Origin of the sequence: Spartinivicinus ruber (assembly GCF_011009015.1) — a bacterium.
Classification (GTDB): Bacteria; Pseudomonadota; Gammaproteobacteria; order Pseudomonadales; family Zooshikellaceae; genus Spartinivicinus; species Spartinivicinus ruber.
This window is the reverse complement of record NZ_CP048878.1, coordinates 1181888-1404586: the sequence shown is the minus strand read 5'-3', so window position 1 is coordinate 1404586 and position 222699 is coordinate 1181888. Positions and strand designations below refer to the sequence as shown.

277 protein-coding genes, 1 tRNA gene and 9 pseudogenes (2 of these 287 only partly in view) are annotated in these 222699 nt (G+C 39.1%); 131 read left to right on the top strand and 156 right to left on the bottom strand.

All coding sequences use genetic code 11. The annotated features are described in order from the left end of the window. Both G4Y78_RS06835 and G4Y78_RS06830 read left to right on the top strand, forming a co-directional pair. Positions 1–340: the final stretch of a LysR family transcriptional regulator gene (locus tag G4Y78_RS06835; RefSeq protein ID WP_163832322.1), read on the top strand. It extends 539 nt beyond the left edge of the window; only the last 340 of its 879 coding nucleotides appear in the window; the start codon falls outside the window, past its left edge; it ends in the stop codon at positions 338–340. Between the two features lie 107 nt (positions 341–447). After that, entirely contained in the window at positions 448–1845 is a 1398-nt protein-coding gene (locus G4Y78_RS06830; protein ID WP_163832321.1) for a PAAR domain-containing protein, read from the top strand. A gap of 548 nt (positions 1846–2393) precedes the next feature. Here G4Y78_RS06830 and G4Y78_RS06825 read toward each other — a convergent pair. The 20 genes from G4Y78_RS06825 to G4Y78_RS06730 all read right to left on the bottom strand — a co-directional run bounded on the left by G4Y78_RS06825 (position 2394) and on the right by G4Y78_RS06730 (position 16883). Continuing rightward, on the bottom strand, positions 2394–3239 hold the full coding sequence (locus tag G4Y78_RS06825; RefSeq protein ID WP_163832320.1) for a hypothetical protein: 846 nt from the start codon (positions 3237–3239) through the stop codon (positions 2394–2396). 107 nt (positions 3240–3346) lie between these two features. After that, a complete protein-coding gene (locus G4Y78_RS06820) occupies positions 3347–3943 on the bottom strand; it encodes a potassium channel family protein (protein ID WP_163832319.1) in 597 nt (198 codons plus the stop codon). Between the two features lie 395 nt (positions 3944–4338). After that, complete coding sequence (locus tag G4Y78_RS06815; RefSeq protein ID WP_163832318.1) at positions 4339–5271, bottom strand: contractile injection system protein, VgrG/Pvc8 family; 933 nt, start codon at positions 5269–5271, stop codon at positions 4339–4341. Between the two features lie 122 nt (positions 5272–5393). Continuing rightward, positions 5394–5470: transfer RNA gene (locus tag G4Y78_RS06810), tRNA-Met, on the bottom strand. Between the two features lie 47 nt (positions 5471–5517). Then, on the bottom strand, positions 5518–5721 hold the full coding sequence (locus G4Y78_RS06805; RefSeq protein WP_163832317.1) for a tail protein X: 204 nt from the start codon (positions 5719–5721) through the stop codon (positions 5518–5520). Then, complete coding sequence (locus tag G4Y78_RS06800) at positions 5690–6097, bottom strand: phage tail protein (protein ID WP_163832316.1); 408 nt, start codon at positions 6095–6097, stop codon at positions 5690–5692. The genes G4Y78_RS06805 and G4Y78_RS06800 overlap by 32 nt, the downstream gene beginning before the upstream one ends. Beyond that, complete coding sequence (locus G4Y78_RS06795; RefSeq protein WP_163832315.1) at positions 6094–8094, bottom strand: phage tail tape measure protein; 2001 nt, start codon at positions 8092–8094, stop codon at positions 6094–6096. Before G4Y78_RS06795 ends, G4Y78_RS06800 begins: the two co-directional genes overlap by 4 nt. 226 nt (positions 8095–8320) lie before the next feature. Continuing rightward, on the bottom strand, positions 8321–8593 hold the full coding sequence (locus G4Y78_RS06790; RefSeq protein WP_163832314.1) for a phage tail assembly protein: 273 nt from the start codon (positions 8591–8593) through the stop codon (positions 8321–8323). Between the two features lie 59 nt (positions 8594–8652). After that, positions 8653–9156, bottom strand: a complete 504-nt coding sequence (locus G4Y78_RS06785; RefSeq protein WP_163832313.1) for a phage major tail tube protein — start codon at positions 9154–9156, stop codon at positions 8653–8655. Further along, positions 9146–10342: a phage tail sheath C-terminal domain-containing protein gene (locus tag G4Y78_RS06780; protein ID WP_163832312.1), complete on the bottom strand. Its 1197-nt coding sequence runs from the start codon at positions 10340–10342 to the stop codon at positions 9146–9148. The genes G4Y78_RS06785 and G4Y78_RS06780 overlap by 11 nt, the downstream gene beginning before the upstream one ends. Positions 10343–10401: 59 nt before the next feature. Next, positions 10402–11718: a phage tail protein gene (locus tag G4Y78_RS06775; RefSeq protein ID WP_163832311.1), complete on the bottom strand. Its 1317-nt coding sequence runs from the start codon at positions 11716–11718 to the stop codon at positions 10402–10404. Positions 11719–11720: 2 nt separating this feature from the next. Continuing rightward, positions 11721–12416, bottom strand: coding sequence for a phage tail protein I (locus G4Y78_RS06770; RefSeq protein WP_163832310.1), 696 nt, complete (start codon positions 12414–12416; stop codon positions 11721–11723). 4 nt (positions 12417–12420) lie between these two features. Then, positions 12421–13317, bottom strand: a complete 897-nt coding sequence (locus G4Y78_RS06765; protein ID WP_163832309.1) for a baseplate assembly protein — start codon at positions 13315–13317, stop codon at positions 12421–12423. Next, positions 13314–13649: a GPW/gp25 family protein gene (locus G4Y78_RS06760; RefSeq protein ID WP_163832308.1), complete on the bottom strand. Its 336-nt coding sequence runs from the start codon at positions 13647–13649 to the stop codon at positions 13314–13316. Before G4Y78_RS06760 ends, G4Y78_RS06765 begins: the two co-directional genes overlap by 4 nt. A 36-nt stretch (positions 13650–13685) precedes the next feature. After that, complete coding sequence (locus tag G4Y78_RS06755; RefSeq protein ID WP_222937656.1) at positions 13686–14390, bottom strand: ion transporter; 705 nt, start codon at positions 14388–14390, stop codon at positions 13686–13688. Positions 14391–14457: 67 nt separating this feature from the next. Next, complete coding sequence (locus G4Y78_RS06750; protein WP_163832307.1) at positions 14458–15030, bottom strand: phage baseplate assembly protein V; 573 nt, start codon at positions 15028–15030, stop codon at positions 14458–14460. Further along, complete coding sequence (gene gp17, locus G4Y78_RS06745; RefSeq protein ID WP_163832306.1) at positions 15005–15865, bottom strand: tail completion protein gp17; 861 nt, start codon at positions 15863–15865, stop codon at positions 15005–15007. The genes G4Y78_RS06750 and gp17 overlap by 26 nt, the downstream gene beginning before the upstream one ends. Further along, a complete protein-coding gene (locus G4Y78_RS06740; RefSeq protein WP_163832305.1) occupies positions 15858–16268 on the bottom strand; it encodes an HK97 gp10 family phage protein in 411 nt (136 codons plus the stop codon). Before G4Y78_RS06740 ends, gp17 begins: the two co-directional genes overlap by 8 nt. Continuing rightward, positions 16258–16578 carry a phage head closure protein gene (locus G4Y78_RS06735; protein WP_163832304.1) on the bottom strand — a complete coding sequence of 107 codons (321 nt, stop codon included), beginning with the start codon at positions 16576–16578 and terminating at the stop codon, positions 16258–16260. The genes G4Y78_RS06740 and G4Y78_RS06735 overlap by 11 nt, the downstream gene beginning before the upstream one ends. Continuing rightward, positions 16575–16883, bottom strand: a complete 309-nt coding sequence (locus tag G4Y78_RS06730) for a head-tail connector protein (protein ID WP_163832303.1) — start codon at positions 16881–16883, stop codon at positions 16575–16577. Before G4Y78_RS06730 ends, G4Y78_RS06735 begins: the two co-directional genes overlap by 4 nt. 172 nt (positions 16884–17055) lie before the next feature. On the opposite strand from G4Y78_RS06730, the gene G4Y78_RS06725 reads away from it, so the two are divergent. Continuing rightward, complete coding sequence (locus tag G4Y78_RS06725) at positions 17056–17355, top strand: hypothetical protein (RefSeq protein WP_163832302.1); 300 nt, start codon at positions 17056–17058, stop codon at positions 17353–17355. Positions 17356–17394: 39 nt separating this feature from the next. On the opposite strand, the gene G4Y78_RS06720 is transcribed toward G4Y78_RS06725, so the two are convergent. From G4Y78_RS06720 to G4Y78_RS06640, 18 genes and pseudogenes are all read right to left on the bottom strand, one after another. Next, positions 17395–18606 carry a phage major capsid protein gene (locus G4Y78_RS06720; protein ID WP_163832301.1) on the bottom strand — a complete coding sequence of 404 codons (1212 nt, stop codon included), beginning with the start codon at positions 18604–18606 and terminating at the stop codon, positions 17395–17397. A gap of 4 nt (positions 18607–18610) precedes the next feature. Next, on the bottom strand, positions 18611–19261 hold the full coding sequence (locus tag G4Y78_RS06715) for an HK97 family phage prohead protease (protein WP_163832300.1): 651 nt from the start codon (positions 19259–19261) through the stop codon (positions 18611–18613). Next, complete coding sequence (locus tag G4Y78_RS06710) at positions 19248–20456, bottom strand: phage portal protein (protein ID WP_163832299.1); 1209 nt, start codon at positions 20454–20456, stop codon at positions 19248–19250. Before G4Y78_RS06710 ends, G4Y78_RS06715 begins: the two co-directional genes overlap by 14 nt. After that, a complete protein-coding gene (locus G4Y78_RS06705; RefSeq protein WP_163832298.1) occupies positions 20453–22150 on the bottom strand; it encodes a terminase large subunit in 1698 nt (565 codons plus the stop codon). Before G4Y78_RS06705 ends, G4Y78_RS06710 begins: the two co-directional genes overlap by 4 nt. Beyond that, the gene (locus G4Y78_RS06700; protein ID WP_163832297.1) at positions 22147–22599 is read right to left on the bottom strand and encodes a phage terminase small subunit P27 family; all 453 of its coding nucleotides are present in this window, start codon (positions 22597–22599) and stop codon (positions 22147–22149) included. The genes G4Y78_RS06705 and G4Y78_RS06700 overlap by 4 nt, the downstream gene beginning before the upstream one ends. Before the next feature lie 161 nt (positions 22600–22760). Next, positions 22761–23126 carry an HNH endonuclease gene (locus G4Y78_RS06695; RefSeq protein WP_163832296.1) on the bottom strand — a complete coding sequence of 122 codons (366 nt, stop codon included), beginning with the start codon at positions 23124–23126 and terminating at the stop codon, positions 22761–22763. A gap of 154 nt (positions 23127–23280) precedes the next feature. After that, positions 23281–23601 (bottom strand): annotated as a pseudogene (locus tag G4Y78_RS31645) (phage antirepressor KilAC domain-containing protein); the annotation flags it as partial. 135 nt (positions 23602–23736) lie between these two features. Continuing rightward, positions 23737–24012: pseudogene (locus G4Y78_RS31640) on the bottom strand (BRO-N domain-containing protein); the annotation flags it as partial. Between the two features lie 72 nt (positions 24013–24084). Continuing rightward, positions 24085–24306, bottom strand: coding sequence for an HP1 family phage holin (locus tag G4Y78_RS06685; protein WP_163832294.1), 222 nt, complete (start codon positions 24304–24306; stop codon positions 24085–24087). A gap of 20 nt (positions 24307–24326) precedes the next feature. Continuing rightward, positions 24327–24719: a hypothetical protein gene (locus G4Y78_RS06680; RefSeq protein WP_163832293.1), complete on the bottom strand. Its 393-nt coding sequence runs from the start codon at positions 24717–24719 to the stop codon at positions 24327–24329. After that, complete coding sequence (locus G4Y78_RS06675) at positions 24691–24861, bottom strand: hypothetical protein (protein WP_163832292.1); 171 nt, start codon at positions 24859–24861, stop codon at positions 24691–24693. The genes G4Y78_RS06680 and G4Y78_RS06675 overlap by 29 nt, the downstream gene beginning before the upstream one ends. After that, the gene (locus G4Y78_RS06670; protein ID WP_163832291.1) at positions 24845–25267 is read right to left on the bottom strand and encodes an N-acetylmuramoyl-L-alanine amidase; all 423 of its coding nucleotides are present in this window, start codon (positions 25265–25267) and stop codon (positions 24845–24847) included. Before G4Y78_RS06670 ends, G4Y78_RS06675 begins: the two co-directional genes overlap by 17 nt. 2 nt (positions 25268–25269) lie before the next feature. Continuing rightward, positions 25270–25443, bottom strand: coding sequence for a YodC family protein (locus G4Y78_RS06665; protein WP_163832290.1), 174 nt, complete (start codon positions 25441–25443; stop codon positions 25270–25272). A 160-nt stretch (positions 25444–25603) separates the two neighbouring features. Beyond that, positions 25604–26176 carry a hypothetical protein gene (locus G4Y78_RS06660; protein ID WP_163832289.1) on the bottom strand — a complete coding sequence of 191 codons (573 nt, stop codon included), beginning with the start codon at positions 26174–26176 and terminating at the stop codon, positions 25604–25606. A 239-nt stretch (positions 26177–26415) separates the two neighbouring features. Then, positions 26416–26733, bottom strand: a complete 318-nt coding sequence (locus G4Y78_RS06655; protein WP_163832288.1) for a PDDEXK family nuclease — start codon at positions 26731–26733, stop codon at positions 26416–26418. Further along, complete coding sequence (locus G4Y78_RS06650; protein ID WP_163832287.1) at positions 26720–26965, bottom strand: hypothetical protein; 246 nt, start codon at positions 26963–26965, stop codon at positions 26720–26722. Before G4Y78_RS06650 ends, G4Y78_RS06655 begins: the two co-directional genes overlap by 14 nt. A 32-nt stretch (positions 26966–26997) precedes the next feature. Further along, positions 26998–27261: a hypothetical protein gene (locus G4Y78_RS06645; RefSeq protein ID WP_163832286.1), complete on the bottom strand. Its 264-nt coding sequence runs from the start codon at positions 27259–27261 to the stop codon at positions 26998–27000. Continuing rightward, positions 27258–27620 (bottom strand): Ref family recombination enhancement nuclease, encoded by a 363-nt coding sequence (locus G4Y78_RS06640; RefSeq protein WP_163832285.1) that lies wholly within the window; start codon positions 27618–27620, stop codon positions 27258–27260. The genes G4Y78_RS06645 and G4Y78_RS06640 overlap by 4 nt, the downstream gene beginning before the upstream one ends. A 355-nt stretch (positions 27621–27975) precedes the next feature. Between G4Y78_RS06640 and G4Y78_RS06635 the strand changes: the two genes are divergently transcribed. Together G4Y78_RS06635 and G4Y78_RS06630 are read left to right on the top strand one after the other, a co-directional pair. Beyond that, positions 27976–28701 (top strand): hypothetical protein, encoded by a 726-nt coding sequence (locus G4Y78_RS06635; RefSeq protein WP_163832284.1) that lies wholly within the window; start codon positions 27976–27978, stop codon positions 28699–28701. Between the two features lie 25 nt (positions 28702–28726). Further along, positions 28727–29539 carry a pentapeptide repeat-containing protein gene (locus G4Y78_RS06630; protein WP_163832283.1) on the top strand — a complete coding sequence of 271 codons (813 nt, stop codon included), beginning with the start codon at positions 28727–28729 and terminating at the stop codon, positions 29537–29539. 54 nt (positions 29540–29593) lie between these two features. Here the strand turns inward: G4Y78_RS06630 and G4Y78_RS06625 are convergent, their stop codons facing one another. The 3 genes from G4Y78_RS06625 to G4Y78_RS06615 form a co-directional block, all read right to left on the bottom strand. Continuing rightward, complete coding sequence (locus tag G4Y78_RS06625; RefSeq protein ID WP_163832282.1) at positions 29594–29938, bottom strand: hypothetical protein; 345 nt, start codon at positions 29936–29938, stop codon at positions 29594–29596. A gap of 149 nt (positions 29939–30087) precedes the next feature. After that, entirely contained in the window at positions 30088–30819 is a 732-nt protein-coding gene (locus G4Y78_RS06620; protein WP_163832281.1) for a replication protein P, read from the bottom strand. Between the two features lie 2 nt (positions 30820–30821). Further along, complete coding sequence (locus tag G4Y78_RS06615) at positions 30822–31691, bottom strand: DnaT-like ssDNA-binding domain-containing protein (protein ID WP_163832280.1); 870 nt, start codon at positions 31689–31691, stop codon at positions 30822–30824. A gap of 569 nt (positions 31692–32260) precedes the next feature. Here G4Y78_RS06615 and G4Y78_RS06610 point away from each other — a divergent pair. The 10 genes from G4Y78_RS06610 to G4Y78_RS06565 all read left to right on the top strand — a co-directional run bounded on the left by G4Y78_RS06610 (position 32261) and on the right by G4Y78_RS06565 (position 37536). Next, entirely contained in the window at positions 32261–33019 is a 759-nt protein-coding gene (locus tag G4Y78_RS06610; protein ID WP_163832279.1) for a helix-turn-helix transcriptional regulator, read from the top strand. A 167-nt stretch (positions 33020–33186) separates the two neighbouring features. Next, positions 33187–33627, top strand: a complete 441-nt coding sequence (locus G4Y78_RS06605) for a helix-turn-helix transcriptional regulator (protein ID WP_163832278.1) — start codon at positions 33187–33189, stop codon at positions 33625–33627. Beyond that, complete coding sequence (rdgC, locus tag G4Y78_RS06600) at positions 33597–34103, top strand: recombination-associated protein RdgC (protein WP_163832277.1); 507 nt, start codon at positions 33597–33599, stop codon at positions 34101–34103. The genes G4Y78_RS06605 and rdgC overlap by 31 nt, the downstream gene beginning before the upstream one ends. Positions 34104–34105: 2 nt before the next feature. After that, entirely contained in the window at positions 34106–34306 is a 201-nt protein-coding gene (locus G4Y78_RS06595; RefSeq protein WP_163832276.1) for a hypothetical protein, read from the top strand. Between the two features lie 76 nt (positions 34307–34382). Continuing rightward, positions 34383–34877, top strand: a complete 495-nt coding sequence (locus G4Y78_RS06590) for a hypothetical protein (RefSeq protein WP_163832275.1) — start codon at positions 34383–34385, stop codon at positions 34875–34877. A gap of 29 nt (positions 34878–34906) precedes the next feature. Continuing rightward, positions 34907–35122: a hypothetical protein gene (locus tag G4Y78_RS06585; RefSeq protein ID WP_163832274.1), complete on the top strand. Its 216-nt coding sequence runs from the start codon at positions 34907–34909 to the stop codon at positions 35120–35122. A 17-nt stretch (positions 35123–35139) separates the two neighbouring features. Further along, a complete protein-coding gene (locus G4Y78_RS06580) occupies positions 35140–35541 on the top strand; it encodes a hypothetical protein (protein WP_163832273.1) in 402 nt (133 codons plus the stop codon). Positions 35542–35543: 2 nt separating this feature from the next. After that, a complete protein-coding gene (locus G4Y78_RS06575; RefSeq protein WP_163832272.1) occupies positions 35544–35879 on the top strand; it encodes a hypothetical protein in 336 nt (111 codons plus the stop codon). Between the two features lie 10 nt (positions 35880–35889). Beyond that, positions 35890–36276, top strand: a complete 387-nt coding sequence (locus G4Y78_RS30765; RefSeq protein WP_222937655.1) for a hypothetical protein — start codon at positions 35890–35892, stop codon at positions 36274–36276. A 6-nt stretch (positions 36277–36282) separates the two neighbouring features. Further along, on the top strand, positions 36283–37536 hold the full coding sequence (locus G4Y78_RS06565) for a tyrosine-type recombinase/integrase (RefSeq protein ID WP_163832271.1): 1254 nt from the start codon (positions 36283–36285) through the stop codon (positions 37534–37536). Positions 37537–37600: 64 nt separating this feature from the next. Here G4Y78_RS06565 and G4Y78_RS06560 read toward each other — a convergent pair whose 3' ends face one another. From G4Y78_RS06560 to G4Y78_RS06550, 3 genes are all read right to left on the bottom strand, one after another. After that, positions 37601–37975, bottom strand: a complete 375-nt coding sequence (locus G4Y78_RS06560; protein ID WP_163832270.1) for an ASCH domain-containing protein — start codon at positions 37973–37975, stop codon at positions 37601–37603. Continuing rightward, entirely contained in the window at positions 37947–39005 is a 1059-nt protein-coding gene (locus G4Y78_RS06555) for an N-acetyltransferase (protein ID WP_163832269.1), read from the bottom strand. The genes G4Y78_RS06560 and G4Y78_RS06555 overlap by 29 nt, the downstream gene beginning before the upstream one ends. Positions 39006–39431: 426 nt before the next feature. Then, a complete protein-coding gene (locus G4Y78_RS06550) occupies positions 39432–39926 on the bottom strand; it encodes a DUF4234 domain-containing protein (RefSeq protein WP_163832268.1) in 495 nt (164 codons plus the stop codon). Between the two features lie 406 nt (positions 39927–40332). Between G4Y78_RS06550 and G4Y78_RS06545 the strand changes: the two genes are divergently transcribed. Further along, positions 40333–40608 carry an RNA recognition motif domain-containing protein gene (locus G4Y78_RS06545; protein ID WP_163832267.1) on the top strand — a complete coding sequence of 92 codons (276 nt, stop codon included), beginning with the start codon at positions 40333–40335 and terminating at the stop codon, positions 40606–40608. A 519-nt stretch (positions 40609–41127) separates the two neighbouring features. Here the strand turns inward: G4Y78_RS06545 and G4Y78_RS06540 are convergent. From G4Y78_RS06540 to G4Y78_RS06505, 9 genes are all read right to left on the bottom strand, one after another. After that, entirely contained in the window at positions 41128–41403 is a 276-nt protein-coding gene (locus G4Y78_RS06540) for an RNA recognition motif domain-containing protein (protein ID WP_163832266.1), read from the bottom strand. A 176-nt stretch (positions 41404–41579) separates the two neighbouring features. Beyond that, complete coding sequence (locus tag G4Y78_RS06535) at positions 41580–43340, bottom strand: DUF2326 domain-containing protein (protein WP_163832265.1); 1761 nt, start codon at positions 43338–43340, stop codon at positions 41580–41582. After that, complete coding sequence (locus G4Y78_RS06530) at positions 43333–43566, bottom strand: hypothetical protein (RefSeq protein WP_163832264.1); 234 nt, start codon at positions 43564–43566, stop codon at positions 43333–43335. The genes G4Y78_RS06535 and G4Y78_RS06530 overlap by 8 nt, the downstream gene beginning before the upstream one ends. Continuing rightward, entirely contained in the window at positions 43563–44435 is an 873-nt protein-coding gene (locus G4Y78_RS06525; protein ID WP_163832263.1) for a hypothetical protein, read from the bottom strand. Before G4Y78_RS06525 ends, G4Y78_RS06530 begins: the two co-directional genes overlap by 4 nt. Before the next feature lie 122 nt (positions 44436–44557). Beyond that, complete coding sequence (locus G4Y78_RS06520; protein ID WP_163832262.1) at positions 44558–44779, bottom strand: hypothetical protein; 222 nt, start codon at positions 44777–44779, stop codon at positions 44558–44560. Positions 44780–45837: 1058 nt separating this feature from the next. Further along, complete coding sequence (locus G4Y78_RS30760; protein WP_222937654.1) at positions 45838–46176, bottom strand: Hsp20/alpha crystallin family protein; 339 nt, start codon at positions 46174–46176, stop codon at positions 45838–45840. Positions 46177–46194: 18 nt separating this feature from the next. Then, entirely contained in the window at positions 46195–46383 is a 189-nt protein-coding gene (locus tag G4Y78_RS30755) for a hypothetical protein (RefSeq protein WP_222937653.1), read from the bottom strand. Positions 46384–46523: 140 nt separating this feature from the next. Then, positions 46524–47111, bottom strand: a complete 588-nt coding sequence (locus G4Y78_RS06510) for an Hsp20/alpha crystallin family protein (protein ID WP_163832261.1) — start codon at positions 47109–47111, stop codon at positions 46524–46526. 212 nt (positions 47112–47323) lie between these two features. Beyond that, positions 47324–47788, bottom strand: coding sequence for an Hsp20 family protein (locus tag G4Y78_RS06505; RefSeq protein WP_163832260.1), 465 nt, complete (start codon positions 47786–47788; stop codon positions 47324–47326). 424 nt (positions 47789–48212) lie between these two features. On the opposite strand from G4Y78_RS06505, the gene G4Y78_RS06500 reads away from it, so the two are divergent. Continuing rightward, positions 48213–48704 carry a hypothetical protein gene (locus tag G4Y78_RS06500; RefSeq protein ID WP_163832259.1) on the top strand — a complete coding sequence of 164 codons (492 nt, stop codon included), beginning with the start codon at positions 48213–48215 and terminating at the stop codon, positions 48702–48704. 282 nt (positions 48705–48986) lie between these two features. On the opposite strand, the gene G4Y78_RS06495 is transcribed toward G4Y78_RS06500, so the two are convergent. The 22 genes from G4Y78_RS06495 to G4Y78_RS06390 form a co-directional block, all read right to left on the bottom strand. Then, positions 48987–49937 (bottom strand): hypothetical protein, encoded by a 951-nt coding sequence (locus G4Y78_RS06495; protein ID WP_163832258.1) that lies wholly within the window; start codon positions 49935–49937, stop codon positions 48987–48989. Continuing rightward, positions 49931–50614 carry a hypothetical protein gene (locus G4Y78_RS06490; protein WP_163832257.1) on the bottom strand — a complete coding sequence of 228 codons (684 nt, stop codon included), beginning with the start codon at positions 50612–50614 and terminating at the stop codon, positions 49931–49933. Before G4Y78_RS06490 ends, G4Y78_RS06495 begins: the two co-directional genes overlap by 7 nt. Beyond that, a complete protein-coding gene (locus G4Y78_RS06485; protein ID WP_163832256.1) occupies positions 50556–51134 on the bottom strand; it encodes a baseplate complex protein in 579 nt (192 codons plus the stop codon). Before G4Y78_RS06485 ends, G4Y78_RS06490 begins: the two co-directional genes overlap by 59 nt. Further along, positions 51131–52009: a hypothetical protein gene (locus G4Y78_RS06480; protein ID WP_163832255.1), complete on the bottom strand. Its 879-nt coding sequence runs from the start codon at positions 52007–52009 to the stop codon at positions 51131–51133. The genes G4Y78_RS06485 and G4Y78_RS06480 overlap by 4 nt, the downstream gene beginning before the upstream one ends. A 2-nt stretch (positions 52010–52011) precedes the next feature. Beyond that, positions 52012–53727 (bottom strand): phage tail protein, encoded by a 1716-nt coding sequence (locus tag G4Y78_RS06475; protein WP_163832254.1) that lies wholly within the window; start codon positions 53725–53727, stop codon positions 52012–52014. Between the two features lie 30 nt (positions 53728–53757). After that, positions 53758–54354: a phage tail protein gene (locus G4Y78_RS06470; RefSeq protein ID WP_163832253.1), complete on the bottom strand. Its 597-nt coding sequence runs from the start codon at positions 54352–54354 to the stop codon at positions 53758–53760. Continuing rightward, positions 54347–55519 (bottom strand): baseplate J/gp47 family protein, encoded by a 1173-nt coding sequence (locus tag G4Y78_RS06465; protein WP_163832252.1) that lies wholly within the window; start codon positions 55517–55519, stop codon positions 54347–54349. Before G4Y78_RS06465 ends, G4Y78_RS06470 begins: the two co-directional genes overlap by 8 nt. Next, on the bottom strand, positions 55503–55829 hold the full coding sequence (locus G4Y78_RS06460) for a DUF2590 family protein (protein WP_163832251.1): 327 nt from the start codon (positions 55827–55829) through the stop codon (positions 55503–55505). Before G4Y78_RS06460 ends, G4Y78_RS06465 begins: the two co-directional genes overlap by 17 nt. After that, positions 55829–57841 (bottom strand): phage tail tape measure protein, encoded by a 2013-nt coding sequence (locus G4Y78_RS06455; protein ID WP_163832250.1) that lies wholly within the window; start codon positions 57839–57841, stop codon positions 55829–55831. Before G4Y78_RS06455 ends, G4Y78_RS06460 begins: the two co-directional genes overlap by 1 nt. Before the next feature lie 11 nt (positions 57842–57852). Beyond that, positions 57853–57993 carry a DUF6890 family protein gene (locus tag G4Y78_RS06450; protein ID WP_408022092.1) on the bottom strand — a complete coding sequence of 47 codons (141 nt, stop codon included), beginning with the start codon at positions 57991–57993 and terminating at the stop codon, positions 57853–57855. 23 nt (positions 57994–58016) lie between these two features. Further along, a complete protein-coding gene (locus tag G4Y78_RS06445) occupies positions 58017–58301 on the bottom strand; it encodes a putative phage tail assembly chaperone (protein WP_163832249.1) in 285 nt (94 codons plus the stop codon). Then, entirely contained in the window at positions 58298–58594 is a 297-nt protein-coding gene (locus tag G4Y78_RS06440; protein ID WP_163832248.1) for a hypothetical protein, read from the bottom strand. Before G4Y78_RS06440 ends, G4Y78_RS06445 begins: the two co-directional genes overlap by 4 nt. Next, positions 58581–59063 carry a hypothetical protein gene (locus G4Y78_RS06435; RefSeq protein WP_163832247.1) on the bottom strand — a complete coding sequence of 161 codons (483 nt, stop codon included), beginning with the start codon at positions 59061–59063 and terminating at the stop codon, positions 58581–58583. Before G4Y78_RS06435 ends, G4Y78_RS06440 begins: the two co-directional genes overlap by 14 nt. Positions 59064–59066: 3 nt before the next feature. After that, positions 59067–59441 (bottom strand): D-Ala-D-Ala carboxypeptidase family metallohydrolase, encoded by a 375-nt coding sequence (locus tag G4Y78_RS06430; RefSeq protein ID WP_163832246.1) that lies wholly within the window; start codon positions 59439–59441, stop codon positions 59067–59069. A gap of 2 nt (positions 59442–59443) precedes the next feature. Next, positions 59444–59890 carry a phage protein gene (locus tag G4Y78_RS06425; protein ID WP_163832245.1) on the bottom strand — a complete coding sequence of 149 codons (447 nt, stop codon included), beginning with the start codon at positions 59888–59890 and terminating at the stop codon, positions 59444–59446. A 3-nt stretch (positions 59891–59893) separates the two neighbouring features. Then, a complete protein-coding gene (locus G4Y78_RS06420; protein ID WP_163832244.1) occupies positions 59894–61009 on the bottom strand; it encodes a DUF2586 domain-containing protein in 1116 nt (371 codons plus the stop codon). 5 nt (positions 61010–61014) lie between these two features. Continuing rightward, the gene (locus G4Y78_RS06415) at positions 61015–61677 is read right to left on the bottom strand and encodes a virion morphogenesis protein (RefSeq protein WP_163832243.1); all 663 of its coding nucleotides are present in this window, start codon (positions 61675–61677) and stop codon (positions 61015–61017) included. Further along, positions 61661–62113, bottom strand: a complete 453-nt coding sequence (locus tag G4Y78_RS06410) for a phage tail protein (protein ID WP_163832242.1) — start codon at positions 62111–62113, stop codon at positions 61661–61663. The genes G4Y78_RS06415 and G4Y78_RS06410 overlap by 17 nt, the downstream gene beginning before the upstream one ends. After that, positions 62110–62568 carry a head completion/stabilization protein gene (locus G4Y78_RS06405; RefSeq protein ID WP_163832241.1) on the bottom strand — a complete coding sequence of 153 codons (459 nt, stop codon included), beginning with the start codon at positions 62566–62568 and terminating at the stop codon, positions 62110–62112. Before G4Y78_RS06405 ends, G4Y78_RS06410 begins: the two co-directional genes overlap by 4 nt. 112 nt (positions 62569–62680) lie before the next feature. After that, positions 62681–63355, bottom strand: a complete 675-nt coding sequence (gene gpM, locus G4Y78_RS06400; RefSeq protein ID WP_163832240.1) for a phage terminase small subunit — start codon at positions 63353–63355, stop codon at positions 62681–62683. Beyond that, positions 63355–64368 carry a phage major capsid protein, P2 family gene (locus tag G4Y78_RS06395; RefSeq protein ID WP_163832239.1) on the bottom strand — a complete coding sequence of 338 codons (1014 nt, stop codon included), beginning with the start codon at positions 64366–64368 and terminating at the stop codon, positions 63355–63357. Before G4Y78_RS06395 ends, gpM begins: the two co-directional genes overlap by 1 nt. Then, a complete protein-coding gene (locus G4Y78_RS06390; RefSeq protein ID WP_163832238.1) occupies positions 64368–65204 on the bottom strand; it encodes a GPO family capsid scaffolding protein in 837 nt (278 codons plus the stop codon). The genes G4Y78_RS06395 and G4Y78_RS06390 overlap by 1 nt, the downstream gene beginning before the upstream one ends. On the opposite strand from G4Y78_RS06390, the gene G4Y78_RS06385 reads away from it, so the two are divergent. The 4 genes from G4Y78_RS06385 to G4Y78_RS06370 all read left to right on the top strand — a co-directional run bounded on the left by G4Y78_RS06385 (position 65203) and on the right by G4Y78_RS06370 (position 68543). Beyond that, the gene (locus G4Y78_RS06385) at positions 65203–65349 is read left to right on the top strand and encodes a hypothetical protein (protein WP_163832237.1); all 147 of its coding nucleotides are present in this window, start codon (positions 65203–65205) and stop codon (positions 65347–65349) included. The genes G4Y78_RS06390 and G4Y78_RS06385 overlap by 2 nt on opposite strands. A 101-nt stretch (positions 65350–65450) precedes the next feature. After that, entirely contained in the window at positions 65451–67199 is a 1749-nt protein-coding gene (locus G4Y78_RS06380; protein ID WP_163832236.1) for a terminase large subunit domain-containing protein, read from the top strand. Between the two features lie 2 nt (positions 67200–67201). Beyond that, a complete protein-coding gene (locus G4Y78_RS06375; protein WP_178124452.1) occupies positions 67202–68227 on the top strand; it encodes a phage portal protein in 1026 nt (341 codons plus the stop codon). A gap of 61 nt (positions 68228–68288) precedes the next feature. Continuing rightward, complete coding sequence (locus G4Y78_RS06370; RefSeq protein WP_163832235.1) at positions 68289–68543, top strand: ogr/Delta-like zinc finger family protein; 255 nt, start codon at positions 68289–68291, stop codon at positions 68541–68543. 23 nt (positions 68544–68566) lie between these two features. On the opposite strand, the gene G4Y78_RS06365 is transcribed toward G4Y78_RS06370, so the two are convergent. Further along, the gene (locus G4Y78_RS06365) at positions 68567–68767 is read right to left on the bottom strand and encodes a hypothetical protein (protein ID WP_163832234.1); all 201 of its coding nucleotides are present in this window, start codon (positions 68765–68767) and stop codon (positions 68567–68569) included. A gap of 239 nt (positions 68768–69006) precedes the next feature. Here G4Y78_RS06365 and G4Y78_RS06360 point away from each other — a divergent pair, with 239 nt between their 5' ends. Beyond that, the gene (locus tag G4Y78_RS06360) at positions 69007–69342 is read left to right on the top strand and encodes a helix-turn-helix domain-containing protein (protein WP_163832233.1); all 336 of its coding nucleotides are present in this window, start codon (positions 69007–69009) and stop codon (positions 69340–69342) included. A gap of 73 nt (positions 69343–69415) precedes the next feature. On the opposite strand, the gene G4Y78_RS31325 is transcribed toward G4Y78_RS06360, so the two are convergent. The 4 genes from G4Y78_RS31325 to G4Y78_RS06345 are packed head-to-tail and all read right to left on the bottom strand — an operon-like array spanning position 69416 to position 71473. Then, a complete protein-coding gene (locus G4Y78_RS31325) occupies positions 69416–69544 on the bottom strand; it encodes a hypothetical protein (RefSeq protein ID WP_268935055.1) in 129 nt (42 codons plus the stop codon). 36 nt (positions 69545–69580) lie between these two features. Then, positions 69581–69808: a hypothetical protein gene (locus G4Y78_RS06355; RefSeq protein ID WP_163832232.1), complete on the bottom strand. Its 228-nt coding sequence runs from the start codon at positions 69806–69808 to the stop codon at positions 69581–69583. Then, positions 69805–70548: a replication protein P gene (locus tag G4Y78_RS06350; RefSeq protein WP_163832231.1), complete on the bottom strand. Its 744-nt coding sequence runs from the start codon at positions 70546–70548 to the stop codon at positions 69805–69807. Before G4Y78_RS06350 ends, G4Y78_RS06355 begins: the two co-directional genes overlap by 4 nt. Before the next feature lie 10 nt (positions 70549–70558). Next, complete coding sequence (locus G4Y78_RS06345; RefSeq protein ID WP_163832230.1) at positions 70559–71473, bottom strand: replication protein; 915 nt, start codon at positions 71471–71473, stop codon at positions 70559–70561. Between the two features lie 527 nt (positions 71474–72000). On the opposite strand from G4Y78_RS06345, the gene G4Y78_RS06340 reads away from it, so the two are divergent. From G4Y78_RS06340 to G4Y78_RS06300, 9 genes are all read left to right on the top strand, one after another. Continuing rightward, positions 72001–72690: a helix-turn-helix domain-containing protein gene (locus G4Y78_RS06340; protein WP_163832229.1), complete on the top strand. Its 690-nt coding sequence runs from the start codon at positions 72001–72003 to the stop codon at positions 72688–72690. 146 nt (positions 72691–72836) lie between these two features. Beyond that, on the top strand, positions 72837–73235 hold the full coding sequence (locus tag G4Y78_RS06335) for a helix-turn-helix transcriptional regulator (protein WP_163832228.1): 399 nt from the start codon (positions 72837–72839) through the stop codon (positions 73233–73235). Between the two features lie 18 nt (positions 73236–73253). Further along, entirely contained in the window at positions 73254–73550 is a 297-nt protein-coding gene (locus G4Y78_RS06330) for a hypothetical protein (protein ID WP_163832227.1), read from the top strand. 88 nt (positions 73551–73638) lie between these two features. After that, a complete protein-coding gene (locus tag G4Y78_RS06325; protein WP_163832226.1) occupies positions 73639–74415 on the top strand; it encodes a hypothetical protein in 777 nt (258 codons plus the stop codon). Positions 74416–74455: 40 nt separating this feature from the next. After that, the gene (locus tag G4Y78_RS06320; protein ID WP_163832225.1) at positions 74456–74722 is read left to right on the top strand and encodes a hypothetical protein; all 267 of its coding nucleotides are present in this window, start codon (positions 74456–74458) and stop codon (positions 74720–74722) included. Between the two features lie 29 nt (positions 74723–74751). After that, positions 74752–74970, top strand: a complete 219-nt coding sequence (locus G4Y78_RS06315) for a hypothetical protein (RefSeq protein WP_163832224.1) — start codon at positions 74752–74754, stop codon at positions 74968–74970. 10 nt (positions 74971–74980) lie between these two features. Next, on the top strand, positions 74981–75310 hold the full coding sequence (locus tag G4Y78_RS06310) for a hypothetical protein (protein ID WP_163832223.1): 330 nt from the start codon (positions 74981–74983) through the stop codon (positions 75308–75310). Positions 75311–75322: 12 nt separating this feature from the next. Further along, positions 75323–75517 carry an excisionase gene (locus G4Y78_RS06305; protein WP_163832222.1) on the top strand — a complete coding sequence of 65 codons (195 nt, stop codon included), beginning with the start codon at positions 75323–75325 and terminating at the stop codon, positions 75515–75517. Then, entirely contained in the window at positions 75517–76671 is a 1155-nt protein-coding gene (locus G4Y78_RS06300) for a site-specific integrase (RefSeq protein ID WP_163832221.1), read from the top strand. Before G4Y78_RS06305 ends, G4Y78_RS06300 begins: the two co-directional genes overlap by 1 nt. Positions 76672–76710: 39 nt before the next feature. Here the strand turns inward: G4Y78_RS06300 and G4Y78_RS06295 are convergent, their stop codons facing one another. The 4 genes from G4Y78_RS06295 to G4Y78_RS06280 form a co-directional block, all read right to left on the bottom strand. Then, positions 76711–77262 (bottom strand): hypothetical protein, encoded by a 552-nt coding sequence (locus G4Y78_RS06295; RefSeq protein WP_163832220.1) that lies wholly within the window; start codon positions 77260–77262, stop codon positions 76711–76713. An 838-nt stretch (positions 77263–78100) separates the two neighbouring features. Next, complete coding sequence (locus tag G4Y78_RS06290; RefSeq protein WP_163832219.1) at positions 78101–78430, bottom strand: hypothetical protein; 330 nt, start codon at positions 78428–78430, stop codon at positions 78101–78103. Positions 78431–78483: 53 nt separating this feature from the next. Beyond that, positions 78484–78876 carry a hypothetical protein gene (locus tag G4Y78_RS06285; RefSeq protein ID WP_163832218.1) on the bottom strand — a complete coding sequence of 131 codons (393 nt, stop codon included), beginning with the start codon at positions 78874–78876 and terminating at the stop codon, positions 78484–78486. A gap of 688 nt (positions 78877–79564) precedes the next feature. After that, positions 79565–80068 (bottom strand): YcxB family protein, encoded by a 504-nt coding sequence (locus tag G4Y78_RS06280; RefSeq protein ID WP_163832217.1) that lies wholly within the window; start codon positions 80066–80068, stop codon positions 79565–79567. Positions 80069–80900: 832 nt separating this feature from the next. On the opposite strand from G4Y78_RS06280, the gene G4Y78_RS06275 reads away from it, so the two are divergent. Continuing rightward, positions 80901–81476 carry an SLOG cluster 4 domain-containing protein gene (locus tag G4Y78_RS06275; protein WP_163832216.1) on the top strand — a complete coding sequence of 192 codons (576 nt, stop codon included), beginning with the start codon at positions 80901–80903 and terminating at the stop codon, positions 81474–81476. Here G4Y78_RS06275 and G4Y78_RS06270 read toward each other — a convergent pair. From G4Y78_RS06270 to G4Y78_RS06195, 16 genes are all read right to left on the bottom strand, one after another. After that, positions 81473–82195, bottom strand: coding sequence for an SDR family NAD(P)-dependent oxidoreductase (locus G4Y78_RS06270; RefSeq protein ID WP_222937652.1), 723 nt, complete (start codon positions 82193–82195; stop codon positions 81473–81475). The two genes, G4Y78_RS06275 and G4Y78_RS06270, sit on opposite strands and share 4 nt — an antisense overlap. A 97-nt stretch (positions 82196–82292) precedes the next feature. Further along, positions 82293–82934, bottom strand: coding sequence for a GTP cyclohydrolase II (locus G4Y78_RS06265; RefSeq protein WP_163832215.1), 642 nt, complete (start codon positions 82932–82934; stop codon positions 82293–82295). Positions 82935–83310: 376 nt separating this feature from the next. Continuing rightward, positions 83311–83505 carry a hypothetical protein gene (locus G4Y78_RS06260; protein ID WP_163832214.1) on the bottom strand — a complete coding sequence of 65 codons (195 nt, stop codon included), beginning with the start codon at positions 83503–83505 and terminating at the stop codon, positions 83311–83313. Continuing rightward, positions 83498–84679, bottom strand: a complete 1182-nt coding sequence (locus G4Y78_RS06255) for an Arm DNA-binding domain-containing protein (RefSeq protein WP_163832213.1) — start codon at positions 84677–84679, stop codon at positions 83498–83500. The genes G4Y78_RS06260 and G4Y78_RS06255 overlap by 8 nt, the downstream gene beginning before the upstream one ends. Beyond that, positions 84679–84873, bottom strand: a complete 195-nt coding sequence (locus tag G4Y78_RS06250) for an excisionase (protein WP_163832212.1) — start codon at positions 84871–84873, stop codon at positions 84679–84681. The genes G4Y78_RS06255 and G4Y78_RS06250 overlap by 1 nt, the downstream gene beginning before the upstream one ends. A 10-nt stretch (positions 84874–84883) precedes the next feature. Further along, positions 84884–85189, bottom strand: coding sequence for a carbon storage regulator (locus tag G4Y78_RS06245; RefSeq protein ID WP_163832211.1), 306 nt, complete (start codon positions 85187–85189; stop codon positions 84884–84886). A gap of 9 nt (positions 85190–85198) precedes the next feature. After that, entirely contained in the window at positions 85199–85432 is a 234-nt protein-coding gene (locus tag G4Y78_RS06240; RefSeq protein ID WP_163832210.1) for a hypothetical protein, read from the bottom strand. Then, complete coding sequence (locus G4Y78_RS06235) at positions 85422–87047, bottom strand: DEAD/DEAH box helicase (RefSeq protein ID WP_163832209.1); 1626 nt, start codon at positions 87045–87047, stop codon at positions 85422–85424. The genes G4Y78_RS06240 and G4Y78_RS06235 overlap by 11 nt, the downstream gene beginning before the upstream one ends. Next, entirely contained in the window at positions 87044–88084 is a 1041-nt protein-coding gene (locus tag G4Y78_RS06230) for an oxidoreductase (protein WP_163832208.1), read from the bottom strand. The genes G4Y78_RS06235 and G4Y78_RS06230 overlap by 4 nt, the downstream gene beginning before the upstream one ends. 197 nt (positions 88085–88281) lie before the next feature. Next, positions 88282–88860 carry a DUF669 domain-containing protein gene (locus G4Y78_RS06225; RefSeq protein ID WP_163832207.1) on the bottom strand — a complete coding sequence of 193 codons (579 nt, stop codon included), beginning with the start codon at positions 88858–88860 and terminating at the stop codon, positions 88282–88284. 11 nt (positions 88861–88871) lie between these two features. Next, positions 88872–89624 carry an ATP-binding protein gene (locus tag G4Y78_RS06220; protein ID WP_163832206.1) on the bottom strand — a complete coding sequence of 251 codons (753 nt, stop codon included), beginning with the start codon at positions 89622–89624 and terminating at the stop codon, positions 88872–88874. Positions 89625–89626: 2 nt separating this feature from the next. Next, entirely contained in the window at positions 89627–90043 is a 417-nt protein-coding gene (locus tag G4Y78_RS06215) for a DUF7173 family protein (protein ID WP_163832205.1), read from the bottom strand. 83 nt (positions 90044–90126) lie between these two features. Next, positions 90127–90336, bottom strand: a complete 210-nt coding sequence (locus G4Y78_RS06210; RefSeq protein WP_163832204.1) for a hypothetical protein — start codon at positions 90334–90336, stop codon at positions 90127–90129. Then, positions 90333–91247 (bottom strand): recombination-associated protein RdgC, encoded by a 915-nt coding sequence (locus tag G4Y78_RS06205; protein WP_163832203.1) that lies wholly within the window; start codon positions 91245–91247, stop codon positions 90333–90335. The genes G4Y78_RS06210 and G4Y78_RS06205 overlap by 4 nt, the downstream gene beginning before the upstream one ends. An 11-nt stretch (positions 91248–91258) precedes the next feature. Continuing rightward, the gene (locus tag G4Y78_RS06200; protein ID WP_163832202.1) at positions 91259–91648 is read right to left on the bottom strand and encodes a helix-turn-helix transcriptional regulator; all 390 of its coding nucleotides are present in this window, start codon (positions 91646–91648) and stop codon (positions 91259–91261) included. Positions 91649–91792: 144 nt separating this feature from the next. Further along, on the bottom strand, positions 91793–92230 hold the full coding sequence (locus tag G4Y78_RS06195; RefSeq protein WP_163832201.1) for a helix-turn-helix domain-containing protein: 438 nt from the start codon (positions 92228–92230) through the stop codon (positions 91793–91795). Positions 92231–92574: 344 nt separating this feature from the next. Here G4Y78_RS06195 and G4Y78_RS06190 point away from each other — a divergent pair, with 344 nt between their 5' ends. The 6 genes from G4Y78_RS06190 (at position 92575) to G4Y78_RS06165 (ending at position 97600) form a co-directional block, all read left to right on the top strand. Next, complete coding sequence (locus G4Y78_RS06190; RefSeq protein ID WP_163832200.1) at positions 92575–94797, top strand: bifunctional DNA primase/polymerase; 2223 nt, start codon at positions 92575–92577, stop codon at positions 94795–94797. 358 nt (positions 94798–95155) lie between these two features. Further along, a complete protein-coding gene (locus G4Y78_RS06185; protein ID WP_163832199.1) occupies positions 95156–95326 on the top strand; it encodes a hypothetical protein in 171 nt (56 codons plus the stop codon). Between the two features lie 6 nt (positions 95327–95332). Next, on the top strand, positions 95333–95713 hold the full coding sequence (locus G4Y78_RS06180; RefSeq protein ID WP_163832198.1) for a VRR-NUC domain-containing protein: 381 nt from the start codon (positions 95333–95335) through the stop codon (positions 95711–95713). 7 nt (positions 95714–95720) lie between these two features. After that, entirely contained in the window at positions 95721–96314 is a 594-nt protein-coding gene (locus G4Y78_RS06175; protein ID WP_163832197.1) for a hypothetical protein, read from the top strand. A 247-nt stretch (positions 96315–96561) separates the two neighbouring features. Next, positions 96562–96897, top strand: coding sequence for a hypothetical protein (locus G4Y78_RS06170; protein WP_163832196.1), 336 nt, complete (start codon positions 96562–96564; stop codon positions 96895–96897). 67 nt (positions 96898–96964) lie between these two features. Then, positions 96965–97600 (top strand): hypothetical protein, encoded by a 636-nt coding sequence (locus tag G4Y78_RS06165; RefSeq protein ID WP_163832195.1) that lies wholly within the window; start codon positions 96965–96967, stop codon positions 97598–97600. 71 nt (positions 97601–97671) lie between these two features. Here the strand turns inward: G4Y78_RS06165 and G4Y78_RS06160 are convergent, their stop codons facing one another. Further along, positions 97672–98154, bottom strand: coding sequence for a VOC family protein (locus G4Y78_RS06160; protein ID WP_163832194.1), 483 nt, complete (start codon positions 98152–98154; stop codon positions 97672–97674). A gap of 202 nt (positions 98155–98356) precedes the next feature. Between G4Y78_RS06160 and G4Y78_RS06155 the strand changes: the two genes are divergently transcribed. The 5 genes from G4Y78_RS06155 to G4Y78_RS06135 all read left to right on the top strand — a co-directional run bounded on the left by G4Y78_RS06155 (position 98357) and on the right by G4Y78_RS06135 (position 100578). Beyond that, positions 98357–98749: an N-acetylmuramoyl-L-alanine amidase gene (locus G4Y78_RS06155; protein ID WP_163832193.1), complete on the top strand. Its 393-nt coding sequence runs from the start codon at positions 98357–98359 to the stop codon at positions 98747–98749. A 181-nt stretch (positions 98750–98930) separates the two neighbouring features. Continuing rightward, the gene (locus tag G4Y78_RS06150) at positions 98931–99323 is read left to right on the top strand and encodes a tail fiber domain-containing protein (RefSeq protein WP_163832192.1); all 393 of its coding nucleotides are present in this window, start codon (positions 98931–98933) and stop codon (positions 99321–99323) included. Between the two features lie 64 nt (positions 99324–99387). Continuing rightward, positions 99388–99849 (top strand): tail fiber domain-containing protein, encoded by a 462-nt coding sequence (locus tag G4Y78_RS06145; protein WP_163832191.1) that lies wholly within the window; start codon positions 99388–99390, stop codon positions 99847–99849. Positions 99850–99916: 67 nt separating this feature from the next. Next, positions 99917–100324, top strand: a complete 408-nt coding sequence (locus G4Y78_RS06140) for a 3TM-type holin (RefSeq protein ID WP_163832190.1) — start codon at positions 99917–99919, stop codon at positions 100322–100324. Between the two features lie 11 nt (positions 100325–100335). Then, positions 100336–100578, top strand: coding sequence for an HP1 family phage holin (locus G4Y78_RS06135; RefSeq protein ID WP_163832189.1), 243 nt, complete (start codon positions 100336–100338; stop codon positions 100576–100578). Here the strand turns inward: G4Y78_RS06135 and G4Y78_RS06130 are convergent. Further along, a complete protein-coding gene (locus tag G4Y78_RS06130) occupies positions 100567–100857 on the bottom strand; it encodes a hypothetical protein (protein WP_163832188.1) in 291 nt (96 codons plus the stop codon). The two genes, G4Y78_RS06135 and G4Y78_RS06130, sit on opposite strands and share 12 nt — an antisense overlap. Positions 100858–101124: 267 nt before the next feature. Between G4Y78_RS06130 and G4Y78_RS06125 the strand changes: the two genes are divergently transcribed. The 8 genes from G4Y78_RS06125 to G4Y78_RS06090 all read left to right on the top strand — a co-directional run bounded on the left by G4Y78_RS06125 (position 101125) and on the right by G4Y78_RS06090 (position 107409). Then, on the top strand, positions 101125–101844 hold the full coding sequence (locus tag G4Y78_RS06125; protein ID WP_163832187.1) for a BRO family protein: 720 nt from the start codon (positions 101125–101127) through the stop codon (positions 101842–101844). Positions 101845–102194: 350 nt separating this feature from the next. Continuing rightward, the gene (locus G4Y78_RS31635) at positions 102195–102494 is read left to right on the top strand and encodes a DUF1441 family protein (protein WP_222937651.1); all 300 of its coding nucleotides are present in this window, start codon (positions 102195–102197) and stop codon (positions 102492–102494) included. Continuing rightward, positions 102427–102618, top strand: coding sequence for a DUF1441 family protein (locus G4Y78_RS06115; protein ID WP_230425706.1), 192 nt, complete (start codon positions 102427–102429; stop codon positions 102616–102618). Before G4Y78_RS31635 ends, G4Y78_RS06115 begins: the two co-directional genes overlap by 68 nt. Further along, positions 102581–103210 carry a phage terminase large subunit family protein gene (locus G4Y78_RS06110; protein ID WP_163832184.1) on the top strand — a complete coding sequence of 210 codons (630 nt, stop codon included), beginning with the start codon at positions 102581–102583 and terminating at the stop codon, positions 103208–103210. The genes G4Y78_RS06115 and G4Y78_RS06110 overlap by 38 nt, the downstream gene beginning before the upstream one ends. A gap of 73 nt (positions 103211–103283) precedes the next feature. Next, positions 103284–104219 (top strand): IS1595 family transposase, encoded by a 936-nt coding sequence (locus G4Y78_RS06105; RefSeq protein ID WP_163830705.1) that lies wholly within the window; start codon positions 103284–103286, stop codon positions 104217–104219. A gap of 24 nt (positions 104220–104243) precedes the next feature. Continuing rightward, positions 104244–105710 carry a terminase gpA endonuclease subunit gene (locus G4Y78_RS06100; RefSeq protein ID WP_163832183.1) on the top strand — a complete coding sequence of 489 codons (1467 nt, stop codon included), beginning with the start codon at positions 104244–104246 and terminating at the stop codon, positions 105708–105710. After that, the gene (gene gpW, locus G4Y78_RS06095) at positions 105707–105907 is read left to right on the top strand and encodes a gpW family head-tail joining protein (protein WP_163832182.1); all 201 of its coding nucleotides are present in this window, start codon (positions 105707–105709) and stop codon (positions 105905–105907) included. The genes G4Y78_RS06100 and gpW overlap by 4 nt, the downstream gene beginning before the upstream one ends. Next, positions 105907–107409, top strand: a complete 1503-nt coding sequence (locus G4Y78_RS06090) for a phage portal protein (protein ID WP_163832181.1) — start codon at positions 105907–105909, stop codon at positions 107407–107409. Before gpW ends, G4Y78_RS06090 begins: the two co-directional genes overlap by 1 nt. A 224-nt stretch (positions 107410–107633) precedes the next feature. Here G4Y78_RS06090 and G4Y78_RS06085 read toward each other — a convergent pair whose 3' ends face one another. Next, a complete protein-coding gene (locus tag G4Y78_RS06085; protein WP_163832180.1) occupies positions 107634–107810 on the bottom strand; it encodes a hypothetical protein in 177 nt (58 codons plus the stop codon). Positions 107811–108142: 332 nt separating this feature from the next. Between G4Y78_RS06085 and G4Y78_RS06080 the strand changes: the two genes are divergently transcribed. The 18 genes from G4Y78_RS06080 (at position 108143) to G4Y78_RS05995 (ending at position 121324) form a co-directional block, all read left to right on the top strand. Next, the gene (locus tag G4Y78_RS06080; protein ID WP_163832179.1) at positions 108143–109405 is read left to right on the top strand and encodes a S49 family peptidase; all 1263 of its coding nucleotides are present in this window, start codon (positions 108143–108145) and stop codon (positions 109403–109405) included. Further along, complete coding sequence (locus G4Y78_RS06075) at positions 109405–109773, top strand: head decoration protein (protein WP_163832178.1); 369 nt, start codon at positions 109405–109407, stop codon at positions 109771–109773. The genes G4Y78_RS06080 and G4Y78_RS06075 overlap by 1 nt, the downstream gene beginning before the upstream one ends. 88 nt (positions 109774–109861) lie before the next feature. Next, positions 109862–110884, top strand: coding sequence for a major capsid protein (locus G4Y78_RS06070; RefSeq protein ID WP_163832177.1), 1023 nt, complete (start codon positions 109862–109864; stop codon positions 110882–110884). Continuing rightward, positions 110881–111207 (top strand): hypothetical protein, encoded by a 327-nt coding sequence (locus tag G4Y78_RS06065; RefSeq protein ID WP_163832176.1) that lies wholly within the window; start codon positions 110881–110883, stop codon positions 111205–111207. The genes G4Y78_RS06070 and G4Y78_RS06065 overlap by 4 nt, the downstream gene beginning before the upstream one ends. Further along, positions 111204–111731: a phage tail protein gene (locus G4Y78_RS06060; RefSeq protein WP_163832175.1), complete on the top strand. Its 528-nt coding sequence runs from the start codon at positions 111204–111206 to the stop codon at positions 111729–111731. The genes G4Y78_RS06065 and G4Y78_RS06060 overlap by 4 nt, the downstream gene beginning before the upstream one ends. Next, entirely contained in the window at positions 111724–112251 is a 528-nt protein-coding gene (locus G4Y78_RS06055; protein WP_163832174.1) for a hypothetical protein, read from the top strand. The genes G4Y78_RS06060 and G4Y78_RS06055 overlap by 8 nt, the downstream gene beginning before the upstream one ends. Then, on the top strand, positions 112226–112798 hold the full coding sequence (locus G4Y78_RS06050; RefSeq protein ID WP_163832173.1) for a phage baseplate assembly protein V: 573 nt from the start codon (positions 112226–112228) through the stop codon (positions 112796–112798). The genes G4Y78_RS06055 and G4Y78_RS06050 overlap by 26 nt, the downstream gene beginning before the upstream one ends. Positions 112799–112885: 87 nt before the next feature. Further along, positions 112886–113257, top strand: coding sequence for a hypothetical protein (locus G4Y78_RS06045; protein WP_163832172.1), 372 nt, complete (start codon positions 112886–112888; stop codon positions 113255–113257). Between the two features lie 58 nt (positions 113258–113315). After that, positions 113316–113651, top strand: coding sequence for a GPW/gp25 family protein (locus tag G4Y78_RS06040; RefSeq protein ID WP_163832171.1), 336 nt, complete (start codon positions 113316–113318; stop codon positions 113649–113651). Next, positions 113648–114544 (top strand): baseplate assembly protein, encoded by an 897-nt coding sequence (locus G4Y78_RS06035; protein WP_163832170.1) that lies wholly within the window; start codon positions 113648–113650, stop codon positions 114542–114544. Before G4Y78_RS06040 ends, G4Y78_RS06035 begins: the two co-directional genes overlap by 4 nt. 4 nt (positions 114545–114548) lie before the next feature. Next, on the top strand, positions 114549–115244 hold the full coding sequence (locus G4Y78_RS06030) for a phage tail protein I (RefSeq protein WP_163832169.1): 696 nt from the start codon (positions 114549–114551) through the stop codon (positions 115242–115244). 2 nt (positions 115245–115246) lie between these two features. Further along, positions 115247–116563, top strand: a complete 1317-nt coding sequence (locus G4Y78_RS06025; protein ID WP_163832168.1) for a phage tail protein — start codon at positions 115247–115249, stop codon at positions 116561–116563. Positions 116564–116623: 60 nt separating this feature from the next. Then, entirely contained in the window at positions 116624–117820 is a 1197-nt protein-coding gene (locus G4Y78_RS06020; RefSeq protein WP_163832167.1) for a phage tail sheath C-terminal domain-containing protein, read from the top strand. Next, on the top strand, positions 117810–118313 hold the full coding sequence (locus G4Y78_RS06015) for a phage major tail tube protein (protein WP_163830719.1): 504 nt from the start codon (positions 117810–117812) through the stop codon (positions 118311–118313). The genes G4Y78_RS06020 and G4Y78_RS06015 overlap by 11 nt, the downstream gene beginning before the upstream one ends. Before the next feature lie 58 nt (positions 118314–118371). Further along, a complete protein-coding gene (locus tag G4Y78_RS06010; protein WP_163832166.1) occupies positions 118372–118644 on the top strand; it encodes a phage tail assembly protein in 273 nt (90 codons plus the stop codon). 103 nt (positions 118645–118747) lie between these two features. Continuing rightward, a complete protein-coding gene (locus G4Y78_RS06005; RefSeq protein WP_163832165.1) occupies positions 118748–120748 on the top strand; it encodes a phage tail tape measure protein in 2001 nt (666 codons plus the stop codon). Beyond that, positions 120745–121152 (top strand): phage tail protein, encoded by a 408-nt coding sequence (locus G4Y78_RS06000; protein ID WP_163832164.1) that lies wholly within the window; start codon positions 120745–120747, stop codon positions 121150–121152. Before G4Y78_RS06005 ends, G4Y78_RS06000 begins: the two co-directional genes overlap by 4 nt. Continuing rightward, complete coding sequence (locus G4Y78_RS05995) at positions 121121–121324, top strand: tail protein X (protein WP_163832163.1); 204 nt, start codon at positions 121121–121123, stop codon at positions 121322–121324. Before G4Y78_RS06000 ends, G4Y78_RS05995 begins: the two co-directional genes overlap by 32 nt. Here G4Y78_RS05995 and G4Y78_RS05990 read toward each other — a convergent pair. After that, positions 121313–122092: a hypothetical protein gene (locus G4Y78_RS05990; RefSeq protein ID WP_163832162.1), complete on the bottom strand. Its 780-nt coding sequence runs from the start codon at positions 122090–122092 to the stop codon at positions 121313–121315. The two genes, G4Y78_RS05995 and G4Y78_RS05990, sit on opposite strands and share 12 nt — an antisense overlap. Before the next feature lie 82 nt (positions 122093–122174). Between G4Y78_RS05990 and G4Y78_RS05985 the strand changes: the two genes are divergently transcribed. The 3 genes from G4Y78_RS05985 to G4Y78_RS05975 all read left to right on the top strand — a co-directional run bounded on the left by G4Y78_RS05985 (position 122175) and on the right by G4Y78_RS05975 (position 124014). Continuing rightward, positions 122175–123110, top strand: coding sequence for a contractile injection system protein, VgrG/Pvc8 family (locus G4Y78_RS05985; protein ID WP_163832161.1), 936 nt, complete (start codon positions 122175–122177; stop codon positions 123108–123110). Between the two features lie 66 nt (positions 123111–123176). Then, a complete protein-coding gene (locus G4Y78_RS05980; RefSeq protein ID WP_163832160.1) occupies positions 123177–123566 on the top strand; it encodes a DUF3574 domain-containing protein in 390 nt (129 codons plus the stop codon). Positions 123567–123630: 64 nt separating this feature from the next. Continuing rightward, positions 123631–124014 carry a hypothetical protein gene (locus tag G4Y78_RS05975; RefSeq protein WP_163832159.1) on the top strand — a complete coding sequence of 128 codons (384 nt, stop codon included), beginning with the start codon at positions 123631–123633 and terminating at the stop codon, positions 124012–124014. Between the two features lie 318 nt (positions 124015–124332). On the opposite strand, the gene G4Y78_RS05970 is transcribed toward G4Y78_RS05975, so the two are convergent. The 5 genes from G4Y78_RS05970 to G4Y78_RS05945 all read right to left on the bottom strand — a co-directional run bounded on the left by G4Y78_RS05970 (position 124333) and on the right by G4Y78_RS05945 (position 127510). Further along, complete coding sequence (locus G4Y78_RS05970) at positions 124333–124983, bottom strand: hypothetical protein (protein ID WP_163832158.1); 651 nt, start codon at positions 124981–124983, stop codon at positions 124333–124335. Continuing rightward, positions 124983–125507 carry an RHS repeat domain-containing protein gene (locus tag G4Y78_RS05965; RefSeq protein WP_230425705.1) on the bottom strand — a complete coding sequence of 175 codons (525 nt, stop codon included), beginning with the start codon at positions 125505–125507 and terminating at the stop codon, positions 124983–124985. The genes G4Y78_RS05970 and G4Y78_RS05965 overlap by 1 nt, the downstream gene beginning before the upstream one ends. Positions 125508–125635: 128 nt before the next feature. After that, a complete protein-coding gene (locus G4Y78_RS05960; protein WP_163832156.1) occupies positions 125636–125998 on the bottom strand; it encodes a hypothetical protein in 363 nt (120 codons plus the stop codon). A 113-nt stretch (positions 125999–126111) separates the two neighbouring features. Next, positions 126112–126351 carry a hypothetical protein gene (locus tag G4Y78_RS05955; protein ID WP_163832155.1) on the bottom strand — a complete coding sequence of 80 codons (240 nt, stop codon included), beginning with the start codon at positions 126349–126351 and terminating at the stop codon, positions 126112–126114. Between the two features lie 922 nt (positions 126352–127273). Beyond that, entirely contained in the window at positions 127274–127510 is a 237-nt protein-coding gene (locus G4Y78_RS05945) for a hypothetical protein (protein ID WP_163832153.1), read from the bottom strand. A 282-nt stretch (positions 127511–127792) separates the two neighbouring features. Between G4Y78_RS05945 and G4Y78_RS05940 the strand changes: the two genes are divergently transcribed. Beyond that, positions 127793–128560 (top strand): substrate-binding periplasmic protein, encoded by a 768-nt coding sequence (locus G4Y78_RS05940; RefSeq protein ID WP_163832152.1) that lies wholly within the window; start codon positions 127793–127795, stop codon positions 128558–128560. Positions 128561–129022: 462 nt separating this feature from the next. Here the strand turns inward: G4Y78_RS05940 and G4Y78_RS05935 are convergent, their stop codons facing one another. Then, positions 129023–131713, bottom strand: a complete 2691-nt coding sequence (locus G4Y78_RS05935) for an NB-ARC domain-containing protein (RefSeq protein WP_163832151.1) — start codon at positions 131711–131713, stop codon at positions 129023–129025. 410 nt (positions 131714–132123) lie between these two features. Between G4Y78_RS05935 and G4Y78_RS05930 the strand changes: the two genes are divergently transcribed. After that, positions 132124–132261 carry a hypothetical protein gene (locus G4Y78_RS05930; RefSeq protein ID WP_163832150.1) on the top strand — a complete coding sequence of 46 codons (138 nt, stop codon included), beginning with the start codon at positions 132124–132126 and terminating at the stop codon, positions 132259–132261. Between the two features lie 33 nt (positions 132262–132294). Here G4Y78_RS05930 and G4Y78_RS05925 read toward each other — a convergent pair whose 3' ends face one another. Beyond that, positions 132295–133023 (bottom strand): DsbC family protein, encoded by a 729-nt coding sequence (locus G4Y78_RS05925; RefSeq protein WP_163832149.1) that lies wholly within the window; start codon positions 133021–133023, stop codon positions 132295–132297. A 331-nt stretch (positions 133024–133354) separates the two neighbouring features. Here G4Y78_RS05925 and G4Y78_RS05920 point away from each other — a divergent pair, with 331 nt between their 5' ends. Then, positions 133355–134227, top strand: coding sequence for a PDZ domain-containing protein (locus G4Y78_RS05920; RefSeq protein ID WP_163832148.1), 873 nt, complete (start codon positions 133355–133357; stop codon positions 134225–134227). Between the two features lie 200 nt (positions 134228–134427). On the opposite strand, the gene G4Y78_RS31320 is transcribed toward G4Y78_RS05920, so the two are convergent. The 4 genes from G4Y78_RS31320 to G4Y78_RS05900 form a co-directional block, all read right to left on the bottom strand. Continuing rightward, positions 134428–134940, bottom strand: coding sequence for an IS630 family transposase (locus tag G4Y78_RS31320; RefSeq protein ID WP_163836397.1), 513 nt, complete (start codon positions 134938–134940; stop codon positions 134428–134430). A gap of 38 nt (positions 134941–134978) precedes the next feature. After that, entirely contained in the window at positions 134979–135485 is a 507-nt protein-coding gene (locus tag G4Y78_RS31315) for an IS630 family transposase (protein WP_163832145.1), read from the bottom strand. Positions 135486–135538: 53 nt separating this feature from the next. Further along, positions 135539–135784, bottom strand: coding sequence for a hypothetical protein (locus G4Y78_RS05905; RefSeq protein WP_163832147.1), 246 nt, complete (start codon positions 135782–135784; stop codon positions 135539–135541). Positions 135785–136191: 407 nt separating this feature from the next. Then, on the bottom strand, positions 136192–136416 hold the full coding sequence (locus tag G4Y78_RS05900; RefSeq protein ID WP_163832146.1) for a hypothetical protein: 225 nt from the start codon (positions 136414–136416) through the stop codon (positions 136192–136194). Between the two features lie 289 nt (positions 136417–136705). Between G4Y78_RS05900 and G4Y78_RS05895 the strand changes: the two genes are divergently transcribed. From G4Y78_RS05895 to G4Y78_RS31305, 3 genes and pseudogenes are all read left to right on the top strand, one after another. After that, positions 136706–137641: an IS1595 family transposase gene (locus G4Y78_RS05895; protein WP_163830705.1), complete on the top strand. Its 936-nt coding sequence runs from the start codon at positions 136706–136708 to the stop codon at positions 137639–137641. A 782-nt stretch (positions 137642–138423) separates the two neighbouring features. After that, positions 138424–138930 carry an IS630 family transposase gene (locus tag G4Y78_RS31310; RefSeq protein WP_163832145.1) on the top strand — a complete coding sequence of 169 codons (507 nt, stop codon included), beginning with the start codon at positions 138424–138426 and terminating at the stop codon, positions 138928–138930. A 23-nt stretch (positions 138931–138953) separates the two neighbouring features. Continuing rightward, positions 138954–139481 (top strand): annotated as a pseudogene (locus G4Y78_RS31305) (IS630 family transposase); the annotation flags it as partial. Between the two features lie 171 nt (positions 139482–139652). On the opposite strand, the gene G4Y78_RS05880 reads toward G4Y78_RS31305, so the two are convergent. Next, positions 139653–140588, bottom strand: a complete 936-nt coding sequence (locus G4Y78_RS05880) for an IS1595 family transposase (RefSeq protein ID WP_163830705.1) — start codon at positions 140586–140588, stop codon at positions 139653–139655. A 246-nt stretch (positions 140589–140834) separates the two neighbouring features. On the opposite strand from G4Y78_RS05880, the gene G4Y78_RS05875 reads away from it, so the two are divergent. Then, entirely contained in the window at positions 140835–141890 is a 1056-nt protein-coding gene (locus tag G4Y78_RS05875) for a hypothetical protein (RefSeq protein WP_163832144.1), read from the top strand. A 245-nt stretch (positions 141891–142135) separates the two neighbouring features. Here G4Y78_RS05875 and G4Y78_RS31630 read toward each other — a convergent pair whose 3' ends face one another. Next, positions 142136–142378 carry a DUF6316 family protein gene (locus G4Y78_RS31630; protein WP_408022091.1) on the bottom strand — a complete coding sequence of 81 codons (243 nt, stop codon included), beginning with the start codon at positions 142376–142378 and terminating at the stop codon, positions 142136–142138. Positions 142379–142574: 196 nt separating this feature from the next. On the opposite strand from G4Y78_RS31630, the gene G4Y78_RS05870 reads away from it, so the two are divergent. Continuing rightward, complete coding sequence (locus tag G4Y78_RS05870) at positions 142575–143099, top strand: hypothetical protein (protein ID WP_163832143.1); 525 nt, start codon at positions 142575–142577, stop codon at positions 143097–143099. Positions 143100–143368: 269 nt separating this feature from the next. Beyond that, entirely contained in the window at positions 143369–143866 is a 498-nt protein-coding gene (locus G4Y78_RS05865) for a hypothetical protein (protein ID WP_163832142.1), read from the top strand. Between the two features lie 78 nt (positions 143867–143944). Here G4Y78_RS05865 and G4Y78_RS05860 read toward each other — a convergent pair whose 3' ends face one another. The 3 genes from G4Y78_RS05860 to G4Y78_RS05850 all read right to left on the bottom strand — a co-directional run bounded on the left by G4Y78_RS05860 (position 143945) and on the right by G4Y78_RS05850 (position 145412). Beyond that, positions 143945–144169: a DUF6316 family protein gene (locus tag G4Y78_RS05860; RefSeq protein WP_163832141.1), complete on the bottom strand. Its 225-nt coding sequence runs from the start codon at positions 144167–144169 to the stop codon at positions 143945–143947. A gap of 268 nt (positions 144170–144437) precedes the next feature. After that, entirely contained in the window at positions 144438–144914 is a 477-nt protein-coding gene (locus tag G4Y78_RS05855) for a hypothetical protein (protein WP_222937649.1), read from the bottom strand. A 27-nt stretch (positions 144915–144941) separates the two neighbouring features. Then, complete coding sequence (locus G4Y78_RS05850; RefSeq protein WP_163832139.1) at positions 144942–145412, bottom strand: replication protein P; 471 nt, start codon at positions 145410–145412, stop codon at positions 144942–144944. Between the two features lie 98 nt (positions 145413–145510). Here G4Y78_RS05850 and G4Y78_RS05845 point away from each other — a divergent pair, with 98 nt between their 5' ends. From G4Y78_RS05845 to G4Y78_RS05835, 3 genes are read left to right on the top strand one after another with little or no spacing between them, the layout of a single operon-like run. Further along, positions 145511–145846, top strand: coding sequence for a hypothetical protein (locus G4Y78_RS05845; protein ID WP_163832138.1), 336 nt, complete (start codon positions 145511–145513; stop codon positions 145844–145846). Between the two features lie 10 nt (positions 145847–145856). Continuing rightward, positions 145857–146243, top strand: a complete 387-nt coding sequence (locus G4Y78_RS30745) for a hypothetical protein (RefSeq protein ID WP_222937648.1) — start codon at positions 145857–145859, stop codon at positions 146241–146243. Between the two features lie 6 nt (positions 146244–146249). Then, a complete protein-coding gene (locus G4Y78_RS05835; RefSeq protein WP_163832137.1) occupies positions 146250–147401 on the top strand; it encodes a tyrosine-type recombinase/integrase in 1152 nt (383 codons plus the stop codon). Positions 147402–147560: 159 nt separating this feature from the next. Here the strand turns inward: G4Y78_RS05835 and G4Y78_RS05830 are convergent, their stop codons facing one another. Continuing rightward, positions 147561–148247, bottom strand: a complete 687-nt coding sequence (locus G4Y78_RS05830) for a substrate-binding periplasmic protein (RefSeq protein WP_163832136.1) — start codon at positions 148245–148247, stop codon at positions 147561–147563. A 284-nt stretch (positions 148248–148531) separates the two neighbouring features. Between G4Y78_RS05830 and G4Y78_RS31300 the strand changes: the two genes are divergently transcribed. Continuing rightward, positions 148532–148666 (top strand): hypothetical protein, encoded by a 135-nt coding sequence (locus G4Y78_RS31300; RefSeq protein WP_268935054.1) that lies wholly within the window; start codon positions 148532–148534, stop codon positions 148664–148666. 72 nt (positions 148667–148738) lie between these two features. On the opposite strand, the gene G4Y78_RS05825 is transcribed toward G4Y78_RS31300, so the two are convergent. Next, on the bottom strand, positions 148739–149242 hold the full coding sequence (locus tag G4Y78_RS05825) for a DUF4234 domain-containing protein (protein ID WP_163832135.1): 504 nt from the start codon (positions 149240–149242) through the stop codon (positions 148739–148741). Between the two features lie 431 nt (positions 149243–149673). On the opposite strand from G4Y78_RS05825, the gene G4Y78_RS05820 reads away from it, so the two are divergent. The 4 genes and pseudogenes from G4Y78_RS05820 to G4Y78_RS05805 all read left to right on the top strand — a co-directional run bounded on the left by G4Y78_RS05820 (position 149674) and on the right by G4Y78_RS05805 (position 152414). Beyond that, a complete protein-coding gene (locus tag G4Y78_RS05820; protein ID WP_163832134.1) occupies positions 149674–149949 on the top strand; it encodes an RNA recognition motif domain-containing protein in 276 nt (91 codons plus the stop codon). 482 nt (positions 149950–150431) lie between these two features. Then, positions 150432–150938, top strand: a complete 507-nt coding sequence (locus G4Y78_RS31295; protein WP_163831121.1) for an IS630 family transposase — start codon at positions 150432–150434, stop codon at positions 150936–150938. 23 nt (positions 150939–150961) lie between these two features. After that, a pseudogene (locus G4Y78_RS31290) lies at positions 150962–151489 on the top strand (IS630 family transposase); the annotation flags it as partial. Between the two features lie 25 nt (positions 151490–151514). Continuing rightward, positions 151515–152414 (top strand): DUF2167 domain-containing protein, encoded by a 900-nt coding sequence (locus G4Y78_RS05805; protein WP_163832133.1) that lies wholly within the window; start codon positions 151515–151517, stop codon positions 152412–152414. Between the two features lie 170 nt (positions 152415–152584). On the opposite strand, the pseudogene G4Y78_RS05800 reads toward G4Y78_RS05805, so the two are convergent. From G4Y78_RS05800 to G4Y78_RS31860, 7 genes and pseudogenes are all read right to left on the bottom strand, one after another. Further along, a pseudogene (locus G4Y78_RS05800) lies at positions 152585–153519 on the bottom strand (IS1595 family transposase). 83 nt (positions 153520–153602) lie between these two features. Beyond that, complete coding sequence (locus G4Y78_RS05795; protein ID WP_163832132.1) at positions 153603–155438, bottom strand: DUF1631 family protein; 1836 nt, start codon at positions 155436–155438, stop codon at positions 153603–153605. Between the two features lie 82 nt (positions 155439–155520). Beyond that, positions 155521–155886, bottom strand: coding sequence for a PilZ domain-containing protein (locus tag G4Y78_RS05790; RefSeq protein ID WP_163832131.1), 366 nt, complete (start codon positions 155884–155886; stop codon positions 155521–155523). A gap of 451 nt (positions 155887–156337) precedes the next feature. Next, positions 156338–157000 (bottom strand): hypothetical protein, encoded by a 663-nt coding sequence (locus G4Y78_RS05785; RefSeq protein ID WP_163832130.1) that lies wholly within the window; start codon positions 156998–157000, stop codon positions 156338–156340. 14 nt (positions 157001–157014) lie between these two features. Further along, positions 157015–158823: a zinc-dependent metalloprotease family protein gene (locus tag G4Y78_RS05780; RefSeq protein WP_163832129.1), complete on the bottom strand. Its 1809-nt coding sequence runs from the start codon at positions 158821–158823 to the stop codon at positions 157015–157017. A 288-nt stretch (positions 158824–159111) separates the two neighbouring features. Continuing rightward, positions 159112–159423 carry a putative signal transducing protein gene (locus tag G4Y78_RS05775; RefSeq protein ID WP_222937647.1) on the bottom strand — a complete coding sequence of 104 codons (312 nt, stop codon included), beginning with the start codon at positions 159421–159423 and terminating at the stop codon, positions 159112–159114. A 189-nt stretch (positions 159424–159612) separates the two neighbouring features. Beyond that, positions 159613–160671 (bottom strand): annotated as a pseudogene (locus G4Y78_RS31860) (IS4 family transposase). 545 nt (positions 160672–161216) lie between these two features. Here G4Y78_RS31860 and G4Y78_RS05760 point away from each other — a divergent pair. From G4Y78_RS05760 to G4Y78_RS05715, 11 genes and pseudogenes are all read left to right on the top strand, one after another. Then, the gene (locus tag G4Y78_RS05760) at positions 161217–162185 is read left to right on the top strand and encodes a glycosyltransferase family 2 protein (RefSeq protein ID WP_163832126.1); all 969 of its coding nucleotides are present in this window, start codon (positions 161217–161219) and stop codon (positions 162183–162185) included. A 31-nt stretch (positions 162186–162216) separates the two neighbouring features. Continuing rightward, a complete protein-coding gene (locus tag G4Y78_RS05755) occupies positions 162217–163494 on the top strand; it encodes an ArnT family glycosyltransferase (protein WP_163832125.1) in 1278 nt (425 codons plus the stop codon). Continuing rightward, positions 163472–163864, top strand: coding sequence for a hypothetical protein (locus tag G4Y78_RS05750; RefSeq protein ID WP_163832124.1), 393 nt, complete (start codon positions 163472–163474; stop codon positions 163862–163864). Before G4Y78_RS05755 ends, G4Y78_RS05750 begins: the two co-directional genes overlap by 23 nt. 317 nt (positions 163865–164181) lie before the next feature. After that, positions 164182–164739, top strand: a complete 558-nt coding sequence (locus G4Y78_RS30740) for a hypothetical protein (protein WP_222937646.1) — start codon at positions 164182–164184, stop codon at positions 164737–164739. 149 nt (positions 164740–164888) lie between these two features. Next, positions 164889–165068, top strand: coding sequence for a transposase (locus G4Y78_RS05740; RefSeq protein WP_163832122.1), 180 nt, complete (start codon positions 164889–164891; stop codon positions 165066–165068). After that, the gene (locus tag G4Y78_RS31285) at positions 165065–165193 is read left to right on the top strand and encodes a hypothetical protein (protein WP_268935053.1); all 129 of its coding nucleotides are present in this window, start codon (positions 165065–165067) and stop codon (positions 165191–165193) included. The genes G4Y78_RS05740 and G4Y78_RS31285 overlap by 4 nt, the downstream gene beginning before the upstream one ends. A 25-nt stretch (positions 165194–165218) precedes the next feature. Then, positions 165219–165587: pseudogene (locus G4Y78_RS31855) on the top strand (IS3 family transposase); the annotation flags it as partial. Next, positions 165563–166033, top strand: a complete 471-nt coding sequence (locus G4Y78_RS05730; protein ID WP_230425704.1) for an IS3 family transposase — start codon at positions 165563–165565, stop codon at positions 166031–166033. The pseudogene G4Y78_RS31855 and the gene G4Y78_RS05730, both read left to right, overlap by 25 nt. A gap of 219 nt (positions 166034–166252) precedes the next feature. Continuing rightward, on the top strand, positions 166253–166564 hold the full coding sequence (locus tag G4Y78_RS05725; protein WP_163832120.1) for a hypothetical protein: 312 nt from the start codon (positions 166253–166255) through the stop codon (positions 166562–166564). A gap of 357 nt (positions 166565–166921) precedes the next feature. Beyond that, positions 166922–167119: a hypothetical protein gene (locus tag G4Y78_RS05720; protein ID WP_163832119.1), complete on the top strand. Its 198-nt coding sequence runs from the start codon at positions 166922–166924 to the stop codon at positions 167117–167119. 474 nt (positions 167120–167593) lie between these two features. Further along, positions 167594–168358 (top strand): substrate-binding periplasmic protein, encoded by a 765-nt coding sequence (locus G4Y78_RS05715; protein WP_163832118.1) that lies wholly within the window; start codon positions 167594–167596, stop codon positions 168356–168358. Positions 168359–168532: 174 nt separating this feature from the next. On the opposite strand, the gene G4Y78_RS05710 is transcribed toward G4Y78_RS05715, so the two are convergent. Continuing rightward, positions 168533–169093: a hypothetical protein gene (locus G4Y78_RS05710; RefSeq protein ID WP_163832117.1), complete on the bottom strand. Its 561-nt coding sequence runs from the start codon at positions 169091–169093 to the stop codon at positions 168533–168535. Between the two features lie 743 nt (positions 169094–169836). Beyond that, positions 169837–170961: an ISAs1 family transposase gene (locus tag G4Y78_RS05705; RefSeq protein ID WP_222937590.1), complete on the bottom strand. Its 1125-nt coding sequence runs from the start codon at positions 170959–170961 to the stop codon at positions 169837–169839. Positions 170962–171356: 395 nt separating this feature from the next. Here G4Y78_RS05705 and G4Y78_RS05700 point away from each other — a divergent pair, with 395 nt between their 5' ends. From G4Y78_RS05700 to G4Y78_RS05690, 3 genes are all read left to right on the top strand, one after another. Then, positions 171357–171839 (top strand): hypothetical protein, encoded by a 483-nt coding sequence (locus tag G4Y78_RS05700; protein ID WP_163832116.1) that lies wholly within the window; start codon positions 171357–171359, stop codon positions 171837–171839. Positions 171840–172845: 1006 nt separating this feature from the next. Continuing rightward, positions 172846–173325 (top strand): tail fiber domain-containing protein, encoded by a 480-nt coding sequence (locus G4Y78_RS05695; RefSeq protein ID WP_163832115.1) that lies wholly within the window; start codon positions 172846–172848, stop codon positions 173323–173325. Between the two features lie 142 nt (positions 173326–173467). Continuing rightward, positions 173468–173776: a hypothetical protein gene (locus G4Y78_RS05690; protein ID WP_163832114.1), complete on the top strand. Its 309-nt coding sequence runs from the start codon at positions 173468–173470 to the stop codon at positions 173774–173776. 295 nt (positions 173777–174071) lie between these two features. Here G4Y78_RS05690 and G4Y78_RS05685 read toward each other — a convergent pair whose 3' ends face one another. The 3 genes from G4Y78_RS05685 to G4Y78_RS05675 form a co-directional block, all read right to left on the bottom strand. After that, a complete protein-coding gene (locus tag G4Y78_RS05685) occupies positions 174072–174860 on the bottom strand; it encodes a substrate-binding periplasmic protein (protein WP_163832113.1) in 789 nt (262 codons plus the stop codon). Continuing rightward, positions 174847–175614, bottom strand: coding sequence for a substrate-binding periplasmic protein (locus G4Y78_RS05680; RefSeq protein ID WP_163832112.1), 768 nt, complete (start codon positions 175612–175614; stop codon positions 174847–174849). Before G4Y78_RS05680 ends, G4Y78_RS05685 begins: the two co-directional genes overlap by 14 nt. Positions 175615–176153: 539 nt before the next feature. Beyond that, the gene (locus G4Y78_RS05675) at positions 176154–176321 is read right to left on the bottom strand and encodes a hypothetical protein (RefSeq protein WP_163832111.1); all 168 of its coding nucleotides are present in this window, start codon (positions 176319–176321) and stop codon (positions 176154–176156) included. 323 nt (positions 176322–176644) lie between these two features. On the opposite strand from G4Y78_RS05675, the gene G4Y78_RS05670 reads away from it, so the two are divergent. The 5 genes from G4Y78_RS05670 to G4Y78_RS05650 all read left to right on the top strand — a co-directional run bounded on the left by G4Y78_RS05670 (position 176645) and on the right by G4Y78_RS05650 (position 179074). Further along, entirely contained in the window at positions 176645–176797 is a 153-nt protein-coding gene (locus tag G4Y78_RS05670) for a hypothetical protein (protein WP_163832110.1), read from the top strand. 111 nt (positions 176798–176908) lie between these two features. Further along, positions 176909–177511, top strand: coding sequence for a DUF2238 domain-containing protein (locus G4Y78_RS05665; protein WP_163832109.1), 603 nt, complete (start codon positions 176909–176911; stop codon positions 177509–177511). A gap of 650 nt (positions 177512–178161) precedes the next feature. Next, the gene (locus G4Y78_RS05660; protein WP_163832108.1) at positions 178162–178356 is read left to right on the top strand and encodes a hypothetical protein; all 195 of its coding nucleotides are present in this window, start codon (positions 178162–178164) and stop codon (positions 178354–178356) included. Positions 178357–178400: 44 nt separating this feature from the next. Next, on the top strand, positions 178401–178658 hold the full coding sequence (locus G4Y78_RS05655; RefSeq protein ID WP_163832107.1) for a hypothetical protein: 258 nt from the start codon (positions 178401–178403) through the stop codon (positions 178656–178658). Between the two features lie 263 nt (positions 178659–178921). Beyond that, positions 178922–179074 (top strand): hypothetical protein, encoded by a 153-nt coding sequence (locus tag G4Y78_RS05650; protein ID WP_163832106.1) that lies wholly within the window; start codon positions 178922–178924, stop codon positions 179072–179074. A 74-nt stretch (positions 179075–179148) separates the two neighbouring features. Here the strand turns inward: G4Y78_RS05650 and G4Y78_RS05645 are convergent, their stop codons facing one another. Further along, entirely contained in the window at positions 179149–179649 is a 501-nt protein-coding gene (locus G4Y78_RS05645; RefSeq protein ID WP_163832105.1) for a DUF4234 domain-containing protein, read from the bottom strand. Positions 179650–180234: 585 nt separating this feature from the next. Then, on the bottom strand, positions 180235–180963 hold the full coding sequence (locus G4Y78_RS05640) for a DsbC family protein (protein ID WP_163832104.1): 729 nt from the start codon (positions 180961–180963) through the stop codon (positions 180235–180237). Positions 180964–181359: 396 nt separating this feature from the next. Here G4Y78_RS05640 and G4Y78_RS05635 point away from each other — a divergent pair, with 396 nt between their 5' ends. Further along, the gene (locus G4Y78_RS05635) at positions 181360–182166 is read left to right on the top strand and encodes a PDZ domain-containing protein (protein WP_163832103.1); all 807 of its coding nucleotides are present in this window, start codon (positions 181360–181362) and stop codon (positions 182164–182166) included. Between the two features lie 63 nt (positions 182167–182229). On the opposite strand, the gene G4Y78_RS05630 is transcribed toward G4Y78_RS05635, so the two are convergent. From G4Y78_RS05630 to G4Y78_RS05615, 4 genes are all read right to left on the bottom strand, one after another. Continuing rightward, positions 182230–182568: a hypothetical protein gene (locus G4Y78_RS05630; RefSeq protein ID WP_163832102.1), complete on the bottom strand. Its 339-nt coding sequence runs from the start codon at positions 182566–182568 to the stop codon at positions 182230–182232. A gap of 560 nt (positions 182569–183128) precedes the next feature. After that, entirely contained in the window at positions 183129–184334 is a 1206-nt protein-coding gene (locus tag G4Y78_RS05625) for a ricin-type beta-trefoil lectin domain protein (protein WP_163832101.1), read from the bottom strand. 759 nt (positions 184335–185093) lie between these two features. After that, on the bottom strand, positions 185094–185960 hold the full coding sequence (locus tag G4Y78_RS05620) for a substrate-binding periplasmic protein (protein ID WP_163832100.1): 867 nt from the start codon (positions 185958–185960) through the stop codon (positions 185094–185096). A gap of 193 nt (positions 185961–186153) precedes the next feature. Further along, a complete protein-coding gene (locus G4Y78_RS05615) occupies positions 186154–186936 on the bottom strand; it encodes a substrate-binding periplasmic protein (RefSeq protein WP_163832099.1) in 783 nt (260 codons plus the stop codon). A 605-nt stretch (positions 186937–187541) separates the two neighbouring features. On the opposite strand from G4Y78_RS05615, the gene G4Y78_RS05610 reads away from it, so the two are divergent. The 3 genes and pseudogenes from G4Y78_RS05610 to G4Y78_RS31620 all read left to right on the top strand — a co-directional run. Then, complete coding sequence (locus G4Y78_RS05610; protein WP_163832098.1) at positions 187542–189185, top strand: zinc-dependent metalloprotease family protein; 1644 nt, start codon at positions 187542–187544, stop codon at positions 189183–189185. Positions 189186–189896: 711 nt separating this feature from the next. Then, positions 189897–190832: pseudogene (locus tag G4Y78_RS05605) on the top strand (IS1595 family transposase). Positions 190833–190865: 33 nt separating this feature from the next. Then, positions 190866–191120, top strand: a pseudogene (locus G4Y78_RS31620) (tail fiber domain-containing protein); the annotation flags it as partial. Positions 191121–191795: 675 nt separating this feature from the next. Here the strand turns inward: G4Y78_RS31620 and G4Y78_RS05595 are convergent. Beyond that, positions 191796–192266, bottom strand: a complete 471-nt coding sequence (locus tag G4Y78_RS05595; RefSeq protein ID WP_163832097.1) for a DUF6174 domain-containing protein — start codon at positions 192264–192266, stop codon at positions 191796–191798. Between the two features lie 657 nt (positions 192267–192923). On the opposite strand from G4Y78_RS05595, the gene G4Y78_RS05590 reads away from it, so the two are divergent. The 3 genes from G4Y78_RS05590 to G4Y78_RS05580 all read left to right on the top strand — a co-directional run bounded on the left by G4Y78_RS05590 (position 192924) and on the right by G4Y78_RS05580 (position 195674). Next, a complete protein-coding gene (locus G4Y78_RS05590) occupies positions 192924–193646 on the top strand; it encodes a substrate-binding periplasmic protein (protein ID WP_163832096.1) in 723 nt (240 codons plus the stop codon). A 95-nt stretch (positions 193647–193741) separates the two neighbouring features. Beyond that, positions 193742–194518 (top strand): substrate-binding periplasmic protein, encoded by a 777-nt coding sequence (locus G4Y78_RS05585; RefSeq protein ID WP_163832095.1) that lies wholly within the window; start codon positions 193742–193744, stop codon positions 194516–194518. A gap of 418 nt (positions 194519–194936) precedes the next feature. Beyond that, complete coding sequence (locus tag G4Y78_RS05580; protein WP_163832094.1) at positions 194937–195674, top strand: substrate-binding periplasmic protein; 738 nt, start codon at positions 194937–194939, stop codon at positions 195672–195674. Positions 195675–196400: 726 nt separating this feature from the next. On the opposite strand, the gene G4Y78_RS05575 is transcribed toward G4Y78_RS05580, so the two are convergent. Then, a complete protein-coding gene (locus tag G4Y78_RS05575) occupies positions 196401–196658 on the bottom strand; it encodes a hypothetical protein (protein ID WP_163832093.1) in 258 nt (85 codons plus the stop codon). Positions 196659–197405: 747 nt separating this feature from the next. Between G4Y78_RS05575 and G4Y78_RS05570 the strand changes: the two genes are divergently transcribed. Continuing rightward, on the top strand, positions 197406–197552 hold the full coding sequence (locus G4Y78_RS05570; RefSeq protein WP_163832092.1) for a hypothetical protein: 147 nt from the start codon (positions 197406–197408) through the stop codon (positions 197550–197552). 96 nt (positions 197553–197648) lie between these two features. On the opposite strand, the gene G4Y78_RS05565 is transcribed toward G4Y78_RS05570, so the two are convergent. Then, positions 197649–198086: a nucleoside deaminase gene (locus G4Y78_RS05565; protein ID WP_163832091.1), complete on the bottom strand. Its 438-nt coding sequence runs from the start codon at positions 198084–198086 to the stop codon at positions 197649–197651. A 381-nt stretch (positions 198087–198467) separates the two neighbouring features. Between G4Y78_RS05565 and G4Y78_RS05560 the strand changes: the two genes are divergently transcribed. Beyond that, on the top strand, positions 198468–198779 hold the full coding sequence (locus tag G4Y78_RS05560) for an STAS domain-containing protein (RefSeq protein ID WP_163832090.1): 312 nt from the start codon (positions 198468–198470) through the stop codon (positions 198777–198779). Positions 198780–199379: 600 nt separating this feature from the next. Here the strand turns inward: G4Y78_RS05560 and G4Y78_RS05555 are convergent. Together G4Y78_RS05555 and G4Y78_RS05550 are read right to left on the bottom strand one after the other, a co-directional pair. Then, positions 199380–199835, bottom strand: a complete 456-nt coding sequence (locus tag G4Y78_RS05555; protein WP_163832089.1) for a YaiI/YqxD family protein — start codon at positions 199833–199835, stop codon at positions 199380–199382. Between the two features lie 93 nt (positions 199836–199928). Beyond that, positions 199929–200204 (bottom strand): RNA recognition motif domain-containing protein, encoded by a 276-nt coding sequence (locus G4Y78_RS05550; RefSeq protein WP_163832088.1) that lies wholly within the window; start codon positions 200202–200204, stop codon positions 199929–199931. Positions 200205–200864: 660 nt separating this feature from the next. Here G4Y78_RS05550 and G4Y78_RS05545 point away from each other — a divergent pair. Continuing rightward, the gene (locus G4Y78_RS05545) at positions 200865–201200 is read left to right on the top strand and encodes a glutaredoxin family protein (protein WP_163832087.1); all 336 of its coding nucleotides are present in this window, start codon (positions 200865–200867) and stop codon (positions 201198–201200) included. Positions 201201–201242: 42 nt separating this feature from the next. Here the strand turns inward: G4Y78_RS05545 and G4Y78_RS05540 are convergent, their stop codons facing one another. Then, entirely contained in the window at positions 201243–201659 is a 417-nt protein-coding gene (locus G4Y78_RS05540; protein ID WP_163832086.1) for a hypothetical protein, read from the bottom strand. A gap of 436 nt (positions 201660–202095) precedes the next feature. Next, positions 202096–202239 carry a hypothetical protein gene (locus G4Y78_RS30735; RefSeq protein ID WP_222937645.1) on the bottom strand — a complete coding sequence of 48 codons (144 nt, stop codon included), beginning with the start codon at positions 202237–202239 and terminating at the stop codon, positions 202096–202098. A 935-nt stretch (positions 202240–203174) separates the two neighbouring features. Between G4Y78_RS30735 and G4Y78_RS05535 the strand changes: the two genes are divergently transcribed. The 5 genes from G4Y78_RS05535 (at position 203175) to yaaA (ending at position 209647) form a co-directional block, all read left to right on the top strand. Then, complete coding sequence (locus G4Y78_RS05535) at positions 203175–204020, top strand: VWA domain-containing protein (RefSeq protein ID WP_163832085.1); 846 nt, start codon at positions 203175–203177, stop codon at positions 204018–204020. 340 nt (positions 204021–204360) lie between these two features. After that, on the top strand, positions 204361–204807 hold the full coding sequence (locus tag G4Y78_RS05530) for a hypothetical protein (RefSeq protein WP_163832084.1): 447 nt from the start codon (positions 204361–204363) through the stop codon (positions 204805–204807). A gap of 482 nt (positions 204808–205289) precedes the next feature. Then, positions 205290–206627 (top strand): ATP-dependent RNA helicase RhlB, encoded by a 1338-nt coding sequence (gene rhlB, locus G4Y78_RS05525; RefSeq protein ID WP_268935090.1) that lies wholly within the window; start codon positions 205290–205292, stop codon positions 206625–206627. A 679-nt stretch (positions 206628–207306) separates the two neighbouring features. Continuing rightward, the gene (locus G4Y78_RS05520; RefSeq protein WP_163832083.1) at positions 207307–208704 is read left to right on the top strand and encodes a PhoH family protein; all 1398 of its coding nucleotides are present in this window, start codon (positions 207307–207309) and stop codon (positions 208702–208704) included. Positions 208705–208879: 175 nt separating this feature from the next. Further along, complete coding sequence (gene yaaA, locus G4Y78_RS05515) at positions 208880–209647, top strand: peroxide stress protein YaaA (protein ID WP_163832082.1); 768 nt, start codon at positions 208880–208882, stop codon at positions 209645–209647. A 104-nt stretch (positions 209648–209751) separates the two neighbouring features. Here the strand turns inward: yaaA and G4Y78_RS05510 are convergent, their stop codons facing one another. The 7 genes from G4Y78_RS05510 to G4Y78_RS05480 all read right to left on the bottom strand — a co-directional run bounded on the left by G4Y78_RS05510 (position 209752) and on the right by G4Y78_RS05480 (position 214935). Beyond that, entirely contained in the window at positions 209752–210009 is a 258-nt protein-coding gene (locus G4Y78_RS05510) for a hypothetical protein (RefSeq protein ID WP_163832081.1), read from the bottom strand. A gap of 226 nt (positions 210010–210235) precedes the next feature. Further along, entirely contained in the window at positions 210236–210760 is a 525-nt protein-coding gene (locus G4Y78_RS05505) for a hypothetical protein (protein WP_163832080.1), read from the bottom strand. Next, complete coding sequence (locus tag G4Y78_RS05500) at positions 210760–211476, bottom strand: glycine-rich domain-containing protein (RefSeq protein WP_163832079.1); 717 nt, start codon at positions 211474–211476, stop codon at positions 210760–210762. The genes G4Y78_RS05505 and G4Y78_RS05500 overlap by 1 nt, the downstream gene beginning before the upstream one ends. Positions 211477–211537: 61 nt before the next feature. Beyond that, entirely contained in the window at positions 211538–212317 is a 780-nt protein-coding gene (locus G4Y78_RS05495) for an MlaA family lipoprotein (protein WP_163832078.1), read from the bottom strand. A 36-nt stretch (positions 212318–212353) separates the two neighbouring features. After that, positions 212354–213631 (bottom strand): serine/threonine protein kinase, encoded by a 1278-nt coding sequence (locus G4Y78_RS05490; RefSeq protein ID WP_163832077.1) that lies wholly within the window; start codon positions 213629–213631, stop codon positions 212354–212356. 128 nt (positions 213632–213759) lie between these two features. After that, on the bottom strand, positions 213760–214071 hold the full coding sequence (locus G4Y78_RS05485; RefSeq protein WP_163832076.1) for a DUF1244 domain-containing protein: 312 nt from the start codon (positions 214069–214071) through the stop codon (positions 213760–213762). A 33-nt stretch (positions 214072–214104) separates the two neighbouring features. Beyond that, positions 214105–214935 carry an alpha/beta fold hydrolase gene (locus G4Y78_RS05480; RefSeq protein ID WP_163832075.1) on the bottom strand — a complete coding sequence of 277 codons (831 nt, stop codon included), beginning with the start codon at positions 214933–214935 and terminating at the stop codon, positions 214105–214107. Between the two features lie 166 nt (positions 214936–215101). Here G4Y78_RS05480 and G4Y78_RS05475 point away from each other — a divergent pair, with 166 nt between their 5' ends. The 5 genes from G4Y78_RS05475 to G4Y78_RS05455 all read left to right on the top strand — a co-directional run bounded on the left by G4Y78_RS05475 (position 215102) and on the right by G4Y78_RS05455 (position 218793). Beyond that, complete coding sequence (locus G4Y78_RS05475) at positions 215102–215869, top strand: type 2 periplasmic-binding domain-containing protein (protein WP_163832074.1); 768 nt, start codon at positions 215102–215104, stop codon at positions 215867–215869. Between the two features lie 140 nt (positions 215870–216009). Further along, a complete protein-coding gene (locus tag G4Y78_RS05470; RefSeq protein ID WP_163832073.1) occupies positions 216010–216495 on the top strand; it encodes an MBL fold metallo-hydrolase in 486 nt (161 codons plus the stop codon). Next, entirely contained in the window at positions 216465–216866 is a 402-nt protein-coding gene (locus G4Y78_RS05465; RefSeq protein ID WP_163832072.1) for an MBL fold metallo-hydrolase, read from the top strand. The genes G4Y78_RS05470 and G4Y78_RS05465 overlap by 31 nt, the downstream gene beginning before the upstream one ends. A gap of 131 nt (positions 216867–216997) precedes the next feature. Continuing rightward, complete coding sequence (locus G4Y78_RS05460) at positions 216998–217588, top strand: TetR/AcrR family transcriptional regulator (protein ID WP_163832071.1); 591 nt, start codon at positions 216998–217000, stop codon at positions 217586–217588. 92 nt (positions 217589–217680) lie between these two features. Continuing rightward, positions 217681–218793 carry an alkene reductase gene (locus G4Y78_RS05455; protein WP_163832070.1) on the top strand — a complete coding sequence of 371 codons (1113 nt, stop codon included), beginning with the start codon at positions 217681–217683 and terminating at the stop codon, positions 218791–218793. A 130-nt stretch (positions 218794–218923) separates the two neighbouring features. On the opposite strand, the gene G4Y78_RS05450 is transcribed toward G4Y78_RS05455, so the two are convergent. Then, positions 218924–219346: a hemerythrin domain-containing protein gene (locus G4Y78_RS05450; protein ID WP_163832069.1), complete on the bottom strand. Its 423-nt coding sequence runs from the start codon at positions 219344–219346 to the stop codon at positions 218924–218926. Positions 219347–219538: 192 nt separating this feature from the next. Between G4Y78_RS05450 and G4Y78_RS05445 the strand changes: the two genes are divergently transcribed. The 3 genes from G4Y78_RS05445 to G4Y78_RS05435 are packed head-to-tail and all read left to right on the top strand — an operon-like array spanning position 219539 to position 222320. After that, a complete protein-coding gene (locus G4Y78_RS05445) occupies positions 219539–220879 on the top strand; it encodes an ATP-binding protein (protein ID WP_222937644.1) in 1341 nt (446 codons plus the stop codon). A 38-nt stretch (positions 220880–220917) separates the two neighbouring features. Further along, complete coding sequence (locus tag G4Y78_RS05440; RefSeq protein WP_163832067.1) at positions 220918–221385, top strand: hypothetical protein; 468 nt, start codon at positions 220918–220920, stop codon at positions 221383–221385. Positions 221386–221387: 2 nt separating this feature from the next. Further along, positions 221388–222320, top strand: coding sequence for a tetratricopeptide repeat protein (locus G4Y78_RS05435; protein WP_163832066.1), 933 nt, complete (start codon positions 221388–221390; stop codon positions 222318–222320). A 56-nt stretch (positions 222321–222376) separates the two neighbouring features. Here G4Y78_RS05435 and G4Y78_RS05430 read toward each other — a convergent pair whose 3' ends face one another. Beyond that, on the bottom strand, positions 222377–222699 hold the 3' portion of the coding sequence (locus tag G4Y78_RS05430; protein ID WP_163832065.1) for a lysozyme inhibitor LprI family protein. Its footprint extends 193 nt past the window's final position; only the last 323 of its 516 coding nucleotides appear in the window; the start codon falls outside the window, past its right edge; the stop codon is at positions 222377–222379.

The window sequence follows — 222699 nt, the reverse complement described above, 5'->3', positions numbered from 1 at the left end:
AGAAGATCATTGGCTGGTTGACTTTGAAGACAGTGGCGAACACCTTGCTCCTTCTGGTTGGCTTAAAAAGTCTGCAAAAATGAAACGATCCTATCGTAGCAATAGCCCTCATGCACGGTTGACAGCAGCTACTGATAACGCTGGTTTAGCGATGTTACCCTGTTGTTTTGTTAAAAGTGAATCTAGATTAGTCAAAATAATTGGCGAAGAGGAAATTGGCTCATTAGATGTATACCTTTACTTAAATAAACAACGAGAACATTTGCCTCACGTTATCGAATTAAGCCAACAGTTAAAAAGCAAACTACGACACTTGGTAGGGAATAATAAAACTACATAATTTCTGCTTGTTACGAAAAATCCAAATCTGAATCAATACCAGCACATCCTACTAGTGCCATATAAACTGCTCGCTACAAAGACAGTAAGCAGTTGTGGTGCAGTATAATGATTCAGTGGGTACGCATTGGCGATAAAGATTCAGGTGGAAATACGGTAGTTGAAGGCAGTCCCAATCATATAGAAAGTGGTAAACCTGTTGCTCGTGTTGGGGATAAGCTGAGTGATGGCAGTGTTATACTTACTGGGCATCCATGTATTAAAGTTGATAATAAGCCAATTGCCATGGTTGGCAGTAAAGTGAGCAATGGTAATGTTCTTGTTACTAATGACTCAAGTACTCAGCTTGGCTTTGATCAAGTTAATTTTAGCTCTACAAGCTCTGCTAAAGAAGACCTTGAAGCAGCAGGATTACTTAAAGATGTGAACCTGAATAACGTAACACCTGAAAGCTTAGCCTCTCAGTTTGTGGCACCTTTACAAAATCAAAACATGGTTGATGTAACTATTAAAGTTGTTGATTTTAAAGGTTGCCCTATTCCAGGTGCATCTGTTAATGGAAGTAAAACTAATGAACAAGGAATAGCAATCTTAAAAATTCCAGCAGGACAAGCTGAGCTTGAAATAAGCAAGCAGTTAAGCCCACTTAATGATTCACTAATGTATGACAAAACGCAGATACATGCCTCCCAACATCAAATACATGAAGTCAAGTTACGTACTGAAATTTTTTCAGCAATTGGCAAGTTAAAAGTCACATTTTGTAAAAATGTAAATAAAGATAGTCTATTTGGCACTAATATTTGTACTCATGACGAGTATAAGGAGTTAATTAAAGAATCAAAACAGCCTGATCATGATTGGGATAACTTGGACTACCTAGGCCATGCTTTTGTTAAAGCTATGCGGGCTGTTGGTCTTGGTGGCGATCCAGCGCAATCTAACTTAGCTCAGTTTAAAAATTCCTGGGTAAAAGATAATAAAACAGGTATTACTTTATCAGCTAGAAGGCATAACATCATGCCTGAAGTTATTGCTGGAATAGCTTGGTCAGAAGTAGGAGGAGACGCTGGCTTATTGAATATAGTTGGTCATGAAGTAAGGTCAATGACTGAATGGCTAGAAATTACTCGGGCTCCAGAAAAAACCTCTTTTGGCGACGTTGAAATACAAATTAGAAGAGTTGCTGAAACTGCAAGAGTAGATAAAAAGTTAACTTACTGCAATAGAGTTGATGTTATTAAACTGTTAAATAATGAACAAGTGAATATTGCTGTTGTTACTAAGTACCTTGCTGATATGCTTTCACAAATTTACCCTAGCTACACTAAAAATGACTTTGATCGCTACAAAATAGAGCTTTCAGGATACCTATACAATATGGGTTATCCACATAAACTATTAGGCCCTAATGTAAACTTAGATATAATACGACAGCGAGGCATCTCAAACTATGGCCATGATTTGTACAGAAAAATCGATAAAATGAGAGAACTCTTACAATAAAATGATCTACACGATAGAGATTTTAAAACGTATAGTGTTGTACCTACTACTCATATTCAACTGGGTTTTCCTTTTCCCTCTTGGTAGTGCAGACCCAAATGAGTATAAGTTTTTTGATCCGGATACTGTAACCCCTGCTGATCCGGACGATATATTGGGTGCTAATATAATGGCATTTTTAATGGTATTGTTGTCATTGCTGCTTTATTACTTTAGCAAGTCAATACAGGTAAAGCTGGAAAGAAAAATTATCAGGACTCTTTTAATTCTACCTATTGTCTTTTGTATTTTATTGCGACTGACATGGTAGATCATTTAAACTGTTTATTTGTGGCTCCGTTATAGTTAATTCATTCTCTATTTCATTTAATGCTTCATCTTAATCAATGACTATCTCATCCCCTTTAGCAACGAAATTTGGATATGAGCGTCTTGTATCTCCACTGAAGATGCTAGTGCCATGGTGGTGTTTTTGAATTTTTGAATCATTTACACATAACGCCTAAAGCATGGGCGGAGTTGAAAACTACGTCCCATACCTTTACTTGTTAGCTTTGTTTTGTTCGTTTTTTAATCCATCCCAAAAGACCAAGAATTAGTCCAATGATTGCACCTATCAAAGCTTTTTCCGCTACTTGTCCCCAATCAATTCTAGAAACACTGGGTGGGACCGTTTCTTTAACACTTGTCTGTATATCTGAAGGGTTAGATATAACAACGTTGTTAGCCCAGATATTTGAAGCTTGCTTACTCCAATCCAAACCTGACTCTTCAGCATATGAATATAGAAAGAGTACTTTTCCCTTCACATGCACAAATGTTGAGGTAACAACTGAAATAAAAGGCGCTGGATTACCCATTTTATCTTTCATGTTGTACTTTACTAATGCCGAATAAGAAAGCGTACGATCAGTCTCCTTGTGCACAGGCATCGGGATCATTTGATATACAGAAAAAGCTAGATCAACATCATATTTCTCTTTTATACCATCATTTATTTTTCCCACCAGCTCAGGTAGCCGAGCTTCAACTTTCTTGATTAACTCTGTATTTTGAGTTTTTATGGTTTTTTTAAGAGTTGCAAAATCTGAGCTAGTTACTGTTATGTTTATCAGGTTTTTGGCGGTTTGAACTGCGAAACGTCTAGGCAAGTTTGGAATTTCATCCTTCAAAACTATCTCTACCACATCGTCAGGTATAAACGAGACAAACTCCTCATTCATTGGTGCCACAAACTTCTTCAGCACTTCGGAGAGAAAGGCCATTTTAGGCGTAACAGCACTAAACCCCTCTGGGTTAGGGATTTCTAAAGAGACATCACCAACTAATATTTCATTCGACCAACTTAACGAAGATGAAAGAAAAAGTAGTAGTGCAATTATGATCAATCTCATTTATATCTCCGATTGAAAGCTAACGCCCAGCACAGCGGCTGGCAAAGCTGGCACGTAATTGCGAAGCAATTTGAGTGACAGATTTGGCAGTCCGTTGCTGCTGCTTGTTAGCTTTTTTCTTCACATTGCAGCTCATCTTTATTAGTTAAAGAAACTGAAATTATGAGACCTATCATAATGGCTAAAAATATAACTCCAGTTAAAGTTTCAAACATCACCAAAACCTTTGCCATATCAGATTTAGGGGTGATATCTCCATATCCAAGGGTTGTTAGTGTAACAATGCTGAAGTAAATAGAATCAATTGTTGACTCAAATGGTCTTGAAAAGGCTTGTTTATTAGCCATTGAAGTCCATCTGTATAAACCAGAAAATAGTAAACCAATTCCGACATATGAAAAGAATACAGAAGACAATCTCTTTGTCATCTCCTTCCACTTAGACGCAATTATTTCCTTTCTAATTGCAGACATATTCTCAATCACAAAGATACAAAAACCCCCCCCAATTATGCTAGCGAGAAAGAATGATCCATAGCCAGTAAGGGTTTCCCAATGACTTATATTATCTGATCCGTTATCCAAGAACGGGCTGGAAGGCAAAAGGTAATGGATTAAGAAAATTATTGAGTACCAGAAAGGGGCCTCTATTAATGCTAACTTTTTAGGGGCTTTGGGTAACTCGATACTCTTATTCCTAGACATCACTCTATCCATGCTTGATGGCATATATCTAGTTACTCTCATTAGACAAAGCCAAACAATCGGCAAAACTACAAATATAGGTATCTCGAGAGAGTCTTTATATGAGTTTAAGCTAAAAATAAATGAGTGAAATGAGAGAAATGGCATTAACCCAAAGACTAGGAAAAAAATTAGAGAATCTTTATGTTCATTCTTCATATGAGCTATCTAAATTATGGTGTCAAGCTAACTACTAATGAACGTCACTATGACGTGATACATTACGTCATAGTGACGTATAACACCCCAAACTAATTGATAAAATTCACAGTTTTATACCCAGATTAATATTTAACTATTCTCCATAAATAGCTGATTTTTAATAGTTTGAATTGTTTTTAGCTTTCTTTTATACTTTACTTAATTAAACTAACACTCGTCGTATACCCAGAAGCACTCACCGAATGCTTTGCCTGCTTCACCACCCACCGACCATCAACACATGTCCTTATGCCTTGAATAACCACTGGCCGCTCAGCTATCAATTCAGGATTACCTACCACAGTTATACTTAAACTGGCTTCTGTATCATTTAACCCACTTAACTTGGCTTTAGCGCTGGCTTTGGCTGCTTCCCTGGTTGGATATACCATTTTAATAGTATAGATCGGTTCACCATTACCCACCTTTACATGCTCTGTCTTACCACCTTCAGCACTGTGATATTTAGCCGCAACACTTTTATAATATTGCCTGTCAGGGGCTTTTAAATTCCATTTGTTAATTTTAGAAATTGTTATTGCTGACAATTGTTTACCGGTTGCTGTTTTGGTTTTCCCTCGCTCGACAAACACTAAATGTTCCATCATTGGCTTAACAATTGCCCCATGATCTAACGCAATTCGACTTAAAAAATTAATATCAGATTCTTCTGTCTGGTCTATATGATCAATGACAATAGAAGTAAATACTTCTGCAATTTTAGGCTTCAAACCATTGTCATTAGCCACTGTGGTAACAATATCTACCAACTTTTTTTGATGCCATGAGCGTGATTTAGGGCTACGGAGCTGATCGCGAAGGTTGGCACCTTTAGCCTGAATGGTCATTTGATTAGGTGGGCCAGAGAGTGACACCTCATCAATAATAAAATCACCCATATGAATATTCTGAATAGCGACTGATAGCTTGGTGCCTTTGGCGGGTATGGGTAAGTTACCTTCAGGGTCAGAAAGCTTGAGGGTTACGCTATCGGACTTGATACCCGCTTCGTCGGTGAGTTCGAGACTGATTAGATGACGACTGAAGTCTATTAACTGGGAATTAATTTTGATTTGACAATTAATCACTGTTGGTAGCAGTATTATTTTATTGATAAAGGAATGTTTTAAAAAATGGAATGAATAAAATAGAAGATATTTAAAAAAGGGTTTTGTTTAGAAGGATAAAATCGAAGTGAGTTTAAATCGGTTGGTAGCGGGGGCTGGATTCGAACCAACGACCTTCGGGTTATGAGCCCGACGAGCTACCAGACTGCTCCACCCCGCATCAGCGTGGAGCGCATACTATGAGTATTAACTGATTAAGTCAATGTATTACTGAAATAATGCCTCATTTATCTTAGGTATTCTGCTAACTTCAGGTAAAAAGACCTCAATACCAGCTGTGAATACAGGCCCTTGCTCCACTAACCTCGGATTGGCATCTAACACCTGCAGCACATAAACTTCATCGTCATAATATTGTTTACAAATCCAATCCAGGGTATCACCGTCCTTTGTTCGGTAGACTGTCGCCATAGTAGGTTATGCTCACACTGAATTCTATTTTACGGCACTTGCCTTCTTTATCTGGGTAAGAGCCGTTTTCATTGACTTGGGTAATACACCAGTAGCCGAGTATTTCGCCAGTGCCGGCTACCAGGATAAAAGGCGCACCTGTACCGGCTAGCTCAACCATATGAAGCAGGCTGTCACGACTGCCATACTGACCAGGGTACATGGTGCCGGTTAAGGTCATGGTTCGCACGGTTTCTCCGGTATACTGCTGCTGAGGATAACCACCAATAATAGGCTGACTAGCCCATTTAAATTGCCATTGTTGGCGCAGCTGTTGATAGCTGGCTGTTTTGATCGAGAAGATAAAATCACCCAGCTTAAGCAGTGTATAGCTCATAGGGTAGCCATATCCATATCGTATAAAGCACTTCGCTGCCTGGCTTCGGCTTCCTGTTCACGCTCTTCTAGCTTGGCATTAACCTGCTGGGCAATTTCTTCGGCTGACATGCCTGTTGCACCTTGTATTGTGATCGGTGCATTGAGATGAGTGGTAACATTCATGTTTTTCTGTTGGTTGATTTGCTGTAGCCGCTTTTCGATTTGCTTGGCATTGACGCCTTGTGTCGCTTGTATCTGGGCTCGGCGTTGTTGCATCCGTTGATTGACTTTGCCTGCAGCGGTTTGTTTGTCTTCCTCATCATCGCCCGTAAACCAGCGCTTAATACCTTTTAGTTTTTCAATGGCGGTATTAATCCATTTAAATTTACTACGTAGCCAGTCAATGGCGGGCTGCCAGATTTTCATCATTAACCCTAAAGGGGAATAACTTAAAAAACTCTTAGCAATACCCGCCACACCACCATCAAACGCCTTACCAATCCCATCCCATAGTTTGCTAAAAAAATTACTGATGCCATCCCAGTTGGAAACGATGTAACCGAGTGGCGTAAAGTTGAGAAAGTATTTTTTAATTATTTCAAATGCATAGCTGCAAGCATTAGCAATGGCATCAAAGGTATCCCCTAAAAAGGTAGAAACCGTACTCCAGTTAGTAATAATTAATGTGGCACCAACAGCAATGATTTTAATGATAAGGCCAATCGGATTGGCCATCATCGCTAAGCCCACTGCTTTAATGGCTGGAATTAATGCCATTATGGCGGTACCAGCGGCTAATACCGCACCCACTAATTTCACCCCAACTAAAGCAGCGACGACAGCCGCGATATTTTTCCAGCCAATGGTAGCCTCAATAAAATGATTAATTTGACTGGCAACGGTAAATACCGTTTTACCCAGGCTCCACATAAAGCGACCCACATTCACTAAGGAATCCGCCACCTGGATTAGCAATCGATTAAAGCGAGCGCCGTATTTTTCATGAAAGGCTTTAAACTTAATCATCATGCGGGTAACCAAGGGCATAAACTTGGCCCCAATGGATGTACTGACACTGCCTATGATTTGTTTAAAGTCTAAAAAGGCATCCTGAAAATCCTCGGCATTTTTAGCATCTTCTTTTGAAATTATATTGCCAGTGGCTCTGGCATCTTTTCTTAATGCTTCAAGGCCCGCTTTTCCTCCATTGAGCATATTCACCAGGCCGACACCTTCGGTATCGAATAGCTTCATGGCCAGTCGTACACGATCCGCTTTATTGGGGATATGCTTCATCGCTTCTGAGATTTGCTCAAACTGCTCTTCAGGTTTCAGTGAGTTTAACCACTTAGCATCCAACCCTAATTCTTTGAGTGCTTTACCGGTTTTACCAATCCCGGCAGCGGCTTCCGACACCCGTCGTACCATCCGTTGTGAGGCGGTATTAAACTGTGCCGTCGATACCCCAGAGCGTTCAGCGGCATATTGATACTCTTGGAGTCCTTCAATAGTAAATCCCAGTTTGGCGGCATGTTTGGCAATTGGGTCACCTCGATCAGCCGTGGATTTTACCATGGCTAACAGTCCGCCAGCCGCCCCGGCTAATCCACCGGCGGCCCATTTACCGGCGGTTTTTAACTGGCCAAGCCGTCGCATCCCCGATTGCTGAAGTCCTTGAAAACGGGCAGTACGCTGCAACTGTCGCTGGGTGCGGGCCAGGTTATTTAAATTGACTCCATAGCGTTGTGCAGAGCGAGAGGCCCGTGATAAGGATTGCTCGGTACGCCGAATCGCATTGGCTAACTGTTGATTACTTCCCCCGGCTTGTTGCTGTTGCCGACGTAATTGAGCTAAGCGTTGGCGATACCGATCTACCTGTCGTACAGCGGCCAGTTTTTTATTGGTTTCCCGGTAGGCTTTACCTAATTTACTGGCAGCGGATTCGGTTTTTTTAAAGGACTTTGCCAGCGACTTATCAATATAAGCGCCGATAGCAATGTTGAGTTTATTCGCCATATACTCTTCGTGAATAATTTTTAGGGTTTGTTATCTGCATTCTTCAGCTCAGTCACTTATTTTTTATAAGCTCCTTCGCTTCATCATTTGATGCCGCCCCTAAAAACGATTCCCTTTGATTATCATGGTTATTGTTTAGGAAGGGATTTGTACCAATCAAGCAGGTCGTCGAGGTCCATGTCTAACAGTTCGGACAATGGGGTACCTCGCAGATAATACGACAGGTTTAAACAGATTTGCTGGACCGATCGCCAGTCGAGTCTAAAAAACCAGCCACCACCTCATTCAAGCGTTGAAAGTCTGCAGCGTCCAGCTCTTCTATGGTGTTAATATCCAAGCCGGATAAATCCGCAATCATATGAATGCTTTGACTAATTTCACCGCCACCCCGCTTTTCAATGTTTTTCATGTCTTTGGTTTTAGGGCGGCGTAAAGTAACTTCGTTAATCACTTCGCCATTGATTTCGATGGGGTAATGTAAAGTAATAATTTCGCTCATGGTATTCCTATTGTGTTGTGTGTTTGTTTGCTTGTCAGCTGATTGAGATAGTTGTTTTTTTATAAGCCTAATAATTCTCGAATATTCTGCATGTGGTCAGTGCCTTCCACATTACGCACATGGTTAACCACATCAATCTCGTAAATCAGTTGGTTGTTAATGGTGAGTTTGTAGTAATCCAGTTTGAGGGTGGCGGTTAAGCTGGATAATTCCGCTTGCTTCCACTCCCCAAAATCCAGCTCACTCACCAATCCTCGGCAAACCGCATCAATCCCTTGTTCACCCTGACCAGGATTGCGCAGGACGCCTTTAATATTAAACGGCACTTGTTTGCCTTTTTGGAAACCAAAATGCTTAAGGACGTCGGTATTACAGTCATCAATGGTGAAGCTCAGCTCCATGGCTTCCATTCCCATATCTAAATGAGTGACCCCATCCATGCCACCGCCTCGAAACTCTTCAGTTTTAACGGTAAGCTTGGGCAAGGTAATGGATTGAACCCGTCCCGCTTGGCTGGCCCCATCAATAAATAACGTGGCATAAGCGACGTGATTAGCGTGCATTAAACACCTCCTTAAAATAATCGTCGGTTAAGGTGGCATTGAAGGTAATATGTTCCGCTGGCGCGGGTGGCGTAAAATCAAAATTAAAATACACCTTGCCATCGGCTAACGCATCCGGGGTATTTAATTCAGGGTCCGCCCAGCACGTGCCACCTAATATTGCACCGATATTTTTTAACCGGCGCAAATAATTATTTACACCTTCCGTGACATCGGCGATGTAGTTTTTAGTGATATTTCTATCAACCGCCCATAGATGTGCCCGTTGCAATGAGTCATAAATAATCTCCGCGGTGCGCACCACACTGACAAACGCCCATTTCGGATCAGCGCTACAGGTCCGGTTACCCCAAAGACGGTAGCCGTCTTCCTGAATAATGGTAGTGACATCATGGCTATTTAAATAATTGGCTCGGCAGTTTTTATCCCCCAATTTAAAATCAATCGGTCGGGCTGTGCCTAAAATACCGTTAATTAATTTATTCGACGGGGAATGCCAAAAGCCATGATCGTTATCGATTTTAGCCATTAATCCCGCCACACGAGCCGAAGGGGGTTCAATGACAATGCCGCCTTTACCTTCGTTGATGTCACTATTCCAGACTTTAACCCAGGGGTCGATTAGGTAAGCATAACGCTTACCAAATACATCACGATATTTAACCGCCTCTTCACCGGTCGTATTAGGGCCATCAATGATCGCGATACCACCTAATCGTTCTGCTACGAGAACCAATTTTTGGGCAGCAGCCTTGATATGCGAAAATTCTGGGGCAATTAAAATCCGGGGCTCGACATGGACGGTACTTTTGGCATCCAGGAAGGCATACATCCCGGTATTAGGTTCACCTTGCTTACCAATAATGGCATTCAGTGCCGTATTTTCATTATCTGTGGTTTCTGGGGATACAGGCGGTTTATCGTTAACCCGAATAACCACCACCATCGCCCCAATCTGATCAAAAATACCTTGCAAGGCGGCAGGTAAAGTGCCTTGTTTACCTAATTGTTTAGCCTTTTTTAAGCTACCCGCTAATAAAATCGGTGTGTCATAGGGAAAAACGTCGTCTTTCGCGTCGGGGGCTGTGCCGACTAAACCAATCACGCTGCTTTTTACTGTACGTATTGGGCGTGGGCCGCTGTCAATTTCAACGACCTCGACGCCATGGAGAAATTCACCTGGCATGAGGATTCCTTTTTATGGTTAAAGAATGAAGTCAAAAATACAAGGTAGGGTAAATTTATTTAAAATACTTCGAAGGTAATAGTGGCACTTTCAATATCTTCATATTCCAGTGGTAGCCCTTTTTTAACTTGTTCAGTCGTTAAACGCTTTATTCCCATCGAAAAAAGCTCTTCATCACCATCAATCGTATTGCCTGGTTGAATTTTTTTCACATATTCGCTTTGATGGTTTTGCATATACAGCAAGTCATCAATGATATCGCCGGTTAATGTACTAATACTGACTTCACCGTTACTATTATTGCTTGTCAACCAAAATTCATCATCACTATCTAATTCAACATTCATGTTGTCACCATGATTGTTTCCTCTCATGGTAAATAATGCAGTATGCGCCTTATCAACTGACTTGATTAAAATATTTCCTTTCTGCTGTTGATTTCTAATCGTGACTAATAAACGAAAAGAACGATCTCGATAGCCTAGCGGTAACCATAGCGTACCATTGCCGGAAACTTGTGGTCGATATATCCGTTTAGATGCAATGATCGTTGGGTAAAATTCACTGCTTTCAATTTTCCCTAACAACACATCGTCATAGCTTGAATCAAAAGATACATGTTGTTCATCCAAACCATGAGTATTATACGTGCTATCCTCTAAGTCTCTTAAATTGAAGCCTATAGAAGGTGACCATCGTAAGTGATAGGTTTTGTCTTGCTCATAGGAGAATGTACGTTCACCTTCTGAATAACTTGCCGTATTGAAGTTTTTCCACCCGCGCCAGCGTATAATTTGATTGGGCTTTATCGTTAATAATTGGCTACTCAGATTGACTTTAAGCCGGTTATCGTCATTCAGTATTTCTGCAGCAACCGGTATTTGTGAAAAACTATTGGCTAACAAGTTTTCAACATATGAGCGAGAAGCCAATACAATTGCAGGATCAATTTTAAGTTCTACATTCGCTGTATTACTTAGCTCAAAAATAACCTTTATATATAGGCTACTACCACTACCTTGAGCCAAAGTGGGTTTATACGTTTTCGGGTATTTACCGATGGCAATTAAATTATCATCTGTATCATACAGTCCAAATTCAGTAATATAAAAGTTACCATCTTCTTCAGGGATGACCGTTTCAATCACCAGCCAATGATCGTTATCCGGGTCTTGGAAAATACTATTAATAGGCCCCTGCCATTTTTCTCTAACCAGTGATGTATCCGTTTCTTTGGGGTTGGTTTCTTTACCGCCATCTTCACCACCGTCACCCACTTTCAGTTTGGTGATTTTAACCGTTTTACCCAATGCTTGGGCATTAATAATCCTGGCCTGCCCAAGCTTAGTGAGCAGACTAAAGTATTCTTGATTCAAATTTAGGCTCCTTTGGGATAGATCGTGATGGTATTAACTGCTTGATAGCCCGTCACCAGTACCCGGCAAATGTTGCTTGTCAGTTGCGTTGTAATAAATGGATAAATCTGGTGTGTCACAGCACTTTGGTAACCGGACGTCAAACAAGTACACAGCTGGCTATTCATTTCTTTGGTTAAATAGGGAATAACCGTGGTTTGTTGACCTTGTTGACATGTCACTGCCACACGCGGCATTTTTGTTTTATTGGTTAAATAAACGGTTAAGTCAAAATGACTCCGAACATTTTTAGTACGCTTAATTAGCCGATTAATATTGTCGTATTCTTTTTCAGTAAGGCCACGGGTTTCTAAATTCACATCGGCTTTAAACGTATAAGGCTGGCCGTTATATTCAAACCATTCGGTTACCGTGATATCTACACCTGTTGCAGCCAACGCTTTTTTTACCGCGCCAAGGGTGCCTTTATGTCGATGCACTTCAATGGATGCCTTAATGACATTACGCTTGGTTTGCTCTTCCCAAGCTTCGTCCCATTCATCCACCGATAAGGCCCAAGCCAACCAGGGTAAACAATTAGCCGGGCAAGACTCAGGATGCCAGACGTGATTAGGGTAAGCGGGTATTTCACTGATACGACGGGTACTGTCGGCTAACCCTTCCTCTAAAGGAGTGGTGTTATTCGGTAGTAAACTCATGAAGTTATGCGAGGGTAATGAAAATAGATTTAGCTTTAGGCGCTTGAAAAACTTTGGCTTGAATATCAGAAGTTGGAGCAATTAATTCGACGCGAGTAACGCCCCCCATATGCAACGCATCATAAATACCCGATAAGGCGACGGTTTTACCCAGCTTATAACACTGATCAACATACGTATTTAAGGCAGCCGTCGCCGTATCCATAATGGTTTTGGAAGACGGCCCTTGTTGTACATGCAGTTTCGCATCAATGGCATAGTCGATAATTTCCGCCGCTTGCACAGTAATATGATCAGTTAATGGCCTGACATCTTCATCATTTAACGCGGTTAACAACGCCTGTTTTATTTCCTCATCCGGTGCCATATCCGCTTCATCAGCCAATGGTCGCCGTAAAAAAGTAATAACCACCTCGCCCGGCTGATCAGAATACACCGAGACATCGGCAATTTGATCATGGGCATTATGCGAGTGAGCTAAATAGGCACCTACCGGGCCAGCGGTTGAATAGCCTTCGGGGCCTAATTGAATACGACGACGAAAGTCTTCATCAGATTCCATCACAGCGGGTGTCGGTGGCACTTGATTATCATCAGCCGGTTTAATGACTTTACGCTTAACGCCGTAATTCGCACCCAAATGATCTAAATCCGAACCTTGCGCATAAGCTAACATGACGGCTTTAGTCCGCTCATTAAATTGCTGGCACTTCAACATTTCACGATAAGCGCAAACTTCTAGAATCTTCATGGCCGGGTCAGATTCGACCAGTGCCGTAAAGCTGCTATCGCGCTTTTGTAAATCGGCCAGCATGGAAGCGAGGATTTCCTCGTAATCAATCGGCTCGATCACATCCGGTGCAGGTAACTGTGATAAATCAATGGCGGTAAATTCGCTCATACAATGATGCCATCCAAGGTAATGGGTTTGCCTTCGGGTAAATAAATCCCTTCTAACGCAATCAATAACTCGCCAGGTTCACCACGAAACGCTTGCACCTTGGTAACCTTTAAACGGGGTTCCCAACGGATTAAGGCTTCAGCAGTCGCTGCATAGATTTCCACTAACCACTGACCATTCATGGGGCGATCCACTAATTCAGGTAAACGACTGCCATAATCACGCCGCATCAGTCTTGTACCAATGCGGGTGGTCAGAATGTCGGTGATGGATTGGCGGAGGTGATCGAGGATAGAAAGGGGTTTACCAGTTTGTCGGTTGGTGCCTTGCATAAAAATACCGTTACGAGAACTCCCGTAACACTTAAATTATTGATCTTCTTCATTCCTTGCTTGGGATAATGCAGATGCCAGCAAACCTGTTGGCACCGCCACAAAGCCAAGCCCTATGGTTAAAATCACAAAGGTAAATAGCCTACCACCCAATGTAATTGGGTATACATCTCCATAACCGACAGTTGTTAAGGTAGCTACTGCCCACCACAAGCTGTGAAAAATCGATTGAAACTGTTCTGGCTGAGCAACACTTTCAAAATAATAAATACCCACTGCAGCTAGATATAACAAAATAATTGCTGTAAAACCAAATAATACTAACTCGGCTTTTGCAATTATCAATGCCCGGTGATAACGCCGAATAGCTTGTGAATATCTAATAATCTTTAATACTCTTAGCAACCTAAATAGCCTAACAATTCTTAGTGCTCTTAGGTCAAGACTGGTTGCTATGTAAAACGGCAAAATTGCTAGCAAATCAATTAGACCATAGAAACTAAAAATATATTTTAGTTTGCGATCTGCAAAGAAAATCCTCAATACATATTCAATAGTGAAAACAATCACTGTTACAATTTCTAGATACCTTAACAGTTTTCGACTAGAGGCTGATAAATCTGGTAGGGTTTCAATTGAGAAAGTAAAGACTGATAAAATTATAAATGCATATATTAAATAATCAGCAAGTTTTATCAGCTCATCTTTATTACTCAGCTTTAGTGCTTGCATACTATCCATAGCTATCTCCTAAATCAATCATCCATGATTAGGCAAGGATAGTATGTAGCTAGCCTAACTGTGCAATTTACTGTCTGTTCCCTGTTGGCACCGCTGTACTGTGGCCAACAACATCATGCTTGTGTCCGTTATAAATATCCCGATCCGCCTGCATACTGCGGGTGTGATCGGTTATTTCTTGAGTGGCTTTAATATTTCCCTCAACCAATAAATCACCGACAAAATGAATACCTTCAGGGCTAATTAGCTTGGTATTACCTGCCCCCGTTAACTCAATGATTAATTCATCATTGCCTCGGTGATAGCTAAACCGGGCATGATTTTTAAACTGCCATACCGACTCATCTGGATCATGGCTAGGGGTTGGGTACTTGTTTTGATAGACAGCCGGTAACACAAAACCATTGGCTAATTCGCCACTGGGGGATAACACAATGACTTGCTCACCCACTTCCGGTGCCCACCAGCTTTGGTCATTACCAGCTCTGGTAGTTAACCAAGGTAACCAACCAGAGGTTAATTCATCAATTTGAACCCTGACGCGAGTGCGTTGATGGTCAACTTGGTGAATGGTGCCAGGGCGAATTAAGTTAACTAAAAGCCGGTAAAGCTCATTAACGCGAAACAACTCGGTAGTCATCTTTATGGGGGATTCCAATCTCAGGGGCATCACTGCATAAGACAGTGGTTGGTGGTGTACCGCTGTCTTGCCAGATTGATGCTTCGGTTCTAATCACTTGCTGCCAATTCACTTGCCAGCGCTCGTAGGGTGTCTCACCCAGTGACATAACTTCTTGATCAGCGGTAATGTTTTTCGGGAAGTCCAGCGCGTCGCCTAAGTCCCATTGATTTGCATTAATCAGTAATGATACTTGAGTCGCCAAATCCCCAGCGTAGCCGACTTGATGGCAACAATAGGCAGTTAAGTTACATTCTACTGCGCCAGGCCCGCTCCAATCGTTAGCAGGCTTAATTTGTCGTAGCTTAAGGACAATGGCGGGTAATACCGGCTGAACTAGTTGGTAATCAGTCAGCGCGGTATTGGAAACCGTAGACAGCTGCTGCTGTACATTATTTAAAAACTGTTTAATTGGGCTTTTGTCTGGGGTGCTTTGCCGATCTGCCACTAAGGCTAAATCACCCCAGCACTCAAACTCCATAATCACCGAGTGCAGCATTTTTTCGGGTTCAAAGCCATCCGCACTGGATATCAGTTGCAGCCCCAAGCTTGCAAACTCAGTTATACACTGCTTTTGTAGCAAATGTGCTTGGCCATAATTTTGGCTCCAAACAACCACCTGAAATACGCTGTTTTGTCCACTGATTTCAGTGGTATTAATACGGCCACTGCCTTGAGCTGCATTCACCCGATGGTAAGTGATGGCTGGGTATTTGGCTTTTTCAGGTAGTATGGTTGGGTAAGCTCGATCATCCACTAATGCGGACAAGGCTTGTTGGATTTTAATTTCAATCATTTAGCAATTCATCAAGCCTTTTTTCAATCAGCTCGATAACCTCCTGCTTAGCGTTGGAAAAATTGGATTGATCAACAGCGGGTTGAATAAAGGGCTTCTTGGCTTTTTGCCGGTTGTTGCCATATTCCATGGCTAACGCTTTTTGTACGACCGATGGCTGGTGTTTTTTTTGCGAAATGCCGGAATAAACCACCGCAAATTGGTCTTTAGCAAATGATTTATGATTAAGCGCTTTTTTTAGTTCACCGGTATCAATCGGTGCATTCTGCTTCATCTGCTTTTTAACCGGCTTGATAATTTCTAACAATCCTTGCCGTACTGCCCGGTTAATGAGCTTTTCTTCAATATCACGAAACTGCTCGGTTAACTCTTCCACATCGGTTAAATTCAGATTAAGTTTCATGCGCTTCACACATCAGCTGTAGCTCGCGATTAGCTTCTCTGGGGTTAAGTGGCGCATGAATTTCAAATACTCGATCTTTGTACTTCACCCGATACTGTGACTTAATCCCTGGCCGATAGCGAATCGTTATTTTGTAATTAATGGCGTTATTAATTTGCTGGGCAGCAAAAAACTCTTTACCTGATATGGGATCAATGGCGGCTCTTGTTGTACATACCACGACCCAATTTTTAGTGGGCTGGCCAAATTCATCCTTAATCAACTCAGGTTTTTCAATGGCAATACGATGTTTTAAGCGGCCGGCTCTCATAGGGATTTAAAACGGTATTTATTCCAAATAGCTTGGGTCGATAACGGTAATTCGCTGACAACCCCTCCAATCACTACAGACTCCCGGTTGTTATACCAGTGGCCAATTAGCATGAGTAAACCAATTTCAATTTCACGGGTGATCATCACGGCTGTATCAGTAGGGTTTTCCTTCACTAACGGACGTTGTGTGGTGCTTTCAAAGTTAGCGATAGCCGCCTCGGTTAATACTTGCAAATAGGCGTCATCTTCGGTTAACGCCTCATCAATATTGAGATGCTTTTTTACTAACTCAAGGTTAATCATCTTGATTTAAAGTATGAAATGTAGATAGCAATTTGGTAAAGAGTACCAATCTAAAGTTTGCACTGAATTTGCACATTTTATACGTTGAAATTGCACATATTTTAAGTAACATGGTTAATGTATTTTTTTAAAACATTTAATATTCATGCACCTTTCCAGGAACATATTTTATATGAAGAAATACCTACTATTCTTTGGCCTCATCTGTATAAATACTACCAATGCATATGAAAATATTTATTCCTGCCCAAAATACAAACAGCAAGAAATAACGGTTACTAAATGGGTTGTTAGATCGAATAAAACCTGTAGAGGCTGGGTTTCAGGATGCTATGCGACTACAAGCGGTGGCTATACATCATTAGGTTCTGCACCTAGGTTTGATTCTCCTGAAGAGGCCAAAAAACGTATGGGGGCAAGTGATGAATTTTTAGAAACTGTCACTGAAAAAATTAGAGTGTGTAAAATGTAACATTTATTAATAGCCAGGAGTTCTGGCTATTAAAAGTGGTTAACCCCCTTTAATTTGTAATACCTTAACAGCATTGCTATCCAACAACATATTCCCCACCCGCTTGGTGGTATAAAACGACACAAAGGGTTTATTGGTGTAGGGATCGCGCAACACTCGGGTACCAATCCGATCTAAGATCAAATACGCCCGCTTAAAGTTACCAAAGGATATCGGCGCTTTTTTCGCGGCAATGTCATCGACTTGCTCATTTTCTGTCAGCGAATAGCCTAGTAGCCGTGAAGGCTCACCGGCTTGTAAGCCAGGGCTCCATAAATAATTACCGTCATTATCCTTCATCAGCCGTACTTGCCCAACACTGGTGCTGTTCATCATCCAGCGAGCACCGGTGCGGTATTTACGTTTTAAAGCGTACAACAGCTTTAACAGGTCATCTGCTTCGAGCTTAGCGGTGGCGGTATCCAAATACTGCAATTTGCCAAACGCTCTTTTATCATCGGTCTCCAAAGTGCGAGGATAAGCAAACAATCCCTTTGGCTTGTCGTTACCATCACCACGGGTAAAGGCAATTTCTTCTTGTTCGCTAAATTCTTCGCCAACTTCCCCCACTAAAAACTGTTGTACATTAAAAAATGCATCATCCAGCATGGTTTGCGTGGCTTCAGGATTGGCGTAAATCTCTCCCCAGATGGGTGTAATCGTTTTGAGTTTAGGGGTATCCGTTTGTGGTCTTGGGTCTGTTTCCCCTACCCAGCCGGATGTGGCTCGGCCTTCTTTACGTAATTTTTTAAACTCAGGCGTTGATAAGGTTTGGCTGGCGCAAACCGAACGCATCACCACTTGATCACGGCCAAAACCGATAATTTGCCGGTCTAATTGTTCCGGTACCGCATAACCGCCATCCTCATCATTGCCGGTTTGCATGGTTTTGGTTTTTAAATCATCGATCTGGTCGGTTTTACCTTTTCTGACAAATTGATCAAAGGCTTTTTCATATTCGGCGTTTTGTTGTTTACCGCCAAACGTGCTGCCGGGGCGATTCGCTTTGGTTTCCAGTTCTTCAAACTGACCTTTGAGCTTTTCCAGTTCTGAGAGTTTGTCATTGATTGACTTCAGTTTGCCTTCCACCAATCCATCCAGCGCGTCACCTTTTTCTAAGGTCGTTAAGCGTTCATCATTGGTTTTTTTAAACTCATTAAAGGCACCACCTAATGCCTCAATTGTTTTATTAATCTCTTCAGCGTAAGCCATTGATTTATCCTTTTAAGGTTTGAATAAGGGATTGCAATTGATTCACGGTACTTGATAACTCAGCGTCTCGCTGATTCAAGGCGTGATAACCATCGGCCATTAAGCCTTTGGCTTGGGCTCGCGATAAACCGGCTTCGCGCAGGAATCGCTCAAAGGTTTTGGGGCCACCGTCAATGGCGGATTTAACGCCATCCACCGTGGCCGATTCATTAGCAGGAAACGTCACTAAGGACACTTCCCATAATTTCACTTGTTTTAGACGATAGGTGTCGGTGTCTTCATCCCATTCGCCACCACCTTGGGGAGTAGTAAAGCCAATCGATAACCCGGTGACTGAACCGGCTTTTAAATGGGCATACGCCCGCTTCGCTAAGGGATCATCGTCTATTAATAATTTCCCCTCTACATACAGGCCGTGATTATCTTCCACCATTTTGGTATAGACGCCGATAGGCTCGTCATAACGGTGCTGCCACAATAAAGCCGGTAATTTATTTTTCTGTTGCCACTGATTCAGTGATTGTAAAAAAGCGCCTTTTTCAACCACATCACCGTAACTGTCTTCCACATCAAACACCGAGCCATAACCCGCAAATACCCCTGACTCGTCTATCGATTTAATTTCAAAGGGTTTAGCAATCTTAGTGAGTTTCATTTTTCTCTGGCTCTTTACCATTAATCAGCATATTCATGGGGGTTAAATAAATATCGCCGCCATCCCTTGGGTCTAAATCTTCCAGTGCCCGAATTTCATTGGGCGATAGTGAGCCGGTTTGTTGCAGCTTGGTGTAAAACTCGGCACGGGATTTCATATCCCCTCGCAACAGGCTATTCACATTAAACTTGGCAAAGTGGCTGGCACGTTTGACTTCAGGAATTAAACTCACCTGAATCCGCTGCTCAATCCGGGTTAAATACGGCACCAGTGCATTGACCACAAATTCTTGGGCTTGATGTTCAATATTGGAAAACGTGGCTTTTTCTAAATCACCCACCATATGGGGTGGCACGCGAAATAACCCACAAATTTCCGAGCGTTGGTATTTGCGGGTTTCTAAAAACTGAGCATCATCTGACGTCATGCCCACACTCACCCATTGTAAACCCGCCTCTAAAATCGCGACTTTATGGGCGTTATCTAATCCTTGATATTGATCATCCCAGCTTTGTTTAACCCGCTTAACCACATCATCCGTTAACTGCTGATCCGTGCTTAAAATGCCCCCAGGACGCGCCCCATTACTGAATAATTTAGAACCGTGTTTTTCCGTGGCTAAACCCAAGCCAATGGCATTGCGGGCATAGCTAATGGGTGACACGCCTTTGATGCCATCAACGGAAAACCCCTTTACATGGAAGACTTCATCAGCGGTAAGAATGTCGCGGCTACCATTAGCGAAGGTGACATCGTAAACCAGGGTGTAATTGTCCAGTAATTTGGGTTCTACGTTATCTGGGTTTAAGGGTAGTAGTTCCCGTAGCTCACCCTTTACCGTATTTTTATAGGCGTAAAAATTACCTCGCAAACATAAATGGGTAATGCACAACTCCCATAACTCTTGGGAGGTCATATAACTGTTCGGCGACAGTTTAAGTAGGTGATAAAGACGACTCCCAGTGGCTTTTACCCGTTTTTCACCTTGCTGCACAAAATAATTCAGCGGTAACTGGCCAACTGATTCAGCCAATACCCGAATACAGGAAAACACCGTGCAACAACGCATGGCACTCTCAGGCGTAACCGTGATATTGGTATCAGTTTCATAACCCATGCCTAACGCTTGCAGCAAAGCATGGGAATCAAATGGGACCGCCTGACTTTTGGTAAACAGTTTTTTAAAAAAACTCATAGAAAACGAATGCCGTGGTTTTCGTACACTTTATTTAATGAAGGGTTGTCATCGTCGAGCATCGAGCGGCCAATACCCATAATTAATGCAACGGCACCATCAATTTTGTTATGGGGTTTTTCTTTGCGCGGAAAGATATTTTCGTTAGCGTCTTCTTTCACCGTTACGTTCGACATCATCCAGGTTAAAATGGGGTTGCCATCGTGGTGAAGTCGTTGGGCTTTTATCGCGGCTTCTAACTCTTTCATCGCCGGTGAAAAGTTAGAGGTGGTTTGAGGAAATTTAACCGGATTTAAATGGTATTGATCCAGTTCTTGTGCCAGTTGTACCGCGCCCCAAGGGTCATGGGGAATTTCCCTGACTTGATGTTGCTCGGATAGTTCTAGAATATCTTGCCTGACTTGACTGTAATCAATTTCAGCCCCATCAGTTTTCGTTAAATAACCCTCGTTTAACCACTGCTGATACGCAGAGTGGTTTTTATTATTCTCGTCATAGATCGTGTCTTCCGGTAAATAGTGACGAGAAAAGGCATAATAATGCTGTTTATCTGCGACTTGACGGGTAAATACCTGCACAAAAGAACAAATATCAATGTGTGAGGATAAGTCAATGGCAAAAACAGCCTCATCGCCTTTAAAATCGTCAAGGGATAACCTTTTATCACAGCAACGATGCCAATCGACTAAATTAATCCAGGCTTCACGGGCATTGACCCAAACATTCAGGTGCTTCGTTTTAAATGGATTTTGGCGGCTGGCATTGGCGACAGCACTGGCTTGCTGGGATAATAAAAAATCCTCCAATACCGATACATTGTAATTCGGATTGGCTTTGATTAATGCTTCCGGTTGGGTCCAGTCGTCGTCTTCATCAATGGTATAAATCAGCCCCCACAGTTCATCATTCGGCACGGAACCGTTAAGGATATTAATCACTTCTTGTCGTTTATCATAACAAGGCCCAGCAATGTTAAAGCCTGCCGTGGTAATCACAAATAATAATGGCTGCTCTCTAGCGCCCATACCTGAACGCATGGTGTCGTATAAATCACTGGTTTGGTGTTCGTGGTACTCATCAATTAATGCACAACTGGGTGAAGCACCATCACCCGGATTACCAATCAACGGTTCAAAGCGGGCATGATCTAATACAATATGCATGTTTTTCGCATTGATTTGAATGCCCGCATGTTCCTGCAGCTTCGGCCTTTTCTCGACCATGATTTTGGCTGGTCGAAACACCTCCCAGGCTTGTTTTTCAGTGGTAGCGCCTGAGTAAACCTCTGCACCAAACTCACCATCCATGGCAAAGCAATATAAGCCAACGCCTGCCGCCAAAATGGACTTGCCGTTTTTACGGGGGACTTCGTAATACACCTCACGATAACGGCGGGTGTGGTCTTTTTTTCTGCACCAGCCAAATGGCACACCAAACGCAAAACACTGCCAGGGCTCTAAATGAATATTTTGCTTTTTAGAGGCCCACTTGCCTTTGGTATGCGGCAGTAGCTGAACAAATTTACAAATGCGCTCGGCTTTTTCCTCATCAAAATAATAAGGGAAATCAGGATCATCAACTTGGGTTAAGTCAGTTAAATGGCGCTGACACGCTTGAATAACGTATTGGCAAGCCGGTATGTCACCAGAGACCACCGCTTTCGCATAATGTTCAGCTCGCTCGTAATTCGTCATAGATTAAATTCGTTGGTTTCTTCCGCTGGCTGGCCAACCGCTAATCGAGCACGACTGGCAGGATCAAGACCCAACTTGGCACCGTAGCTATCCACCTGTTTAATGGATTCGTTCGCCACGGTACAAGCCGGGCTTTTCTTTAAGTTACCGTTGTTATCTGTGACCATAATGCCGTGTTGTTCTATCGCTGCTTCAGCGGCCCGCCAGCGCGCGTATGCCGTACAAAAGATTTCCAGGTTATGAAAGTCAACTTCAGTTAATACACCACTCTTGATTAACTTCGGGGCTAGATAGCCCCACAACTCTGTAGCAGTAGCATCCAACCAGGCAGGTGGGTCAACATTAGTCAGTGCACCATAACTCGGTTCATCATGATTTAAAGCCCGTTTGCCGGGATTCCCCGCGAGTAACTTCTGCTGGGTGGGCTTTGGTTTTCGACCTCTAGCCATCGCATGTTGTAATTTTTAATTTCGCGGAAATAAAAAAATTCTTGAAACGCTCGATACCTAGCTACAAGCCACAGAGATTAACCCCGCCCCCCTATGGCATTATTATTAATACCTTGCCATTAATTGTGGGCAGCATTGCTTAGAAAGGCTCTCAGGCAGTCTTAGCGACGATAATTTTTTTCTTGATCGGTTTTTTTCTGGTGACAAGGACGACAAATGGCTTGTAGATTTTCAAGTGCATCATCACCGCCTTGGCTCTTGGGTTTAATGTGGTCAACACTATTCGCAGGTGTGTATTTATTCATTAATAAACACGCTTGGCATAAGTAAGTATCACGTTCTAGTACTAGCTTGCGCAGTCTTTCCCATGGCTTACCATAGCCACGCTGGTGACGATTACCTTTGTTCTTTTGCCACTGAGTCCAGCCTGATGCTTGTTGTTTATGTTGCTCACAATAACCGTGTTTTTCTCGGGTTAAACCATTGCAACCTAATGATCGACAAGGACGAGGTGTGCGCTTAGGCATGATGTTCTTTAGTGTTGCTATCTACGTCAGTAGTAGTTAGTGAGTAATTAAATAGTGAAGAGACTAAAACGACTAATAAGATAAATCGCATAATAAATACCTAAAAAAAAGCCCACCGAAGTGGGCAAGCTTCCTTTTGAGTTTACTGGTTAAATTAATGCACTAATAATGCTTGATTCAACTGTTTTGCTAGAAATGTTAGTCCTTTTGGGGTAACCCTAACTTGCTCAACTATCTTTTCTGTTCCATCGGAACGGTATACTTCAGTCACTTTATGTTCTAACAGGCCACGTTGAATTTTATCCTGATACGCTATCCAGTTGGCATTACCGGTCCGGCGATATATCCATTTATTTTCAGATAACCAATTAAATAAATCTTTTGGCCTCACTTGTAAGTCTTTAGCTGCATTAGTAATGCACAATGCACCATCGGATTCAGCAATGCGATGATAGGCCTCTGCTTGCGGTTTCATTACTTCTATTTGCAGGCTTTGTTCTTGTATTTTTTCCATTGATTGAGCCAAGATACCTGCAATTTGTTGTGGATTAGACCAATCAATTTGAGTTAGTCCATAGCTGCCAGTTTTGCGAATACTTGGCAATACTTCTCCCATTACCCACTCTTCAAACTTTTGAGCCTCTGGAAGTTTAGATTTAACAATTAACCTAAATATATCACTTTCCGGAATGATCGCTAACTCTTGAACTCCACTAGTGGTGGGGAGGTAACGTTTCGTTACCCCCTTACAATGACGACCTATTGTAGCGTTTGGATTGCTATAACCTAATAGTTTTGCAACATCTTTAGCCACAAACCAAGGTTCACCATTTTTGTCGATAACACGAATTGATGAGTGATTAAATTCGAAAGGAATAATATTCATAAATTACCTATCTTCTTTATTGTTTTAAAAAAAGCCCACAAGAGTGAGCAAGGTTGGGGGTTGTAGGAAGCCTTACTCTTTATCTATATCAGCACCACCTCGATTTACCTGCTGATAAAACAAAACCGTCTCTCGTTTATCCTGCCGGTGCTTATACACCCAATTAACAACAACAGTAGTCGTGGTCAGAATAATACCGATTATCACACCCCAGTCTTTAAGTGTTAGACCTGCAATCACAGTGGCAGCACTGGCGACATAAGGGGCATTGGATATGATTTTGTCAGTTACCATCTGGTTAACCGTGTTGTCAGTTATTTACCAAATTTATTCGTTAAATACTGAACTAACACACTACGCAGTATTCTTCTAAATCCAAAGGTATCGATAAAAACAAGGGCTAAGGCATATAAGTACCACTCAGGCACGCTAGCTTTTAAGGCATCAAAGCCATCCTGAATATAAATACTCATGTCAGGCAAAAAACAAATGACTAGGGGTAAAACCGTAATAATCAACAAAAAGTCATCTTTCCAGCCTCGCGACTGAATACTCAACGAATCTAGCTCTGAAGCACTGATATTACCTTGCTGAATTTCGTCTAATTGCTTTTGGTGGATGGCTTGCTTAAGTTCGGCTTTGTGTTGTTTGTTGGTTAAATAGGATTGAAATAAACTACTAACGGCTGTGATGATAGTGGCTATCATTTAGTTTGCACTTTCTATTTAAGTAGTCTTGGGAATACTTATTGCGTTGGTGATTACAGTAAATTAATAAACCAATGGCAGGTAATGCAGTGCCAATAAAGGTGGCTGCAAGAATAATGAAAAAGCTAATCGTTAACTCCATTCTGGCTATATTTCCTAATATCCTTAACCGAAATCCACCACTCAGGCACATCAAAGTTAGGGCAGGTTTTCCCAGGGTCTAAACCACAATGGCCAACTACTTCAGCATCAGGATATTTCAATAGCCAATCGTCAATTACTTTTCCTAAGCTAATTAACTGACCGGAAGTAATGCAGTTACGGCCAATTAAGCAAACACCCAGGCTACATTGATTATGGCCTTTAACATGTGCACCAGGCCAGAACTCAGGGCGTCCATTCTCAACGGTGCCATCACGTTTAATCACTTTATGGTATCCGATGCCATCCCACCCCCGTTCTTTATGCCAGCGATGGATATCCTCAGCTGATATATCTCTATCGTCTGGTGTATCAGAACAATGCACAACGAGTTTAGTGATTTTCATAGTTAAAAAGAATTAACTTGCTCTAAAGTAGATTTAGGGAATACGTCTTTATGTGGGGTAGCACCATCAAACCAACGGCATTCGACAGTTGAAGTATTTACATTAATAACAGTCATTACTGGCCCGCCTGATTTTAATCTAACAAGCGAGCCAGCGTATAAATTAGTAGTGTCCATAGTGATATCTAGTAGGGAAATGGTTTTCTGCAGGCATAAAAAAAGCCCCATCGAATGATGAGGCTTTTCCCGAAACTTTCTATACTTGAATGCACTTTAATTTAGACATAAAAATACATTCTGGAGTTAGAGTACACAATTCAGCGCACCCTGTCAAAACTTATTCTGATTTTTTTTCAACAAATTCATTTAAATGCCAAAGCACCTGACCATGCCAATAATGAATTTGCTTTAATGTTTCTGTATAACGTGTGTGCCAGCGCTCACGCCAACATTTATCACTCATACCACAAAATTTAGCTAAGTCTTTTTTTAACGGCTCCCGTTTTCCATTATTACAATTACATTTTCTATACTTATTTGAACGACGATCAACACCTGTTCCTTTACAGGAATTACAAATGTTTTCTGTTATCACTTCATTAATCATCTGTCTTGCAAATTGTTTAAAGAAAATTAGGGAACGCTTTTTGTCATTTGGCCATGGTTCGCGCCATTTCTCCTTCACCCCCACACCTATCACATACTTTTGAACCAGGGTATCCAACTCATACAACACAGTCTTATCACCTGCATACTTTAACAATCCTAATAAGTACGCCTCTCGTGGTAGGTTACCCATACCTAATGCACCAGCAACATCTTCAGCGGTTAATTGGGGAGTACCACCAGGCACACCTTCGTAATTGATACTGCCATGGGCTAATAATGCCATTACGTTTGCATTTACCATACTTCACTCCTTCAAGGGTTTATTCGTTCTTACTAATATGGTCTTAGCCTCTCTAGCACGATAAGTAGCGGCAAATTGGAGGCTTTATTCTTGTTGTTGGTTTTCTTGATTTATGCTTGTTGATTTGGTGTTAGCCGCTCTAATTCAGGTATTAGCGACTGATTTAGACTTAATGCGTTGTACTTAGTTTGTTGTGTGTCTCACCCCCTAATTCGGTCTCAGACTGTCTAGCACGCCTACTAGGAACTAGCAGACAACAGCTTTTGTATAAGCTCTACCGCTCGGCCACTGTGGATTAGCTCGCTGTTGCAGCGGTAGATGTTCCAGCCGAGGCTCATTGCTTCGTGGTATTTCTCCATGTCGTTGGCAAAGCCCTTGCCTCGGTTGTGTCTTCCGTTTACCCATCCACCGCCTTCTACCTCAACGGCTAACTTTTTATCTGGCCAGGCGAAGTCAAAGCGCCATTTTCTAGTTGGGTGGAATCTATATTCAGTGAGTGGCTTAGGTAGCTTGTGTGCTTTTAAGTAAAATTCTAAAGTGGTTTCAAGCTTGCTCACTGATTAGCTCTTTTTTTGTTATAGGGAAAAGATCATCAATCTTTTTCATAAGGTTTTCAGGAATCCTGTATGCTCTAGTGGTTTGCCCATCAGGAGTAAAACCGATCCATTTCTTAGTCAGTGTTTTACCGTCATTTCCATGACAGTAAGTAACACCGGCCCAATCTTCTCGATCATAGCGATAATGCTGTTCACCCAATCCACACTGACAAATTGATTTTTTCCAGTTCATACCTCACCCCCGTTATTTATGTCCTTAGTTGATTAACACCTTTCTACTGCGTGGCCATGTAATTGGCTTAGTTTTAAATAAACTTCGTACATGGCTTGAGCTTCATTGTCTGGTCCACTGCGGGTGTGCCATTCAACTATTCCATCTAGGCTGTATGTGTTGCCTTTTCCGTCTTCCCATACCCACTGACCGGGCTTTACGTTTATTGCGGTTTTACTGACAGCGGGCTTGACTAACTGCTTAAACATTGATTTTGGAAACTGCTGTTTTATGAGTGGCAAGTTGATGCTTGTCATTTTGTTTCCCTTATCCAAGTTTTTAATCCTTCTGGTAGAGGACAGTGGTTTTTAGCAAGTAGGTGTAAGCATTCGATATACGACTGATGTTGGGTGCCGTAGCGCTTTTCAAAACGTGCCTTGTATGGGTGGATTGCCCAGCCTTTTAATATGTTATGGCCGGTTCCGTCTTGGTGGTGTCCAGCACATAGGGGTAATACATACCAATGAGCGTGGTCTTTAGTTCTGCCATCGATATGGTGGATTGATACCCAGTTGTTGTAGCTGCCTGCTTTTCTGCATGCAATACAGCCGACGTGTTCTGCCAGGGTATCATGAAATTGTTTCTGCTCTTTGGTTACTGTACGTCCAGATAGCAATTTATTGCTCCTGAATCTAAATTGAAAAAAGAAACCAGTTTAAAACTGAGGCTTAGGTAAATTATGAAGGGAAAAAAAAGGCATGTTTAGGTGCAATATTGCACTTTAGCTACATTATAGTAAATTTATAATTGACAGTAGACTAGTGCTTCAACCAAAAAGTTCTTTCACTACTCAAGGCAACAGGTGATGCCTGTCTGCTTTGATATACTGGCTCATTCTTAGAGATACAGCATAAGTCAAGGTGAAAAAACTTTATTGTTAGACTACTAGTATCAATCAATTATAAATTGAACCTTGGATGTTATTCGACTATACCACTTATAAGAATAATTCTTAAAAGGCAATATAAATAATGGCCCCTAACACGACAACTAGCGACATAGGTGTGAATCATAGTATTATTTCTGAAAAGGTACCTCATAAAAAAATACATCATTTAAAAATCAGCTTGGAATTTTGCGAGGCTAAATGGTCAAACAAAGAAAATAACAAGCTCACTGATAGAGCTATCCGTTTTCAATTAACTGCTGCTACCTTAGTTTTATCATTAAAAAATGCAAAATTTGATATTCATTCTGAAGACGAATTAAGTTATATGCTAGATTTAGAAATGACATACAAACTTAATGAAAATAATGCAACTGAAAGATCTTCGACTCACGAAGCAAATACAGGGCTAGGAATAAAAGGGGTAAAACCTTATTTTGATAATAAAGGCATGGATAAAAAGTCTATTAGTGAATGTAACTTTAGAGGATATGAATACGATAATCATTTTTGTATAATTGAGAGAAACTCATCAAATCCTAAAAAGCCTGAGTGGCGCTTTAAGTCTACAAAGATTAATCATCCTTTGTCAGGCAAATTGACTAAAAAAAAATTAGGTATAGTTAGGAGTGAAGAACATTCACTAGAATATCATTCGAGCTTTATAGTTTATTGTAATGACATTATTATAACTCATTACCCTAAGTACAAAATACCTTTTAGTGGTTTAGTGAAGGTATATTTAAGAAACAAAATCTCAAAGCTAATCAGCAATAAATCTCATGAGTATTATCTTGAAAATTCTCAATAAATTGCTATAGATAGAAGGATAGCTAATGCTGACAAATCCTAAAGAATTATTCGACGAACTTGAGAAAATAGTAAATAAACTAGAACATAATTCAGAAGTTTCTTTCAATGAAGCGCTTGAAGCGTGGGGTTTAAGTTTAGATAACTTAAGCCAGATTGATCTTTGTAAAGAAAATATGAGAAAGGCTTATCTAAAAGAAGCCAACCTAAAAATGACTAACTTAATAGAAGCTAATCTAGTAAAAGCTGACTTAGAAAATGCTGATCTAGAAGAAGCGAACCTAAAAATGGCTAACCTAAACAATGCTAACCTAAACAATGCTAATCTAATCAATGCTAACCTAAACAATGCTAATCTAGAAAGAGCTTTCTTAATAAGAGCTAACCTAAATATGGCGAACCTAAAGATGGCGAACCTAAAGATGGCTAGACTAAACAAAGCCAACCTAAATAAAGCTAACCTAAACAATGCTAATCTAGAAAGAGCTTTCTTAATAAGAGTTAACCTAAATATGGCGAACCTAAAGATGGCGAACCTAAAGATGGCTAAACTAAGATTGGCTAACTTAATAGAAGCTGACCTAGAAGAAGCTAACCTAAACAAAGCTAAACTAAATGCAGCTAACCTAGCAGGAGCTAACCTAGCAGGGGCTAATCTGGAAGGAGCTAATCTAGAAGGAGCCAATCTAGAAGGAGCTAATCTACATCATTGTAAAATGGATTTAATATGGGTTAAAGAATTCAATTTACAATATTTAAAAACAAATAATGATACAAAGAGTGTGCTAGTAATTATGGAAGGCCCTACACCTCCATCTGATACACAAAAGTTAGCGTAACTCAATTTTATGTTATTAACTGCTTTAGAATAGGAGAAGTTATCTATAAAAATTTTATTTATTTTTCGTAATATTAAATACTTGTCTTCGTGAAAGCCCATACTTAATCGCAATAAGGTCTCCTCTAGAAGCACCTGACCTTGGTTTTACCTTTTCATACTCTTGCCTTACCATTCGGTTTCTAAGCGTCTTAAACTCATTCTTAGCTGGCAAGTTAATGGTTTGGCCTTTAAAACGGACTGCGATCTTACTGGCTAACTCCTGCCCCACTGCCAAAGTGATAAGGTGGTCCTTGCCTATAACACGGGGGATGTATACCCTAGCCCCCCCAAGACACTGACCTAGCTTTATAGCTGCTTGTTCTCCAATGGTTTCAGTTAGTTCATTCATTATCGACATGGTGCATGTCCTCATTTTGTAATCATAAAGCACAAGATGTGAACTTCTATAATTGGCTTGGGTCATATTGATTGCACGGTAGCCCCCGTGTGCATTGCTTCGTTTTACTCACTACTCCCTCAACCTGCGTTGACGAAGCAGTGCTTTTTTTAATTCCTGCCCAACATCCGATATATTTCGTTCATTGCGTCCTTTGGGTTATTTAATTGATCCAGCCCTTTTTCTTGTAACTGCTTTTTTTGCTGATCATCGTGGTAAGCCTTGTTTCGTTCAGCAATGGTTTGTTGTACTTGGCCAGGTAACGCTTTGGGTATATCACTGATGGGCTCGCCCTTGAGTATTTTCTTGGTGATAAAGTCGTAGTTTCTGGTGAAGACAGGCAGTATGTGTTTTTCTGCCATTGACTTTAATTCAAAGAAACCCGTTTGTTTTGCGGCTTCGTATACGGCTTGGTGAGTCCATTTAGCTTTGCCAGGGTTAAGCTCATGAGCATGCTTGCATGCTTCAAGGTAAGCCGTTTCTGGCTCAGGTAATCCCAAATCTTCAGGTTGAGGTGTACACCATTTGATGAACGTGCCAGGAGCAGGAAAATATTTATCATCAATTGACCGAGCTTTATCAAACCCATGGCGTAACTGCTCAAAACTCAAAATGCCATTTTTGATAAATGCTTTGGTCCATTCTTTTTTAGCAACGGCCTCTGCTCGATCATCAGGCAATGACAACCGCCAAGCGGGTCTGATGGATTTCATTCGCTCAAAAACCTGATTAATGATTTTTTCAGTTTGCTCTCGGTTGATTGTTTGTTGCTGGTTGTGGTGTATATCCTGTTGCACAGGTTTAAAATTGATTTTTGAAACGATTTGGTTTACTTGTTCCATGACTAAAAGTCTCCTAAGTCGTTGATCCAGCCTTCTCCTGACTGCATGTTTTCGCACTGCTTCTGGATTTGTTTTACTTGCTGCTCGGTTTTTTGATCCAAAGCTTGATCAAGCTGTTGTTGCCTTTGATGGCGTGGCCACTGATCTATCAAATGTTGAATAAAACGGGCTGTCCAAGCTGGATGCAAATCACCCCGACCAATCCAGTAGAGCTTAAACTCATCAAGTTTTAAGTTGGCAAAGTCAGGATTAATCCCTGCTCGGATTAAACTGGCTTTTACTCGTTTCCAGTCAGGACTCCAATCCTCCGTCATGGGATCACCCTGGGGTTTTATTCGGGTTTCGTATTTTTTTTGAAAAATATCAGGCTCTGAATTTTTGACCTCGCGCGAAGTTGTTGTCGTTGTAGATGATGATTCTAATGATGGTTTGGGGGTCACAGGTGAACCCCTCCCCAGGTCACTAGTGCACCCCTCCCGGTTCACTGGTGAACCCCCTATATTTTCAGGTAGTTCATTTTGAACTCCCTCAATATTCAAGGGCGGGTCATTTTGATCCCCCTCATTTTCTTCAGTTTCAGAGAGGGTATTTAAATTAATTTGGCAGCCTACATGTAAATAAAAATAATTGGATGTGCTTGCACCACTAGCAGCGGCTCGTTCAAACTTTGTTAATACACCTAATTTTGCTAAAGACTTGATATGTCGTTTGACTGTTGAACGTGATAATGATGTTTTTTCCGCAATTGTATCCATAGCCGGCCAGCAGTAACCCTGATCATTCGCATTATCTGCCAACGCTAATAAAACTATTTTTTTATTGGGTTCAAGGTTTGAGAGGGTAAACGCCCAAGCAATCGCTTGTACACTCATAAACACCCCTCCTGAATTACTGCATTGGTGTTGATTTTTTCGGCAGTTTTCTGCATAATATCTACATCCTTTTGTTGTTAAAAAAACTGCTTCGCTTTGACGGGTAAAGCAGTTTTTTTATGCCTGAAATTTATCCCCGCCAATCTACAGCTAAGAAAATCAGCGCGTAAAAAGACCCTGCCAGCAAAAACAATTGATTTGCTAGCCACTAAATTAGGTTTTAATTAAGTTTATTGAGCGTTAAACCCAATAATTGATAACGGTTAAGTTACCCAGACTGGGACTTTGGATTAATGCATCGTGGTTTTACTACTTCCATATCAGCTCTCCTTTATATTGGATACTGTATAAGTAGACATACTTGTTAGTTTCAATGACAGCTAAACAGAAACTCGGTATAGTTTTTACACAACATGAGCGCTAGAACGACGAGAGCCGGGTGTTCCCGTCTCCTTTAACACTCACCCCCAAACTTTGGCGTAAGGGTGCCTCTCAAGCACTAGTGTTAGTGTTGATAAGGGTTTATTATGAGGCCGGGCTTCCTGTGAAGGAGGTCCGGCTTTTTTTATATGTCTAGAATATTATTAACTGAATACTTTGTTGTCAATACAGGCAACGATTTTGGTTACTATTTTTCATTAAAATTTTTATATGCAAGAATGAATACTAAAAATAGCGAGCTAAAAGATAGACTCAGAGTATCAAGACAGGCTACACACCTGTCACAACAGGAGCTTGCTGACAAGCTAGGTGTGACTAAGTCTGCTGTAGGTGCTTGGGAGACAGGAAGAACAAGCCCATCACAGATAGTGCTTAGAGAGATGTCAAATATATTTGACATACCCATAGAATGGCTTGCTTCTGATGAAACATACATAACTGATGATTGGCTTGAGACAGGGTTTGATAAGAATAGTGACTTCAAAGACCGACTGAAGGCTGTCCGCAAGTATCGCAACCTAACTCAGAAAGAGATTGCAGAAAAATTAGGCGTTTCAACCCCGACATTTGCAGCTTGGGAGTCAGGGCGTAACAAACCAAAAAAACTTGTAGTTAAACGATTAAGTGAAGTTTTAGATTGCCCTTATGGGTGGCTTAAATCAGATGAAGGTATCGTTACAAAAGAATGGCTAGATGATGCCGATGATGACCAACCAACTACTAAACCCGATAGTGAAAGCAGCTCACGAAATAAAGTGGTTGAAGGAGCAAGTAAAACCTCTATAAGAGTCACACAATTAGCGCTAGAACATAAGCTAAGCCAGTACGACCTTCAAATGATCAACTCATTGCTTGATGTTATTGAGCGAAGAGAAAAAGCCAAATAGCCCACCTGTATCCGCCCCAGTCTCCCACCCAGAAAATAGCTAATACCTATTAGTAGTCAACCCTCTAATAGATATATACAACTATACTTCCTTGCAACCATATACAAATATAAATATGAATTCAAAATTTACTTAAGGACTCATATTTTATTTCTGATTACAACGCTATGGACAGCACAATAACTACAGATGGACACTGGCAAGCTCACTTGGACAACCCATATTTAGCCCCACGTGAGACTGAATACTGCTTAGGTTTACTATCCGGCAAGACTGATAAAGTCATTGCTCGTGAGCAGGGTGTAGAACCCAACTCAGTGAGCAGCAGAATAAAAAACGTACATTACAAGCTTAAAACTGCTAATCGAGCGCATTTAGTGGCCGAGTTAATACGGCTGAAGATCGTCACCCTTAATGTTTCGCCAGTGGTGATGATGTTATTAGCTGCATTTCTCGTTAATAGTGTGCCGATGGTGATGAATGATAACCCTGATAAACCCAGGCAAGTCCGCATAGTACAACGGACGGGAAGACGGCTGGAGTATTTGCCATTAGATAACTCAAAAGGAGACGAGCTATGTATGAAAACGCAAATGTATATCAGCTAAATGCTAATGCTGATTATGTTGTTGAGCGGTTATTAGGTGGGGTTAGAGATGCGGAGTTTACCCCTTGTAGTAAATATCAAGAATTAAGTTATGGTTTTGTACCGGTTAAAAAAGGTAGTTATCTGGAGACACGAAAAAAATTAGCCGTATTCAAAGTTAAATTAGAGAAAAAGGTATTATCACCTACGGTTTTAAGACAGCGTGTCATTGAAGCTGTTGAAGACCATAAAGACCTTACGGGAGAACGTTTGACTAAACAGCAAATTGAATGTGTATGGAAAGAAATTAGAACCGGGCTGATTCCTCGGGCACCCAAAATAACTACAGTCGTTGAGGTTTATATTGATACGGAGCGAGGCTGCTTAGTTGTTAACAACCAAGATATCGATGTAAATAAGTTATTTCTACAATTATTTATTCAAATGGTTGGTAGAGGGAAAACATCCATGACGCTAGCAAATACGGTAGCCGCATGACTATGGCTACTCGATTACCTCAAAACGAAATAATTAATAATCAACAGCTAAGGAGGAGAAAAACAGAAGCCGACTTACTATGGGATAAAATAACCGAAAAATATCAAGCTGATTTGGCCACTCATAACCGTCTGCGTTGTCGTATGCGATATGTGCTTGATAAAACCCGGCATAAGTTATTTGTAGAACCAGCAAGTTTTTAAATTAATTAAGCAATAGTTTTTTAAACGCTCAATTTTGAGCCACGGCACCTTATTGCCTGAAGAAAGGAGATAATTAATGAATACCCAAACCATCATCAATGAACTTAAAGAGAAGGCTAGAGGTAGTTGGGAAGGAAAAGTCGGTGAAGACAGAGCAGTTAAACTTGAGTCCTTTTTGAATAAAATGCTTACCGAATACTCAGAAAAACTTGGCTACTCCGAGTACGAAATTATCTCTGCTATCGAAAAAACCAGAAATTATTCAGCCATTAACTATTATCAAGAGTCAAACTTTCCCAGTCTAGAAGGTGTTGATGTATATGAAACACTAGAAGACTTGAAAGCTGCAATAAAAACAGTCGCTTTCAAGTGCCCTGCATGCAATGGTATTTCAACTAATCCTTATGAGTGTAATTCTGGTGTGAAGTCAAAAGAAGGTAAAGCGTGTGACTGGAAGTCTTATGGCTTATTTAGAACATTAGGGGAAGGCTATCGATTTACTATCAAAGAAAGCTTTTTAGAAAAACCAAGAATTGACGAAATATTTATGCCAGTTGACCTCATTAAGTAGCTAATACTATCTATTATGGAGAAATTGACATGGAAATCAATCGAATGGAGTTAACTAAAAAGAATTTAAAGATATACGAGAAAGCCAAACAATATATTGAGTATTACACCCTCGCTAAAAATAGAAAACCAAGACAATTACATATTACTAAAGAGCAGTTGGAAGCCTTTAAAACGAACTTAATTAAATACAATTGCAAGCCGCCGTATACCATTAATGGCGTGCGGCTTATACCCTTAAACTAAGGAAGACGCCGATAACCATGATCAATAACGAACTGGACTTACAACCATGGAAACCACGCACCAGGGTGTTTAATTATCGTCGTATTGATGCTAATAGTAATGAAATAGGCGTCACTGAGTTTATTCTTGATCAGTCTGCAGGTATCGCTAACCAGGCAATAGCTAAAATGGTTGCCTCAAATAAATTAAAAAATAATGACTTTGATGCTGAAAAATTGAGTAAAGATAACCAAAAGCTAGTTAATAAAATTTACCAATACATTCAAGTTTTTGAGGCGAATAAAGGTCGTAAGCCACACTTTATTTGGCTTACTCACGACCAGATAAGAAGTATAAAAAGTGATTGCAGAAAAGCTGGAATCTCACCCCCTAAAAATTTCCGAGGGGTAATGTACACGCACTATTTAGGAGCTGTTTAATTATGTTGACTGTAACACGTCGTATCGGTGAATCCCTGAAGGTTGGGGATTACCGGCTGGTAATGCGAGCGAGAAGAGTGGGCGGAGTAACGCTCACTACCTTGCATCGAGGTCATATAAGTATTAAAGACATTGAGTTTGGCCACCCCCTTAAGTTGAATCACGAGATAACTGTTTACCCCTACCCTAGCAATAGGGAGAGTTTATCTAAGTCAATAGGGCAGGCAAAGCTAAGTGTTAGTGCACCTAAACACATAAAAGTCGAACGTGATGAAATTGAAACAGGCTTTTGTCGAAACACTAAAACCAATCAGCCATTTATTGGAGTAATGAGTTAAGGAGAATATCGTGCTTAAGTGGATAAGGGCTACTAAATATCGGCAATTATTCAATGTAAGCGTTATTGAGTTTAACCAACGAAGAAACAAAGGAGAATGGTTGGAAGGGCGAGAATATCGAAAAGCAGCAGATGGTAATTTTTGGGTAAATTTCGCTTACCTTTACGAACATACTGACCACGAAATACAGGGGCTAGATCAAGACATGTTACAGTGGGTTAAACTAAAAAAATATTATGAATTATCAGGTGATACTGCAAATGCCTTCTACCATAAAAAAAGTAGGGGCATATGGAAAGAAGGTTGTGAATATCGGAAAGCAGCAGATGGTGTTATCTGGGTTAACCTCAAAGAAGTGAATAACTTTGCTGCAAAAAGTACTTATACATATAGATAAACCACCATGAGTGAAATTGACGAAATCATTAAAAATATCGAAGTTCCTGCTGGCCTGGAGCTTCGAGTACTTAAGTCTACCGTGAGCTGCAGAATTTACTTTTCTTACAAAGGAGTCAAATGCCGCGAAACGATTACATGCAGAAAAATACCTAAGTTAGAAACACCTACCCACAAGAAGCACTTTACCAATGATATCAAGAAAGACATTGTTTATGCCGACAGTAAACGTGGGTCAATCATATACGAAATTCAGCGTCGAACATTTAAGTACTCCAACCACTTTCCTGAATCAAAGCGATGCACCCTGTTCGGTGAAACATACCATGACAGTGTTACTGTAGGAGACTTGCTGGAAGAGTACTTGCAAAAAGTTGACAAGCTTAAGGAAAGAAGTACAGCCAGAAATTACAAAAAAGCTATTACGGGTCAACTGATGCCCTACTTCCGTGATACTCCCGTTCAGGAGCTAAAGCCAAAACACATACGGGAGTGGATGTATAACAAAAGCTTGTCGTGTAAGCGCAAAACTATTGTTAACAACCTAATCCCCCTTAAGCAGATACTAAAGCAAGCTGTAGCAGATAAAGTCATACTGCGCAGCCCTCTTGATGACATTGATATTGACCAGGAGATTGTCAAGGAAGCCAAAGAAAGTGAGTATGAATGCGACCCTTTCAATATACAGGAAATTGAACAAATCTTATCTCATATGGATGGCCAGGTTCGAAACATTTTTACAACAGCCTTTTTTACTGGCATGCGCACGAGCGAATTGATTGGGCTTACTTGGGAAAAGATAAACTTCAGAGAAGGCTATATCTTGGTAGACCAGGCTAAAGTTGATGGTGTTATGAAAGGCACCAAAACTGGCAAGAAAGGTATCCGCAAGGTGATCATGTTAGAGCCTGTGGTCAAAGCCTTGGAAGATCAAGCTAACTATACGCTTAACCAAGATGCCTATGTATTCCACCACCCTACCCAAAATAAGCCATGGACAAACGATAAACAGCTAAGAATGACTGGCTGGATGCCAGCAATCAAGAGGTCAGGGATACGATATAGAAACCCATACCAAACAAGGCATAGCTTCGCTTGTCTTATGATTGCTCAAAATGAAAACCTGTTCTGGCTTGCAGGTCAATTAGGCCATAAAGGAATCGAGATGCTTAACAGACATTATGGTGCATTTATTGAGCAAAGCGGGGAAAGATATCAACCAAAACAAAACTATTCTAATGTTGCAAAAAAAATTTTCTAAGTGGACTTTTTAGAGCATGTATCATGCAGATACTATTAGTAATAGCATGATACAAATAAAATTTTTAGCGAAGATAGCAAAATGATTGCGGTGGAACACCGTGCGGAATCAGCTTCGTTAGTTCATAAGGTACATTATAAGCTGATGGATTTTTAACTTTTATAGCAAAAGCCTTATTTCTTCCATTAAAATACTTCTCAAAAAACTCCTTACTTATACCTGAATACCTCTTAGTTTTCCTCCATATTAAAGTCGGTTTATCTTGTAATATATCATCTATTTCAAACTCGCCAATAATTTTCCCAACTGGTTTTGTTGCATATATAACTACTGTTGTAACCCTTTGGTCTTTAAATATAGACTTTCTAAATTCATACTTTTTAATTCCAGAAAGTATTTTTTCTGCATATTCAGGCTTTATTGATAATAAGACTTTCATTTACTTTGCCTTTTTTAATAATACCTTCAAACTGACTTTCTGTTAACTCGAAGAAACCCCAGTATTGGTTAGCACTCATACCCAAATCATCTATCATCTCACCTCGAGTAACTCTTTTACTTAATGCAACATTATAGCAAAACTTGATAATAGTAGGGTATTTCTTTTCTGAATAGAACGCTTCTAACTCTCTCTTTTTAAATATACTATATGACGCTGTATAACCAATAAACTCATCTAAAGTTGAAAAGCAACTAATATCCTTAGTTTCTTCAACTACACAGATAGATGTTGCAACCGATCTATAGTGTGCAGGACCTTTTTTATCAGAAGTTCTATAAATTACTAATATATCGCCTTTACACAAACTTTCAACACCCGACATAGCAGTCAAGTAAACTTTATGAATACTGTTTGTATGTGATATATCTTTTACAACTGCATCTTTACTTTCAGTGTTTAATATTGAATCAGGTAATAACCTACTATGCCATTCAGGGTACAAAGATAAAATAAACTTCCTGCCAGTGTTATCTATATAAGGATAATCAGACTTTACTTCACCTATATACACTCCCATTTGTTTCAATAAAACCAGTTCGACGCCATTAGTAGTCGTTTTATCAGCAACCTCTCGAAAACCATATCTCTTAAAAGAATCAATTAAAGCTTCGTGTTTAGGGAAAATAGTTACATAAACTTCACTAACCCCTTCGAGCAGAGCAAAGTCTAACGATTTTTTTATAAAGCGTTCGCCTAGTCTCGTACCATGAGCATTAACTTTAAAGGTGCCGATTTTAAGTCTTTTTTTAGGGGGCAAAGGAGGGCTTATATCTGTAACAGCCTCCTCCTCTATTTTATGATAAAGAAACCCATCAATTTCATTATTATCGTTTTTAAAAACATAAGCGTTATTTTCACATTTTCGCTCAAACCAGTCAGAAAACTCGCTGTAATCTTCTTTCAAAGAATCAAAAAAACTATCCTCTAAATTAATATCTTTGAATTTTAGATATTGCCAATTTAACATATAAAATTCCCTTTTATCTAATCAATCCATGATAAGATTACAATACTGACATATGTATAATGTCTTATAAAGATATTAAAATATAACTCTTTTTTATATAAAAGCGTACTGTTATAGTATATAGTTGACTGGGTATTCTAGATATAAAATCTAAACGAATTTTTTTCCAAGCTAGACACAGCTTTGCCTGTCTGATGATTGCTCAAAATGAAAACCTATTCTGGCTTGCAGGTCAATTAGGCCATAAAGGAATCGAGATGCTTAACAGACATTATGGTGCGTTTATTGAGCAAAGCGGGGAAAGGTTAAAACAAGGGTTCGCAGATGTTTCGGCAAAATTATTTTAGTTGCTCGTTTATTAACTTGTCTAATACCAAAAGATAAAACCCAGCTAAAATTAGCTGGGTTAAGAAGCTATTTTTAAGACTATTTTTCATCAATCATTTGGTTAATCTTGTACTGTAGATAAATAGTGGAGAAGAAAAAGGTTAATATACCGCCTATCCAAAACTTGCTGTCTTTAGATACATTCTCAATAACATGCAATCTATTTCTAATTGTATACAGCCAAATAATTGAAAGAATTACTGCGACTATACTAATTATGTTTTCTACCATGATTACCGAGCTGTCAACTCCTTCTCCGACAGCACCTATATAAATATTCATCAGAAAATTTATTATATATAGCGAAATAGCTGTATTTGTTAACCCAGTTGGAATTTTTTTATTACAAACAGTATTGATTACCTTTGTCCTTTTATACATCCAGATATAGTAATAAATTCCAAGTGTAATTAGTGTTAAAAAAAATACTCCCCATGCACTAAAACGGGGTAACTGAGAAATACCATTATCTTTCGAGGAATCAGCTACTAGATTAGCATTAGGAACTGCATACGGGCTTTGGTCAACACTCATAAAGAACTCCAGGTTATAACTAGCCAGATTAAAGAACTATCGTGCTTAGTAAGCTGGAGCAAGATACTAACAACTGTTTAAATTTTAATCAACACGTAACGCAAAAGTTGGTCGTCGTTTATTTCTATACAGCTTTATCAGGCATATTTTATCTACCAACACAGATTTCAAGAGATATTGCTATAAAACCATGATAGCATCGGGCTTTGACTAAGTTCATTAGTAAGTCCTGGCTTGATAGAAGCTTAGCGAACCTATCCGCTACTTTCTCTTTCCTGAAATTTCAGAACTGTAAATCTTTGCTGTTTCCATGAACCTGTCAATCCTTGTTCTCTATCAAGCAGTTTGTGTGGTTGGCTGCTGGTAGAGTGATTCCTATCAACACACATTATATAGAGAAGCATTCATGAAAATGTACGTTGGCAACCTGTCATACAATGTCACAGCCGAAGATTTAAAAGAAACCTTTTCAGTTTATGGTACCGTAGCAGATGTAACGCTGATTACTGACCGGGATTCTGGCCAGTCTAAAGGCTTTGGCTTTGTGGAAATGGAGAATAACTCGGAAGCGGACGCCGCAATCAAAGGCCTGAATGGTAGTAACTTGCAAGGCCGGGATATGAAAGTGAATCAGGCTCAACCAAAATCTAACAGCCGCCCACAGCGTAGACCTAGGTATTAGTACTTAGAGCTTTAAATTTAATTTGGTGAGGAAGCACTTTTTATCTCACCAAATTGGTCAGATGTTGATTCATCTTTTACACTGATTAGAATAGTTTGAACCTGCTAAAAATTTAAATGAAATCAATACTCTAGGCAGGTCTAAATGTGTAAAGTAGGAGGAATCACCGTCCCCATTATTCACCCCAACGTTACAGCTTAGTCATAAATAACCTTTAAGAATAAATGTTTAAGCTTTTATTGCTACAGGGTTCAATTCCCGCCGCCTCCACCAATTCCACTCACCTTAAATTTCCTAAAATCCCTTTAAAATCAATTACTTATAACATTACCTGAAAACCTTACAGGGTGAGGTTTTGTGTGTAATTGGGGACAATTTTCGCACTCGTTTCGCACTCAAAACCCAAATCAAAGGAAAAGATTTGCTCGTCAGTATGAAAACTTCGTGACAATTTGGTTAATCACTAAAGGCAAAAGTTACACCACTTAATACCTTCAGTGCTTGAAGCTAAATTCGTTATTAATACCTTGGTCTACGTTGTGGACGACTGTTAGATTTTGGCTGAGCTTGATTCACTTTCATATCTCGACCTTGTAGGTTACTACCATTTAGTCCTTTGATCGCCGCATCCGCTTCAGAGTTATTCTCCATTTCAACAAAGCCAAAGCCTTTAGACTGACCAGAATCCCGGTCAGTAATCAGCGTTACATCTGCTACGGCACCATAAGTGGAAAAGGTTTCTTTTAAATCTTCAGCTGTGACATTATATGACAGGTTGCCAACGTACATTTTCATGAATGCTTCTCTATATAATGTGTGTTGATAGGAATCACTCTACCAGCAACCAATCACACAAATTGCTTGATAGAGAAAGTCTTGAACAGGTTTACCTAACAACTAAAGAATGCGATTGAATTGCTTTGAGGTAAGAAATGCCAGCCCCTTATGTCAGAATAGTTGTCGCCTCAATTTCATCCAAACTCTTTGCCTAAAAACATATGATCAGGATTGTCTTCAAGAGTTATTAATGTTTTATCTTCCAATTTAAAGTCCAAATCTATTGAAACGCCTTCACTTTCAGGAAATATGATTTCATCCTCGTTTACAGTAATAATATATTGAGCGCCACCCAATTCACCGAGTTTACTGTTGATGTAATTAAGAAATTTAATTCGTGTTTTGTGTGCTATCGCATGGAAAACACCATCATGAATTAAAAAGCTTGGGAATTCGGTCTTTCTTAAAACAGAAGTGATAAATACAGTGAGATCAAAAGCTAATATTTTGAATCGCCCCTTACCTAAAGAACTACCTCTAGGTACTTCTAGCGATAGCTTGATTGGACTGTTTTGAATTGATTTGAATTCAATATTGAAATACGGACTTACATCTGAACTATCAATATCTACCGAACCTTCTACCAAATCTAGAAATATACTTTTTATTTCATCTACCGTTTGTATGTTTTCATTCTTCTTCGCCACAAGTTTTGCAACTGTAGAGCTAACCAATGATTTCTTGCTGGCAATTGATTCTTCTATATGATCCAATTGCTCAATATAAGAAAACTGACTAGAAAGGTGAGCTTTCTCCTCGATTAGATTAGTATAAGCAGACTTTAGTGCATCAAATGCGGATTTTTCATCTAGCATTTTAAAAATCCTAGATCGCTCTGCTTCAAGTGAAATTAGTTTATTCTTTATCTCGCTCAATTGCCCTTGGTATTGAGCCTCGCGTTCCTTAAGAAATTTTCGTCTATTTGTAGCTATTTCCTTCCTAAACTCAATAACTTCATTGAGACTCTTTCTTATAAAGCTAGAAAACTCAGAATGAATTTCCGAGTAAAATCCAGAAACCTCATCAGGGTCTACATCGACATCAATCTGGAGGCTCTCTTGAATATCTCTGTGCTTGCTTACTAGATATATATACTTTTTATTTAAACCTGATATTTGTTCACTGAGTGCTTGCAGCTTATCTTCGAGGGCGGCGCTATTATCATCGAATTGATAGTTATCCAATCCCTCTTCTAGCTTATCAATTTTCCTTGCAACAGAGTCACACTCGCCTCTAAAGTCCTCTATTGATTTTCCTGTTTGCTCTACTATTTGTTTATTAATGCGCGTTTGATCTGCTCGCAATCTCTTCAATTCAACACTGCTATTGTCAAAATCCCATATAAGACTATTATCAATGCCTAAAATTAAAAAAATATAGGTGAAAAGCTCAGGTTGGCGCTTACCAATAGTAAATTTCAGAACATTCGTTGCATCTCTTTGCAAAAAATTATGGTCATTCTGTACAAAAAACGACATCAGCGTCCTAAACCAAATTGGTTCATATATACCAGCCTGCCCCTTCCCCATTTCTGAGCCTAGTATCAATCTAAGATCACTATCAATGAACTCCTTAGCATCCTCTCCATTTGTTGTGAAAAATACCTTTTTCTTATCCTCAAAGCCTCGTTCAATTGAATATTTCTTACCACCAAGCATGAAGTCGAGCCGAATACGTTCATGCCTCAGAAAATCATACTTTTCTTTAAATAGCTCAGACTTGACACCATCCGCTAAAAGACAGTAATCGATAAGGTTAATTATTGTAGTTTTTCCAATTCCATTGATATCTTTTCCCGATCTTGAATACCTTCCGAGAATTATGTTCAGACCATCCCTAAATACAATATCTTTAAAAAGACCTGATGGCGAAGACAATGCAATGAGCTTAAACATTTTTTAATATCACCCTGTAGTCCTGAACATTCAAACAATCTATAGAGAACAAGAAGGTCAGCCCTTCCATAAACTGATCAGGGGTATAGAACTCATATTTTTTTAGAAACTTCCTCATTAAAGTTTCTAAAATCACTTCGTTTCCAGCTTCAACCAAATCAATAATTTTTGCGGAAACAACTGAAACATGCTGATTTAAATCCATTTCGACATGCGCATTAATCATCTATTAACCTCTGATTTTGGCTTTTTACCAAACAGACACTGTTCAAAAAAATATACCATTACGATGCGCATATTATGACTATAGTAATCATCTATTGACTTACTTTGACACATAATCTTTACAAGCTCATCAAGCCGCTTTTCAAATTTCCCAGACAAGGATGTATAAGTGGACCTTACTTTGTTTCTTATAGCAGCAACATCAGCGTTCGATTTTGACTTGACGACCGTCGATACTATAGGAAAAATGGCCAGCGAGTCTTCATACTCATCCATAAACGTAGCCACGTGTTCCTCACTAACATTTAGTTCGATTTTATCTTGTATATAGGCTGGTTTTTCATAGGGCTCAAAAGGATCATCTTGGGTGCTTATTTGAATTAAGTCTTCAATTACTGTTGAGATCACATCGTTAGATAAGTAATGGTCAGGGATATCTAGCGCTCTAAAAATCGCCGTTTTCACCGTCCACGTCTGCTTACCAATTTTCTGCAACAAACCATCAATACATATAAGAGATGCACCATTCTTAAGCATGTTCACAAACTGTATCATTTGTGCGGTCGATTCCAAATTGGTTACAACCTCCCACTTGCTGTGTGTAGCTTCCCAGTTTTTCGTGTAAGACTCAAAATCTGCTCTAACCTTCCTCTTAAAATCATTCAAGATATATTTTTCTGGAGCATACACTGCCAAAACCGTTTCACCATTTATGATTCCATCCGAACCACCATCGTGCTTCTGCTTTACTCTCTGGAAGTTTCCCTCACCGTAAATGCTAAGATAAATTCTATCCAATGCATCTTGGAAGGCTGTCGCTTTGAGCCCCATAATTTTTGTTTTCAGGACCTCTCGCACAATATTGTCCATAATTTATACTCTGATTTTTTGTAGGAAGTGGACTTAGAACAATGAAGCTCAACTAAACATAACGCCCGCGTAATAGACGCAACCCTTCGAGCGCTCTAATTAACGCGCTTGTTAGCTTTAATTTACGACATGAGTTCACTATAAGGCACCATTTTTTCATGTGTATCCCGAACAGCCACAGGCCACATCTTTGCCATCTTCTTGGCTACAGCCAGATATAGCTCATTCGGGTCGTCTGCTTTTGTACGGTTTACTTCAAAGAACGTTTTAGGCGGAGCACCCAAAGCATTCTGTAGTTTTTTTAAGTCATCGTCATCAAACATCTCGATGTAGCTTGAGTCCATAAGGCACACACCAACTTGTGTGTACTCATCGAGAACAATGGCTTCATCCTTGTGTCAAGAATATCAATGGCAACCCAAAGTCTCAAAGAACTCGATATAGGAATCCTTTGAAATCTCCTCACTAGATATTATTAATGCGTTTTCTGCGCTCATAGTGGTACTAACTATTAATGAGCGTCACTCTGACGCAAAGTACTACGTCGCATTGACGTATAACAATCGAGTATATTTTAACCAAGGCACAAACTTATTACTAGAATAATGTTGATAGGACTCACCCAACTAACTGATTCACATATAATTGTTTGTAAATCAAATAATACTTTGACGTTCATCCATTAACGCTGTATTTATATACAGCATCATTTCACCTTAATAGCTATGTGATGTATGTAGAGGTGATTATGGCATGTCCATTACTTGAGAAAGTAAGAAAAGAAATTAGGGTTAGACACTACAGCCTAAAACTAAAAATGCTACCTATATTGAATACGACAATACTTTTGTTTTCTTAACATAAATAATTTGCACTGAAAATGTATTTTTTTGCTTAAACTAAGATAATTTTTCATTTTGAGAAAACAACAATTAACTCTTAAAGACCTTATACAATAAAGCTTAGCTACTAAGCATTGCCATAACTTCAATTACACAAAACTTTTATGACGCAAAACCCGCAGGTGGGGAGGATGAGTGCTTTTTTCCAGCCTTTTGGATTCTGGTGGCTCTGCCGGCACACTCCCAGGCGCCTGCAGAATGGAAGTGATGATAACCAGTCTCTGACACAAATAAGAAAATAATCTGACATAAGTAAAGGTAGGTGTTAATGAAGTAGTGGGGTAATATTAAAGAAAGAAAAGCAATGAGTTACTAAATACAGATAACAAACTGTAAGACAATACTGAGAACAAGCCCCATCTTGATAACATACATTATCTGCTGTGCTTGGACTGACGACAAGCATAGAGGGCCTTGGAAGCCTGTTAATAATACACATCGGGTCGTGTCTTGTTGCAAGTGAATGCAATTGAACTGCAACAAGCATGACCCAAATACTTTTAACTAGCTTTCTTAATTTCTATTTGTTTAGCCTTTCTATTTGGTAATTCTCTTCTAGGTAATGTAATGGATAAAACACCATTCTTAAATGATGCATTAATTTCTTCAGTGCTTGCATCTTCTGGAATCGCTAAAACCCTTTGAAAACAGCCATAGCTGCGCTCAACTCGGTAATGATGCTCCTCTTTGTCTTCCTTTTCTTGTTTCTTTTCACCACTAATAACGAGTGTATGATCCTTTATTTCAAGTTTAATATCTTTTTCTTCAACACCAGGTACCTCCACGCTAATTAGATATTCTATATCCTTTGCGCTAATATCTACGCTAGGTTTAAACAAACTATTTGGTAGCTTTGACTATCCTTCTGAGAAGCCAGGAAAGCCAACTCCTTTGAACATGTTGTCAAATAGTCGGTCAACTTCTCTATGAAATTGTACCAATGGATTTGCCGTTGGATCATAGATATTACTTGCTTTTAACTGTTTATTTTCCCTCTCTTCTTCATTTTTTAGCCAGTTCCAAGGGATTAAGTCTTTTACATTCATGACATGGTCTCCTTTGACAATTGTTAAATCTATTAAAGCCAAGGCATACTATTAAATATCAGATTTTTTATCCTCCTTATAGGTAAATACTTATACTTTAAAACTGTCATATTTTTACAGTTTATTTTGCTGAAATAGTTTTATGTTTTTTGAATCGTAATAACCACTTTATGATTTTTATTGTCAACCCTCATATTTGTGCTATCTACTGGTTCAAGTAAAGTAACAGACTGAGAAAACTGACTTGTATAAAAAAGCTTACTTTGCTGACTGCTTTCCTGTTGTTTTACTTTACCATTGATAGTTAATATATTGTTCTTTAGCTCTGTGTTAACTTCAATATTCTGGGCTTCTGGAACTGATACAGTGACCCTATATTCAGTATCTGTTTCATCCATTCTGATCTTAGGATTAGAGCTAGAGTAACCAAAGCCCTGCATATTAAAGAAGGACATATCTGGTAACATCACTTGCATCATTTCATCCATACGCTTTTGCAGTGCTGAAAAATTACCAGATGGGTCCCAGCTATCTAACCATGGATCTATATCTTTAGGCCAAGGTGCTGGAAGCGGTTTAATTATGTCACTTGACGCTATAGGGGTATTACCTTCCACAGTTTTAAGCTCTGAGGACAATCTCCATGTAGTAAAGGCTAATACGCCAATGATAGTGATGCACAAACTAATAATTAAGTATAAGAATTTATAGTTTTTTAAGTCGAACACTAGTATCACCTCCTTAAAATCACGATTATTCAAAAACTAATGATGAGTTTTAAGTAGTGCTTACAATGCAAGATTTGAAATACTATTAAAGAGAAATCATTACACTTATCCATCATAGCTAGGTGGGCGAGTAATCACCCACCTTTTATGTGTTAATATTTTACCTCCTTAAAAGAAGACGCTAGACGCTTAAGATTATTATGGCTTTTTACTTAGGCTACTTTTCCCTCCTTTTTTTTATGCTCTAGAACGTTATGGTTCCCCTGACTAATAGGGATAGTTTTTGGTTTCATTGCCTCAGGCACTTCTCTAACCAAACTAATGCTAAGTAACCCATTACTTAGACTGGCATCAGTCACTTCAACATGGTCAGCTAAATTAAATTTTCGTTCAAATGAACGAGTAGCAATTCCTTGATAAAGGAACTTTTTAGATTCATTATTTTTATTTTTTTTGCCACTAACAGTGAGCACTCCTTGCTCTACCTGAATGCTTAACTCACGCTCTTCGAAGCCAGCTACAGCTAGTGTTATACCATAGTGGTTTTCATCAATTGTTTCGATATTATAAGGGGGGTAACCAGTTTGCTCACTGCGAAAAGCTGTGTCAAATACTGATGCTAATTGATCAAACCCTATGCTGCTACGATATAAGGGAGATAAATCTAGTGTAGTCATTTCATATCCTCCATTAGAAGCAATACGAGATCATACAGTCAATTTACAGTTGTAGATTTAAAAGTAACTCCTTTTTTCAATACATATGATGGGTTCTATTTTAAAGAGTTCAACACCCAGATAAATAATTTATTTTAATAAGCAGTTTTTTACATATAAATTATATTTATAAAATTGCAGCTTACTTAGGACTTGACAAAGCCTAAGTCAAAATTAATATTATTTACATCAGCAGGGTGTTTTTGATTACTACCAATACCCTGTACACATTATATACAGAACCATATCTAATCAGCGCTAGTTTTTGTTGATTGTAAGTGGCTTATTAATCATATGAAAATTTACAATCCCTAAATCAAAAAAACTGCTTTTTTATTAAACTTTTATTTACCTTTTAATTATTCATTAATAAAGGAGCATTATTATGTACTTTAAAATTATTGGTTCACGAGTCCAATGCATTCGCGAGCAAGTGAGTAAAGATAATATATTGAGTGAAAAAGTAGTGGCATCATTTGATAGTCATTTAACTCAGGTCGCTCCTCACGTGGCCGCGAAGCTCACTATAAAAGAAATCGAAGAATTGGAACTTTGGCTTAAAGAAAGACAGACTCTTAAGCACAGATCATCTGAATACCATTTGCTAGAGATGTTGCCAGAGATTATATCTGAGGCTAACTTCACTTTATCCAATCTCAGTTATCTTGATAAAAAAACTATTTATAAGCTTAACCATGCAATTGAATCGTTTACCCAAAACCTTAATAGAGTAAACAGTAAGACAGGCATTAGGTTTAATCATCGAGAAACTATGAATAAAAAGCAGGCATTAGTAGATAAAATGAATGAGGTTAAGCGCTATTTTATAGAACCAAATAATGAAAGCTCTTCAAAAGAAGTAAGAACAGGTATTTAACCAGCTCATTACTCTAAAAACTGGTTAACTTTTTGTATAAAAGCTAACCAGTACACCCTTTACAAATCAGTCTCCTAGGGCTTTGCTACAGATAAAGTTTGCTCCTGTAGCAAGTTCTAGGTCACATGCCTATCGTTTGTATTTTTCATTACTAGTGCTTCTTTCACTACTCAAGGCAACAGGTGATGCCTGTCTGCTTTGATATACAGGCTCTTTCTTAGAGATACAGCATAAGTCAAGGTGAAAAGACTCTATTGTTAGACTACTAGATTATTATTTCTCTTAAAGCATTGTTTTAAGATGAGTATTCTGCTGATTAACTGTACCCGCCTGCTGTATCAGGCTATGTTTATTAGTTGGTCCAGCAGGCGTATGGCCATGGGTGGATAAGTCTAAAAACGCTTGCTCAACCACCGCCATAAATTCCGACAGCAGTTGCAACACATTGTCACTTTCATTCCCCAACCAGACTTTGCCTCCGTCTTTGACTTGGGCGATTTGCTTCAGTTTGGCCAGGCTGTGTTTAATCCCGTTGATATGCTCTTGCATATCGTTACCTACGACAGTATGACTATCATTGCCTGTAGCTACCTTTAAATTATCAATAGCGGCTAATTCAGCTGTACCACCGGAATGGAGTTTAAGAGCTCCCATTGCCTCAATGGCTTTGGTGCCGCCAATCGTTTCAGTGCTGTGCTCGGTAACTGTCGTTTGGCTGGTTTGGGCTGTGGTTTCCTGGTGTAGGGTTTCCAGCTGATAACTTAAGCTCTCATCCCTGATACTACTGTCTGAGGTTCGTTCCCAGGCGCCCTTGTGATCGCAACGTTGGTAGCTTGACGGATTAGGCTGCCAACGCTGCTCTTTTTGCTCAAGGTTGGGGAGTGATAAGCCATTCGGTAATAACTGTTGTATGAATGGCTTATTAGGCAGACCATATGCAAACCCGACCACCACCCAAGTACCCACTTCCGGTAAGCCATAAAAGCCTTTTTCCTGGCCTGCTAGTGCCATGGGTACGGTTACACTCGATAATATCGGTAATTTTTTATCCGGCTTGCCTTGTGCGTTTAATACCTCAATATCCACCGCATAGTGAGGCCTAAACTCATCACAGAGACTCCCTTGTTTGGGTAAATCACTGATGGCCACCACCCGACCAAAGCGGGGTAAATGATAATTACCCGCCAGTTCTGGAAATAAACTTAATACAATGCGTTTAATGGCTTCTACCATGATATGACCATTTGATTGTTATTAATTTGGGTTTGTTTTATCCGGCTGCCATCGTCTAATAACACCCCAGGGCGTATTTGGGGTATTGCTGCAATTTGCGCACTGTTATGGGATTGATGGTTAATAAAAAATTGTTCAGGGATTTTTATCGGTTTATCCTGCCAATAACTGTGCTGCCAACTCCCCACATACACCTGTCCATTCCCTTGTTGCTGCCAACAATAATCATCAATAGCAAATGCCTGCGCGATTGAACTCATGGCAAACAGCCCATTATTCAGGCTGTAAAAATAAGGGATTTTAGTAGTGCAGTAGGCTTGTTCAGGAGTAATAAACGTCAGTCGGGTTTGCTGGGCGATTTGGTTTAATACCTCATTTAAATGCACATGCCGTAAACTCATGGGTAACGGGTAATGCAAAATCCCGGTTAATTCCCTGCAGAATAATTGCTGTTGGTGTTTATCCACTGGGGTGATTTTTTCGATATAGCCTACAAATACCTGCTGTAAATTATCACCATAACCCATGGCTATTTTTACTACGGTTTTTGCTGTTAATGGGACTTTAGGCCGTACCACAAAGGTGGCACGACCAGGGGTATTTAAGGCTAAGCGGATATCATGCCGCACTAGCGGTATTATCTGCTGATTGATCATCAGCTGGCTGTTCAGTTTCACGGGGGCCTATTTGCTCGTCTATTTGTTTTAACAGCTGCTCAAACTCGGTTAATGCCGGTTCGTTGCTTGCTTGATTATCTGACCCAATAGGCTGGCCATCGGCTTGCTGTTTTTTTGGGTCTTTTTTCGGTTGGCGTTGCTCAACCTTTTCCGGTACAGAGCGGTATTCCGCTAAGGTAAATTGCACCTGCCATAAGCGTTTATCGGCGGATTCTCGCGCACTCAAATTGTCGTTAAACTGCACCTGGCGGATATTCATCGCTTTCGCGGTATTATCCACCAGCGTGTAAACCGTTTGTTTACCGGCTTTATCCACACCCTCGGCTAACTCAATCAACCGGGTTAATTGCTCGGGCTGGCTTTGTTTGATCTGCAGCGACACGGTTAGGGTTTTGGGTTTAAACCCTTTATGGGCACGATCGGTGGCGCTACTGGCACCACTTAATTCTTCATTGCTGATCCGTAACCCCCCCACCACCTGCAGGTTGCTACCTTGGACCTGATAGTCACCAATCATCATAAGTTAAAGGTTTCCTTGAGCGTGTGTAAGGCGTCTGCCGTACCCGAGAGTAAGACACCCGCCGTTAATACCTGGTCATGACCCGGCGCGTTCAGTTGGGTTAACTGCTGGCTGATATTTCCCGCCAAATACTGCCCTACTACATTTTGTAGTGCTTGGGTGGTTTGTTGCCAATCGACATACAACTGATTGAGGTATTGGCGTTTTTTATTAATCAGCTCGGTTAAGATGGCTTTCGGTGATTGATCATCGGCCATCGCTTCTATCGCTGCCTGAGTTGCTCCCAGTTGCTTTAAATAATTTTGTGGGCTTTGCCACTGGGTCAATTGCAATTGTCGCCAATACGGCATCTGGGGTGCTTTGGGCTGCTCCCATTTAGTCGTTTCCAACTCAATTAACGCTTTTACCCGCCGGGTCAGTTGTTGCAACTCCGGTACTGGCATCACCTGATTAAATGCCGTTAGGGTTTGATAGAACGGCGTTAAATGCGAGGCGGTGATTAATACCACAATTGCTGCCTGGTTGTTGTGTGGCTGCTGCTGGTCCCGTTGATCCTGGTATTTTTGCTGCAACGCTTTAATCGCATTGGGTGCCGATAAATACCGGTGGTGTCCCTCCCCTTCACCTACCGTATGTTGGTAAGGGTGCACAACACAACAATGGATATTGTTCTGTAAATGTTTATTAAAATCGACTCTTAAGTCCAAAATAGTCTGAGCGGAAGCTTTATTTTTATTTTCAATATAATTATCGTGTAAGAGCATTACTTTAGAGGCCGACGCCTGTAATGGGGCGTTGGCCTTTACTATTACTGATGCTTGTTTTTCTTTTACATTTCCCAGCGTGGGTGGGGTTTTAATATGGATAGCCTTCATGATTAAAACACTTCAAATACGATTGAAGCACTTTCAATATTTGCATAATCCAGTGGTAACCCTTTTTGAACGTCTTCAGTCGTTAAACGCTTTATTCCCATCGAAAAAAGCTCTTCATCACCATCAATCGTATTGCCTGGTTGAATTTTTTTCACATATTCGCTTTGATGGTTTTGCATATACAGCAAGTCATCAATGATATCGCCGGTTAATGTACTAATACTGACTTCACCGTTACTATTATTGCTTGTCAACCAAAATTCATCATCACTATCTAATTCAACATTCATGTTGTCACCATGATTGTTTCCTCTCATGGTAAATAATGCAGTATGTGCTTTATCAACTGATTTAAACAAAACATTTCCCTGCTGCAGTTGATTTCTAATTGTGACTAATAAACGAAAAGAACGATCACGATAACCTAGCGGCAACCATAGCGTACCATTGCCGGAAATTTTTGGACGATATAAACGTTTAGTAGCGATAATGGAAGGGTAATAATCACCGGCCTCAATTTTTCCTAACAACACATCGTCATAGGTGGTATCAAAGGATAAGTCATATTCAACCAAACTATTGGGATTATAGGGAGTATCATTTAAATCCTTTAAATCAAACCCACCTAGTGGCGACCATCGCAAATGATAGGTTTTATCTGAATCAATAAAAAACTGTCTCTGATTTTCAGAATAACCTGACGTATTAAAATCCTGCCAACCCCGCCAACGAATCACCTGATTTTTCACAATAGTGAGTTGTTGATGCTCAATAATGACCGCTAACCGATTCGTGGGGGTTAACACTTCCGGCATTATAGGTAATTGTAATGCCAAGGCTTTGGTTAAATACTGGTTATGGGGATTATCACTAATAAAATGCTCGGCAAAACCGTCCGTGACTCGTCGTGTGTCAATCACTTCCCCTTGGCTATTAATCTCCGCGAGTTTGGCTACCCAGTGTGGGCGTTCAAATCGGTCAACATAATCCGATAATTCAGCCACGACATTAAACGCCACTACCGTTTCAATATTACTGGTGACACTGCCTTGTTGGCATACATCCACCCAAATGGCAGAGGGCTGTTCGGTGACTTTAATTAAATGTTTTTCGGTGGTAACCCGAACACCACCCACATAGCCGACACCCGCCGTAATTAAATAGTGGGCATCCTGTCGAATGACTTTAAAGCCGTCACTAAAAAATACGTCATGACCGTATAAATCCAGATTGGCCAACCGTTGTCGTTCATCAATGCCATTGAGTCGAGCACTGAAATCAATTTGCCAGGTGTCGGCGTTAACATCGATTTGGGTAATATCCTGAGCACCACTAAACGCCAACATAAAATTACGGGTTAAACTGTTTCCCGCTTGGCTACCCTGGGTTTTGCGTTTCCACTGTTTCGGTACATAACTGACGGCGACTAAAGTATTATCCTCTGCCACCAAACCCAACCAGTTAAATTCAAAGTCACCAATACGGGTGTCCATCACTAACGAATACACCACCGCATTCGGATTAATAAACCCGGCTTGCGTCACTGGGGCTTGGTATTGAATTAAATCATCACTCGGCAACAGCTCGTGCCGGTTCTCTGGGTCGGTATCAGTTAAATCCGGCACATTGGCCAACACAAAGTGTTTAATAATTAAAGGGCTTTGCATCCCTTGTTTTTCAGCGATAAGCCGTTCACCGGCATGGGTAATGACAGGCATATTATTTTCCTTTTATTTCTGAATTTTTCTTTATAACTGAGCACATAACACTTGTTGTGAGTGGTCTAGTAATTGACTTTGGCCGTATAAATGGGCGGTATTATGTAATTGTGCAACTTGGGTCACCTGGTCATGACTAAATTCATTAACGCCAATAAATAACTTCACTGGGGTAATGGTGCTAAACACATAACGCCGACAGGTGCGGCCATACATCTGTAAAATAATGCTGAGTAATTCGGGGTGTTGGGCGAGCTGACTATCAGATAATTTTAAGGTGATAATGTCCCAATCTAATCCCGGGGTACGTTCATCTACCTCACAATAGCCCACGCCTAACCGTTCGAGTATCCGTTTAACCCCAGCCGTTGAACCGGCATCGACATTATTAATAAAGGCATACTGCACCCGCTTTCGAAATAGGCTTAAGGGCTCGCCTTTAAACCGGCTAATATCCCGTTGCCAGGCGAGTAAATTTAAAACCCCTTCGCTGCAGGTGGATGGGTCTAATTGCGATAAAGGCCAACGTAACCAGCTTTCCACCTCACCATAAAACTGTTCACATATGCGGGTTAATTTATTTAACTCTGATCCACCTAACCAAAAGGGTAACTTTAATTTAATCATGCAGCATCACCGTCAATGTCTTGATTTGCGGTAACCATAACTCGCTGACAATATCGGTATTCTCAAACTGTAACGAATCAATCTCACTAAATTGTCGGTGTAACTCCTGGGTGAGTTTGGAAAAACTAAACCGGCTGCGTGGGCTGACTTGGGTAGGTTGATAATTATCGGTGGTGCTTTCCCGAAAAGCCGTTTTAATAAAGTGTTCAATATTGGTTTTTAATTGCTGTTTATTGTCTTCTGTTAAAAATGGGTTAGGCCACACATTCAATGTAATGTCGAATGATTTTTCCGGTAGGGCAAATACCTGCAGGTCATCCCCATGACCGTGATTACCTTCCGCCTGAATATACTGATTTATTTTTTCTAGGTACTCATCTGCAGGGGCATCGGCCGCAAATAAAATAAAGGCATTCGCGGTGCCCGGCCCCCGGGGTGCGTTATGCTCAAAATAAATATGGCGGCTATCAATCCCCGCAAACTGCGCAATTAAGCTGCGGTAGACACTATCCGTATGCCACTGATTGACCGCCCCAAATTGATTACGGGCCCGCCAGCGTAACGCCTCGTCGGCTTCTTCATCAGCACCGGGTGTCGTCAACCACCCGTCAGGGTTCGTCACCTGGATTATGCCATTAATTGGCTCGGGTAAAATCGCATAATAACCCGGTGCCAGGTTAAAGGCTTTACCGGCTTGTGTCGCTTTTACTGGCGCTGTAGCGATTAACTCACCCGCTGCAAAGGTAGTTTCTGTCGTGGTTCTGACTTCATACACGGTGCCATTAATGGCCACCGATTGAATGGCCATATTCGCGGGAATTGTCACCGCTAAATCGCTACTGGCTCGGTGAAATTCGATTATGCCTTCAGCTTGTGTCGCGGGTTTACGTTCAACGTGTACCGCCCAGGCTAATAAATCCAAATAGCGGCCTCGGGCCGTTTGTAAAAACGCATTCGGTAACACCTGGTCAATCAGTAAATCCATTAACCACAACACTGGTCGAATGACTAACGCGGTAATAATCCGCCAGAATGGCGAATAGCGACTGTCATTACTGAGTTGACTACCCTGTTCTTTCGCCAGTTGTTTAAACCGGCTTTTTAATTGGGTTTCCTCAGTGGGTATATTGGCATCCGCCACCAGGCGTTTAAACAGCGAGCGCATTCTGAATTTCCACAGGACCGTAGTCGTAAGTATCCGCCGTCAATAAATAACGGCCTTGGCGGGATTCATGAAAAATAATGGTGCCGGGTATTAATCGCTCGTCGTCTTCTACCAGTAAGGTGAGTTCCTGAATCAGCCGTTGGCGTTGTTCCGGGTGGCGCTCGCCGATCATGTCCACTAATAAACCGCTTTCCCGGATCGCATGTTGAATATCTTGGGCAATACTGGCTCGGTCACTGGTTAATTGTGGTTCACCGGCTATAGTTAACACCAGATCATTTTCATTAATTAATAAATCGATATAGTCCATTAGGGCGCTTCCATTTCAATTTGGTTGTGTAAAAACTGACTGTCGACGGTTTGGGTGTAAATATGGTTGGTTTGATAATTATTTTGGTTATGCTGCTGATTGTTATTAATAGTTTTTAATAACCCGCCTGTCGGTACCTGGGATTGTATCGGGCGTTTTAAGCTGGCAATGTTTGGCTTTAAGGCTTCTTTATCAATTTCAATATTAATCCCGGGGATCCTATTAATTTTATCGATCACCCAATCCACAATGCTGGCTAAAAACTCAAACACACCCACGTCAGCAAAGGTTTTTTTCAGGTGTTCCCACCAGTCGCCGAGTCCTTGAATCGCTTTAATCACTAATCCGAGTAATGGATTAAATAACGAAAAGATTTTTAGTATTGCTTCAAAAGGGCCAACCTCTGCCAGGTAATGGGTAAATTGTTGCCATAAGGTGGATAGCCAATGAAAACCCTGGGCCACCAATCCCAGTACCGGATTAAAAAACGAAAACACCTGCATTAGCATTTGAAAAACGCTGGTATCCGATAAATAACTGACAACATTTTGCCAGCTCGCTTTTAACCAGTCCCAAGCATCCCCCACTAAATACAGGTGATCCACCAACCAGATAAAGGCTTCCACAATTAACCCCACTGGCAATGGTAAAAAACTCAAAGCATCGGCGACACTGCGCAAGGTGTCTTTAAATCCATCCCAATTAAAGAGCAGTTGGTAAATGATATAGGCAAGCCCGGCTAAAGCAGCCAGCACCCAAGTAATCGGATTGGTTAAGACGACAAAAGACCCAAAGGCTAAACCAGCCGTAAGCGTTAATAGCGACATCACCGCAATCAGCCCCATTAACCCTAAAAAGAAATACCCCACCCAGCGGGTAAGGTTGGGAAATAATTGGGTCCAGCGTTGCAGGGTAAATCCCATATCTGCCAGGGTATCCACTAAGGGATTAATCACCGGTAATAACGCCGAACCAAAGCCAATCCTGACCACATCCACCGCCGCGCCTAACCGTTCCCAGGCATCCACTTGGGCGCGGGCCATGGCTAAGGCGGTGTCCATCCCTTTAATATCTCCCAGCTTATTAATACTGCTACGCAAGCCGTCTACGTCATTACTGAGAGACACAATAAATTTAGTGGCTAAATCGGTACCAAAGGCTTTGGTTAAATCCGCCTGATCCACCAGACTTAATTCACCGTATTTGGCTTTGATCTTGTCCAGCACCTCCACAACAGGTAATGCCATGCCCGCCGCATCGGTAAACTGTAAGCCTAATGCAGATTCCGCTTTGGATAATCCCGCTAAAAAGGCGTTGTATTGGGTACCCGCTTCTGAGCCGGAAAGACTGGATTGCAGGGTGCCGAGGATCGCCATTTGCTCATTCATGGACACACCGACCGCTGTTGCCCCCGCACCCAAGGAACTAAACGCGGATGACATTTCACTGCCGGTGGTTTTAAACATTTGTACCGCACTGGCCGTTTGTCCGGCGACCCTTTCCACCCAGTCAGCATTGCCCATCACGGCCGCTTGCTGTTTAAAAATACCGTACATTGTGCCCATGTAGCTGGTAATGGTGGCCGTATCCGCTTTGGTGGCCGCCGCTAAAATACCACTGGCTTTGGTAAAATCCCCTAATTCCTGACCAGTTAAGCCACTGATCGCCGATTGAATGTCATAACTCGCCCGCACAAAATCCGCCGCTGACTTGCCGTATTCCACCGCAAAATCCATGGCCGTATTTTTTAATTGCAGCAAGTCTGCTTCGACGACACCGAGCGAACGCACTTCACCCATCGCCCGATCCATATCAATGGCCGGTTCCAATGCGGCTTTAATCGCATAACCGGCACCGATTAAACCGGCTACCCCCATGCCAATCATGCCAAACGCACGGCTAGCGCCATCCGTCAGTTGATTGATTTGGTTTTGTATGCCGGCAATCGGTGACGTTAAATGATTCGTCAGCGAGATAATAAAATGTAAATGCCCAGTGGCCGTGCTGGTCATAATTAAATTGATTAACCCTTAAATGCTTGACTGATGCCATTGGCAACCGCGATTTGCATATGCTCCCAATATTGCTGTTCAAAAAATAAAGCGGCACCCATGGTGTCGGCGGTGACGGGCTGGTGTGGAAAATGTTTTTTCGCCAGCCACATCAGTTGCAATAAAGAATTCTCCTTTAATTGCTCGCCGACGGCCTCACTGGCTTTACCACAATATTTAACTGCGGTACGTATTGCTCCATTAGCGCGCTCGCAATTTGCGGGGCTACACTGGGATGGGCCAATAATTCTTTTAGCGCGGGTTTATCGTCCTTCGAAACCGTTTGCATACAAAAGTTATAAGCCGGTGCAATTTTATTTTTTTCGCTGAATTTATTAATAAAACTACTGTAATCATCGACCGTAATCGTAAAGGTAAACGCTTGGTCGCCGACTTCGACAGTAAAAGTGTTATTGCTCATGGTTCTTTTTTTCCTTTGTTTAATAAGATAATAAAATCCAGGCGCTTGTTGATATCATCAAACCGTTGGGTCATTGCCTCAAATTTATTATCGATTTTGGTTTCTAGTCGCTTGATGGTGGATTTTTTAGCAAACTCTTCGGTAATCCAGGTTTTTTGATTAAACAACGCCCGCTCATTACTGAGGATTTTGTTGTAAATATAAATATTCCAACCAATCAAATTGGTAAAAAACAAACTGACTAACGTCAGAGAGAGCTTATGCCGTAACTCAGGATGGTTATCGAATAGCATTCCGTGTTACCTGCTTTAGTAAGGGCATGACATTTTTCATGGCCCGTTCACCAAACAAGAAACCCAGCACTAACACATTAATAACGGTTAAGGCGGTTTCTTGTTGTTCGCTCAGCTGCCAAGAGGCAAACCAACACCAATCCAGGTACAACGTGGCAAAACCCCATATGGGTCGCTGAGCACCGCGCAGAAATAACAACACCCGACCAACAACAGGCAACGCCAATAAATCACTGGCCGTGCCTTCTAACTGGCTAATCCGTTGGGTTAATTGTTTTTCTGCTTGATTAATCAGTTTTTGAGTTTGGTTTTCATGTTCGATTTGTAGTTTTCGGCACGCTATTTTAAATTGCATTTGCTGCTCCGGCGATAAGTCCGGCGGAAAATACGTTTTCGCTACATCAATAATTTTATCGACTAAGCCGCTACCGGTTACCGATATAAATTTTTCCCATAATTTATTGAGCATTGTTTAATAACTCCATATCCAAGGCCGGGGCCGTGTATGAGTAGCAGGCGCCCTATCCAAATGAATAAAACGAGTCCTGCCTTTTTGATTAATCCCAACACCAGTAAACCCCAGCTGCAGCGCCAGACGTAAAATAATTAATGCGTGTTCTCCCCGACAAGCAATATCCACCGCACACCCTAATTGATGAGCACCTGGGGTGGCCTTATTTTTTTCGACGGGATGATGAGCACAACGGTAGCCACTGGTTACCGGTAGCGGAAAATTGCACGCCTCACGTAGCTGTATTAATGACTGCATAAATGCCGGTTGCATGTGCTGTTGTCCGCAACCACAACGACAAGTTAATTCCTGGTCGGTAAAATAACGGTAAGCCATGGTTACACCAGATTCTCCGTTTCATCCGGGCGTAAATAGGAGAGGCCATTAATTTTTATAAAATCCGGGCTGGTGACATCGTAGGGTAATTTAATTAAGGATTTTTCACCGCCTTTGCTATCAATATCCAATAAATTAGTGATTTTAATTAAACACCCAAAGGCTTCGACCCGTAATTCTTCCTCACCCGCCTTGGCAAAATACACCATGTCGAATGGTTCTAATCCCCTAAAACTCCCTGCTTGGCTAGCCGCATCCAACACTAACTTAAAATTTGCTGCATCCAGTTCGATTTCCCCAGTCGCCGACACATCCCCATCGACATAGCCATTCGGTACCCCACGGTTATAGACGGGTGAACGGTTATCGGTAATATCCAGTGAGGCCTTTTCCACATGCACCATGAAGTCGCCTAAGCTGACATCAAAACTTTTTCCAGAAATACGCATAGGTTATTTTTCCTTTTCGGTTGATAAATCCAAGGCAATATTGACGGTGATGGATTTCGGCGAGTTATACGGCTGTAGACTTAAATAAATCTCCACATCGGTTTTATTTTTCCAGAGGATTTCAATATCACTGTCTTTCGGGGGATGAATGGCCGCCGGAAATACCCGGTCCATAAAATTTACTGAGCGACTCATTTCCCGCAGCGGTTTCATAAAATAATTTTTATTAAAAGCAATCGACGCGGCAGTGCTGTTTAATAATCGGTTGGCAATGCGACTAATCGCCAGGAGTCGTATGGCTCGGGCCGCCTTATCCACAATCCGCACATGCTCGATAACCTGATAATCACCGCCGGGCTGTTCCAACATATTGGCATCACCCCAATAGGTGCCGGGGTAATCGGGATACGTTTGAGGAACTGAGAGGCGTACTTTATCCAGCTCTGCAATAATCGCACTGGGGAGTCGTTGACTTTCTTTATCGCCTGGGGTAGGCCCTAACGTAATTAACGGCCCAGTTGCCACCCGCATAGGACTATCAGCAATACTGACCTTGCTGTCGCATAATCGACCCGCTAACACACCCACGTTATTGCCGTGTAATTGCGGCACCACACACACCCGAGGGGCGGCCACTTCATTCACTAATTGTTTTTGCGCTAATAAATAATCGGACCAGCTTTGTTCGGGAGCAATACCCGGTGTGGTGGCAATAAAAATCACCCGTCGTCCATGTTTATTAATGGCACTTAATGAAGCCGCGTGCATCGCCTGCAGGTCCGTGTTGCTAGTAATGGGGCTGGTGATCACCACCGCTTCCGGTGATACATCTTCAGCCATCGCTTGTTTAAAAGCATCCTGCCAACTAGTCGCTTCATCCAGTGCAATGGCATAAGCCGACCAGTGTTGCCCGCCATTGGCTTGGGCCGCTGTTAATTGGGTTTTTAAATCGGAAATGCCCTCACCCAATAATTGATCAAGATCAGTTTGGGTATTAAGGCTTAATACCTCGCCGTGTTTTTTGGGGGCAGGACCCATAAATAAAAACGTCCGCTCAATCGCGGTAATGGGTCCCTGATAGAGATTTAAATTGTTAACCGTGACCCGTCCCAGTGCCATGGTGATTACCTCATTGCTTGCATTAATTGGTGTAATTGCTGGTCAAGAATTTGATTAATTTCGTTGTCGGTGGCACCTAAAAAAGGCCGTGCTTCCAAAGGAATCCGCCACCGGGATTGCTGCGGTTTATTTAATAATTCCCGCAATATGGCCCCTGCCATACCAAAGGTTAAATGCTGCTTAATCCAATTTTGCGTGGGCCGTTTTCGACCATTGCCACTGGCACGCTTAATGGTAAAGCCATGTTGAATTAATGCCCTGGCCATCCCTTTGGTACAAGGGCCGTCATAGGTCGCCCGGGAAATGCGCGGCAGATCGTTTTTACTGACGGGCTGGCTCAAGCCTTCTTGTTGCCGTTTGGCAATGTTGGCTGTGAGTGCATTTTGCCAACCAATCACCGCTTGTCGGCTATCCGCCGTTACCCCCATTTTACGCCCTAATCCCCGCAACATTTTTTTGCGATTCCGGCGATCTTTCCGGGCAGCCATCCCCTGGCCGGATAATGTTTTTTGTAACCGAATCCGCTGGCGACTGTTTTTTTGTACGGCTTTTCCGGCTTTCCACAACAATTGGCGTTGTTTGTTGGGCGGCAGCTGTAACACCGCTAATTGCTGGCGAATACTCAGCCCGTTGTGCTGCACTTGAATAGGATTAACGGGTGCTGCCATCGGTTACCTCTCCGGTTTCAGCAACCCATAAATCATAATCGCCGGTGTCATAACGTTGATGATCATAATTAATCGGGCCGTGTTCGGTTTCCACTAAATACACCGGCTCACAAAATTCGATACTGAGCTGAATATCAGCGGTGTGATTATCCGTCGGATCATAATCAAACTGGGGCTGCCCTACGGCTTGATTATTTCGCGCTGTATCCTGCTCGGCTAACCAGGCACTGATAATCGCGACCAGCGCCGTATAACTGACTTTGACCTGATCCATTTCAAAGATGGCATCATAAGTCACTTGGCTAATTTCCAGCCCTTTTTCACCGGGTTTACTAATAATATCAATCCGGTTATTTTCCGGGTAAGCCACAAGTTTTTCTGGTGTGACCACCTGTAGCTGAATTAAATAGTTTTTTAAGGCCGTGAGTTTTTTCATAATAACTCTGCCGTTATAAATGACTGGCCTTGTAACTGACACAAGGAGCGTTGCGAAATGGCTAACCAAAAGTCGTAAGTGTCTTCATTGGTTTTGGCCACATGCTCGGCTTTTTCACTGGTAAAAATCACCTGGTATTGTTTTAACACATGGGCTTTCGCTAAACTCATGACGGCCCGTTGGTATAAAAACACGTCCCGGTGTTGACCATTTAAATCGGGGCTAGGTCGTTCAGCGAGGGTTTTATATCCCTTTTTTATTAATTGATTTTTAAACGCTTCCAGCTGACCATTAATTGTAATGACGGCTTGAATTAATTCGCTCTCAATTAAATCCTCAGTGTATTCATGCAACCGGTAATGTTGTTGAAATTCCCCTACCGATACCGTCGGGTAAAATGCCTCGCTGGTGATCACGGCGGTGGCGGGTTGATATAAACTGTCTCGAATACTCATAATCTGTTTTGTATCTTCGAATTAGGCGGCCAAGGCACAACCCAATCCAAAAAGGTAAACTAGCGTTGCTTTTTGGTTGGGTGGCCCGGCCGGTTGGGGGAGAGCCGGTTAATTAATGGTTCGTTAATTTTTTCCGTAATTTTTCCAATTTGGTTTTCACTTGAATTTTTTCCCAACAGCCATGGGCTTTTTCGAAATAGGCTAACGCCGTTTCCAGCTGGTTTTTTTCTTCTGCTTGAATCGCCGCTAATTTAAAAAACCGGGCTTTGACTTCTCGCACGACGTCCCACTGGCCGGTTTCGATATACGCCAGGGTTTGTATATAAAGGGCGTCAGCACCATCTATTTGCCTCTCTACTTTCTGTAACACCTCATCACACACAAAGGTGGCCATGTCCCGGCGTCTAAAATGTTCAGGCATGGGTTGCTGTTGTTGTATAGCAATTTCAGCCAGGGCTAAGCCTTTGGCTAATTGATTGGTATCAAAATGCCATATCACCAAATACACCAATACTTCATTAGGGTGTTGCCAGTTAGACGCTAAATAGCGGTCAATATAATCCAGGTATTTAGGGATCAACTGGCGTTTATAATCGGCTTTCGTGTGATACCCCTGCAGTTTTTTTAACGCCTCTAAATCCACCCGTAGCCCACGCAATTGTAACTGGCATAACTGCTTGGCATTGGCCAGGGTGGCAAAGGCGGTTTCGGGACTATACGGCACCCGTTCCGCCGTCTGGATCGCCTGGGCTTGCTGCTGTTTTTGGCGCATGGCGAGGCTTAACATTATTCAGACTCACCCTTAAACTGGATTTGGTCTGGCTCAATAAAGGCGACTTTTTCGTATTGCTCGACTACATAGCCTTCATTACGCGAGTTGTAATCCTCCACCTGATCCCGTCGTGGATTATCCACCACTTGCTTACGCCAGGAGCTGCTTTGAAAATACAACGATAGATTGTTGAAACTGGTCACCATCGCTAACCGTGAGGGCATCCCCGGGAAGCTATACGATGGTAGGCCGCCAATGGTTTGGATCACCTGTTGATTTTCGATGCGCTCTTTTTCCGATGGGGTTTCCCCTTGCAAGTGGTATAGCCGCATGTGGTAATGGCCAATTAATTCACTGCCCACTAAAAACACTAAATCAGAATCCGCCTGAAACGGTTCACCAATCATGTACTTTAAATCAATGGCTAACGCATCTAAGTTCGGGTAATCGGTCCCTAAAATAATCGGTTTATCATCCCCTTTTGATAAGATTTGGCCTGGGGCTTTTTCCCGCATGATTTGCAGCCAGCCTTTATTCACATCCTGTAAGAGTGGGTGTTTTTTTGGATCAGTCTGCGGGGCTGCTTCTTTGCCATACCAGCCGACTTTAATCCGATCCACGCCCATTTGATGCTGTACCGCATTGCTATAACGGCTAGCAAAGTCTTTAAACTTCGCCCACACATCCATCTGCTCATAGCTAATACAGACGTCAGATTCAGTCTTATACAATTGATAACCATCGTTATCTAACTGCACTAAGTTTTTTGGCTGGCGGTCGTTTTCTTTGGTGTTAGTACGACCCGTAACTGAACTTGATACCCCTAAAAAAACCTTTTCCCCTTGTAATTCATCCACTGGAATCACATTGATTTTTTGCAGCAAGGGATTGCTGGCAACAATTTTATCATTCAGTTTTTGGCTAACGGTTGGGGTGACATTAAATTTATGCGCAACATTGCTAACGTTGTAGGTATGCGCCAGGTCGCGCTTGAGTTTATTAAATTTTTGTTGGGTTTCCGTGCGCATTACAGCACCTCTTCATAATCATCTGCAGGGCCAGCACCCAGAGGGACAACAGTACCCTCAACCGACAATTGTTTAATGACGCCTTGTAGTTTTTCAAAGGACTGCTTAAGGCAGTTAAACTCTTCTGCAGAGACACCACTTGTATTCTTGTCAGTCTCTTCCTCTGTGTTATTCGCCGGGTTATCAGCAGGCTTTTCAGTGGTTGAGGATGTTTCTGCAGTAGATGCCTCTTGTTGTGCTGGTGATGCTGCATTGAATGTCGCTAACGTTTCCGTTAGTTGTTTGATGGCATCCGCGTTTTTTTGCTGGCTGTCCATCAGTTGGGTAAATTGCTTTTCATCCATTGGTTTGCCTTGTTCCTGAACGGATTTATCGCGATTAAAGACACGGCTAAACCAGGACTCTGGCTCAGCGATGTCCTCATAACTGAATTGCAGGGGTTGACTGAAATAACTCTCTGACGCTTGACGGCGATGGCTAAAATGTAACTGCGAGGTGCCCACACTGGCAGGTTGATCCGTAATGGCTAAGCCAAATAAATAAGCCTTACCTGTCTTACGAAAATCCGGCAAAATTTCACCCGAGAAAAATAATTGTTGCTGCTGTTCATTCAGTGTATACAGCTTCTGGTTGGGTTTGATTTTCGCAAACAAGCATTGCCGGTCTTGATCATCCGTCTCCGTTTTCAATTCTACCACCTGACCGAAATTGCCATAAAAGCGGAAATGCTCATACCAAATCATGGCGGTATATTCCGCTGGATTATACGACGCTGCCATATCCATAATGGCTTGCGGCTCAATCTCCCGACCATCAATTGTCGGGCCGCTTTTCATGATACAAAGCCAATCAGTGGTTGCCATCTTAATACGTTTTCCGGTTGGTTATTTCAGTCATTCCCCTAAGGTTGGATTTAAAATTAATGGCTTTTTGACAGGCGAGCAACGGGATGATTTTCGCTATTTTGCTGTTTTTGCATAGCGAGGTAATTTTAGGAAAAACCAGCAAATCCACTGAATTATTTTTTGCTCAAGGTCTTTTATTATTAACGCACACCTTAACCTTGCCACTGATATTTGCCTATGAAATATTCTGATGACACCAAACAACAAGCCAAACAATTATATTTACAACGCCACCGCGTCCCTGAAATTGCCAAACAATTAGGCATTGAATCGAAACGGATTATTTATTATTGGGCCGCCCAGGAAGGCTGGACCGATTTAATTCAAAGTGAAACCGCCGAGTCTGCCCTATCCCGTCGCTTAATTATCTTATCCAGCCGGGAAAATAAGACCGATCGGGAACTTAACGAAATGGATCGGCTAGTCAGCCAGTTAGCTAAATTGCAGAAGCCTAAAGCCAGTGTCGTATCTCATATAGAACCAATGGGTAACGAGAGTGACAACAGCCGTTCAGATAAGCCCCGTAAGAAACGTAAGCAAATTAAAAATGATATCAGTAAACTCACGGCTGAGGATTTTCAGCAAAAATTTATCAGTCAGCTATTTGATTATCAACGGGCGTTACGGGCCGTAAAAAATGATCCCAGCTTAAACCGGATTCGTAATATTTTAAAAAGCCGTCAGATCGGGCTCACCTATTACTTTGCAGGGGAAGCCTTTGAGGATGCGGTACTGACGGGCGATAACCAAATCTTTTTATCCGCCAGCCGTGCCCAGGCTGAAATGTTCCGCAGCTATATTACTCAGTTTGCCAAGGATTGGTTTGACCTGGAATTAAAAGGTGATCCGATTACCTTAAGCAATGGCGCCGAATTACGTTTTGTGTCGACCAATGCCAGTACTGCCCAAAGTTATCACGGCCATGTGTATACCGATGAGTATTTTTGGATACCCAAATTTAAAAAGATTAATACCGTCGCCTCCGGCATGGCCATGCACAAAAAATGGCGTAAGACGTATTTTTCCACACCCAGTGCCGTGGGTCATGATGCTTACCCGTTCTGGACGGCCACAGCCTTTAAAAAGAAACATAAAGACATGGCCTTTCCGACCAATGATGAATTAGCCAAGGGGGCGTTATGCCCGGATGGTCAATACCGGCAAATCATTACCATTGAGGATGCCTTAGCCGGTGGCTGTGATTTATTTGATATTGAGCAATTACGCTTGGAATATTCCGAGGATGAATTCAACAACTTGCTGATGTGCCAGTTTATTGATGATAAGCAAAGTGTCTTCAAGCTTAGCGATTTAGAAAAGTGCTGCTCAGACCGATTATTCTGGTTGGATTATGAACCCCACGAAACCCGCCCCTTTGGTGATAATGCCGTATGGTTGGGCTTTGATCCTAGCTGCACCCAGGACGCCGCCACCTGTGTGGTCGTTGCCCCACCGAACCCCGCCTATGGCGACAAGTTCCGGGTATTGGAAAAACACCAGTGGTATAACGCTGACTTTTCTTATCAAGCCCAGCAAATCCGACAACTGACGCAACGCTTTAATGTCCAGCATATTGGCATTGATATCACCGGCATTGGTCGGGGTGTCTATGATTTAGTGCGGGGCTTTTTCCCCTATGCCCGGGCCATCAATTACAGTGTCGATACGAAAAACCAATTGGTATTAAAAGGCTTAGATGTCATCCGGAAAGGCCGCCTGGCCTTTGATGCGGAAATGCAGGATATTCCCCATGCCTTTTTAACCATCAAACAAACCACAACACCCAGTGGACAAATTACCTATAGCGCCAATCGCACCCAGGAAACCGGTCATGCGGATGTCGCCTTTGCCATTTTACATGCGTTATTCAACGAACCCATTAACACCGAATACCAGCAAGCTTCCACTTGGGCCTTTGAGGATTAATCATGTCGAGCCAAACAACACAAAAAAATAAGCCGAACCTACCTATTCCCCAAGAAGCCACGGTGTTCAGTTTTGGTGATCCTGAATCGGTGCTGGCTACCCACCTACAGGATTTTTTAGGGGTGTTTGCCAACCATAACGGCGAGTATTACGAGCCCCCGGTAAGCTTAACAGGCTTGGCTAAGTTATTACGGGCTAACCCCCATCACAGTGCCTGTGCTGGATTTAAACGCAATATGCTAGTCAAACATTATAAGCCCTGCGACTTATTACCCCGACAAGCGATGTATAGGGCTTGCTATGATTTTAATGTGTTTGGTAACTGTTACTTTAAGCGCCTGCTTAATCCTTTTAAACAAACTATCCGTTTACAACATGTGCCTGCGATTAATATCCGCAAAGGGGTAAAACCGGATCAATATTACTGGCTCAACCCTGATAGAAAACTCACGTCATTTAAAAAGGGGGAAATTATTGGATTAATGGAATACGACGTCAATCAACAGTTGTATGGCATCCCTGAATATCTCAGTGCCATGCATTCGGTATTATTAAATGAATCCGCCACCTTATTTCGGCGTCGTTATTATGATAATGGTGCCCATGCGGGTTTTATTTTTTATACCAATGACCCGGGTTTAAGCCCTGAAGGCGTGGCCATGATGCAAAATAAACTCAAGCACTCCAAAGGTGTCGGCAACTTTCGGAGTTTATTTTTACATATTCCTAACGGTAACGAGCATTCGGTAAAAATAATTCCCGTTGGCGATATTGCCACTAAGGATGAATTTGAGCGGATTAAAAATATCAGCCGCAATGACATTATCAGTGCCTGGCGAATGCCCCCTGCCCTCGCGGGTATTATGCCCGAAAATACGGGTGGCTTTGGGGATATCCAAAAAATCAGCCAGGTGTATACCGATAATGAAATTCGTCCCTTATCGGAAACTTTTTTGCAATTGAACGAATATTTATCAGGAAACCAAATTCAATTTGACTTGCCTAATAGCCTGTATAATGAATCGTGAACCGGGATGGTGAAGTTAAATAACGATACTGTTGTATAACTAACAAAAGGGAACAACCCCCATGCAAATTAATTGTCCTCACTGCGAACATAAGGCCGTCATTAAATCCCGTTACAATTTAAGTAAAGATGTGAGCGATTTATACTGTCGCTGCAAAAATACAGAATGTAACCATAAATTTGTTATGAAACTCTCCTTTAGTCATACCTTATCCACACCAGAGCAAGTAACCACAAACCCAGCAGTAGCTGAATTTCTTCAAGGGTTATCAGAAAAAGATCGACAATTAATTGCTCAACAACTGATGGCAAGCTAGTTCAGCCATCAGCCAGGGAGGGTTTATTCATCGTTTTTACACTGTTGGCTCATAGTCTCGATTAAGACAAAGATCATCTCCATCTCCATTGGGGCTGTTTTCATTAGTTGATTTTTTTCAGTTATATTTTCCAAGGTTACTTTTAATTCTTTTAGGCGTGTTTGAATACGTCTTATTTTTGCTTGATAAAAAAACAAGTCTGTTTCACCCTTTGAGCTAATCACTGCTCAGACTCCTATTCCTCAAAATGATAGTCATTGACGGATATACGACTGCTAAAACCATCCGTGATTGAAAGGGCCTATCTCTTTAAAATAATGGGTTATGTTTTTAATTATTTGTTATGCACGACACATATTACAGTAAAGTGTCTATGAAGTGAATAAAAAAACAAGGTTTTCAGCTTACCAATTTGGGGTAAAATCTTAAGTATTACTAACATTAGAAGTCACTGAAGTAAATAATGATGAATGAAATAAACGAAAATCAACAACGTGGAAAGCGCCTAACCAAAGCAATGGGCACCCGAAATATAACTGTACGTCAACTGGCGGATTCTTTGGGCATCAGTCATACCGCCGTGACCCACTGGCGAAAAGGTGGATCAATTAGCCTGGAACATATTATTGAAACCTGTAAAGAGTTGAATATTTCCATTGACTGGCTGTTGACGGGAGATAAGTATTTTTTTCTACGAGGTTTAACCAACGATCAGCAACAAGCCGTCGTTAAACTGGTAGCCGCATTGCGGAAAGGTAATAAGAAGTTTTTAAACAAGCCTATAAATATTATTGAATAATTCTTATTTGGCATATTAAAGCTGATAGTGGGTACAGCAAAATCCCATCCTATCAGTGTTTACTGCCCTTTCATTAAAAAACAAAAAGGGTTTCATTATAGGCACATTGTGTCGTGGGCTTGGTTAGTGCGTCACTCAGTTGGTTACCGACCCATAACCCGGCAACGACAGATAAAGATAAATAGATAAGGGCTTTTTTCATAGCAGGGTTACCTGTTTATAGTTTTTATATAATGGCTTAACTTAATTGCACCAACTCGCCCACCTCTGGATTGCCCGAGTAAAAGGTTAAATCCTCACGGCGATAACACTCGCTGATATAGGGGCTTGAGCACCAGAAATGGTAACCGTCTAATGCCTGGTTAATCTGGTCCACCTTCAGCAAACACGGTTGACCATTCGGGCCTAAACCTTGCTCATAGTATTTAGAGCTGGGGCGGATTTGGGCATACAGTGAATAGCTCATGCGGGTGTCTCCTCAATGACACGTTGACCTAACATGCCTCTCATGGCGGCCATGGCATCTTTGGCATTGGTTAAATGATTGAGTCCCATTGATTCAATCTGCTGTTGTTGTTGTGTATCGTGATAAACCTTATTGCGTTCAGCCAAGCTTTGTTGGCTTTGATCAGTGATCGCCTTGGGAATATCTGTCAGTGATTCACCAGCCAATACACGACGAGTGACGATGGCATAATTGCGTTTAAACAACGGAAACACTTCGGCTTCGGTACGGGCTTTTAATTCAAAATACCCGGTTTCCTGGGCAGCAACTTTTACCCCTTCATGGGACCAACCGGCCGTTGTCGGGTTATGGCTATGATCACAAGCCTCACGATACGCTAACGCAACCTCGGGTAAGCCCACATCTTCCGGTTGCGGTTGACACCATTGAATAAACGTTCCCACGCTCGGCACAAAATCTTTATCAATCCCCCGGGCTTTATTTAATCCAATGCGGACTTGCTCGACTTGGTGAATACCATGGGTAATAAACCCTTTGGTCCAATTGCGTTTGGCACTGGCTAATACCTCGGGATCAGCAAAGGCTTGTCGCCAAGCAGAAAAAATACCTACCAACTCGCGAAAAATTAAATTCACCAATTGCGCGGCATGCTCAGAGACATCCTGCTGATTAGACGCCGGTTGTGGTGTATTGGGTTGATTAAAATTAATTCGAGAAATTATGTCACTGGTTTTTTTCATGGTGTCATCCTCACAGACCTAAGTCATGGCGCCAGCTGGTATCATCCCAATCCATCCCCCCAGGTTTGATTCCATTGGGTTTAACAGGGCCGGTCGTTGGAACGGGTGGCATGGCTTTTTCAGCCGCAAAGCGTTGGGCATTACGCATCCAGTTTCGCCAGGCTGACGCCCAGCAAGTGAACGTGGAACCTTTGGCCCGGTGGTGATCCAGAAATTTTTCAGTTTCGATAATCAAATCGACCCGAATAAAATTCTCACTGGCCCACCGAATTAATTCCGGTGTCATCGGAAAATGTTCAGGGGCAGTGGTGGTTCGTTTGGCTGGTGTACGACGTTTGGATTTTTTACTCGGTTGTGGGTTGGTTTCCTCCAAGGGGGGATTAAAGGGGGTAATAGTGTTTTTTGGTTTAGTGTCTTTTTGTCTTTTGTGGTGACCGTTTTCAGTCACTTTTTCTGACCGATTTCGGTCACTACACTGACCGTTTTCGGTTTGTTTGGGAGTGACGGAATTCGGTTTGTTTACTGACGGATTTCGGTCACTAACCTGACCGTTTTTGGTTTCTTTATGAGTGACCGATTTCGGTTTGTTTAGTGACGGTTTTTGGTTAGTTTCGATTTTGCTAAAACACCAGTTAGCCAAACTTTTATTGATGCCAATTTTACGACCTCTGGTGATTACGATTTTGCGCTCTTTGAGTATTCGTAAATCGGCATGTAGGTGGGTGGTGGCACCATCATAAGCCATTAAATCAGCTAATTGGCTGGCAGAAATCCAGTCAACCTCGATGTTATAGCCAATTGTTTTTCTAATCACCGCCATCAAAATACGAAACTGGCGGCCAGAAATATCCAGCTGACAAATAGCTTCCAATAACTGGTTATTGAGTCGTACATAGCCATTGCAGTTATCATAAACATCATCCATAATAAATACTCCAAATGTGGTTAGGAAAGCTGCTTTTCTCTTTGCGGGGGTTAGCAGCTTTTTTATTGCCTGCAAGAAACCCTGCCTTATTTTTTTCAGACATAAAAAATCCTTAGCTCACTGAATTCAGTCAGTAATTAATAAGTCATTGGTTGATAAAACACCCTCGAAATACAACGAGAGTATTAGAGGGTTAGCTAAGTCTTACATTGAGGTACCATCATGGATGCTCCTTGCTAGGTTGGTGACTGTATAAACTAACAGTAGAATTAAGTTAAGTGACGCTTACTAAAACTTGAGATAAAGTTTTACCTATTCAGCACAAACACAATCGACCTATCAGGGTATGTGCTTTTGTCTCCTTTTCACATATACCGCTGAATTTAGGCGTAAAGGTGCCACAGGCACTGGTGTTTGTGCTGATAAGGGTTTAACATGTTAACCGGTACTCTATTGTAGGGTGCCGGTTTTTTTATTGTATTGTCATAGTAATAGCGAATTTTGTAAACTTCAAGTAGAATTTTTGCATGAGTGAAATCTGGAAAAAACTTAGAGCGCGACGCAGAGAGCTAGATTTAACTCAAAAAGAAGTCGCAGACTATTGCGAGGTTTCTGTGACTTCAGTTTCTCAATGGGAGTCACAAGCCCCTGAAAGACAAGCCTTTCCCAGACAAGACAAAATACAAAAACTAAGTGAAATATTACAAGTTGATACTAATTGGTTTTACTCAGATGATGAGGATTCAATATTCTCAGCTGTATCTATTCTTGAGGAGGATGAATACCAAAAAGCTAAAGCCAAAGTAAATGAGCGTCAGATGAGTAGCCTTTGGTCGAAACTTCGTAAGCGCCGAAAAGAGTTGAACCTAACACAGGGTGAAATAGCTAAATACTGCGAAGTATCTTTAGCTGCAGTTGGTAAATGGGAGTCCAAAGATCCTGAGACAAGGGCTTATCCTAAACGGAATAAGCTACAGAAGCTAAGTGAAGTTTTAAAAGTAAACCACCTTTGGTTACTTGATGGAAATGAAAGCTTGTCTGCAACTCAAGAACATACCGATAAAATTTCCTCGAACTCTATATCTCCTGATCCTGCTTTTTGGCAAGAACAAATGAGGATCATAAACACTTACACAGACCTCGTAGCTAAAAACAAGCTTACACCTGCAGACTTAAAAATCCTTGATGCTTTAGCAGAATATATAATCAATAGATAACTCCTTCCCTCTTCTGCTCTTTTTTTCACCTTAGAGTTGTCCTACAATCAAGCCAACCCAATTAAAAATTAATTTATAAGTTTTTAGTTGTATTTTAAGTTTTTAGTGTTATTCTATTATTCAAGAAATTAACTTGAGTTTTAGCTATGGACAGCTCAATACCTGCAACTAACTGTATTACCGATGGCCACTGGCAAGCCAATCTAAATAACCCATACCTAGCCCCGCGTGAGATTAAATATTGCATAGGGCTACTGTCGGGTAAGACAGATAAAGTCATTGCCAGAGAGCAAGGGGTTGAGCCCAGCTCAGTCAGTAATCGAATTAAAAATGTACACTACAAGTTAAACACCCATAACCGTGCACATTTAGTGGCTGAGCTGATCCGGCTAAAAATTGTGAGTCCATTACTGATTGTATTAAGTTTTTTCGCATTACCTGAATTACCCCGAGTTGTTAAAGATGACCCTAATAAACCCAGGCCCGTGCGGATAGCACAACGGTCTGTTAGACGACAAGAAACGTTCAGCACGTTAAGCGTGTAACTAACCAAGGAGAAAATAATGACACCCATGGAAAATCCTTTATTCGTTCAAATAGCCTCAAACGATATGGTTAATTTTGAAGAGTTAGCCAAAGAACTTGGCTTTGAATCGATCTTTGTTAATAACTATGACTATGACATAGAAGAGGACGGAGACAAATTAATTAATGATTGGAACCCAGGAGAAATTGCAGGGTTTAATTTTGCACTGAAATTTTGGGACCATGATGATGGTATGACAGCCATGTTTGTTAAACCCTTAACCAATAGTGCCAAACTACTTTGGGAGACTGGTAAAAACTTAGAAGTTAAATAATCAAGCAGTCATATTCCACTCATTATTTAATTAATATTTTCTTGCTCAATATTGAGCCACGGTATTTTTTTGCCTACAGAAAGGAGCAATGATGAACTTCGAAACACCCAATCAACGTATGGAAAAGCTTGAAGAACAAGTACAACGAGCGCTAGCCAATCACAAGGTTAAAGAGCTGGTTAATACTGAGCATGTACAGCTCTACCGTTGCCAAAAACCGGGAACATGGGTCTATGGGTTTGACATTATTCTAAGCCCTACCTGTATTACGGTAAGTGGTGATATAGGGGAAGTGCTGTATACCGTTGGCCGAGATATGGGCTTTTTAGCAAAAGACGGCTGCTCAGGTTATGGCCTAGGTAAGCTTGAGCAAGTGTATAGAGATAAAAAAGAAGTTAACGACTTTTTGGTAGCAGATTATTTATATAGTTTAATTTATGAATATTTTGAATTAGGCACTATTGAAAGTAGCGACCTTCCCGATGAGATAAAAGAACCGTCAGCGCTGAATCAAGATAATCCAAAAGAACTGGCAATCGCTATCAATAGCCTCTTTTGTCAAGTAATAGAGGTGCTTTATGAAAACGAGCCAGAAGAGTTACCAGAATGGTTAAGGCAAATAAAAGCCAATGAAGATGAAGTAGAAAATATTTACTATTTATTCGATCAACTTAGACACCATGATTACAAGCCTAGCGAGCAAGAGCTGTATAACATTATTCACAATAATAATTTATGTGAGATAGACCCGGATTGGTGGGAACGCGGCCTGACCGTTATAGATTGGCATGTACTGTGGGTTTGTGCGTGCGCTGAGTTTGCAGCAAAGCAATGGCTTGAGCAGGATATAAACAAAGCTGCATAGTCATATATCCCTATAAAAATAATGATTGGATAGTAAAAATATGATTTCAAAAAACAATTGCCGAACATTAGCAAATCAATCTATCGAAAAATATGTTAATCACTGTGCTTGCGAAGATATTGATGAGGTTATTCAAGCGTTAGGCGAAAGCTTGATTATTACGTTCGCTATATTCAAGGAATCCGCTAAACGCAATCCTGAATTAGCGAATGAAATACTTAACCAGTTTATAGACTCAACCAAACAACCGCATCACGCTGTCACAATTATTCGAGACACAACGGCGAGTAGTATGCAGGCGCACTAACAATCACTGGCTGTAATGGAGAAACGGATATGGAAATCAATCGAATGGAGCTAACCAAAAAGAATCTCAGGTTATATGAGAAAGCTAAGCAATACATAGAGTATTACACTCTAGCAAAAAATAAAAAACCAATGCAGTTGCATATTACCAAAGAACAGTTGGAAGCCTTTAAAATGAATTTAATTAAGTTCAACTGTAAGCCGCCTTATACCATTAATGGCGTGCGACTTATCCCCTTAATAAATTAAGGACAAAAGCATGTTAACCATCACTAGGCGTGTTGGTGAATCGGTCAGAGTTGGTGAACACCGTATCGTATTGCGTGGTAGGCGATACGGTTTTGCTGAGCTGAGTATTTTTCACCAAGGGAAGTTACAAATCAAACAAATCGACTTTGGCAAAAAGCTTAATATTAATGACGCTATATCCCTCACGGCAATGCCTCATATAGCTGGTATTAGAGATTCACTGTCACAAGTTGATTTATTTATTCAAGCCCCACTCTCAATCAAGATAGAACGTGATGAACTAGAAGCCGGAATAAAAACCAAACGGAGAAAACCTCAGTATATTGGGGTAATGAGTTAAGGAGAAAATATCATGCAACTCAAATGGGTCAAATTAAAAAAATACCTTGAACTATCTGGTGATACTCGTGATGCATTTGTTAACAAACAAAAAACCGGTATGTTCCTCCGAGACAGAGAGTATCGTACTTGTAGTGACGGGCGTGTATGGGTCAACCTTGAAGCGGTAGAAAAATGGGCTCAAAAAAGTGAACCTAGGAGGCATTAATGACCTCATCGCTTCCTAGAGGAATAAGGATAAGAAAACATAAGCAATCAGAGTCTATTCTGATTGCTTTCATGTATAGAGGGGTTGAATGTAGAGAAACCCTAAAGCTAAAGCCAACTAGAGCAAATTTACGTTATGCTGAAGCGCTTAGAGCAGAAATTATTGGGAAAATAGAACGTCACATATTTAAATACAGTGATTACTTTCCAGAATCCCCACGGTGTAAAGTATTTGGTGAATGTACTCGAGTAAATACTACAGTTGCAGAGTTACTAAAAGAATATATCAATGACCTTCACAGGACTGTAGAGCCTTCAACAGCTCTGCGCTATAAACGGTCTATTGAAGGTCAGCTACTTCCAGAGTTTGGAGAAATTCTCGTTACAGAGCTTACACCGAAACATATTCGTGAATGGGTTAAATCGAAAAATTGTAAGCGTAAAACCATTGCCAACCACCTTATCCCCTTAGTTAAGGCACTTCGGCTGGCTGTTGTAGACGCTATTATTCCCAGGTCACCAATGGATGCAATATCTCTTGATGATTTCATTCATAAAGATGCTAGAGTCAGTAATTTTAAAGTCGACCCTTTTAAACCTGCAGAAATACAACAGCTACTGGAAAGCATGGAGGGACAGGTAAAAAATGCTTTTCAGTTTGCTTTTTATACAGGGGTTAGAACTAGTGAACTCATAGGACTTACTTGGGATAAAGTTAACTTAAAAGGCAAGTCTGTTTTGATTGACCAGGCTAAAGTAGAAGGTCTACTCAAAGGCACCAAAACAGGTACCAAGGGTGAAAGATTAATACATCTCTTCCCTTCTGCTATATCAGCCCTAGAATCTCAGTTTAACTATACGAACAACAACGATTTTGTGTTTCATAATCCACGAACAAACCAAGCCTGGAAAAATGATCAGCAAATTAGAAAATGTGCTTGGATTCCTGCGATAAAAAAAAGTGGCCTACGCTATCGGAACCCGTACCAAACTAGGCATACCTACGCATGCCTTCTTATAGCAAGAAATGAAAACCTATTCTGGATAGCAAGCCAAATGGGCCACCAAGGCATTGAGATGATTAACAGGCATTATGGAATGTTTATTGAAGAGGCTGGAGACGATAATAAATACAAGCCTAATTATGAGTGGTAGCTCAGTACTGCTACCACTAGCTCTTAGCAATGAAAAACACTAACCAGGATGATCAAAAGTTTTTATAATATTCTTACCTGTATACTGCTCAATATTTTTCATCATTTCCTCAAAGGTATCTTTTCTAACCTTGTAAAGAGGTAAATACACGGAGAATAATGATGTGTATATAAAAAAATGTTGAGGTGTCCACACCATAGACCAAACTTGCGAGGGGGCAAACTCAAATAAACCGCCAGGGGTCATAAAAGAAGCCTTGTCTTCTTTTAACTCAAATGTATGAATACCAAAATTGCCTTTATCGAAGCTTAAATAACTCTTTTTAGCATCATGACGTAAAACATACTTTGATAACGCAGACAATACAAAAGCAACGACCAAAAGCCCAATAGTCACACCAAGCATTAGCTCAACCTGCCCTTTGTCAAATACAAACGTTAGTAGTACAAGTTGTGCAATCCAAAAACAGCCTAATCTTGAATAGTAAACAAAAAACATCAACCAAGAGTGAGTGCCTATACAAGCACTTGTATGAAGTTCAGTTATTGCATTCCAAACTTCTTCCTTAGTTAATTCAAATTCGACTCTCATACTTATCCTTCATTTAACTCCAAGTAGCAAGCGGTCCAGAATAGAACTGTACGGAAATATCTAGACCCCTAAAAAATACTTAAGACTCTTCTTTGCCATGCAGACTATCCTTAAACTCAACGCGCATAATTAAAAGTGGTCAGATATTAATCACTTAAAGATCTTTAAGCGTGATCAAATTCACATACAGAGCAAAACTTGATCTGATCAAGCTTTAATCTGAGACAGATTTCACAAAGGTGGTTGAAGATTGATCACGGATGCCATACAAACACATATAGGGAAAGAAGAGATTAAGTCATGCAATAAAAAGTTTTTATTCTTGTAATATTTTTCGCACTCAATTCGCACGCAGTCCATTTTTGGAAATTTTATCTTTAAAATCAATTAGTTAAATGCCTTATACGAACATTCAATTCCCGCCGCCTCCACCACTTCCACTCACCTTGAATTTCCTTAAAACCCTTTAAAATCAACCACTTAGAACATTACCTGAAAACCTTACAGGGTGAGGTTTTGTCTAAAAGTGGGTACCAAATTCACACGAAATTCACACGAGAAATGCTATTGCTTAATAACTAGTCTGATTAAAAGATGAGTTATATATGGTGATGAGATATAAAAAACTGGACTTGCCAGAAGCAAAAAGATTATAGCCTTCTACTTCCAGCGATTTGCATGACTAGGTATTAATACCTTGGTCTACGTTGTGGACGGCTGTTAGATTTTGGTTGAGCCTGATTAACTTTCATATCACGACCTTGTAGGTTAGCCTTTGATTGCAGCATCTGACTTAATAGCATTAAGCATTGGGCCAGTGTCAGCGTAGCCCAATACCTTACCCTGTTAAGAGCTTACCAATACGACTTGAAAGCTCATGTTTTTCATTTGTTTTTAAGTAGATTAACAATTCTTGCAGGTACAATTCTTCTGGGACTTGAATAACATCATCGTCTCCATTCCAATATGCTACCTCGATCATTCCATCTGGGATGTGGTAACCATCAACTTCCTTATCGTAGTCGTCTAGATCACCTGGATACAAAACTCCATAGTAACCATCGTCGCCTCCGTAACCAGTTTTCTTTTCTGCAAACTCTACAAGCTCATCGTCTGAAGGCCAGTTGAAATCGAAGAGTCGCCGAATTACCTCTATTTCATTCATCATTTACTCATAACGCCGCCATAAAAGGATAGCAACTTGTTAAGTACATGAGCCAACTAGTAGAGTTTAATTTCTAATATAATATCTGTAATTCGGTGTTGCACTTCAAGACGCTGCAACGCTTGTGAAAGCCCAGCGATATTTTGCTCTCTATGTCCACACTCCCATCCTTTGCCTGGAGGGCGCTCCCAGTAAAATCGTGAAGGTACAATAATATGGGCTATTTCGCTATACAAGAACGGCTGCCCCCATGTGCCCCCATCCTTTACATACGTATCAGTTAACTCATCATTATTTGGTAGCCCAGACCGCCAGTAAAGGCAGTCTTCTTGGAGCTTTCCAAAAGTGGTCCATGCACACCAATTCTCACTATGCAACGACGAACAACTTCCTTGGCCCAATACTTCATTACAGGCTGTGAAAAATTTAACCCAATCAGAATTATTCATAGATTGACTTAACTATTAATGAACGTCACTCTGACGCAAAGTACTATGTCGCATTGACGTATAACAATCGAATACATTTTAGCCAAGCAACAAACTTATTACTAGAATAATGCTGATAGGAATCACTCTACCAGCAACCAACCACACAAATTACTTGATAGAGAACAAGGGTTGACAAGTTCATGGAACAATTAAAGAATGCGATTGAATTGCTCTGAGGTAAGAATTGCCAGCGAACACACTCCATTCGCTAACTCATATCAAGACAAGCATTGCTAATGAACATAGCCAGGCATCAGGTTACCACATCTCAATAAAGATAGCCCTATTTTGAATACACCTACGTCTCCAGCATGACAGCATACTTATCAAAACCTGCAATAATTCATTTATAAACACCAAATAAATAAAAAACTAAAAGTTATCATAATTTTTAAACTATCAGCGTTTTTAATCAGGGGCACAAAAAAAATATTTTCTACGTTGCTCCCTGACATTGAAGATGCAAAAAAATGCGGCTCAATTTTTAAAAGATGCATCCAGACTCTCTACTGACAATCCCACAACATATATTCATGAACTTGTGGACTACCTGCAAAACTTGAAAATTATTAAATATGGTCAAAACCGCAAATAACCGGAGCAATGCAAGCACCAGCGAGTATTGCGTCCATGTAGATTTGCCTTGTTATGCTTCATTGCCTACCTTTTCGTGTAATGTTGTAATCAGCCCACTTAAATCAAAACCACTTTCAGCAATTGATTTAGGAATAATGTGGTATAGCCCTGGCATTGGATATATTAGTAAGTAATCGTCATTTTGACGCCACTTGTGCACCTGTTCCCATCTGACAATACCTTCCCCATCTGATGCGGAAAATTGAACCCCTTCATTTAATAAATGAATCTTTATCGGCTCTTGAATTGCTTTATATTTTCTATAATCCCTTCTAGAAAGAATTGGATTTATAAGAAATCTCATCACTATCGCAACACTACCACCACCTACTAATCCACCTATTGCACTACCTTTAATAACTGGCGAACCAAAAATTGCAGCTATAACTGCTACACCTATTATTATTAGGTATATTACAGCAGCCTTTGTTGTAATTTTTGAGAACAGCTTCATTGCTCTCACATAATCATCTTCTGTAATTGAGTACTCTGTATTCATATTATTCTGAAACATAACTTTTAATGAACGCCTCTCTGACGCAAAATGCTACGTCGCATTGACGTATAACAACCAAATATATTTTAACCAAGTCACAAACTTATTACTAGAATAATGTTGATATGATGCACTGAACTAACTGATTTACATAGAATTGGCCATTATTTAAACGGCACTTACATACAACATCATATCATCTCAATAGATATTTGTGTGGAGGTGATCATGACAAGCCTGCTGCTTGGAAAAGTAAGACAAGAAATTAGGGTTAAACACTACAGCCTAAAAACAGAAGAATGCTACTTGTATTGAATACGACACAATTATTGTTTTCTTAAAATAAATAATTTTCACTGAAAATGTATTTTTTACTTAAACTGAGATAATTTTTCACTTTGTGAAAATAATAAATAATTCCTAAAACGATTAAACAACAAGGCTTAGCTGTTAATTATTACCACAAATAAATTTTCATAAAACTCGCAGGTGTGGAGGATGAGTGCTTTTTCCAACCTCCTAGATTCCAGTACCCTCCTATATAACGGTCACAGCCTTCGGGTGAATGGAAGTGATGTGACATTAATAAGAAAATAATCTGATATACGTAAAGGTAGGTGTTAGTGAAATAGCTCGATTATACTAAGGTTAGAAAAGCTGCAAGTTGTTAAATATATATAGTTGAGAGTTCTTGCTCTTCAGCCCTTTATACATTAAAGATACGATGCTTTTCAGCAGAAACAAAAATCTGCATCCAGTAGTTTAATTATAAGCGATACATGTGACACAATAATTAAATGTATACGCTAATTAGTACATAGTGAAAACAAGAACTGTGAGGGAACACTAAATGATTATTGGAGTTTTCGGTTCAGCTGCAGGAATCTCTACAGGATTAGAGCAACAAGCAATACTTCTTGGTCAGTTCATCGCAGAAGCCGGTGCAACACTTATTACTGGAGCCTGCCAAGGACTACCTTATGCAGCAATAAAAGGTGCTAAAAAGTATAATGGCGGAACGATTGGATGTACTGCTGTCACGCATGAAAAGCTTCACGAGTCAATAATGGGCACTTCTGTAAGTTATTATGATCAGCTCATTTATATTCCAAATGATTTTACACATAAACAGATACATCAAGTTTGCTTAAAGTATCGTAATGTAGTTGCAGTAAGCCACTGCGATGCAGCTGTTTTTATAAGTGGTCGATGGGGAACTCTCAATGAATTTACAATTGCTTATGATATTGGTAAACCAATTGGTGTACTTACTGGCAGTGGTGGTATGACTGAATTTCTCCCAAGTTTACTTGAAGCATTTCAAAAGCCAAGTGAAAGTCGTCTATATTTTAACGAACAGCCAAAATTGCTTATTCAGCAACTTATTGAAGATCACCAAATGAATAAGCAAAAAATCAATCATTAAGTATATTGCCCTCCATTAACAGGTAAAATAGCACCTGTCATATAATCAGGTGCCTCAAATGCCGCATAGCTAACTACCTTTGCAATTTCCTCAACCTGACCTGCCCGTTTTATATGTGTTGACTGAATAGCACACTGTTGACGCTCAACTGAGACATTTCTTGACATTAAAGAATCAAAAATTCCTGGATTCACTCCTAACACTGTGATTCCCTGAACAGCAAATGACTTTGACAAACTAATCACCAATCCATTTAGACCTGCCTTAGCAATACCATAACCAATATCTCTACTACCTACCCAGGAAGCTGATGACCCAACAATTACAATACGACATTTGCAGTTATAATTAATACATCGATTAATAAGCTCACAGCAAAACGATGTTACAAACACCAAGTTGATATTAATTTGCTCCAGCACCTCTTTTGTTAACAGCGGTGATTGACCTTGCACCTGACTCCCTTGATGACCAAACCGCCCTATACAGCTGATAAATATTAATTCATGGGTAAAGTCCAATGGAAGATTTTGCCATACATCCTGCATTGATGTACAAGAAAAATTAAATTGCATATAATTTGATAGCTGTGAAAAATTTTCCTTTTCATGTTGATCTATACCTAATATGTATATAGGAGAAATTTTTTTCTTTTGTTTTAAAAATGCACCTGCTAATGAGCTATTAGCGCCAAGTAGTAATAGAGTATGATTTTGCATAATCTGGTCTCTGCTAACTGTTTCCTACACTAATTCAATAGTTATTAAATTACTTGATAAAACCTATTGCATAGTCAACCTCGACAAATAAATATTATTAATTAAGAGATAGATCAGATATTTTGGGTGATAAGTTTTTATAATGTAGGTGATTTTGGTGAATAACTTTTGACGAAAGACATGCTTCATGCTCTTTACATTGACTGACTATAGGTATTACCTCTAAGACATCAATCCCATGAGTCTTTAAGTATGTACATTTTTGTGGATTATTCGTAATAAGATTAACTCGATTTATGTTTAAATTATTTAGAATTAAAACAGCATAATAGTAATTCCGGCTATCTTCAGGCAACCCTAGTAATTTATGAGCATCGAAAGTATCAATATTTTTTTTCTTCATAAGTTTATATGCTTCTATTTTATTGACAAAGCCTACCCCTCGACCTTCGTGATTAAAATGATATATCATAAGACCAGGATTTTCTAAAAAAAATCTCATAGTTTGTTGCAACTGATAATTACAATCACAACGATTATCACCGAATATATCAGCGCTAAAACAAGCTGAATTTATTCTAAAAAAAGGCACTAGATTTGTATCAAAAATAAGAGGGTTATATACAACAGCATGAAAAGACAATTGACCATCTTGATTTGTAACTTCATATGCTCCTAGCGATAATCCTTGATAAGTTCCCACCAAATCTAATCCCAATGACTTACGTACTACTTTCATATGCACTCCTTGCAAATTCAGAAACACCTCAACTTAAGTATAGTCGAATAAACTTTCAAACATCAATAGCTGTAATTAATAAAGCTTAAAATAAGTTATAATTGCAAGACAGATCAATTTCGTCTGCGACTATTGCTTAGCATTAATGACTAGTTTTAGCTATTTTCTTATAAACAATTTCTTCCCTTTCCTTAGTAATTACTGAAGGTTTACTCTTATCACAACAGCAAGAAGAGCCATGTATTGACTTCCACAATAACTATAGAAACATAAGATAGGGTTTAAATTTTTGGCAGAAGCAACTTCAAGGCCAAGTAAAATATAAAAAGTTAATTAATCTATTCCAAAAACTGCTATCATTTTTATTTTATATTTATTAAAGCATTATTTTAAAACCAGAATTCTGCTCATTAATACTATCCGCCTGCTGTATTAGGCTGAGTTTATTAGTAGGCCCAGCAGGCGTATGGCCATGAGTAGACAAATCTAAAAAAGCCTGTTCAACCACCGCCATAAATTCCGACAGCAGTTGTAGCACAACAGTGAAGCGATATAAGATGGTTTCACACATCTGAACTCACCACAAACTCCCCCCAATCATGATTAGGCTCATAAGAACTTTGCGCCCCAGCTTCCTCAATAAACTTGCCATAATGTCTATTGATCATCTCAATACCCTGATGCCCCATTTGGCTGGCAATCCAGAATAGGTTTTCATTCCTGGCAATCATCAAGCAAACAAAGGTGTGTCTGGTCTGATAAGGATTACGGTAACGCAACCTAGTACTTTTAATTGCAGGCATCCACGCCCGCTTTCTTATTTGCTGATCATCATCCCAAGGTTGATTAGTCCTTGGGTTATGGAAGACGTATTCGCCCTCCCCTGTATACTTCAGTTGATCCTGAATAGCCTGCAATGCTGGCGGAAATAAAGCTATCTCCCTCTCCCCTTTCTCACCGGTTTTAGTACCCTTCATCTGCCTTTCTACCTTAGCTTGATCAATCAGCACTTTACCTCTGGGTAAATCCACCTTATTCCACATCAAGCCAATTAGCTCACTGGTACGAACACCCGTAAAAAAGGCAAATTTATATGCATTGTGTACCTGCCCTTCCATGGCCTTTAACAGTATTTCAATTTCAGTCGGTGTAAATGGATCAATTTTATAGTCACTTCTCCTAGCCTCCTTATGAACTACATCATCAAGCGAGATAGAATCCATAGGTGACTTAGCAATAATTCCATCTACAACAGCCAGCCGAAGTACTTTAACCAAGGGTATAAGATGGTTGGCAATTGTCTTACGCTTACACTCCTTTGACTTAATCCACTGACGAATACGCTTAGGCGTTAGCTCAGTAGCTAATATATCACCAAACTCCGGCAGTAGTTGCCCTTCTATCGAGCGACGGTAACGAAGCTCAGTTGAGGGCTCAACCGTACGAGATAAATCAGCGGTATACTCATTAAGCAATTCAGCTACAGTGATATTTTCACGAGTCTCCTCACCAAATAATTTACATCTAGGTGATTCAGGAAAATATTCACTGTATTTAAATAAGCCTCTGTTAATTTTGCTAACGATTTCTGATCTCAACGATTCAGCATATTTAATATTGGCCTTATTTGGCTTAAGCCTAAGCGTCTCACGACACTGAACACCACGATAAGAAAAGGCAACTTGAATAGACTCTGTTCGGTTATTTTGCCGAATACTGACACCTACAGGCAACTTACTGCTCACTAGTGCCTCCTCGGTTCACTTTTTTGAGCCCACTTTTCTACTGCCTCAAGGTTTACCCAAACTCGCCCATCACTACAGGTTCGATACTCACGATCACGTAAAAAAACACCTTTCTTTTGTTTATTAGCGAATGCATCCCGAGTATCACCAGATAGTTCTAAATACCTATTTAGCTTAACCCACTTAAGTTGCATTTCATTCTCCTTAAGCAACATTTAATGATTTTTCGGGTTTAACTTTCTTATTTCTTGCTTCCAGCTCACTGCGTAATATGATGACATCTCTCGGCGCATCAAAATAAAAACACACTTGACCACCTTTATGTCGAATAAAGAAGGTAATATCGTCACCTAGCTTTTGATAACGTTCGTAAGGCACCTCCTTAATTTCTAGTTTTTCATTGATTGCTAGTCCTACTCGGGCCGATTCCCGATTAAACCCACCTAATGAAATTCTGATATGATTACCAATATAAATGGCCTGCCCGTATTTTCGTGAGAGTGCTAACATGGTGATTCCTTAATGTTGAACCGGGACAACTGGGATATTGTTAAGGGTGTAAGGTGGTTTACATTTACCGTTAGTCTTTGTTAGTAAATTTTTCCTAAGCCTTTCATATTGTTTAATTTCTAACTGTATTCTTTCAGGCTTTCGTCCATCTGCTTTGGCTAGCTTATAATAGTTAATATACTCCCTCATTCTCTCAACAACCTTTCTGTTTTCTCTTGATAAATACATCTGGTTAATTTCCATAAGCCATTTCCTTTATTGTCTCGGGTAGAAACTCGTAATTAATTATTTTTTTGTATTTGCCTTCCGGTTTAACCTGAATAGCGGATGGGGTTTTGATCTTGTTATTATTTAAATAGGCCAATGCCGTATCACAATCATTCGGGCATGGCGGTTGATAACCGACCCGTTGCACCCACCAGGTTAATGCCCGGTGTTTTGGAAAGCCGGTGTGCTCAAAACAAACCCACTCATCAAAAAATTCAGTGCCACATTGATAAGTGACTTTGACTGAGTTATTCGAAAACGCCTTACTATGCAGCTGATAAAACACCGCTTCCACGGGATACCATTCAGCCTGTTGCATAGCAGACAAAACCGCTTTATTACTGGCCGTGGCTTTATGGGGGGCTTGTGCGGGAAAAATATACCCGCAATCTGGGCATTCTTTTTCAAAGCAAGGAATCAATAACTGGCATTTGGGGCATTCCTTAATAGGCATTTCACCCGGTTCTTTTTTCTTGCCGGCATTTCTCACTTTGATTTGATCAATCGGCCCATGGCGTTCAACATTGCCGCCATAATCCAGCACTAAACAATTAGCCTTGCCGGTTTCGGGTGATATCCGTAATCCACGCCCTAATATCTGCACATACAGCCCAGCGGATTTAGTCGAACGTAATAACGCAATTAAATCCGTTCTAGGCGCATCGAATCCCGTCGTTAAAACACCTTGCGAAATTAGACAACGTATACTACCTTGTTTGAACAAAGTAATAATTCTATCCCTTAACTTATTAGGTGTCTTACCATGGACGATCCCCACGGAGACACCTTGCTTTTTTAATTTCTCTTCAATTTCCAAACAGTGTTTTACCGATACCCCAAAGATTAACCAGCTTTTTCGGTCTGCACCTAACTCCATAATTTCAGCCAAGGCTTTATCAGTTAAATCATCTTTATTAACCGCCTTTTCCATATCCTTGGTGGCATAATCGCCATTTTGAGTCCGTACGCCAGTCAGGTCTATTTTCTGCCTGCCACCTTTGGTGACTAAGGGCGATAAATAGCCATCATCAATTAATTGCTGAATATCGGTTTCGTAAACAATCTCATGGAATAAAGCATTATCCCCATGAGTTAATAAGCCTGATTTCATCCGATACGGTGTGGCTGAAAACCCAATCACTTTAATATTGGGATTCATCTTTTTCGCATCGGTAAAAAACTGACTGTACATAGTGGTATCTTTATCGGCGTTAATTAAGTGGCACTCATCTACAATAATTAAATTGAATGGACCTAAGTCAAACGCTTTGGAATACACGGATTGGATACCGGCAAATAAGACACTGGCATCTTTGTCTTTGCGTTTTAAGCTAGCCGAATAAATCCCCATATCCACATCAGGGGCCAGGGTTTTTAATTTGCTGTAATTCTGCTCCAGGATTTCTTTTACATGGCTGAGTATTAAGATTCGTTGGTTAGGAAATTGGTTTAATACCAACTGACACCAGGCGGCTATCACCACCGACTTACCGCCACCAGTGGAAATACAGATTAACGGATTCCCAGTGGCACGATGAAAGTATTCAATCAGTGCCTGAATCGCTTCCTGCTGATAAGGTCGGAGTTTCATGCCACCACCTTGGCATCAAAGTGGTCACGGATCGCTTCAACGTTTTTATCGTTTAATAGTGATAAATCAGAAACGGCCCTTAATTCACTGCTCTTGTAGTGTTCAGGTGCTTCACCAGTGGTAATGATTTCCCCTGTGGCTTTGATAGCAAACTGATACCAGTAATCCCCACTATCCAGTACTTCCGCCCAGGGATACAACAGATGTGGGTTATACATATGGCTCTGACAGCCCCAGCGTTGTTGCTCATCGGTCGGATTGAGTTGGTAACGCTCACATAACCACTGACCATTGGCCACTGGGGTAGAATGCATACAGGTACGACAGTTAACCGGTGGTAATTTGTTTTGATGGCACACGGCTTGGTGGTCGCAAAACTTGCACTTAAACCAGCTCGGGTCTTCGTTAATTTTTGCCGGTGGTGCACTCGAAAAAATCACATTACATGCTTTATCAATTGCCTCCCTGGCATGCTGTTGATCATATTCAACCCGTTCACCATAAAGTTCGTCAGTGTTTTTATTCACGGCAATATAAAAAGCTCGCTCGAATCCGCCGAGGTGCATATAGACTTGCATTTGGGTGTAATGCTGGGGTTTGGATTCCTTAACCTTTTTCTTTTCTAATTCCTTAAAAGACTTCTCGCTGTGAGTCTTCATCTCTACGACATGGGGTGTCTTTGGGGCTTCAGGGAAACCTTGACCAATGCCATCCATACTGCCACCAAAGTGACCATCACAAGCCACGACCCGATATTGCAAACCGGTCTTTGGGTCTACGGTATGGATTTGTACGCCAATGGCTCTTAGGTTTTCAGCAAAGCGCGCTTCGGCTAACTGGCCAGTCTCAAATAAGCGCAATAGCTGACCCGAATGATTGCTAGGGGTACACCAATGAAAGTCATACCACAGCGCCCGTTGGCATTCTTTACCAATAATGGACGCGCCCAAGTGTGCCCGAAAACCACTATCAGCATTTTTTTCGTAATGTTGGTAAATGGCATTAACGGTTGTGTTACTGGCGTCAGGAATTTGCATATGGTCACTCCCTGGTTACCGGCTATTAAAAGTGTCGTTTTCAGTAAAATTTTTTATTGCAGTTGAGGTATACTTTTCTTGTAATCCTCAATCAGATAGTTTTTTAATCTTGCGTATATTGCATTGCTTCGTTGTTTTATCGATTAGCCCTGAACCCGCGTTAACGAAGCAATGCTTTTTTATATTTTCTTAAATAATTAAACGGCTATTTTTGCTACTTGCTCAGATGAGGGCGTATTAAACACAGGCTGACCATTAGGACCACCTACATTCATGGGTTGTTGTGGTACCTGAGTAACCGGCTGTTGTGTTGTATTTTGAGGTGGCATGGTTGGCACAGCTGTTTGCTGATAACTGCCTGGTGATGCCGGTTGTTGCATGCCAAACTGATAAGCCGTGAATTTTTTAATGGTATTCTGCTCACCATATTTATCGTCACGCTTCATTCCAAGCGTTAACACACAGGGTTTTTGTAATAACTGGTCAGTATCCTGCGCATCAGGAATCCCAATGGCATGAGCAATCGCCGACAGTCGTTGCCGACCTAATTTCTCCGCCATGGTATTTTGGTGAGTAATATTGACTGCATCAAAAATATTACGATTAGCAAACTCGCCTTCAGTAATTAACCATTTACAGTTAATAAATTGGCCGGTGCCTTTTGAATTCGCTTTAATATCGGCTTCTACCAACATAGCGATATAATCACCGGCAGGTAATACCTCAAATCCGGCATTAGGATCATATTCACCTGTATTAAATCCAAAACTTGCCATGATGACTCTCCTTATACAGAGGGTTGTGGGTTAAGTGCATTGGTAAATGCCTCCCATGCAAGGGGCATTTTTTCGGGTAAGTTAAAACGGTTTTTGGCTATGTAAGCGGGTTTTTCCACGGTATGAATCAACCGTTGTCCAGTGGAAATACCTCGGGCTTTTTCTTTACCAAAGCCGACATCGGCTTTATTAATGTTGACCTGATAATTACAGAACAACACACAGTCTACTGACTCCTGAACTAAGCCACTGGCTTTGTCATTTAACTTAATTTGGTAGCGGTCATAAGAATCCGTTTCAGGACTATCAAAACGTTTAATATGGGTATGAGCGGTTAAAATATAGGTCATGCCTTTTTGGTTACGTAACGCATCCAGCCAACCTAATATTTCACGCCAATAACGTAAGGCTTCCATATAGCCTTTGCCATAGCCAAAGTCTTCGATACTGTCTTTATTACATTGCTGGGCCGTATGGGTCCAAATTAAGGGTTCTAAATGATCCAGTGAATCAAGCACCACGGTCTGAAATTCGTGTTGTTCATTATATAGAGCCGCTAAAGCTTGAATAACTTCTACATAATTCGTCAGGAGTGGAAATGAATTTAATGCTAATTGACCGGAACCATCTTCGGTAAATAAAAATATGGGATTCGGAGCCCCGGCGGCAAAGGTGGTTTTACCAATGCCATGAGTCCCATAAATCAATATCCGTGGAGCCTTAATCCCGTTGGTTTTTGAGATACTGGCTAATGAAATGGCCATGGTTATTGCTCCACACGCTCAACGCTAACGCTGGTTCTGGCAGGAGTGGAAATAACCGCATGGGCTGCTACATTGTAGGTTTTACTGTCGGTCTTCATTAACTCCTTAAAGGCTGTGGTATTGACCTCATACTTCACCCGAAACAAGTTATTAAATAAGGTTGGATTTATGGACTGCGCGACATCAGCTAATTTATTGACATCTACTTTGCGACTAATCTTAGAGTTAGTTTTTAACTTGAATACTTCCGTTGCTTTACTGCAAGTGCCTTCTGGCTTACGGCCAATTAATTCAATCAGTTTATCTTCAATAGCACGGCGGCTTTTTATCGCTTCGGTTTCTTGTTGTTTGGCAAACTCCCATTGATTAGCTAATTCATCGATCATATTAACGGGTTGTGGTTGTTGGGTTGCTAACATTTTGTTTTCTCCTTCACTTTCTTCAGGCAATAAAGTGCCATGGCTCTAATTTGAGCGTTTTTAAATTCAGCTTTTTATTCGGTTTAGAACCCGGCAGGTTCTCTTAATAATCGATGTTTGGCTTTATCTAATTGATAACGTAATCGTACTCTCAGACTGTTGTTAATCTTTAATAATTCGTGGTACTCCTTGGAAATTTTCTCCCACATAATTTCGGCTTCAGTTTTTCTCCTTCTTAATGCTTGGTTGGCTTTTAGTTCAGTTTTGGGTAATCGGGTGGCCATGGGTTTCATGCCGCTTGCTCTTCTGGCAATCTTTCCTCAACCAATCCACCAAACGCTTTAATTAAGGTGTTAATAATTTCACTGATGGTTTGCTGAGTGACAAACGCATTAACCCGAAGATAATGAAGCTTGTCTTCTTCCTCATTATTTATAAAAGAATCGGTGTAAGCGTCATCAATTTTAAGTCTTTTGATTTGCATGTTTTCGGTAACATCAAACGTGTAATGCACACTTTCAAGGGTTAATTGCTTAACCTGGCGAGTACCACATAAATCAACAATTTCCTGATCGCGTAAATCTTCTTTCCGACAGGTAATAGAACCTTCACCATTGGAGATTTTAAAGCAGTCGCCTAGCTCAAATTCAGAAAAGTCTAAGGCTTCCTGGTATATCCAGGCGGTCATGATCAAACTGGGTTCTTGTTTTGTCACCATTAGTTCACTGGAAAAACCACTGACTACTTGTCTGATAGCCCCTAAGACATAATCCAGCGCTGTAGTATTGCAGCTACCCACCACTAACCAACCGTTTTGGGTATCAATATAGGCATCAATGGTTTTATAAAGGCTAAATGCTTGCGGGAGTAATTCAACACGGACAGCATCTTTTATTTGGTCTTTTTCTTGTCTTGATAAGGGTTTACCGTTTTTTTCTTCGGCTTCTACCATGCGTCTTTGGGCATGGTGTTCAATCACCGCTTTAGGCAATATTTTTTCTTCGATTTTATAACGGAATAAAACTAAGTGATCGCCCATTAAAACAAAGCTATCGTCTACGACCGGTGTAAACCCATGGCTTAATTCTTGGGTTTTACCGCAAGGCTGAAATGCATATTGTTGTAATCCACCCATTATTTTTTCGACCACCATATCTGAGTGGACCTTAAGCCTATAAACAGTTGCTTCCTTTATTGATGCCATTGTGTGGCTCCTTATACTAATAATGTCGTTAAGTCATCAGCTCGCCGCACAGGTCGTTGAGTAATGCGAACCTGGCGGGGTTGATTCGGGTCATCGTCTTGGGCAGTTAATAGTGGTAAATCAGGTAGTGTTAATGCGGCTAATACCATCAATAGTGGGGTGACCACTTTTAGCCGAATTAACTCAGCCACTAAATGTGCCCGGTTATGGGTCCGTAGCTTGTAATGTACGGTTTTAATTCGTTGCGTCACTGTGCCCGGTGAGACTTCACAATCGCGGGCAATCTGTTTATCTGACTTACCCGCTAGGAGACCGAAGCAGTACAACGTCTCCCGAGGGGCAAGGTGCGGATTGTTCAGGTGCGCTTGCCAGTGTCCTTCTGCTATTACGTTACCGTCCATTTAGTAACTCTCACTAATACTGTGTACTTAGTATTCTTAGGTAATCTTTGATTACTTTCAAGTATAAAAAAATTACTAGAAGAGGTGGGTTAATTAAAAATATCTATAAGAATGGAGAGACAGGAGTGAATTAAGAAGGGCTAATTACTTAGATGTATTATTAATTTCTTCTCGTTCTTCAATAATATCAATTATTGATTTGAGTAACTTCATATCCGACTGAGTGAGTTTATCCTCAAGTCCAAGACGAGTAATATTAGTTGCAACATAGCTTACATCTTCCATGATTCTGTTACGATCATAGTTCTCATTATCTACTTTATCTGGGTGCTCTACTTTTATTCGCTCAGCCCATTGACCAGTAATTTCACTTTCATCTGACGATAGCCAGTCAAAAGAACAGTTTAGGAGCTTACTAATCTCTTTCAGCATTAATGGGGCTGGGGAGTTTCTACCAGTTTCCCAGGCGGCAACAGCTGACTTTGTAACACCAAGTTTCTGCCCTAGCTCTTCTTGCGTGAAAAGCCGGAACTTTCTAACCGATTTAATTCTATCTTTCAGCTCGCTTTTTTTCTCGCTCATATAGTAAGCGTACCATCTCTTTCAAAAGAAGTAGAAAGTAATCAAAAGAAAACTTTATCGTAACTATTGACGTACTTAGTAATCTTTGTGTATCTTGTAACTCATAGTAATAAAAAGCCGGAACCTCCCAAGGGAAGTCCGGCTAAACCCGAAACAACAAAGGAGATGGGAGAGGTATAAGGAGTAGCCTCGCGACTATTGGGCTCTGCACATCCCTTGGTTGAGCAATAACTATATCTGAGTAGGTCTTTGATGTCACTACTGCTAGAGATGACTGTTTTACTAATTAGTACTGGATTGGATTATCCAGCAGTACCAGTATGCCTAAATCAGGGATGTCGAACATGATGCCAGATTTAAAACCCGAACCCACTGAGGATATTGCTTGGCAGTTGAATGAACAAGGTTTTACCTTAATTCCATTAGGTTCACCTTTTGATACACCACCACCGTATTTTGTTAATGACCGTTGTGATGGCGATTTAGAAAAAGCCAAAGAACGTTGGCCTAAAACACCACGCACCAGTTGGCATAAATACCAGAAGCAACCGCCGTCTGATCAAGAAATAGAGAATTGGACACATCAATTTCCCTATGCCAATTATGCCATTGTGACGGGGCGTAATGTGATTGTTGTGGACGCCGACTCTGAAGAAGCCGTTCAATTTATGGAGTCAGGTGCCGTCGGTCGTACTCCATGGAAAGTAAAAACCGCTAAAGGGAAACACTATTACTTTCAGCCCAATAAAAGCGTGGATATTCGAAATTCAGTTAATAGCAAAACAAAAATTGATTTTCGTGGCCATGGAGGTTATGTCGTTGCGCCTGGCTCCACTCATGCCAGTGGTACTAAATATGAATGGGAAATTGACCCCACGTGGCCGGTTGATTCTATCCACGACTTGCCATACCTAACTGAGCAAGACTTAATTACCATTAACCAGTTTAATGACGCGACTAAGCCTGCGACCGGTAACATTGGATTTAACCTGGCTGATTATTACCATCATAAAGCCGATGGCAATTCAGTTAATGAAGGTGAACGAAATAAATCGGCTGTTTCCTTAGTGGGGCAATATCTCGCAGGTGGCATGGATTTATACACCATTAAGCAGATATTAAACGAATGGGATAAAGGGAATAACCCACCATTAGGCCAGGCTGAATTAAATACGTGTATTGCCAGCTTAGTGGCAACCCATCTTAGAAATCATCCCCATGATGTGGTGCCAGTTTATCCTATTGTAGCGAGTCAACCTAAAGACGAGCCTGTGCCTGAATCTTTGCCTGACCATTTATATAAGGTGCCGGGTGTATTAGGGGAAGTCGTTAAGTATATGAATGATACGGCCACTAAAAAACAACCGGCGCTAGCTATACAATCAGCCTTAGCATTGGGGAGTGTGATCTGTGGGCGTTTTTATCGTACCAATAAAAATAATTTTTCATCGCTCTACTTTTTGAATATTGCTAAAAGTTCCAGTGGTAAAGAACATGGTAAAAAAATTGTCGAGCGGATTTTAGAAGCGGCTGACTTGGGCGAACTAATTTCAGGAAGTGGTTATACCTCAGCTGGCGCCGTATTCAGTGAATTGTTAACCCGACCTGTGCATATCTCAATTATTGATGAGTTTGGCAAACTGATTGAAAGCAGCCAAAAAGCCAATAATACCCAAAAAGATGAAGCCATTACTCAACTGGTGGAATGCTGGGGGCGTTGTGATGGTACCATGCGTCCTCCGTCGTATTCGACCATGACACTCAGTAAATCCCAAGCGGAAGATGTGCGTAATCGTGTTATTCGTAGCCCAGCTTTAACCTTATTGGCTATGACAACACCGGGCACATTTTACAACAACTTAAATTCACAGTTAGTGCGTGATGGCTTTTTAGGACGGCTGTTGATAATGGAAAGCCATTTATCCAGACAACCAAGTATTGATCCTGATGTGCGTCCTGTGCCTGAAAGTATTTTAAATTGGATAAAAGCAGTACGTAGTAATCTGGCTGGAAACATTACTGAGATAAAAGCCGCTAATGAAACTGTCGAACAAAAGGTATTAGTATTTCAAGCCGATGCATTAATGTTGTTAAAAGAATTTGAACAGGAGTTACTAGCTAAACAAGAAGAAGTGGAACAACAAGGACTTGATGTCTTATTAGGTCGAACGCGTGAAAAGGCCATGCGGATTAGTTTAATCCTCGCTTTATCTAAAAATCCCTATGCAAAGACAATCGAGAAAGAATTAGTAAAATACGCTATTGACTATGTTCGCTATTTGGATTTTAAATTACTAGAGACAGTATCCAAAAAAGTAGGTGGTTCAAAATTTGAAACAGAATTGAAGTCATGTGAAGATATCATTCGTAAAGCAGGTGCTAAAGGATTAACAAAATACGAAATAAGTCGTAGTCCTGCATTTTCAAAACTTGACCCTAAACAAGAAGACCTCATTTTTAAGGCGCTGATGAGTAGAGGCTTAGCCCAATTTAGTAACAACATTAAAACACGTGGACGATCACGAGCCGCTTGGGTCCATGCTGCATACTTCGCAGAAAACAAATAATGTGAAAGGATATAGTTGATTTTAAAAGAAAAAATCGACTTTTCACAAGTTATCCCATTTTCCTATGTGTTAGGATATCGTTGATTTTATTAGGTTTTTTTGCTTCTCACAGAAATAACACGAGAGACACCCCTTTCCTAATTTATATGAGAAGTAAAGGACAAGAAATGAACAAAATAAAAAAAGGGGGTATCTATGTGATAAGTGTGAAAAGTAGGTATATATATTAATAATTATTATTTTTTTATTTATTTTTCATATATTTATACACATTCTCACTTATCACAGACTTTTCTCAACTTTTCACATGGCATTGTGAAAAGTCAAAACCCGAAATAACGAATGGAGAATAACAACAATGAAAAGCAAAGAACGAACGACCAACTTGATTGCCATGGCAAAACGCTTTGAGAGGCTCGCAGAGCAGCTAGAAGACAGTTTAGAACATGGCAGCAGAGAACTAGCCCTGGCAGTGAGAAAAACGGCTGAGGGGCTTAAAAGTGGCAAGTGTGGTATGTGTGGAGAGTAAATAACAATGCGTGACCTTGAAGGAAAAGAACAAGCCGATTTATTTCGTTGGTTACATGGCAATTACCCTGATGTTTATCGGCATGCCTTTCATGTGCCTAATGGTGGTCATCGGCATGTGGCGGTAGCAAACAAATTAAAACAGCAAGGCGTTAAAGCTGGGGTACCTGACATTTTTATTATGATGCCCCGTGGTGGTTACCATGGGTTGGTCATTGAGTTTAAAGCCAGTCCTCCTGCTAAAACACAAGTGTCAGCCAATCAAAAAGAATGGCTAAACCGGTTAGCCAGTCAAGACTATCTGGCCGTCTTGTGTCGTGGAATCGATGCGGCTAAGCAACAGATTCAAGATTACTTAACGCTACCCGAAAATAAAAAAATAGCGTAAGTGTTTAATGACCCGAAACGACGAAGAGTATATAAAGATGAGTGCAATGACCTTATTAACACCTAAGTCGGTTAAATATGAAGGTGTACCTGGTGGAATGCCAACGTTAACCCCTGAAGATGTCGCGGCGGCACTTGGAATGGGAGACTTACCACGTGAGGCGTATTTATTAGGACTAGTAAAGTACAACAATGATAAGACAGTTATACACGAACTCGATAAATTGACTCAGCAGTTCATTATCACAAAGGGGATTAATGAAAAGTGGCGTGAACCGTGGCCAACTGATAAGAAAAAGTCACTGTTCTTTTTTCTTCAGTTTGCTAGACAAATGATTAACGAAGTCATTTTTGAGAACACTTGTCAGACATGCAATGGCACTGGTGTATATCAACATAAAAGCTTTACACGTAAGTGTCGATGTTCAAATGGAAAAAGAGCACTTACTAAAGCAGAACTCGCCGAAAAATGTTGTATTACTTATAAAAGTTGGTGTCAAACATGGCATGCCCGTTATTTAGAATGCTTGGATGAACTTCATAGTTGGGATAAAAAAGTGAATCATCAACTTTTTTGCTATTTATTTGAAAAAAGTTGTTGACCAGGGTGCTATGTTGGATATATACTTTTCCCAGGCTTAAAGATATTGCCTAAAGAAAAGTAAAAATGCTCAGTTAAGAAAGCCCTGTCAAATGACGGGGCTTTTTTCGTTTCAGGCTAACAACTTTTATGCTCCCTTAAGCACAAGCAATACGCCTAATCTGCAGTACCACAATTGAAGTCTCACCAAGCCTTACATCGTTAAGGCTTTTTTTATGTCTTTTGAAAAGTAAAAAGGTATTACTTACATGCAACACGACTTAGTGTCTGATGAAAACACTTTTGTTCTTATTCAATCTAATGACCTTAACTTACAAGTAAAAGGTAAAATGATGGGCTTTGCGTCAGGACATCTTGTACAAGGCGGTGAATGTAGTGAAGAAACATATAGGCTATTTAAAAGCCTTGAAGGTAAATATGTAGCGCATATAAAGGCCATATTATATAAACCATTTCATCATGTATCTGAGTGGGCACATGTAGAAGATAGCTTAGAAAAAATCACTGAGTTTTTTGGGTATAATGCAGTAGCTAAAGAGCTTTACGACCAAGCTGGTATACACTACACCACCATTATTAACTAGTCTACTTGAAGAGGCCCTGCATTGTCGGGGCTTTTTCGTTCTGGATACTAAAAGGAAAATCTATATCATGCTAAAGCATTTACTTATTTCTCTACTGATTCTTAGTACGTCTGCAATAGCACAATTTAAAGTTCCCAAAGATGCACCAACTGAAAAGTGGGAGCTGACTGGAAGTAATATGTTACCTAACTTAAATAACATACAACCTGGAGACAACCTCTACTCTCTTAAAACACCTAAGATGTGTTTAGGTGATGATGGTGAACTCTTGTTGATAAAGCAAACCTCTATCTATAAGAGCAGCTCAGATAATTATACGTCATTTAAGTTATCTGTATTAAAAGATAATAAGGTGTCTATTGATGGCTTGACTGAAGGCGATGTAGAAGCAGGATTTGGCCTTCCATTCATTCGCCTGCTTAGAGCTTTAGAGTACTGCTCAGCAAAAGAATTTAGTGGTGAGATCAAAATCCCAGACTATTTCAAAGTAGAAAGCATTTACGGATATACAAGCTATGAAGAGCTGGCTGCAGCATCTAAAGAAGCTGGTAATTTTTTGTACTTTTTACCTTATCTCCCTCCGTACGAGTTTGATCCTGGAATTGAAGCAGAGCCAATAGATTTAATTAATTTTTCTGTAGATGGAGTAAATCATGCGATTTTTGGAAACTCATACGAACTACCTTTTGAAACGGTAGAGTAAGCCAGATGTAGAGTCATATTAACTATAAATTTAGTTGAAAAGCCCTATCAGAAGACAGGGCTTTTTTCGTTCTAAGACTTACTTTTTTCCACTGGAGAAAAAGGCACCTTATCCCAAGTTGTGGTAGGAAATTCTTTGTTAGGTACTTTTTTAGAATCTAATTCTAGGTACATATGACCAGGCACTTCAATATAAAGTTGGTAAACACCATCGGCTCTTCTTACTGGTCCTAAAAATGGTATATTGTTTTTTGTTAGCTTAGTTAGATATGGGTTTAAGTCCTCAACTAATATAGCGCCATGATTATCCATAAATGTAGTAAAAACAGTCATATCTTGATCTAACGCATCTATATATTGATAAAACTCCTTAGTTTTATTATGTCCATACCGGGTTTTAGCATCGACAAAATGAAGCTCTAATCCTGAATCAGGAAAACGAACCCATGACCGACCTTTAGCAAGAGTAGGGTCAGGTATGGATATTTTATCCATACCTAATATATTGATGCAGAAATCTGCTGCCTGTTTTGAATCGAGTACACTATAAGTCATTTTCCACACTTTTGGAGTCTGAATTCTTTCCTGACTTGTTGAATGTAGACTTGCCAGTATTAACAACGATGTCAAGCAAGCCTTTGATAGTATGTTCACGTTAGCTCCCTAATATTAGTTAACTCATTGTGATGTATTATGTAATAACATGATGATCTACATCTTTCACAAATACACCATAATATATACTTAAATAAACTAAATGATAATTACTAAACTCATTGTCCATTGTTCTGATACGCCAAATGATAGAGATATATCAGCAGATGATATTCACCACTGGCACATTGAACGAGGCTGGTCAGGTATTGGTTACCATAAAGTGATTAAACGTGATGGCACTATCGAAAATGGTCGGCCTGAATACTGGGTCGGGGCACATGTTAAAGGTCATAATAGCCATAGCTTAGGTGTTTGTTTAATTGGTAGAGACCAGTTTACCGATGCTCAGTTTGATAGCTTAGAGAAAGTGATTATCGACTGGCACATTAAATACCCTAATGCTGAGGTGGTTGGGCATTGTGATTTAGACGCGGGTAAGACTTGTCCTAATTTTGACGTGGGAGAGTGGTGGAAAATAAATAAAGCACATTAATTACTTATATTGATCTGACTTTGGATGCAAGTCCAAATAAAAATAATGAAATGGACTTTTATAGGTGTTAAGAAGAAATGTTTTGATACAAATTATTACAATAGTTTACGATACATTTATTTTTCTTTGCTATGATACATCGCCGTAACACTTGGTATAAATAATGTACGGATGAACTATTATGAAAAAAATAATTGCTACTATTGTGCTAACTTCTGTTTCAACTTTTTCTCATGCATATTGTCAAGGTTGGGAATGTGGTCGGGGAGTATGGAGTGATCGCAACCTTAAACAAAATATTACTCCTGTCGAAAACTCACTAGATAAAGTATCACAACTAAATGGTGTAAATTTTGAGTGGAAAAAAAATAGCCAAAAGGACATTGGTGTAATTGCCCAGGATGTAGAAAAAGTATTTCCTGAGCTGGTTCATAATTCCAAAGTTACAGATGAAAGTGGTACAGAAAAAACTTTCAAACAGGTTAACTATGCTGGGCTTGTTGGAGTTTTAATTGAGGCTGTCAAGGAGCTTAAGAAGGAGAATCAAGTCTTGAGAGATCAATTTGGATTATAAGTGATCTAATTAGCTATTTTATAAGTTAGAATAATTGATACAAATAAAGTACGGGCGAACTACTTTGAAAAAACTATTTACTACCATTTTTTTTGCTTCACTTGCTACTGCATCTCAAGCAGGCTCACATGAGATGTGTAAACATTTATCAGGAAATGCTTATAGTGAGTGCTTATCAAAGCCTAATTTCATGCGTTTTAGTGATTCAACGTTGAAAAAGAATCAAGCTAAAATTGATCAAGCCCTAGATAAGGTTAGCCAACTCAAAGGTGTAAAATTTGAGTGGAAAAGTCCTGAAGAGACTGATATCGAACACCTTCCCCAAGGAAAAGATATTGGTGTAATTGCTCAGGATGTAGAAAAAGCATTTCCTGAGCTAGTTCATAATGTCAAAGTCACAGATAAGAATGGCGCTGAAGTGACACTTAAACAAGTTAACTATGCTGGATTAGTTGGTGTTTTAATCGAAGCAGTGAAAGAGTTGAAACAAGAGAACAAAAAGCTACGCGAAGATTTAGGCCTTTAAAACCGATTACAATCTGATTCCACTCCAAAATAAGCCAAGGCTAACCTGTCTTGGCTTTTTTATTCCCATGAAATTGATATCAATTGAAAATATTGCCAACACTATAGTTTCTGGCCTTGATAGCTTATTCACTTCAGACGAAGAACGCTTAGCCGCTAAGCAAAAACTCCAAGAAACTCTCAACCAACCGCATTTACTCCAAGCATTAACCAATTTAGAAGAAGCCAAGCATCCATCATTATGGGTTTCAGGTTGGCGGCCTGGGTTAGGTTGGTTGTGTGTCGGGTTGTTGGCTTATGCGTGGATATTGCGAGATTTTATAGTGATTGGTTTGTCGCTAGCCAATCGCCCTGATGTGGTAGCCATGCTACCGACAATCGAAACCAGTGAATTAATGACACTTGTCTTTACCTTACTAGGTCTTGGTGCTCAACGAACTGCCGAAAAATTAAAAGGTGTTGCTCGACAACGATAATGGTTAGCCCCATGGTAACTGAAAAAATTATATCCAATGCCCCTTATGTCGCCAGTGCTGCCACTGTGATTGCAGGCCTAACACTCAAAGACTGGGGTGTGATAATTGGTATTATTCTGACTACGATTACCGTTGTTGTTAATTGGGTATATAAGCACCGGCAGGATAAGCGGGAGACGGTTTTGTTTTATCAGAAGATGAATGGTTTACCTGACTCTCATGATAAGCAGGAACATGATTACCTAGTTAAATAGGATGGTGAATGTCACATTAAGGTTTGACTCTTCTTCTCGATCAAATTGATTTTCAAGTCGATTATTGATGTTGTGCTCACGATATAAATTAGACTTTGTTTTGGATTTAATGCTGGAACCATTGAACTCAAAAAATATATTACTATTTTTTTCATTGGTCTCTATAGAGTCACCGGCAAATAGATCAACTGACTTAGTTTTACTCAGAGTGTCTGCAGATATTGTTAAAGGATTGATAAATATAGCCATAAACAAAGCGCATAAAATGCTTGTTTTCATAACGATTTCCTTACTGGTAGGATACTTAAGGAAGGGGTTGAAATGACCATATTTGCTCATTTGAGAATGTTATAGTAGTCACAAATTTGAAGTATTTCAATTAAATTTAAAAAAACAAATTTCATTAAAAATCATTAACTTACTATCAAAATTCCTGTGAAATAGATATTTAAAATAACTTAATTTCTATTTAGTCTAATCATAATTACTTTTTCCATCGTCCAACCTGCTGGACATTTCCTAAAGCAATAAAAAGAGAGTTCATAAATGAATGATTTAATTCCATTTCAATTTGGTTCATCCGCCGTTCGCGTTATTAATAAAGATGGTGAGCCTTGGTTTGTGGCGACTGATATAGCTAAAGTTCTTGGCTACTCTGAAGCGTATAAAATGACACGCAACTTAGATGACGATGAAAAGGGTCGCCAGATTGTGGGGACCCTTGGTGGAGACCAGGCATTACAGGTTATTAATGAATCCGGTCTCTACTCAGCCATCCTTAAAAGACGTCGCCCTGAGGCAAAAACGTTCAAAAAATGGGTAACGAATGAAGTCCTGCCCAGTATTCGCAAAACAGGCAGTTATGGTGTCGCTCAAATTGATTGGTCTAATACGGGGCAAATAGCAGGGTTATTAGTTCAGTCACTTGAAAAAGTGCAAGAGCAAACTAAACAAATTGAAGTGCTAACCCCTAAAGCCGAGTTTCATGATCAAGTCACTCAATCGGATGATGCTATTACCATAGCCGAAGCAGCTAAGATTATGGGCACGGGACGTAATCGATTATTTAAGTTCTTACGTGATATTAAATGGGTCACCTATTTTAATGAGCCTTATCAACGATTAATTGAAAAAGGCTATCTTGACGTTAAATTAAGTGAGTTTGACCATCCTACCCAAGGGTTAAAACAAGCCGTCACGGCATTAATTACGGGTAAAGGACTGAGGGAATTAAAAGCATTATGGAATCAACGGTTAGTCGCCTAAATTGGAATGGAATGTTGCCCACTTCGGTGGGCTTTTTTTATTAAGGATTTAATTATGCGATGGGTATTATTGGTTGTATTTATTTATTCTTTATTTAATTATTCTAAATGACTCAATTGAACACTAAAATTAATTCACTATTACACGACACTTGTCGCTATGTTAGTGACGGGTCCTTCTATAGCCCTTTAAATTCGGGCCACGCCGCTAGGTCGCGGTTCTTGCGTAAAAATCCAGCTCCCTACGCCGCAGCACCAGTAGGGGTTCAGCCCCTCTAACTCGGGCCTTTCAAGCAATCTTATCTAGGGCGTACTCTCAGTGTGGGACCTCAGAACTGGTCAATTAGCGAAATGGCCGCGTATTTTGGCATGTGCCGTAAAACGGTATCGAGACGTTTGGATATGGCCAACGTGCAACCCGTGGGTAAACGTCGGGGTTATGATGTGTATCCCTCTGATGTCGTGGGTCCTGTGTTATTCAATGCGGCCAATGGTAATAGCCTAAAACCGATCGAACAAATGACACCCCGTGAGCGTAATGAGTGGTTTCGCTCCGAAAATGAAAAACTGACCTTACTCGAACGTGAAAAAAAAACTCGTCCCGGTGGAAGATGTTCGCCGCGAATTACATCAAGTGGTGTCTACTGTTAATCAACAACTGGAAACCTTACCCGATCAACTAGAACGTAATTGCCAATTATCTGCTGAGGCATTGAGTCAGGTACAGGTGATCACTGATGGTATACGCCAATCCCTGTATGACCGAATTAAATAACTTTGCTTCTGCCGAGCAAATTCGCAAAGAAGTGGCGTGTTTATTTAAGCCTCCACGACGGCTAACCGTAACCCAAGCCATCCAAGAAAACTTATGGATACCGGGGGCTGCTGGTAGTAGCCAACCTTGGACAACGGATGCTATCCCCTATTTAGTGGAAGTATTAAATTGCCTCAATCAACGGGATTATGAATCGGTGGTCTTTGTTGGCCCGGCCCGTTGTGGAAAAACCAATGCGCTGATTGAAGGCTGGATGGCCTATGTGATTATGATTGAGCCCGCTGACATGTTGATTGTGCAGCTCGCCAAAGAAAAAGCGCAAGAGTATTCTAAAAAGCGCATTCGCCGGACTATTTATGCTAGTCCGAATTTACGCAATCAATGCTCCAGCCGGCGGCATGACAATAATGTCCACGATATTATTTTTAAACCGGGTAATTATTTAAAAATTGGCTGGCCAACGATTAATGTATTATCCAGTTCGGATTATCGTTATGTGGCCTTAACGGACTATGATCGCTTGCCTGCGAATGTGGATAAAGAAGGTGACCCTTATACCTTAGCGAAAAAGCGGACTCAAACTTTTACCTAATTATCACTATACCTAAGCCATTAACTGCTGTATATTTGAACAGCATGGAAACTTAATTGAGAAGGTATAAATAATGGCTATCAACAAAGTTCAATTTCAAAAAGGCCTGAGTTTAAACGAGTTTCTCAAACAATATGGTACAGAAGAACAATGCTTTAATACCTTATACAAATTGCGATGGCCAGAAGGTTTTCAGTGCCCCAATTGTGGATACGACAAATGCTGTCAACTCACTACTAGAAAGCTTCAGCAGTGCTATAAATGTCACCAGCAAACATCTGTAACTGCAGGTACTATCTTTGAATCAACCAAATTACCATTAAAGACTTGGTTCCAAGGGATGTATTTGATCTCCCAAGACAAAAAAGGTATATCAGCCATAGAATTACATCGCCATTTAGGTATTTCCTATCAAGCTGCCTGGAGAATGAAACATAAGCTCATGAAAGTGATGCAAGAAAGAGAAGGCACCAAGCAATTGTCGGGTTTTATTGAAATTGATGATGCCTATCTTGGTGGTGAGCGTACAGGTTGCAAAAGAGGTAGGGGAGCAGATGGGAAAATACCTTTTGTAGCAGCCGTAGAAACAACAAAACAAGGTCAACCGACACGAATTAAACTGAGCATTTTAAAAGGGTTTAATAAAGAAGAGATAACGGCTTGGAGTAGGCAGAATTTGGCCAAGGGCAGTACCGTAATCTCCGATGGACTGGCCTGTTTTAATGGTGTCATAGAAGCAGGTTGTCTTCATGATAAAATTGTATGCGGTGGTGGTCGTGCATCAGTAGAGGAACCTGAATTTTATTGGGTTAACACCATCCTTGGAAACTTAAAAAGTGCTTTACGTAGTACTTATCATGCTATTCGCGCTAAATATGCACAACGTTATCTTGCTGAATTTCAGTATCGATTTAATCGAAGATTTAGCTTAGTAGAATTTATTCCTAGGCTAGCATTTGTAGCACTGAGAACACCTCCACTACCAGGTAAGCTACTAAATATAGCTTAGGTATGATGATAATTAGGAACTTTTATGAGTGCAGGTAAAACCCTGGTGGAATCCTCACCCGGTTGGGAAGTGCTGGACCCAAAATGGCAACCCACCACCACTCATGAATCCCCACCGACCCAAGGTATTTTAAGCCTGTATAACATGGGCGACCGGCGTCGTTATTATTGGCAATGTCCTAATGACGTGTGCTTAGAATGGTTTCAACCGATCTTTGATCACCTGCATTGGGTGGAGCAAGCTGACTTAGTGAAAGCCTCAGAGTCGGTAGTCATGCGCTGCCCTCATTGCCAAGGGGTAATACGCCCTGAGCAAAAATTTACACTGAATCAAACCGGTCGTTGGCTAAAAGAAGGCGAATGGCTGGATAAAACAGGCCATAAACACGGCGAAAGCCGTTCTTCTAAAATGGCCACTTTTTGGTTAGAAGGTCCCGCCGCCGGTTTTCAAACTTGGCAGAACTTGGTGTACCAGTATTTATTGGCTGAACAAGAATATGAGCATACTGGTAGCCAAGAAAAATTAAAAAGTTGGACCAACTTAGATTTAGGTAAACCCTATCGTTATCGACACAACACCGAATTTCGAACCGCTGAAGCCTTAATGGATCGCCAGGAAAACTTAGGTGAACACGTCGTGCCTGAAGGCGTCCGCTTTTTAACCGCCGCCATTGATGTGCAGGGCGGTAAACAAAAGCGTTTTGTCGTGCAGGTTATTGGCTGGGGAAAAGAATTTGAAGGTTGGGTGATTGATCGATTTAGTATTGACCAGTCCCAGCGGCTAGACCATAAAGGTAAACCTTACCCATTAAACCCCGCCGCTTTTAAAGAAGACTGGCATTGCCTGGTTGATCAAGTCATCAATAAAACCTATCCCTTAGCGGATAATTCCGGTCGTTTAATGCAAATTAAATTAGTCGCCTGTGACAGTGGGGGCGAAGATGGGGTGACCGATAAAGCCTATGAGTTTTACCGGTATTTAAAAAGCCAGCAATTAACCCATCGCTTGATTTTAATTAAAGGCACTGGCCGTGAGGGTGCACCACGCATTCAAGCAACCTTCCCGGATAATCGCAACCGGCAACAACGTAAAGCATTTATTCAAGGGGACATTCCCCTGTATTTACTCAATACCAATTTAATTAAAGATTCGGTGAGTAATGCATTAGAACGGGATGAACCCGGTGCCGACTATATTCACTTTCCAGACTGGCTTCCTAAAGCCTTTTTTGAAGAACTCACCAATGAAGCCCGGGATGCGAAAGGCCGTTGGTGCAAAGTGATGGATAAAGCCCCTAACGAAGCCTGGGATTTATTGGTGTACAACATGGGCTGTTTATTAAAGCTCAACGCCCACAAGCTTAATTGGCAACAGCCACCGGGCTGGGCGGCTCACTGGGATGATAACAGCTTAATCATTTCTCCTAACCAATCACCAACCACAACGACACCTGCCTTACAACTTGCAGACTTAGCGGATTTATTAGGATGAACCACCAGCAACGTTTAGAAGAAGCCAAAGCCGCTTTACACAAACTCCAAACGGGTTCACTCCGGGCCACTGTGCGTGACAGCGAAGGGAATAGCGTGACCTTTCATGCCCCCCAACAGTTGGAGCATTATATTAAGTCTTTGGAAGCGGAATTAAATGGCTGTTCACCCCGCCACGCTTTTCGGGTGATTTTTTAATGCCACAACTCATTGATCAATGGGGAAAGCCCATTCAAGCGCACACCCATAGCCGACAGTTGCAGGAGACCTTGCAAGACTGGCAACCGCCTACCCTGTCAGTGGACATGGAGCACTTGCCTGAACGGCAACTACGTAATAGCCGTGCGCGGGATATTAAGCGCAGTCATGGTTATGCGGCTGGGGCTGAACAAACCTATGTGGATAATATTGTCGGTCACCAATTTAGACTGTCAGCCAAGCCTAACTATAAAGTCTTGGGCATTGATCATAAGGTGGCTAACGAATGGGCTAAAGATGTAGAGGCGCGCTTTACGGATTGGGCAGAAGACCCGGATGCTTGGATTGATGCCGAAGAAAAGCGCACCTTAACCATGCTCGCCAGAGAAAGTGTTCGTCACCATGCCCATCAAGGCGAAGTGTTAGCCAGTGTGGAATGGCGGAAATTGGCCAGAAATAACGCCCAAACCGCAATCAAACTTATTGATAGTGAACGGCTGTGTAATCCCTATGAATTACCCGACAGTTATCGGCTACGGGCTGGGGTGGAATTAGGGCCACGGGGCCAAGCCTTGGCTTACCATATTCGTTCTGCCCATCAATCAGAAGCGGGTTTAACCCATCACGCTTACCAGTGGAAAAAAATCGCCAAGCGTAAACGTTGGGGGCGCTTGCAAATCTTACATATTTTTGAGCCGGAACAAGCCGACCAAACCCGTGGGGTGAATGTGTTTGTGTCCAGTTTAAAAGGCTTAAAAATGCTGGAACAATTTCAGGATGCCACTTTACAAAATGCTATTGTGAATGCCATGTATGCCGCGGTCATTGAATCCGAAATGGACAGCCAAACCGTCTTAGCGGCATTAGGTGGTGTGGATGATGGCCACAATAATGCATTTACCCAGTATTTAGCCCAAGTGGCGGGTTATCATCAAAAGGCTAAAAATATTCGGTTTAATGGGGTGAAAATCCCGCATTTATTACCCAATGAAAAATTAGAACTGAAAACCGCCAGTACCAATGCCGCCTTTAGTCAGTTTGAGGATACTTTGCTACGGCATTTAGCGGCCAGCATGAATTTAAGCTTTGAGCAACTGAGTAAGGATTACAGTAAAACCAATTATTCTAGTGCCCGGGCGAGTATGTTGGAGAGTTGGAAATACTTTTTAGGGATCAGGGAAATTATTCCTGCCCGATTTTGCAGTCAGCTTTATGCGCTTTGGCTGGAAGAAATGGTGAATAAAGGAATAATCAAATTACCGAATGGCTCCCCCAATTTTTATCAAGCTAAATCCGCTTGGTGTCGTTGCCTCTGGATCGCCCAAGGCCAAACCCATATTGATGGTTTAAAAGAAGTCAAACGCATTGAGCTACTGATGAAGTTAGGCTTACTCACTTATGAAAAAGCCGCGATGATGCTGGGGGAAGATTATCAGGAGTTATTTGAGCAGCGGTTGCGAGAACAACAAGAAATGGGAGAATTTACACCTCAAGCATCTTGATAAAAAAGCCCAATATTTTACTGGGCTTTTATTTATTATCGTTTTCATTCGTTTGTTTCTCACTATCTCCTTTTAGTATATTGGAATACCCGCAGGTATAGCAGCCAAAGCAATCAAAATAAAAGCGCTTTACGGATGTGAGGCACATAGGACAGCTGGCGGCAATACTGTCATTTTCTTGATTACAATCTGAATTTACATAATTTGTCATAAGCTTGATTGCCTTAATTGTTAGTGTCCATGGGTACAAGCTCCCAATTAGGCACCTCTTTGCTAAATTCATTTTTGTTTTTACATAAAGGACAACCAATGATATCAAAATCAATTTTCAATACACGGGTTGAGCACTGAGGGCAAATTATTTCCGTTTCAAATGCTTTAGAAAGTTTATTATGAGTCATTTTTTTCTCCTTAGCCTTATCAGGTTATTAAATGCTTAAAGTCCTAAGAAAGTTGAGTTTTCAACCAGCTTGACGACCAGAAACACTGCCAAACAAAATAAACCCACTTTTGCATAACCATTATCTAGAAAATTAAACATTCGATTACCTCGCTGTAGCTAATACATTCAGTCCTTTGTGTTGAAGAGACATTTTATGTCTCAAGTTGTAGATATGTTACCTGTAAGGTCATATTATGTCAACACCATTACATGTAATAGCGATAAACAATAAGCTCCAGGCTGAGTGATCATTCCATAAACCGCTCTAAATCAAACCCTTTCGGCGACTCTATGATGCATAAGCAATTTCCACGACTGCTCTCAATGGTCGTGAATCAACCACTATTGATCGAACCCAGCTACGCACAAGTCATGCTTGGCTCATTGTCCGACCGCCTCGTGATTGAGTCATTGATTAATGGTGAGAAGCAGCTTTCAGCCACCGAACTAAAGCAAGCCGCCGAGGAATTTGAGCCACGGGATCACAAGCTTTATCAAGTGAATCAAGGGATAGCCATTATTCCCGTGGTCGGCACCTTGACCCATAAATATGGTCACCTGGACCCTTACAGTGGAATGACGGGCTATGATGGGATTCAAACCAAGCTGGCCAAAGCGATTAATGATCCGGATATTCAAGGAATATTATTGGATATTAATAGTCCCGGTGGCAGTGTCTCGGGTTGCTTTGATTTAGCCGATTCGATTTATCAAGCGAGGCAACATAAACCCATTTGGGCATTAGTGGATGAACAAGCCTGCAGTGCCGCTTATGCCTTAGCCTCTGCGGCCAATGAAATTATTTTACCCCGTACCGGGATGGTCGGCAGTATTGGTGTATTGCTGGCCCATACCGATCAAAGTGAATTGCTGGCTAAAGAAGGGATTAATGTCACCTTAATTCATGCCGGTGCCCATAAAGTTGATGGTAATCCGTTTGAACCTTTACCCGATAATGTGAAGGCCGGTTTACAAGCCGAGATAAACGACATTTATGGGCTATTTGTTGAAACGGTTTCCCGTCATCGCCAATTAAATACCGAAGCGATTAAAAATACCGAGGCTAAAGTATTTACCGGTCAAGCGGCTATCGATGTTGGCTTAGCTGATCGGATTTTACCTGCCCATCAAGTGTTATCCAGCTTTATTCAAACCTTAAATTCATCCACCACCCTAAGGACTGTTATGACAGCAACAAATGAACCGGCTCCCAAAGCGGAAGCCCCTATTAATTTAGAAGCAGAAAAACAAACCGCTGTGGCGGAAGAACGCCAGCGGATTCAAGCTATTTTAACCAGTGACGAAGCCAAAGGCCGTGAATCGACTGCACAACAACTGGCGTTAAACACAACGATGTCAGCTGATGAAGCCATTACGCTATTAAAAACGATTCCTCAAACGGCAACAGCAAATACAACTGATTTTACCCAGGTCATGAATAGCGACACGCATCCGAATATTGATAGTGAACCAGCCCCTGAAGCCGAAGCCCCTCAAACAGCCATTGGCCAAATGCTCGCGGATTTTAATCAGGTTTATGGAGATAACGCCTAATGATTACCGATAGCCAACATCATGCCATTGCTGCCCAACCGGTGATTATTACGGGTAATCAACCGATTACCACGGTCACGGTCACTGTTGCTAAAGGCCAAAAATTAAAACCCTATTCGGTATTAGGTTGTGATAATAAGGGGCAATATCGTTTATCGGATAAAAATGCTAACGATGGCAGCGAAGTACCAGATTGCGTATTACCGTATGCGATCGATACCACCGGTAAAGAATCCACCGCTGGTGTTTATACCTCGATTTGTTTAAATCCCGCCATTTTAAATTTAGGGCCCGGTCATACGACAGATACTATTTTTCAGCCGTTAAGAGAACGCGGTATTTTATTACAAGCCCCCAGTAGTTATTAAATGATGATTTTACTCAGTCTCCTTACCACACTCCTCCTTTTTATCTTATTCATTCTTTTAATTGATCTTTTTAAATAACAGGTACCCCATGGAACGTTATACCGATACGATGCAATTGGTCCAAACCATTGAGACCAAGAAAAAGCCGTTACCCTTTTATTTAAGCCGCTATTATTCCACCACCCACGAGTTTGAAACTGAAACCATCGAGTTTGAATTATTATTTCGTGATCGCCATTTAGCCCCCTTTGTTTCGCCCATGGTGGAAGGACAAGTGATGGAAGAACAAGGCAGCGAAATGAAGTCGTTTAAACCGGCGTATATTAAACCCAAGCAACCGATCATTCCTCAAGCGATGTTAAAACGTCGTCCTGGCGAGCCTTACCATGGAAAACTATCACCCCAGCAACGGCGTAATTTACGGAAAATGGAAATCTTACTGGAACATGCCGAGTCCATTGATAACCGTCTTGAATGGATGGCGGTGGAAGCCAGTTTACATGGTCGGGTGATGGTCGAAGGGGAAAAATACCCTAAGCGTGTCGTGGATTATCAACGCGATCCCAGTTTAACTAAAACGGTTTCTGTTAAATGGAGTGATCCGAAAGCCACGCCAATCGATGATCTCGAAGACATGAGCGTGGCTATGTCGATGACCAAAGGCGGTGCCCCGGCTGAAGATGTGGTGATGAGTCCTTCGGTATGGAAAGCGCTACGAAAAAATAAACAACTCTTGGAGCAATTAGATACCCAAGTAGCTGGTACTAATGCCATTATCGATAGAGGGCCATTAACTAACAGTGATGAAGTGATTAAAGTGGGTAGCTTAGGCGGTGGTCGTTTTATTTTATACGTCGATAGCCGTCAATATATGGAAAAAGGTACCAGCAAGCCGTTTATTCCAGAAGGCGGAGTGAATTTAATGAGCCGTTCTGTACAAGGCACCCAATGCTTTGGGGCCATTATGGATTTAGATGCCCTGGTTGCCATGAAGTTATTCCCCAAAATCTGGAAACAGGATGACCCCAGTGTCGAAATGGTCATGACCCAATCCGCACCATTAATTGTGCCGGTTAGACCCAACGCCACTGCACTGTTAACGGTGTTATGAGATTTAGTGACTATCAACAGGCATTAAACCAGGAGAAATTGGCGTTATGGGGTGAGCCAGTGACCTTGCCAGATGGCAGTACCCTTATTGGTATTTTTCGCTGGCAAGTGGCGAATACAGAAGTTGGTCATATTGAGTCTGACCAGCAACAGCCCACTTTAGAAGTGCTCAATACCGAAGCTGAAAGCTGGCCTGATCAACTTATCCTGATTATCCGTAACCAATCGTATACCTTGGTGAAATGCTTTCCAAAAAATAATGGCATGACACTCTGTGTATTAACCGACACCCCGGATATTCAACCGAATCGAGTTTGGCAATGAATGTGTATTTAGAGGTGGATGAGGCATTTGATGAATTGCTAAAAGGCTTGGATGAAGACAGTAAAGCCGTGCAAAAAGCCATTCGTCGTGCCGTGCGTAAACTCACTCAGTTTCTTAGACGGCAGTTGCTACAAGCCCTCAGTCAAACTACCGGCTTAAAGCAAAAAGCCTTTAAAAATAATCAGCGGTTATTTATCGAGGTCGCTAAGGATGGCAAATCGGGTCGGGTGTGGTTAGGGCTAAATCCCATTGGGTTACACCACTTTGGTAATCCCAAGCAAGTCAATGCTGGGGTTAAGGTCAGAGGGAAACCGCTTCGCCAAGGGGCCTTTACTATCCAAAGTAGTCATGGCAATACGGTTGTATTTAAACGTAAAGGCAAAGCCCGCTTTCCGATTGAATATCAAACTGAGGCGATTGATCAGCTAGCCACGCCTGTCGTTGAACGAATCATTAAGCAAGCTGAAGAACGGTTTTTTACTTTGTTAGAACAAGAATTAAATTACGCATTAAACCATGAATGAATTAAAAACTCTCCATCATCAAATGCTGGCCACCTTTAGTCAGCACTTTGATAAAAAAATTGATCGTATCCAAGCCTATTCACCCAGCCAAAGTATAGAAAGTCCCGCAATTTATTTAGGTAGCCATGAATTAACTTTAGATAAACAGCAATGGGATGGACGTTATTTATTACAAGGCGAATGGTTTGCCTTGTGTGTGCTATCGATGACAACACCCAATGTGGAAATTGAAATACGTCAATTCGCCACAGAAATTATGCTGGTTCTAAATAATCCAGCAAAAAACCGGTGGCCTTTAATCGATCAGGTATCAGAACCTGAAGCGATTCAAAGTCGGCCAGCCATATTTAATCCAGATGCTGATGGTTATGAAGCGTGGGAAGTGTCTTGGCAACAGAGTTTGTATATTGGCGACTCTATTTGGCTCGATGAAGGTACCCCACCTACAACCGTTTTATACAGTGATGCCCCAGAAATAGGAATACCACACAAAGATGACTACCGAGTTGTTTCGCGTTAATGAGCTTTACCGGCTTTTAGTTAATTTAATTCGCCCTGGCACCATTTACCAAGTGGATCACCAACGCACCCGCGTCAGAGTTCAAATTGATGAATTAACCTCTGGCTGGTTACCTTGGTTAACGACAAGGGCTGGCCATGACCAAAGCTGGTGGGCACCGGAAGTGGGTGAACAAGTCATTGTATTATCCCCCAGTGGCGAATTAGCTAATGGCTTTGTGTTACCGGCTGTCTATCAAAACAAGCACCCATCTCCTAGCCATGACCCTGATGAATCGGTGTGGCAGTTTAAAAATCATGCCCGGTTTAGTTACCACCGAGGCAATGATGAATTAATCATTGAGTTAACTGGGGAAGGCAATACCAAACTAGTGAGTCCCCAAGGCGTGCATATTGTGGGTGATTTATTGGTTGAGGGGAATATTAAAGCGACCCAAGAGATAACCGACCACACGCGAAGTATGCAAGGTGATCGGGATATTTATAACGGCCATGGGCATGATGTGCCGGGGCATGGTACAGCAGTACCTACAGGCAATAAACAATAAGACAGTTGCATTAGTATTTTTACGTAAGTGAATATTTGAGCACTTTAAGTTACAGTGATGTGAAAATTATTATACTTAGGTAGTTTCATGAAGTTAGTTAACCTCTTTATAACCACAGTATTTTCAATAAGCAGTGTTAATTTGCTTGCATCAGAGTTGTGGAAAATTAATGAGATAGAACCATTATTCGAAAATAATAAAATGTACCTCCAACATAGTGAGACAGAAAATAAATTCTCTTACTTTGAGGCATCATCAAATGACTCAATAAAGTCTGAGGAAAATCCCTTTGTTTATCCTATAACAGATACAATTAATATTGATTTGGCACCCGCTTATATTCGAAGAGAAAAGAAATTAGGTCGTATTATTCCGTGTGAAAAAAATTTCTATCATCCTAAGAGAAACCAATTTGGGTCATATTGTTCAGATGAAAAAAATTTCTATTACCCTAAATAGAAAAAAATGGTGGATTGACTATGACCCAAATTAAGTCAAATATATTATCTTTTAATTTATGCAAGGCACCAACCGACAAACCGGTAAATCCCTTTCTAACCTCGATCACCTCCGCCAATCCATCACTGATATTCTAACCACCCGTATTGGTACCCGACTAATGCGGCGTGATTATGGCAGCCGTTTACCTGAGCTAGTGGATCGCCCCATGAATGGTCAGTGGCTAGTGGAAATCTATGCAGCCACTGCTGAAGCCTTAATCCGTTGGGAACCTCGTTTAAAGGTCACCAAGGTGCAAGCGTTTCGTGGTGAGCCCGGCGAGTTATTGATTGCGTTAGAAGGGATTTATTTACCAGAAGGTAAACCCATTACATTGGATGGCATCATTGTATGAGCGAATTTACTGCCATTGATTTATCGCAGCTACCCGCGCCGGATGTAGTCGAGCCAATTGATTATGAAGTGGTCCTAGCATCCATGCTAGATGATTTACAAAAACGCGATAGCAGCTTTACGGCATTGGTCGAATCTGATCCGGCCATGAAGATTTTAGAAGTCTGTGCTTATCGTGAAATGCTGATTCGCCAGCAATTTAATGAACGGGCTAAAGCGGTGATGTTGGCTTATGCGCAAGGCTCGGATTTAGATCATTTAGGCGCGAATTACGGTGTTAAACGTAAAGTGATTAAACCCGCTGATGATAATCAAGTGCCACCCACACCACCTATCATGGAATCTGATGAAGACTTTCGTCGTCGTATTCAATTAGGCCCTGAAGGTTATTCAACAGCGGGTCCTGTCGGTGCTTATTTAGCCCACTCGCATAATGCCCATGATCAAATCGCGGATGTGTCTGTGTATTCCGATGAACCGGGCGAAGTCATGATTACTTTTTTACGGCGACCATTAGCCGATGAAGCAGACATGGCACCGGATGAGGAAATAAAACAGGCGTTGTTAACCGCGTTAAATGATGAAGATGTCAGGCCATTAACCGATCATATTACCGTACAAGCGGCGGAAACTATCGACTATGCCATTAATGCCAAGCTACATGTACAACAAGGGCCGTCTTCTAAAGCGATTATGGATACGGCAACGGCTGCCTTAAATACGTATGTTGAGCAGTGTTATAAACTCGGTAAAACCGTCGCCTTATCGGGTATTTATGATGCACTCCATATGGGCGGCGTTACCCGCGTAGAATTGCTGTCACCGGCAGCGGATATTCAGGCCAAAGTTTTTCAAGCGCCTAAAGCTAAATCTATTTTCATTACCCTCGCATAACTTCATGAGTTTACTACCGAATAACACCACTCCTTTAGAAGAAGGGTTGGCTGATAGCACTCGTCGTATGAGTGAAATACCCGCTTACCCTAATCACGTTTGGCATCCTGATACCTGCCCTGCCAATTGTTTACCGTGGTTGGCTTGGGCCTTATCGGTGGATGAATGGGACGAAGCTTGGGAAGAGCCAACCAAGCGTAATGTCATTAAGGCATCCATTGAAGTGCATCGACATAAAGGCACCCTTGGCGCGGTAAAAAAAGCGTTGGCTGCAACAGGTGTGGATATCACGGTAACCGAATGGTTTGAATATAACGGCCAGCCTTATACGTTTAAAGCCGATGTGAATTTAGAAACCCGTGGCCTTACTGAAAAAGAATACGACAATATTAATCGGCTAATTAAGCGTACTAAAAATGTTCGGAGTCATTTTGACTTAACCGTTTATTTAACCAATAAAACAAAAATGCCGCGTGTGGCAGTGACATGTCAACAAGGTCAACAAACCACGGTTATTCCCTATTTAACCAAAGAAATGAATAGCCAGCTGTGTACTTGTTTGACGTCCGGTTACCAAAGTGCTGTGACACACCAGATTTATCCATTTATTACAACGCAACTGACAAGCAACATTTGCCGGGCACTGGTGACGGGCTATCAAGCAGTTAATACCATCACGATCTATCCCAAAGGAGCCTAAATTTGAATCAAAAATACTTTAGCTTGCTCACTAAGCTTGGGCAGGCCAGGATTATTAACGCCCAGGCATTGGGTAAAACAGTTAAACTAACCACCTTAAAAGTGGGTGATGGTGGTGAAGATGGGGGTAAAGAAACCAACCCCAAAGAAACAGATACTGCACTGGTTAGGGAAAAATGGCAGGGGCCTATTAATAGTATTTTCCAAGACCCGGATAACGATCATTGGCTGGTGATTGAAACGGTCATCCCTGAAGAAGATGGTAACTTTTATATTACTGAATTTGGACTGTATGATACAGATGATAATTTAATTGCCATCGGTAAATACCCGAAAACGTATAAACCCACTTTGGCTCAAGGTAGTGGTAGTAGCCTATATATAAAGGTTATTTTTGAGCTAAGTAATACAGCGAATGTAGAACTTAAAATTGATCCTGCAATTGTATTGGCTTCTCGCTCATATGTTGAAAACTTGTTAGCCAATAGCTTTTCACAAATGCCAATTGCTGCAGAAATACTGAATGACGATAACCGGCTTAAAGTCAATCTGAGTAGCCAATTATTAACGATAAAGCCCAATCAAATTATACGCTGGCGCGGGTGGAAAAACTTCAATACGGCAAGTTATTCAGAAGGTGAACGTACATTCTCCTATGAGCAAGACAAAACCTATCACTTACGATGGTCACCTTCTACAGGCTTCAATTTAAGAGACTTAGAGGATAGCACGTATAATACTCATGGTTTGGATGAACAACATGTATCTTTTGATTCAAGCTATGACGATGTGTTGTTAGGGAAAATTGAAAGCAGCCAATTTTACCCAGCCATCATTGCATCTAAACGGATATATCGTCCACAAATTTCCGGCAAAGGTACGTTATGGTTGCCGTTAGGCTATCGTGACCGTTCTTTTCGTTTATTAGTCACGATTAGAAATCAACAGCAGAAAGGAAATATTTTAATCCAGTCAGTTGATAAAGCGCATACTGCATTATTTACCATGAGAGGAAACAATCATGGTGACCAAAAGAGTGTTGAACTAAATAGTGATGATGAATTTTGGTTGACCAGCAATAACAGTAACGGTGAAGTCAGTATTAGTACATTAACCGGTGATATCATTGATGACTTGCTGTATATGCAAAACCATCAAAGTGAATATGTGAAAAAAGTTAGCCCGGACGATACGATTGATGGTGATGAAGAACTATTTTCAATGGGAATAAAGCGTTTAACGACTGAACAAGTTAAAAAAGGGCTACCACTGGAATATGAAGATATTGAAAGTGCCACTATTACCTTCGAAGTATTTTAAATAAATCTACCCTACCTTGTATTTTTGACTTCATTTTTTTAACCATAAAAAGGAATCCCCATGACAGACGAATTTCTCCATGGCGTCGAGGTCGTTGAAATTGACAGCGGCCCACGCCCCATACGTACCGTTAAAAGCAGTGTGATCGGTTTAGTCGGTACTGCACCCGACGCGAAAGACGACGTTTTTCCTTATGACACCCCGATTTTATTAGCCGGCAGCTTAAAAAAAGCGAAAGCACTCGGTAAGCAAGGGACGTTACCAGCCGCCTTGCAAGGTATTTTTGATCAGATTGGGGCGATGGTGGTGGTTATTCGGGTTAACGATAAACCGCCTGTATCCCCAGAAACCACGGATAATGAAAATACCGCACTGAATGCCATTATTGGTAAGCAAGGCGAACCTAATACCGGCATGTATGCCTTCCTGGATGCGAAAAGTACGGTCCATGTCGAGCCCCGGATTTTAATTGCCCCAGAATTTTCACATATCAAGGCCGCCGCCCAAAAATTGGTGCTCGTAGCAGAGCGATTAGGTGGTATCGCGATCATTGATGGCCCTAACACGACCGGTGAAGAGGCGGTTAAATATCGTGATGTATTTGGTAAACGTTACGCTTACCTAGTTGATCCCTGGGTTAAAGTCTGGAATAGCGACATAAACGAAGGTAAAGGTGGCATTGTCATTGAACCCCCTTCGGCTCGTGTGGCGGGATTAATGGCTAAAATTGATAACGATCATGGCTTTTGGCATTCCCCGTCGAATAAATTAATTAACGGCATTTTAGGTACGGCTCGACCGATTGATTTTAAATTGGGGGATAAAAACTGCCGAGCCAATTATTTAAATAGCCATGATGTCACTACCATTATTCAGGAAGACGGCTACCGTCTCTGGGGTAACCGGACTTGTAGTGGTGATCCGAAATGGGCGTTTGTCAGTGTAGTGCGTACCGCAGAAATTATTTATGACTCACTGCAACGGGCACATCTATGGGCGGTTGATCGTAATATCACGAAAAACTACATCGCTGATGTCACTGAAGGGGTGAATAATTATCTACGTCGGTTAAAAAATATCGGTGCGATTTTAGGCGGCACCTGTTGGGCGGACCCGGAATTAAATACCCCTGACGCCTTAGCCGATGGTAAGGTGTATTTTAATTTTGATTTTACCCCACCCGCGCCAGCGGAACACATCACCTTTAATGCCACCTTAACCGACGATTATTTTAAGGAGGTGTTTAATGCACGCTAATCACGTCGCTTATGCCACGTTATTTATTGATGGGGCCAGCCAAGCGGGACGGGTTCAATCTATCACCTTGCCCAAGCTTACCCTTAAAACTGAAGAGTTTAGAGGCGGTGGCATGGATGGGGTCACCCATTTGGATTTGGGGATGGAAGCGATGGAGCTGAGCTTTACCATTGACGACTGTAATACCGACGTCCTTAAGCATTTTGGTTTCCAAAAAGGCAAACAGGTGCCGTTTAATATAAAAGGTGTCCTGCGCAATCCTGGTCAGGGTGAACAAGGGATTGATGCGGTTTGTCGTGGTTTAGTCAGTGAACTGGATTTTGGGGAGTGGAAACAAGCCGAATTATCCAGCTTAACCGCCACCCTCAAACTGGATTACTACAAACTCACCATTAACAACCAGCTGATTTATGAGATTGATGTGGTTAACCATGTGCGTAACGTGGAAGGCACTGACCACATGCAGAATATTCGAGAATTATTAGGCTTATAAAAAAACAATCATTCCAACCAATTAACAAACAAAAAACACACAACACAATAGGTACACCATGAGCGAAATTATTAAATTGAATTACCCCGTCGAGCGCAACGGCGAAGTCATTAATGAAGTCACCTTACGCCGCCCCAAAACCAAAGATATGAAAAACATTGAAAAACGCGGTGGCGGTGAAATTAGCCAAAGCATTCATATGATTGCAGATTTATCCGGCTTGGATATTAAAACCATAGAAGAGTTAGATGCCGCTGATTTTCAACACTTGAATGATGTGGTGGCGGTTTTTTTAGACTCGACTGGCGATCGGTCCAGCAAATCTGTTTAAACCTGTCGTATTATCTGCGAGGTACCCCATTGTCCGAGCTGTTAGACATGGACCTCGATGACCTGCTTGATTGGTACAAATCCCTTCCTAAGCAACCATAATCATGGCCAATAAACTCAATATTGCCATTGGCGCTTATATCGATAAGTCGCTGGTAAAAAGCTTTAAAAAAACCGAATCCGCTGCCAGTAAACTAGGTAAAGCCTACCGGGAAACCAATAAAAAGCTGGCCGCTGTACGACAGGTAGATCGGTATCGCCAACGCTTGGCTCAATTACGTCGGCAACAGCAACAAGCCGGGGGAAGTAATCAACAGTTAGCCAATGCGATTCGGCGTACTGAGCAATCCTTATCGCGTGCTTCTCGCTCTGCACAACGCTATGGGGTGAATTTAAATAACCTGGCCCGCACCCAGCGACAGTTGCAGCGTACTGCTCGTTTTCAAGGACTTCAGCAATCAGGGATGCGACGGCTTGGCCAGTTAAAAACTGCCGGTAAATGGGCTGCTGGAGGCTTAGCCGGGGCAGCGGGTGGACTGTTAGCCATGGTAAAATCCACGGCGGATCGAGGTGACCCAATTGCCAAACATGCCGCCAAATTGGGATTTACTGTTGAAGGACTTCAAGAGTATCAATATGCCGCTGAGCGTTCTGGGGTATCAACAGCACAGTTTAATACCGCTTCCCAACGGATGGTACGACGGGTGTCGGAAGCCGCTGCTGGGATTGGTAAAACCGGTAAAGCACTCAAAGAATTAGGGCTGGATGCCAAATGGTTAAACTCGCTGAAACCGGAAGAGCAGTTTGAGCAAATCTCCGAAGCGATGAAGCATATCCCCAATAAAGCGGATCGTGTCCGGCTGGCCATGAAGTTATTCGACACCGAGGGTGTTGGGTTGGTTAATATGTTGAATGGCGGAAAAGCAGGCTTAGAAGCATTAAGAAAAGATGCCAGAGCGACTGGTAATATAATTTCTAAAGAAGATGCTAAAAATGCCGAGGATTTTCAGGATGCGTTTTTAGACTTTAAACAAATCATTGGCAGTGTCAGTAAATCCATTGGGGCCAAGTTTATGCCCTTGGTTACCCGTATGATGATTAAGTTTAAAGCCTTTCATGAAAAATACGGCGCTCGATTTAATCAATTATTAATCCACATGGCGGATTCCTTAGTGAATGTGGGTCGCTTTATGTGGAACCTGGGTTCGACGGTTATGACTGTCGCTGGCAAAATAAATAAATTTATCGAGGCCACTATTGGCTGGAAAAATATCGCCGCTGTCGTCGCCGCTTTGGTTGGGGTGAAATTAGTCGGTGCGGTATTAGCTGCAGGTGCTGCGCTAATGACGATTATTCCAGCAATAAAAGCCGTGGGCTTAGCCATGATGGCCAATCCGATTGGTCTAATCATTAAACTCATTGCTGTTGGCGCGACGTTGATTTATACCAACTGGAGCACCGTTTCTACCTTTTTAGGGGATACCTTTGATGCCATTGCTAGTGCATGCAGCTATGCATTTGAAATAATTAAAAAATACTTTCTCAACTTTACGCCACTTGGTTACATCGTTTCCAGCTGGGATAGCATCAGTGGCTTTTTTAGCAAACTATGGGATGGTATTGGTCAGGCGTTTGATGGTGGTGTGGCGGGTATTGCCAAAAGCTTTTTAAGCTACTCACCATTAGGGTTAATGATGAAAATCTGGCAGCCCGCCATTGATTGGCTACGCAGTAAATTTAAATGGATTAATAACGCCATTGAAAAGCTTAAAGGCATTAAGCGCTGGTTTACGGGTGATGATGAGGAAGAAAAGCAAACCGTTGCAGGCAAAGTCAATCAGCGGATGCAACAACGCCGAGCCCAGATACAAGAAACACAAGGCGTCAATGCCAAGCAAATCGAAAGGCGGCTGCAGCAAATTAACCAACAGAAAAACATAAATGCTACCACCCACATTAATGCACCAATCACGATTCAGGGCGCAACTGGTATGTCTGCAGAAGAAATTGCCCAGCAGGTTAATGCCAAGCTAGAAGAGCGTGAGCAGGAAGCCGAAGCCCGACAACGCAGTGCTTTATACGACATGGATATGGCGACCCTATGAGCTATACACTGCTTAAGCTGGGTGATTTTATCTTTTCGATTAAAACAGCCAGCTATCAACAGCTGCGCCAACAATGGCAATTTAAATGGGCTAGTCAGCCTATTATTGGGGGCTATCCCCAGCAGCAGTATACTGGGGAAACCGTGCGAACCATGACTTTAAGTGGCGTTATGTACCCTGGCCAATATGGCAGCCGTGATAGCCTACTGCATATGGTAGAGCTAGCCGGAACAGGTGCGCCCTTTATCCTAGTAGCGGGTACTGGCGAAATACTCGGCTATTGGTGTATTACCCAAGTAAACGAAAACGGCTCTTACCCAGATAAAGAAGGCAAGTGCCGTAAAATAGAATTCAGCGTGAGCATAACCTACTATGGCGACAATCTACCGAACAAAGGACGGTGATACACTGGATTGGATTTGTAAGCAGTATTATGGTGATGAAAGCGTTGTACTGCAGGTATTAGAGGCTAATCCGGGGTTAGTGGAGCAAGGGCCTGTTTTAGTGGCAGGCATAAAAATTAGATTGCCTGAGCTGGCCCCTATAGCCCAGGCTGCAGAAAATTTATGGTCTTAACTCACCTTCCTTTATATAGAGTCTAAGCAATTTAAACTTTTTGATATTTTCAGCTGGTGCCCAAGGTGGGTCTATAACAGTTATATTTGTTACTCCCAAACTTTTTAGGTCAGATAAGGAGTAGTACCAACCTTCATATTGGTCCTTTTCTTCAAGGTTATCTTTACCTAGATAATTCTTAAGTGATAGCTGGTACTTTTCTTGTTGTCCTAACAGAGGTAGCTGGGGAGAAACTCCAAGCTTTTTATATAGATTTATTTCTCGCTTACGATCTCTTATAAGGTCTGCCTGAAATTGTTTTAATACTTTCTCTTTAGTTAGAATACGATCTTTTTCTGGTAAAGTATTTATATATTCATCTAAACCAGAAAAATCTTTATCAAAATCATTATCTTTACTATTCACACTACCATGAAAACCAAAGATAGCTGCTTTTTCTAACACCAACTGTCTTCCGGCAGGAAGGATGTAGTTTGCACAAGATGAAAAGCAATAGTCTACTATTTTAACATTTAATTTATTTTTATAAATCCACTCAGCCAAGTCCATTCCTAAACCAATTTCTCCACCTTTACTCTTAATAGAAAACCAAGTAGGTTTGGTTTTAGATTGATTGTAAAGATTGTAAACTTTTTCATTGGCTTTTGCTGATAAATATCCTTGATAAGTAATATTATTAGCGTCAATAGTTACTTTTGTTTCGTCTTTAGGTTGAGCAATAGTGTATGTTGAGAGCAAAGAAATAAGAATAATAAAGCAACTTTTCATTAGTACAGCCTAATAATTTCTAAATGAGCTGAGTATTTTACCTCAAACCCTCTAAGTAAAAAATTTAGTACTTTCCACTACTATGTTAATTAACTACCAAATCACTATCTCATCTTACCCAGTCATCATCCAAAACCACCTTATCAGCCTCGAACTCACCGATGAAGCAGGGATCAAGTCAGATAGTGTAACCCTTAAGCTTTCTGACCCTGAAGGTAATTTACCCATACCCGCCAAAGGCACCAAGCTATCAGTCGCTATCCAGAATATTCATATGGGTGATTTTATTATTGATGAGGTATCACTCTCTGGTCCACCAAATCAAATGACCATACAGGCAAAAGGCGCTAACCTTCGAGATCAGCTCCGTAGCCCTAAATCCCGTTCATGGCATCAAAAAAAGTTGGTAGATATTGTAACCACAGTTGCCAATGACAATGGCTTGAAACCTAAAATTGCAGAAATATTTACGCCTATTGTCATTGATCATATAGACCAGACAGAAGAATCAGATATTAATTTTTTAAGTCGTATTGCATTGGATCATGGGGCGATTGTTAAGCCAATGATGGAACATTTGGTGTTTGTTGAGCGAGGGAAAACCAAAACAGCAACCGGTAGGCAACTATCGCCTATCACTATTACCAAAGTTAGTAAGTGGAACCTTAAGGCACCTGATCGTCAATATTACAAAAGTGTGACAGCTAAGCACCATTCGACAGAAGAAGGTAAAACCAGCCATGTCAAAGTAGGTAATGGTGAGCCGGTTTATACTATTAAAATGATATACCCAACCAAGGAAGCAGCCCAAGTTAGTGCTAAAGCCAAGCTAAGTGGTTTAAATGATACAGAAGCCAGTTTAAGTATAACCGTGGTGGGTAACCCTGAATTAATAGCTGAAAGACCTGTGATTATTCAAGGTGTAAGAGCTGGCGTAGATGGTCGATGGGTAGTGAAGCAGACAAAGCACTTGGTAAGTGCTTCGGGGTATACGACGAGTGTTAGTTTAACTAAGTGAAGTATGACGGGGGTTACATCATAGTGACATTCATATATAGTTAGCTTCTAAACTAGGGAAAGAACCATGAAAAAAAGACTATATTACTTCTTAGTGTCAATAATAATTTTGGTCAGCACTTCAACTTCCAACGCAGATGAGTTGTATAGGTTGAGAATGTTTTTTGGCTTATCTCTTCCTAGCGGAGGCGGTGTGTCTTTAAAGGAGTGGCAGTCTTTTCAACAAGACGAAATAGTAAAGGTTTTTGAAGGTTTTAATGTTGTGGATTCCGTTGGTTACTATAAAGGCAAGCCCGAACGTTCTAAAGTAGTGACTGTCATAGTTAACTCTGAGGGCACCACAAAAGCTAAGGAATTAGCGTCCCTATACGCACGGAAATTTAAGCAAGACTCTGTAATGATTGTTCAAGTACCGGTTACGGAATGGAGCTTTGTCGGTCCTGATTATAAAAACTAAGCTAACAAGTAGCTGCACCGGACGCGCTAACGCGCGCTCAGTGAGCTAGGCGTTATACGCAAAAATGAAATACTGCTATAGCTCACTATTAATATTAAATGAAGATGATATTGCAAATATTCATCCTTCAGATAGAGAGCTGGTATCAAAACAATATACCAGTGGCTGGCAGCGCTGTTGTTTCGAATACTTAGGTGAAAGTGAAGGGTACAAAATACTCAAGGATGGCGAGAATATACTTAGAGTCAAAGAAGCATATATTGAAGAAGTTCCAGCTCCTGGTTTTAAGGTAGGTGAGGTTGTTTTTCTTCCTCGCAAGAAGGTGAACGGAGTAATAAAAAAAATACACTGGCATATTAAAAAGTGTATGCCAATCTATACAATTGTGGTAAATGGTAAAGTCTCAGGCTATCAATATTTCGATACCGACATTGAGGCCATCGTATAACCAGCAGTTGAATTAGGATGTCAATTACTACACTGCGCAATTGCCACCCACTAACCGATCGTTAACATTACAATAAACTCTTTTCTGATTAATTTTCTACTTCATTAGTCTACCTTTACTTGCAGTGTCTTTGTAAGTAGTTTTTCCCTTGTAGAAGGAGACTCCATGTCTAAGCCTATCCTTGCCTGGATAGAAGGCAAGTGCCGTTTAGCAATTTTATGAAGTAGATAAATGAGGAAATAAATCGATAGGAGGGGAGAGCAGGCAAGCCCGCTGATTAACAGGGGATTACCTAATTTAGAATACACTTATTTTGACCTATTTAGTCCATGACCAAAATGACTGATCTATTGTAACAGCATATCTATCTTGTATATCAAAATCTTGACTTTCCAATAGCAGGTTTCTGTGCATTGAAATCCCTTTTTTGTAGTACTCCATGTATTCACCTTTAGTTCTTTTTTCTAGTTTTATTTCATTTCTTACACAGCTGACTATATTGTGAACTATTGACTTTCTTAAAAATTTTATATCATTTATGTAAGAGTCAAGATTTTTATAAGTTAATACTGGAGTATACTCATACCCACCAATAAGCATCCTTGCATTGATTTCTCCATTATCACTACTCCAAACAAATAACTCTCCACTTAAATGTTCAAAAGCATCATCTTTCTCTTCCTGAAAAAAACCTTCTATGAAACAGGAATATAAACCACTATAGTTTGCTATGTTATTCAAGTTTTCAATTATTCTATTCAAGCTAATAATTTTCAATCTCTCAGAAGTAGCCTTCGGCACCCTAAGAAAAGCACCATTTATAAACTCAGATGTATAAGAAAGTAAGTCACTAATATTAACATACAGTTTACTTGTAGGACTATCTGTTAACAATACTCTTGAATACCAGTTAGAGTATTGATTTAGCATGAAAGTATCATCACTTTTAAGTTGAAATAGCTTATTCATTATTGCCTCCTCATCCGAAGACCCCGAGCCCGAGCTGCCTTCTTCTCTAATCTAACTCGTTTCTTTATATCTTCACTAACTTTAGGTGGAAGTTCTGACTTTGTTGATGAATAATGATATCTACCATGGCCATCATTGCTAAATGTACATACTTTACCTTGATCATCTACAGCAAATGCTCTTGTAGGCCTACCTAACTTGTCTCTACGATTAGGGTCTAAACCTGGAAAAGACTTATCAAAAAGACCTCGAGCATCAGGCCTTTGGGGAGAAACAGGCTTTCCTTTCTGAGTTTTCTGACCATTTGTATGCTTTGGGTTTTTCTCATAAGAAGCTGGTAAGTTATTTTCGTTTAATGCATTAACCCAGTCAGGATTTAATCCTAAAAAATCGAAGAAATTTAAAGGGTTATTGAGTACATAAGCATAAGTATTCAACCCAACTTCAAGCCCAATCGGATCACTCTGAACATAGCGCCCTAAATTCGGGTCATAATCCTTGAAAATCGATGGGGAGGCAGACAAGCCCACTGATTAACAGGGGCTTACCTACTTAGATTACCATCAAGCTGTATGGTCAATTATTTGGTTAAAAGTATGGTGGTAATTTGGTACGCTACACATATACAACGTATATTTGTTTATATTCAGATTTAATTACAGTCTTTATTTAAGAAATTATTAGATTTTAAATACATGCGAAACCTTTCAACTACACTAGGAACTCCGTCAAAATAATCTTCATAGAAATACAATTCTGATAATTCTGGCGGATCAAGGTAATATTCACCATCCTCAAATTCTCTTCTAACCCAATTCGAAGGTATGTTGTCATCAATAACTTCAAATAGTTCTTTTGGGTACATATATGGTTCACCATCATCGGCTAGTATCCTGTAGGAATCATGATCCATACCCAAGACATTATATATACGGTTCGAGGTTAATCCCGGCTGGTAGGAACCGTTAACCTCTATACCAGTTTCATTGACATTACTAATCGATTTTATCTTCATATCATTTATTTTAGCTAAAAAGGGTCATGTGCACCATTAGGTTTAAGCCCAAATTTTTGCCCTCCCTTTTTCTCATACCAATGCCACTCTCGACCTTTATCGTCTATCCCTGCTCATTTTTTCCAATCTTTGGGTTTCCCTCCAAATTTATCACATAGTTCTCGAACCTTACGAAGGTTATTATCATCAGCAATTTTTCGAGAATTTTTAAAAGCAGTAGTCAAGGATTGCCTTGAAACCTGACCAAGAAGCTCTGAAAAGTTACAATAAATATGTCCAGAACCACAACTATTTAACCCCAAAATATCTACGAATTTTAAAGGATTACCTAATACATAAGCATATGTATTCAACCCACCAGCTAACTCAATCGGATCACTCAGATTACCATCAGCCCGATAACCAATAACTCAGAAACAACATGATGGTAATTTGAACTTCTATACTAATTTTCATTATTGTCACTATCTTTATTTTTTTTTTCAAAATTGACTTAATAGAAATCCAGTTATGCGTATAGTCTCCCCTAGAGCGATTGTTCTGTAAGAATGTTGATTGAGGTTTTGTATCATCAAAAGCAAATAAATACATTAATGGGCCAACAAATGGTATTAAAAGTATGAGTCCACCTACTACTTTTAGCCAAAGCTTTATATCCTTGAATAACAGTTTAAAAAGTAGTACTAAAGAAACAACCTCTGATAGTATCAACAATATTATTAATTTATTGTCCACGACGTTTACTCATAAAATTATCGTTAATACTTGTAAAATATAAAGTTGCAATAACAAAACCATCGCAAAGTGTCATACTCTCTAAAGTAGTTGTAGTGCAGCCCTGATTCTGCATCATAAACCTGCTCAGGAAAACGCAGTGCAACCACTGTTTTCTGACCATATACATCTTCATTGGCCTAACCAACCCCAAAGGCACCTGATTGTAATTGAACAAATTCTACGCAGAACTAGAGAAATATCAAATTCAATTCGCGTATATTAATTTCAGTGATCGACAATCCTATCGATCATAAATGTGAGTGATTATGGCTCGGTAACTACGTAAAAAATATCACCTATGCAAGCTTGACAAAGAACTCGAAAAACGAATTAGAAAGGAAAGCTAACCCAATATTGGGCCTACTATATGGTGTGGATAGAGGTATGACTTAACACGGTTACTTACAGCTCAATAGTAACCAATATTCAAGGGAGGACATACATGTCTCTCTAGAAAATTAATAATTTATAATTATTATTAGTACGCTAAAGAAATAACTACTTTATTTTATCAAGTACCAGCTCTAAAGTTTGCTTAGACTGAAAAGCGACATTACGCAGTTGTAATTTTTCGCTTCTCAGCAACTGATTCTCTTCTGCTAAATAGTAAAGAATACGATATAGCTCCATGAGAGGTATATTCTGATATCCCTGTGATCTAATAAAGGCAAGTATCACTTTATTAGTTTCAGTTGAGTTCATAAGTTTCGACAACCAGGGTTGCTTTTGCTGCATTGTTGATCCTTTTACTAACTGTAAAAACGAATTTAAAGTGTGGGTACAACGCAGTGACTTTAAAAGTTAATTATATCGTAGCGTTAGGGGAAATACATCACTTAATTGATATTAGATTTCCTAGAATTTCCTATTTTTTAAAAAAATAGGTCATTAATGGTCATAAAGGGACATTAAAGGACATACTGAGCATCAATTTATTTTAGATGGTTAATACTAGTCCCCCCTCCTCTGCTATTCTTAGGTAAGAATTAATAAAGTGATTCAAGGTTAATGGTCAAAATGCTTTATAGATTATTCACCATCAGTTTATTACTTACTGCCCTATCAGCTCTCAGTTGTCCATTACAAAAGCTAACTTACATAACTGAAGACTACCCTCCCCATAATTACCGAGAAGATGGAATACTGAAAGGCGTATCTGTTGACTTACTACTTGAAGCCTTAAAGGCCATCAACTGTCCTATAGAAAGAGCCAGTATTAAAGTCTTACCCTGGACACGGGGTTACACTATGATTCAAAGCCAACCAGATATTGTGTTGTTTGGTACTAGCCGACTTAAAGAGAGAGAAAAGCTGTTTAAATGGGCCGGCCCTTATATCATAAGCAGAATATCTCTTATCGCTAAAAAAGACTCTAATATAAAGATTCTTAACCCCAATGACCTGAAAAACTATACTATTGGCGTTGTAAAAGATGACGCAGGAGAAAAACAAGTAAGAAAAGCCGGTGCTAGGTTAGTAAACTTGAAATATGGTAATAACCACCCTGAAACACTCGCAAGTATGTTAGCTCTAGGACGTTTTGACCTTTGGGCTTATGAAGTCAACGTAGCTAAGTGGATGTTTACTAAGTTGGGTTATAACATTAATAAGTTTGAAGTTGTTTACTCGTTCCAATCAATACCAGCATATTATGCACTCAGTAAAAATGTGCCGGATACAACTGTTGCATTGTTACAAAAAGGGATTGATAAGGCTGCTAATACACAACTATCTTCAGGCCATACTTTATTGGATGAAATTTACTCAAGATATGGTTTAAAGTGAAACCATCAAAAATCACACGAAATTCACACGAGCACGAAAAATTTTAAAAAAATCCAATAAAATCAAGTAGTTATAACGGCAAGACCAGGTTTTCAATTCCCGCCGCCTCCACCACTTTCACTCACCTTAAATTTACTCAAATCCCTTTAAAATCAACCACTTATAACATTACCTGAAAATCTTACAGGGTGAGGTTTTGTCCAAAAGTGGGGACTGTTTTCGCACTCGTTTCGCACTCAAACGGGCTTTGATCAATAACTAAACTACTGATCGATGTAGTTTATAATAATGCTTTATTCTAAATTAACTTCAGTAAAAGTACTTTTGACTAACTTGCCTCCTATTAGATAGTACGCATCTTTACCCAACAGCTCCTTGATTGATTAGCCAGTTGTGCATAACGAAACTAATAACAGGTATGTCACCTTCAACGTCACCTAGAGCCACCTTTTATTTGACTTACTAGAACTGAACGATATCAGTAACAGGTATAGCTTTTCCTTCATCAACTGAGTCACAAGGTTTCACAAATAATCGATCCCCCTCGGATATGTTCTCCCATATGAAGCGTAAGTTGCCTGAAGCATTACCTTTTGTAAGATAATACTCTGCTCCAGTTTTATCGCGAGCAAACTTATTACTTGAGTCTTTCATTATATGGTACACTCGTACTTCCACATAAGATGAATCTATATTATCAAGGTTGACTTCATTTTTATTCTCAAAAACAATACTTGTAAGAGGATTGTTTTTAAACTCTAACTTGCTCAATGTAACAACAGTATTTTGAATTTTATAAATTTTTTCATCTGTGTGTTTTTCAAGAGACTGTTGATCGATTATTCCTTTGTAATGGCTTTTGATGAATTCAAAACATAGGGTGCAGAAATCTACCCATTGAGGCTCTGAATAAAGCTTAGGTATTACATAACAAATTTCATCAAATATTTTTAAGCTTTGTATACATGGACTCTTTAAATATCCGGCAATTTTGAAGACTTCGTTCATTACAGAAACACTTTGTGATAATCCATCTGTATACGTATTTACATTTTTGTGAAAGCTATTTTCAACACTTCTCTTATATGCTGTCGATCTATAACCTCCAAACAATGCAGAATATTTCTCTCTATCTTTCCATTTTGTCGTCAACTCAAAAATTTTTTCGTAATCCCCTCCCCACAACAGAGACTGAAATGTACCATGATAAACGCTAACTAAGAATTTATTGTCGGGGATATCTTGATTCTCACAAAAATCAAATAATTTTAAGTAATTCTTACTACTACTTTTATAATCCTTAGCCCGAAAGCAAACATCCGACAAAACATAAAGGTTCAGTGGGTTTGCTTTGTCAATTTCTACAGCGAGCTGTGCTTGAACTATAGCGACCCTAAAGTCCTTTAAAACGGATAATAATCTAGAATACTCTCTTTGAAAAATATCTATATCCTTAAATGTTTCATATGATTGTTTGAAGTCCTTCACCAGGATAGACATTTTCTCAGTGTCAGATTTTGAACATCTATGAAAACGCCCAAGTAATATTTTTAAACTTTGATTTGTTGTTCTTGGAATATGCGTTACATTTAAATTTGATATAGATAATTCTTTTTGCTTTTTGTCAACTTCACTCGCTTGTCGCTCTATCTTTTCTTTACGTGCGAGTATTTTCTCACGCAGAGAGAAATTACTCGTTTCAAGTAATAATAAATCTCTTATTGAAGGGCTTAAATCGAATAGTTCTACATCATCATAGACCTTTCGTAAAAGTAAGCTTGTTGGTATTAATTCATTCATTGCATTTGAAAGTTCATCTAAGTCAATCTGAAGTAACGAACAAAGATATATTTTTTCTCGTTCTCCTGATAAGAGAAGCGCCTCTAATACACTAATGGAATTCAATGATAGAGATTCAATTAAATTTCTGAAAGAGAACTCAGCAATTTCATTCTTAGTACTTGTAATAGCAGTCTGGACAGCGCTTCCATTGATTATTTTATCAACCGACAATCTAATTGCTAATGGGTTGTAGTAACAGCTAGCTGCAATTTTTTCAGAGAATTTTTCCCCAATGGACTTGCCACCTCTCTTTTTAATATAGGAAAAAATCAGGTCTATAGAGTTCTTTTTGCCCAGAGGCTCTAGAGTAATTGACTGGTTTGAGTTAATCATGGTTCTACTCGTTACAAGTATTCTCCACAAAGGTGGTAGCTCCAAGTTTAATTCATTAAATGCTTCTGGATTGTCCCTTAATAGGGTTTCTAAATTATCAATACATACTAATAGCTTTTGATCTTCTAAGTAATCTTTGCATTCTTCAAAGTTATCAAATGGCACTTCATATGTTTCTTCTGCTGCCTTAGTCAACTCGGATTTAAGTTGCTCTATGGTTTGAGGGGCTGTTCTTTTTTTTATTCCATTAATAGTTAGACTTTCAGTTTTTAGCGATATGAATATTATTGCATCAGCGTATGATGATGTTTTTGGGTTTGTTATCTGTTGGTGTAACATGTCAAGAACCAGAGCTGTTTTACCATAACCACCTGGAGCAATAACAGCTACCGTATTAACCCTTGGATTTGTTAATAAATTAATAAGCCTTTCACTTTCTTTTTCTCTACCAATTAATCCTGTTATGTCATGTTCAAATTGCTTAGGAAGATTATTTCTAACTTGAAATAACGCACTATCTAACCACTCATCAGGTGGATCATTAATTTTCCCTTGTTCAGCCGAAAATAAGCAACTTTGTATTTTTTGTATTCCAAGAGCAGAGATTAATGGGTCACTTGCAAATGCTGCCAATCTATACCAATAACAATTAGGGAAGGGGCGATTAGGATGAGCTATTGCATTTCTTATCTCATACAGCGTATATAACACTGCTAGTTTTGATATTTCATTTACAAACCTGTATAGTGAGGTATTTTTTGTAGCAATTAATGCTAGTTGAAATACTTCAGCTAAATATGTTTGCTCTAAAACATCACCTATCGATGAAAGTTTAATGTCACCTCTCCTTTCCTGAAGAGTTTCTACAACTGAGTTTGGTATATCATTTACTTTTTTCTTGATATACTCTCCAAATGACTCTTCTATTTCGAAAAGCAGCATTCCAGCTTTACGCCTATTTAAGTTGCTCTCAGACATATTCATTCCTTTTTTGAATTTATATATTCTGAGGTTTACATTTCATATAATTATTAATACTGTGTTCGAGTAAAAACCTTCACTCGAACACCATTAAAACATTATCCAAACTATTATAAATAATAAACCAATTACACAATATTTGGATTATATTGAATTGCACTAGATAAAATTTCATTAAATGAAATCAACTCCTTCTCCCTATACCCCTTAGCTCACAAGCAATTACAGCTACTAACTGCTCTAACTAATTTTTCACAAACTTTTTATGACACAAAACCCGCAGGTGGGGAGGATGAGTGCTTTTTCCCAGCCTGCTAGCTTCTCAGTGAAACTGATGACTGCCATTAGTAATAAATAGTTTGTCATAAGTTTGATATACAGCAGAAGGATTAGAAGCCTCATAGAATATGGCTTTAGTAAGTGGGTTAAGTGGTATTTATTCACTTAAAAGTGATTTTGCTGCAAATGCATTATTTTGGATTTTTGATGTTAACCCTGAACTAGCGGTTAAAGCTCTACACTCTCAACCGTTGTCTAATTTGTAAGGCGGACTATTCCGCCTAAACGACAACCCCATATTATTTTACACCTAATAACTCAGCCAGTTTTTCTGCTGACTTATACCCTGGGACTAAGTTTCCATCAGCTAACACCAAGGAGGGAGTACCTCTAACCCCGCTTCGTAAGCCCAACTTATATTGCTCTTCTACCGGGTTATCACACTTGTTTTCCGCAATTTCCTGACCTTTTTTCGCTAAGGTTATTGCCTCTTTAGGGTCTTTAGCACACCAAACATTTTCCATCATGGCATAAGTCTGTGACTTCTTGCCTCTCCTAGGAAATGCGAGATAGCGTACTTCTATTCCCATCTTATTCAATTGAGGCACTTCCAAGTGCAATTTACGACAATAGCCGCAGTCAACATCAGTAAAAACTGTGATATGCGCTTTCGTTTCTCCTTTAGGAGAGAAAACCACCATTTTCTCTTTTGGTATTGCATTAATTAACTTAGCTAACGCTTTGCTACGTGCCTGCTTTGTTAGGTTTGTCGACTTGTTGCCTTCGATTTTAACCATATCTCCATTAAACATGTAACTACCATCAGCATTAGAATAAACCAGCTTGCCATCCGAAAACTGCACTTCATAGATTTCTTTCATTTGTGTTTCAGTAATTCGGTCTATTGTCCTCTTATCGTCCAACTGGCTTAGCTTAGTTTTGATCACCTGCTCAGGGGTGTCAGCGATTGCGGAACTTGCCGCTAATGAAATCATGATTCCAAGGGCTACTTTAAGAAAGGGTTTCATACAAATCCTTTTTGTGTTTTAAAGTCCATTTATTCAAAAGTCTAAAGAAAAACAAATTACCTCTTGCCGATGATTATAGCAGTGTTCTGATCAACTTTACCCAGACATATTTTTTGGAGATTTTTCAAAAAAACAGCAACTTTTTTATTACTGTCTTATTGATGCAACCTATTTATTAATAGTTTAGGACAGGTCCATATAAAGATGATGTCATAAAACAACACAGCAAAAGCTGTATCATAAACTTAATCACTTACAACACCTTAAGTATTATACTCTTTTTAAGGCTACTCCTATTGCATTTAGCAGCATCTACGAATAAGTGTGGGTAATGCCAAATTCCGTTGTGCTACTTCTGAGTGGAGCTTTTATCGGGGTGGGGATAGGTGTTGGAACATTAACATTGACTTCCTCACCTGAACAGAAAACGCCCGCCCATACCGTATCGGCTTCTCAACGCCCCCCAACAACAATCCCTTTGGCTACGGCTCCTGTTGTGGAAACCCATGATCTCGCCCGACTCGAACAACGGGTTGGCACGCTGGAGCGAGATCTTGCTCAGAGCCTAAGTATGCAGCAAGAATTGACCAAGCTATTAGAAGAAGTGCTTCAGGCACAAATGCCTGGCTCAGATAGGCTAACCTCTCAGGGAATGTTGTCAAAGTCAGACGCAGAGTCAGCCAAAGATGGACTCACCCCGAAGAGCAGTCGAAGTAAAAAACGCGAGCAACTGGAAAAAGCCGGTTTTGATCCTAAAACTATTCAACGGATTAATGAAATTCGAATGAAGCAGCTACAGAGTTACTACGAGGCCATTCGTAACCCTGGCACCAAGCAGTCTAGAACAAGTTTCAGCGAAGCAGTGCGCAAGGAATTAGGTGATACAACATACGACCGTTATTTGTATGCTACAGGTGAATCTAACCGGGTGAGAATTAGCGAGGTATATGAAACCTCCCCTTCTGAAAAGGCAGGCTTAAAGGCTGGTGATATTATTCTGAGTTACGATGACGAACGGATCTTCACAACGAGTGATTTATATCGTCAACTCCGAAAAGGAGAAGCTGGCGAGTCGATCCCAGTGCGTGTACGCCATAAGAATGGCAATGAGTCCACGATTTATCTGCCTCGTGGACCCTTTGGTTTTAAGGGTGAAAAAGATATCTCTGAAAATCCCGATGCTCCCTTAACTCCACAGCCCTAAACCTGAATTTTGATGCTACAAAAAGCTCCATTTACTGTATTAAACACGAAAAAAAGGGGTACTATCCTGGATTACAACACGAAGGATTAACATGACAGTCATGAGGAGGATTATAGCAGTTGTCTGGGCATTGTGAATTACAACTATTAACAGGGCACCCAAGTTGACATTCCTCGGTAGTGTAATACCAATCCTGTTTATTAGCTTGTTAAAACAGCCCAACATCTGGAGCACAAGCTTTTAATGTTATTTTTCTTATTCACAAATACATTCCATGCCTCACAACAAGACTCAACAATATCATTGAAATTTTTAAAACAACGATTTGCCAGTGAATCTTCTCTCAGTTTTTCCCATATCCGCTCTACCGGGTTAAGCTCTGGGGAAACGGGTGGTAAATTTAATAGCGTGATATTCGCAAGTATTTCTAGGCGATGAGTCGTATGCCATGCCGCTTGATCAACGATAACCAGTCCGTGTCTTCCCTTAGAAATGGCTTTTGAAATTTCTGTTAAGTGCAACCTCATTGCTTCTGTGTTAGCAATAGGTAATACAAGAGCCACTCCTCTATCTTTAGCAGGACACACAGCGCCAAAGAGATAAGCTGACTCAAACTGTTGTTGCTTTACCACTCGTGGACGCGTACCTTTCTCTGCCCAAATACGCGTACAGGTATTTTGCTGACCCACTCTGGCTTCATCTTGAAACCAAATATCAACTTTATCTGGAGAAACGCATGAGGGAAGTACTTTTAAGGCCTCTTTTTCAAAGTTTTTTTAAATGCTTGCTGTTTATCTGGGCGATGATTAGGATGTTTAGATCTTGATGTAATCCAAGAAAGTCCTGCTTTATGCAATACTTCATAAATACTACTTAAGCTGTAGTCTATATTAAATTGTTCCAGCAGCAACTGTTGTATGTCTTTACCCTGAACTCTACCGCCTTGACGATGGTTTTGTAAGGTAATAACCGCTGCTTTAAATTCATTATATTGTGAAGGACAAAGAAACGGTTTTTTTCCTCTACCGGGTTGTTCATAAAGTCCTTCAAGGCCATCTCGTCTAAAACGGTTGAGCCAGTCCTGAATGGTATTGTTTGATTTCCTTAATGCTCGTGCTATTTCAGTTTGAGACCAACCTGCTTGTAAATGAGCCATCGCTAATAAGCGAAGCCGTGTTCTTGGATGTGGTTCTCTGTTCAGTAAGGCATCAAAGTCGTAGTCATACAATTCATCTGGAATAGAAGCAATCCTTGCCATTATTAAATTCCTAGTCAAATTAAGTGAAATACTGTGACCAGGTATTTTACAGATTATTTACCACGATTGGTATAAGACAGTGTACGTCCTCCATTAGGAATAAATGGGGTGCCACTGTCGTTTCTAGCGAGGAGTAATAGCAATGAGTTGCCTTGGTAGGGTTTGAGAGTATTGTTTTGCTGATCCGTTAACTCACCTGCATAACTATAGATTCCGGTAAAAATAAAACATGAGCAGAACATAGCTATTTTGATTGGTGTTATACCTAAATACTTCTTAGTAAGGTTTCGCTTTTTCATATCAATTCCTTTTATAACTCAAAGAAAATACTTTTTTACCTTTTGGGGATTGTGACTATCATTAACGAACCTAGGCTTTAGTTTTTTCAAGAGATACCCTCTGAGTCTGCATAATTTGTTATATTGCTATCAAAAAAATTCCTTCAGCCCGACTACTCGGCCGCAAGCAACCGAGTTTACGCCGACCTGATTGACCTTCGGTCAAACGGAATTTTTACAGTTACACTCGGGAGCAAGCTCCCGAGATATCTTTCTTTATATTTTATGAAATATTCAAGTATTAACGTTATTTTGGTAGCAACTCATTTATGTACACCCTTATTTACTTACTGTTAAAAATAACCAGTATTTTGGAGGTTGATTTTTAATTAAACTCATCAATGAGTCACTATTACTTTTTCAAAGCTCTAGCTACAACGCGGACCACAGTCATCAACACAAGAAGCAGGCATAGGAGGGGATGGTTCAGGACAAAGTGTGGAACAGAATGGTCCATCATCAACTAATGTTTTACAATCTCCTGCATCAGTTGGATTTCCACACTCATCGTCACACACATGTGCATAGCTGTTCATTCCTGCAAACATAAAGCATAAACAAAGCATTCTTCCTAAAAGACTTCGCTTATTCATCTGTATCTCCTTTATATTTAAAGAAAGGGTTAATTAAGATTAGTATTAAAAATATTTCCCTTCTTCACTTCTGTTACTGCCATTAACCACTTTTAATTACAAACGCTACACCATGCGTCTAGCGCTTCGGCTTGAATAAAGCCGAAAAAACCATTATCAAAAATAATAGCTTTATTGTATTTCTCTATTTTTAGTTTCCATTAAACACTTACCTAATTATCACTATACCTAAGCCATTAACTGCTGTATATTTGAACAGCATGGAAACTTAATTGAGAAGGTATAAATAATGGCTATCAACAAAGTTCAATTTCAAAAAGGCCTGAGTTTAAACGAGTTTCTCAAACAATATGGTACAGAAGAACAATGCTTTAATACCTTATACAAATTGCGATGGCCAGAAGGTTTTCAGTGCCCCAATTGTGGATACGACAAATGCTGTCAACTCACTACTAGAAAACTTCAGCAGTGCTATAAATGTCACCAGCAAACATCTGTAACTGCAGGTACTATCTTTGAATCAACCAAATTACCATTAAAGACTTGGTTCCAAGGGATGTATTTGATCTCCCAAGACAAAAAAGGTATATCAGCCATAGAATTACATCGCCATTTAGGTATTTCCTATCAAGCTGCCTGGAGAATGAAACATAAGCTCATGAAAGTGATGCAAGAAAGAGAAGGCACCAAGCAATTGTCGGGTTTTATTGAAATTGATGATGCCTATCTTGGTGGCGAGCGTACAGGTTGCAAAAGAGGTAGGGGAGCAGATGGGAAAATACCTTTTGTAGCAGCCGTAGAAACAACAAAACAAGGTCAACCGACACGAATTAAACTGAGCATTTTAAAAGGGTTTAATAAAGAAGAGATAACGGCTTGGAGTAGGCAGAATTTGGCCAAGGGCAGTACCGTAATCTCCGATGGACTGGCCTGTTTTAATGGTGTCATAGAAGCAGGTTGTCTTCATGATAAAATTGTATGCGGTGGTGGTCGTGCATCAGTAGAGGAACCTGAATTTTATTGGGTTAACACCATCCTTGGAAACTTAAAAAGTGCTTTACGTAGTACTTATCATGCTATTCGGGCTAAATATGCACAACGTTATCTTGCTGAATTTCAGTATCGATTTAATCGAAGATTTAGCTTAGTAGAATTTATTCCTAGGCTAGCATTTGTAGCACTGAGAACACCTCCACTACCAGGTAAGCTACTAAATATAGCTTAGGTATGATGATAATTAGGTAAGGTTTTGTATGTTTTTTATCATACTGCAATCCCTGTCATACAAATTACAATACTTATGCTTGGCTAACCTGGCGCAGCTATATTCGTTAAGTTTCGATAATCAACTAATAACAGATTAGTTAACTGTTACATTTAGACTATTATCAAACCCTCTCCAAATAAGTAAGCCCTTGAAGATCTAGACATGTAAACTAACCCTCAAACTACTCGTTTGAAGAAGTCAATATTAATAAATAAGGCCACAACGTAATAAATCATATCACTGTCATACCACTCTATTATTACTGTATTTAAATCAAACAAACACTTCACTTAAAGCCATTAAAATATTTTCTTTCCTACAGCAAATTATAAATCAATTACACGATATCTGAACTAACCTGAATTACACTAGATATAATTTCATTTCATGAAATGAACCACATCACCCTACTCTCCTTATTTCACAAGCTATTGCAGCTATCAACTGTTCAAACTAACTTTTCACAAACTTTTTATGACACAAAACCCGCAGGTGGGGAGGATGAGTGCTTTTTTCCAGCCTTCTGGATTCAAACCTCATGCAACGACTGCCTGCAGCTCTCTTTGAAAGACTGTCGTAAAAATAAGTAACCTAAATTTCATAAGACTTTAACACGACAACTGTGCAATGTTTGAACAGCACAAACCTACAGTAACACTAGCAATTAATACCAATCGTGGTAAATAATCTGTAAAATACCTGGTCACAGTATTTCACTTAATTTGACTAGGAATTTAATAATGGCAAGGATTGCTTCTATTCCAGATGAATTGTATGACTACGACTTTGATGCCTTACTGAACAGAGAACCACATCCAAGAACACGGCTTCGCTTATTAGCGATGGCTCATTTACAAGCAGGTTGGTCTCAAACTGAAATAGCACGAGCATTAAGGAAATCAAACAATACCATTCAGGACTGGCTCAACCGTTTTAGACGAGATGGCCTTGAAGGACTTTATGAACAACCCGGTAGAGGAAAAAAACCGTTTCTTTGTCCTTCACAATATAATGAATTTAAAGCAGCGGTTATTACCTTACAAAACCATCGTCAAGGCGGTAGAGTTCAGGGTAAAGACATACAACAGTTGCTGCTGGAACAATTTAATATAGACTACAGCTTAAGTAGTATTTATGAAGTATTGCATAAAGCAGGACTTTCTTGGATTACATCAAGATCTAAACATCCTAATCATCGCCCAGATAAACAGCAAGCATTTAAAAAAACTTTGAAAAAGAGGCCTTAAAAGTACTTCCCTCATGCGTTTCTCCAGATAAAGTTGATATTTGGTTTCAAGATGAAGCCAGAGTGGGTCAGCAAAATACCTGTACGCGTATTTGGGCAGAGAAAGGTACGCGTCCACGAGTGGTAAAGCAACAACAGTTTGAGTCAGCTTATCTCTTTGGCGCTGTGTGTCCTGCTAAAGATAGAGGAGTGGCTCTTGTATTACCTATTGCTAACACAGAAGCAATGAGGTTGCACTTAACAGAAATTTCAAAAGCCATTTCTAAGGGAAGACACGGACTGGTTATCGTTGATCAAGCGGCATGGCATACGACTCATCGCCTAGAAATACCTGCGAATATCACGCTATTAAATTTACCACCCGTTTCCCCAGAGCTTAACCCGGTAGAGCGGATATGGGAAAAACTGAGAGAGGATTCACTGGCAAACCGTTGTTTTAAAAATTTCAATGATATTGTTGAGTCTTGTTGTGAGGCATGGAATGTATTTGTGAATAAGAAAAATAACATTAAAAGCTTGTGCTCCAGATGTTGGGCTGTTTTAACAAGCTAATAAACAGGATTGGTATAATAGGCTGCTACTTATTCATAAAAATTCTTCAAAAAATTAAGAGATAGATTGTTTATATCTGAGATTAAGACTATTACTAACCATCAACTAAAACGTCGTTCCTGTTTTAGTTCCTCTTCTCAACTACAAAAAACTTCCTAATTATCATCATACCTAAGCTATATTTAGTAGCTTACCTGGTAGTGGAGGTGTTCTCAGTGCTACAAATGCTAGCCTAGGAATAAATTCTACTAAGCTAAATCTTCGATTAAATCGATACTGAAATTCAGCAAGATAACGTTGTGCATATTTAGCCCGAATAGCATGATAAGTACTACGTAAAGCACTTTTTAAGTTTCCAAGGATGGTGTTAACCCAATAAAATTCAGGTTCCTCTACTGATGCACGACCACCACCGCATACAATTTTATCATGAAGACAACCTGCTTCTATGACACCATTAAAACAGGCCAGTCCATCGGAGATTACGGTACTGCCCTTGGCCAAATTCTGCCTACTCCAAGCCGTTATCTCTTCTTTATTAAACCCTTTTAAAATGCTCAGTTTAATTCGTGTCGGTTGACCTTGTTTTGTTGTTTCTACGGCTGCTACAAAAGGTATTTTCCCATCTGCTCCCCTACCTCTTTTGCAACCTGTACGCTCGCCACCAAGATAGGCATCATCAATTTCAATAAAACCCGACAATTGCTTGGTGCCTTCTCTTTCTTGCATCACTTTCATGAGCTTATGTTTCATTCTCCAGGCAGCTTGATAGGAAATACCTAAATGGCGATGTAATTCTATGGCTGATATACCTTTTTTGTCTTGGGAGATCAAATACATCCCTTGGAACCAAGTCTTTAATGGTAATTTGGTTGATTCAAAGATAGTACCTGCAGTTACAGATGTTTGCTGGTGACATTTATAGCACTGCTGAAGCTTTCTAGTAGTGAGTTGACAGCATTTGTCGTATCCACAATTGGGGCACTGAAAACCTTCTGGCCATCGCAATTTGTATAAGGTATTAAAGCATTGTTCTTCTGTACCATATTGTTTGAGAAACTCGTTTAAACTCAGGCCTTTTTGAAATTGAACTTTGTTGATAGCCATTATTTATACCTTCTCAATTAAGTTTCCATGCTGTTCAAATATACAGCAGTTAATGGCTTAGGTATAGTGATAATTAGGAAAAACTTTACGTTAATTTTATGAGCGTGTAAAAATACATGGCTTTATTTAATAAGGGAAATTTGTAAAAGTGTTCGCTTTGAATGAAGTACAGAGAAGTACAAATTATTTCTAATTTAACTATGCACAAAATAAAGGACTTAATACCAATTCAAGGATGCTAATACTATGAAACTATATCGTTTTTTTACCATGCAGTTTATCTTTTTAATGGCTTTACTGAATCTCAGTTTTTCGGTACACGCAGCCTGTGTACAAACAGATGATTTAAGTGGTACGCAAACATTCACCTTGTATGCAGGACAGAATATTGATGCGGGTACAGTCTCTGTAACCGTCAATGGAGATAATCTTGATGTTACCTATAGCACTACAGGTGGTTGGGAATTAGTTGAGACACATGTTTGGGTTGGCAGAAGCTTAGCTGATATGCCTCAAACCCGAAAAGGTAACCCTATTCCTGGTAACTTCCCCTACCACTCTGGAGATATCACAGGGCAAACCAGTTATACTGAATCAATTCCACTGAGCACACTACAGTTTGTATGCCCAGAGGATGATCAAGTCTTTAAGCTAGCTGCACATGCTGCACTAAGAAAAGACAACGGAAGTGGTGGATATGAAACACAAACGGGCTGGTCAGATGGGTCACCTATTGTCGATAAAGGCAACTGGGCAACCTACTCTGAGTTCACCTTAACTTGTGCCTGCGACCAAACCGGAGGAGGAAATGGTGATAGCTGTGAAACAGCATTTGCATGGAATGCTGCTGATAGCGACTCAACCGATGACCAAGCACCTTCAGTTTGTTTCTTAACAATTGATGAAGATGGCAATGGCACCACTGATTTTAATCGCTGGGGTTGGAGTAATGGCACCTTAGCTGTTGGCTCTCACACATTCCAGTTATGGGCAGCAGCAGGTCAATGTGATTTAAATAAAGGGACACTGGTCGGTTCAGTTACTGTTAATTACGATGGAAGTACAGCAACAGTTTCCTATTTTACCAATGCCCCCTACTCATTGGCCGAAACCCATGCTTATGTAGGTAGTGAGATATTACCTCGTAACGGACAGAATGAGTTTACTGTTGCACCTGGTCAATACCCACAAATACATGACCCATTAGCCGAAGGGACCACATCAGATAGCTTTACGTTTACAGGGTTATCAGGCTCTGTATATGGCGTATTCCATGCTACAACTTGTGGCTTTGAAGAATAAATTTTGAGGTATACCAAGAGTTGAAGGCTAACTCTTGGTATATAGACCGCAATATTCATTCAACTGACCACTTTTATGATTTCCTCTATTTTCTAAGCATATAAAGCCACATTTCTGTGGCTTTTTTATTAAAAATAAGTCTACACGTATTATTCTACAACTACATTTATATAAATAATATCCATTCAGCCTTTACATAACAGTAGATTCAATTTTATTAGGATAAAGTCAATTAGATATAATACTTAAGACTTATTCTTCTGTGTATATTTAAAATAAAGTTCAAGTGTCGTAAATGATGCAAGAGTCAAAAAATCCAAATAATCATTAAGACCTTGTTTAGCTGATTCCTTATTAGAATAAGGTCCAAGAGTTGGGCCTTCTCTTGTATAAAAATACCACTTGTGATTTGATTGATAATAACGACCATTTAGTCTTTTTGAATATATATTACACTGACTAGGATTGTCATCACTTCGTATAGCCATCATTTTCCCATATAAACTAAACAAAGTTATAAAAAATTATCTTGTAGCAATACTCGATCTTATGTTTATATTTTATACAAACTAATCGTATTTGTACATCAACTTCCTTCTATCTCCTCGATTAACTGGTACTGGTATAACATTTGCGTCATACAGAGAAACGGATTAAATAACTTCAATACATAGGTCGGCAGAAATGAACGCATTACAATCAATCAAAAAGTTATTGTTTTGCAGTGTATTAGTATCTAGCTTTCTCTTTATTCCAATAAAGGGGTTTTCAGCGCTCTTACTATTCCAAGTAACAGATACCAATAACCCAATGCTTTTATCAGGCATGTTTAGTGTCGATAATTCTGACTCAAATTATGGAACTGGTTTTCAACCCTTAGTTGACTGGGCTTTTTTTGACATGGAAGGTATACCAGGTATTTATACTCCCGTCGATACTATTATCAACGCAATGGCTTTTATTAACTTATCAAACTTTACTTTATCTACACTTGACTTTAGCTCTATTGATACCGTTATCCCACCTACTCCCCCTAGCGGCAATAGCCTTACCCTTAACCCTGATAACACTTGGACTTCAAATAATATAAATGGTAGTTATATTGTTAGATTAATTAGAGTTCCTGAGCCTAAAATACTATCACTATTCCTGATGTTACTATTAGCCTGTTTAATTTTTTACAAGCAAAAGCCGCCGCTCCGTAAGTAGTAATAAAGGGGCTATGCCCCTTGCTGTATTCCGATATGAGATTATACTATTGCCACATATAACTTAAAACTATTTAAGAGACTTATACTACAATATAGTAGCTTTTTTTAGCCTTGAAATCTTCCTTCCTTATTAAGAAATGTTTTCAATATCCAATTTAAAGCCTATAAAAAAAACGCGCATTTAATTCGTATTTGATGTACCCTTGAGTTATAGAAATCTACTAAGATGATTTAGTTATAGCCATTGAAGTAAAGATGTATAGGCCTATGTCAGAAAAACTTCCAGTAAAACACCTCAAACTTTATAAGCTAGGAGAAATTCCTCGCTCTGAATTCATTGACATCCCAACTAATAATACAGACCTGTTAGACCAAGAAAAACGCGGTTTTTTCTTTAAGTTATTGCGAACCCCCAAACCTCAAAGAAAATTTGAACCTAAAATTTCAAAAAAAGCAAAACACTTAATAAAGCTAAATGCTGCAGTTTGGCTTCACTTTGTTACACCGCCCAAACAAAAAGTTGCATTTATGCTTGTTTATAAAGATTTGATAGATAAGTTTGGTGTAATTGTTGAAGAAGTGGGCCCTACACACAAGACGTCAATAATGTTATCAAACAAAGTAGAAATAGAGTATACAGGAGAGATTGAGTTTCTAAGGGCTTATTGTACGGGAATCAGTTCAGGAGAAATAGTAACTGCTGAAGGACTGAATATAAAAAGAATGACGTCTACAGAGGATATCGCCATAGAAAAACTGGCATAATTTCTCTTCAATTCAGTACATACTGTCACCAAAAGAAAGTGATAAAACTAATGGTAACAATTTATATAAAAAATTTCATTATAAACTAAAGAATAACTTTAAGGTTGCAGGGTGTGAATTCAATAAAAAATCCAAATACTGGTTTACTCCTTCCGAAGCCTGCTCTTTCGAGTCATAGGGACCCAAAGTTTTACCTTCTCTTGTTTTAAAAAACCAGCCATTTTTTCCTTTAAAACACCTATCATCACGTTTAGCTAAATATGCTTGATCTTTATCAAGGTCATCTTTTCGAAAAAAAGCCATAATGTCACCTCAAAACTTTATAAGATAACTACCAGCCAAACTAATTGAAGCTTCTTATAATAGGCAATATTTATACCACTAACCAATTACCTATTATCGCTTCACATTAAGTAATTTTTATCCTCATGGACTGTAAATTATATTGTCACATAACTAAAGTAAGCTTGATTGATTTTACTATCTAAAGAACTTACTAGCTTTTCACCTCAACCAACAAAATATCTATTTTTTGGGCACTTTCAAACTAAACGCGGGTTTTTCAATTAAACTAAAGCATTTCCATTAAATTACTATTCTGATGATTAACACTACCCGCCTGCTGTATCAGGCTATGTTTATTAGTTGGTCCAGCAGGCGTATGGCCATGGGTGGATAAGTCTAAAAAAGCCTGCTCAACCACTGTCATAAATTCCGACAGCAGTTGCAACACATTGTCACTTTCATTCCCCAACCAGACTTTGCCGCCGTCTTTGACTTGGGCGATTTGCTTCAGTTTGGCCAGGCTGTGTTTAATCCCGTTGATATGCTCTTGCATATCGTTACCTACGACAGTATGACTATCATTGCCTGTAGCTACCTTTAAATTATCAATAGCGGCTAATTCAGCTGTACCACCGGAATGGAGTTTAAGAGCTCCCATTGCCTCAATGGCTTTGGTGCCGCCAATCGTTTCAGTGCTGTGCTCGGTAACCTTATTGATGTACGACTCTTGATCATATTGCTTCGCCGCTTTACTCCCGACCAACAATCGATTGGCGAAGCAATTCTTTTTTCATCTGCCTAACATTCCCTTAATTGCTGCCATGGCATCTGTTTTATTGTTTAAGTGGTTTAAGCCTGCTTGTTGAATGGATTGTTGTTGCTGTTGATCGTGGTAAGCCTTGTTTCGCTCAGCAATGGTTTGTTGTACTTGGCCAGGTAACGCTTTGGGTATATCACTGATTGGCTCACCCTTGAGTATTTTCTTGGTGATAATGTCGTAGTTTCTCGTGAAGACAGGCAGTATGTGTTTTTCTGCCATTGACTTTAATTCAAAGAAACCGGTTTGTTTTGCTGCTTCGTATACAGCTTGGTGTGACCATTTGGCTTTGCCAGGGTTAAGCTCATGGGCGTGTTTGCATGCTTCAAGGTAAGCCGTTTCTGGCTCAGGTAATCCCAAATCTTCAGGTTGAGGTGTACACCATTTGATGAACGTGCCAGGAGCAGGAAAATATTTATCATCAATTGACCTGGCTTTGAACAAATCAGAAGTATTGAAAATGACTGTAAAAAATCAGGAATGCCACCCCCTCAAGATTTTCAAGGTGTTTTCTATGTGCACTATTTAGGAGCTGTTTAATTATGTTGACTGTTATGCGTCGTGTCGGTGAATCCCTGAAGGTTGGGGATTACCGGCTGGTATTGCGAGCAAGGAGTGTTGGAGGAGTAACGCTCACTACTTTACATCGGGGGAAAGTGAGTATTAAGGATATTGAGTTTGGCCATCCCCTAAAGCTGAATCATGAGATAACTGTTTACCCCTATCCTACTAATAGGGAGAGTTTATCTAAATCAACGAAGCAGGCAAAGCTAAGTGTTAGCGCACCTAAGCATGTAATTATACTGCGTGACGAGCTTGAAACAGACTTCTGTAGAAGTAATAAAGCCAAACAACCCTTTATTGGGGTAATGAGTTAAGGAGAGTGTCGTGCTTAAGTGGATAAGAGCTACTAAATATCGGCAATTATTCAATGTAAGCGTTATTGAGTTTAACCAACGAAGAAACAAAGGAGAATGGTTAGAAGAACGAGAATATCGAAAAGCAGCTGATGGTAATTTTTGGGTAAATTTCGCTTACCTTTACGAACATACTGACCACGAAATACAGGGGCTAGATCAAGACATGTTACAGTGGGTTAAACTAAAAAAATATTATGAGTTATCAGGTGATACTGCAAATGCCTTCTACCATAAAAAAAGTAGGGGCATATGGAAAGAAGGTTGTGAATATCGGAAGGCAGCAGATGGTGTTATCTGGGTTAACCTCAAAGAAGTGAATAACTTTGCTGCAAAAAGTACTTATACATATAGATAAACCACCATGAGTGAAATTGACGAAATCATTAAAAACATCGAAGCTCCTGCTGGCCTAGAGCTTCGAGTACTTAAGTCTACCGTTAGCTGCAGGATTTATTTTTCTTACAAAGGAGTCAAATGCCGCGAAACGATTACATGCAGAAAAATATCTAAGTTAGAAACACCTACCCACAAGAAGCACTTTACTAATGATATCAAGAAAGACATTGTTTATGCCGACAGTAAACGTGGGTCAATAATTTACGAAATTCAGCGTCGAACATTTAAGTACTCCAACCACTTTCCTGATTCAAAACGATGCGCCCTGTTCGGTGAAACATACCATGACAGTGTTACTGTAGGAGACTTGCTGGAAGAGTACTTGCAAAAAGTTGATAAGCTTAAGGAGAAAAGCACGGCTCGAAATTACACAAAGTCTATTACAGGTCAACTGATGCCCTACTTCCGTGATACACCTGTTCAGGAGCTTAAGCCAAAACACATAAGGGAGTGGATGTATAATAAAAGCTTGTCTTGTAAGCGTAAAACCATTGTTAACAACCTAATTCCCCTTAAGCAGGTACTTAAGCAGGCTGTTGCAGATAAAGTCATACTGCGTAGCCCTCTTGACGACATTGATATTGACCAGGAGATTGTCAAGGAAGCCAAAGAAAGTGAGTATGAATGCGATCCATTCAACATCAAGGAAATTGAGCAAATCTTATCTCATATGGATGGCCAGGTTAGAAATATTTTTACAACAGCTTTCTTCACTGGCATGCGTACTAGCGAACTGATCGGACTTACTTGGGAAAAAGTAAACTTTAGAGAAGGCTATATCCTCGTAGACCAGGCTAACTATACGCTTAACAAAGATGCCTATGTATTCCACCACCCCACCCAAAATAAGCCATGGGCAAATGATAAACAACTAAGGATGACAGGTTGGATGCCAGCCATGAAAAGGTCAGGTGTACGATATAACCCTTACCAAACAAGGCATAGCTTTGCCTGTCTGATGATTGCTCAAAATGAAAACCTATTCTGGCTTGCAGGGCAATTAGGCCATAAAGGAATAGAAATGCTTAACAGACATTATGGCGCGTTTATTGAGCAAAGCGGGGAAAGATACCAGCCGAAACAGGGATTCGCTGATGTTTCGGCCAAACTATTCTAGTTGCTTGTTTTTTAACTTGTCTAATACTAAAAGATAAAACCCAGCTAAAATAAGTTGGAGCAAAATGATGTTGTTTTAAACTTCAGGCAATACGGTGGCTAGGAAGACTTATAAGTGTTTGTGGTGAGGTATCTTTGATAAAGTAACCTTCTATTCATTTTAATGCAATGTATCATTTGCAATTTTGTGCCAAGTTCCATCAGTTTTCATTTTGCGCAATGCCTTGGCTAGAAGATTTACTATTGCTTTGTGTTTATTGTGCACATAAAGAAACATTGGCTTAATGGCGAGCGGTGGTTTACTTTCAGCAAGTAATTTGAAATGATGATGTTTAATAATATACCTACCGGCATAACGCTCATATAATGCAATATCAACCCTTCCATAGTTAGCCATTTGCATTAATTGTTTAGGAGAAGATACTTTAGTAATTTCAGCGCTAGGAGGGACATTATTTTCATAAATTTTCCAACCAATAATCATTCCGACCTTTACTGATTTGAGTGAACCCCATTTCATGTCAGTAATAACAGGTTGCCGCATAAAACCTACAAAGTGATAGTCAATTACTGACTCAGGAACTTGTATCAGGTTTTGATACTTTTTCTGTAGTCCTGCTATTCGTGGGATTTCACCATCACTCACCCCATCATTTGCCATATGCAAAGCTCTTTCCGCTGGCAACCTGATCAACTCAACTTTAATGTCTAACCGGTTAAATAACTCTTTGAGCAAATAATCAAAAAAACCTTTTTGATCTTCAGTTGAAAATGGTGGTTTAATTGAAGTGTTAACCTTAAATAAACTAGCCCCGTTAATAGGATTAGAAAACGCTATAAGAGTCAAACATAAGCCAACTATTAGATGTAGACTCCATGAGATTCAACCTAAACAATTTAACACTGAAAACAGCTATTATTCTGTTTTGAGTGTATTTAATGAAGATAGAAGCTATGTGGAGTAAAGGGAAAATAAAGACCATTTTTTTAATATAATCATGTGCCCACAACCTTATATGCCACGAACAAATGATAAACAACCAAAGATGCCAGCCATTAAAAGGTCAGGTGTGCGATATAGAAACCCGTACCAAACAAGACATAACTTTGCCTGTCTTATGATTGATCAAAATGAAAACCTATTCTGGCTTAGGCCATAAAGGAATAGAAATGCTTAACAGACATTATGGCGCGTTTATTGAGCAAAGCGGAGAAAGATACCAGCGGAAACAGGGATTCGCAGATGTTTCGGCCAAACTATTTTAGTTGCTTGTTTTTTAACTTGTCTAATACTAAAAGATAAGCCCAGCTAAAGTTAGCTGGGTTTATAAACTATTTTTAAGATTGTCTACCATCAATCATTTGGTTGATCTTACATTGTAGATAAATAACACCAAATAAAAAGGTTAATCCTCCACCTATCCAAAATTCGCTATCTTTAGAAACATTTTCAATAATATGCAGTCTATCTCTAATCGCATATATCCAAATAAATGTACTAATTATTGAGCCTATACCAATTAGGTTTTCTAGCATGATTAAGCCGTTGTTAGTACTTTCCACAAAAACCATCATATAAATAGTCATTAGGTAGTCAATTATACATATCGAAATAGCTGTATTTGTTAGCTCAGTTGAAATTTTTTTATTACTACAAACAGTATTGATTACTTTTGTCCTTGTATACAACCAAACATAGACGTAAATACCACATGTAAAAATTGCTAATAAAAATACTGCCCATGCACTGAGTCTTGGTAACTGCAATATTCCATTATCTTTTGAGGAGTCAGCTTCTAGATTGGTATTAGGAACTGAATAAGGACTTTGATCAACACTCATATAGAACTCCAGGTTATATACTAGCCGATTGAAATAAGAAATCGTGCTTAGCAAGCTAGAGGAGATACTAACAGCCACCCGAAGTTTAATCAACGCGATACAAAAGTCTAATTGACTGATTTTATTACATTTTTTCCAAGAATCTGACTACACAGATAGAACAAAAATCAACGCTGCACTATATCAAAAATTATAAGAGATAATGTTGTCAAAGCATGGTAGTATCAGCACTTGACTAAGTTCATTAGTAAGTCCTGTCTTGATAGAAGCTTAGCGAACCTATCCGCTACTTTCTCTTTCCTGAAATTTCAGAACTGTAAATCTTTGCTGTTTCCATGAACCTGTCAATCCTTGTTCTCTATCAAGCAGTTTGTGTGGTTGGCTGCTGGTAGAGTGATTCCTATCAACACACATTATATAGAGAAGCATTCATGAAAATGTACGTTGGCAACCTGTCATACAATGTCACAGCCGAAGATTTAAAAGAAACCTTTTCCGCTTATGGTACCGTAGCAGATGTAACGCTGATTACTGACCGGGATTCTGGCCAGTCTAAAGGCTTTGGCTTTGTCGAAATGGAGAATAACTCAGAAGCGGACGCCGCCATCAAAGGCTTGAATGGTAGTAACTTGCAAGGCCGGGATATGAAAGTGAATCAGGCTCAACCAAAATCTAACAGCCGCCCACAGCGTAGACCTAGGTATTAGTACTTAGATCTTTGAATTTAATTTGGTGAGGAAGCACTTTTTATCTCACCAAATTGGCCAGATGTTGATTCATCTTTTACACTGATTAGAATAGTTTGAACCTGCTAAAAATTTAAATGAAATCAATACTCTAGGCAGGTCTAAATGTGTAAAGTAGGAGGAATTACCTTCCCCATTTTTCACCCTAATGTTACAGTAGACTATAAATAGCTTTATAGAATAAATATTTACGCTTTTATGACATCAACTTCAATTCCCGCCGCCTCCACCACTTCCACTCACCTTAAATTTACTAAAATCCCTTTAAAATCAACCACTTAGAACATTACCTGAAAACCTTACAGGGTGAGGTTTTGTCTAGAAGTGGGTACCAAATTCACACGAAATTCACACGAGAAATTTCTCTCTAATACCAATCGTGGTAAATAATCTGTAAAATACCTGGTCACAGTATTTCACTTAATTTGACTAGGAATTTAATAATGGCAAGGATTGCTTCTATTCCAGATGAATTGTATGACTACGACTTTGATGCCTTACTGAACAGAGAGCCACATCCAAGAACACGGCTTCGCTTATTAGCGATGGCTCATTTACAAGCAGGTTGGTCTCAAACTGAAATAGCACGAGCATTAAGGAAATCAAACAATACCATTCAGGACTGGCTCAACCGTTTTAGACGAGATGGCCTTGAAGGACTTTATGAACAACCCGGTAGAGGAAAAAAACCGTTTCTTTGTCCTTCACAATATAATGAATTTAAAGCAGCGGTTATTACCTTACAAAACCATCGTCAAGGCGGTAGAGTTCAGGGTAAAGACATACAACAGTTGCTGCTGGAACAATTTAATATAGACTACAGCTTAAGTAGTATTTATGAGGTATTGCATAAAGCAGGACTTTCTTGGATTACATCAAGATCTAAACATCCTAATCATAGCCCAGATAAACAGCAAGCATTTAAAAAAACTTTGAAAAAGAGGCCTTAAAAGTACTTCCCTCATGCGTTTCTCCAGATAAAGTTGATATTTGGTTTCAAGATGAAGCCAGAGTGGGTCAGCAAAATACCTGTACGCGTATTTGGGCAGAGAAAGGTACGCGTCCACGAGTGGTAAAGCAACAACAGTTTGAGTCAGCTTATCTCTTTGGCGCTGTGTGTCCTGCTAAAGATAGAGGAGTGGCTCTTGTATTACCTATTGCTAACACAGAAGCAATGAGGTTGCACTTAACAGAAATTTCAAAAGCCATTTCTAAGGGAAGACACGGACTGGTTATCGTTGATCAAGCGGCATGGCATACGACTCATCGCCTAGAAATACCTGCGAATATCACGCTATTAAATTTACCACCCGTTTCCCCAGAGCTTAACCCGGTAGAGCGGATATGGGAAAAACTGAGAGAAGATTCACTGGCAAATCGTTGTTTTAAAAATTTCAATGATATTGTTGAGTCTTGTTGTGAGGCATGGAATGTATTTGTGAATAAGAAAAATAACATTAAAAGCTTGTGCTCCAGATGTTGGGCTGTTTTAACAAGCTAATAAACAGGATTGGTATAATTGCATTATGACAATCACAGTAAAAACTTTTCTTAGCTTTTTAATTTTAGTCTTATCAAAATTTTCTTTTGCCAACGGTAAAGAGGAGTTATCTCCAGAACAAGAAAAGTATGTTGCTTGGGCAAAAAATATTTGGGAATCTCTTAACAGACAAACAGGTAAAGTTAAATTACCTGGTGCCTCAGCCACTTTAAATGTACCAGAGGACTTTTATTATCTGAATCCCCAGGATGCAGAAAAAGTTTTAGTCGAAGTTTGGGGCAACCCCCCTGGCCAAACCACATTGGGCATGCTACTCCCTGCTGATATAACTCCTTTTGATAGTGGCTCTTGGGCAGTGACTATTGAGTATGAAGAAGATGGCTATGTGTCAGATGAAGATGCCGATGATATTGATTACACTAAGCTGCTTCAGCAAATGAAGCAGGATACCCGGGCAGCCAGTGAAGAACGAGCTAAGCAAGGTTATGAGTCCATCGAGTTAATTGGTTGGGCTGCAAATCCCTACTATGATAAAACATCTCATAAACTCCATTGGGCAAAGGAAATTAAGTTTGGTGATGGTCAAGATGGCAATACACTTAACTACAATATTCGTGTGCTAGGTAGAAAAGGCGTATTAGTACTGAATTTTATCGCCGGCATGGAACAGAAACCTTTGATTGAGTCCAAATTAGATTCTGTATTAGCCCTAGCAGAATTTGATCAAGATGCCAAGTATAGTGACTTTAATCCTGATATTGATAAAGTTGCTGCGTATGGCTTAGGTGCCTTAGTTGCTGGAAAGGTTTTAGCTAAAACTGGTTTGCTTGCTGCAGTTTTATTATTCCTTAAAAAGTTTGGTGTTTTTATCCTGCTAGGTATTGGTACTTTATTTAAGTCTGTTTTTTCACGAAAAAATCCCTAGTATAAGGCGGGATTTAAAAAACAGTGCTCTATTCATTGGTAGTAGAGCACTGTTTTTGATTATTTAAACAAAACAAGCTCAACTATACATTTTAATGGGAGCCTCTAAAAATTTAAAAATAATCCAAGTTTTTTATATGATAGCTTAAATTTTCCTAATTATCATCATACCTAAGCTATATTTAGTAGCTTACCTGGTAGTGGAGGTGTTCTCAGTGCTACAAATGCTAGCCTAGGAATAAATTCTACTAAGCTAAATCTTCGATTAAATCGATACTGAAATTCAGCAAGATAACGTTGTGCATATTTAGCGCGAATAGCATGATAAGTACTACGTAAAGCACTTTTTAAGTTTCCAAGGATGGTGTTAACCCAATAAAATTCAGGTTCCTCTACTGATGCACGACCACCACCGCATACAATTTTATCATGAAGACAACCTGCTTCTATGACACCATTAAAACAGGCCAGTCCATCGGAGATTACGGTACTGCCCTTGGCCAAATTCTGCCTACTCCAAGCCGTTATCTCTTCTTTATTAAACCCTTTTAAAATGCTCAGTTTAATTCGTGTCGGTTGACCTTGTTTTGTTGTTTCTACGGCTGCTACAAAAGGTATTTTCCCATCTGCTCCCTACCTCTTTTGCAACCTGTACGCTCACCACCAAGATAGGCATCATCAATTTCAATAAAACCCGACAATTGCTTGGTGCCTTCTCTTTCTTGCATCACTTTCATGAGCTTATGTTTCATTCTCCAGGCAGCTTGATAGGAAATACCTAAATGGCGATGTAATTCTATGGCTGATATACCTTTTTTGTCTTGGGAGATCAAATACATCCCTTGGAACCAAGTCTTTAATGGTAATTTGGTTGATTCAAAGATAGTACCTGCAGTTACAGATGTTTGCTGGTGACATTTATAGCACTGCTGAAGCTTTCTAGTAGTGAGTTGACAGCATTTGTCGTATCCACAATTGGGGCACTGAAAACCTTCTGGCCATCGCAATTTGTATAAGGTATTAAAGCATTGTTCTTCTGTACCATATTGTTTGAGAAACTCGTTTAAACTCAGGCCTTTTTGAAATTGAACTTTGTTGATAGCCATTATTTATACCTTCTCAATTAAGTTTCCATGCTGTTCAAATATACAGCAGTTAATGGCTTAGGTATAGTGATAATTAGGTAAAGTTAAACAACATCATTTCTTTGTTGCTGTACAATTTTAGCTAATTGATCCTCAAACTTTTCTCCTTTACTAAGTATTTTAGCTTGCTTCCCAACGAACAGTTCTAGCAAAGCCTCATAGGAATACTCAATAACTTTAATACCGACTTGATTTACAAAAATATATCTTCCAGACGAGCTGATACACACGGCTAACTTACAACGAGTCAAAATGCCATCATTATTAGGTATTTCAAGCCAAGAACCTATAGACAACTGGTCTAATAATGACTCCGCCAATTCCTGAGATTTTTTCTGTTGTAATTTTTTCTCTTTCGCTAATGCCTCAGCTTCTTTTATCGCTTTTATGGCAGCAGCTTTTTTGATTTGTTCCTCTGCTTCAATTCTTTCCTTCCTTTCACGTTCAAGCCGAGCATTTATCTCATTTTGCTTATTTTTTTCCTGCTTAGCCCTTTCAAGGTTACTTTCATAATAATTAATCAAATCATCTACTGTTTGCACAAAAGATAAGTTAAATGGCGGAGCAACTGACAATGGCTTAGCTATTTTTGATGTTATACAGATAACAAAGTCATCAAAACTCTTTTGCATGACTTTATGCCCATAACGATTTACAAATAAAAGTTGCTCTGTATCCAACATTTTTAATGCTAATTTACAGCGAATAGTTTCATCGTCTGTGATTGAAAACAAAAACCAGTCATTCTCCTTAAACGATATTGCTTTTTGACTTAATGATTTACTGACAGTTGTCTTAATATTTTCAACCTCACCAGGTACTGTTAGCTCTTTAACTTCAATACAAGTAATTTCTATTCCTTTTAACCTCTGCATTAAATACATTTCAAGAGTATCAATAAACTCCTGATATTCATCCATAGAACAAGTATTAGGGATTGTTGGTAAGCTTATGTCTTGAAGTATAAGAATTATATCATCATAGAGCTGATTTTGTAGCTCTTGTTGAGGTTGAAAAACATGAGGTAATTTTTTGAGTATAGATACCCACTTATTCCAAGTTATCGATTTTTCTCCCTGATTGATCAGTATATACTGAAATTCATTTTTCCAAATATTATGTATAAATTCTGCAATATCTTCAGGAAGCATTTGTTGAGCAAGATTTTCATTAATAATATTGATAACTTTTTTTTGAGCATGAGCAATTATTGCTAAACCAGCTTCGGCTTTGCAAGTTCTCATCTCAATATTTTTAGCTCGCTTTATTTCATCAGATAGATATAGAAAAAAATCTTGTTGATATTTAGCAAGAGTATCTAGATAAGCAGTAATTCCAGCTGTATTCTGAGGAATAATAGCTGTTATGGCCGAAATGATCTTTTTAAGTTGTTCGGGAAACGAGCTAGAAATTTTACCCTGTTGAGGATACCAAGTAGTACCTTGACTAAATATATTATCTACCAGACACCGCATAGGGTGATTCCTATTACAGTACAAGGTATCATCAACAAGAGCCGTAATAAGAAATGGTAAGTGTAAAGACAAAATTATATTAGTCAGGGCTTTATCAAAACAGGTTTGATTGACGATATGTAGAAACAGTCTTTCTGCCAATATTAGCCTTATTTTAAGTTCAGATGTTATACCGGATTTTTTTAAGTACAGTGACTTATCAATCATTACCTGTAACTCTATTCCATCACTAGGGGCATCTAATGTTAGTTCAGAAAGTATCGGCAATAAAATATCGAAAGAGGAAATAGGATCAAGGGTGTTAGGTAAAGGTAACTCACTACTACTGATGATACTCAACAAGTTAAGCAGTTGATTGATATCACCCTTCAGTATTTTGTTAGCGTTTACATCAATTTGCGACATACAATTGTATAGAATAAATTAAAAACTCAATTATCATCTTTACTCCTAATAGTTTCACTAAAAAACCATCAGATTACTGTAATTATAAATTACAACGCTCAGCTATTATCTCCTTCCATTTCTGAATATCGGTTCCATCAGATTCGAATATCTCCAAACCAATTGAATACTCATTTCCACTTTCAAGCTTTTTTGACCACTTAACTTCAGTGACCAATTGCAAACGACAGCTTGGTGACTCCAGTTGTACACAAGTAGGGTAAATGCTACCAATTACTAAGTCTTCGCTACTGGTGATTCTCATCCCATTAGCGGAAATATCGAGGCTATTACTAATAATAATTCTGGAGGGTTCAGTATTGTCTACAGAAGCGGCTGAGGTTTGAATATAGACTACCTCATGAGCGGTGAGTCTATATTCCTGGCGTTTATCTGGATGTTGTACCATGATAGTGTATTATAGATTCCATGAAGTTATCTCGCAAAGTACCACTTACTTCCAGCTGCTGAAGGGCTTCTTTTTAACCACTCATTCATTGAAATAGATTTGTAATATTTTTCGCACTCAATTCGCACTCAGTATATTTTTGGAAATTTTATCATTAAAATCAATTAGTTAAGTGCCTTATACAAACATTCAATTCCTGCGATAAACAAAGCGGACTGCGCTACCGTAATCCATACCAAACTAGGCATATCTACGCCTGTCTTCTTATAGCGAGAAATGAAAACCTATTCTGGATAGCAAGCCAAATGGGACACCAAGGCATTGAGATGATTAACAGGCATTATGGAATGTTTATTGAGGAGGCCGGAGATGATAATAAATATCATCCAAACTATGAATGGTAACCTTAACAAAGTTGACTATATTCAAGTATAAATTAATGAAATATAACTTATTTTAATTGAGACATTTCTTCTTCAGACTCATGAAGAAAATCTTCTTCATTTTTTAAGTTATTTATCCAACCAAGACCATTTTTTGCTTCTAGGGTATAAGACTCTATGCCAGGAGAAAAGTTGGCAGAAACATAACTGCCATCATCTGAGATAGTCATGCTGAATCGATTGATTTGCCCTTTTTGTAAACCATCAAAGGTACCTGTGATACGCTTTATACCTTCAAACTCAGTAATTGAGCTAATTTTACCTGTATATTTTTGTCCAGCATCAATAAATGAAATATGAAAGGCATGCCCTACTTCAAATTGATTTAATGCTTGCGTTTCAAAACGAATGAAGCTTCGGCCATCATGAAGTTGCCGGTCACTGAGATAATCAAACTCTTTTTTTACAGATTCTATTTCGGCAGGTTGAGTTAATACTGGAACAACAGTGGTGGTTGCAATTGAGGTGGGCGAACTCTTTGCTGCATTACTAGCAGGTAGATTTGTTAAAACTGAAGGAGTTGACTCATTGTTTTTAAAAATAGCTGGAGGGAGCTCGCTATTAGTACTGCTATTACGATCAGGAGTTTGAGTGATTGAGAGGCCTAAAAAGGCCCCTATCACTATAGCTATTGAAACAACTAGAACTCCTGCCAGCTTTTCTTTACTCATTGAGCTATCAACCTTTAACGGTATGAAGCTACCTTTGATGAAAACTCATTCATTGCTCTTACTGCATCTATCTGTCCCTCGATACCCATAGGGATACCGTGGGCTTCTGAGAAGCGCTTCGGCGTGGCATAGAAAGGAGTTGCATTACCACCCATCACACTTTTAACTACATTATAACCTACAGCATAGTTGCCATTTGTATCACCATGATTAACCCCATGGTGAAGACTCATATTGTGTCCAAACTCATGGCGCATTACAGTCGTGCCACAATTTATTGAGCCTGTTCCAACCATATTGTATGAGCTAGCTCCGACCCAAGCTAATCCACAACCATCTTCGGTTCCCTCATAATATATGGCATCTGCTTTTAGCTCGTTTCTCCAAGACTGTACCAGCTTGTCGTTACGCAGCTCACTTAGGGGATCACCTAGTTTTTGCCAATTGCTCTTAGCTTGTACTTTCTTAAGGCCAACCATTCTCAAGCGAAAATTTGCACCAGAGTTTTCAAGAGCTTCATTAGTTAAGCTGAAACTTTCAAACATTCTAGCCCTTGCAGCACTCTCCCCTAGCTTTGAAGCTACCTTGTCGCTATAGAGCATCAATATATCAATCACTAGGGTTTCTTGTTGCCACAAGCCGTTTTCATCAACCTTAAATGAAACCGTCTGCCCATTTTCAATGTTCACTGTATTATCATTGTTATTATTTATCCCATGAACATTAAAAGACCATTCAGCATCAGTTTTAACCGTTACACGAGTATTTTTAGGTGAAGGGTATGGTAAATATAAATCACGAACCCAGTTACCTTTACTAAACTCAATGATTGAGTTTGGTCTAACTAATTGGGGTACTCGGCCATTGACCAATTCTTTAGCCTGATAAACCTTAACTGGGCTTTTAGTTACTTCCCATTGCTCATTTTCAGCAATGTAAGTTAATTCGTATTCATCCCCTGTATTTAATTTCAAGGACTGGTAATTATTAATATTTGCCCCATCAATAGTCGCCGTCCATGTAGCATTTGATTGCAAAACTACCTTGTCTCTATTGCCTGCAACAGTTGGAAGATGAAGAGTACGTACCCAGTTGCCATCATAAAATTTTACTTTTGTACGTGGAGAAGTTGGTGAAGACATGTGGCTAGTTGCATCTTTAGCCGTTAAAGAACGCACTGGCGCTTTTTCTAATAACCATTTCTGAAAGCTTTTATCAAACTTGAATACGTATTCGTCGCCCGTTTTTAGGAGAGTCGTACTTTTATATAGTTGATTAGATGAGTTTATTTGAGCACTCCATGTGGCATTTGACCTAACAACCACATAATCACCATCAGAAGCCTGGCTTGGTAATGTTATCTTACGCGCCCAGTTACCATCTGATAAATTATAGAAAGTTACTTTAGTTGGATTATTTGGGATAACGGCTCCACTGTCATTTGGAGTTAAGTAGCTTATATTGTTTCCCTTAATTACCCAGGAGTTTTTATTATTGCTATAAGTAAATGAATAACTATCATTTCTTGAAATAACAATCTCTTTTAATGGGATGCCTACAGAGCCTGTATCTAAATAAGATTTGAATCCAGCGTTAGAGCTTATGGCAACTTGAGAGCCATTAGCTGGAGTCATTGGTAAGGTTATATTTTTAGTCCAGTTACCATCATAAAGTTTAAAGGTGATTTTATCATAGCCAGATGGCAAAACCCCTCCACCGTTGCTATTAGGTGTAAGGCTGACTTCATTAGCATAAGCAAGGTTTAGGGTTGCAGAAGTACATACTAAGACCCCTAAAAAATACTTAAGACTCTTCTTTGCCATGTAGACTCTCCTTAAACTCAACGCGCACAATTAAAAGTGATCAGATATTAATCACTTAAAGATCTTTAAGCGTGATCGAGTTCACATACAGATTAAAATTTGATCTGATCAAGTTTTAATCTGAGATAGTCTTCACAAAGATGGTTAAAAATTGATCACGAATGCCATACAAACACATATAGGGAAAGAAGAGATTAAGTCATGCAACTATGTACAGCTATGTACAGGACAAAAGAGTGAATAGTTGATAAAAATCAATCGGCTAGAGGCAAATTGATTAGGTGTAACCTACTGATTATGGTCAGATTGGCAATTCCAACAGATATCAAACGACCCCTCATTCATTTCACCACACCTCTCACACATCCATCTAGACTCAGAGGTCCCATCAAACGACCCCTCGATTAACTTAAGTGCTTTATCATAATCACGATCATCGACTACCCATAATTCCAACCAAGTCTCCATCGGTGGCAAACTACCGGCTGAGCTCCCTAAAAACTCATTTTTCAACTGAACATCAATACTATTATTTTCTAAAATGTTTTTTGCATTTTCGACCAAGAAGCGATTTTCATTGGTATAAACAAGTTTCATCATTATCATCCAGAGATTTTTACACGGATAAAGATTTTGTCCTCAAGCTAGTCTTTGTTAACACTAATTAGCCTATCAGCATATTATGCCAATTACATTCATGCCCAGCAATATAGAGGAAAGCATTAATAATTTGTAAGTTCGTTGTATTGTTACAATACCTCGTTGCCGAGGTGGTAAGTGCTCAATAAGCTATGTACAGGACAAAACATTTAAACAGCACTGAAACTGCTCTATTTTAGTTCTTCCTTCAACTAATAGCCGGTGTAAGTAGTCGATTCCGATACGAAATAGGCTTTTGGACTTCCGGCCATGCTTTTTTAACTTGATAGGCTTAAGTGTATTTTGCCAAATGCCTAATGTGAAGCACCAGCCAAATGCTAATGCCAATACAAAAAATAGCTTATCTAGTCGCTCATAATGCTTTAGGTGAGTCGCTTCTAAATTGAACCCTCAGCTTTTTAAGCAGCCAAATAACGTTTCAATCGACCACCTTATGGAGTAGCGCTCGATAGCTGTTTTTGGCTGATCGTTGTAGCAACGATAACTCGCCCTTGCTTACCCATCATACAGGATAAATAAACAGGAATTCCCCAAATCTCTCGCTGTTTGTTTAAGCTCATCCGTTCACCTTGTTGCAAACCAAACATTCGACTAACAGGAAATTGTTGATTTCGGTGTTTATTCCACACCTGAGTATTGTTGGGAATTCTCACACAAAATGGAATTTCCTCATCAACCAAAAACTGCAGCCAGTCCTTACCTTTGAATTCTCTATCAGCTGTTAAATAGGCTATTTTTTTTAGTATCAAATACATACAAAAAGCGATTGATTAAAGCTTTTCGCTCGTCTGTATTGGAATTTCCTTTTTTTGGTAATAATACCCAAAATAAAGGGATTGCTAGTCCTTTGTGCGCAACGGCAAGCACCATAAAGTTAATTTTCAATGAACCGAATTGCCAATTAGTCCGGTCCAAACAAAGTACCCAAGCATCCTCAGGGCAAAACCACTTAGCTAACACTCGAGCACATTGATCATAGTCCAGCGTAAACTCTCTTAAAAATCGCTGAAGCCGTTTATAATTGGATGCAGGTAAGGCCGTTCCATAAAAAACGTGTGCTACTTGAGTCAGGTTCGTCGAGCGAACTTTCAGCAATGCAATTATAAATTGAGCAAGTAGTACTACTCGGGCTTGATGCCAGCCAAAAACCCCTTTACGCTCTTTGGCCAGTGAGTTGATCTCTCTCATTTGTTGTACAATTCTTGATGGTTTGGTGACCTGAATTGTAATGACAAGGAGGGATCAACTCACCTCTAACCGATTGATTTATCTCAGTAAAATGCTATTTTGTCCTGTACTTAGGTTCATTTCAACAAAACCAAAGCCCACACCTGATAGAAAAAACCAATAAACATACATTATCTATGAGAGATTAATAATAATGATGTTACATAAACAACTTTTCTGGCTAGATCTAGCAACAATACTTGAAACTCCCCCACTGCAGACAACTATAATACAAGTGAATATCCGATAAATAGATATAAGATGTCTTCTTTGACAAAAGGGAAATCACAGGTTGATTCCAAGCTGTATTATTTGCTCACCCCTTATTTTTTATGACCATGCTTATTGTAATAGCTCGCTACTCCTCACCAGTAGCAATGCATGAAGCTTAGAATTATAAAATAAATAGCCTAACTTTTTTGATAAAATCGCTTGTTATTACTATTATTTAAAATACTAGTTGATATCAAAAACTATGTTGTTATGAGTTATTCTGATTATCATCCATGAAAAAAATAGCTGTTGTCATTCCTGCATTTCGTGCATCTAAGACCATCAATAAAGTGATTAAATCCATCCCTGATTATGTTGATAAGATTTACATTGTTGATGACGGCTGCCCTGATAATACAGGCCAATTTGTTGAATCCCAGCAGAAAAATGATCGACTTGTAGTTATTTATAATAGTACCAACCTTGGAGTAGGAGGTGCAGTAGTTACTGGATACCTCAAAGCTTATGAACAAGGCTGTGACATTGCTGTAAAAGTTGATGCAGATGGACAAATGGACTGTAATAAAATTAGAACTCTAATACAGCCTATTATTGAAGGTCTTGCAGACTATACCAAAGGTAACCGGTTTTTCGAATTGTCATACTTAAAAAGTATGCCCAAAATACGCTTGTTTGGCAATGCTACCCTATCTTTTTTTAATAAGTTATCCAGCGGATATTGGAATATAATGGATCCTACCAATGGGTTTACTGCAATACACCTTTCCTTACTAAATTACATAGATGTAAAAATTCTTGATAAACGATATTTTTTTGAAAGCGACCTACTATTTCGATTAGGGACAATCAAAGCTGTGGTTAGATATATCCCTATACCTGCTATCTATAATAATACAATAAGCTATCTTAGCATCAATAAAAGCATAATAGAATTTCTTATTAAACACCTGAGGAATACACTGAAAAGGGTTTTCTATAACTACTTCCTACGTGACTTCAACGTTGCGAGTATTCAACTTGTTGTCGGTCTCTTATCACTACTGTTTGGAACAATATATGGTGCTTTCAACTGGGTAGAAAGTATTACTACTGAAACCACACAACCCTTTGGGGTCATCATGATTGCCACTATGCCTATTTTTTTTGGAGTGCTACTGCTAATTAATGCTATCAACTGGGATATAAATCAAATACCCTCTCATCCGCTTCATCCCTACTTATCTATAAGTCCTAATGAATAGAAAATACATAATCACCGTCATAGGTGCGTTTGTGTTTATTATCGCTATGGTCACTCGGCTATCATTTGTTAGTACTATGACTCCTGCTGTTTCAATGGGATCTGATGCATATAAATATACTATGATAGCAATCAACCTCATTAACCGCTTTCAGTATCATTATGATCCAGCATCGGATAAGTCTATATCCTGGATTTATCCTGGCTACCCCTTATTTTTAACTGCAGTCATGTCTCTGAAACCTGTAAACAATAATTTTGTTGACAACATAAAGTATGTCCACAGCCTTCTTTGGGGAGGAATTTGTTTGCTGATTTATATCATCACCTTTCGAATCAGCAACTTAATATCAGCAGTTATTGCTGCAATGTTAACTGCATTATCACCCCATTTGGTCGTTATCAGCGGATATATCTTGACTGAAACTTGGTTCAGCTTTCTACTTATTTTAGTACTTTACCTATACGCTCTCTGGTTACGAAAGCACTCAATGACACTATTGATTTTAATGGGTTTAGTAGCAGCTGCAGCAACATTGACTCGGCCAGTTTTTATGCTAGCTCCCTTAATTTTATTTTTTATGATGGGATTTTTCAAAACAAATGAAGCACAGGTCGATCGAAGGAAACAACTTATACTACTAATTGTTTTTATCACAGCCTTAAGTCCTTGGTATATATGGAAGCATAATAGTCAGCAAGTCAAGGATCAAACTAGTCTTTTACGCGAAGCTTTTCATTATGGAAGCTATCCTAACTTAAGTTATGGAGCAGGGCCAAGAGTATCTCCTCGCCTCTCTGACTCGCAATATATGAAAGTGTCGGATGACTGGCAACAGGTTTTAATCCATGTTAAAAACAGAGCATTTAAGCAACCAATGGAGTTTATTCATTGGTACGTAGTTGATAAATTTATAACCTATTGGCAATGGGATATTATCCAAGGTCAAGGTGGGCCTTTCATTTATCAAGTAAATAACAGTATCTACGACTATAATCTATTCCACAAAAAAATATTGAAAATTTTTGAAGAAATGCATCCCTTACTTATTATATTAGCATTTATTTATGCCACACTCATTTTATACAGACAAGCTAAATTCAGACTAAAAGAAACTCCTTTAACTCTATTTATAGGAATCATCTTATTCTATTATTCAGCCGTTCATATAGTGCTCACACCACTCCCTCGTTATGCGCTACCTCTATATCCATTAATTTATATGATGGCAAGTTTAGCTTTAGTAAAACTAGGGACTACTTTGATAAATAAATTTAGCAAGCCATATGAAAAAGTTAACCCTTATTGAGCTTAATGAATTTAACACAGACCTACTTAAATTAGCGGTTGAAACTCACCAGTTAGTCACGCTATCTAAACTCCTACAAATGCAACATAGTCAATTATTCTGTAATGAAAAGGTTGAGCACTCAGGCCTTGACCCATGGGTACAATGGGTATCAATTCACACTGGAAAACCAGCCACACAACATGGTGTACTACGTTTAGGGGATGTTCCAGGAGTTAAGCATCGCCAACTATGGGAAATATTGAGCCAGAATGATGTTAGTAGTGGGGTTTGGGGGGCAATGAATAGTTCAAAAGGTGTTGCTGAAAACTGTCGTTTTTTTTACCAGACCCGTGGACATTTTCAGAACAAGCATTTCCTTCTCACTTGAATGGATTGCTTAACTTACCCAGATATTACTCTAAAAATTATCTCGACACAGCTTTATGGCCATTGATAAATAAATCAACCAACTATTTTATATATCAAATAACTCAAGCGTCACTTTTATCAATAGTCAATAAAATAATTCAGCTTATATACCTTATTTTTAAAAGCCGCTTACATAATTGGGGTTTATTTTTATTATTTGATTTAATATCAGTACTTAACTTCATTGGTTGGTGTAAAAAATCCAATACGGACTTTAACTTAATTTTTATTAATAGCCTAGCACATGTACAGCACCATTACTGGAGTCAAGACAGTTTGAATACAGGTCCACTCAAAATATGTTTACAGACTATAGACAAGATTCTATCACTGCTTTTTAATTTTTTTGACAAAGTCCCTCTGCTAGTTTGTAATGGATTAACCCAAGCTCAAGTACCCAGTAACTCGCGTAAAGTATTATATCGTCAAATTAACCCTGAGCAATTTTTGCGTAATATAGGTGTTTCATTCAAGAAAGTGGAACAACTAATGACCAACGATGCCCATATTTTTTTTTCATCTGTAGAGCAACGAGATCAAGCAGCCAATATTTTATCAACAGCAAAAGTAGGAAACCAACAATTATTTGAAGTTGATCCATCAACGGATAGTAACAAATTATTTTTTCAAGTTATTGTTTGGGATGAACTTGCTCATGATTCCATTCTCCTAATCAATAATAAGCAATATGCTTTCTTTGAACACTTTAAGCCAGTTGTCTCACGCACAGGTGCTCATATTCCTTATGGAGACATTTTTTATCGTGATTTTAACCTCCCAACTCATATGCCCAACTACGAGCTTTATCAACATATTACCGAGTATTTCTCCTAGCTACCTAACAAGTTGTACACTTTTTTGACTTTGAAGACTGATTACCTTATAAACTCCCCCCAATCATGATTAGGCTCATATGTTGTGGCTTAATAAATTTGTACACCTAACTGTATGGTATCATCCCACCATTGATAGAGGTACAAACATTGAAAAAGCCGAATTATTCAACAGAATTTAAAGTTGATTCAGCTAACCTGGTCATTTACCAAGGTTACAGTGCCAAAGAAGCCGCAGAAGCAGTGGGTGTCAGTGAGTCAGGCAAGCCTGATTGCAAAAGAGCTTGCTTTACGCGTGGATCAACCAACAGGCTGTCAGGGAAACAATGAGCAAAGATCAAAAACAAACAGAGGCTCAGAAGATCAAGGTTCTAGAGGCTGAGAATAAAAAGCTAAAATCTGAAAATGCCTTACTAAAAAAGGCGGCAGCATACTTCGCGAAAAACCAGATGTGAAGTATCCAATAAACAGAGCTGGTCTATAGCCTTACAGTGTAGGGTTTTTCGTGTTTCTCGGTCAGGCTATTATAAATGGAGCCATTCAGTTGCGTCACAAAGGATAAAGCTTAATGAGAAGCTGGATACTGATATTATCGAGTTATTTGAACACCATAAAGGTCGTTATGGGGCTCCTCGCATTACTCAAGCCCTAAAAGACAACGGAGAGCGTATAAATCACAAGCGGGTTGCAAAGCGAATGGTTGCACTAGGGCTTCGAGCTAAACAAGCGAGGAAGTTCAAGGTTACAACGGATAGCAAGCATTATTTACCGGTCGCTGAAAATAGCTTGCAACAAGATTTTAGTGCCAGTAAACCCAATGAAAAATGGGTAGGCGATATAACCTATGTGTGGACCACAACAGCTGGCTGTATTTAGCCATCGTGATAGATTTGTTTAGCCACCAAGTGATCGGTTGGTCAATGTCGAAACAGATTAATAAGGCGCTTGTCTGTGATGCACTGTTGATGGCCTTGTGGCCTAGAGGTATTCCGAAAGGGGTCATCGTACATACTGACAGAGGTAGTCAGTATTGCTCTAAAAAGTACCAGCAGCAGCTTACAGACAACAAACTTATCTGTAGTATGAGTGGCAAAGGCTGTTGTTACGATAATGCCGTTGCAAAAAGCTTTTTCCATAGCCTAAAAGTGGAGTGTGTTTACGATTATACTTTTAGTCATCGTGAACAGGCAAAAAAGATAATTTTTGAGTACATTGAAATTTATTATAATCAGCAAAGATTGCACTCATCTATTGGTTACAAAACACCAGTAGGATATGAGCAGCTATGCACCTAAATTCCTAATGACAAGTGTCTGCTAAATGGGGGGGGGAAGTTCGAAGAGATAGTTACAATCAGCATAAATTTTAACCTAACAGTAACTTTTCACCAAAAAGAAAACATTTTGTTATGGGTCTGTAATCACCTTAGAAAGATTATTTAATCAATGCTCTATCTACCCCAAGGCTGCTAAAATTTGTACTAATACTATTGTAATGATGTTCAGGAATATAGTATGGATTACTTGCTAACCAATAAGAGTTCAAAAATACTGTACGCTTGCTCGATTCCAATGGCTTTTATTTTTGCTTACTGGACACAAAAAGACTTTGCACCATCAGGGCATGGACAACCAGGCTATTATGATGGGGTAATCTATCTTTTACTAATTTGCCCAATAGGATTCATACAAGGATTTATTTTTACTCCTTTTATAGTTATAGGTTTAAATAAAAATGCGTCACCAAGAAGTAAAGCTATCATCTATGCCCCAACTATAGTGACTCTGATATCATTTTTTTATTTGTTCTTTCGAGCTTCTTTATAAGAAACTAATTGTGATAATGTATAATAAATTACAGCATATTCTTTCCTCACTGGTTGATATAAAAAGTACTAACAAAATCAATAAACTATAATAACTTCTGATAAATTAGAGTTATCGGCAGGCTTTTGAAAGACTACAAGAGAGATGAGTGGGGGATGAAGCACTAATAACAACACTAGCAGTCTATCAAGACTGAAATAAAAATGTATTTTAAAGTTAAAAGAATACACCCTAAATCTTCGTAATAAATAAAAGCGTATTTACAATATAGTTTTCTTTTGTAAGCTCATAGACCTTATCTATTGTTAATATAGTGAGTGTTTTTACACCCCATTATTGATATACAGGAGATATGTAATGGATATACTGAGAATTTTTTTTTTCGTTTTAGCTGGCTGTTTTACATCAGTTTTATCAGCTGTTGAACAGCCTGCAACAGAAGCCACATCATCTATATTAAACCCTACAGTAAATGAAGTACAAGACTGTATAAAAAATAAGTCGGTTTCTCCAAATCATACATCAACAAAAAAAGAAGTAACTTTTACTACCTAGCTGGATAAAGCTTCTCCTTCGAATGCTCAAGCTAACCTATTGTGTTGTTATGCAGAGTGTTGCGATTGTTGTTAATGATTGCTACATATAGGTCAGTAGTCAACCACCGGCAAAGCCGTTGGCTTATAGGGCTAAATTAGATATTAAAGCGACAGACTCATCTGGACAAGTTTCTTATCTCTTTTACTCTGACTTCTAATATTCTCACACTCTACCTGTTCATCTAGCCTCGCCTGGGATGTACTAACTACCTATAAGTGATGTTATCTGCGAGGTTTGAATTACCATTCATAGTATTAGCGAAAAAAGTTACGCCGGAAGTTACCTAGTTACCTACAATTAAAATATGGTTTAAATAATGAAAGCTACCATAGCGCTAAAAAGGACTTTTTCATGGTAAGATTATATAGTTATTCTCTTACAAACTATTTTTGTAAAAAAACTGTATGTATTTTCATAATAGTAAGTTATCTATTGTCTCCACTACTCGTAGCCGAGACAACACATCTCAAAAATCAGACCATACATGCTTGCAGCGGAGAAGAGGAGTGGCCACCCTATGCTTTCTTTCAACGAATGAATGGAAAAAAAACCAAGGAGGTGAAAGGGTATACTATTGATGTACTGACTAATATTCTGACCCACCATCAAATCAAATTGATTGTCAACCTGATTCCATGGCAACGTTGTTTAAAATGGGTTGCACTAAATAAGAGGTACCATATTGTTCTGGATGCATCCTATAATGCACAACGGGATGAATCCTATTTATTAACAAGAGACTATTACCAACTCACTCCTTATTACTTCTATGCGAATAAGTCATTCCCTAACGGTTTAGAAGTTAAAAACCCTATTAATCTTACAAAATATGGTACATTATGCGGGCTTCATGGCTATAATTACACCAATTTTGGTGTGAATGATTCTGTTGTGAACAAAGGAGCTCGTGATTATGCTTCACTGGTTGTCAAAACCTTATCCGCACGATGCTCTTTCTCTCTTGCCCGTTATGAAATTATTGTAGGATTTAAGCTAGTAGGCCAAGACTTCTTTTTAGATAAAAAACTGAGATATGCTCGTATCCCTAAAACTAATCCAGAAAATTTCTATATGCTAATTTCAAAAAATTACCAATATGCCCATGAATTAAAAAGTATTCTGGATAAAGGAATAACACAATTAGAACGCACCGGAAAACTACATAGTTTTTTAAAAAAATACATACAAACCCCATGAAAAATCGATTTGCATTTATCTATCAATTCTCAGCTTTGTTTACTTGAATTGCCATTAGGCAGTATACATTATTTAGTATTGTAGGCAGTGTATCATTTTAACCTAAAATATAATCCCCCTCTAGAAAATATTACTTAGCTTTCTATAAGGGGAATTTTTTACTTAGTATTTTTATTATTCATCAACACATAATGAGTGACCAAGGTTTTTACTATCATTGATTTTTAATGAGCAACCATATCCAGAACCTGTTACTGATCCTCTATTACCGATACGAACAATATCCCATTCATCAAGTGACTCACAGACTTCTTTGAGATTCTGAGATACATCTTCAAATGAGACGTGCTTCATTTTACTGGGGCAGGTTTCACCTTCTACTTTTTTCTGCTTTTTAGATACTCGACATAAGCCATGCCCCAAGTTGCGGTTATCTTTTAACTTTATTTCACAACCATATCCACTTCCTGAAATTGATGCTTCTCCTGCTAATCTTACTATCGCCCAGCGATCAGTTTTATCTATTAAATTACAGTAACCGCTAACATCTTTTACTACTGTTTTGAGATCTAATAGTGTTTCTCCATCCTTACAATACTCACTACCTTCATAACCACTGGCATCATTGTTCAATTTGTTAACTGAAGCATCTCCACCAGCAAAACTAAGTGAAGAAAATAATACAATACTTGTAGTAGATAAAGGAATAAGTAATTTTTTCAATGCTTCCATCATAAAAATATACCTTGTTAATTAATATTATACTTACCATTTTTTGGAGAAAAAAATATATATCACTTGTCTTTTACTTTTTGGCACTATTTCACACAACACATAATGTATAATTTATTAAACGAAAAAATGTATGACAGGCTAAATCCTATTTAATCGATCAGTTTTTAAAGTTGTGAAGTACTTTTTATTAATAAGTAAAACCACAGTTGTACAATATAATATGTATATATAAATACAAGATACAATATTTCAATAAGAGTTTTAGCTTGCTGTATAAGGTTCAGCTTATTGGTAGGACCTGCAGGAGAATAGCCATGAGTAGACAAATCTAAAAAATCCTGCTCAACCACAGTCATTAACTTCGAAGCAGTTACAGCACAACAGTGAAACTATGTAAGATGGTTTCACACATCTAAACTTACCACAAACTCCCCTCAATCATGATTAAGCTCATATGAACTTTGCGCCCCAGTTTCCTCAATAAACTTACCATAATCTCTATTGATCATATTAATACCCTGATGCTCTATTTGACTGGCAATCCGGAATAGGTTTTTACTCCTGGCAATCATCAAGCAAAGGTGTGCTAAGTCTAATAGGGATTGCGATACCGTAGCCTTGAACTTTTAAGTGCAGGCATCCACGCCCGCTTTCTTATTTTCTGATCATCATCCAATGGTTGATTAGTCCTTAGGTTATGGCAAACATATTCGCCCTCCCCTGCAGGGCAATCGCATATAAATTTACACGGAACAAATCAACTTCATTAAATACTCATGATCCCAACCAGCAGACAGCCTCTTATTTTTTATACCAATTTTATAAGTGTCATCTTGTTTAAGTATATTAAGGGCTATTTGTCTAATCCTGGACATGTTTTCAGCTGAATGGCCTATACGAATTCGACTATCATCTTCCCTAAATGCAACATCCAGACTCCAATGTAGGCTATTCTCAATTTGCCAATGATGCTGAATCATTTCACTGACAGCTTTTGCTGACAAGGGCTGGCTAGAAATATAATAGCGTTGTTCTTTTGCTTTTTTGCCTTGCAAGGTGCGCTCTGTTTCAACCCTAACGACAGCCGCTAAATCGATCCACTCTGTTGCTATAGGTAGTTTAGCCACTGAGTGATAAACCCAGCAGCGCCGTATCTCATGACGGCCATGCTGTTCTTTTTCTGAAGAATGAAAGTCTATAGCGGGACGTTGATACACTTTGGCTTTTTTAGAATACAGTTGTTCTTGAATAGCAGAATATAAACGAGGTTGGTTATTTTTAACTGCCAACAAGTAATGAGCCTCTTTTTCACGAGTTTTTTCAGCAATGGCTTTGTGACATCCCATCGCATCTATTGATACAACAGCACCTTTAACTGTTATTGCTTCTAATAGTTCAGGAATGGCGGTGATTTCATTGGATTTCCTATCAGTTTTAAGTTGGCCTAACACCAGCTTATTTTCTATTGACCATGCGTTAACCAAGTGAATAGCGTTCTTCTTATCAGGTTCAGTAAATGATCGTCTAAGGGTTTTACCATCAATTGCTACCAGCTTGCCAGGTAAGCTATCAGTGATTGACTGAATCCATTGGATGAAGCAGCTTTGAAACGAGATAGGGCAAAGGCGTGAGAAAAAACGACCAAAGGTATCATGAGAGGGTATTCCATTCGGTAGTTCTAGAAAGCTTTTAAACCATGATTCTTTGGCGTTACCAAATCGCTCAATAGCTACCCAGTCATCTGCTCCACATAAAGCGGCACAAATCGTAATAGTAATAATATCAATGAGCTTATGGCGACGATGGCGTTCCATTCGAGGATCATCTAACTGTTCAAAATGATCTAAAACTGTACTATTTTTTACCAATGTTGCACTCTATATCAGTTGCTTTTTATCCTATTATACTGATTTTGTTGTATTTTTATATGCGATTGCCCTGCCCTCCCCTGTATACTTTAATTGATCTTGAAGAGTCTGGTCACCTAGTTTTTGATAAAGCTCGTAAGGCATCTTCTTAATGTCTAGTTTTTTATTGGTTGCCAATCCTACTCGGGCTGACTTTCGATTAAAGCCACCCAGGCCATGATGTAATTTTATACAACAATGAAAGCTCTGTCAGAAGACGCCGTATTTTTATCCCTCAAAGGTGTCTAATACCTTTTACACACGAAAGCATTACTATAAACAAAAGTTACATTATTTATACGATCACTATTGTATGTTGTGCACCTTAACTATGGGAACAATAAAAGGAAAACAACATGCTAAAGAAAGCAGCCCTTATATTATCGATGGCCGCAGTTTCAACCATTAATGCTGACATAAAAATAAAACATGATGGGTTTAGAACCAAAGCAGTACAACCCATTGAGTTTGCGAGTTGCATAGATCGTATTTGTAGTGATGGATTTGATAAATTTGACGCCACTCAATCTATTGAATTTGCAAATATTGCAATAGGACGCACCGGGCTTAGACCTGGAGCACCCATAGAGTTTGCACTTGGAGGGCCGCACTGGCCTAAGCTACCTAAAGAAGGCAGTGTAACTAGTAAACTATTTGAGCTTGCAAATATAGGGGTTGGATGTGGTTGGAAACCATGTGCAAAAGTAGAGTTAATTGAATTTGCAGACAAATCAGAAGTGGTGAATACATTTGCTAACTTAAGTAGTACGATCGTAAAACCAGAAGTCGAGACTTGCAAGCACAGCAGATGCCCTATGAATATAGCAAATATTTCATAGCGAAAGTTAATCAACTATCTATCTTCTATCTGTTCAGTTTTAAGAACAAATAATTAATATCCTTTAAGCCCCTCATTGTAGGGGCTTTTTTTATATGTCTATTCTATACAATACATTGGATTAAATAGACATTTTATTGGTATCTCTGCATCTTCAGACTGAGCCAAAACACTAGATGATGAGCTGATAACTAAGCACAGTATGGATAACTTAAGAATACTTCTTAACATAACTCCTACCTCATCTATGTAAAAATATACGACGAATAGTTTATATTGATTATCAATAAATAAAGCTGACATGTATCAATAAAGATGTCTGGTTTAAATTGGTTTTTATTGAATAAAAATAACAAAACTCGTTATACACTGCTCCGCCCCCTCCCAACAACAAAGACTTTTCAGCCGAAGATATTCACCGCTGGCACATTGAACGAGGCTGGTCGGGTATTGGCTATCACAAAGTAGTCAAACGTAATGGTACTATCGATAATGGTCGGCCTGAATATTGGGTCACTGCTCATGCTAAAGGCTACAATATCCATAGCTTAGGGTATAGATCAGTTTACTGATGCTCAATTACACAGTTTGCTTAAAATATTAACTGAATGGCAACAGCTTTACCCTGTAGCAGACATATCTGGCCACTATAATTTGGACTCTAGTAAAGCATGTCCAAATTTTGATGTAAAAAAGTGCCGGTAAGAATTTCAATGAAACTATTTGGGTGAAAAATGATGGAACTTTATATTAACTTTTTTATTGTATTGACAGCAATTTTTATTGCTGTAGTTGTTCCTTCTTTGGGGTTGTTAACTTATGTTAGATACCGACGAAGTAAACACTACCAAAGCTATCTGACTGGAAGATACAACCAAGTCAAATAAATGACTATAGATAATTAATGCATTGTTACAAACTGTTTCATAATTTACATATACTTTCAGTACCGTATAGATTCATAATCCGCAAAAACAATGACATAAATCAAGTACGGGCGAACTATTTTGAAAAAGCTAATTGCTAGTATCCTGTTAACTTCAGCTGCGACAGCTACTCAAGCTTCTGACTTTGCAGATAAATGCAAACACATTACTGATTTTCTTGAGAATTTTAAATGTGTAATTGATGCAGCTGATTCACTCCCTAGACCAAGGTTTAGCGATGAAAATTTAAAGAAAAACATTGCAACTGTTGACAGTCCACTAGATAAAATTAGTCAGCTCAATGGTGTAAACTTTGAATGGAAAAATCCTAATGAAACTGATATCGAACACCTTCCCCAAGGAAAAGATATTGGTGTAATTGCACAAGATGTAGAAAAAGTTTTTCCTGAGCTGGTTCATAATGTCAAAATTATAGATAAAAATGGCACTGAAGTGACACTTAAACAAGTTAACTATGCTGGGCTTGTTGGTGTATTAATTGAGTCAATAAAAGAACTAAAAAAAGACAACGAAGCACTGCGTCAACAGTTAGGGCTTTAAATTCTCTCTGATCTAGCAGCCAGGGCTTACAGCCCTGGTTTTTTCATTTAGTACCGTTAAAGTTTAGAGCTTATTAGTCTCTGGATACATAGTACTGAAGTAGTATAATACCAATTCATTATTGATTAGGATTTAATCCGCTATGGTACATAAAAGACTGCTCTTTTTTTGGGGAAGCTTGTTGTTTACTGCAACTTGTATAGCCTCCTCTCCTGATGCTTGGGATGACTTTCAAACAAATGTTAAAAGTAAATGTACAGAGTCTATAAATCTCAAAGACTTGAAAGTAAATGTCGACCCATTCGGCACAACATCTTATGGCGTTGCAATATTTGAAGGCTTTTATGGCAGTAAAGCTGGTAAATATCAAGTTAAGGGAATTTGTATTATGGATAAAAAATCAAAGGCAGTAGAAACCCTAAACTTATCAGAAGAACTACTAACAAAATAGAAAAAGTAGTTAAGCCATGGAAGGGCAAAACCTTTCCCATATCAATATATGAACTTGTCGATTGTAAATACCTGACCCACTCTTTGGTCGCTAGGCTAGATAGCCTCTTCACCTCAGTGACTAATGTGTGAATCGGTATTATTCTGACCACGATTACCGTTGTGGTTAATTGGGAATATAAGCATCGGCAGGATAAGCGGGAGATGGTTTTTCTTAATAAAAAACTGAATAAGTTAGTAAGCCTAGAGAAGGAATGACACCATTTTTATTTTGAAGAACAAAGCAGAAAGTATATTTAGAAACCATGTTTTGAAAATATTTTCCCATAAGAACCATCTTGCTTAATTTCAGACAATCCCTCATTAAAGTCTTGAATAATTTTCTTATAATCTGCCACTTTAAATCCTGATAAAATATGTAAATTGTTTTTAGTTAATATTGGATCCAAAATAGTCACTTCTGATAAGCTATGGTATTTCATCCGATTTACTTCATATTGAAAAACAGGTATTGATGTAACAATCATATCAATGCGCCTTCCAAAGAGCTTTCGCATCGTTGTGATATGAGTTAGTGATACATCCTTTTTTAGGTAGTTAGCAGCATCAAATTCTGCGGAATTGACCCAGTTTTTTGTTACACCGATAGTGAATTTTTCTAGATCTCTCAGTGACTTATATGAAGATATACCTGCTTCCTTTAGTGCGACTAGTCCAATATCAATTTGAAATAGTGGATCACTATAAAGATATTTTTTTGCTCTTTGTTCACTGTAATAAGCTGTCATTAAAACATCCCTTTCTCCCTTGGAGGTTAACACTAAGCACCTTTTCCAAGGATACCACTGAATTTCTGCATTATATCCTTTTCGCTTAAATGCTGTTACCACTATTTCAGTTAAAACTCCACCACTTTCTAATGTAGAGGCAGAGAAAGGCTCCCAGTCAGTGCCTACTATCTTTATATCCCGGGCATAGGTTTTAAATGCAGTAAATGCTATAACTATTGAGAAAGTAAATATCAATTGTATTTTTAAACACAAAATATATATTTTCACAATTATACTAATACTATTTTTTTTCATAATCGCCTCTTAGAAGAGCATCATAAAACTTATCATAGGTTCCATCTGCTTTTAATGATTTTATACCTTTATTAAAAATATTTATAAGCTCAAAAGAGTCTTCTCGGTTTCGAGGAAAAAGCAAATGAGTAGTATTCGATACTAGAGGAAAATAGTGATTTGTAACCATCTGAGACATAGACTTACTAAATTTTTTGTTCATTAATGTATATCCTGCAACAGTTGACATGAGAAATAAATCAATTCTTTTTTTGAAAAGCATATTAAAATTTATTTCATCGGTATTGCTAACAATTATATTTAAGCTACCAGTTTCTTTTGCTTCCCAGAACTCCGGTGTATATGAATATTCTCTTGTAGCATCAATTCTATACTGTTCAAGATCTTCTAAAGAGGTCCATTTTTTAAAATCAGTTGACTTAAGGTGAAAAAAGACAAAATCTTCTTGGAATAAAGGTTCACTACAGTAAAAATCTATTTGTCGCTTGGGAACACAAAACCAAAAGGCTGTTGCATGAAACTTTCCCTTCGCCCCCTCTTTATAGCTTCTTGCCCATGGGTAGTAAGCAAACTCAACCTCATAGTTATTTCGCCTAAATGCTTCAGTAATGACATGGAGAACAAATCCACCATGTTTAAACGCAACCGATGACCAAGGGGGATACTCACCAGTCGTTATCTTTAGTAATTTTTCCGCTTCTTTTGCATTCGAAAAAAAGCTGACAAGTAAAATTAGTATTGTAAAAATCTTCATTGCAATAAAAAATCAGAGTTTGTTTAATAATTAGTTTAGCAACTTATTTGTTTTGATTTATGTAACTTTAGTCAATTTTTATTTCCTAAGAGAATAAATAAGAGAGTTAATAGATGAATGCACTGACCCCATTTCAATTTGGGTCATCTCTGTTCTCGTTATTAATAAAGAAGGCAAGCCTAAATTTTAATGATTTGGTATATTTGGTAAAACAATATCGAGGTTTTTGGAAAAATTTTTTAGGGATATGGAAGATTATCAAGAGTTCTTTGAGTAGCGATTGCTGGGACAACAAGAAATGGGAGGTTTTAATAATAGTCGTGATAAAGAAGCCCAATAAATAATTGGGCTTCTTAGTTTACCTCGCTGTCGCTGTCACTTTCATTATTTGTTTCAGTTTCCTCGCAATGGTAACAACCAAAACAATCATAATAGAAACGATGGATAGTGGCTTGACATTTTGGGCAAGTAGCCGCAATGATGTCATGGTGTTTTTCCATATAATTTCTCTCAAATTTAAAAGTGGAACTACTCTAACTTTATTCCATGGGTTCAAGTTCCCAATTAGGTATCTCTTTTTTAAACTCATTTTTATTTTTACATAAAGGGCACCCAATAATATCAAAGTCAATCTTGAGCACACGATTTGAACATTGTGGACAAATCACTTCCGTTTCAAATTCTTTAGAAAGTTTATTATGAGTCATTTTTTTCTCCTTAACCTTATCAGGTTATTAAATGCTTAAAGTCCTAAGAAAGTTGAGTTTTCAACCAGCTTGACTACCAGAAACACTGCCAAACAAAACAAACCCACTTTTGCATAACCATTATCTAGAAAATTAAACATTTGATTACCTCGCTGTAGCTAATACATTCAGTCCTTTGTGTTGAAGAGACATTTTATGTCTCAAGTTGCAGATATGTTACCTGTAAGGCCATATTATGTCAACACTGTTACATGTAATAGTGATAAACCTTACGCGATCATTCCACAAACCGCTCTAAATCAACTATTTTTGGAGAATCTACGATGCATAAGCAATTTCCACGACTACTTGCAATGGTCGAGAATCAACCACTATTGACCGAACCCAGCTATGCCCAAGTAATGCTCGGAGCACTGTCCGATCGTCTAGTGATTGAGTCATTAATCAATGGAGAGAAGCAACTATCAGCCACTTAAAGCAGGCCGTAGAGCGTTTTTTTTACTTTGTTAGAACAAGAACTGAATTATGCTTTGAATTATGAGTAAGTGTATGCTTATGCATATATTCACTATTGATAAGGCGAGTGTATGAAGTATATTTGGATTCTTGTCCTCTCTGCTGTTTTTGTTTGGTCTGCAGTTAACCCAAAAGATCAATTTACATGGTTTTTAGAAGTACTGCCCGTCATTATTGGTGCTGGGTTACTTTGGTATACCTATAAATCCTTTCCGCTCACATCGTTAGTTTACTTATTAATTTTAATTCATTGTATAGTGCTAATGGTTGGAGGTCATTACACCTATGCTGAAGTGCCCGCTTTTGACTATTTAAAGTCAATTTTTGGCTTTGAAAGAAATAACTACGACAAACTGGGACATTTTGCACAAGGCTTTATCCCAGCAATGATTGCTCGAGAAATTCTTATTAGAAAAAAAGCAGTTAATGGAAATAGTTGGAGGAATTTTTTTATTATTTGTATCTGTCTTGCATTCAGTGCATTTTATGAATTAATCGAATGGTTGGTGGCAGAGTTAACTGGAGAATCTGCAGACGCTTTTTTAGGAACTCAAGGTTATGTATGGGATACACAAACTGATATGGCTCTTGCCTTATTAGGTGCAGTTATCGCTTTAATCACACTAAGTAGAACACACGACATACAATTACAACATTTACCAAAACATGAATAAACTAAAAAATTCCATCATCAAATGCTGGCTACCTTCAGTCAGCACTTTGATAAAAAATTGATCGTACCCACGCCTATTCACCCAGCCAAAGCATAGAAAGCACCGCTATTTATTTAGGTAGTCATGAGTTAACGGTAGATAAACAGCAATGGGTTGGACGTTATTTATTACAAGGCGAATGGTTTGCCTTGTGTGTGCTATCCATGACATATTGAAACCCGCCAGTTTGCGACAGGGATTATGCTGGTGCTATATAACCAAGCAAAAATCGGTGGAATTTAATAGATCAGATATCAGAGCCTGAAGCGATTCAAAGTCGACCAGCCATATTTAATCCAGATACTGATGGCTATGAAGCGCGGGAAGTGACTTGGCAACAGAGTCTGTATATTGGCGATTCTATTTGGCTAGATTAAGGTACTCCACCCACCACGGTTTTATGTAGCGACGCCCCTGAGATTGGAATACCACATAAAGATGACTACCGAGTTAATGAGCTTTACCGGCTTTTAGTTAACTTAATTCACCCTGGTACCATTTACCAAGTAGACCACCAATGCACTCGCGTCAAAGTATAAATCGATGAATTAACTATTAAGTTGACAAGTGGATGTAATGCCAAACTAATCAGTCCCAAGGCCATTCATTTTGTGGATGATTTATTGGTTGAGGGGAATATTAAGACAACCCAAGATATCGCCGATCATACCCGCAACATGCAAGGTGATCGGGATACTTATAACTGGCATAAACATGATATTGTTGGCCACAGCACAGCAGTGCCGACGAGTAACAAACAGCAACTTTCTTCCATATTTAATAATCGACACCAACGTGGGTATTAGCTATACATGATAGTACTGTATTTAAGTTGTAAGGCAGACATGTCGTGAAAAAAAATATAACAACCTTTTTCAATCAAGCTCTCCAATTAATGAGTACTCGAACCTTAATAGATGGAGGCATTGGAGCTAGCGTTGCACTCCTATCTACCTTTTTTAGTTCAAGTGTAGGCTTAAGTGGGATTAGTATTTTGAGTCGCTTCTTTTTAATGGTAATAGCTGGTTGGCTAATCGGTATTACCTTAGGCCTGCTAGTTGACTTTTATGAAAATAGCTTAGAAAAAATTGAGCACGATAATGAATAAACTCTATGGTTTATTCATTTGTTATAGCTAATCACTTTAAAGTAAATTTAATTAAAATATAAAATCTCATACAACATGAAAGGCACTCACCGATAATCAAGAAAAGCATTGTTTATGCCGACAGTAAACGAGTATTAATAATATACGAAGTTCAGCATCAAACAATTAAGTCCTCCAACCACTTTCCTGAATCAAAACGATGCACCCTGTTCGGTGAAACATGCCATGACAATGTTACTGTAGGAGACTTACTGGAAGAGTACTTGCAAAAAGTTGACAAGCTTAAGGAGAAAAATTCTGCCAGAAATTATAAAAAAGCTATTACGGGTCCACTTATGCCCTACTTCCGTGATACTTCAGTTCAGGAACTCAAGCCAAAACAAGGGTTCGCTGATGTTTCGGCAAAATTATTTTAGTTACTTGTTTATTAACTTGCCTAATACTAAAAGATAAAACCCAGCTAAAATAAGCTGGGTTAACAAACTATTTTTTAAGATTGACAATCATCAATCATTTGGTTAATCTTATATTGTAGGTATATAACAGTAAAGAAAAAGGTTAATATTCCTCCTATCCAATTTCTACTGCCTTTAGTTGCATTTCCAATGTAATTCAGCCTATTTCTTACTTTAAATATCCAGACTAATGAAAATATACCTCCAGTAAAACTCATTATCATCGATACTATCTGTAAAGCAGGGTCGATAGTGTTTCCAGAATAACCTGTATAGAAACTAAGTAGATTATTTATTATAAATAAAGAAATAGCCGTATTTATTAACCAAGGCTCAATTTTTCTATTTTGAATTTTATTGATAATAACTGTACGCTTATACAACCAGATAAAGGCATAAATACCAAAAGTAAAAGCTGTTAATAATAATACCCACCAAGCACTGAATCTTGGTAACTGTGATATTCCATTATCTTTTGAGAGATCAGCTTCTAAATTTGCGTTAGGAACCGAATAAGGACTTTGATCAACACTCATATAGAACTCCAGGTTATATACTAGCCGAGTGAAATAAAAAATCGTGCTTAGCAAGCTAGAGAAGATACTAACAGCCACCCGAAGTTTAATCAACGCGATACAAAAGTCTAATTGACTGATTTTATAATACTTTTCAAGAATCTGACTACACCAGATAGAACAAAAATCAACACTGCATTAGATCAAAGATTACAAGAGATAATGTTGTCAAAGCATGGTAGTATCAGCCCTTGACTAAGTTCATTAGTAAGTCCTGTCTTGATAGAAGCTTAGAGAATCTATCCGCTACTTTCTCTTTCCTGAAATTTCAGAACTGCAAATCTTTGCTGTTTTCATGAACCTGTCAATCCTTGTTCTCTATCAAGCAGTTTGTATGGTTGGTTGCTGGTAGAGTGATTAGAGCCCACATGGAATATGCTTTTAGTAAGTGGGTTAAGTGGTATTTATTCACTTAAAAGTGATTTTGCTGCAAAAGCATTATTTCGGATTTTTGATGTTAACCCTGAACTAGCGGTTAAAGCTCTACACTCTCAACCGTTGTCTAATTTGTAAGGCGGACTATTCCGCCTAAACGACAACCCCGTATTATTTTACACCTAATAACTCAGCCAGTTTTTCAGCTGGCTTATACCCAGGAATTAAGTGTCCATCAGCCAACACTAAAGCGGGAGTACCTCTAACCCCTACTTGTAACCCCAGCTTATATTGCTCTTCTACAGGATTATCACACTTATTTTCCGCAATTGTTTGACCTTTTTTCGCCGTGGTTATGGCCTCTTTAGGATCTTTAGCACACCAAACATTTTCCATCACGGTATAAGCTTTTGACTTCTTGCCTCCCCTTGGAAATGCTACATAGCGTACTTCTATTCCCATCTCATTCAATTGAGGTACTTCCGTATGCAATTTACGACAATAGCCACAGTCAACATCGGTAAAGACAGTGATATGCGCTTTAGTTTCTCCTTTTGGAGAAAAAACCACCATCTTCTCTCTTGGTATTGCATTAATTAACTTAGCTAACGTTTTGCTACGTGCCTGCTCTGTTAAGTTTGTCCACTTATTACCTTCAATTTTCAACATATCCCCGTTAAACAGGTAACTACCATCAGTATTAGAATAAACCAGTTTGCCACCCGAAAACTGCACTTCATAAATTCCTTTCACTGGTGTTTCAGTAATTCGGTCTATTGTCATTTTATCGCCCAACTGGCTTAGCTTAGCTTTGATCACCTGCTCAGGAGCATCAGCGATCGCGGAACTTGCCGCTAATGAAATCATGATTCCAAGGGTTAATTTACGAAAGGGTTTCATACAAATCCTTTTTGTCTTTTAAAGTCCATTTACTCGAAAGTCTAAAGAAAAATGTTTGAACAACAAATTATCTCTTGTCGATGATTATAGCAGTACCCTGATTAACTCTACTCAGACACATTTATTTGGTAGCTTTCAAAACAGACCAGTGACCTGTTTATTACTGTCTTAGGAAAGGTCTATATAAGCTAAAGCATCACAAGACAACACAGTAGAAGCTGTATCATAATCTTAATCACTTACAACACCTTAAGTATTATAATCTGTTTAAGGCTACTCCTATTGCATTTAGCAGCTTCTACGAATAAGTGTGGGTAGTGTGAGGAACATATGTCAAATTCCGTTGTGCTACTTCTGAGTGGAGCTTTTATCGGGGTGGGGATAGGTGTTGGAACGTTGACATTCATTTCTTCACCTGAACAAAAAGCGCCCGCCCATATCGTATCAGCTTCTCAACGCCCCCCAACAACAATCCCTTTGGCTACGGCCCCCGTTGTGGAAACCCATGATCTCGCCCGACTCGAACAACGGGTTGGTACGCTGGAGCGAGACCTTGCTCAGAGCCTAAGTATGCAGCAAGAACTGACCAAGCTAATAGAAGAGGTGCTTCAAACACAAACGCCCGGCTCAATGCAGACAACAGCTCATGGACTTTTATCAAAATCAGATGCCGAGTCTGCCAAAGAAGCGCACACCTTGCAGCACCATCGAAGTAAAAAACGCGAGCAACTGGAAAAAGCGGGCTTTGACCCCAAAACTATTCAACGGATTAATGAAATTCGCATGAAACAGCTACAGAGTTACTACGAGGCCATCCGTAATCCTGGCACCAAGCAGTCTAGAACGAGTTTCAGCGAAGCAGTACGCAAGGAATTAGGCGATACGACATACGATCGTTATCTGTATGCAACAGGCGAATCTAACCGGGTGAAAATTAGCGAGGTATATGAAACCTCTCCTTCTGAAAAGGCAGGCTTAAAGGCTGGTGATATTATTCTGAGTTACGATGATGAACGGGTCTTCACAATGAGTGATTTATATCGACAGATTCGGAAGGGAGAGGCTGGCGAATCGATCCCTGTGCGTATACGCCATAAGAATGGTAATGAGTCCACGATTTATCTGCCTCGTGGACCCTTTGGTTTTAGGGGAGAAAAAGGCACCCCTGAAAACCCCGACGCGGGCTTAACTCCACAGCCCTGATCTTGTTATTTTGATGTTCCAAAAAAATTCCTTCTACTGTATTAAAAGCAAAAAAATGGAATGCTATCCACCATTACAACATGAAGGATTAACATGACAATCATGAGGCGAATTTACACAATTGTCTGGACATTGTGAGTTACAATTATTAACAGGGCATCCAAGCTGACATTCCTCGGTAGTATAAGACAGTGTGCGTCCCCCATTAGGAATAAAAGGGGTACTGTCGTTTCTAGCGAGGAGCAATAGCAATGAGTTGCCTTGGTAGGGTTTGAGAGTGTTGTTTTGCTGATCCGTTAACTCACCAGCATAACTAGACATGCCGGTTAAAATAAAACATGAACAGAACATAGCTATTTTGATTGGTGATATACACTTCTTAATAAGGTTTGGCTTTTTCATATCAATTCCTTTTATAACTCAAAGAAATATTTCCACTCTTCACTTCTGATACTGCCATTAACTAATTTAGGATCACCTGCTAATTTGCTAACTATACACAATATGTATAGTGTTTCGGTTTAAATAAAACCGAAACAAACTATTTATAAAAAATAATAGTTCTATTTTGCTTCTATATTTACACTGCCAACTGTAGTTAAACACTCTTTAATTTTAGTACATACTTATTCGTATTTTAAAAAAATAAAAATTTATTTTTTTACACTAAATTGTAGTAAGGCGTCCTTGTGATCGCATCGCTGGTAGCTTGACGGTTAAGGCTACCAGTATAGTTCTTTTTGCTCTAAATTGAGTAACAACGATCCATTTAGGGTAATACAATGCTAAAGTCAAAGTCCGTTAAGTGTGGGACTATGCAATACCAATTGGCTATTTCAGTAACTAGATAGTATACACTTAACACTTATAAGATTTGATAGATCTACTCAAATCGCGCCTGCTTTTTGATTAATTCACGCTAAGACGCGAAGAGCTTAAAAGGTTAGGAAAAGGATTTAATATTATCTACAACGTTTACACTCACAATTAATAATTGCATCATGGTTATTACTGGGTGACCATTGGCCTGACCAACTAACGTTATTGCCAACACACACAGTATTACAAGCTTTGGCGATTTTTTTATCTGTCAGTTTTGATGCTATAGACTTTTTAATATAACTATCACATTGCACCTGATAGTTGTTAATAGAATGATTATTTTTAATTCGTTCACCTTGCTTACCCCAGTAAAATTGTTGTGTGTTGGCTTTTGTATAAGGAGTCACTTGCAAAGAAAAGCTGTTCTGTGTCAAGGCAAAGTTAGGGTTTTTCTTACTGCGTAAGCTATTGTTTTCCCAGAGCCATTGTTGGTAAGTTGCACCAGAACAAGGGGCAAGATAGGCATGAGTACCATCTTTTATAACACTACCTACTTCTATACATTGATCAGGGTAGTTGCTTGGTCTAAGCTCACCATTGTGTGTTAGTGCCCAATATCCAAAACAATAACCCTTTGACGGAAGCATAGTTACTAGCTCGGCATCTAAGGTTGATGGAGGGGAAACACAAAAACCAGATTTAGAGATAAGATGAGCATAATGTGACCCACTTTTGCTGTTAACAAAGCGCTGAGAAAAAGAAGGCGTATCAAATGTGTCGTCATTTTGTGGGTAGCTGTTATTAGTTCTACTATTTGCCCGACTAACAGTGGTAGAGCTTTGTTGGTGACTGTCAAACCCTGCAGTCGTTGTCCAGTAAAGTTTAGTTGATAAGGAAGAGAAATTGAGCTTGGCTTTATCCTCCTCATCAATGTTGATAGCAAGGTTAGTGTTTGATCTATTGATTAAAGTATTATTTTTCCAAAACCAGCGCTGTGTATTAAGCCTGTGACAGTCTGAAACGACAACAAGATTACCATATTTAAACGGGATTTTTTTTCGTATTTGCAGCTCTCCTTTAAGAATAGTAGGGCCAAGACATTTCCTTGAGTTTAGTTTTGGTTTTATAACTCCAGAATTATCCATTTTCCAAAACTGTGTTTGCTTGGCAGCATCACATTTTTTAGCAAAAACAGGTAAAGAAAAATCCCAACGAAAAACTTCGTTATAAGCTACTTCAAGACACTGATTATCTTGTGTTTTTAGCTGCTGATAATTAGCTGCTGAAACAGAGGTAGTACTTAATATGACACTACTTGTAACTACTGTTAAAATAAATTTATTCATATATACATTAATATTACTTAACAATTGATAATATGTGGATGATGGCTCAATAGGAAAAAATAGGCTATAAGTCACTCAAACTGGTGAAAAATCCTACCAATCATTGAAACGAAAGTAAATAGGTATTAAATTGGCTTGTAAGCCGTTAAGGTATGCTGATTTCGCCGAGGACTTACATTAAGATTATGCACTCTCTAGGTTTCTATTGACATTAAATAAATCCAGATTAGATCTATATTGAACTATGTATATAACACTATTTAAAGTGGGGCATCATCCATCTTGCTGATTCCTTTAATCTTTTACATCATTGATTAACTTACAACCAAACCGTCATATACCTTAGATAAGTGAAGATTATCGGCTAGTTTTGAAATGACTATTATACAGTTTAAAAAATAAAAATAAGTTTATCATTTTTTCTTATAAATTGTGTATTATTTCCACGAGTATTTTAAATACTATAATACATGAACCACTCCTCGATAATAAAACAATTGAAAATTTCAAGTTATTTTGCAAAATAATGAGACATAGCTATATTGTGATCGCAATATTGGTAGCTTGATGGATTAGGCTGCCAACGTTGTTCTTTTTACTCTAAGTTGGGAAATGATAAGCCATTTGGTAATAACTGTTGCATGAATGGCTTGTTGGGTAGCCTATATGTAAACCCGACCACCACCGTTACCAGGCAAGCTACTAAAAATATTTTAAGGATGATGATAATTAGTAATTTTTTAAAGAAACACAAGGCTCCTAGAAAGGATTAAACCAAAGTTGCTCATCATTTATTGGCACCGATTTAGGTAACAATGGATTATCGATCTTGAATAGCTTTCTAGATTTAAAATCTGCTCTAAAAATATCCTTGCCATTATACTTCCAAAACCACTTTTCATAAGACTGATTTGATTTAATTATTTCAAACCCCCTTTCAATTCTTTTTGCTAATTTATAATTCCCCTTAGCAACATAGAAGTATTTTGGCCAAGGGTAATATAGCAAGATAGTTTCCTCGACATGCAACTCTGGATAAATTCTTTGACGTTCTTCCATCTCTTTATATGCTTCGTTTATCCCTCTAGAGAAATAATCAAATCTTTTTTTTGATAACATATTAAACAATCCCTCATACGTTGTCCCTGTTGCTATTTTAAAATTATTTTCTTCAAATATTTTAACATCATTCCATGTATGCCCTTGCCCAACAACTAGTTTTTTTAATTGATCGACATTTTCAATTTTATTAAATATTTTCTGATCTTCTTTGTTAATAAGAAATATTCGATAGCCCAAAATACCACTTCGTATAGGTACTCTAATAGGCAGTAATTCTTCTTCATACTCCGGTGTTACACTTCTCCATATAACATTTAACGATATTTCTTTTTTTAGTAGTATGGTAAACCTTGCCTCATTCATGAAATATGGCAAGGGTTTCATTGTATAGGGACCAAACTCATATACAGTTGCCTCTAATATCATATTTAGAAGCTCTATTATATCATCATCTCTTGTATCTTCTTTTGATTCTCTAGGAGGGTAAATAACTTCTAAAACATTCCTCTCAATGGCTACTACCTGCTGTATAAATATACAAATAAAAAATACAAAAATTTTCATTTTATATGCCTAAATCATGCATAGATTGTACGAAACAACTTAACATTAACCTATTAATTAATAGCCTTTCTCAGTTGAAAATTATCAATAGAATAAAGCTTTATCGGTTACTAGATGAGTATTAGCTGCCTACTCGATTGAAAGGCATCTCCTCTACAATTATACTTAATCCATATCTATTTTTTACACAGACTTAGAAGCTACAAGGAATGAAGCCTATATCAGTGTTAAACTTAGGTGGTTGTAGGTTATATTGCTTATAGGCTTTAGCAACTTCGCCAGATAACACCATTTCCTCAACAGTTTTTTGTAAAGATGCTTTAAGTGGATGATTTTTTTTCATACCAAAATAATTACCGATGTTGATTTCTTTCTGGTACTTAGCAAATCTAAATTGACTACTGTCTATATTTTCTTTTTTTAAGGTCTCTTCTACAGATTTACTGTCTAGAACTGCCATCGCGTCGAATCTATCTTTCTCAAGCATTTTGATTAAGCTGGTATCATCCGAAGACTCTATCTTTCGAATATTTATCTCATTATTAAACTCATCAAAGTAAAATGTTCCCTTTTTAACACCTATTTTATAACGTGCTAAGTCAGAAAACTCATTGATAGTGACATCATTTGATTTCACAAAAAATCTAACAAACTTATCTTGATAGCCAATGGGACCAAGAAAATCAATTTCTTTTGCTCTACTAGGTGTGCAGATAGTGCGAGGTAATAGATCAATATTGCCCTTAACTAACTGCATATAACTAGCTCTAAACTGTCTCTCCGATAACTTAACCGTATTATCCGTTTTTGCAGCCAAGGCATTCAAGATATCAATAAGTGGGCCTTCTTTAGTATCTTGTGTAATAACCATTTCTGGAGGGCGGTGACGAACATCAACCTTGAGCACACCAGCATGAACACAAACATGGAATGCGATGAATATAGATAAAATTGAAAGTGATTTAAAAGATTTCATTTGTTATACAAACCTTTTTGAATCTATTACTTATTAAACACTCAAGTATTTGGCTAGTTGCTTTTATTGACATTATTTAAAACAGGATAAATGGTTTGTGTATCCTTAGATCGTGTCTTAAGGGATATAGACCAGTATAAAAAATATGTAAAGAGTATAATTCTGACAGTTTTGAGCCTGCCATAGGACCTATCTCTTTATTTTATAGGGGGAAATCTCCCATTCTTCCCGTTTTATTCTCTATATCTGCAACCTCAATAACTTCTTCAACCTGCAAATCTTACAGGTGAGATTTTGTATGTAATTTCCGCGCTCAAGTGGCACTAGCCAAATAGCTACATATAAATCAACAAGTTGGAATTGTGGGTACTCTAACCACTTCCCACAGCCATTGATAAGACTTCACCCATACTGAGAATACCGATCATTTACAACCTTTATCCTTTATTCAGGCCTAACTGCTTGCAGCTTTGTCTAGTGAGATCAACAAACTTGGTCAATGCCCCCTCTAACACACCTCATACAGATTACGGCACAGTATAAGTACTCACTTATTTTAACCATTCAATCAATATAAGATTATGAGCTGAACATAAGGAGTGAGTATGTATAAAACAATTAAATCATTACTTTCTAATTTAGGCTTAGTTAGCGCTTTTTTGGCAACCTCAACATCAATACCTGCTTTTGCAGCCCAATACACTGTTGACGTTATGGTAATTTACCCCACAGAGGTAAAAGACTATTTTGAAAAAAATTCAATTAATATAGAGGAAGAAATCAAAGGCTATATAGATTATTCCAACCAGGTATTCAATAACAGCAACGTCAATATAGAACTTAATCTCGTGTATCAAGCACACTCTCCCTGGTTAGGAAAACTTACAAAAAACAGTCCTACTGCTGTACATAACAAATCACGTACCCACCAGCTCAGAAGTTATTATGGCGCTGACATAGTTGTTGCTCTAACGGAAAACTATAACGGAAAAGCTGAACACGTTGGCAAACAGGCTTTAAATGGTAAATTTAGTATAGAGCATCGCATTAGCCCAGTAGCTGTTGTGGGTGTATTACCTAATGAGTTTGAACCAGAAACCCCAGAAAAACTAGACCGTAGAAGAAAGTGGACGTTTTTGCATGAGACGGGCCATCTAATGGGGCTTCGCCATGATCATAAAACAACTAAAGATCTTCAACACTCTACTTATACTTGGGCTCTTGACGACAGCGGTCTACTCGACTTGTATGATTTTAAGGATGAAATCCAGAAAAAAACAGGTAATTGGCCTACAGATCAAGAAGCCACACCTGCCTACCAAGCTTATTTGAAAAAAAATAATTTTCCTTTAGAAGAAGAGTACGTTGCAGCCGCAGTAGAACGTAGTACAGAAGAAAGTGGGCTTTATCGTTACTCAATGGGATATTCAGCTAAATCCGGTGAGCAGGAATATGGCACTATTATGTCATATGCAGATGATATCATTCCTTACTTTTCAAGCCCTGACAATCACTGCTCAAACCTTGATGGCACGTTACAGAATCTCAAATGTGGTTCTGAAGAAGAAAATGCCAGCAAATCGCTTAATCAAGCTGCACCTGAAATTGCCAATTTTTGCTCGGCAAGTAAAAGAGAAAAGTCGGAACTCGCTTTAAATTTCGACCAAGTCGAAATAGTTCCTAGTCAAAAATTAAATGAGGTAAAGAATAATGTTGAGTTAGAAAACATCTTTGCTCAGTACGATTTTGTTTCTGGTTATTATAGTGACTTTGAAGATAATGAAATTAAAGGACTATTTGGCTGGAATAAATCGAGTAAACTTGAAATAGTAAAACAACTAGGGAAAGTTTCTGACTTTGACGATCAAGGCAATAAAATTGAAGTTGAAGAAGAGAAAAGCTTACTTAAAGTAACAGATAGCCAGTATTTTCCAGCCGTTGGGTTAGAGCTAAGCTGTGCTGTTGAGGAAGAACAAACATATCGAGTAGCTGCCAACATTAAAACAACGAAAGCAACCACTGCTGTTTTATGGCTTTATTACGAACTAGCCGCTATCGATCCCGAAACGGATAAACCGTTACAAAAATGGTTTAAAGTTGGAGAAGCAAATACTGATAGTAATAGCTTTACTATCCTAGAAAATGATATCAAACTACCTCAACATATAACTACAGCTCGGCTAGTATTAACCAGCACAACAGGAAATACTTTACTCATTGATAACTTAATAGTAGCTAAAAAGAAATAATAACATTACTACCCCTCTATACACTTATTCAATCATCAAGTGTATAGAGGGCATACTGTAAAATATGCTCAGCAGAAAAAAATATCTATATAATAATACCCTTAAAAATAAAAATAATTTTCACTAGTTCAAGTTTTCACTTTCATTTAATACCAATCCTGTTTAATAGCATTTGCATGGAAGAATCCCACCTGTATACTTACCAAGTGCAAGACCTTTATTTCCAATTAGCAGATCTACTTCAAAATATAAAGAGCGTCATTATTATAAGGTTGTGGCCAACCATGATTAATACATTAAATTAACCACACCTTGATAATATTCATTAAAAATTCAAAAAACTTGGAAACTTCCAGCCACTATTTCATCATTATTGTGGTTAATCCCTCTATGGAAATGTTGAATTATGCTAGATATAGGCAAAGCAAACACTATCAAAACTATGTAAGTAGAAATATTCAACCTAAAGACTGTTAATGGTACTCAAAAGGCTATTAAAAATTAAAATTACGTTACAGTTTGTTTCATAATTTACATATACTTTCAGTGCCGTATAGATTCATAATCTGATGAAAACAATGACATAAATCAAGTACGGGCGAACTATCGTGAAAAAAATACTACTTACTTTTTCCTAATTATCACTATACCTAAGCCATTAACTGCTGTATATTTGAACAGCATGGAAACTTAATTGAGAAGGTATAAATAATGGCTATCAACAAAGTTCAATTTCAAAAAGGCCTGAGTTTAAACGAGTTTCTCAAACAATATGGTACAGAAGAACAATGCTTTAATACCTTATACAAATTGCGATGGCCAGAAGGTTTTCAGTGCCCCAATTGTGGATAAGACAAATGCTGTCAACTCACTACTAGAAAGCTTCAGCAGTGCTATAAATGTCACCAGCAAACATCTGTAACTGCAGGTACTATCTTTGAATCAACCAAATTACCATTAAAGACTTGGTTCCAAGGGATGTATTTGATCTCCCAAGACAAAAAAGGTATATCAGCCATAGAATTACATCGCCATTTAGGTATTTCCTATCAAGCTGCCTGGAGAATGAAACATAAGCTCATGAAAGTGATGCAAGAAAGAGAAGGCACCAAGCAATTGTCGGGTTTTATTGAAATTGATGATGCCTATCTTGGTGGTGAGCGTACAGGTTGCAAAAGAGGTAGGGGAGCAGATGGGAAAATACCTTTTGTAGCAGCCGTAGAAACAACAAAACAAGGTCAACCGACACGAATTAAACTGAGCATTTTAAAAGGGTTTAATAAAGAAGAGATAACGGCTTGGAGTAGGCAGAATTTGGCCAAGGGCAGTACCGTAATCTCCGATGGACTGGCCTGTTTTAATGGTGTCATAGAAGCAGGTTGTCTTCATGATAAAATTGTATGCGGTGGTGGTCGTGCATCAGTAGAGGAACCTGAATTTTATTGGGTTAACACCATCCTTGGAAACTTAAAAAGTGCTTTACGTAGTACTTATCATGCTATTCGCGCTAAATATGCACAACGTTATCTTGCTGAATTTCAGTATCGATTTAATCGAAGATTTAGCTTAGTAGAATTTATTCCTAGGCTAGCATTTGTAGCACTGAGAACACCTCCACTACCAGGTAAGCTACTAAATATAGCTTAGGTATGATGATAATTAGGTACTTTTTTACTTTGTATCTGTTCAATTTTTGTTTTTGCAGAAGATAAAAAAGATGATGATAAAGGCTGTGGCTGGGATTGCTTAGGATGGACTTGGAGCGACCAAAACCTCAAACAAAACACTTCTACTGTAAGTAATCCACTAGAAAAAGTATCTCAATTAAAAGGTGTTACTTTTGAGTGGAAAAAACCTAGTGAAACCAATATCGAACACCTTCCCCAAGGAAAAGATATTGGTGTAATTGCCCAAGATGTAGAACAAGTATTTCCTGAGTTGGTACTTAATTCCAAAGTAACTGATAAAAATGGAGCTGAAATGACACTAAAACAAGTTAACTATGCAGGGCTTGTTGGTGTTTTAATCGAAGCGGTGAAAGAGTTGAAACAAGAGAATAAAGAACTACGCGAACAGTTAGGCCTTTAAGCTGAAGAAATATTGTAGGTCTCAAACTGCAAACATTTTACATGTAACAATACAAGCGATTGAATGTTAACAACATAAATCGCTCTAAATCAAGCCTTTTGGCAATGCTGTGGTATGACTGCTTTTAATGGTCGTGAATCAACCGCTACTAATTTGCCCAAATCATGCTCGGAGCACTATCCTATCACCTAGTGACTAAGTCGTTGATCAATGGAAATGGAGAAGCAGCTATCAGCCCCACAGAAGTATTCATTTTGTGGGTAACTTGGTCGCTGAGAGGAATATTAAAATAACCCTTTATGCACGTAGTATAAAATGGCCTGGATATATAACTGGTATAATAATGATGTACCAGGCTAAGGTGCAGCAGTACCTATGGGTAATACACAAGAATTAGTGATGCCTCATAAATATGTTTAGTTTTAAACCAATCTATCTTCTACTTATTTTTTCAATTAGAAAATATGGTTAAGTAAGGTAAACAAATACATGAGGCACCATTCTAAACTATATAAAAGCTGTTTAAGGCAACATCACATAAATTTGATCTATAGAATAAGCAGTCTCTTCATCAGCAATCCGAGGATCATGATCGATGTAAACGCTACTTGGGTTTCCAAAGCGCTCATTAAATTGAACATTTATTTTGTGAGCACTTTTATTTGCTTTAACTAAATAAGCAAAAAGTCCATCAATGGTATCAAACGTTCTCATGTAAGATTCTGGCACTGATTCGTTAGTATCAGTGTAGGTCACTTTTTTGACTTCATTATCCCTTACATCAACCGTAAATGATTTTCCTGAATCAGGACAAAAACAGAATTTTCGATAAGTATAAGAATAATTACTGTAATTATCTTCGTACCATTTAGATAAGTAAGTGGCAACTTCGGGCTTAAATTCTTTAGTAAAATCATCACTCCATGGGTCAGCTGAGACGGCTGTAGTTAATGTTGCTGCCAAAGCGATAGGAAGAATTGTTTTTAATATCATAATTGAACATCCTAAATTCAATTTATTACTATGTACTATTGTACTGTTTAAATATATACCAACAAACTTAAGTCTACTTAGTTAGACATTTGTCGTAGCACTTTATAAAGTATCTTGAATTAATTTACAACTTTAGCATTTCTATTGCTCTATATTTTTAGAATCAAAAATCGTATATTTTATATAAAACAATAAGTATCAAACTTATGCTTGCTTATCAGTATCTTGGAGTGAGTAACAACAAACTGAATAAATTCTCATTAGTGTGTTTATTATACTTACAATCAATTAGTGGAAAATAGGTCAGTTTACGATCAAACAACTTTTTAATGCATCACCCATATTGTTGTTTTTATCGTATTCAAACCGGCTGGTTTGATCATTGGAACCAATGTTTTTTAATAACCAGCTCATTTCATCATAATACAGGTTAGTTTCAGTACATTCGCATCTGTAATTTGTTTCATATTGGTATGACTGTATTTAATCCCGTTAATATATTCCCGCATGTCGTTTCCAATGATACAGGCTTGTAGTTGGCTAAACATTTACAGTATAAATAAAGCTTTATGCTATTGATAATAACTTGCTATTATTTATAGTGTAAGCTTAGGACAGTTTGATTACACTTATCGGGATGATATAGAGATAAACAAAATGAAAGCAGGATTATTGTTACTACTGTTATCATTCACTGCATTTGCAAAAGACACTTTATCCATAGGGATACCGACAAACAAGCCCCCCTACTCTTTTCAAGATAAAGGAATTATTATAGATATCCTAAAGAAAGTTTTCGATGAACAAAAATTTAAACTAAAATTTATACCACTACAAAATGAAGAAATAGATTACTCCCTAAGAAAATCTAAAATTGATATTTCAACTATCACACATTTGAAATATAAAAATTTATACTATTCCAGTAACTACCTAGCCTTTGATGATGTTGCAATAACTTTAGAAGAAAAAAAGTTAAATATAAAGACTATTCGTGATCTTGATGGTTTATCACTCGTATCCTGGAAGGGTGCACCTAAAGTCTTAGGTACGGAATATCAAAAGCTTGCTCAAAAGAACCGTCATAGGTGGCTTGAGGTGCCACTACAATACCACCAAAATAAAATGTTTTGGACAAAAAAAACTGACGTATTAGTTTGTGACCTAGCAATTTTTTTATGGATGAAAAGCAAACTAAGTCTCAAAGGCATTAATACAATTAAAAAATACAAGATTCACCGCATATTTGACGGCCCTATATATCAACACGCAGGATTTAAAAACAGAAAATTAAGGGATTATTTTGACAGTAGAATAGAAATAATTAAATCCAATGGCGAATATCAATCTGTTTTTGACTCCTATAAAAACCCAACTTAGAGCATCAAAGCATCTTTTCAGATGGCATGTAATAGGTTATGGTCAGGCATTGATGCTATACTGCACGGAAACACCATTTCTACTTGGGGATGAAGATGCGTATTATCGCTCTAATTGTCTGTTTGGTTATTATCAGACACATTTGGGGTGCTGAAGTTTCGATTAGGTTATCCTACTCTGATGTAGAGGTATTTCCCTACCAAATGGGTGAAGGAGGAAAAATTGCTGCCCCTCCAGGGATTGCTGTAGAGATTATACAAGCGGCAGCTCGGGATATTGATGCTAAGATTGTTCTGAGTCGTTATCCAAACAAACGGGTGCAGACGCTTCTTAAATCTGGCATGATCGATGGTGCTTTTGTATTCTCCTATAAAGATTCTCGCAAAGAGATGGGCCAATACCCTTTGATCAATGGCAAGCTTGATAGCAGTCGTCGGATTGCTGTGATGAGTTATTATTTCTACGTAACTACAAACTCTCCTGTGTCATGGAATGGTAAAGCATTAATAAATACATCCCAGCAGGTAGGCGCTAATATGGGGTACTCCATAGTCGGAGATTTAAGGAAAATAGGTATTGTTGTAGAAGAAGCCATGAACACTGAGCAAAATCTAAGAAAATTGGTGTCGGGAAGAATCTCAGCCTATGCCGCACAGGATTTCACCGCTGATGTATCCTTGAAGACTCTTGGCATAAAACAGGTCAAGAAACTTCAACCACCAATTAAAACTAAAGACTATTTTCTAATATTCAGTCATCAATTTGTAGGGGATCACCCTAATTTAGCGAAGCAACTTTGGACCAGTGTAGGTAAGCACAGGGATCAGGTTACCGAGGCTAGTAGTCATAAATATTTTAGTGCTTCAAAATAGTCTTCTCTTCACATACAAACACTTGCATTGATCCTATTTAAATTTTAAAACAAAGCTATCACATATTTCCTGGTATATTTCAGCTCTATTATTTTAATTGATTATTTCTAAATTTTTGCGACCGTCGCCTACGATTTTTATTTAAAGATCAACTGATAACTATCTCAGTAATTGTGATGATGAATCAGAAAGGGTTAAGTTTTTCAAAATACTAAAGGCAGAGATAGGAGCATAAAACATGTCAAAAAATAAGGCTCATTGGCTAATCATCCTTAATTTAAGGATGTCCATTAAATGGGGAATATCAAATCATTTTATCTATAGTAGCTTAAACTTCATCTATACTAATCTAATATACTTGTGTACCTTTCAACTACTTAATTTATTTACTTAATTTTTAAATAAAGGGAGTGAAGTAATGAGATTTGTAATAATACTAGCCGTTTGCATATCATTATCAATAATCACATATGCTGATAATATTAGAGTGGCTACTTCTGACTGGCCTCCTTTTTACTCTCCTAAGCTAGATAATAATGGAATTCTAACTTATATAGTACAAGAAACGCTTAAACCCATTGGGCACACTCTCACAGTAGATTTTTTACCATGGGCTCGGGCCTTGGCTCTTACCAAAGCAGGTAAATACCATGCTCTACTTGGATGCTGGCATACAAAGGAAAGAGAGGACTATTATTATTTTACCAAAAAGATTCTTGATGCAGGCCCACATTTCATGAAAAAAGAATCTTCAAAGTTAAGGATAAATAAACCTAAAGACTTAGAAGGAAGCAAAATTGGCATAATTCGAGACTTTGCATTAAGTGATACTATCAAGAAGTTGATCACGGAAGATAAAATCCATTTAGTAGAGGTTGACTCAGTATATCAACTATTTGAGTTAATTGAGTTTAGCAGAGTTGATGTCATTCTTGAAAACCCTTTAGTATTAAAATATCAATATAAGAACAAATTTACCAGAGCTAAACATGAGCTTGTATCGGCAGGTCCAGATTTTAAAGATGGATATATTTATGTATGCTGGTCAAAAAAAATGTCTGGAATAAAAAAAATAATTGAAGGTTTTGATATATCTTTTGATAAAATCTTCACAGAAGCTAAGCTGACCAAAACAATAAATGATTTATTTAATTAAAAGACATCATTACAGCCAAAATAAGCCTTTTAGTAAACCATCAAAGATACCTGTAATACGCTTTATACCTTCAAACTCAATAATCTAGTTAACTTTTTCTGTATATTTTTCCAGCATCAATAAATAAAGTATAAAAGGTAGACACTACTTCAAACTTACTTAATACTTTCGTACCAGAATAAATGAAGCTTCGGCCATCATGAAGTTGCTGGTCAGTGAGATAATCAAACTATTGTTTCAGACTCTTTTTCGGCAGATTGAGTTAATACTGGAACAGCGGTGGTACTTCCACTTGAGGTGGGTGAATTTTTTTACCGCACTAGTAGTGTAGATTTGCTAAAACTTAAGAAGTTGACTCATTTGTTTTCCTAATTATCACTATACCTAAGCCATTAACTGCTGTATATTTGAACAGCAGTTAATGGCTTAGGTATAGTGATAATTAGGTACTATTAAGAATAGTTTCAAATAGAGTAAGTTCACCAAGATACTACTAATTCTTGTTTCTTACTCAGTAGTCAGCTTTGGGGAAATATATTTATATTCATTAGTAAAAATAATCACATAATTGACTTATAAATTTAATATTTTACTACACTCCGCTTAACTGCACCATTATAATATTTCTGTAGTATCCTTAGTCCTATATCAAGTGAAAAATTGATATAGGGAAACTACTTTTTCTCAAATGAGTTTAATATAAAACTGCAATACTAGTCCCACTTTTTAACCTGCTTCGTCATCAGAGTTGGAGTTATTTTTTGCATAAAAATCAGCAATTAAGCCAACAGTAATGCCTACCAACCCTCCACCAATTACCATCAAAAAAAATCGTCCAATCAACCCCAAGCCACTTAAACCAACACCTGAGCAGAAAAAACTTCCCAACAATCCAAGTCCAGCACCAAGAGCGGCATCAAGCAATGTTCTGTTACTCATGATTTCAAGTATTTGGCTGATCAAATTTTTTACATCTTTTGACATTTATTCAACTCCCCTTGCTTTAGGCATTGTTTTATCAGGTATAGCTACAACTAACACTTGTGTCGATAGTTAATTTTATACTAACTTCTCATCGGCACAGCTACACCATAACCAACAGTCTCAACTTAATACCCACTATAACTAGGCTTATTTCAACTTCTGTATTTGGAATATTAATTGCTAAATAAATCTTCATTTATATAAGTTGAGTATTGATATGACTATACGAGGAATAGAGGCAGCTGAAGCTGAAGCCAAGATTGGTGACAATAAATTTTCTTTTTTTATTACAACCATCTGCTCCCTAATTGCCTGCGCTGTTTTACTGTCTGGTATAAGGTTTGGGAAAACAGAAGAGCTTTACACTTTTCTGACTATTACATTGGGCTCCATTCACTTTATCATATTGATCAGTATTGTTTTTATGTCAAGGGTTTATATGATTTATCGAGCACTCGCAATTGCAATGTTAGTGTTTTACATATTGACATTAAAGGCAATATTTTAACCCTATGATAATGTAGTACACATAACTATGCTATCTATTAACGCTTTCTTCTAGCTTACTATGTAAGTCTATTTAGAAATATTTAAAAAAACTTTAGATTTTATTAAATATTTGCTTCTACTCTTGAAAGTGTTGCTACTCTGGTTAAAAGTCCAGTTAGTTGCATTAAAATGAAACGGTTGTCTGTTATCTTGCTATTATGGCTTTGTTTCTTCGATCATTCAGAAGAACAAAAGCGAGTGAAGATCACAACCGGCGAATATCCCCCTTGGTCATCCAACATTTATAAGCATGGTGGATTCATTCATCATGTTATCTCTGAATCCTTTAGACGTGCAGGTTATAAAGTAGCTTATGATTATTATCCTTGGGCTAGAGCCTATTAAAAAGGTGCATAACTTCCATGGCCTAATAAGCTCCAGATAGTAAGTTTTATCCGGCCATAATGAATATTATTGGTTAGCCATCATTTGAGTAATTATTTACACCCCAATATCCTCACTCCATAAGTCAGGTGATACCTTAATAAAACGTACCATTAAATCAATACATTCTGACTCTTGAAGAACTTCTACTACTACACCTTTTTCACGAAGTAGAGCTTCTTCTCCCATAAAAGTAGTATTTTCTCCAATCACTACTTTTGGGATGTCGTATAGCAATATAGCCCCAGTACACATAGAGCATGGCGACAAAGTTGTATAAATAGTACACTCTCTATATACAGAGGCTGGTAACCGTCCGGCATTCTCTAAAGCATCCATTTCACCATGAAGCACCACGCTACCTTTCTGTACCCTTCTATTATGACCACAGCCAATGATTTTGTTGTTATGCACAAGGACTGAACCTATCGGAATCCCTCCTTCTTTTAGGCCTTTTTTAGCTTCTTCAATAGCAGCTTGCATGAATTTATCCATTATGGCTTATCCTTAAGCTATATACTGAATATACAGTACATTGTGTCCTATAGTGTTATTTATCCGCGTTAGCACTGCTAATGATTCAGTTATCTACTAAGCAAGTCAATAGCTAACAAAGATAGCTGACATGTATAGACAACCCTCATAAATTAGCTAAAACAGATATTATGCTAGACGGAGTTCTCAGCAGAACAATGAACTCTCACACCGAAACCAAAATAAACGAACGCCTGATAACAAATATTGTGACAAAAAACATCATCTAACAACATAGATAACGGTTATTATTTATCCATTGATGTAAAAACAACAAGAATAAGAGTTATTTCTATAGCAAAGCCTATATAGGGAAACATCATTATTTATGGAGAAATTAAAGTGATACAACTTAAAGAAAATATAATTAATTTTGAAGTTGTTGTGCATGCAGAAAAAAATTTCAGTCAAAAGACCATTTGCACGTTTTTAGAAGCCTTCTCAACCATTAACTCAAAAGATGCACAATGCATTATTAACTTAGCAAAAACAGAGTATATTAATAGCTCTGCTTTGGGAATGCTTGTGAATTTAAAACAATATTTAGGAAATAACCAAAGTGCTATACGATTTGTTAATGCTAATAGCTATATCAAGAAACTATTCAAATCGGCCAATCTTGATAGTGCATTCCCTATAGAGTACCAGTATTAGTAATATGACTTCTATACACTTTTGATTTGAAGGCAAAAAGTTTACCAACTTCATAATTCTAGTGCCCAAAAGATCCCTCCATAGTATTGCAAACAACTTTTAGATTGATCGCTACTCACTTCTTAGCTGAAGCAGTCACCTGCCTCAGCCCGCCAACTAATTAGATGAAAGCTTTCAGTTTGACTAAGATTTTAAGTAAGAAAGCGTGCTTAGAGTTACACTATTACCAATGAGTCATCTAGATAGCAACGAGTTAGAAGACAACCCACCCCCTATAAATAAAAAGCTCGTTTATTTTGCTATTCTTTGGTTGCCACTTACCCTGGCTGCACTCATATTGCCAGCCATGTTATATTTTAGCGTACTGGTACTGTTTGGCGTTCTACTGGTTGTTTGGTATGGCTTGATTGCTAAGCTTCTTCGTAAACCCGAACTCGGCCAGTATAAAGTAGTATTCATTATAGAACTGGTAGCTGTTAGTTGCTTTTTGTGTATTGCTGGCCTGCTTTATCTACTTTTTCAAGTAATTAGATAACCTCAATACAGCATTTTACCTTGATGGGGCCACTTACAGCACCATGACCCAAGCCTTTCCCGCTTCTAGGACTTGCTTGCATATTTGGATAATATTTTATCCAAATGACTAGAAAAGGTTTTACGGTCACTTTGGCTTAACGCTGGCTGACCACCAGTATCCATGCCGCTTGCCCGTAAAGTATCCATAAAGTCCCGCATGTTTAAGCGAGCCCGGATGTTATCCTCTGTAAACAGCTCACCCCTTGGACTTAGCGCAAGCCCACCCTTCTCGATCACCTCAGCGGCTAAAGGAATATCACTGGTAATAACAAGATCACCGGTCATCAGCCTTTTAACAATTTCATTGTCGGCAATATCAAAGCCCGGCTCCACTTGAAGCCGCTTAATAAAAGGCGATGCAGGGATACGCATAGGCTGGTTAGCAACAAGCGTTAACTGTAACTTGGTTCGCATTGACGCACGAAATAAAATATCTTTGATTACTGCTGGGCACGCATCAGCATCTACCCAAATTTTCATGACATGCCCCTTCTTACAATACGTTAACAACCACTGAAAACAAGAAGCGTAGCCAGACTACAGCTTCTGTTTTCTGGTGAACGCAATACGGAATTAGTATCTTCTACGTTGTGGGCGACTACTTTTGGATTTTGGCTGTGCCTGGTTCACCTTGATATTACGCCCTTGAAGAAAACTGCCGTTAAGTGCTTTGATGGCAGCATCTGCTTCAGAGTTATCATCCATTTCAACAAAACCAAACCCCTTGGATTGCCCAGAGTTTCTATCGCTTATCAACTCTACGCTTGATACCTCACCAAATGCTGCAAAGACTTCCTTCAAATCTCCTTCAGTGACACTGTATGAGAGATTGCCAACATACATTTTCATATATCATCCTCTATTAGCATGTGTGTTGATTGGAATTACACTATCGAAAACCAAACACACAAATTGCTCGATAGAGAAAGCCACTTATTGACTAGTTCAAGGTGGTATCTGAGAAGTGCGGCTCAATAGTGCGAAGATAAGCAAAGCTAGCGGCATAAGTAGCTAGGTCTTCTAAGACAGAAGTCGCCAATAAACATAGTCAGTTACAGAGGATAACATATTTAAAGTTAGATAGCTTTCCACTAAAACTTTCTTTATTACCCTTACATAAAAAAGCCTCCAGATAAGTAAGATATTACTTATCTGGTTAAACCCATCGCCAAACGTTCATTCATAGCTTTGACAGTTATCATCTGAAACGAGCGATCAAAAATCAGACAGTCAGTTTCCAATGAATAATCATACTCATCATGTCTATGAGCATATTTGACTACTTTTAGCTTGTAAGGAAAAACAATTTTAATGCAGTCAATCGAATATTGCTTTTACTCTATTATTTGACTAATCGAATACCTTACCTGATATAAAAACCTTTAAATATTTAAGATTTCTATAAAAATATAAAACCGATGAATAATTAGTTCTCTCTCAGTCAAGCTATAATAATGTTAGTAAAGTCATTTTATTCGCGCAGTTGACATCAGAAGTAGGTTATATCTAATGAATAAATTCGTATTAGTTATCATTGTACTCATAGCAGCATTTTTTGTCCTCAAACCCAGTACTGCTCCATTTACAGCTAGAGAAGTTAACCCTACCTGCGATATTATTATGTTTTCAACCAGCTGGTGTCCTGTCTGTAAAAGTGCAGGAGAATATCTTGACAGAAAAAACTACAAGTATTGCGAAGTAGATATAGAGAAAGATGCTGTTGCTTATGACTATTATAAACGTTTAGGCACTAGAGGTGTACCAACCATACTGATTGGCGATCAAGTAACAGTTGGCCTCAACCCAAGAGAAATAGAACAATATATGGAAAATTATAATTTATGATTTTTCAAGCTAGCCTATTCTAAAAAGGCTAGCAAACACCTATCAGACCCTTAACTGAAAATTAGCCTCAAGCTGATTAACCGTGTAAACCTCATACTTACCATCAGAAAAATAAAAATTAACATTAGGCTTACTCACCTTGAATAAATACCAACCATTAAAACGATTGTCAGCTGGATGTGCCCGATACTCTGAAGAGTATTTCTCTTGGCACAGAGCATTTACTGTCAAATACTCAGCCTCAGAAATATTAAAATGCCTAAAGTATTTTTGATTAGGTAAAGCACTAACTGACCATAAGCCAGTTATATTTACTTGACTATTTGAGTCATCCTCTAACCATTCCCAATGAGATCCATCTGAGTTGGCACAAAACACACTTGTAGTATCAGCAAATACAATAGGAATATTGACGATAATTAAAGCAGTCGTTGTCAGGATTTTTTTATAGTTCATCATACTAAATTATCTCGTTGTAGTTTAAGGCTAAAGCGGCAACTATTATATATAGTATTTTTTGCAAATAAACAGAACAAATGAGATACCATCTTCATACCCTAGCACATAGCCATTTGGATATGTATTAAGCTAATCCTAATATTCCTGCCTTTAATTTCACGCAGCTATCTATAATATTTTTTTATTAATTCTAGTTTAATTACAAAACCCTAACTAATAAGTTAACCCCATATTTAATTACACTATTGCAACCAAATAACACCATATATGCTACAACGACTTTAAAGTATTAATTACTTTCACTCGTAGCAAAATAGCTTTTAAGAGAAACTGAATTGATTGAACTAATATTTTGGATGATGACTCGCAAAGTTCATACAAGCACCTATACTAATAACACAGGTTTTACCATTATGAGAAGCACTATGACAAAAATCTATACAAACCGTATAAAAATATTCTTTAGTATTTTTTTAGCTATTTCGTGTAATAACGTATTCAGCAAAACCAATACTACAGATAAAGACAACAAGGCTCCAGCGATTGACAGCTCGCAACCTGTTTCATCTGGAAGATACATGGGAGTAACTCCTGGCTCGGTAAATAACCGAGGCATTTGGGTTATTGATACAGAAACAAGCAAGGTAAAATATTGCGAGATAGTCACTGTAGGAAAGATAAAGTGTTCACTCTGGGGGCACTAATATTCTGATATTTTTCTGCCTTCACAATCAAAGTGGCTAACTGATACACCACTGCTAGTTAAAACCACTTTCTAATTCATTGTAAAAAGAACCAGTGCAGTTCCTACTGCGCAAAGTAAATAAAAAAACTATTCATACAACATTCAGCAATAAAGTCACCCCACTTTTTTGATTAAATTACAATCAACCCAGCTTAAATAAAGCTTAGTTCTCTGTTTAAGCTTTGTTTAAGCTAAGATTCCTATACTACTCCTACCTAGCGAATATAAAATATAGACAAAGTGGAATTTTTTAAGGTAGTGATTATGCGGTTATTTAAGGTTAAACCTGAAGCAAACAATACTGAAAAGCTATACTGCGAAAGCTGTGCAACTACCATTAACGGGAAAATTTTTTCACTAAAACTAGTTGAAGAAAGCTGCGGTAGTTTTTATCCATACCGTTATTTATGTTCGAGTTGCTACCAAAAGTTAGTGTTTCTTTTTCCCATCAAAAAAGCGTGAGTAACTCACTCTGTGTTGGATTTATTATTTCTAGTTATTGTATCCCTGCACTTCCAATTCTCCCTATTTTGCTTATCTTTTTGAAAAAAAGACTTTATCTGCCATAATTTGCCATAATTCACCATCAGATTACCTGATTTAGTCTCTGGGCTGGCCGAGTTACTTGATTTAATTATTTCAAAAAAGAGCGGCTCAAAAAGTACACTTTCTGTGTATTTGTGCCTATTAAGATCAACCAGCCCTTAACGTCATTTGTGGAGCAAATGCATAGTATATACAAACCAGGGAGTCAAAAGGGGCAACAGTAGATGAATATTAATAAGATGAAACCAAGTAAAGGTGAAACCTATATCAGCTATAAACTGCGTTATATAGTTTATAGCTGCCTAGTCTTGGCAATAACAATGACCCTGTTTGCCAGCCTGCGAGCAGGTGTAGCTCATACTGACTCATCATTACATCCCTTTGCCCTCAGTCGAAACGGACAAACAATTAGAGCTAGTAATCGATCAATAACCAACCAGAAAAACACCACACCAATAGCAAACTCCCTCGCAACCAGAGAGCAATTATTTATTATCGATAACTCGCAATTCATGTCTAAACCTGATTTAGCTGTGGCTAAACAGCTATTAGTTAAAGTCCTACTACAACTTACACCTGCTGACCGCTTCAATATTTTTACAGTCAACAGCGACGCCTCCCCATTATTTGCCAACTCACAACGAGCAAACATGCTGAGCATCGCTGATGCTATCGCTTTTGTAGATGAACTAGTCATTAATGGTAAAGGCAACCTACTATCAGCACTGCAATTTACCATGTCATCGTCTAAGCCAAAGGATATCAAGAGCAGCCAAATCATCTTACTTTCCAATGGTCAACTTGGTTATCAACAACTGCAGGAATTTGCTCAAAAGCACATTGGTAATAAACAACTATTTTCATTGGCTATTGGTAACCAATCTCATGTTGCTTTCATGAGTAATGTTGCTCTAGCTGGAAATAGTGCCACACATATTATTCCACGAGATAGAGGTTTAACTAAAAGCATTAATGAAGCCTTACTTGTCACAAAATCAAGCAATCCGCCAAGAGCCCAAATTAATGTGACAAAAGAGATTAATGTAATCACTTCCAAACCAGCCTATTAACTAACGTTAACAAAGACAGAAAATAGTGATCTATCACTCAAACTAGAAAAATGACAATTTACTATCGTGAAGCTAGCGCAAAAAAATCACTCATGAGGAGTAGAAGTCCCTAAAAAGCACTAAACTAATACTTATCGCTACATTCCAACAAATGTTAGCAGCTCAATAGCATATGCCTGCTTAGTTGAGTCAAGTAACAGTGAGAATTAGCAACAAGTTTAAACATGATTTCACTATGGCAATAAAAAAATATTAACAGCCGCACAGCACTTTAATTCGTATTCCCTATACTACTTACTACAAGCTAATGGAAGAGAACCTTGTTCCAGACAGGCACAAAATGAAAACAACAGCGCTTTTTCGGCCGATTGGGCCTGAGCAATTTGAAGCATTAAAGAACCTTGGTTTTAGCCAGATACCATCACATGTTTTTGGCCAAAAGTTTTTTTATCCACTATTACATGAGTCTTTTGCGAAACAAATAGCTCAAGAATGGTACCTGCCCAAGCATGGGCAAGCCTATGTGATTCGCCTTGAAATTGCTTCCAGCTACCTGGAACAGTTTGAAGTTAAACGGATTGGCGGGCCTGAACACACTGAATACCGTATTCCCATTGAAGAGCAAACTAACTTTAGTAGGGAGCTGGTAGGCAATATAGAAATAGTTGCAGAGTATCAGCAAGATACCATCAAACAACCCTTTCTGTTTTGCCGAATAGGAGAAACCACTGAAGCTATACTAAATCCTACAGTTGGGTTTCAGCCTCCTTTCCAGTGTCTAGCATAACAGTTTTACTTAAGCTCTTTGCATTACAACACTATGTCAGCAAGGATGCTGCTTATGACTAAATGTCAAATTGCTTGCTAAAGGAATTGCTTACATACTTGAAAAGCAATATTCTAGCAAACTAACTTCTGTTTTTGCTTGCCTCCTTTAACAGCACTGCTGTTACCCTTTCATGCCTATTGCCCCCCATCTCAGTTCACATTCTCTTCTGCTAACCTTCATTTAATGAAGATAAATTACAGTCAGTGTTAAAAAGTTGGCGAACTTATATAAAAGACGTATTATTTTCCAGCAGTTAGTGGTGCATCCTATCAACAAGGTTGCCTTGCAGCTAAGTGACTTAAGCATGTAGGTGAATTTTGATCAGACTATTTAATAAGATATTCAAACCCAAACATCATACAGCAGTAGCCCCCCCTCCCCCGCAAGAAAGTCAGGAGTCAGCAAAGAAGCCCGCCGAAGCCGCCCGTAAGAAAAAAACTATTTCGGCTAAAGCGAAGAAGAAGTCTAGCTGGGATATTAGCCAGTTTAGTGTGCCAGAGGTGGAAGAAAAGGCCCGCTTTCATGACTTTGAGCTACCAAACGCTCTAATGCAAGCAATTCATAACCTAGGCTTCAGTTATTGCACACCAATCCAAGCAGAAGTATTGGCCGCTACTCTAGCCGGACGTGATGCAATTGGCCGTGCTCAAACAGGTACGGGAAAAACTGCTGCATTTCTCATCAGCACCATCAAGCAACTACTCGAAACCCCCAGTCCATCCCCCCGTTACGCGGGAGAACCACGCGCATTGATATTGGCTCCAACTCGTGAGCTGGCGATTCAAATAGCCAATGATGCTAAAGAGCTATGTAAGTTTTGCCCAGTTAATATCACTACAGTTATGGGAGGGATGGAATACGACAAACAGCGCCGCCACTTACATAATGAGTTTTTAGATATTGTGGTTGCTACACCTGGCCGATTAATCGATTACTATGAAAAACAAGATATTCACCTGGACTTGGTGGAAATACTGGTTATCGACGAAGCTGACCGCATGTTAGACATGGGCTTTATCCCCCAAGTCAGACGCATTGTCAGAGCTACCCCCAAGCAGGGAGACAGGCAAACCCTATTATTTAGCGCCACTTTTAATGATGATGTCTCACGCTTAATCGACCAGTGGACCTATCAACCTGTCAAAGTAGAAATTGAACCAGAGCAGGTAACGACCGACACTGTTACTCAACGTTTCTATATGGTTGAAGAAAACAGTAAAGCAAAACTGCTGGTTAATCTGATCTTACAAGAAGACCTCCACCGCATTATTGTCTTTGCAAACCGGCGCGACCAAACCCGCAAGTTACAGGAGCTACTTCACCAAGCTGGTATTAGTTGTGACTTGTTATCCGGTGAAGTAGCTCAAAAAAAGCGCCTGCGTACTCTAGAAGATTTTAGAGAAGGTCGAATCCGTGTTTTAGTAGCCACCGATGTAGCAGGACGCGGCATTCATATTGATGGCATTAGCCATGTAATCAATTACAACCTACCTGAAGACCTAGAAGACTATGTACACCGCATTGGTCGTACGGGGCGCGCTGGGGCAACTGGCGTAGCCATTAGCTTAACAGGCGAATCCGATGCCTTTTTACTTCCTGAGCTAGAGCAGCTACTTGGCATATCATTAAAAATTGAGCAGCCTCCAGAAGACTACCTAAATAAAAGCTTGCCCATTAAAGGGAAGCCATCCCCAATAAAGAAACACCATCGCAAACCACATAAGCAGTATAAAAAAACTGGGCACCATAAGAAGCACTATCCTCCAAAGAAAAGGTAGCAGTTGCTGCCTTTTTAATTCAAATTCAAATTTTATCACTGGTAGTGCTTCACTATCTACACATAATACTGTATATTCATACAGTTAGTTTTGCTTAGTGGTGTTTATCTGCATTTCATCTGTGTAAGCCTAGCTCAATCTGTATCAGCCCAATAGTGTTGGTGCTAATAGTATTAGTGCCTTAAAGAGTCTCACTGGTACAAATTGAAATGGCTAGTCAGTTAACATCAGCTCTCAAGCATTGACTATCTACTCTCGCTATTAGCTATTTAAGAGTACGCCGTCATGATCTCCTGTGATCTAGATGTCTTAAATAGCTGTACTACTATTGCCGGCTACAAGCCGGCTTTTTTCTATACCCTTTTAGAGTCTATTCCTACTGTTTTTTTACACCTAAAAATAAGTCATGGGTGGTATTCACTGTCTAACTATCAACAGTTACAAAAATTTAACGTCCAGCCTAAATCAGCATAATATAAATGTTTACACATCTTTTGATTGCTTTTTAAACAACACTTCAACTTGAGGGTTAGCTGTTTTGAGTTAATATCAAAACAAGGAGGTTAATTTTAGTCACGCTACTGCCATTTAGTTGTAGTTACATAAGAAACAGGAACAAGTTTCTTTAGGAGCAAGTGTTCCTTAGTTAGCGGTCTTTTGCACTTAAAGGTACCCACCTATGGTAGATGCAATCCAGCTTGAGCTAATAAAGAGCCAGAAGCGCACCTTCGTCCTTGATACCAACGTTCTCATCCACGACCCAAATGCGGTAATGAATTTCGATGAACATAAAGTCATTATCCCCATTACAGTTTTAGAGGAGCTTGATAAGTTAAAAACAGGCAAACACACCATCGCAGCAGACTGTCGTCAAGCAATAAGGGTTATTGATCAAATTCTTGGTTGTGCACCTCCCGCGGAAGTAGAGCAAGGCGTGCCCATTCGCCGCTACGATGAGTCCCCTCCTTTGGGCACCCTGGCAATTATGATGCCTCCTAATGATCCAGCCGTCTCTTTCCTTTCACCTGCAAACGACAATATCATCATTAATCATATCTGCTCGCTACAACATACTAGCCAAGATGAAAAAGTTATCCTGGTGAGTAAAGACATCAATATGCGTCTAAAAGCCAGAGGTTGCGGCATAGAGTCACAGGACTATCATAATGACCAGTTGATCACAGATGTTGAATTTCTCAGCAAAGGCTACCAGGAAGTAACTGGGTCATTTTGGGAGCAAATACAGCAGGTGTCGACTATTCAAGAGCAAGGCAGAACACTACACGTTATCCCAAAAGATAACCTGACAATTGAGGTATACCCCAATAAATTTATTTTGGATGAGCAAGGCTTTATCGGGCAAATCAAGTCCATAACCAGCACAGAAGTGACTATTCTGGATCTTTCCCATGATTTCTTGATGCAACAAGAGGCCTGGGGGTTACAGCCTAGAGACATATATCAAGCAATGGCACTACAATTATTACTAGATCCCGATATTCACTTGGTTAATCTCACTGGTGCTGCCGGCTCAGGAAAAACGATTTTAGCACTGGCCGCCGCGATAGAAATGACTGTTGCCAGCAAGCGTTACCGTCGCATTATTGCTACTCGTAGCGTGCAAGGATTAGATGAGGATATTGGCTTTTTGCCTGGCACTGAAGAAGAAAAAATGGAGCCCTGGCTTGGTGCTATCACCGACAACCTGGAAGCACTCCACTGCGATGATGAGTGTACCCACAGCAGTATTGATTACATTCTAAAAAAAGTGCCACTGCATTTTAAGTCACTCAACTACATCCGTGGTAGAAGCTTCCAGCACAGTTTAATTATTATCGATGAGTGTCAAAACCTGACTCCTCACCAAATGAAAACGATCATCACTCGGGCGGGCAATGGTAGTAAAGTGATTTGCCTGGGCAACCTGGCACAAATTGATACTCCTTATCTTAGCGCAACAAGCTCAGGACTAACCTATTTAACAGAACGCTTTAAAAACTTTGCCTATGGAGGAAATATTCAACTACGAGGGGTTCCCAGGTCATTATTGGCCGAATTTGCTGAGCAAAATCTGTAATTTTAATACTTCTTGAGTGCACTTGTGCACTCAAGGCAGTACTGTATTACCATACACCATATAAGAAGTATCCATCATAAGAATTATATACCTTCCCTATCACCTCTATAAGTATACATCTTTTGTATAGCTCGCTAGACTAGATTATCTGTTAGACTAACCCATCGAGCCATATATGTTAGCTGTTATATCACCAGCCAAAACCTTAGACTTTGAAACCCCACCCACCGCCTCAGAGTACACCCAGCCTGAGTTGCTAAAACAGTCTGAAACGTTAGTTAAAATCCTTCGTCAATATACCCCTGATCAACTAGCTAAATTAATGAAACTAAGTGATAAGCTTGCAGGGTTAAATGTGGCTCGCTTTAAAGAGTGGAGCCAGCCATTTAAGCCCACTAATGCTAAACAAGCCGTATTAGCCTTTAAAGGGGATGTATACACTGGCTTAGAAGCAGAAAGTTTGACTGACAAACAACTGGAATTTGCTCAGCGACATTTACGAATATTATCAGGACTTTATGGTGTATTAAGACCATTGGACCTAATCCAACCTTATAGACTGGAAATGGGTACTAAACTAGAAAATCCCAATGGAAAAGATTTATACCAGTTTTGGGGAGAACAAATTACCCAACAGTTGAATCAACAATTGACCGACGCTAAAGGCCCTCTAATTAATTTAGCCTCTAATGAATACTTTAAAGCAGTCAAACCCCAGCTACTTGATGCAAATATTATTACCCCCGTGTTCAAAGACTGGAAAAATGGTCAATATAAAGTTATTAGCTTCTTAGCCAAAAAAGCCCGTGGCATGATGGTTAATTATTTAGTAAAAAAGAAAATCAAACATCCTGAAAAATTAAAGCAATTTGATATGGCAGGCTATCAATACCAACCAGAGCTATCATCAGAGAAAGAGTGGGTTTTCACCCGAAAAGCATAACAATTAACTTTTACGTAACTCACACAGGCCTTATACTGTTAAAAATTGTGTGAGTTACCTACATAAAACTCATCAACTATATTATCCAATAACTGCTATGCTACTCACATCCTGGTACTAATAACATTTTTTAACTCATCTTCAAATTTTTTAGCGGGTAAATTATAATCTAGAACTCGCTGTAAGGCCTCATACACCACTAGCCAAGACCATAAACTATATTCTACCTTCTTCTCAGGTAACTTGGAAAAGCTTTCATCCAACAATTTGGCATATTGCTGTTTAATTAAAATAATCTGGTCCGGCAAACTTTGATTATCGGATGCCTGATTGGCTAACTTATTATCTCTTGTCAGGTACATTGGCTCACCTCAAACTATCAAAGCAAATTGAATCACTAAGAGTAAATAGTGGTAGATAAAAATAAATGCACACTAGCCAAAGCAAATTATTTGCCAGACAGTTGAAGGCTTTTAAATATCAGATAATTAGAAAAAAAACAGGCAGGATTAAAATCAATTACTCTCATAGCTGTTTAATACATCGACAGCATCCCCTTTATTAATAGAATATAATGGAAATATAAAGTTAAAGTGACTTAGACTTTAGGTAGACAAGAGGAAAATCGACAGTTAGATTTTTACCCGCTACTGTCAAGTTAAAGTATCGATGTAAGGTATTACTGTTTGCGTAAGACCAGACATAAGCGCTTTCATTAAGCATTGAATTTCCTGGCAAAATTTTAACAAAACCACAATCAGCGGCTATTCCTTGCTTATTCTTTACTTTTTTACTTAGCAACTTACCTTTTTCTAATTCATACACAATACTTTCAAAATGGATAGACTCTTGAAATAAATTAGTAAACTTAACCTGATAAAAGTCCGTATCTTGTTGCTGCCAGTTGTGTTTGACCTTGACATTAGCCGATGGCTTTTTACCAATGTAACTCACATCTACTTCTAAAATTGGTTGACTGCCATTATATAGCGTTAAAGTGTATTCACGGGCATTATACCAAGTGACATCAGTATTATTTTGCTGACAGCCATACTGTAATATTACCGCCAACAAAATAGTAACAAACTTTAGTGGAGACATATATTTAGTCACTAATTACCGCCACCTCCGCAGCCACCTCCTCCACAACTACTCCCTCCACTACTACAGCTACTGCTACAACTGCCACCCCCTCCTGATGAACAATTACTTTTTCCCTTTTTTTTACCTCTTTTACCTTTAGAAGAAGAGCTAAAAATACCACTCAGAAATCCCCAAACTGTAAAAATAACAACTACCAAAAGAATAAACATTGATATTTTCGACTCAGTTGAGTCTGCATAAACATAACTAGAACCAAATAACAAGCTAGAAAGAAACAAAAGTTTAGCCAAGTATTTTTTTTGGGGTCTTTCTGAGCACTTTAACCAAACATCTGCCGGCGCTTCAGAACCAAACTCATCAGCATATTGTTGCAAAGTATATTGATACTGATCCTGCATTAATGCTTCATTACTTTCCTCACTGGGATCATGGTGAATCGGCCGCTGTAGAATATCGTCACATAAATCATTCCAATAAGAACGACTAAAAGTCAGGTGTAAATGCCAAACATTATCAATGACTTTAGAAGGGGTAACCGGGGTTTTACTGACACAAGCTAAATATAAGAATTTTTTATATTCTTCAACAGCTTTTAAACAGAAGCCTTTATCCCAGCCTGTTTCCATTTGCAGCTTTTTGATAAATAACTGCTGCTGTGGAGCGGCTACCTGATAATTACTTAACTTTTCCCACAATTCAATATTGGTAGTAATGTACGTTTGCAATGCTAGTACTCCTTATATACTTCAGGGTTCCTCTACAGCTGTAGAAGGCTTTTGAGGCTAACTACTCACGTTGATTGCTTAGCTCATTCACCTCTAGTTTCAACAAACGTGATTGTCTATATAGGTATCGTACCATATCATACTCAAAAGGAGAGTCCAGAGAGCCATAGCGAAATGGTATTTGATGGCGACGATCTACAGCATTTAGCGCAAAAACAGCGGGATGACTAATAGTGGTACGAGGGATGGTGAGCCAATTGACCTCATTGAGTAAAAAGCTATCTACTATAAGCCCTGTCATATCTCTGAGATTGGTTGGCCCTACAAAGGGTAGTACAATATAAGCACCGTCATTCACTCCATAAAAGGCCAAAGTGTGACCAAAATCAGCCGTTTGCTTTTTAATTCCAATATAACTGGCTACATCAAATACTCCCAATATTCCTGCCGTAGTGTTTATCAATAAACGTCCGGTGCTATACAGCGTCCCTTTCAGATTAAATTGCAAACCATTATTAACAATGTTCGATACCTCAGAAACATTATCAAGAACCTTACTCACTCTATCTTGAATAAATATTGGCACAAGGTATTCATAAGCAGAAACAGCTGGCAAATAGATTTTCTCATCAAACCGCCGGTTAAACTTATACAACAGTCGGTTAGTTGACTCTAGCGGATCATATGTATCTATAAACGCAACATCCTCCAAATCAGCTATTACTGTTTTTTCTTCGTGAAAATCCAAAGTCTTGAGTGGATGCTCTCTCTCACTTGCCAGGCAAAGTGTACTGACAAATAACCAAATAAAAATTAATATCCATTTTTTTACTTTACACATACTAAATATACTTTTATGAAATCAGCTGCCACGCTGTTATTTTGATTTCAATAGCTTGAGCAAATCATCAACATTTTTTTGATAATTAAGATTACCACAGTGCCCACCGTAAGGGTATAAGGTTAATCGTTCACCAAAGATTTTAATTAAAAACTCAATGTCCTGATTGGAAAGGATAAAATCATCTTTATTAGTCATCACATAGATATGACTCGACTGAGCCAAGTAGTTTTGGAGAGCCTCCAGGCTATTTTCCTTAATCACTTCAGCTAAAGACTTATCTACATAGGGCATCACAAACTTATTTAAATAGCAGGCAAAATTACATAATAGAGCTTGCTTAAAGTAATCTGTCAATGATGCGCTAATGTCTAGCTCAATATTCTCAGCTACATAAACACCATGTTTATTTAGCTGATCAACCATAAAGCTCATTTCAGCCACACTAAAGCGAAAACTCGCGGCTATAAGTAGTGCCATTTCCTCTCTGGTTAACGCTTGTCCAGAGCCTTGAATATCGAAAAACAAGCCCTCTTCAATTTTAATATAACCTTGGCTACCAAAAAAGCTTGCTAGTTTATCAAAAATTAAATTAAAGAAGTCTTCTGCATTATTAACCTTATATGCCTTTGCCAATGTTAGTTTGTCCAGCGTTTGCAATGATGTATACAAATTTACAGGTGGATTTATTAAAATCACCTTCTCAAATTCAAAGTGTTTTTCTGTTATATCTAAATGACTCACAAATGCTGCTTGTAACGCTCCCAGACTGTAACCTACTAATAAATAATCCGTTATTTTTACTTTGTTTTTATTCTTAAGTTGCCTCACCACTTGTTTCATTACCTTGTATAAATCATTTGCATCAACTTTGCTTAATCCAGGCCTTGCTTGTGGTGCTGCTACAATAAAATCATAGTTGGTGGGAGAGGATAATAAGGCGACATGGAAACCTGCTTGATAAAATATCTTCTTCAAAAACTGCATTTTCTGGCTTTTATAACTTGATCCTGTGCCTGCAATAACAAAGATTAATGGGGCTTCTACCTGTTGATAAGCGACAGGAACAATTAAACTTTCAACATCCCATAAATTACCAGGCAGCTTCTTTCTCGGCCCTTTAATCGTTACTAACAGCTGTTGGATGTCACTGTCATTCATTAGCTTAGGCTGATATTCTGGAGGTGAGGATGCAATAGTCGCAAAAAAAGGATTCTTTATAGGGAAACCATACTCAGAGGCTAATGAGACATTATAAAGAGGTAGCATTAACAACCAAAACAGTATAAATAGTAATCTTCGCTTTGAAATCATTGTAATGACAATCCATTGTCATCCCTAAAAACACTACACCTTGTCTACAGAGGGCAGCTCTACAGGTCAGGCTCTAACTAACAACATATCAGCGTGTATTTTTAGGCGTGTCCTTGTTTGATTACGGCTTATTTGTGTTTATTACTATCAGTGTTAGCTTGATTGAACTGTGCTAACTGTTCCGGTGTAGCTTCTTTCTGAAATTGCTGCTTCCATTCACTATACGGCATACCATATACCATCTCTCTGGCATGCTCATACTCAACTTCTATGCCTTGCTCTTTTGCTTCTTGAACATACCACTTGCTAAGACAGTTACGGCAAAAACCAGCTAAATTCATTAGGTCGATATTTTGTACATCTTTACGGCTATCTAAATGCGCGACTAGTCGTCTGAATACCGCTGCTTCAATTTCAGTCTGTTTATTTGTATGTTCCATGCTCATTCACTAATCTTGTTAAGTTTTAAGTAGCTATAATAACGTCTGGATAAGCCTTAACAAATCCTCTTTTATAAGTCGCTCATTTTCCCATAAGATAAAATGCCCCTCTTCAGCAACAGCATTCAAGCTAACTGCTTTTCCCGGTAATTGCTGTATTGCATATTCAGCATTACCAAAATAGGCTAACATGTCTTCTTTTCCATGAATAATATGTACCTTAGCCCTTAGGTTTGACCAATCGTTCGCCATTTTTTCCAGTTCTTTCGCTAACCCAAATATTTCTTGATTAGCCTTTAGTAGCTTGTCTGGCACAAACCAACGGATTACTGGCCATTCAATTACCCAGTTATACCAGCGAGGAGATTCCAAGCTTGGGTCCAAAGAGGCTGCAATCAACAGAATATTGTTTACTTGATCAGGATAGTCAATTGCCATTTTGACCGCTAAGGACCCTCCTAGTGAATGTCCAACCAACAGCACTTGCTTATTAGTCTCTAGTAGCGGCTGTATCAACTTTGCGTGGTCAGCTAATGAGGTATTAACGGTGGAAGATGAAAGGCCAAAGCCAATACGGTCCACAGCAACGAGCTCCGCTTGATTCATTAGCTGTTTATCAGCTAAATAATGAGAATAGTTTTGCCATTTTCCTGGTGTTCCATGGATAAATATCACACGCACAGCCGCATCTGGATTGCCCGTTTTAACATAGTGCAACCGCTGTGGCTCTGAACCTAGAAAATAAGAGTTAGTATTCACGCTCGCTGATGCTTGGACCAATTGAACCCATTGATAACCAGATACAACCAATACAACTAGTAATGAAGCAATCGTTATACTCAGCTGCCACCAAGACTTAAACATACTATAGCCCCCCTACTAAACAGCAGCGTCACGAAAAGGTGATTCCAGTAAGTAACTAAGACCCACGCTAACAAGCAATTGTTTCAACAGCGCACACAAGGAAAATTTTTCGTATTCCCCCTACACTTATAAACTTATGGGTAACTTGGCTTCTAATCAGTAGTATATGGCTAGTTTTTTCAAATTTTTTTATAAGTCATTTAGCTTGTTGTTACTCAATGGAATAAGTCATGCAACAGACGTTAACCACTTAATTATTGGTGTCGAAAAGCTTAGCTACCTCCCCCATTATAGTTTTGAAGAAGGCGATCTCATAGGCTATACCCGCGAAGTATTAGATGCTTTTGCTAAAACCAATAATTACACAGTGGAATATCGCCTATTATCTGTCAGCCAACTGTATGCAGCGCTTTTAAAAAACCAGTCAATCGACTTTAAATACCCCGACAACCCACAATGGAATACCGCAGGAAAAAAGGATACAAAAATATACTACAGTGATTCGGTAAGCTCATATATCGATGGCATTATCGTCATGCCTGCTGCAAAATCAAAAGAACTAAGCTTTTTAAAAAACTTAGGTACTATAAAAAACTTTACTCCATGGGGATATCACGACTTAATTAAATCAGGAAAAGTACACTTACATGAGAGTGAAAGCATTATTGAACTATTATCACAAGTAATGTTTGGTGAATTAGATGGTGCTTATGTGAATATTGCAGTTGCTAAATATCACTTAAACTATACTATCCATTCACCTAAAGCATTGGTATTTAATAACAAATTACCTTATATCAAAAGTGCTTACTGTCTATCCACCATTAAACATCCTAAAATAATTGAAACATTTAATCAGTTTTTAGCGTCTGAAACCAGACTAATAGAAACTCTACGAAATAAGTACAATATGAACATTGAGTTTTCTCCATAAAGCAGTTAATTAACTTTGATAACAATTACATAACAAGCTGTTTGACAACCCATTGCCATCACCACGTTAAAAACTATGTTCTCACCGTTATATCTTGTATAGAATATTAAAAGACATTCATTACAGGTATTTGATACGCCATGGACTGCATCGAAAATTTTGGCCCCGTTACCGCATTACACATGGGAAAACCCATGTTCAAAATAGCTCCACCTGTAATGACGGTCAGATGTTATGCTATTGACGGCGTTATGATAGATACAGGGATTTATAGCAAGCATCGTCGGGTTTTAAAGTTTGCTAATGAACAAGCCATTCGCCAAACCATTATTACCCATCACCACGAAGACCATACAGGCAGCGCCAGCGCTTTAGTAGATGCGGGCTTTTCAGTACTTGCTTCACCTGCCAGTGCAGCCAAAATGGCCAGCGGTTTTAAATACAAACTCTATCATCAAATGGTATGGGGAAAAGCACCTACTGTACTAGTTGACTGTCTGGACGATGTCATCGAAACAGATCATTACCAGTTCAAAGTGATTCCTGCACCAGGCCATTGTGATGACCAAGTAGTTTTTTTTGAAGCAAACGAGGGTTGGTTATTTTCAAAGGTGATGCTTTTTTAGCCGACAAAATAAAGCTTTTTAGAGGTGATGAGGACTTTGCTAAAACCATTGAAAGCTTAAAGCGGCTGGTGACTTTAGAATTTGCAGATTTATTTTGCGCTCATCGCCCTATCATGAACCAAGGCAAACAAGCACTGCAACAGAAACTGGCCTACTTATTGGAGCTAGAAGACCAAGCTCGTTACTTACACCGCAAAGGACACTCAATAAAAGCGATTACTCAGCAGCTACTGGGTAATGAAAGTCGTTTACGTACGCTACTTACCCGGGGGGATATGTCAAAGCAAAATATCATCCGTTCTATTTTATTTGGCCCTACCCCCAGAGATGAGAAGCCTTCCCCTTATATATCCAAAGCAAATGGCTTGTAGAGACAACAGCAAACCCAAAAAATTAATTTAAGAAGGATATAATGAACTTTAAAGAGGCTTAATCCTATTTGATATAATAAAGCTTACGCTCTTTACTAGACGACCGGTCTAATTGGATGTAATATAAATACATGATACAAAGTGAACATCAAGAGACTCAAGAGATTATCCTGAATGCTGGTGAACAGTTAATTCTCAGCAAAGGCTTTTCTGCAGTAGGGTTAGCGCAAATTTTAGCGCAAGCAAAAGTGCCAAAAGGCTCGTTTTATCATTACTTTCGTTCCAAAGAACAATTTGGCGTAGAACTACTTAAACGCTATTTTGACAATTATAACAAGCTGCTAATGGAGCTATTTAATCAGCCAGAAAAAACTGGTAAGCAAATGTTAATGGAATATTGGCAACGTTGGTTTGATAATCAAGCGACTATTTGTTGTGATAAACAGTGTATGGCTGTCAAGCTTGCAGCTGAAGTATCCGATTTATCCGACGATATGCGCTTAATCTTAAAAACAGGCATTGACTCTGTTATTAAAAAAATTGCTTCTTGTATTCAGCATGGCGTTGATGATGGCTCTCTACCTGAACAATTAGACCCACAAGATGCAGCACTTGCCTTATACCAGCAGTGGATTGGTGCTAGCTTAATCACTAAAGTGCGACATGATGAATCTGCCATTACCAATGCAATGGCCTTAACTAAAGGTATTTTAACCAAATAAACTTCTTAAGTTGATGAGGCTTGAAATAATTAATATCCAGCCTCATTTTTTTCAACCCAGCACTAGACGACTGGTCTACTAAGGAATAACAAATGTCAAACAGCAAGCTACTTTCTTCATTTCAGTTAAGCGACTTAAAATTACCAAACCGTGTCATCATGGCCCCCCTTACCCGATCCAGAGCTAGTACTGGTGATGTGCCCAACCAGTTGATGGCGCAATATTATGCCCAACGAGCTTCAGCAGGGTTAATTATCTCTGAAGCTAGCCAAATTTCGCCACAGGGCCAGGGTTACGCTTGTACACCCGGCATTTACAGCCAAGCACAAATCACTGGATGGCAACAAGTTACCCAAGCTGTACACCAGAAAGGAGGGCGGATAGCTATCCAGCTATGGCACGTAGGGCGTATTTCCAATCGAATTTTCCAACCAGATAGCCAGCCACCCGTTGCTCCTTCTGCCATCAAAGCTGAAAGCGGCAGAAGCTATAACTTACAGCAGGGTCAATTAACTCGTATCAGCACCGATACACCTAGAGCATTATCCATTGAAGAAATTCAAGCAATTATCGCCAACTACCGACAAGCTGCAATTAATGCTATGGAAGCTGGTTTTGATTTAGTTGAGCTGCATGCAGCCAATGGCTATTTACCTGACCAGTTTTTGGCCACTAACACTAACCAACGTTCTGACGAATATGGTGGCTCTATTACTAACCGAGCACGCTTTACTTTAGAAATCATTGACACACTCATCGATGCGATAGGCGCTCAAAAAGTAGGGATTAGGTTATCACCAAAAGGCGAATTTAATGATATTGTTGATACTGAAGCTGAAGCAATGGCTATTTATTTAGCCGAACAACTTAATAAACGACAAATAGCCTATATTCACATTAATGAACCCACCTGGAATAATGGAGTGCCTTATAGTGATAAGTTTAGGCAGCAGTTACGCCAAACGTTTAATGGCCCTATTATTGTTTGTGGCGCTTATACTCAAACTAAAGCAGAACAAATAATTCAACAAGGCTTGGCCGACTTAGTGGCTTTTGGCCGACCCTATATAGCTAATGGGGATTTAGTAGAACGATTCCAGCGGCAGGCGGAACTTAATACTCCAGAGCCAGAGACTTTCTATGGAGGAGATGAAAAAGGCTATACTGATTATCCATTATTAGAGCCTGTAACAGAGCTAGCTTAAAGGTACTTTTATAAATACGACAAATAAAGGGCTTCCCACTTTCCCTTTAGAGGGTGTCGCAAAACTACTGCGCTCCTGACCTTTTGCGACCCCCTCTTTGCTTGTCGTTTTATTAATTGTTATTCGCAAATTATTTCGGTGGTGCTTTTTCAATACACTCAATATATCTTTTGTAAAGCATCACTTCTTCTGTTTGAATTCGGTGCCCCAAAACGCCAATAATATTACCTAAGGCTTTGGCAAATTCCATAATTTGATTTTCGTATTCACCATTTTCAAATTTTTCAAAAAAATTCAACACATCTTTGGAAATACTTAACATATCCTGAGCGTAGTTTTCTGCTAGCTCGCTGAAGTGATGCTCCATTAAAACAGGATATAATAGATCATCTTCTTTTTGTAAATGAGATAAAATTAACTGTTTAGCTTTATATAACTTTGCTTTACACTGTGCTGAACCAACCCCTTCATACATAGCTTCATCCAACAAACGCTGAATAGCCCTGTGCTCGACAACAAAGCTATCAATAAGCGACTGACCTTGCATTTCCATAATCAATGTAAGCCTTTATTTTATAAACTGTATAGTCAAGTATATACTCTCTCCTGTAAACCACTAACAGCTAGTAGCTACCAAGTAGATAGTTTTGCCTTCCCGTACTAAAACTGTAAGTTAACTTTCGTTCTATTGTTGATTTCAGTTAAAATGCTCTCAATCAATACACACCTATGGATGACAACTGTTGTGGATGACAAGACGCTCCAATCGTTAATTGATGCTTTAGTTGTATCACCCGATAACTTACCCCTCAGATTAACGGTTTTCCGCGAAAGCAAACAACTACATGGTATTGATCAGGCAATCCATCACCTTAGCCACCTCACGCCAGAGGTAGTTACTAATGTTGAGGACCAATTGACTATTGCCAAAGCCTACCTAGAAGCTGGGCTGCCAGAAAAAACTAAACAGTTTTGCATCAGTGATACCCCATCAACCCAGCTTTTACTCTGTAAAACTGAGCTTGCCTGTGGTAATCCAGAGCGGGCTAAAATCCACTATCAACAGGCCATTGAAGCCAGTTCTGCTTTACAGGATAAAACATTAGAAACCAGACTGGGTATGAATGACGATGAACACCAAGAAGGCCGCCCTAAGCTCAAAGTCATTGCTAATGACGATACCAATGTGACAGAGCTAAAGCGAATTCTGGCCCCTGCTGAAAAACCAGTGACTTTTGCTGATGTTGGTGGTTTGGCCGAGGTTAAAAAACAAATTAATAAAAAAATCATACTCCCCTATCAAAAGCCCTCACTCTTTCAGCGTTTTCGCAAGCGCGTGGGTGGAGGGATTTTGCTATATGGCCCACCAGGATGTGGTAAAACCCTGTTAGCTCGCGCAACTGCTGGTGAGTGCCACGCTAACTTTTTTAATGTTGAACTTGCCGACATTCTTGATATGTATATTGGTGAGTCAGAAAAAAGGTTGCACTCTATTTTTGAACAGGCTCGTAATCAGTCACCTGCCGTAGTTTTTTTTGATGAAGTAGAAGCCATTGGTGGTAAACGTCAATATTCAAGGGAAAGCACTTCGTCCAAATTAGTTAGCCAATTTTTATCCGAGCTAGATGGATTTGCCCAAAATAATCATGGGGTTTTGGTGCTAGCCTCAACCAATGTGCCTTGGGCAATTGACTCTGCTTTTTTAAGGCCTGGTCGCTTTGATCGGTTGATTTTTATTCCACCTCCCGATCAAACAGCCCGGGAAAATATTCTTAATATTTTACTCAAAGATCGCCCAACAGAAAGCAATCTAAATTTATCCTCTTTGGCAAAATCTACCAGCGGCTTTTCTGGTGCCGACCTACAAAACCTAGTGGAAACAGCAATCGACGATGCAATTGAAGACTCAATTACCAGCCAAGAGGATGTTCTCCTAAACCAACAACATCTACAACAGGCAATGGGTGAAGTGAAAGCCACTACCATTGACTGGCTCACTTCAGCTCGCAACTATGCAAAATATGCCAACGAATCGGGCCTATATAACGATGTACTGAGTTTTATGAAAAAACACGGCAAATATTAAATGTCTAGCCTGAATATTAATCGACAATTAAACTACCTATGACTTATACAATACCTGACGAGCCTACCCCTACAGCCCAGGCCAAACTTGCTGTAAGGCCAATGTGGCCATTATTTACTTTAATGTTTGTCAATACTGGCATTTCCTGGTTGTGGTTTATTGCCAATGGTTTCTTTCAAGGCAGCCCTTACTTAAAAAAAGAAATCGGCTGGATTATAGTAGGCTTATTAGGCTCCACCTTTGGTGTATTTGCCATTATTGCCGCGCTTAGCCAAGGCCTTATTGATAAGCCCACTATTCCTTACTTGCTTATTGTGCTGACAATTTGGAAACTTGCCATTTCCTATAAAGTATTTGTATTACAAAACCGCAGTTTCGAGCTGTTTGAGTATTATCAAGAAACCATCAGTAATGGTGCCATTCCATTTATCGCCATGGTTATTGTATTTCAACAGATCTCTCTTCATCAGCTATTACCCAGTTTTATTTTTTTGGTGTTAAGGTAAGTATGAACGACAATCGATTTGAACGGCTGCTTACACTCGCCGACCAACAACTTCATCATGGTGACACCCATGGCGCCATTGATAGTCTGAAACAGCTCCTGTCTTATGAGCCAGATATCGCTGAAGCCCATGCGCTACTGGCCATTTGTTTATTTGATAACAAGCGTCTGGAAGCAGCAAAACATGAGGCGGCTATTGCCTTACGACTAGCCCCAGACTTAGGGTTTTGCCATTATGCCCAAGGGGTTATCTTAACTGCTGCGCGCCAGTTTGTTACGGCTGAAGATAATTTAAATCAGGCCACACAACTAGAGCCTACCAATGCTACTTATTTATTGGCAAAAGCAAACCTGCTGGAGCTAACCGGGAAAACCAAACAGGTGTTACCTATATTAGAGCAAGCTATTGCCATCCAACCCGAATTGGTCGGCTGTCATGTAGCCCTTGGTGAATATCATCTGGAAAAAGGTGACTATCAACAGGCACAAGCTTATGCCACAGATGCCATGCATTTAGACCCTGATGATCAGGATGCCATTACCCTAATGGGGTCTATTCATTTACATCTAGGGAATATGCAAGAAGCAAAAGACCACGCATTATGGGCACTAAGCCATAATGCAATGGCAGTAAAACCATTATTTTTAATGAGCGCCATTAAAGCCAAGCAAAGTCCCTGGCTGGGACTATGGTGGCGTTTCAATAGTTTTATGGCCAAAATTGGTGAAGCAAAGCAAATTCTGATTCTGATCAGCTTATATTTTCTCTATCGGTTAGGCAATCAGTTATTTAGCGATTTAGAAATGGGCAATGCAGCAATTATTAGCACTTTCGTCTGGCTGGCCTTCTGCATTTATAGTTGGGTTGGTCCTGTTATTTTTCAACGCTCACTTGCTAAGGAATTGCAGTCATTTTCCTTTAATAAAGAGTTTTAAATGCACTTCTAAATGTGAATTTTCAAAGAGTCTTCAAGTTATTTATCTCAAGCCTGTCAACCCTTGACAGGCTCTGGTTCCGCTTGGCTTTCAAACTCAAACCATCTTTTCAGAAACAAGGCTCGCTGCTTAATAAATGGAGTCATTACAGCATCCAGATCACCAGCTTGCATCAACCGAAACATAGTGCCTTGTCTTGGGTATCTGTTTACTAAAAACTCAGTCACAAACTCAATGGTATCATCTCGGTTTTTTAGCCAGGTTAATTGGGATTTTTTGAGCAATGTTTTTTCTTGTTGACTAAGTTTTGAATTGAGTTTCTGGTAATAAATATTAAGTTCCCTATCCCATACATTAGAACCAATATAACAACGTAACC

Coding starts and splice junctions, on each gene's coding strand:
- G4Y78_RS06545 (WP_163832267.1), top strand. CDS start 40,333: ATGAAAATGTACGTTGGCAACCTGTCATACAATGTCACAGCCGAAGAT.
- G4Y78_RS05495 (WP_163832078.1), bottom strand. CDS start 212,317: ATGTGTAAAGTAAAAAAATGGATATTAATTTTTATTTGGTTATTTGTC.
- G4Y78_RS06320 (WP_163832225.1), top strand. CDS start 74,456: ATGATTTCAAAAAACAATTGCCGAACATTAGCAAATCAATCTATCGAA.
- G4Y78_RS31295 (WP_163831121.1), top strand. CDS start 150,432: ATGGCAAGGATTGCTTCTATTCCAGATGAATTGTATGACTACGACTTT.
- G4Y78_RS05895 (WP_163830705.1), top strand. CDS start 136,706: ATGGCTATCAACAAAGTTCAATTTCAAAAAGGCCTGAGTTTAAACGAG.
- G4Y78_RS06155 (WP_163832193.1), top strand. CDS start 98,357: ATGATAATTACTAAACTCATTGTCCATTGTTCTGATACGCCAAATGAT.
- G4Y78_RS05485 (WP_163832076.1), bottom strand. CDS start 214,071: ATGGAACATACAAATAAACAGACTGAAATTGAAGCAGCGGTATTCAGA.
- G4Y78_RS06275 (WP_163832216.1), top strand. CDS start 80,901: ATGATTATTGGAGTTTTCGGTTCAGCTGCAGGAATCTCTACAGGATTA.
- G4Y78_RS06190 (WP_163832200.1), top strand. CDS start 92,575: ATGATGCCAGATTTAAAACCCGAACCCACTGAGGATATTGCTTGGCAG.
- G4Y78_RS05990 (WP_163832162.1), bottom strand. CDS start 122,092: ATGAAAAGTTGCTTTATTATTCTTATTTCTTTGCTCTCAACATACACT.
- G4Y78_RS05530 (WP_163832084.1), top strand. CDS start 204,361: ATGAAAACAACAGCGCTTTTTCGGCCGATTGGGCCTGAGCAATTTGAA.
- G4Y78_RS06665 (WP_163832290.1), bottom strand. CDS start 25,443: ATGGACACTACTAATTTATACGCTGGCTCGCTTGTTAGATTAAAATCA.
- G4Y78_RS06710 (WP_163832299.1), bottom strand. CDS start 20,456: ATGAGTTTTTTTAAAAAACTGTTTACCAAAAGTCAGGCGGTCCCATTT.
- G4Y78_RS06370 (WP_163832235.1), top strand. CDS start 68,289: ATGCAAATTAATTGTCCTCACTGCGAACATAAGGCCGTCATTAAATCC.
- G4Y78_RS05690 (WP_163832114.1), top strand. CDS start 173,468: ATGGTACATAAAAGACTGCTCTTTTTTTGGGGAAGCTTGTTGTTTACT.
- G4Y78_RS06230 (WP_163832208.1), bottom strand. CDS start 88,084: ATGCAAATTCCTGACGCCAGTAACACAACCGTTAATGCCATTTACCAA.
- G4Y78_RS06795 (WP_163832315.1), bottom strand. CDS start 8,094: ATGGCGAATAAACTCAACATTGCTATCGGCGCTTATATTGATAAGTCG.
- G4Y78_RS06635 (WP_163832284.1), top strand. CDS start 27,976: ATGGCCCCTAACACGACAACTAGCGACATAGGTGTGAATCATAGTATT.
- G4Y78_RS31325 (WP_268935055.1), bottom strand. CDS start 69,544: ATGAAAAAAGCCCTTATCTATTTATCTTTATCTGTCGTTGCCGGGTTA.
- G4Y78_RS06505 (WP_163832260.1), bottom strand. CDS start 47,788: ATGACTACACTAGATTTATCTCCCTTATATCGTAGCAGCATAGGGTTT.
- G4Y78_RS05490 (WP_163832077.1), bottom strand. CDS start 213,631: ATGATTTCAAAGCGAAGATTACTATTTATACTGTTTTGGTTGTTAATG.
- G4Y78_RS05785 (WP_163832130.1), bottom strand. CDS start 157,000: ATGAGTAAAGAAAAGCTGGCAGGAGTTCTAGTTGTTTCAATAGCTATA.
- G4Y78_RS06630 (WP_163832283.1), top strand. CDS start 28,727: ATGCTGACAAATCCTAAAGAATTATTCGACGAACTTGAGAAAATAGTA.
- G4Y78_RS05585 (WP_163832095.1), top strand. CDS start 193,742: ATGCGTATTATCGCTCTAATTGTCTGTTTGGTTATTATCAGACACATT.
- G4Y78_RS05930 (WP_163832150.1), top strand. CDS start 132,124: ATGGCTTTAGTAAGTGGGTTAAGTGGTATTTATTCACTTAAAAGTGAT.
- G4Y78_RS05960 (WP_163832156.1), bottom strand. CDS start 125,998: ATGAAGATAAAATCGATTAGTAATGTCAATGAAACTGGTATAGAGGTT.
- G4Y78_RS05550 (WP_163832088.1), bottom strand. CDS start 200,204: ATGAAAATGTATGTTGGCAATCTCTCATACAGTGTCACTGAAGGAGAT.
- rdgC (WP_163832277.1), top strand. CDS start 33,597: ATGTATGAAAACGCAAATGTATATCAGCTAAATGCTAATGCTGATTAT.
- G4Y78_RS06765 (WP_163832309.1), bottom strand. CDS start 13,317: ATGAGCGAATTTACCGCCATTGATTTATCACAGTTACCTGCACCGGAT.
- G4Y78_RS05835 (WP_163832137.1), top strand. CDS start 146,250: ATGAGTGAAATTGACGAAATCATTAAAAACATCGAAGCTCCTGCTGGC.
- G4Y78_RS06015 (WP_163830719.1), top strand. CDS start 117,810: ATGCACGCTAATCACGTCGCTTATGCCACGTTATTTATTGATGGGGCC.
- G4Y78_RS06195 (WP_163832201.1), bottom strand. CDS start 92,230: ATGAGCGAGAAAAAAAGCGAGCTGAAAGATAGAATTAAATCGGTTAGA.
- G4Y78_RS06475 (WP_163832254.1), bottom strand. CDS start 53,727: ATGCCTGTCATTACCCATGCCGGTGAACGGCTTATCGCTGAAAAACAA.
- G4Y78_RS06430 (WP_163832246.1), bottom strand. CDS start 59,441: ATGGCTTACCGTTATTTTACCGACCAGGAATTAACTTGTCGTTGTGGT.
- G4Y78_RS05935 (WP_163832151.1), bottom strand. CDS start 131,713: ATGTCTGAGAGCAACTTAAATAGGCGTAAAGCTGGAATGCTGCTTTTC.
- G4Y78_RS06010 (WP_163832166.1), top strand. CDS start 118,372: ATGAGCGAAATTATTAAATTGAATTACCCCGTCGAGCGCAACGGCGAA.
- G4Y78_RS06580 (WP_163832273.1), top strand. CDS start 35,140: ATGATCAATAACGAACTGGACTTACAACCATGGAAACCACGCACCAGG.
- G4Y78_RS06090 (WP_163832181.1), top strand. CDS start 105,907: ATGCCACAACTCATTGATCAATGGGGAAAGCCCATTCAAGCGCACACC.
- gpW (WP_163832182.1), top strand. CDS start 105,707: ATGAACCACCAGCAACGTTTAGAAGAAGCCAAAGCCGCTTTACACAAA.
- G4Y78_RS06590 (WP_163832275.1), top strand. CDS start 34,383: ATGAATACCCAAACCATCATCAATGAACTTAAAGAGAAGGCTAGAGGT.
- G4Y78_RS06260 (WP_163832214.1), bottom strand. CDS start 83,505: ATGTGTGAAACCATCTTATATCGCTTCACTGTTGTGCTACAACTGCTG.
- G4Y78_RS05975 (WP_163832159.1), top strand. CDS start 123,631: ATGAAATACTGCTATAGCTCACTATTAATATTAAATGAAGATGATATT.
- G4Y78_RS06450 (WP_408022092.1), bottom strand. CDS start 57,993: ATGTGGCTGGCGAAAAAACATTTTCCACACCAGCCCGTCACCGCCGAC.
- G4Y78_RS05825 (WP_163832135.1), bottom strand. CDS start 149,242: ATGAGTGTTGATCAAAGTCCTTATTCAGTTCCTAATACCAATCTAGAA.
- G4Y78_RS06650 (WP_163832287.1), bottom strand. CDS start 26,965: ATGAACTGGAAAAAATCAATTTGTCAGTGTGGATTGGGTGAACAGCAT.
- G4Y78_RS06125 (WP_163832187.1), top strand. CDS start 101,125: ATGAATGATTTAATTCCATTTCAATTTGGTTCATCCGCCGTTCGCGTT.
- G4Y78_RS05985 (WP_163832161.1), top strand. CDS start 122,175: ATGTTAATTAACTACCAAATCACTATCTCATCTTACCCAGTCATCATC.
- G4Y78_RS06080 (WP_163832179.1), top strand. CDS start 108,143: ATGATGCATAAGCAATTTCCACGACTGCTCTCAATGGTCGTGAATCAA.
- G4Y78_RS31635 (WP_222937651.1), top strand. CDS start 102,195: ATGGCCGCGTATTTTGGCATGTGCCGTAAAACGGTATCGAGACGTTTG.
- G4Y78_RS05760 (WP_163832126.1), top strand. CDS start 161,217: ATGAAAAAAATAGCTGTTGTCATTCCTGCATTTCGTGCATCTAAGACC.
- G4Y78_RS31310 (WP_163832145.1), top strand. CDS start 138,424: ATGGCAAGGATTGCTTCTATTCCAGATGAATTGTATGACTACGACTTT.
- G4Y78_RS06610 (WP_163832279.1), top strand. CDS start 32,261: ATGTCTAGAATATTATTAACTGAATACTTTGTTGTCAATACAGGCAAC.
- G4Y78_RS06530 (WP_163832264.1), bottom strand. CDS start 43,566: ATGATTAATGCGCATGTCGAAATGGATTTAAATCAGCATGTTTCAGTT.
- G4Y78_RS06310 (WP_163832223.1), top strand. CDS start 74,981: ATGTTAACCATCACTAGGCGTGTTGGTGAATCGGTCAGAGTTGGTGAA.
- G4Y78_RS06290 (WP_163832219.1), bottom strand. CDS start 78,430: ATGATGAATGAAATAGAGGTAATTCGGCGACTCTTCGATTTCAACTGG.
- G4Y78_RS06140 (WP_163832190.1), top strand. CDS start 99,917: ATGAAATTGATATCAATTGAAAATATTGCCAACACTATAGTTTCTGGC.
- G4Y78_RS06620 (WP_163832281.1), bottom strand. CDS start 30,819: ATGGAACAAGTAAACCAAATCGTTTCAAAAATCAATTTTAAACCTGTG.
- G4Y78_RS05645 (WP_163832105.1), bottom strand. CDS start 179,649: ATGAGTGTTGATCAAAGTCCTTATTCGGTTCCTAACGCAAATTTAGAA.
- G4Y78_RS05775 (WP_222937647.1), bottom strand. CDS start 159,423: ATGATGAAACTTGTTTATACCAATGAAAATCGCTTCTTGGTCGAAAAT.
- G4Y78_RS05700 (WP_163832116.1), top strand. CDS start 171,357: ATGCTAAAGAAAGCAGCCCTTATATTATCGATGGCCGCAGTTTCAACC.
- G4Y78_RS06265 (WP_163832215.1), bottom strand. CDS start 82,934: ATGAAAGTAGTACGTAAGTCATTGGGATTAGATTTGGTGGGAACTTAT.
- G4Y78_RS06395 (WP_163832239.1), bottom strand. CDS start 64,368: ATGCGCACGGAAACCCAACAAAAATTTAATAAACTCAAGCGCGACCTG.
- G4Y78_RS06460 (WP_163832251.1), bottom strand. CDS start 55,829: ATGGACTATATCGATTTATTAATTAATGAAAATGATCTGGTGTTAACT.
- G4Y78_RS05590 (WP_163832096.1), top strand. CDS start 192,924: ATGAAAGCAGGATTATTGTTACTACTGTTATCATTCACTGCATTTGCA.
- G4Y78_RS31300 (WP_268935054.1), top strand. CDS start 148,532: ATGAAAACCTATTCTGGCTTAGGCCATAAAGGAATAGAAATGCTTAAC.
- G4Y78_RS05845 (WP_163832138.1), top strand. CDS start 145,511: ATGTTGACTGTTATGCGTCGTGTCGGTGAATCCCTGAAGGTTGGGGAT.
- G4Y78_RS05820 (WP_163832134.1), top strand. CDS start 149,674: ATGAAAATGTACGTTGGCAACCTGTCATACAATGTCACAGCCGAAGAT.
- G4Y78_RS06585 (WP_163832274.1), top strand. CDS start 34,907: ATGGAAATCAATCGAATGGAGTTAACTAAAAAGAATTTAAAGATATAC.
- G4Y78_RS06330 (WP_163832227.1), top strand. CDS start 73,254: ATGACACCCATGGAAAATCCTTTATTCGTTCAAATAGCCTCAAACGAT.
- G4Y78_RS06340 (WP_163832229.1), top strand. CDS start 72,001: ATGAGTGAAATCTGGAAAAAACTTAGAGCGCGACGCAGAGAGCTAGAT.
- G4Y78_RS05580 (WP_163832094.1), top strand. CDS start 194,937: ATGAGATTTGTAATAATACTAGCCGTTTGCATATCATTATCAATAATC.
- G4Y78_RS05460 (WP_163832071.1), top strand. CDS start 216,998: ATGATACAAAGTGAACATCAAGAGACTCAAGAGATTATCCTGAATGCT.
- G4Y78_RS06685 (WP_163832294.1), bottom strand. CDS start 24,306: ATGGTAACTGACAAAATCATATCCAATGCCCCTTATGTCGCCAGTGCT.
- G4Y78_RS05980 (WP_163832160.1), top strand. CDS start 123,177: ATGAAAAAAAGACTATATTACTTCTTAGTGTCAATAATAATTTTGGTC.
- G4Y78_RS06455 (WP_163832250.1), bottom strand. CDS start 57,841: ATGACCAGCACGGCCACTGGGCATTTACATTTTATTATCTCGCTGACG.
- G4Y78_RS06000 (WP_163832164.1), top strand. CDS start 120,745: ATGAGCTATACACTGCTTAAGCTGGGTGATTTTATCTTTTCGATTAAA.
- G4Y78_RS30755 (WP_222937653.1), bottom strand. CDS start 46,383: ATGAATGTAAAAGACTTAATCCCTTGGAACTGGCTAAAAAATGAAGAA.
- G4Y78_RS06135 (WP_163832189.1), top strand. CDS start 100,336: ATGGTAACTGAAAAAATTATATCCAATGCCCCTTATGTCGCCAGTGCT.
- G4Y78_RS06825 (WP_163832320.1), bottom strand. CDS start 3,239: ATGAGATTGATCATAATTGCACTACTACTTTTTCTTTCATCTTCGTTA.
- G4Y78_RS06830 (WP_163832321.1), top strand. CDS start 448: ATGATTCAGTGGGTACGCATTGGCGATAAAGATTCAGGTGGAAATACG.
- G4Y78_RS05945 (WP_163832153.1), bottom strand. CDS start 127,510: ATGCAGCAAAAGCAACCCTGGTTGTCGAAACTTATGAACTCAACTGAA.
- G4Y78_RS06595 (WP_163832276.1), top strand. CDS start 34,106: ATGGCTACTCGATTACCTCAAAACGAAATAATTAATAATCAACAGCTA.
- G4Y78_RS06235 (WP_163832209.1), bottom strand. CDS start 87,047: ATGAAACTCCGACCTTATCAGCAGGAAGCGATTCAGGCACTGATTGAA.
- G4Y78_RS05710 (WP_163832117.1), bottom strand. CDS start 169,093: ATGATGGAAGCATTGAAAAAATTACTTATTCCTTTATCTACTACAAGT.
- G4Y78_RS06770 (WP_163832310.1), bottom strand. CDS start 12,416: ATGAGTTTACTACCGAATAACACCACTCCTTTAGAGGAAGGGTTAGCC.
- G4Y78_RS06525 (WP_163832263.1), bottom strand. CDS start 44,435: ATGGACAATATTGTGCGAGAGGTCCTGAAAACAAAAATTATGGGGCTC.
- G4Y78_RS05670 (WP_163832110.1), top strand. CDS start 176,645: ATGCATAAGCAATTTCCACGACTACTTGCAATGGTCGAGAATCAACCA.
- G4Y78_RS05675 (WP_163832111.1), bottom strand. CDS start 176,321: ATGACTCATAATAAACTTTCTAAAGAATTTGAAACGGAAGTGATTTGT.
- G4Y78_RS05455 (WP_163832070.1), top strand. CDS start 217,681: ATGTCAAACAGCAAGCTACTTTCTTCATTTCAGTTAAGCGACTTAAAA.
- G4Y78_RS06175 (WP_163832197.1), top strand. CDS start 95,721: ATGACCCGAAACGACGAAGAGTATATAAAGATGAGTGCAATGACCTTA.
- G4Y78_RS06390 (WP_163832238.1), bottom strand. CDS start 65,204: ATGAAAAGCGGCCCGACAATTGATGGTCGGGAGATTGAGCCGCAAGCC.
- G4Y78_RS06555 (WP_163832269.1), bottom strand. CDS start 39,005: ATGTTAAATTGGCAATATCTAAAATTCAAAGATATTAATTTAGAGGAT.
- G4Y78_RS05920 (WP_163832148.1), top strand. CDS start 133,355: ATGCCAAATTCCGTTGTGCTACTTCTGAGTGGAGCTTTTATCGGGGTG.
- G4Y78_RS06245 (WP_163832211.1), bottom strand. CDS start 85,189: ATGTTAGCACTCTCACGAAAATACGGGCAGGCCATTTATATTGGTAAT.
- G4Y78_RS05480 (WP_163832075.1), bottom strand. CDS start 214,935: ATGTTTAAGTCTTGGTGGCAGCTGAGTATAACGATTGCTTCATTACTA.
- G4Y78_RS06070 (WP_163832177.1), top strand. CDS start 109,862: ATGGAACGTTATACCGATACGATGCAATTGGTCCAAACCATTGAGACC.
- G4Y78_RS06735 (WP_163832304.1), bottom strand. CDS start 16,578: ATGAGAGCCGGCCGCTTAAAACATCGTATTGCCATTGAAAAACCTGAG.
- G4Y78_RS05640 (WP_163832104.1), bottom strand. CDS start 180,963: ATGAAACCCTTTCGTAAATTAACCCTTGGAATCATGATTTCATTAGCG.
- G4Y78_RS06535 (WP_163832265.1), bottom strand. CDS start 43,340: ATGTTTAAGCTCATTGCATTGTCTTCGCCATCAGGTCTTTTTAAAGAT.
- G4Y78_RS05730 (WP_230425704.1), top strand. CDS start 165,563: ATGGGTAGGCGATATAACCTATGTGTGGACCACAACAGCTGGCTGTAT.
- G4Y78_RS06420 (WP_163832244.1), bottom strand. CDS start 61,009: ATGGCACTGGGACGGGTCACGGTTAACAATTTAAATCTCTATCAGGGA.
- G4Y78_RS05925 (WP_163832149.1), bottom strand. CDS start 133,023: ATGAAACCCTTTCTTAAAGTAGCCCTTGGAATCATGATTTCATTAGCG.
- G4Y78_RS06220 (WP_163832206.1), bottom strand. CDS start 89,624: ATGGCCATTTCATTAGCCAGTATCTCAAAAACCAACGGGATTAAGGCT.
- G4Y78_RS06030 (WP_163832169.1), top strand. CDS start 114,549: ATGAGTTTACTACCGAATAACACCACTCCTTTAGAAGAAGGGTTGGCT.
- G4Y78_RS05615 (WP_163832099.1), bottom strand. CDS start 186,936: ATGAAATCTTTTAAATCACTTTCAATTTTATCTATATTCATCGCATTC.
- G4Y78_RS06615 (WP_163832280.1), bottom strand. CDS start 31,691: ATGAGTGTACAAGCGATTGCTTGGGCGTTTACCCTCTCAAACCTTGAA.
- G4Y78_RS06520 (WP_163832262.1), bottom strand. CDS start 44,779: ATGGACTCAAGCTACATCGAGATGTTTGATGACGATGACTTAAAAAAA.
- G4Y78_RS31285 (WP_268935053.1), top strand. CDS start 165,065: ATGAGCAAAGATCAAAAACAAACAGAGGCTCAGAAGATCAAGGTTCTA.
- G4Y78_RS05875 (WP_163832144.1), top strand. CDS start 140,835: ATGAAACTATATCGTTTTTTTACCATGCAGTTTATCTTTTTAATGGCT.
- G4Y78_RS06750 (WP_163832307.1), bottom strand. CDS start 15,030: ATGACTACCGAGTTGTTTCGCGTTAATGAGCTTTACCGGCTTTTAGTT.
- G4Y78_RS05610 (WP_163832098.1), top strand. CDS start 187,542: ATGTATAAAACAATTAAATCATTACTTTCTAATTTAGGCTTAGTTAGC.
- G4Y78_RS06210 (WP_163832204.1), bottom strand. CDS start 90,336: ATGAAACCCATGGCCACCCGATTACCCAAAACTGAACTAAAAGCCAAC.
- G4Y78_RS06105 (WP_163830705.1), top strand. CDS start 103,284: ATGGCTATCAACAAAGTTCAATTTCAAAAAGGCCTGAGTTTAAACGAG.
- G4Y78_RS05940 (WP_163832152.1), top strand. CDS start 127,793: ATGCTTTATAGATTATTCACCATCAGTTTATTACTTACTGCCCTATCA.
- G4Y78_RS05725 (WP_163832120.1), top strand. CDS start 166,253: ATGGATTACTTGCTAACCAATAAGAGTTCAAAAATACTGTACGCTTGC.
- G4Y78_RS06670 (WP_163832291.1), bottom strand. CDS start 25,267: ATGAAAATCACTAAACTCGTTGTGCATTGTTCTGATACACCAGACGAT.
- G4Y78_RS05995 (WP_163832163.1), top strand. CDS start 121,121: ATGGCGACAATCTACCGAACAAAGGACGGTGATACACTGGATTGGATT.
- G4Y78_RS05565 (WP_163832091.1), bottom strand. CDS start 198,086: ATGGATAAATTCATGCAAGCTGCTATTGAAGAAGCTAAAAAAGGCCTA.
- G4Y78_RS05750 (WP_163832124.1), top strand. CDS start 163,472: ATGAAAAAGTTAACCCTTATTGAGCTTAATGAATTTAACACAGACCTA.
- G4Y78_RS06820 (WP_163832319.1), bottom strand. CDS start 3,943: ATGTCTAGGAATAAGAGTATCGAGTTACCCAAAGCCCCTAAAAAGTTA.
- G4Y78_RS06800 (WP_163832316.1), bottom strand. CDS start 6,097: ATGAGCTATACACTGCTTAAGCTGGGTGATTTTATCTTCTCGATCAAA.
- G4Y78_RS05540 (WP_163832086.1), bottom strand. CDS start 201,659: ATGATGAACTATAAAAAAATCCTGACAACGACTGCTTTAATTATCGTC.
- G4Y78_RS06805 (WP_163832317.1), bottom strand. CDS start 5,721: ATGGCGACAGTCTACCGAACAAAGGACGGTGATACCCTGGATTGGATT.
- G4Y78_RS06040 (WP_163832171.1), top strand. CDS start 113,316: ATGCAAGGCACCAACCGACAAACCGGTAAATCCCTTTCTAACCTCGAT.
- G4Y78_RS05535 (WP_163832085.1), top strand. CDS start 203,175: ATGAATATTAATAAGATGAAACCAAGTAAAGGTGAAACCTATATCAGC.
- G4Y78_RS05900 (WP_163832146.1), bottom strand. CDS start 136,416: ATGAATAAGCGAAGTCTTTTAGGAAGAATGCTTTGTTTATGCTTTATG.
- G4Y78_RS06065 (WP_163832176.1), top strand. CDS start 110,881: ATGAGATTTAGTGACTATCAACAGGCATTAAACCAGGAGAAATTGGCG.
- G4Y78_RS06350 (WP_163832231.1), bottom strand. CDS start 70,548: ATGAAAAAAACCAGTGACATAATTTCTCGAATTAATTTTAATCAACCC.
- G4Y78_RS06425 (WP_163832245.1), bottom strand. CDS start 59,890: ATGCGTATTTCTGGAAAAAGTTTTGATGTCAGCTTAGGCGACTTCATG.
- G4Y78_RS06100 (WP_163832183.1), top strand. CDS start 104,244: ATGAGTGCAGGTAAAACCCTGGTGGAATCCTCACCCGGTTGGGAAGTG.
- G4Y78_RS06075 (WP_163832178.1), top strand. CDS start 109,405: ATGATTACCGATAGCCAACATCATGCCATTGCTGCCCAACCGGTGATT.
- G4Y78_RS05865 (WP_163832142.1), top strand. CDS start 143,369: ATGTCAGAAAAACTTCCAGTAAAACACCTCAAACTTTATAAGCTAGGA.
- G4Y78_RS05805 (WP_163832133.1), top strand. CDS start 151,515: ATGACAATCACAGTAAAAACTTTTCTTAGCTTTTTAATTTTAGTCTTA.
- G4Y78_RS06380 (WP_163832236.1), top strand. CDS start 65,451: ATGAAATATTCTGATGACACCAAACAACAAGCCAAACAATTATATTTA.
- G4Y78_RS06020 (WP_163832167.1), top strand. CDS start 116,624: ATGACAGACGAATTTCTCCATGGCGTCGAGGTCGTTGAAATTGACAGC.
- G4Y78_RS05790 (WP_163832131.1), bottom strand. CDS start 155,886: ATGGTACAACATCCAGATAAACGCCAGGAATATAGACTCACCGCTCAT.
- G4Y78_RS31315 (WP_163832145.1), bottom strand. CDS start 135,485: ATGGCAAGGATTGCTTCTATTCCAGATGAATTGTATGACTACGACTTT.
- G4Y78_RS06675 (WP_163832292.1), bottom strand. CDS start 24,861: ATGGAGTTAACGATTAGCTTTTTCATTATTCTTGCAGCCACCTTTATT.
- G4Y78_RS05860 (WP_163832141.1), bottom strand. CDS start 144,169: ATGGCTTTTTTTCGAAAAGATGACCTTGATAAAGATCAAGCATATTTA.
- G4Y78_RS06085 (WP_163832180.1), bottom strand. CDS start 107,810: ATGACTCATAATAAACTTTCTAAAGCATTTGAAACGGAAATAATTTGC.
- G4Y78_RS06480 (WP_163832255.1), bottom strand. CDS start 52,009: ATGAAGGCTATCCATATTAAAACCCCACCCACGCTGGGAAATGTAAAA.
- G4Y78_RS06575 (WP_163832272.1), top strand. CDS start 35,544: ATGTTGACTGTAACACGTCGTATCGGTGAATCCCTGAAGGTTGGGGAT.
- G4Y78_RS05620 (WP_163832100.1), bottom strand. CDS start 185,960: ATGAAAATTTTTGTATTTTTTATTTGTATATTTATACAGCAGGTAGTA.
- G4Y78_RS05595 (WP_163832097.1), bottom strand. CDS start 192,266: ATGATATTAAAAACAATTCTTCCTATCGCTTTGGCAGCAACATTAACT.
- G4Y78_RS06315 (WP_163832224.1), top strand. CDS start 74,752: ATGGAAATCAATCGAATGGAGCTAACCAAAAAGAATCTCAGGTTATAT.
- G4Y78_RS06150 (WP_163832192.1), top strand. CDS start 98,931: ATGAAAAAAATAATTGCTACTATTGTGCTAACTTCTGTTTCAACTTTT.
- G4Y78_RS05720 (WP_163832119.1), top strand. CDS start 166,922: ATGGATATACTGAGAATTTTTTTTTTCGTTTTAGCTGGCTGTTTTACA.
- G4Y78_RS05555 (WP_163832089.1), bottom strand. CDS start 199,835: ATGAAAATTTGGGTAGATGCTGATGCGTGCCCAGCAGTAATCAAAGAT.
- G4Y78_RS06170 (WP_163832196.1), top strand. CDS start 96,562: ATGCAACACGACTTAGTGTCTGATGAAAACACTTTTGTTCTTATTCAA.
- G4Y78_RS06360 (WP_163832233.1), top strand. CDS start 69,007: ATGATGAATGAAATAAACGAAAATCAACAACGTGGAAAGCGCCTAACC.
- yaaA (WP_163832082.1), top strand. CDS start 208,880: ATGTTAGCTGTTATATCACCAGCCAAAACCTTAGACTTTGAAACCCCA.
- G4Y78_RS06185 (WP_163832199.1), top strand. CDS start 95,156: ATGAAAAGCAAAGAACGAACGACCAACTTGATTGCCATGGCAAAACGC.
- G4Y78_RS06130 (WP_163832188.1), bottom strand. CDS start 100,857: ATGAAAACAAGCATTTTATGCGCTTTGTTTATGGCTATATTTATCAAT.
- G4Y78_RS06165 (WP_163832195.1), top strand. CDS start 96,965: ATGCTAAAGCATTTACTTATTTCTCTACTGATTCTTAGTACGTCTGCA.
- G4Y78_RS06205 (WP_163832203.1), bottom strand. CDS start 91,247: ATGGCATCAATAAAGGAAGCAACTGTTTATAGGCTTAAGGTCCACTCA.
- G4Y78_RS06300 (WP_163832221.1), top strand. CDS start 75,517: ATGACCTCATCGCTTCCTAGAGGAATAAGGATAAGAAAACATAAGCAA.
- G4Y78_RS06700 (WP_163832297.1), bottom strand. CDS start 22,599: ATGGCTAGAGGTCGAAAACCAAAGCCCACCCAGCAGAAGTTACTCGCG.
- G4Y78_RS06605 (WP_163832278.1), top strand. CDS start 33,187: ATGGACAGCACAATAACTACAGATGGACACTGGCAAGCTCACTTGGAC.
- G4Y78_RS05625 (WP_163832101.1), bottom strand. CDS start 184,334: ATGAATAAATTTATTTTAACAGTAGTTACAAGTAGTGTCATATTAAGT.
- G4Y78_RS06325 (WP_163832226.1), top strand. CDS start 73,639: ATGATGAACTTCGAAACACCCAATCAACGTATGGAAAAGCTTGAAGAA.
- G4Y78_RS06755 (WP_222937656.1), bottom strand. CDS start 14,390: ATGGATAGTATGCAAGCACTAAAGCTGAGTAATAAAGATGAGCTGATA.
- G4Y78_RS06540 (WP_163832266.1), bottom strand. CDS start 41,403: ATGAAAATGTACGTTGGCAACCTGTCATATAATGTCACAGCTGAAGAT.
- G4Y78_RS06565 (WP_163832271.1), top strand. CDS start 36,283: ATGAGTGAAATTGACGAAATCATTAAAAATATCGAAGTTCCTGCTGGC.
- G4Y78_RS06005 (WP_163832165.1), top strand. CDS start 118,748: ATGGCCAATAAACTCAATATTGCCATTGGCGCTTATATCGATAAGTCG.
- G4Y78_RS06785 (WP_163832313.1), bottom strand. CDS start 9,156: ATGCACGCTAATCACGTCGCTTATGCCACGTTATTTATTGATGGGGCC.
- G4Y78_RS06730 (WP_163832303.1), bottom strand. CDS start 16,883: ATGATTAACCTTGAGTTAGTAAAAAAGCATCTCAATATTGATGAGGCG.
- G4Y78_RS06625 (WP_163832282.1), bottom strand. CDS start 29,938: ATGTCGATAATGAATGAACTAACTGAAACCATTGGAGAACAAGCAGCT.
- G4Y78_RS06055 (WP_163832174.1), top strand. CDS start 111,724: ATGAATGAATTAAAAACTCTCCATCATCAAATGCTGGCCACCTTTAGT.
- G4Y78_RS06050 (WP_163832173.1), top strand. CDS start 112,226: ATGACTACCGAGTTGTTTCGCGTTAATGAGCTTTACCGGCTTTTAGTT.
- G4Y78_RS06345 (WP_163832230.1), bottom strand. CDS start 71,473: ATGGATGATGTTTATGATAACTGCAATGGCTATGTACGACTCAATAAC.
- G4Y78_RS06045 (WP_163832172.1), top strand. CDS start 112,886: ATGAAGTTAGTTAACCTCTTTATAACCACAGTATTTTCAATAAGCAGT.
- G4Y78_RS06470 (WP_163832253.1), bottom strand. CDS start 54,354: ATGATTAAATTAAAGTTACCCTTTTGGTTAGGTGGATCAGAGTTAAAT.
- G4Y78_RS06725 (WP_163832302.1), top strand. CDS start 17,056: ATGAAGAAATACCTACTATTCTTTGGCCTCATCTGTATAAATACTACC.
- G4Y78_RS06180 (WP_163832198.1), top strand. CDS start 95,333: ATGCGTGACCTTGAAGGAAAAGAACAAGCCGATTTATTTCGTTGGTTA.
- G4Y78_RS06200 (WP_163832202.1), bottom strand. CDS start 91,648: ATGGACGGTAACGTAATAGCAGAAGGACACTGGCAAGCGCACCTGAAC.
- G4Y78_RS06280 (WP_163832217.1), bottom strand. CDS start 80,068: ATGTTTCAGAATAATATGAATACAGAGTACTCAATTACAGAAGATGAT.
- G4Y78_RS05470 (WP_163832073.1), top strand. CDS start 216,010: ATGGACTGCATCGAAAATTTTGGCCCCGTTACCGCATTACACATGGGA.
- G4Y78_RS06760 (WP_163832308.1), bottom strand. CDS start 13,649: ATGCAAGGCACCAACCGACAAACTGGTAAACCCCTTTCTATCCTCGAT.
- gpM (WP_163832240.1), bottom strand. CDS start 63,355: ATGTTAAGCCTCGCCATGCGCCAAAAACAGCAGCAAGCCCAGGCGATC.
- G4Y78_RS05440 (WP_163832067.1), top strand. CDS start 220,918: ATGACTTATACAATACCTGACGAGCCTACCCCTACAGCCCAGGCCAAA.
- G4Y78_RS06355 (WP_163832232.1), bottom strand. CDS start 69,808: ATGAGCTATTCACTGTATGCCCAAATCCGCCCCAGCTCTAAATACTAT.
- G4Y78_RS06705 (WP_163832298.1), bottom strand. CDS start 22,150: ATGACGAATTACGAGCGAGCTGAACATTATGCGAAAGCGGTGGTCTCT.
- G4Y78_RS06060 (WP_163832175.1), top strand. CDS start 111,204: ATGAATGTGTATTTAGAGGTGGATGAGGCATTTGATGAATTGCTAAAA.
- G4Y78_RS06720 (WP_163832301.1), bottom strand. CDS start 18,606: ATGGCTTACGCTGAAGAGATTAATAAAACAATTGAGGCATTAGGTGGT.
- G4Y78_RS06215 (WP_163832205.1), bottom strand. CDS start 90,043: ATGTTAGCAACCCAACAACCACAACCCGTTAATATGATCGATGAATTA.
- G4Y78_RS06335 (WP_163832228.1), top strand. CDS start 72,837: ATGGACAGCTCAATACCTGCAACTAACTGTATTACCGATGGCCACTGG.
- G4Y78_RS05780 (WP_163832129.1), bottom strand. CDS start 158,823: ATGGCAAAGAAGAGTCTTAAGTATTTTTTAGGGGTCTTAGTATGTACT.
- G4Y78_RS06415 (WP_163832243.1), bottom strand. CDS start 61,677: ATGGCAGCACCCGTTAATCCTATTCAAGTGCAGCACAACGGGCTGAGT.
- G4Y78_RS05545 (WP_163832087.1), top strand. CDS start 200,865: ATGAATAAATTCGTATTAGTTATCATTGTACTCATAGCAGCATTTTTT.
- G4Y78_RS05630 (WP_163832102.1), bottom strand. CDS start 182,568: ATGAAAAAGCCAAACCTTATTAAGAAGTGTATATCACCAATCAAAATA.
- G4Y78_RS05665 (WP_163832109.1), top strand. CDS start 176,909: ATGAAGTATATTTGGATTCTTGTCCTCTCTGCTGTTTTTGTTTGGTCT.
- G4Y78_RS06500 (WP_163832259.1), top strand. CDS start 48,213: ATGTACTTTAAAATTATTGGTTCACGAGTCCAATGCATTCGCGAGCAA.
- G4Y78_RS06435 (WP_163832247.1), bottom strand. CDS start 59,063: ATGCTCAATAAATTATGGGAAAAATTTATATCGGTAACCGGTAGCGGC.
- G4Y78_RS06240 (WP_163832210.1), bottom strand. CDS start 85,432: ATGGAAATTAACCAGATGTATTTATCAAGAGAAAACAGAAAGGTTGTT.
- G4Y78_RS05880 (WP_163830705.1), bottom strand. CDS start 140,588: ATGGCTATCAACAAAGTTCAATTTCAAAAAGGCCTGAGTTTAAACGAG.
- G4Y78_RS06790 (WP_163832314.1), bottom strand. CDS start 8,593: ATGAGCGAAATTATTACTTTACATTACCCCATCGAAATCAATGGCGAA.
- G4Y78_RS05905 (WP_163832147.1), bottom strand. CDS start 135,784: ATGAAAAAGCGAAACCTTACTAAGAAGTATTTAGGTATAACACCAATC.
- G4Y78_RS06225 (WP_163832207.1), bottom strand. CDS start 88,860: ATGGCAAGTTTTGGATTTAATACAGGTGAATATGATCCTAATGCCGGA.
- G4Y78_RS06410 (WP_163832242.1), bottom strand. CDS start 62,113: ATGAAAAAACTCACGGCCTTAAAAAACTATTTAATTCAGCTACAGGTG.
- G4Y78_RS06780 (WP_163832312.1), bottom strand. CDS start 10,342: ATGCCAGGTGAATTTCTCCATGGCGTCGAGGTCGTTGAAATTGACAGC.
- G4Y78_RS06715 (WP_163832300.1), bottom strand. CDS start 19,261: ATGAAACTCACTAAGATTGCTAAACCCTTTGAAATTAAATCGATAGAC.
- G4Y78_RS05450 (WP_163832069.1), bottom strand. CDS start 219,346: ATGGAAATGCAAGGTCAGTCGCTTATTGATAGCTTTGTTGTCGAGCAC.
- G4Y78_RS06285 (WP_163832218.1), bottom strand. CDS start 78,876: ATGAATAATTCTGATTGGGTTAAATTTTTCACAGCCTGTAATGAAGTA.
- G4Y78_RS05510 (WP_163832081.1), bottom strand. CDS start 210,009: ATGTACCTGACAAGAGATAATAAGTTAGCCAATCAGGCATCCGATAAT.
- G4Y78_RS06160 (WP_163832194.1), bottom strand. CDS start 98,154: ATGACTTATAGTGTACTCGATTCAAAACAGGCAGCAGATTTCTGCATC.
- G4Y78_RS05680 (WP_163832112.1), bottom strand. CDS start 175,614: ATGAAGATTTTTACAATACTAATTTTACTTGTCAGCTTTTTTTCGAAT.
- G4Y78_RS06485 (WP_163832256.1), bottom strand. CDS start 51,134: ATGATGATTGGTGACTATCAGGTCCAAGGTAGCAACCTGCAGGTGGTG.
- G4Y78_RS06375 (WP_178124452.1), top strand. CDS start 67,202: ATGTCGAGCCAAACAACACAAAAAAATAAGCCGAACCTACCTATTCCC.
- G4Y78_RS06440 (WP_163832248.1), bottom strand. CDS start 58,594: ATGCTATTCGATAACCATCCTGAGTTACGGCATAAGCTCTCTCTGACG.
- gp17 (WP_163832306.1), bottom strand. CDS start 15,865: ATGATTGAAATTAAAATCCAACAAGCCTTGTCCGCATTAGTGGATGAT.
- G4Y78_RS06680 (WP_163832293.1), bottom strand. CDS start 24,719: ATGATAGCCACTATCATCACAGCCGTTAGTAGTTTATTTCAATCCTAT.
- G4Y78_RS05475 (WP_163832074.1), top strand. CDS start 215,102: ATGGCTAGTTTTTTCAAATTTTTTTATAAGTCATTTAGCTTGTTGTTA.
- G4Y78_RS06385 (WP_163832237.1), top strand. CDS start 65,203: ATGATACAAAGCCAATCAGTGGTTGCCATCTTAATACGTTTTCCGGTT.
- G4Y78_RS06495 (WP_163832258.1), bottom strand. CDS start 49,937: ATGGTAGAAGCCATTAAACGCATTGTATTAAGTTTATTTCCAGAACTG.
- G4Y78_RS06465 (WP_163832252.1), bottom strand. CDS start 55,519: ATGCGCTCGCTGTTTAAACGCCTGGTGGCGGATGCCAATATACCCACT.
- G4Y78_RS05870 (WP_163832143.1), top strand. CDS start 142,575: ATGAACGCATTACAATCAATCAAAAAGTTATTGTTTTGCAGTGTATTA.
- G4Y78_RS06740 (WP_163832305.1), bottom strand. CDS start 16,268: ATGAAACTTAATCTGAATTTAACCGATGTGGAAGAGTTAACCGAGCAG.
- G4Y78_RS06110 (WP_163832184.1), top strand. CDS start 102,581: ATGGTATACGCCAATCCCTGTATGACCGAATTAAATAACTTTGCTTCT.
- G4Y78_RS06645 (WP_163832286.1), bottom strand. CDS start 27,261: ATGACAAGCATCAACTTGCCACTCATAAAACAGCAGTTTCCAAAATCA.
- G4Y78_RS05435 (WP_163832066.1), top strand. CDS start 221,388: ATGAACGACAATCGATTTGAACGGCTGCTTACACTCGCCGACCAACAA.
- G4Y78_RS05795 (WP_163832132.1), bottom strand. CDS start 155,438: ATGTCGCAAATTGATGTAAACGCTAACAAAATACTGAAGGGTGATATC.
- G4Y78_RS05685 (WP_163832113.1), bottom strand. CDS start 174,860: ATGAAAAAAAATAGTATTAGTATAATTGTGAAAATATATATTTTGTGT.
- G4Y78_RS06445 (WP_163832249.1), bottom strand. CDS start 58,301: ATGAGCAATAACACTTTTACTGTCGAAGTCGGCGACCAAGCGTTTACC.
- G4Y78_RS06270 (WP_222937652.1), bottom strand. CDS start 82,195: ATGCAAAATCATACTCTATTACTACTTGGCGCTAATAGCTCATTAGCA.
- G4Y78_RS06405 (WP_163832241.1), bottom strand. CDS start 62,568: ATGAGTATTCGAGACAGTTTATATCAACCCGCCACCGCCGTGATCACC.
- G4Y78_RS06250 (WP_163832212.1), bottom strand. CDS start 84,873: ATGCAACTTAAGTGGGTTAAGCTAAATAGGTATTTAGAACTATCTGGT.
- G4Y78_RS06295 (WP_163832220.1), bottom strand. CDS start 77,262: ATGAGAGTCGAATTTGAATTAACTAAGGAAGAAGTTTGGAATGCAATA.
- G4Y78_RS06550 (WP_163832268.1), bottom strand. CDS start 39,926: ATGAGTGTTGACCAAAGCCCGTATGCAGTTCCTAATGCTAATCTAGTA.
- G4Y78_RS05575 (WP_163832093.1), bottom strand. CDS start 196,658: ATGTCAAAAGATGTAAAAAATTTGATCAGCCAAATACTTGAAATCATG.
- G4Y78_RS06695 (WP_163832296.1), bottom strand. CDS start 23,126: ATGCCTAAGCGCACACCTCGTCCTTGTCGATCATTAGGTTGCAATGGT.
- G4Y78_RS06560 (WP_163832270.1), bottom strand. CDS start 37,975: ATGAAAGTCTTATTATCAATAAAGCCTGAATATGCAGAAAAAATACTT.
- G4Y78_RS30735 (WP_222937645.1), bottom strand. CDS start 202,239: ATGTATCTTCCAGATGAAACAGGTTGCGAGCTGTCAATCGCTGGAGCC.
- G4Y78_RS05970 (WP_163832158.1), bottom strand. CDS start 124,983: ATGAATAAGCTATTTCAACTTAAAAGTGATGATACTTTCATGCTAAAT.
- G4Y78_RS31630 (WP_408022091.1), bottom strand. CDS start 142,378: ATGGCTATACGAAGTGATGACAATCCTAGTCAGTGTAATATATATTCA.
- G4Y78_RS06035 (WP_163832170.1), top strand. CDS start 113,648: ATGAGCGAATTTACTGCCATTGATTTATCGCAGCTACCCGCGCCGGAT.
- G4Y78_RS06305 (WP_163832222.1), top strand. CDS start 75,323: ATGCAACTCAAATGGGTCAAATTAAAAAAATACCTTGAACTATCTGGT.
- G4Y78_RS05520 (WP_163832083.1), top strand. CDS start 207,307: ATGGTAGATGCAATCCAGCTTGAGCTAATAAAGAGCCAGAAGCGCACC.
- G4Y78_RS06660 (WP_163832289.1), bottom strand. CDS start 26,176: ATGGTAAATGCAAACGTAATGGCATTATTAGCCCATGGCAGTATCAAT.